General features: G+C 39.2%; 202 protein-coding genes, 1 tRNA gene and 1 pseudogene (1 of these 204 cut by a window edge). 104 read left to right on the forward strand and 100 right to left on the reverse strand.

The window, feature by feature from the left end:
- From MB09_RS02750 to rpsA, 3 genes are all read right to left on the reverse strand, one after another.
- On the reverse strand, positions 1–243 hold a 243-nt coding region (locus tag MB09_RS02750), incomplete at its 3' end, for a transposase (protein WP_045079364.1).
- Between the two features lie 117 nt (positions 244–360).
- Positions 361–900, reverse strand: coding sequence for a bifunctional pyr operon transcriptional regulator/uracil phosphoribosyltransferase PyrR (pyrR, locus tag MB09_RS02755; RefSeq protein ID WP_045079365.1), 540 nt, complete (start codon positions 898–900; stop codon positions 361–363).
- Positions 901–1,041: 141 nt separating this feature from the next.
- Entirely contained in the window at positions 1,042–2,895 is a 1,854-nt protein-coding gene (gene rpsA, locus MB09_RS02760; protein ID WP_045079366.1) for a 30S ribosomal protein S1, read from the reverse strand.
- A 291-nt stretch (positions 2,896–3,186) separates the two neighbouring features.
- Between rpsA and MB09_RS15385 the strand changes: the two genes are divergently transcribed.
- Entirely contained in the window at positions 3,187–3,873 is a 687-nt protein-coding gene (locus tag MB09_RS15385) for a DUF4377 domain-containing protein (RefSeq protein ID WP_131459800.1), read from the forward strand.
- A gap of 6 nt (positions 3,874–3,879) precedes the next feature.
- Here the strand turns inward: MB09_RS15385 and MB09_RS02770 are convergent, their stop codons facing one another.
- From MB09_RS02770 to MB09_RS02780, 3 genes are read right to left on the reverse strand one after another with little or no spacing between them, the layout of a single operon-like run.
- Positions 3,880–6,573, reverse strand: coding sequence for a DNA gyrase/topoisomerase IV subunit A (locus tag MB09_RS02770; protein ID WP_045079367.1), 2,694 nt, complete (start codon positions 6,571–6,573; stop codon positions 3,880–3,882).
- A gap of 52 nt (positions 6,574–6,625) precedes the next feature.
- A complete protein-coding gene (locus tag MB09_RS02775) occupies positions 6,626–7,069 on the reverse strand; it encodes a hypothetical protein (protein ID WP_045079368.1) in 444 nt (147 codons plus the stop codon).
- Between the two features lie 54 nt (positions 7,070–7,123).
- Positions 7,124–8,974, reverse strand: coding sequence for a DNA topoisomerase IV subunit B (locus MB09_RS02780; RefSeq protein WP_045079369.1), 1,851 nt, complete (start codon positions 8,972–8,974; stop codon positions 7,124–7,126).
- Between the two features lie 202 nt (positions 8,975–9,176).
- Here MB09_RS02780 and MB09_RS02785 point away from each other — a divergent pair, with 202 nt between their 5' ends.
- The 3 genes from MB09_RS02785 to MB09_RS02795 all read left to right on the forward strand — a co-directional run bounded on the left by MB09_RS02785 (position 9,177) and on the right by MB09_RS02795 (position 11,478).
- Positions 9,177–10,097: a DnaJ C-terminal domain-containing protein gene (locus MB09_RS02785; RefSeq protein WP_045079370.1), complete on the forward strand. Its 921-nt coding sequence runs from the start codon at positions 9,177–9,179 to the stop codon at positions 10,095–10,097.
- On the forward strand, positions 10,097–10,387 hold the full coding sequence (locus tag MB09_RS02790; protein WP_045079371.1) for a chaperone modulator CbpM: 291 nt from the start codon (positions 10,097–10,099) through the stop codon (positions 10,385–10,387). The genes MB09_RS02785 and MB09_RS02790 overlap by 1 nt, the downstream gene beginning before the upstream one ends.
- Positions 10,388–10,473: 86 nt before the next feature.
- On the forward strand, positions 10,474–11,478 hold the full coding sequence (locus tag MB09_RS02795) for a phosphatase PAP2 family protein (protein ID WP_045079372.1): 1,005 nt from the start codon (positions 10,474–10,476) through the stop codon (positions 11,476–11,478).
- A gap of 97 nt (positions 11,479–11,575) precedes the next feature.
- Here MB09_RS02795 and ychF read toward each other — a convergent pair whose 3' ends face one another.
- Entirely contained in the window at positions 11,576–12,670 is a 1,095-nt protein-coding gene (ychF, locus tag MB09_RS02800; RefSeq protein ID WP_045079373.1) for a redox-regulated ATPase YchF, read from the reverse strand.
- 168 nt (positions 12,671–12,838) lie between these two features.
- Here ychF and MB09_RS02805 point away from each other — a divergent pair, with 168 nt between their 5' ends.
- Positions 12,839–13,312: a hypothetical protein gene (locus MB09_RS02805; RefSeq protein ID WP_045079374.1), complete on the forward strand. Its 474-nt coding sequence runs from the start codon at positions 12,839–12,841 to the stop codon at positions 13,310–13,312.
- A 46-nt stretch (positions 13,313–13,358) separates the two neighbouring features.
- Here the strand turns inward: MB09_RS02805 and MB09_RS16330 are convergent, their stop codons facing one another.
- Positions 13,359–13,709, reverse strand: coding sequence for an alpha/beta hydrolase family protein (locus MB09_RS16330; RefSeq protein WP_240484795.1), 351 nt, complete (start codon positions 13,707–13,709; stop codon positions 13,359–13,361).
- Positions 13,710–13,753: 44 nt separating this feature from the next.
- Positions 13,754–14,062 carry an alpha/beta hydrolase family protein gene (locus tag MB09_RS16335; protein WP_240484796.1) on the reverse strand — a complete coding sequence of 103 codons (309 nt, stop codon included), beginning with the start codon at positions 14,060–14,062 and terminating at the stop codon, positions 13,754–13,756.
- A gap of 377 nt (positions 14,063–14,439) precedes the next feature.
- Between MB09_RS16335 and MB09_RS02815 the strand changes: the two genes are divergently transcribed.
- Entirely contained in the window at positions 14,440–14,976 is a 537-nt protein-coding gene (locus MB09_RS02815; RefSeq protein ID WP_045079375.1) for a hypothetical protein, read from the forward strand.
- A gap of 83 nt (positions 14,977–15,059) precedes the next feature.
- Here the strand turns inward: MB09_RS02815 and MB09_RS02820 are convergent, their stop codons facing one another.
- Positions 15,060–15,410, reverse strand: coding sequence for a 4Fe-4S dicluster domain-containing protein (locus tag MB09_RS02820; RefSeq protein ID WP_045079376.1), 351 nt, complete (start codon positions 15,408–15,410; stop codon positions 15,060–15,062).
- A 62-nt stretch (positions 15,411–15,472) separates the two neighbouring features.
- Between MB09_RS02820 and MB09_RS02825 the strand changes: the two genes are divergently transcribed.
- From MB09_RS02825 to MB09_RS02855, 7 genes are all read left to right on the forward strand, one after another.
- Entirely contained in the window at positions 15,473–16,498 is a 1,026-nt protein-coding gene (locus tag MB09_RS02825; RefSeq protein WP_045079377.1) for an acyl-CoA reductase, read from the forward strand.
- A gap of 68 nt (positions 16,499–16,566) precedes the next feature.
- On the forward strand, positions 16,567–17,634 hold the full coding sequence (serC, locus tag MB09_RS02830; RefSeq protein ID WP_045079378.1) for a 3-phosphoserine/phosphohydroxythreonine transaminase: 1,068 nt from the start codon (positions 16,567–16,569) through the stop codon (positions 17,632–17,634).
- 59 nt (positions 17,635–17,693) lie between these two features.
- Entirely contained in the window at positions 17,694–18,647 is a 954-nt protein-coding gene (locus MB09_RS02835) for a D-2-hydroxyacid dehydrogenase (RefSeq protein ID WP_045079379.1), read from the forward strand.
- A gap of 166 nt (positions 18,648–18,813) precedes the next feature.
- Complete coding sequence (locus MB09_RS02840) at positions 18,814–19,236, forward strand: DUF6146 family protein (protein ID WP_045079380.1); 423 nt, start codon at positions 18,814–18,816, stop codon at positions 19,234–19,236.
- Positions 19,233–19,535, forward strand: a complete 303-nt coding sequence (locus MB09_RS02845) for a DUF6787 family protein (RefSeq protein WP_045079381.1) — start codon at positions 19,233–19,235, stop codon at positions 19,533–19,535. Before MB09_RS02840 ends, MB09_RS02845 begins: the two co-directional genes overlap by 4 nt.
- Positions 19,532–19,861, forward strand: a complete 330-nt coding sequence (locus tag MB09_RS02850; protein ID WP_045079382.1) for a hypothetical protein — start codon at positions 19,532–19,534, stop codon at positions 19,859–19,861. The genes MB09_RS02845 and MB09_RS02850 overlap by 4 nt, the downstream gene beginning before the upstream one ends.
- Positions 19,862–19,914: 53 nt before the next feature.
- Complete coding sequence (locus MB09_RS02855; RefSeq protein ID WP_045079383.1) at positions 19,915–22,128, forward strand: TonB-dependent receptor; 2,214 nt, start codon at positions 19,915–19,917, stop codon at positions 22,126–22,128.
- Positions 22,129–22,158: 30 nt separating this feature from the next.
- Here MB09_RS02855 and MB09_RS16555 read toward each other — a convergent pair whose 3' ends face one another.
- A complete protein-coding gene (locus MB09_RS16555) occupies positions 22,159–22,332 on the reverse strand; it encodes a hypothetical protein (RefSeq protein WP_317619468.1) in 174 nt (57 codons plus the stop codon).
- A gap of 171 nt (positions 22,333–22,503) precedes the next feature.
- On the reverse strand, positions 22,504–23,103 hold the full coding sequence (folE, locus tag MB09_RS02865) for a GTP cyclohydrolase I FolE (protein ID WP_045079384.1): 600 nt from the start codon (positions 23,101–23,103) through the stop codon (positions 22,504–22,506).
- 120 nt (positions 23,104–23,223) lie between these two features.
- On the opposite strand from folE, the gene MB09_RS02870 reads away from it, so the two are divergent.
- The 9 genes from MB09_RS02870 to MB09_RS02910 all read left to right on the forward strand — a co-directional run bounded on the left by MB09_RS02870 (position 23,224) and on the right by MB09_RS02910 (position 32,000).
- The gene (locus MB09_RS02870; RefSeq protein WP_045079385.1) at positions 23,224–23,883 is read left to right on the forward strand and encodes an ABC transporter ATP-binding protein; all 660 of its coding nucleotides are present in this window, start codon (positions 23,224–23,226) and stop codon (positions 23,881–23,883) included.
- Between the two features lie 79 nt (positions 23,884–23,962).
- Positions 23,963–24,727 carry a TIGR02757 family protein gene (locus tag MB09_RS02875; RefSeq protein ID WP_045079386.1) on the forward strand — a complete coding sequence of 255 codons (765 nt, stop codon included), beginning with the start codon at positions 23,963–23,965 and terminating at the stop codon, positions 24,725–24,727.
- A 125-nt stretch (positions 24,728–24,852) separates the two neighbouring features.
- The gene (locus tag MB09_RS02880; protein ID WP_045079387.1) at positions 24,853–26,058 is read left to right on the forward strand and encodes a sensor histidine kinase; all 1,206 of its coding nucleotides are present in this window, start codon (positions 24,853–24,855) and stop codon (positions 26,056–26,058) included.
- A gap of 96 nt (positions 26,059–26,154) precedes the next feature.
- Positions 26,155–27,351: a sensor histidine kinase gene (locus MB09_RS02885; protein WP_045079388.1), complete on the forward strand. Its 1,197-nt coding sequence runs from the start codon at positions 26,155–26,157 to the stop codon at positions 27,349–27,351.
- A 45-nt stretch (positions 27,352–27,396) separates the two neighbouring features.
- Complete coding sequence (locus tag MB09_RS02890; RefSeq protein WP_045079389.1) at positions 27,397–29,319, forward strand: BatA domain-containing protein; 1,923 nt, start codon at positions 27,397–27,399, stop codon at positions 29,317–29,319.
- The gene (locus MB09_RS02895; protein ID WP_045079390.1) at positions 29,316–30,572 is read left to right on the forward strand and encodes a dihydroorotase; all 1,257 of its coding nucleotides are present in this window, start codon (positions 29,316–29,318) and stop codon (positions 30,570–30,572) included. The genes MB09_RS02890 and MB09_RS02895 overlap by 4 nt, the downstream gene beginning before the upstream one ends.
- On the forward strand, positions 30,572–30,892 hold the full coding sequence (locus MB09_RS02900) for a hypothetical protein (RefSeq protein ID WP_045079391.1): 321 nt from the start codon (positions 30,572–30,574) through the stop codon (positions 30,890–30,892). Before MB09_RS02895 ends, MB09_RS02900 begins: the two co-directional genes overlap by 1 nt.
- 51 nt (positions 30,893–30,943) lie before the next feature.
- Entirely contained in the window at positions 30,944–31,267 is a 324-nt protein-coding gene (locus tag MB09_RS02905; RefSeq protein ID WP_045079392.1) for a DUF4870 domain-containing protein, read from the forward strand.
- A gap of 76 nt (positions 31,268–31,343) precedes the next feature.
- Positions 31,344–32,000, forward strand: a complete 657-nt coding sequence (locus MB09_RS02910; protein ID WP_045079393.1) for an alpha/beta hydrolase — start codon at positions 31,344–31,346, stop codon at positions 31,998–32,000.
- Positions 32,001–32,112: 112 nt separating this feature from the next.
- Here MB09_RS02910 and MB09_RS02915 read toward each other — a convergent pair whose 3' ends face one another.
- The gene (locus MB09_RS02915; protein ID WP_045079394.1) at positions 32,113–32,607 is read right to left on the reverse strand and encodes a hypothetical protein; all 495 of its coding nucleotides are present in this window, start codon (positions 32,605–32,607) and stop codon (positions 32,113–32,115) included.
- Positions 32,608–32,610: 3 nt separating this feature from the next.
- Positions 32,611–33,387, reverse strand: a complete 777-nt coding sequence (locus MB09_RS02920) for an MBL fold metallo-hydrolase (protein WP_045079395.1) — start codon at positions 33,385–33,387, stop codon at positions 32,611–32,613.
- A 169-nt stretch (positions 33,388–33,556) separates the two neighbouring features.
- Here MB09_RS02920 and MB09_RS02925 point away from each other — a divergent pair, with 169 nt between their 5' ends.
- Positions 33,557–35,011, forward strand: a complete 1,455-nt coding sequence (locus MB09_RS02925; RefSeq protein ID WP_045079396.1) for a hypothetical protein — start codon at positions 33,557–33,559, stop codon at positions 35,009–35,011.
- On the opposite strand, the gene bcp is transcribed toward MB09_RS02925, so the two are convergent.
- Positions 35,008–35,460, reverse strand: a complete 453-nt coding sequence (bcp, locus tag MB09_RS02930; RefSeq protein WP_045079397.1) for a thioredoxin-dependent thiol peroxidase — start codon at positions 35,458–35,460, stop codon at positions 35,008–35,010. The two genes, MB09_RS02925 and bcp, sit on opposite strands and share 4 nt — an antisense overlap.
- A 30-nt stretch (positions 35,461–35,490) precedes the next feature.
- Here bcp and MB09_RS02935 point away from each other — a divergent pair, with 30 nt between their 5' ends.
- Positions 35,491–36,153: an endonuclease III domain-containing protein gene (locus MB09_RS02935; protein WP_045079398.1), complete on the forward strand. Its 663-nt coding sequence runs from the start codon at positions 35,491–35,493 to the stop codon at positions 36,151–36,153.
- Positions 36,154–36,260: 107 nt separating this feature from the next.
- On the opposite strand, the gene MB09_RS16095 is transcribed toward MB09_RS02935, so the two are convergent.
- Together MB09_RS16095 and MB09_RS02940 are read right to left on the reverse strand one after the other, a co-directional pair.
- Positions 36,261–36,413 (reverse strand): hypothetical protein, encoded by a 153-nt coding sequence (locus MB09_RS16095; RefSeq protein ID WP_165586667.1) that lies wholly within the window; start codon positions 36,411–36,413, stop codon positions 36,261–36,263.
- A 57-nt stretch (positions 36,414–36,470) separates the two neighbouring features.
- Complete coding sequence (locus tag MB09_RS02940) at positions 36,471–37,055, reverse strand: RNA polymerase sigma factor (RefSeq protein WP_045079399.1); 585 nt, start codon at positions 37,053–37,055, stop codon at positions 36,471–36,473.
- 255 nt (positions 37,056–37,310) lie between these two features.
- Between MB09_RS02940 and uvrA the strand changes: the two genes are divergently transcribed.
- Together uvrA and MB09_RS02950 are read left to right on the forward strand one after the other, a co-directional pair.
- Entirely contained in the window at positions 37,311–40,088 is a 2,778-nt protein-coding gene (uvrA, locus tag MB09_RS02945) for an excinuclease ABC subunit UvrA (protein WP_045079400.1), read from the forward strand.
- Between the two features lie 283 nt (positions 40,089–40,371).
- On the forward strand, positions 40,372–41,667 hold the full coding sequence (locus MB09_RS02950; RefSeq protein WP_045079401.1) for a hypothetical protein: 1,296 nt from the start codon (positions 40,372–40,374) through the stop codon (positions 41,665–41,667).
- A gap of 163 nt (positions 41,668–41,830) precedes the next feature.
- Here MB09_RS02950 and MB09_RS02955 read toward each other — a convergent pair whose 3' ends face one another.
- The 3 genes from MB09_RS02955 to MB09_RS02965 all read right to left on the reverse strand — a co-directional run bounded on the left by MB09_RS02955 (position 41,831) and on the right by MB09_RS02965 (position 45,971).
- Positions 41,831–43,117 carry a glycosyltransferase family 4 protein gene (locus MB09_RS02955; RefSeq protein WP_045079402.1) on the reverse strand — a complete coding sequence of 429 codons (1,287 nt, stop codon included), beginning with the start codon at positions 43,115–43,117 and terminating at the stop codon, positions 41,831–41,833.
- A complete protein-coding gene (locus MB09_RS02960; protein WP_045079403.1) occupies positions 43,118–45,553 on the reverse strand; it encodes a YfhO family protein in 2,436 nt (811 codons plus the stop codon).
- 154 nt (positions 45,554–45,707) lie between these two features.
- A complete protein-coding gene (locus MB09_RS02965; protein ID WP_240484797.1) occupies positions 45,708–45,971 on the reverse strand; it encodes a DUF4834 family protein in 264 nt (87 codons plus the stop codon).
- A 106-nt stretch (positions 45,972–46,077) separates the two neighbouring features.
- On the opposite strand from MB09_RS02965, the gene MB09_RS02970 reads away from it, so the two are divergent.
- Together MB09_RS02970 and MB09_RS02975 are read left to right on the forward strand one after the other, a co-directional pair.
- Positions 46,078–47,049, forward strand: coding sequence for a transporter (locus MB09_RS02970; protein WP_045079405.1), 972 nt, complete (start codon positions 46,078–46,080; stop codon positions 47,047–47,049).
- A gap of 10 nt (positions 47,050–47,059) precedes the next feature.
- Positions 47,060–48,178 (forward strand): hypothetical protein, encoded by a 1,119-nt coding sequence (locus MB09_RS02975; protein WP_045079759.1) that lies wholly within the window; start codon positions 47,060–47,062, stop codon positions 48,176–48,178.
- 69 nt (positions 48,179–48,247) lie between these two features.
- Here the strand turns inward: MB09_RS02975 and MB09_RS15390 are convergent, their stop codons facing one another.
- From MB09_RS15390 to MB09_RS02995, 4 genes are all read right to left on the reverse strand, one after another.
- Entirely contained in the window at positions 48,248–49,012 is a 765-nt protein-coding gene (locus MB09_RS15390) for a DUF6090 family protein (protein ID WP_052671277.1), read from the reverse strand.
- Positions 49,013–49,195: 183 nt separating this feature from the next.
- The gene (locus MB09_RS02985; RefSeq protein WP_045079406.1) at positions 49,196–50,461 is read right to left on the reverse strand and encodes an aminotransferase class I/II-fold pyridoxal phosphate-dependent enzyme; all 1,266 of its coding nucleotides are present in this window, start codon (positions 50,459–50,461) and stop codon (positions 49,196–49,198) included.
- 178 nt (positions 50,462–50,639) lie between these two features.
- Complete coding sequence (locus MB09_RS02990; protein ID WP_045079407.1) at positions 50,640–51,677, reverse strand: PLP-dependent cysteine synthase family protein; 1,038 nt, start codon at positions 51,675–51,677, stop codon at positions 50,640–50,642.
- Between the two features lie 78 nt (positions 51,678–51,755).
- On the reverse strand, positions 51,756–53,894 hold the full coding sequence (locus MB09_RS02995; protein ID WP_045079408.1) for a S9 family peptidase: 2,139 nt from the start codon (positions 53,892–53,894) through the stop codon (positions 51,756–51,758).
- A gap of 63 nt (positions 53,895–53,957) precedes the next feature.
- Here MB09_RS02995 and MB09_RS03000 point away from each other — a divergent pair, with 63 nt between their 5' ends.
- Both MB09_RS03000 and MB09_RS03005 read left to right on the forward strand, forming a co-directional pair.
- On the forward strand, positions 53,958–54,281 hold the full coding sequence (locus MB09_RS03000; protein WP_045079409.1) for a YbaB/EbfC family nucleoid-associated protein: 324 nt from the start codon (positions 53,958–53,960) through the stop codon (positions 54,279–54,281).
- 103 nt (positions 54,282–54,384) lie between these two features.
- Positions 54,385–54,705 (forward strand): YegP family protein, encoded by a 321-nt coding sequence (locus MB09_RS03005; RefSeq protein WP_045079410.1) that lies wholly within the window; start codon positions 54,385–54,387, stop codon positions 54,703–54,705.
- A 79-nt stretch (positions 54,706–54,784) separates the two neighbouring features.
- On the opposite strand, the gene MB09_RS03010 is transcribed toward MB09_RS03005, so the two are convergent.
- The 4 genes from MB09_RS03010 to MB09_RS03025 form a co-directional block, all read right to left on the reverse strand.
- A complete protein-coding gene (locus MB09_RS03010; RefSeq protein WP_045079411.1) occupies positions 54,785–55,024 on the reverse strand; it encodes a hexameric tyrosine-coordinated heme protein in 240 nt (79 codons plus the stop codon).
- 69 nt (positions 55,025–55,093) lie between these two features.
- Complete coding sequence (locus MB09_RS03015; RefSeq protein WP_045079412.1) at positions 55,094–56,494, reverse strand: nicotinate phosphoribosyltransferase; 1,401 nt, start codon at positions 56,492–56,494, stop codon at positions 55,094–55,096.
- Positions 56,495–56,503: 9 nt separating this feature from the next.
- Entirely contained in the window at positions 56,504–57,529 is a 1,026-nt protein-coding gene (locus MB09_RS03020) for a threonine aldolase family protein (RefSeq protein WP_045079413.1), read from the reverse strand.
- Between the two features lie 9 nt (positions 57,530–57,538).
- The gene (locus MB09_RS03025; protein WP_045079414.1) at positions 57,539–58,168 is read right to left on the reverse strand and encodes a hypothetical protein; all 630 of its coding nucleotides are present in this window, start codon (positions 58,166–58,168) and stop codon (positions 57,539–57,541) included.
- 126 nt (positions 58,169–58,294) lie between these two features.
- On the opposite strand from MB09_RS03025, the gene prfB reads away from it, so the two are divergent.
- A protein-coding gene (gene prfB / locus MB09_RS03030) for a peptide chain release factor 2 (RefSeq protein ID WP_117624761.1) occupies positions 58,295–59,402 on the forward strand; the annotation gives its coding sequence in 2 pieces (ribosomal slippage) (positions 58,295–58,357 and positions 58,359–59,402; 1,107 coding nt in all).
- A 185-nt stretch (positions 59,403–59,587) separates the two neighbouring features.
- Here prfB and MB09_RS15860 read toward each other — a convergent pair.
- The 5 genes from MB09_RS15860 to MB09_RS03050 form a co-directional block, all read right to left on the reverse strand.
- Positions 59,588–59,758 (reverse strand): DUF1328 family protein, encoded by a 171-nt coding sequence (locus MB09_RS15860; protein ID WP_117624762.1) that lies wholly within the window; start codon positions 59,756–59,758, stop codon positions 59,588–59,590.
- A gap of 102 nt (positions 59,759–59,860) precedes the next feature.
- Positions 59,861–61,585: a hypothetical protein gene (locus MB09_RS03035; RefSeq protein ID WP_045079416.1), complete on the reverse strand. Its 1,725-nt coding sequence runs from the start codon at positions 61,583–61,585 to the stop codon at positions 59,861–59,863.
- Positions 61,586–61,587: 2 nt separating this feature from the next.
- Positions 61,588–62,796: a DUF4249 domain-containing protein gene (locus MB09_RS03040; RefSeq protein ID WP_045079417.1), complete on the reverse strand. Its 1,209-nt coding sequence runs from the start codon at positions 62,794–62,796 to the stop codon at positions 61,588–61,590.
- A gap of 5 nt (positions 62,797–62,801) precedes the next feature.
- Positions 62,802–65,561: a carboxypeptidase-like regulatory domain-containing protein gene (locus tag MB09_RS03045; protein WP_045079761.1), complete on the reverse strand. Its 2,760-nt coding sequence runs from the start codon at positions 65,559–65,561 to the stop codon at positions 62,802–62,804.
- A gap of 19 nt (positions 65,562–65,580) precedes the next feature.
- Positions 65,581–66,315 (reverse strand): hypothetical protein, encoded by a 735-nt coding sequence (locus MB09_RS03050; protein WP_045079418.1) that lies wholly within the window; start codon positions 66,313–66,315, stop codon positions 65,581–65,583.
- Between the two features lie 152 nt (positions 66,316–66,467).
- Between MB09_RS03050 and MB09_RS03055 the strand changes: the two genes are divergently transcribed.
- From MB09_RS03055 to MB09_RS03065, 3 genes are all read left to right on the forward strand, one after another.
- Complete coding sequence (locus tag MB09_RS03055; RefSeq protein ID WP_045079419.1) at positions 66,468–66,947, forward strand: hypothetical protein; 480 nt, start codon at positions 66,468–66,470, stop codon at positions 66,945–66,947.
- 16 nt (positions 66,948–66,963) lie between these two features.
- The gene (arsC, locus tag MB09_RS03060; protein ID WP_045079420.1) at positions 66,964–67,305 is read left to right on the forward strand and encodes an arsenate reductase (glutaredoxin); all 342 of its coding nucleotides are present in this window, start codon (positions 66,964–66,966) and stop codon (positions 67,303–67,305) included.
- Between the two features lie 84 nt (positions 67,306–67,389).
- Positions 67,390–69,906: an outer membrane beta-barrel family protein gene (locus MB09_RS03065; protein ID WP_045079421.1), complete on the forward strand. Its 2,517-nt coding sequence runs from the start codon at positions 67,390–67,392 to the stop codon at positions 69,904–69,906.
- A 73-nt stretch (positions 69,907–69,979) separates the two neighbouring features.
- Here the strand turns inward: MB09_RS03065 and MB09_RS16100 are convergent, their stop codons facing one another.
- A complete protein-coding gene (locus tag MB09_RS16100; RefSeq protein WP_045079762.1) occupies positions 69,980–70,150 on the reverse strand; it encodes a hypothetical protein in 171 nt (56 codons plus the stop codon).
- A gap of 192 nt (positions 70,151–70,342) precedes the next feature.
- On the opposite strand from MB09_RS16100, the gene fumC reads away from it, so the two are divergent.
- Entirely contained in the window at positions 70,343–71,728 is a 1,386-nt protein-coding gene (gene fumC, locus MB09_RS03075; protein ID WP_045079422.1) for a class II fumarate hydratase, read from the forward strand.
- Between the two features lie 96 nt (positions 71,729–71,824).
- Here the strand turns inward: fumC and ccsA are convergent, their stop codons facing one another.
- The 3 genes from ccsA to MB09_RS03090 form a co-directional block, all read right to left on the reverse strand.
- Complete coding sequence (ccsA, locus tag MB09_RS03080) at positions 71,825–75,019, reverse strand: cytochrome c biogenesis protein CcsA (RefSeq protein ID WP_045079423.1); 3,195 nt, start codon at positions 75,017–75,019, stop codon at positions 71,825–71,827.
- A 62-nt stretch (positions 75,020–75,081) separates the two neighbouring features.
- Positions 75,082–75,489: a group III truncated hemoglobin gene (locus tag MB09_RS03085; RefSeq protein ID WP_045079424.1), complete on the reverse strand. Its 408-nt coding sequence runs from the start codon at positions 75,487–75,489 to the stop codon at positions 75,082–75,084.
- A 3-nt stretch (positions 75,490–75,492) separates the two neighbouring features.
- Entirely contained in the window at positions 75,493–75,780 is a 288-nt protein-coding gene (locus MB09_RS03090; protein WP_045079425.1) for a hypothetical protein, read from the reverse strand.
- Positions 75,781–75,861: 81 nt separating this feature from the next.
- Here MB09_RS03090 and MB09_RS03095 point away from each other — a divergent pair, with 81 nt between their 5' ends.
- The 9 genes from MB09_RS03095 to MB09_RS03135 all read left to right on the forward strand — a co-directional run bounded on the left by MB09_RS03095 (position 75,862) and on the right by MB09_RS03135 (position 85,430).
- Positions 75,862–76,449 carry a Crp/Fnr family transcriptional regulator gene (locus tag MB09_RS03095; protein WP_045079426.1) on the forward strand — a complete coding sequence of 196 codons (588 nt, stop codon included), beginning with the start codon at positions 75,862–75,864 and terminating at the stop codon, positions 76,447–76,449.
- Positions 76,450–76,574: 125 nt separating this feature from the next.
- Entirely contained in the window at positions 76,575–77,324 is a 750-nt protein-coding gene (locus tag MB09_RS03100) for a Rossmann-like and DUF2520 domain-containing protein (protein WP_045079427.1), read from the forward strand.
- Positions 77,325–77,339: 15 nt separating this feature from the next.
- Positions 77,340–77,867 carry a KdsC family phosphatase gene (locus tag MB09_RS03105; protein ID WP_045079428.1) on the forward strand — a complete coding sequence of 176 codons (528 nt, stop codon included), beginning with the start codon at positions 77,340–77,342 and terminating at the stop codon, positions 77,865–77,867.
- Between the two features lie 102 nt (positions 77,868–77,969).
- Complete coding sequence (locus MB09_RS03110; RefSeq protein WP_045079429.1) at positions 77,970–78,884, forward strand: geranylgeranylglycerol-phosphate geranylgeranyltransferase; 915 nt, start codon at positions 77,970–77,972, stop codon at positions 78,882–78,884.
- Positions 78,885–78,930: 46 nt separating this feature from the next.
- A complete protein-coding gene (locus tag MB09_RS03115) occupies positions 78,931–79,518 on the forward strand; it encodes a Maf-like protein (RefSeq protein ID WP_045079430.1) in 588 nt (195 codons plus the stop codon).
- Between the two features lie 34 nt (positions 79,519–79,552).
- Positions 79,553–80,488 carry a hypothetical protein gene (locus tag MB09_RS03120; protein ID WP_045079763.1) on the forward strand — a complete coding sequence of 312 codons (936 nt, stop codon included), beginning with the start codon at positions 79,553–79,555 and terminating at the stop codon, positions 80,486–80,488.
- Positions 80,489–80,493: 5 nt separating this feature from the next.
- A complete protein-coding gene (locus tag MB09_RS03125; RefSeq protein WP_045079431.1) occupies positions 80,494–81,054 on the forward strand; it encodes a mechanosensitive ion channel family protein in 561 nt (186 codons plus the stop codon).
- Between the two features lie 55 nt (positions 81,055–81,109).
- On the forward strand, positions 81,110–83,602 hold the full coding sequence (locus MB09_RS03130; RefSeq protein WP_045079432.1) for a PIG-L family deacetylase: 2,493 nt from the start codon (positions 81,110–81,112) through the stop codon (positions 83,600–83,602).
- Positions 83,603–83,723: 121 nt separating this feature from the next.
- A complete protein-coding gene (locus MB09_RS03135; protein WP_045079433.1) occupies positions 83,724–85,430 on the forward strand; it encodes a sodium:solute symporter in 1,707 nt (568 codons plus the stop codon).
- A 133-nt stretch (positions 85,431–85,563) separates the two neighbouring features.
- Here the strand turns inward: MB09_RS03135 and MB09_RS03140 are convergent, their stop codons facing one another.
- A complete protein-coding gene (locus MB09_RS03140) occupies positions 85,564–86,607 on the reverse strand; it encodes a WD40/YVTN/BNR-like repeat-containing protein (RefSeq protein ID WP_045079434.1) in 1,044 nt (347 codons plus the stop codon).
- A gap of 315 nt (positions 86,608–86,922) precedes the next feature.
- Between MB09_RS03140 and MB09_RS03145 the strand changes: the two genes are divergently transcribed.
- The 18 genes from MB09_RS03145 to MB09_RS03235 all read left to right on the forward strand — a co-directional run bounded on the left by MB09_RS03145 (position 86,923) and on the right by MB09_RS03235 (position 113,134).
- A complete protein-coding gene (locus tag MB09_RS03145) occupies positions 86,923–88,137 on the forward strand; it encodes an RsmB/NOP family class I SAM-dependent RNA methyltransferase (RefSeq protein WP_045079435.1) in 1,215 nt (404 codons plus the stop codon).
- A gap of 26 nt (positions 88,138–88,163) precedes the next feature.
- Entirely contained in the window at positions 88,164–89,207 is a 1,044-nt protein-coding gene (locus MB09_RS03150) for an endonuclease (RefSeq protein ID WP_131459802.1), read from the forward strand.
- A gap of 115 nt (positions 89,208–89,322) precedes the next feature.
- Positions 89,323–93,072, forward strand: a complete 3,750-nt coding sequence (purL, locus tag MB09_RS03155) for a phosphoribosylformylglycinamidine synthase (RefSeq protein ID WP_262987121.1) — start codon at positions 89,323–89,325, stop codon at positions 93,070–93,072.
- A gap of 132 nt (positions 93,073–93,204) precedes the next feature.
- A complete protein-coding gene (locus MB09_RS03160; protein WP_045079437.1) occupies positions 93,205–94,989 on the forward strand; it encodes an AMP-dependent synthetase/ligase in 1,785 nt (594 codons plus the stop codon).
- 35 nt (positions 94,990–95,024) lie between these two features.
- Positions 95,025–96,365: a T9SS type A sorting domain-containing protein gene (locus MB09_RS03165; RefSeq protein ID WP_045079438.1), complete on the forward strand. Its 1,341-nt coding sequence runs from the start codon at positions 95,025–95,027 to the stop codon at positions 96,363–96,365.
- A gap of 4 nt (positions 96,366–96,369) precedes the next feature.
- On the forward strand, positions 96,370–96,696 hold the full coding sequence (locus MB09_RS03170) for a DMT family transporter (protein WP_045079439.1): 327 nt from the start codon (positions 96,370–96,372) through the stop codon (positions 96,694–96,696).
- A gap of 69 nt (positions 96,697–96,765) precedes the next feature.
- A complete protein-coding gene (locus tag MB09_RS03175) occupies positions 96,766–97,287 on the forward strand; it encodes a DUF488 domain-containing protein (RefSeq protein WP_045079440.1) in 522 nt (173 codons plus the stop codon).
- A gap of 242 nt (positions 97,288–97,529) precedes the next feature.
- Positions 97,530–97,970 carry a MarR family winged helix-turn-helix transcriptional regulator gene (locus MB09_RS03180; protein WP_045079441.1) on the forward strand — a complete coding sequence of 147 codons (441 nt, stop codon included), beginning with the start codon at positions 97,530–97,532 and terminating at the stop codon, positions 97,968–97,970.
- Positions 97,971–98,097: 127 nt separating this feature from the next.
- Positions 98,098–100,506 carry a 3-hydroxyacyl-CoA dehydrogenase/enoyl-CoA hydratase family protein gene (locus MB09_RS03185; protein WP_045079442.1) on the forward strand — a complete coding sequence of 803 codons (2,409 nt, stop codon included), beginning with the start codon at positions 98,098–98,100 and terminating at the stop codon, positions 100,504–100,506.
- A 199-nt stretch (positions 100,507–100,705) separates the two neighbouring features.
- A complete protein-coding gene (locus tag MB09_RS03190; RefSeq protein WP_045079443.1) occupies positions 100,706–101,065 on the forward strand; it encodes a four helix bundle protein in 360 nt (119 codons plus the stop codon).
- Positions 101,066–101,103: 38 nt separating this feature from the next.
- A complete protein-coding gene (locus MB09_RS03195) occupies positions 101,104–102,294 on the forward strand; it encodes an acetyl-CoA C-acyltransferase (RefSeq protein ID WP_045079444.1) in 1,191 nt (396 codons plus the stop codon).
- A 217-nt stretch (positions 102,295–102,511) separates the two neighbouring features.
- Positions 102,512–104,320 carry an acyl-CoA dehydrogenase family protein gene (locus tag MB09_RS03200; protein WP_045079445.1) on the forward strand — a complete coding sequence of 603 codons (1,809 nt, stop codon included), beginning with the start codon at positions 102,512–102,514 and terminating at the stop codon, positions 104,318–104,320.
- 103 nt (positions 104,321–104,423) lie between these two features.
- Positions 104,424–105,290, forward strand: coding sequence for a TolB-like translocation protein (locus MB09_RS03205; protein ID WP_045079446.1), 867 nt, complete (start codon positions 104,424–104,426; stop codon positions 105,288–105,290).
- A gap of 77 nt (positions 105,291–105,367) precedes the next feature.
- Positions 105,368–106,699, forward strand: a complete 1,332-nt coding sequence (locus tag MB09_RS03210; RefSeq protein WP_045079447.1) for a M28 family peptidase — start codon at positions 105,368–105,370, stop codon at positions 106,697–106,699.
- Between the two features lie 95 nt (positions 106,700–106,794).
- Positions 106,795–107,115 (forward strand): four helix bundle protein, encoded by a 321-nt coding sequence (locus tag MB09_RS03215; protein WP_240484798.1) that lies wholly within the window; start codon positions 106,795–106,797, stop codon positions 107,113–107,115.
- 89 nt (positions 107,116–107,204) lie between these two features.
- Positions 107,205–108,836, forward strand: coding sequence for a M1 family metallopeptidase (locus MB09_RS03220; RefSeq protein WP_045079448.1), 1,632 nt, complete (start codon positions 107,205–107,207; stop codon positions 108,834–108,836).
- A gap of 29 nt (positions 108,837–108,865) precedes the next feature.
- Complete coding sequence (locus MB09_RS03225; protein WP_045079449.1) at positions 108,866–112,159, forward strand: amidohydrolase family protein; 3,294 nt, start codon at positions 108,866–108,868, stop codon at positions 112,157–112,159.
- Positions 112,160–112,462: 303 nt separating this feature from the next.
- Positions 112,463–113,134 (forward strand): ATP-binding cassette domain-containing protein, encoded by a 672-nt coding sequence (locus MB09_RS03235; RefSeq protein ID WP_045079451.1) that lies wholly within the window; start codon positions 112,463–112,465, stop codon positions 113,132–113,134.
- A gap of 47 nt (positions 113,135–113,181) precedes the next feature.
- Here MB09_RS03235 and MB09_RS03240 read toward each other — a convergent pair whose 3' ends face one another.
- Positions 113,182–113,814 carry a fasciclin domain-containing protein gene (locus tag MB09_RS03240; RefSeq protein ID WP_045079452.1) on the reverse strand — a complete coding sequence of 211 codons (633 nt, stop codon included), beginning with the start codon at positions 113,812–113,814 and terminating at the stop codon, positions 113,182–113,184.
- Positions 113,815–114,022: 208 nt separating this feature from the next.
- On the opposite strand from MB09_RS03240, the gene MB09_RS03245 reads away from it, so the two are divergent.
- Positions 114,023–114,400, forward strand: a complete 378-nt coding sequence (locus MB09_RS03245; RefSeq protein WP_062621057.1) for a LysM peptidoglycan-binding domain-containing protein — start codon at positions 114,023–114,025, stop codon at positions 114,398–114,400.
- Positions 114,401–114,473: 73 nt separating this feature from the next.
- Here the strand turns inward: MB09_RS03245 and MB09_RS03250 are convergent, their stop codons facing one another.
- Complete coding sequence (locus tag MB09_RS03250) at positions 114,474–115,937, reverse strand: MoxR family ATPase (RefSeq protein WP_045079454.1); 1,464 nt, start codon at positions 115,935–115,937, stop codon at positions 114,474–114,476.
- Between the two features lie 107 nt (positions 115,938–116,044).
- Positions 116,045–117,166 carry a vWA domain-containing protein gene (locus tag MB09_RS03255; RefSeq protein ID WP_045079455.1) on the reverse strand — a complete coding sequence of 374 codons (1,122 nt, stop codon included), beginning with the start codon at positions 117,164–117,166 and terminating at the stop codon, positions 116,045–116,047.
- Positions 117,167–117,385: 219 nt separating this feature from the next.
- On the opposite strand from MB09_RS03255, the gene MB09_RS03260 reads away from it, so the two are divergent.
- From MB09_RS03260 to MB09_RS03270, 3 genes are all read left to right on the forward strand, one after another.
- On the forward strand, positions 117,386–118,048 hold the full coding sequence (locus MB09_RS03260; protein WP_045079456.1) for a hypothetical protein: 663 nt from the start codon (positions 117,386–117,388) through the stop codon (positions 118,046–118,048).
- A gap of 13 nt (positions 118,049–118,061) precedes the next feature.
- On the forward strand, positions 118,062–118,580 hold the full coding sequence (locus MB09_RS03265) for a PRC-barrel domain-containing protein (RefSeq protein ID WP_045079765.1): 519 nt from the start codon (positions 118,062–118,064) through the stop codon (positions 118,578–118,580).
- 196 nt (positions 118,581–118,776) lie between these two features.
- Entirely contained in the window at positions 118,777–120,717 is a 1,941-nt protein-coding gene (locus MB09_RS03270; RefSeq protein ID WP_045079457.1) for a S9 family peptidase, read from the forward strand.
- Between the two features lie 6 nt (positions 120,718–120,723).
- Here the strand turns inward: MB09_RS03270 and MB09_RS03275 are convergent, their stop codons facing one another.
- A complete protein-coding gene (locus MB09_RS03275) occupies positions 120,724–121,689 on the reverse strand; it encodes an App1 family protein (RefSeq protein WP_045079458.1) in 966 nt (321 codons plus the stop codon).
- A gap of 65 nt (positions 121,690–121,754) precedes the next feature.
- Here MB09_RS03275 and MB09_RS03280 point away from each other — a divergent pair, with 65 nt between their 5' ends.
- The 3 genes from MB09_RS03280 (at position 121,755) to MB09_RS03290 (ending at position 124,582) form a co-directional block, all read left to right on the forward strand.
- Positions 121,755–122,657, forward strand: a complete 903-nt coding sequence (locus MB09_RS03280; protein WP_045079459.1) for a diacylglycerol/lipid kinase family protein — start codon at positions 121,755–121,757, stop codon at positions 122,655–122,657.
- Between the two features lie 9 nt (positions 122,658–122,666).
- On the forward strand, positions 122,667–123,881 hold the full coding sequence (locus MB09_RS03285) for a bifunctional alpha/beta hydrolase/OsmC family protein (protein WP_045079460.1): 1,215 nt from the start codon (positions 122,667–122,669) through the stop codon (positions 123,879–123,881).
- A gap of 98 nt (positions 123,882–123,979) precedes the next feature.
- Entirely contained in the window at positions 123,980–124,582 is a 603-nt protein-coding gene (locus tag MB09_RS03290; protein ID WP_045079461.1) for a superoxide dismutase family protein, read from the forward strand.
- A gap of 73 nt (positions 124,583–124,655) precedes the next feature.
- Here the strand turns inward: MB09_RS03290 and lpdA are convergent, their stop codons facing one another.
- Positions 124,656–126,059 (reverse strand): dihydrolipoyl dehydrogenase, encoded by a 1,404-nt coding sequence (lpdA, locus tag MB09_RS03295; protein ID WP_045079462.1) that lies wholly within the window; start codon positions 126,057–126,059, stop codon positions 124,656–124,658.
- A gap of 226 nt (positions 126,060–126,285) precedes the next feature.
- Here lpdA and MB09_RS03300 point away from each other — a divergent pair, with 226 nt between their 5' ends.
- From MB09_RS03300 to ribB, 13 genes are all read left to right on the forward strand, one after another.
- Positions 126,286–127,488, forward strand: a complete 1,203-nt coding sequence (locus MB09_RS03300; protein WP_045079463.1) for an aminotransferase class I/II-fold pyridoxal phosphate-dependent enzyme — start codon at positions 126,286–126,288, stop codon at positions 127,486–127,488.
- Between the two features lie 82 nt (positions 127,489–127,570).
- Positions 127,571–129,064: a Na+/H+ antiporter NhaC gene (nhaC, locus tag MB09_RS03305; RefSeq protein WP_045079464.1), complete on the forward strand. Its 1,494-nt coding sequence runs from the start codon at positions 127,571–127,573 to the stop codon at positions 129,062–129,064.
- A gap of 155 nt (positions 129,065–129,219) precedes the next feature.
- Positions 129,220–129,855: a peroxiredoxin gene (locus MB09_RS03310; protein WP_045079465.1), complete on the forward strand. Its 636-nt coding sequence runs from the start codon at positions 129,220–129,222 to the stop codon at positions 129,853–129,855.
- 3 nt (positions 129,856–129,858) lie between these two features.
- A complete protein-coding gene (locus MB09_RS03315; RefSeq protein WP_045079466.1) occupies positions 129,859–130,173 on the forward strand; it encodes a thioredoxin family protein in 315 nt (104 codons plus the stop codon).
- Positions 130,154–130,402, forward strand: coding sequence for a DUF6952 family protein (locus MB09_RS03320; RefSeq protein WP_045079467.1), 249 nt, complete (start codon positions 130,154–130,156; stop codon positions 130,400–130,402). Before MB09_RS03315 ends, MB09_RS03320 begins: the two co-directional genes overlap by 20 nt.
- A 149-nt stretch (positions 130,403–130,551) precedes the next feature.
- Positions 130,552–131,052 carry a thiol peroxidase gene (tpx, locus tag MB09_RS03325; RefSeq protein WP_045079468.1) on the forward strand — a complete coding sequence of 167 codons (501 nt, stop codon included), beginning with the start codon at positions 130,552–130,554 and terminating at the stop codon, positions 131,050–131,052.
- On the forward strand, positions 131,052–131,411 hold the full coding sequence (locus MB09_RS03330; protein ID WP_045079469.1) for a diacylglycerol kinase: 360 nt from the start codon (positions 131,052–131,054) through the stop codon (positions 131,409–131,411). Before tpx ends, MB09_RS03330 begins: the two co-directional genes overlap by 1 nt.
- An 83-nt stretch (positions 131,412–131,494) precedes the next feature.
- Positions 131,495–132,889 (forward strand): vWA domain-containing protein, encoded by a 1,395-nt coding sequence (locus tag MB09_RS15395; protein WP_052671279.1) that lies wholly within the window; start codon positions 131,495–131,497, stop codon positions 132,887–132,889.
- A 2-nt stretch (positions 132,890–132,891) separates the two neighbouring features.
- Complete coding sequence (locus MB09_RS03340) at positions 132,892–133,890, forward strand: hypothetical protein (RefSeq protein WP_045079470.1); 999 nt, start codon at positions 132,892–132,894, stop codon at positions 133,888–133,890.
- Positions 133,891–134,088: 198 nt separating this feature from the next.
- A complete protein-coding gene (locus MB09_RS03345; protein WP_045079471.1) occupies positions 134,089–136,449 on the forward strand; it encodes an FtsK/SpoIIIE family DNA translocase in 2,361 nt (786 codons plus the stop codon).
- A 1-nt stretch (position 136,450) separates the two neighbouring features.
- Positions 136,451–137,089, forward strand: a complete 639-nt coding sequence (locus tag MB09_RS03350; protein ID WP_045079767.1) for a LolA family protein — start codon at positions 136,451–136,453, stop codon at positions 137,087–137,089.
- Between the two features lie 8 nt (positions 137,090–137,097).
- Positions 137,098–138,543, forward strand: coding sequence for an LptF/LptG family permease (locus MB09_RS03355; protein WP_052671280.1), 1,446 nt, complete (start codon positions 137,098–137,100; stop codon positions 138,541–138,543).
- Between the two features lie 74 nt (positions 138,544–138,617).
- Entirely contained in the window at positions 138,618–139,766 is a 1,149-nt protein-coding gene (gene ribB / locus MB09_RS03360) for a 3,4-dihydroxy-2-butanone-4-phosphate synthase (protein ID WP_045079473.1), read from the forward strand.
- Here ribB and MB09_RS03365 read toward each other — a convergent pair.
- The 4 genes from MB09_RS03365 to MB09_RS03380 all read right to left on the reverse strand — a co-directional run bounded on the left by MB09_RS03365 (position 139,763) and on the right by MB09_RS03380 (position 142,500).
- Positions 139,763–140,956 carry a DegT/DnrJ/EryC1/StrS family aminotransferase gene (locus MB09_RS03365; RefSeq protein WP_045079474.1) on the reverse strand — a complete coding sequence of 398 codons (1,194 nt, stop codon included), beginning with the start codon at positions 140,954–140,956 and terminating at the stop codon, positions 139,763–139,765. The genes ribB and MB09_RS03365 overlap by 4 nt on opposite strands.
- A gap of 95 nt (positions 140,957–141,051) precedes the next feature.
- Positions 141,052–141,690, reverse strand: a complete 639-nt coding sequence (locus tag MB09_RS03370; RefSeq protein WP_045079475.1) for an NAD(P)H-dependent oxidoreductase — start codon at positions 141,688–141,690, stop codon at positions 141,052–141,054.
- A 94-nt stretch (positions 141,691–141,784) separates the two neighbouring features.
- Complete coding sequence (locus MB09_RS03375; protein ID WP_045079476.1) at positions 141,785–142,033, reverse strand: hypothetical protein; 249 nt, start codon at positions 142,031–142,033, stop codon at positions 141,785–141,787.
- On the reverse strand, positions 142,030–142,500 hold the full coding sequence (locus MB09_RS03380) for a ligand-binding sensor domain-containing protein (RefSeq protein ID WP_045079477.1): 471 nt from the start codon (positions 142,498–142,500) through the stop codon (positions 142,030–142,032). The genes MB09_RS03375 and MB09_RS03380 overlap by 4 nt, the downstream gene beginning before the upstream one ends.
- Positions 142,501–142,642: 142 nt before the next feature.
- Here MB09_RS03380 and MB09_RS03385 point away from each other — a divergent pair.
- Positions 142,643–142,727 (forward strand) — tRNA-Ser (locus MB09_RS03385).
- Between the two features lie 250 nt (positions 142,728–142,977).
- Entirely contained in the window at positions 142,978–144,201 is a 1,224-nt protein-coding gene (locus tag MB09_RS03390) for a site-specific integrase (protein ID WP_045079478.1), read from the forward strand.
- Between the two features lie 387 nt (positions 144,202–144,588).
- On the opposite strand, the gene MB09_RS16340 is transcribed toward MB09_RS03390, so the two are convergent.
- The 11 genes from MB09_RS16340 to MB09_RS03440 form a co-directional block, all read right to left on the reverse strand.
- A complete protein-coding gene (locus MB09_RS16340; RefSeq protein WP_240484799.1) occupies positions 144,589–144,861 on the reverse strand; it encodes a hypothetical protein in 273 nt (90 codons plus the stop codon).
- Positions 144,851–145,237: a nucleotidyl transferase AbiEii/AbiGii toxin family protein gene (locus MB09_RS16345; protein WP_240484800.1), complete on the reverse strand. Its 387-nt coding sequence runs from the start codon at positions 145,235–145,237 to the stop codon at positions 144,851–144,853. Before MB09_RS16345 ends, MB09_RS16340 begins: the two co-directional genes overlap by 11 nt.
- 19 nt (positions 145,238–145,256) lie before the next feature.
- The gene (locus MB09_RS03400) at positions 145,257–145,766 is read right to left on the reverse strand and encodes a HigA family addiction module antitoxin (RefSeq protein WP_045079479.1); all 510 of its coding nucleotides are present in this window, start codon (positions 145,764–145,766) and stop codon (positions 145,257–145,259) included.
- A 488-nt stretch (positions 145,767–146,254) separates the two neighbouring features.
- Positions 146,255–147,937, reverse strand: a complete 1,683-nt coding sequence (locus MB09_RS03405; RefSeq protein WP_045079480.1) for an Eco57I restriction-modification methylase domain-containing protein — start codon at positions 147,935–147,937, stop codon at positions 146,255–146,257.
- Positions 147,938–151,009 (reverse strand): Eco57I restriction-modification methylase domain-containing protein, encoded by a 3,072-nt coding sequence (locus MB09_RS03410; RefSeq protein WP_045079481.1) that lies wholly within the window; start codon positions 151,007–151,009, stop codon positions 147,938–147,940. It abuts the gene before it with no gap.
- Positions 151,010–151,312: a helix-turn-helix domain-containing protein gene (locus MB09_RS03415; protein ID WP_045079482.1), complete on the reverse strand. Its 303-nt coding sequence runs from the start codon at positions 151,310–151,312 to the stop codon at positions 151,010–151,012.
- Between the two features lie 177 nt (positions 151,313–151,489).
- A complete protein-coding gene (locus MB09_RS03420) occupies positions 151,490–156,127 on the reverse strand; it encodes an AAA family ATPase (RefSeq protein ID WP_045079483.1) in 4,638 nt (1,545 codons plus the stop codon).
- A gap of 227 nt (positions 156,128–156,354) precedes the next feature.
- Positions 156,355–157,179 (reverse strand): hypothetical protein, encoded by an 825-nt coding sequence (locus tag MB09_RS03425; RefSeq protein WP_205618085.1) that lies wholly within the window; start codon positions 157,177–157,179, stop codon positions 156,355–156,357.
- A 270-nt stretch (positions 157,180–157,449) separates the two neighbouring features.
- Positions 157,450–158,436 carry a hypothetical protein gene (locus MB09_RS03430; protein WP_045079484.1) on the reverse strand — a complete coding sequence of 329 codons (987 nt, stop codon included), beginning with the start codon at positions 158,434–158,436 and terminating at the stop codon, positions 157,450–157,452.
- 27 nt (positions 158,437–158,463) lie between these two features.
- Positions 158,464–159,219, reverse strand: coding sequence for a hypothetical protein (locus tag MB09_RS03435; RefSeq protein ID WP_131459806.1), 756 nt, complete (start codon positions 159,217–159,219; stop codon positions 158,464–158,466).
- Between the two features lie 119 nt (positions 159,220–159,338).
- Positions 159,339–159,614, reverse strand: coding sequence for a helix-turn-helix domain-containing protein (locus MB09_RS03440; protein ID WP_045079486.1), 276 nt, complete (start codon positions 159,612–159,614; stop codon positions 159,339–159,341).
- Between the two features lie 536 nt (positions 159,615–160,150).
- Between MB09_RS03440 and MB09_RS03445 the strand changes: the two genes are divergently transcribed.
- From MB09_RS03445 to MB09_RS03455, 3 genes are read left to right on the forward strand one after another with little or no spacing between them, the layout of a single operon-like run.
- The gene (locus MB09_RS03445; RefSeq protein WP_045079487.1) at positions 160,151–163,135 is read left to right on the forward strand and encodes a SusC/RagA family TonB-linked outer membrane protein; all 2,985 of its coding nucleotides are present in this window, start codon (positions 160,151–160,153) and stop codon (positions 163,133–163,135) included.
- An 18-nt stretch (positions 163,136–163,153) separates the two neighbouring features.
- The gene (locus tag MB09_RS03450) at positions 163,154–164,548 is read left to right on the forward strand and encodes a RagB/SusD family nutrient uptake outer membrane protein (protein WP_045079488.1); all 1,395 of its coding nucleotides are present in this window, start codon (positions 163,154–163,156) and stop codon (positions 164,546–164,548) included.
- A 53-nt stretch (positions 164,549–164,601) separates the two neighbouring features.
- Positions 164,602–167,172 carry a S9 family peptidase gene (locus MB09_RS03455; RefSeq protein ID WP_045079489.1) on the forward strand — a complete coding sequence of 857 codons (2,571 nt, stop codon included), beginning with the start codon at positions 164,602–164,604 and terminating at the stop codon, positions 167,170–167,172.
- A gap of 43 nt (positions 167,173–167,215) precedes the next feature.
- Here the strand turns inward: MB09_RS03455 and MB09_RS03460 are convergent, their stop codons facing one another.
- From MB09_RS03460 to MB09_RS03475, 4 genes are all read right to left on the reverse strand, one after another.
- Complete coding sequence (locus MB09_RS03460) at positions 167,216–167,470, reverse strand: DUF6520 family protein (protein ID WP_045079490.1); 255 nt, start codon at positions 167,468–167,470, stop codon at positions 167,216–167,218.
- Positions 167,471–167,524: 54 nt separating this feature from the next.
- Positions 167,525–169,066, reverse strand: coding sequence for a MauE/DoxX family redox-associated membrane protein (locus MB09_RS03465; protein WP_045079491.1), 1,542 nt, complete (start codon positions 169,064–169,066; stop codon positions 167,525–167,527).
- A gap of 96 nt (positions 169,067–169,162) precedes the next feature.
- A complete protein-coding gene (locus MB09_RS03470) occupies positions 169,163–170,137 on the reverse strand; it encodes a helix-turn-helix domain-containing protein (RefSeq protein ID WP_045079492.1) in 975 nt (324 codons plus the stop codon).
- 61 nt (positions 170,138–170,198) lie between these two features.
- Entirely contained in the window at positions 170,199–170,570 is a 372-nt protein-coding gene (locus MB09_RS03475) for a DUF7793 family protein (RefSeq protein WP_045079493.1), read from the reverse strand.
- A 199-nt stretch (positions 170,571–170,769) separates the two neighbouring features.
- On the opposite strand from MB09_RS03475, the gene MB09_RS03480 reads away from it, so the two are divergent.
- The 6 genes from MB09_RS03480 to MB09_RS03505 all read left to right on the forward strand — a co-directional run bounded on the left by MB09_RS03480 (position 170,770) and on the right by MB09_RS03505 (position 177,047).
- On the forward strand, positions 170,770–173,181 hold the full coding sequence (locus MB09_RS03480; RefSeq protein ID WP_045079494.1) for an aminotransferase class I/II-fold pyridoxal phosphate-dependent enzyme: 2,412 nt from the start codon (positions 170,770–170,772) through the stop codon (positions 173,179–173,181).
- 26 nt (positions 173,182–173,207) lie between these two features.
- Positions 173,208–174,047 (forward strand): RteC domain-containing protein, encoded by an 840-nt coding sequence (locus MB09_RS03485; protein ID WP_045079495.1) that lies wholly within the window; start codon positions 173,208–173,210, stop codon positions 174,045–174,047.
- 273 nt (positions 174,048–174,320) lie between these two features.
- Positions 174,321–174,602, forward strand: coding sequence for a helix-turn-helix domain-containing protein (locus tag MB09_RS03490; RefSeq protein WP_045079496.1), 282 nt, complete (start codon positions 174,321–174,323; stop codon positions 174,600–174,602).
- Between the two features lie 279 nt (positions 174,603–174,881).
- Entirely contained in the window at positions 174,882–175,283 is a 402-nt protein-coding gene (locus MB09_RS16560) for a hypothetical protein (protein ID WP_317619469.1), read from the forward strand.
- Positions 175,267–175,923 (forward strand): P-loop NTPase family protein, encoded by a 657-nt coding sequence (locus tag MB09_RS03500; protein ID WP_045079498.1) that lies wholly within the window; start codon positions 175,267–175,269, stop codon positions 175,921–175,923. The genes MB09_RS16560 and MB09_RS03500 overlap by 17 nt, the downstream gene beginning before the upstream one ends.
- 11 nt (positions 175,924–175,934) lie before the next feature.
- Positions 175,935–177,047, forward strand: a complete 1,113-nt coding sequence (locus MB09_RS03505; protein ID WP_045079499.1) for an exonuclease/endonuclease/phosphatase family protein — start codon at positions 175,935–175,937, stop codon at positions 177,045–177,047.
- A gap of 8 nt (positions 177,048–177,055) precedes the next feature.
- Here MB09_RS03505 and MB09_RS03510 read toward each other — a convergent pair whose 3' ends face one another.
- From MB09_RS03510 to MB09_RS03520, 3 genes are all read right to left on the reverse strand, one after another.
- Positions 177,056–178,021 (reverse strand): HNH endonuclease, encoded by a 966-nt coding sequence (locus MB09_RS03510; protein WP_045079500.1) that lies wholly within the window; start codon positions 178,019–178,021, stop codon positions 177,056–177,058.
- A gap of 21 nt (positions 178,022–178,042) precedes the next feature.
- On the reverse strand, positions 178,043–179,995 hold the full coding sequence (locus MB09_RS03515; protein ID WP_045079501.1) for a hypothetical protein: 1,953 nt from the start codon (positions 179,993–179,995) through the stop codon (positions 178,043–178,045).
- 176 nt (positions 179,996–180,171) lie between these two features.
- Positions 180,172–180,831 carry an N-acetylmuramoyl-L-alanine amidase family protein gene (locus tag MB09_RS03520; protein ID WP_045079502.1) on the reverse strand — a complete coding sequence of 220 codons (660 nt, stop codon included), beginning with the start codon at positions 180,829–180,831 and terminating at the stop codon, positions 180,172–180,174.
- A 176-nt stretch (positions 180,832–181,007) separates the two neighbouring features.
- On the opposite strand from MB09_RS03520, the gene MB09_RS03525 reads away from it, so the two are divergent.
- The 11 genes from MB09_RS03525 to MB09_RS15685 all read left to right on the forward strand — a co-directional run bounded on the left by MB09_RS03525 (position 181,008) and on the right by MB09_RS15685 (position 191,973).
- On the forward strand, positions 181,008–181,295 hold the full coding sequence (locus MB09_RS03525) for a hypothetical protein (protein ID WP_045079503.1): 288 nt from the start codon (positions 181,008–181,010) through the stop codon (positions 181,293–181,295).
- Entirely contained in the window at positions 181,295–181,579 is a 285-nt protein-coding gene (locus tag MB09_RS03530; protein WP_045079504.1) for a hypothetical protein, read from the forward strand. The genes MB09_RS03525 and MB09_RS03530 overlap by 1 nt, the downstream gene beginning before the upstream one ends.
- On the forward strand, positions 181,566–183,962 hold the full coding sequence (locus MB09_RS03535) for a TraG family conjugative transposon ATPase (RefSeq protein ID WP_045079505.1): 2,397 nt from the start codon (positions 181,566–181,568) through the stop codon (positions 183,960–183,962). The genes MB09_RS03530 and MB09_RS03535 overlap by 14 nt, the downstream gene beginning before the upstream one ends.
- Before the next feature lie 11 nt (positions 183,963–183,973).
- Positions 183,974–184,543, forward strand: a complete 570-nt coding sequence (locus MB09_RS03540) for a hypothetical protein (protein ID WP_045079506.1) — start codon at positions 183,974–183,976, stop codon at positions 184,541–184,543.
- Position 184,544: 1 nt separating this feature from the next.
- Positions 184,545–185,387, forward strand: a complete 843-nt coding sequence (locus MB09_RS03545) for a hypothetical protein (RefSeq protein WP_045079507.1) — start codon at positions 184,545–184,547, stop codon at positions 185,385–185,387.
- Between the two features lie 15 nt (positions 185,388–185,402).
- Positions 185,403–186,017 (forward strand): conjugal transfer protein TraK, encoded by a 615-nt coding sequence (locus MB09_RS03550; RefSeq protein WP_045079508.1) that lies wholly within the window; start codon positions 185,403–185,405, stop codon positions 186,015–186,017.
- Positions 186,007–186,930, forward strand: coding sequence for a conjugative transposon protein TraM (gene traM, locus MB09_RS03555; RefSeq protein WP_045079509.1), 924 nt, complete (start codon positions 186,007–186,009; stop codon positions 186,928–186,930). Before MB09_RS03550 ends, traM begins: the two co-directional genes overlap by 11 nt.
- Positions 186,927–187,760 carry a DUF4138 domain-containing protein gene (locus MB09_RS03560; RefSeq protein WP_045079510.1) on the forward strand — a complete coding sequence of 278 codons (834 nt, stop codon included), beginning with the start codon at positions 186,927–186,929 and terminating at the stop codon, positions 187,758–187,760. Before traM ends, MB09_RS03560 begins: the two co-directional genes overlap by 4 nt.
- A gap of 7 nt (positions 187,761–187,767) precedes the next feature.
- Positions 187,768–188,130: a nuclear transport factor 2 family protein gene (locus MB09_RS03565; RefSeq protein ID WP_045079511.1), complete on the forward strand. Its 363-nt coding sequence runs from the start codon at positions 187,768–187,770 to the stop codon at positions 188,128–188,130.
- 100 nt (positions 188,131–188,230) lie between these two features.
- Positions 188,231–190,162 carry an ATP-dependent nuclease gene (locus MB09_RS03570; protein WP_045079512.1) on the forward strand — a complete coding sequence of 644 codons (1,932 nt, stop codon included), beginning with the start codon at positions 188,231–188,233 and terminating at the stop codon, positions 190,160–190,162.
- Positions 190,159–191,973, forward strand: a complete 1,815-nt coding sequence (locus tag MB09_RS15685) for an ATP-dependent helicase (protein ID WP_084709022.1) — start codon at positions 190,159–190,161, stop codon at positions 191,971–191,973. Before MB09_RS03570 ends, MB09_RS15685 begins: the two co-directional genes overlap by 4 nt.
- 24 nt (positions 191,974–191,997) lie before the next feature.
- Here MB09_RS15685 and MB09_RS03580 read toward each other — a convergent pair whose 3' ends face one another.
- The 35 genes and pseudogenes from MB09_RS03580 to MB09_RS03750 form a co-directional block, all read right to left on the reverse strand.
- On the reverse strand, positions 191,998–193,689 hold the full coding sequence (locus MB09_RS03580; protein WP_045079513.1) for a hypothetical protein: 1,692 nt from the start codon (positions 193,687–193,689) through the stop codon (positions 191,998–192,000).
- A 9-nt stretch (positions 193,690–193,698) separates the two neighbouring features.
- Positions 193,699–194,256: a hypothetical protein gene (locus tag MB09_RS03585; protein WP_045079514.1), complete on the reverse strand. Its 558-nt coding sequence runs from the start codon at positions 194,254–194,256 to the stop codon at positions 193,699–193,701.
- Between the two features lie 13 nt (positions 194,257–194,269).
- On the reverse strand, positions 194,270–195,319 hold the full coding sequence (locus MB09_RS03590; protein WP_084709023.1) for a DUF4238 domain-containing protein: 1,050 nt from the start codon (positions 195,317–195,319) through the stop codon (positions 194,270–194,272).
- A 29-nt stretch (positions 195,320–195,348) separates the two neighbouring features.
- Positions 195,349–196,329 (reverse strand): nucleotidyl transferase AbiEii/AbiGii toxin family protein, encoded by a 981-nt coding sequence (locus MB09_RS03595; protein WP_045079516.1) that lies wholly within the window; start codon positions 196,327–196,329, stop codon positions 195,349–195,351.
- Complete coding sequence (locus MB09_RS03600) at positions 196,329–197,054, reverse strand: DUF6088 family protein (RefSeq protein ID WP_045079517.1); 726 nt, start codon at positions 197,052–197,054, stop codon at positions 196,329–196,331. Before MB09_RS03600 ends, MB09_RS03595 begins: the two co-directional genes overlap by 1 nt.
- A gap of 170 nt (positions 197,055–197,224) precedes the next feature.
- Complete coding sequence (locus MB09_RS03605; RefSeq protein ID WP_045079518.1) at positions 197,225–198,937, reverse strand: hypothetical protein; 1,713 nt, start codon at positions 198,935–198,937, stop codon at positions 197,225–197,227.
- 81 nt (positions 198,938–199,018) lie between these two features.
- Entirely contained in the window at positions 199,019–199,927 is a 909-nt protein-coding gene (locus tag MB09_RS03610) for a pPIWI-associating nuclease domain-containing protein (protein WP_165586668.1), read from the reverse strand.
- Between the two features lie 93 nt (positions 199,928–200,020).
- Entirely contained in the window at positions 200,021–201,610 is a 1,590-nt protein-coding gene (locus tag MB09_RS03615) for a type IV secretory system conjugative DNA transfer family protein (RefSeq protein ID WP_045079519.1), read from the reverse strand.
- 4 nt (positions 201,611–201,614) lie between these two features.
- Positions 201,615–202,664: a MobB family relaxase gene (gene mobB / locus MB09_RS03620; RefSeq protein WP_045079520.1), complete on the reverse strand. Its 1,050-nt coding sequence runs from the start codon at positions 202,662–202,664 to the stop codon at positions 201,615–201,617.
- An 11-nt stretch (positions 202,665–202,675) separates the two neighbouring features.
- The gene (locus MB09_RS03625) at positions 202,676–203,074 is read right to left on the reverse strand and encodes a BfmA/BtgA family mobilization protein (protein WP_205618086.1); all 399 of its coding nucleotides are present in this window, start codon (positions 203,072–203,074) and stop codon (positions 202,676–202,678) included.
- A 382-nt stretch (positions 203,075–203,456) separates the two neighbouring features.
- Complete coding sequence (locus MB09_RS03635; RefSeq protein ID WP_045079522.1) at positions 203,457–203,654, reverse strand: hypothetical protein; 198 nt, start codon at positions 203,652–203,654, stop codon at positions 203,457–203,459.
- 18 nt (positions 203,655–203,672) lie between these two features.
- A complete protein-coding gene (locus MB09_RS03640; protein WP_045079523.1) occupies positions 203,673–204,053 on the reverse strand; it encodes a DUF6876 family protein in 381 nt (126 codons plus the stop codon).
- 82 nt (positions 204,054–204,135) lie between these two features.
- The gene (locus MB09_RS03645; RefSeq protein WP_045079772.1) at positions 204,136–204,489 is read right to left on the reverse strand and encodes a single-stranded DNA-binding protein; all 354 of its coding nucleotides are present in this window, start codon (positions 204,487–204,489) and stop codon (positions 204,136–204,138) included.
- A 701-nt stretch (positions 204,490–205,190) separates the two neighbouring features.
- Entirely contained in the window at positions 205,191–208,451 is a 3,261-nt protein-coding gene (locus tag MB09_RS03650; RefSeq protein WP_045079524.1) for a DEAD/DEAH box helicase, read from the reverse strand.
- An 18-nt stretch (positions 208,452–208,469) separates the two neighbouring features.
- Positions 208,470–208,769, reverse strand: a complete 300-nt coding sequence (locus MB09_RS03655; protein ID WP_045079525.1) for a helix-turn-helix domain-containing protein — start codon at positions 208,767–208,769, stop codon at positions 208,470–208,472.
- 583 nt (positions 208,770–209,352) lie between these two features.
- Positions 209,353–210,150: a hypothetical protein gene (locus MB09_RS03660; RefSeq protein WP_045079526.1), complete on the reverse strand. Its 798-nt coding sequence runs from the start codon at positions 210,148–210,150 to the stop codon at positions 209,353–209,355.
- Positions 210,151–210,160: 10 nt separating this feature from the next.
- Positions 210,161–211,900, reverse strand: coding sequence for a hypothetical protein (locus MB09_RS03665; protein WP_131459808.1), 1,740 nt, complete (start codon positions 211,898–211,900; stop codon positions 210,161–210,163).
- Between the two features lie 90 nt (positions 211,901–211,990).
- Entirely contained in the window at positions 211,991–213,370 is a 1,380-nt protein-coding gene (locus MB09_RS03670) for an RNA-binding domain-containing protein (protein ID WP_045079528.1), read from the reverse strand.
- A gap of 124 nt (positions 213,371–213,494) precedes the next feature.
- Positions 213,495–214,394 carry a DUF4365 domain-containing protein gene (locus MB09_RS15400; protein WP_052671281.1) on the reverse strand — a complete coding sequence of 300 codons (900 nt, stop codon included), beginning with the start codon at positions 214,392–214,394 and terminating at the stop codon, positions 213,495–213,497.
- Positions 214,395–214,901: 507 nt separating this feature from the next.
- Positions 214,902–215,676 (reverse strand): annotated as a pseudogene (locus MB09_RS03680) (M90 family metallopeptidase).
- Positions 215,677–215,690: 14 nt separating this feature from the next.
- Positions 215,691–215,903, reverse strand: coding sequence for a heavy-metal-associated domain-containing protein (locus MB09_RS03685; RefSeq protein WP_045079529.1), 213 nt, complete (start codon positions 215,901–215,903; stop codon positions 215,691–215,693).
- Positions 215,904–215,926: 23 nt separating this feature from the next.
- Positions 215,927–218,185 (reverse strand): heavy metal translocating P-type ATPase, encoded by a 2,259-nt coding sequence (locus MB09_RS03690; protein ID WP_045079530.1) that lies wholly within the window; start codon positions 218,183–218,185, stop codon positions 215,927–215,929.
- A gap of 575 nt (positions 218,186–218,760) precedes the next feature.
- Positions 218,761–220,716, reverse strand: a complete 1,956-nt coding sequence (locus tag MB09_RS03695; protein ID WP_045079531.1) for a heavy metal translocating P-type ATPase — start codon at positions 220,714–220,716, stop codon at positions 218,761–218,763.
- A gap of 32 nt (positions 220,717–220,748) precedes the next feature.
- Positions 220,749–221,291 (reverse strand): hypothetical protein, encoded by a 543-nt coding sequence (locus tag MB09_RS03700; RefSeq protein ID WP_045079774.1) that lies wholly within the window; start codon positions 221,289–221,291, stop codon positions 220,749–220,751.
- Between the two features lie 170 nt (positions 221,292–221,461).
- A complete protein-coding gene (locus tag MB09_RS03705) occupies positions 221,462–221,728 on the reverse strand; it encodes a hypothetical protein (RefSeq protein WP_045079532.1) in 267 nt (88 codons plus the stop codon).
- Between the two features lie 24 nt (positions 221,729–221,752).
- A complete protein-coding gene (locus MB09_RS03710; protein WP_045079533.1) occupies positions 221,753–222,112 on the reverse strand; it encodes a SpoIIAA family protein in 360 nt (119 codons plus the stop codon).
- 23 nt (positions 222,113–222,135) lie between these two features.
- Positions 222,136–222,312: a hypothetical protein gene (locus MB09_RS16105; RefSeq protein WP_165586669.1), complete on the reverse strand. Its 177-nt coding sequence runs from the start codon at positions 222,310–222,312 to the stop codon at positions 222,136–222,138.
- Between the two features lie 10 nt (positions 222,313–222,322).
- Positions 222,323–223,639, reverse strand: coding sequence for an APC family permease (locus MB09_RS03715; protein ID WP_045079534.1), 1,317 nt, complete (start codon positions 223,637–223,639; stop codon positions 222,323–222,325).
- Positions 223,640–223,720: 81 nt separating this feature from the next.
- Positions 223,721–224,158 (reverse strand): Fur family transcriptional regulator, encoded by a 438-nt coding sequence (locus tag MB09_RS03720; protein ID WP_045079535.1) that lies wholly within the window; start codon positions 224,156–224,158, stop codon positions 223,721–223,723.
- A 50-nt stretch (positions 224,159–224,208) separates the two neighbouring features.
- A complete protein-coding gene (locus MB09_RS03725) occupies positions 224,209–226,737 on the reverse strand; it encodes a heavy metal translocating P-type ATPase (RefSeq protein ID WP_045079536.1) in 2,529 nt (842 codons plus the stop codon).
- A gap of 6 nt (positions 226,738–226,743) precedes the next feature.
- Positions 226,744–227,094: a SpoIIAA family protein gene (locus tag MB09_RS03730; RefSeq protein ID WP_045079537.1), complete on the reverse strand. Its 351-nt coding sequence runs from the start codon at positions 227,092–227,094 to the stop codon at positions 226,744–226,746.
- Positions 227,095–227,138: 44 nt separating this feature from the next.
- Positions 227,139–227,561 (reverse strand): Fur family transcriptional regulator, encoded by a 423-nt coding sequence (locus tag MB09_RS03735; RefSeq protein WP_045079538.1) that lies wholly within the window; start codon positions 227,559–227,561, stop codon positions 227,139–227,141.
- A gap of 15 nt (positions 227,562–227,576) precedes the next feature.
- Positions 227,577–227,915, reverse strand: a complete 339-nt coding sequence (locus MB09_RS03740) for a P-II family nitrogen regulator (RefSeq protein ID WP_045079539.1) — start codon at positions 227,913–227,915, stop codon at positions 227,577–227,579.
- A 115-nt stretch (positions 227,916–228,030) separates the two neighbouring features.
- Positions 228,031–229,284 carry an efflux RND transporter periplasmic adaptor subunit gene (locus tag MB09_RS03745; protein ID WP_045079775.1) on the reverse strand — a complete coding sequence of 418 codons (1,254 nt, stop codon included), beginning with the start codon at positions 229,282–229,284 and terminating at the stop codon, positions 228,031–228,033.
- A 16-nt stretch (positions 229,285–229,300) separates the two neighbouring features.
- Positions 229,301–230,686: the 3' end of a CusA/CzcA family heavy metal efflux RND transporter gene (locus MB09_RS03750; RefSeq protein ID WP_045079540.1), read on the reverse strand. 3,030 nt of this gene lie beyond the right edge of the window; only the last 1,386 of its 4,416 coding nucleotides appear in the window; its start codon lies beyond the right edge, outside the window — the gene reads right to left on this strand; it ends in the stop codon at positions 229,301–229,303.

Raw genomic sequence — 230,686 nt, forward strand, 5'->3', positions numbered from 1 at the left:
CTGTATTTTTCGGGTATCGCTCATTAGTTCTACAACTTGTTTTACGCCTCGTTTGCGGTTGTGCGAGTATTTATCGAGCCATTTGTATACTGCCGTAGTGGAAACTTCATATTCCCTGCTGACCTCCAGGACGGTAGAAACGTTCTTCTCAATCTCTCTTACTTTTTTGCGCTTAAAGCTCTCGCTAAAATAACGATTTACACGCTGGGACGATTTATTGCTAAAATCTTCTACTTTCGCCATAATAATAAGTTGGTTTAAACTCCGTAAAACGGTCAACTTATTTCAGTACCCGACAAAACACTACTATTCTAATTATGTTTTCGTTTTCAAATTCTTTTCCGGCGTTGCCCTTCGGGGTTAGCGGGCTACTAAATATACAGCGTCTTCCCCATCATTCTCCTTCCAGCACACTTTTACTTTTTCACCGTTGATAGCATCTACCTGTCTTCCACGATAATCGGGTTGTATTGGCAAATGTCGGCTAAAACGGCGGTCTATCAATGTCAACAATTCTATTTCCAAAGGTCTTCCGAAAGATTGTACCGCGGTCAATGCCGAACGAATGCTTCTTCCGGTGAAAAGTACGTCGTCAACAAAGACCACGTTTTTGTCCTCAACTATAAAATCTATTTTGGTTTTGTTGGCTTCCAGCGGTTTTTCCCCTCTTCGGAAATCGTCGCGGAAAAAGGTGATGTCCAAATATCCAAGCTTGATGTTCTTGATTTTGTATTCGGTTTCTAGGAGGGTTTTTAACCTTTCGGCTAAAAAAACGCCCCGTGGCTGTATGCCGATAAGTACTGTTTTGGAAAAATCGTCGTGTTTTTCGATCAATTGGCAAGCCAAACGGTTAAGCGCAATGTTTATCTCGGTTGCGTTCAGTAACACTTTTTGGCTCATAGGAAGTTCTGAATTGTATTCAGGAAGCAAAAATACATTTTTTTTGGCTTTTTAAAGTGAAGTATTTGAAATTGATTAAATCCCGAAAATAAAAAAGCCTTTCGTTACCGAAAGGCTCTTCATTATTTATAAATGCAACGATTATTTTTTACCGTCCATTTTGTCTTTAAGCTCTTGTAATTTTGCGTTAGCATCACCAAGGGTTGGTTTTGCTTCTGCTTCAGCTGCTTCTTGTTTTCTCACAGCTTCTTTTACAATTTTAGCTTCTTCTTCTTTGTGGATAGCCATGTGTGAAGCAACCACTTTCTTGAATTCTTTGTTGAATTCAATAATTTGGAATTCTGCTTCATCACCTTTCTTCAACATAGAACCATCTTCTTTTTCAAGGTGACGGCCTGGTACGAAAGCTACGATATCATCGTTGAATTTTACGGTTGCCCCTTTGTCAACTACCTCATCAATAGTGGCAGTGTGCTTAGATCCAACAGTAAATTCGTCTTCGTATTTATCCCAAGGATTTTCTTCAGTTTGTTTGTGACCTAAACTAAGTTTACGGCCTTCAACATCCAATTCCAATACAACCACTTCTAGTTCATCACCAATATTGGTAAACTCACTTGGGTGCTTGATTTTCTTGGTCCAAGAAAGATCGCTAATGTAGATAAGACCGTCAATACCTTCTTCAAGTTCAACAAAAACACCGAAATTGGTGAAGTTGCGAACAATACCCTTGTGGCGTGAACCAACTGGGTATTTTTTAGTAATATCGGTCCATGGATCTGGCGTCATTTGCTTGATACCAAGGCTCATTTTGCGCTCTTCCTTATCCATTGTAAGGATTACCGCTTCCACCTCATCACCAACATTTACGAAATCCTGAGCGCTGCGCAAGTGCGTGCTCCAAGACATTTCGCTAACGTGGATAAGACCTTCAACACCTTCAGCAACTTCGATAAACGCACCGTAGTCTGCAATAACAACTACTTTACCTTTTACTTTGTCACCAACTTTCAACTCTTCTCCAAGCGCTTCCCATGGGTGAGGGTTCAATTGCTTAAGACCTAATTGGATACGTGTTTTATCTTCATCAAAATCAAGAATTACAACGTTCAATTTCTGATCAAGTTCAACGATCTCGTTCGGGTGGTTGATGCGTGACCAAGAAAGGTCTGTAATGTGAACAAGTCCATCAACACCACCAAGATCAACAAATACTCCGTAAGAAGTGATGTTTTTAACAACACCTTCAAGTACCTGACCTTTTTCAAGTTGGCCGATGATTTCTTTTTTCTGCTCTTCAATATCCGCTTCAATAAGCGCTTTGTGAGAAACAACAACGTTTTTGAATTCGTGGTTGATCTTAACCACTTTGAATTCCATAGTTTTACCAACGTAAACGTCGTAGTCACGGATTGGTTTAACGTCAATTTGCGAACCTGGCAAGAAAGCCTCGATACCGAAAACATCTACAATCATACCACCTTTTGTGCGGCATTTTACGTACCCGTTTACGATAGTACCTTCGTCGTGGGCAGCGTTTACACGGTCCCAAGCCTTAATGGTTCTAGCTTTACGGTGGCTAAGAATTAACTGACCTGTGCTGTCCTCACGAACGTCGATCAATACTTCTACCTTGTCACCAACTTTTAAATCTGGATTGTAACGGAATTCGTTCAACGAAACAACACCTTCACTCTTCGCGTTAATGTCGATGATTGCGTCACGATCTGTGATGTAAACCACTTTTCCTTCCACAACCTCGTCGTCAAGGGTGTCAACAAAATTCTCTGCTACCAGTTTTTCGAATTCCTCAAGCTTACCATCGTCGATTGGGTCAATTCCCTCTTCGTAGTTGTGCCAGTTGAATTCCTTTAGAAATTTTTCAGGATTGCTTTCCTTTAGGGAAACTTCCTTTTGAGGTTTTGTAGTTTCCTCGGTTTGTGCTACGGCAGTATCTTCTACCTGCACTTCTTCTTTGTTTGCTTTATCAGCCATTTGTTTGTAAAATTGATTTTTGGGATTTCCGCCTTCGCGGAAATTAAAAAACCAATGCTTTGTATTCTGCGCTGTTACAAGATTTTACTGCGACTATCCCACAGAAGGGTTTGTTTTATTCTGTTTCAATTCCTCTTATTCTTGTCTCGTCGCTAAGAGGGGCGCAAAAATACTATTTCTCTTTTGATTTTCAAAACTTTAAATAAATTGTTCTTTAAAGTTTTCATAAATTTATTTTGACTCATACTCATCTATTTAACTTTGTTTATTCAAATTGAAACAAAACTACTTATGAAATTTCTACTTACCTTTTTTATTTCGGCCATAGCATTGAGCACTTGCGAGAATAAGTCCTCAGAAAAAAATGCGGAAACAATCCTGTTTGTGAACAGTTCCAAAGTAGAGTGCACGGGCGTTGGCAAGATGCAATGCCTGCAAACTCAAGAGTCTGAAACCTTAAAACCAAACGATTGGAAAAATTTCTACGGAAATATTGAAGGATTTGAATACGAGCCCGGCTACATTTATAAACTTTCCGTGAAAAAGGAAAAGCTGGACCCAGCTACTGTGCCTGCCGATGCTTCAACTTTGAAATATTCCTTGGTAAAAGTGATTGAAAAAAACAGAGATGAAAAAATGCGTCTCCACGATATTTGGGCATTAAAGGCAATTAATGGCGAGGCTATTGACCGTGATAATTTTCAAAAACAACCAGTTTTGGAAATTCATTTAAACGAAATGAAAATCTTCGGAAACGATGGCTGCAACACTATGTTTGGCGCAATTCAGGAATTGGATGATCAAAACATAAACTTCGGAGCGATGGTCGGCACCAAAATGGCCTGCCCAAATATGGCCCTTTCCTCAGAATATACTGCTGCACTTGGGAAAGCAAAAACCTATAAACTCGATGGTTTGCAGCTTTTCTTTTATGATGCTGAAGGCAATGAAGTTTTGAAATTTCAAAAAGTAGATTAGGCAGTTTTAAAATAAAAGCCCCTGTCCGCCTTCATCTATTTTTGAATCGTTATCATCTGCGGGCTCATTCTTATCCGAATCGTTTGCGTTTTTTATATCTTCCTCATTTGAAGCCATATCCTCCTCGTCCACAACATCAATTTCCTCGGGCTCTACAGGTGCTGGCGGCTCGTAAGGCAGCGGTTCCATCGTATTGATTTCCAAAACTTTTTCCTTTGTAAGCTGGTTGCCCATCGCGCCGATTCCTTTTATTGAAATGAATTCCTCAAGATTTAATTCCATATTCTCCTCGCGCTCCTGCCCTCTTTTTTTGGCGAAGACCACTTCGGCCATCGGGCGGTAATCGGTAAATATTTTTTCCAAATATGAATTAGGATGATCGGTAATAATGGTTTCTTCCTTGTCCGGATTTTCAATTAAAAAGCGCTTCACGTAAAACAATTCTTTTTCGCCTTCCCAATAAATGGCGCTCAACGGTTTTTTTGGATCCCACTTTTCAAGAATTATCATATCGTCATCAAAACGAAGCTGAATATCGGGGATTACCGTTTTAACAACCCCGCTCTGTTTAACAATCAGCAACCTATCCTCCTTTCTGAACTCGCCCAAAAGTTCGCCGCGTTCGTCCACATTCAATCGCTGTACCGAATCGTCAAACCATATTTTACGCGGCTTTAGCGTTGAAAGGCCTTTCTCTTTCAACTCAATTTTTTTGATTGAATATTTGGTGACAATATTTCCTTTGGAATTTCTTCCCTTCACCAGCTGATCGGCAAAATCCAAATCGAATTTCAGCTTTTTGATACTTCCACTTTGGCGCAGATAAATGGTTACAACTTCTGCCTCGCCATTTGGATTGGCCGTAAAATAAAGCACTTTGGAACCTTTGGTTCCGTTGGTCATATCGTATTCCTTGTCGCGGGTGATGGAGGTTACGGCAAAGCGCTTCACATAATTTGCACCGCGGGCACCGTCGCGGTAAATCATATTGTAAATAGTGCGTTTGTCCTTCTTTTTGAAAACCGCCACGTGGATTATATTTTTTCCCACAAAAGTTTTGGCGTCAACCTTTGTGACCATCATTGTGCCGTCCTCGGTGAAAACGATAATGTCGTCAATATCGCTGCAGTCGGTAACGTATTCATCGCGCTTTAAGCTGGTGCCCACAAAACCTTCCTCGCGGTTTACGTAGAGTTTTGTGTTTCTGATTACCACCTTTGTGGCCTCAATATCATCAAAAGTCCTGATTTCGGTTTTGCGCTCTTTTCCAGCGCCATAATCCTTTTTCAGCCTTTTGAAATAATCTATGGCATACTCAATCAAATGTGCTAAGTGATGCTTTATTTGAGCGATGCTATCTTCCAATGCCTCAATCTTTTGCTGCGCTTTATCAATATCGAATTTTGAAATTCTTTTGATTCGAATTTCTGTCAAACGCACAATATCCTCTTCGGTTACGGCGCGCTTCAAATGCTGAATATGCGGCTGCAGCCCTTTATCAATTGCGGCAATTACACCCTCCCAAGTTTCCTCTTCCTCTATATCGCGATAGATTCTGTTTTCAATGAAAATTCTTTCAAGCGAAGCAAAATGCCACTGCTCCTCCAATTCATCCAATTGTATTTCAAGTTCGCTTTTCAGCAGTTCCACAGTGCGGTCGGTACTTACGCGAAGCATTTCCGAAACCCCGACGAACAACGGTCGGTTATCTTCAATTACACAGCCCAAAGGCGAAATAGATGTTTCGCAAGCGGTAAAGGCATAAAGGGCATCAATGGTTTTATCGGGCGAAATGCCGCTGGGCAAATGGATCTGGATTTCCACTTCGGCAGCGGTGTTGTCCTCTATCTTTTTGATTTTTATTTTTCCTTTGTCATTCGCTTTCAGAATAGTGTCAATCAGCGATGATGTGTTGGTGCCAAAGGGAATTTCAGTAATTACAAGCGTATTTTTGTCCAGTTGGTTAATGCGCGCTCGACTGCGAATTTTTCCACCGCGCATCCCATCGTTGTAATCGGCAACATCCATCAATCCACCCGTTGGGAAATCTGGATAGATCGTAAACTTTTTGCCCTGCAAATGCTTGATGGAGGCATCAATAAGTTCAATAAAATTATGCGGAAAAATTTTTGTGGAAAGGCCCACGGCAATTCCCTCTCCGCCTTGGTTCAACAGCAACGGAAATTTAACCGGAAGGTTGATTGGCTCTTTTCTACGTCCGTCGTACGAAGCTTGCCAGCGGGTAACTTTTGGATTGTAAACCACATCCAAAGCAAACTTTGAAAGCCGCGCCTCAATATAACGCGAAGCTGCGGCACTATCGCCCGTTAAAATATTTCCCCAGTTTCCCTGGGTGTCGATGAGCAAATCTTTTTGCCCAATCTGCACCATCGCGTCGGCAATACTCGCGTCCCCGTGGGGGTGGTACTGCATGGTATGCCCAACGATGTTCGCGACCTTGTTGTATCGCCCATCGTCCAAATCTTTCATGGACTGCATAATACGGCGCTGCACGGGCTTAAAACCGTCCTCAATGGCAGGCACGGCACGCTCTAGGATTACGTAGCTGGCGTAATCCAAAAACCAGTCGCGGTACATGCCGGTAACCTTTTTTATGGTGTCGCCGGAGGTATCGTCGTTTATGCCCAGATAGTCGGGGCCTGTTTGTTCTTCTTCGTTATTGTTGAGTTCGTCACTCATTCTTTAAGTTCAAAGTTTCAAGTTTCAAGTTCCAGCTTTGGAATTCTTTTAGTTATTTTTGAATTATATATGAATAAGAATCATTGTCAAATTGCATTGCTATTCCATTTACATAAAAAGCTTCAACAGACAAAAAGTCAAAACATTCACCTTCTATATTTTTTAATTCGAGATTTAAAATATCAGTTTCTTCATTATTTAGCTTCAACTGATAGTCTTTTCCGGATTCAATTTCTGGATAATAAAGAGTTATATATGTCTCTTCATTATCATCATTAAATATCAGATTAATTATTTGACTACCTCTAGTTAAAGATATTTCTGAAGGTTTGTAGATATTATTTTCACCAATCAATGAATTCCCTTCGTTATCCAAAATTCTAATATTAAAAGCGGGTTCAGCAGGGATAATTGCTTCACAATTGTCATTTTTATCACAAGAGAATAAAACAAAAAAAGTAATAATTCCAAAAAATAATAAATGTGATTTTTTCATAATCTGAAGATTTTAAGCTATAATAATATTACGATTTGAAATTTACAAAAAGAATCACTCCTCCACCCTATCAAGCTCCACCTTCAAATTATCAATAATAAACTCCTGCCGGTCCGGGGTGTTTTTTCCCATATAAAAAGAAAGCAGTTCCTCAATACTCATCGATTTATCGAGCATCACAGGATCCAACCGAATGTCGTTGCCAATAAAATGCACAAATTCGTCCGGCGAAATTTCACCCAAACCTTTAAAGCGGGTGATTTCCGGTTTTGGTTTTAGCTTTTCTATTGCGGCTACCCGTTCCTCTTCGGAATAGCAATAAATGGTTTCCTTTTTATTTCTTACTCGGAAAAGCGGCGTTTGCAAAATGTACAAATGCCCTTCCTTTATTAATTCAGGAAAAAATTGGAGGAAAAACGTAATGAGCAACAATCGAATGTGCATTCCGTCCACATCGGCGTCTGTGGCAATTACGATGTTGTTGTACCGCAAATCCTCCATCGAATCCTCAATGTTTAGCGCAGCTTGCAACAGGTTGAATTCCTCGTTTTCATACACAATTTTTTTGGTCATTCCGTAGGTGTTCAGCGGTTTCCCACGCAGTGAAAAAACGGCCTGTGTATTTACATCACGGCTTTTGGTGATGCTTCCGCTCGCGGAATCTCCCTCGGTGATAAACAGCGTAGATTCCAGATTGCGTTCGTTTTTCACGTCGCCCAAATGCACCCGGCAATCGCGCAGTTTTTTATTGTGAAGGCTGGCTTTTTTCGCACGGTCCTTCGCCAATTTTCGGATACCGCTCAACTCCTTTCGCTCGCGTTCGGCCTGTACTATTTTGCGTTGAATGGCGTCAGCCGTCTCGGGATTTTTATGCAGGTAATTGTCGAGCTGGGTTTTTACGAAATCGTTTATAAACGTCCGCACCGTTGGCAGATCACCGCCCATATCGGTTGAGCCGAGCTTGGTTTTTGTCTGGCTTTCAAAAACCGGCTCCATTACTTTGATGCTGATTGCCGAAACGATGGATTTCCGCACATCGCTGGCATCGTAGTTTTTGTTGTAAAATTCGCGCACGGTTTTTACCAAAGCTTCGCGGAAGGCCGCCAAATGCGTTCCGCCCTGGGTTGTGTTCTGTCCGTTTACAAAACTGTGGTATTCCTCGCTATATTGGGTCTTGCTGTGGGTAAGTGCTATTTCAATATCATCGCCGCGCAGGTGGATTATCGGGTACGCGCTGTCTTCTTCGGAAATGGTCTCCATCAAAAGATCTTTCAATCCATTTTCCGAATAAAACTTTTCGCCGTTAAAGTCTATCGTCAGTCCCGGGTTGAGATAGACGTAGTTTTTCAGCATTTTTTGAACGTATTCCGTGCGATACTTGAAGTTTTTGAAAATGCTTTCGTCGGGAATAAAAACCACTTTGGTTCCTTTTCGCTTGGTGGTTTCCTCAACAGCAACATCATTGGTCAATTCGCCCAGGGAAAATTCCGCGGCCTTCATTTGGTTATCGCGAACGGATTCCACTTTAAAAAACGCCGAAAGCGCATTCACGGCTTTGGTACCAACCCCGTTCAAACCAACGGATTTCTTAAAGGCACGGCTGTCGTACTTTCCGCCCGTGTTCATTTTTGAAACCACGTCGATCACTTTCCCCAATGGAATGCCACGACCGTAATCGCGCACTTTTACTTCTTTATCTTTTATTCGAACCTCGATGGTCTTTCCAGCGCCCATGACAAATTCATCGATACAGTTATCGATTACCTCTTTCAGAAGAATATAGATACCGTCATCGGGCGAGGAACCGTCACCCAGCTTCCCGATGTACATCCCCGGGCGCATGCGGATATGTTCCTTCCAGTCGAGCGAGCGTATGTTGTCTTCGGTATATTGTGTTTCGGCCATAAGTTTTGGTGTAGGGTTGCTAATATAAATATACGGGAGCACTTGTGAAACCAATACCTCGGAAAGTAATTAACAATAAAACGGGTGATATTGTTAGTAATTATTTTTCGAGTTGAATTACTAAATATTTGCAAAGAAATCCGCTTTCCATTGATTGGTTGTAATTCTTTTTATAATTTCATCACACAAACTAGAGAACTCAATGGAATTTATAGATTATTACAAAATTCTTGGACTGGACAAAAGCGCTACAGCTTCAGAAATAAAGAAAGCATATAGAAAACTTGCACGCAAATATCATCCGGATTTAAATCCAAATGACGCTTCGGCACAGCAAAAATTTCAACAAATAAACGAAGCGCACGAAGTTTTGATTGACCCTGAAAAGCGTAAAAAATACGACCAGTATGGCAAGGATTGGCAGCACGCCGATGCCTTTGAAGAAGCCAAACGGAAACAAGGTTCGCAAGGTTTCGGCGGTGGTTTTGGCGGGCAGCGAACGTATTCGGGCGGCGCACAAGGTTTTGATGAAAGCCAGTTTTCAGACTTTTTTGAATCGATGTTTGGCGGCAGCGGTTTCAGCAGTGGTGCTGGACGCAGACAGACTGCACAATTTAAAGGGCAGGATTTGAACGCAACGCTGCGGCTTAATCTGACTGATATTCTGAAAAGCCAGAAACAAACCATCAGTCTTGGGGAGAAGAAAATCCGGCTAACCATTCCCGCAGGCGTTGAGGGCGGGCAGACCATCAAGATAAAGGGCTACGGCGGCGAAGGGATGAACGGCGGCCCCAAAGGCGATCTGTACATTACTTTTGAAATTTTCAACAATACGGCTTTTAAACGCGTGGGCAACGATCTTTATAAAACCGAAAACATCAGTCTCTACAAGGCTATTTTGGGCGGCGATATTACTATTGATACCTTGGATGGAGCCGTAAAATTGAAAGTGAAGCCCGAAACCCAAAACGACACCAAAGTGAAACTGAAAGGCAAAGGACTTCCCAAATACAAAAAAGAAGACCAGCACGGCGATCTATATATAACTTATAAAATTGATTTGCCCACAAACCTTTCAGAAAAGGAAAAGGAATTATTTAACGAACTTTCAAAATTGAGATAATGGCACGGGAGAAATATATATTGGTAAGTCATTTTTGCAAACAGACGCAAATAGAGATTTCCTTTGTGGAAAATCTGCAGGAATACGGCTTGGTGACTTTTGAGGAAAAGGAAAACCAACTTTTTATGGACGAAAAGGATATTTCTGAAATAGAAAAAATGTTTCGCCTCCATAACGATCTGGGAATTAATTTTGAAGGACTGGACGCTCTTAACCAGCTACTGAAACGTATGCGAAAGATGGAAAAGGAAATGGATCTGCTTCAGAAAAGACTGCGATTGTATGAATGAGCATTTCCAAAAAGAACGGTAAATTCTAATTAATGAAATGTTAAATGAAATTTCTGGAAAAACCCAATCCCATATCTTTATCCTCTATGAGAAAAACAACCATCCTATTCGCATTGTTGGTGCAAGTAAGCATCTTCGCACAGCAGACCAATTTTAATTCAACCAATTCTTTCAACAACCAAACAGTATCTTTAAATGATCAGGAAACAGATTCTGATGATTTGAATACTGACGACCAAAATTCGCAAAACACATCTTCAGTACTTAATTTTAACCCAAACGAGAAGACTGTTTTTGAAACCCAAAGGAGTAATTCACCATATGAATGGAAATGGGTTCGCGATGGAATTTGGACGGGTGCTGCACTTGGAACTAGCGCCTATGGTTTGATACTTATAAAAAACAAAGACGATTTGTCCTTGGCAGAGCGGGAAAAGTTTTTAAATGAAGAAAGCCTTCAAAAAGAAATTGATAAAATAAATTTCCTGGATCAATGGGTTGCCGGAAAACATAACGAAGACGCAAATGCAATTAGCGACATTCCTTTTGCACTTTCCTTTGCAGCACCTTTTGCATTTTTATTTGACGATGAAATTAACGACCACACGGGACAATACGTGGGACTTTATATAGAAAGTTTGGCTACCACCGCAGCTATCTATACTATCACGGCCGGATTGGTAAATAGAAGCCGTCCGTACGTTTATGACAATAGTGGAGATACCTCTGAAGATAGACGTTTTAAGAATAACGGCCAACGTTCCTTTTATTCAGGCCACGTAGCGGCAACCGCGACGGCCACGTTTTTTGCCGCAAAAGCTTATAGCGATTTCAATCCTGATGCAAGCGGAAAAGTTTGGATTTGGACGGGTGCCGCCGTTCTGCCGGCATCGGTTGGGGTTTTACGGATGGAAGCCGGGCAGCACTTTTTAACCGATGTACTTTTAGGCTACGTTCTGGGAGCCGGAACCGGTATTTTAGTACCCGAATTGCACAAAAAGAAAATGGAAAATATAGATATATACCCAAGCTCCGGAACCAGTTTTAATGGTGACAGCTATAACGGGATGGCTTTTAGGTATACTTTTTAGATTTGAGACTTGAGATGTGAGACGTGAGACGTAAGATATGAGACGTGAGAGATGAGACCTAAAATCTAAAATCTCACGTCTAACATCTCATATCTATTTACACATTGAATCGGAAGTGCATTACATCGCCATCCTTCACAATGTATTCCTTTCCTTCTACGCCCATTTTACCAGCTTCTTTTACTTTCGCTTCGCTTCCGTAGGTTACGTAGTCGTCATACTTAATCACTTCGGCACGAATGAATCCTTTCTCAAAATCGGTATGGATCACTCCTGCGGCTTGTGGTGCCGTAGCGCCCACTGGAATAGTCCAAGCCCTTACTTCCTTTACACCCGCAGTAAAATAGGTTTGAAGGTTTAATAGTTTATAAGCGCTGCGAATCAATTTTGCGGAACCCGCTTCGTCCAGACCCAAATCTTCCAAAAACATTTGGCGCTCGTCAAATGTTTCCAATTCTGTAATATCGGCCTCTGTGCCAACCGCCAGTACCAAAACCTCAGCGTTTTCATTCTTCACGGCTTCCTTTACCTTTTCAACATAAGCATTTCCTGTGGCAGCGGAACCTTCGTCCACATTACATACGTACATTACCGGTTTATCGGTGATGAATTGCGCATTTTCAATAAATTCTTCTCTTTCGCTTTCCGTTAAATCTATAGCGCGGACAGAGATTCCGGCCTCCAGCCCTGCCTTTACTTTCAGCAAAGCAGCTTCTTCTTTTTGGGCATCCTTGTTTCCTGTACGGGCTGCACGTTTCACTTTTTCGAGTTTTTTATCAACCGTTTCCAAATCCTTCAATTGAAGTTCAATATCAATGGTTTCCTTATCGCGGATCGGATTTACGCTTCCGTCCACGTGAACTATATTGTCATTGTCAAAACAGCGCAAAACGTGCAGAATGGCATCAGTTTCGCGAATGTTGCTCAAAAACTGGTTGCCGAGGCCCTCTCCCTTGCTTGCTCCTTTTACGAGACCTGCAATATCAACAATTTCAACCGTGGCGGGCAATACGCGTTCCGGTTTCACCAATTCTTCCAATTTCAGCAAGCGCTTATCGGGTACATTTACAACGCCCACATTTGGTTCAATAGTACAAAATGGAAAGTTTGCGCTCTGCGCTTTTGCATTGGACAAACAATTAAAAAGTGTTGATTTACCTACGTTTGGCAATCCTACAATACCTGCTTTCATTTGATCTTAGTTTTGAAGGGTGCAAATATACATCTTCACAAGAGACTTTCAATACTTGGTATTAAATGCTTTTTGCTAAAAGTTTGGGTTTTATTTCACTTATAATTTACAAGAACTTAACGTTCGTCAGGTTAGATTTACATTCTAAACCTTAAAGAACCAATTATTATGAAAAAAGTAATTTTAAGTTTGACCCTTGCCGTTTTTACCATAACGGGAATTCTTGCGCAGGAAAACAAAGATGTACAATCCACAACTACCGTGAAAAAAGTTACCCAAAAAGGAACTGACGTAAAGACGAAAGTTATTGCGGAAACTGAAACGGATAAGGAAATACTAAAAGTGGAGGGTAATGAAAAACAGGATCAGGCAGCTGATGTCATCAAGAAGAAAGATATCGATTCCAAAGTAGTTGCTGACGACGTTTCCATTGACGCCGCAAACCAACAGCAGATGATGGCGATAAAGCAACGACAAGAGGCAGAGCTTGCCCAAAAAATTGCCGCACAGAAAGCAGAGGCTGCAGCCCAAGCTGAAAGAGAAAGACAAGCAAAATCATTAGAACGACAAAAAGAACTGGAAGCTCGGAGAGCCGCACTTACAAATCGTCCCGAAGGAATGGCAAAATTGAAAAAGGATTAATACCCCATAATTTTTATAAAAAAGTCCGCCCTCGAGGCGGATTTTTTTATAGTTTCTTTCCCAGCGAATTTTTATATTTTTCACTGTCAACCAAGTCATTATGGCTGCCGCCCGGAATAGTTATGAGCTCCAACCGTCCCTTTGGATTAATTTTTGACAACATTTCACTATTCTCATATTTCACTACAAAATCATCGCTACCGTGAAAAATAGTAATTGGACAAGCAACTTCTTTTAAAAACTTATATGTTGGAAAATGATATTTCAGAAACCAACTCACTGGATAGATAGGAAATCGGCTGCCTGCCACTTGGTCCAAACTATAAAAGGGAGCTTCCAAAAACAAATGCCCTGGTGTGTTTTGGGAGGCTACATAGGTTGCAAAAGTTGTTCCCAAAGATCGGCCATACACTACAATTTCATTTTCCGGATACCGCTTTTTCAGAAAATCGTAAAAAAGCTGTGCATCGGCATATATAAGGCTTTTTCGCTGAGCTTTCCTGTGCTTTTTCCATAAGTTCTATAATCCATAACCAATACGTCATAATTCAGATTAACGAAGTTCTGCACCACATTTCCCCAGCTGGAAAGCTCCCCAGCATTTCCGTGGAAATACAGCACTAAGCCTTTAGGGTTTTTAACTTTGAAATGAAGCGCATTTAACACGGCGCCATCATCCGTTTTTAAAAATAGCTCATCAAAATTTGCCCTAAACGAATAGGCATAATCTTCCGGCAGCGTCTCTGGCATAAAAATCATTTTCTCCTGCAATAGAAATAGCGCAAAAAAGATTACAAGATATAGTGCGATTACTGTTAAAAAATCTTCTTTAGTGTTCGAGTCATTACTAATAGACAGTTTCAAAAATCAAATTCCTGTGAGGAACTTTTAAACTATAATATGTGAACCTTTTGGATAGGGCTCAAATTTATTCAAATTACAAGATGTTGCCGTGTTTTAATAGGAAATATTTTAAATGTGAACATACTATTGATATCCACAATTTTAAGCACTTTTAAACGCTACAAACTTTGAAAGTTTATGAAATGATTACCAGTGATTTATAAATTTTTAACATCTCCCTTCTTTATATTTGGAATTAACAAACAAAATAAAATTCAACCATTATGAAAAACGTATTGATGATTTTGGCGCTGGCAGCATTTACAACCGGCGTTGCACAAGTAGATAAGAACAAGAACAAGAAAACTGAAACGGTAGTTACAAAAACAACCGTACAGGACAATACGGGAACCGATGTGGCCACAAAAGCCGTGAGCAGAACCCAAAAGCAAGTAATTGCCCTGGATGAAAGCGATGCTAACCAAACTAACCAAAGCGTAGTCATGAAGCCTATGGTTGTGGATACCGATGTTACTTATAGCTATGACGGTAACCGCTTCAAGTTTTTGAGCCAAAAGGACGAAAATGGCTATCGTTTAATGACCATAAAAGATAACGCAACAAATGAACAATACGCCGTTATCAAGCCTACTTCACAAAATGGATATTATATTATGTCGCAAGACGGAAAATCCTCTTTTGGATATTTTAACGCAGACGGCAATTTTGTAGTAGAACGCTATGATCCAAAAACAGACGCTATCACTTCAGAAATATATAGACTGAATATGAAAAGTGATTTGACTAAAGATAAGATGTAAACTAAAAATTAACTATCCCCACAATAGAAAACCGCCTCTCAAATTTAGGTTTGAGAGGCGGTTTTTTGATGTCGCTACTTCGATTATTTCTTATGCATAAAGTTCTGCTTCGCTAAAAGCTCCTCCTCAGACTCCACGTGGTCCTCATCGGGAACGCAGCAGTCCACAGGACATACGGCGGCACATTGAGGCTCATCGTGAAAGCCTTTGCACTCGGTACATTTATCTGGTACAATAAAATATATTTCGTCACTAATAGGCTCCTGCGCCTCGTTTGCATCAACTTCCTTTCCATTGGGCAGCACTACTTTGCCTTCCAAATCGGTTCCGTCGGCATAGCGCCAATCATCAGCTCCTTCATAGATTGCGGTGTTGGGGCATTCCGGCTCGCAAGCACCGCAGTTTATACATTCATCGGTTATTATAATGGCCATGGGATATTCTTTTTCTAACTTTGCGCAAATTTAAGCCCTATTGGGGGAACTCCAAAATAAGTATGCAATTAAAACAAAGAATTAACGCTTTTGTTGAATTGGGGGCATTTCTGAAGCAGATTGCATCGGAAAATCCGACTTCCGAAGCCAAAGAAATTTTCCAAAGAGCCGAAGCTGAGAACGGATGGTTCACGCAGGAAAATATCCAATTCGCGCTAAAAAGTTGGGGCGACGCGCTTTCCGAAGAAAATTTAGAGCAATGGATTTCCAATTATGAAATAAAAGCGATAAATCCGAAGTGCGTTGCCTTAATAATGGCGGGCAACGTTCCCTTAGTTGGATTTCACGATTTTCTCTCCGTTTTGGTTACGGGCAACAAAGTGCAGGCGAAACTTTCTTCAAATGATAAAACCTTGCTTCCGTTTTTGGCCGAGCATTTAATTTCCGTGGCTCCAGAATTCAAAGAGTACATTGCATTTACGGAAGGCAGGTTACAGAATTTTGATGCGGTCATTGCAACCGGAAGCAATAATACCGCGCGCTATTTTGAATTCTACTTTGGAAAATATCCGCACATAATCCGCAAAAACAGAAATTCGGTTGCAGTGCTAACCGGGGATGAAACTCAAAAAGAACTCACCGCATTGGCAGATGATATTTTTAGATATTTCGGTCTCGGGTGCCGCAATGTGTCAAAAATTTATATTCCGGAAAATTATGATTTTGAAGGCTTTTTTAAGGCAATGTTCAGTTGGAAGGAAATTATCCATAACCATAAATACATCAACAATTACGATTATAACAAAGCGGTCTATTTGATGGATAGCTTCCCCTTATTGGACAATGAGTTTATGTTGCTGAAAGAAGATTCGGGCTTCTCCTCTCCTATTTCAGTTGTTTTCTACGAAAAATACGATTCAATGGAACATCTTAAAAAGGAATTGCAAACCCAGTCGGAAAATATACAATGCATAGTTTCAAATACAGGTCTTCCCAATGAAATCCCTTTCGGGAAGGCGCAGGCCCCTGCGTTGTGGGATTATGCCGATGGGGTAGATACGGTTGATTTTTTGTTGAAACTTCCTTGATAAAAAAATTATAAATCCCACATTTTTAGTAGGGTAATTCACATCTTTGCATTATAAATTTTCATATCATGAAAAAACATAATTTTAGCGCAGGTCCCTGCATTTTACCGCAATCAGTCCTGCAGCAGTCTGCGGAAGCGGTTTTAAATTTCAACAATTCAAACCTTTCCCTGATTGAAATCTCCCATCGTAGCAAGGATTTTGTCGCGGTAATGGAAAACGCCCGCAACCTGGCCCTGGAACATTTGGGACTTCAAAATAAAGGTTATCAAGCCTTGTTTTTACAAGGCGGAGCAAGTCTTCAGTTTTTAATGGCGGCCTACAATCTTTTGGAAAAAAAAGCTGCTTACCTAAACACGGGCACTTGGAGCGATAAGGCCATAAAAGAGGCAAAGTTGCTGGGCGAGGTTGTGGAAGTAGCAACTTCAAAAAGTGAAAATTTTAACTTTATTCCAAAAAACTATACCATTCCTAAGGATGCAGATTATTTCCACTGCACGAGTAACAATACTATTTTTGGAACGCAGATGCGCACTTTCCCAGAAACTGAAATCCCCATGGTTTGCGATATGAGCAGCGACATCTTTTCGCGCCAGCTCGATTTTTCCAAATTCAGTTTAATCTATGCCGGCGCCCAAAAAAATATGGGTCCCGCAGGCACAACCCTCGTGGTTATAAAGGAAGATATTCTTGGGAAAGTATCGCGCGCCATTCCTTCTATGCTCAGTTATAAAGTACATATAGACAAAGAAAGTATGTTCAATACGCCGGCGGTCTTTTCAGTTTATGTGTCTATGCTTACTTTGGAATGGCTGAAAGAAAAGGGTGGAATTACTGCTATTGAAAAAGTAAACAACCAAAAAGCGGAACTTCTTTACAGTGAAATTGATAGAAATCCTTTGTTTGAAGGCTTTGTTGCCGAAAAAGAAGACCGTTCAAAAATGAATGCCACCTTCAACCTAAAGAATGATAAATTGAAGGCAACCTTTGACGAACATTTAAAACAAGCCGGAATAAACGGACTGAACGGCCATCGCAGCGTTGGGGGCTATCGCGCCTCTATGTATAACGCATTGCCTTTGGAAAGCGTCCAGATTTTGGTGGATGTAATGCAGGCAATTGAAAAAGGGGCGTAATGCGCTTAAATATAAATAAGAAACAACTTAATAAAACAATAATCTAGGAACCTATTTTCATGAAAGTATTAGCAAACGATGGAATTTCACAAAGCGGAATCGATATATTAAAAGATGCGGGGTTTGAAGTATTGACCGTACACGTGGCGCAGGAACAACTTCAAAATTATATCAACGAGCACAAAATTGAAGTGCTTTTGGTGCGAAGTGCCACCAAGGTTCGGAAAGATATTATTGACAGCTGCCCATCCCTAAAAATTATAGGCCGCGGCGGCGTGGGTATGGACAATATAGACGTGGAATACGCCCGTGAGAATGGAATTGAGGTAATCAATACTCCTGCCGCCTCCTCAGAATCGGTGGCTGAGTTGGTATTTGCGCATTTGTTCGGCGGGGTTCGTTTTTTGCACGATTCAAACCGCAATATGCCGTTGGAAGGCGACACGAGATTTAAAGAGCTGAAGAAAAGCTATGGTGCGGGTCGCGAGCTGCGCGGCAAAACTTTGGGAATCATCGGGTTCGGAAGAATTGGCCGGCAAGTAGCGAAAATAGCCTTAGGCTGCGGAATGAAAGTGATTGCCAGCGACCACGAGGTAGGCGAAGCAGATATAACCCTAACCTTTTATGACGGGCAGACCATCACCCTAAAAATTAAAACCGCGCCAATCGACAAATTGATAAAACACAGCGATTTTATAAGTCTCCACGTGCCTTCGCAATCGGGATATTTAATAGGCAAGGAAGAAATTTCAAAAATGAAGGACAACGTAGGTATCGTGAACGCAGCCCGCGGAGGGGTTCTTGACGAAAACGCGTTGCTGGAAGCTATTGAGGATGGAAAGGTTTCGTTTGCGGCACTCGATGTTTTTGAAAATGAACCCACCCCTTCCATAAAAGTATTGATGCACGATAAAATTTCGCTGACCCCGCATATAGGTGCCGCTACAGAAGAGGCGCAGGACCGGATTGGTGTAGAGTTGGCAAATCAAATTATATCAATTTTAGTAAAATAACCTTCAGACTTTATTTTTCTAAAATTTTGTAAAAAAAGTGAATTTGATAATTCTCATAAAAAAACATAATTACCGTCATTCAAAAAATGGCGGTATTTTTTTAAATGAAAGTTAAACCTTTCGCCCTTCATATTCTATTTTGTTAACTTTGCAAAAATCTACCGTTATGAAGAATTTTCTGCTTATTGCAATACTTTCATTTCTGATTTTTAGTTGCGGAACGGGCAATAAGTCCTTTTCTGGTTCGTCCCAGGACGCAACCACGAAAAATGATACGGTACGCATTGCAAATGATAGTCTTGAATATGAAATTATTATTGTGGAGCCCGGTTTCCAATCGTGGTTAGTTTCACAGCCACCTCGTGGATTTTATGGTCAGGCAACCCTGGAGGGCAAAAACCGCCAATTTGTGGCGGAATACAACAACCGTGTTTTACAACCCAATAGGTTTTCCAGAAATTTATATGCCGAACAGATAAATTACGACCCAACCATAGATTACGGTTATGAAGTAAATTATCTTCTTTACAACTACTTCCTATATTTTCAGGAGAAATACAATCAAAAATTTATAGCCGGAAGAAATTGAAAAAGCTCAAAGAACGTTGGAATATTGAAACCAACGGCCAATTGTTTATCATATTTTTAGTGTTTGCCATTACCGGAAGTTCCGCGGCCAAACTGGCAGCCCCACTCACAGATTTTTTCAATATAACCAAGGAAATGGGCTGGTATATTTATTGGCCGTTTCGCATTTTGATTATTCTGCCTATCTATAAAGTACTTTTGGTGTTCTTTGGATGGGTATTCGGCGAATTTCACTTTTTCTGGAATTTTGCAAAAAAAATGCTTCGCAGTATGGGCCTCGGATTTTTAATAAAGAAATGATTATCCAAAAATCAAAAATATCGCAAGTTTTGGTTGCCACGATATTCTCGTTGGCGCTGCTGTTTCCTGCTGCAGTTCAATTTGCGCATACTTTTGAGGGGCACGAGCATAAGGCCTGTACCGATATTTCCACTCATCTTCACGAAAAGCAATTGGATTGTTCCATTTGTGATTTTCACTTTTCAATATTCAATTTTACTCCTTTGGAAGGGGTTGAATTTACTGTATTTCACAGTTTTCAGAATATTGAAAGTTTTTATTTCACTTCCCTTTCAAAGTTAAAGCCTGCACAAAATTTTCTAAGAGGCCCACCGATGATTTCTTGATTTTTTAGCATTTCATTTTATCAAAATTTCACATTTATTTAATTCAAGAAAGCATGAAAAATTTACTATGCTTGCTTGCGGTATTCTCTGTTATTACCACGGCAAGCTCACAAAACACCCTAACGGGAAAAATAATTTCAAAAAATACAAACGAGCCCGTACCTGCAACAATCTATATTCCACAACTTGAAAAAGGAACCGTTGCGGATTTTGATGGAAATTATACCCTCAACAATTTGCCCGACGGATTGTATAGCGTTGTTTTTTCCTCATTGGGCTTCGCAACCGTTTCAAAAAAAATCAATTTTTCAAATGAAACGAGTCTTACGGAAAACATCGAAATGCAGGAAACGGCCGTTGAAATGGAAGAGGTCATAGTTTCTACGCCATTCCATAAACTCCAGAGCGACAATGTTATGAAAGTGGAACGCATCTCTACAGAAAAACTGAACGCTTCTGGGGCCGTTACACTGGCGGACGGCATAAAAAACATTGCCGGTGTCGATATAATTAGCACGGGCACAGGCATCGGCAAGCCTGTTATTCGTGGCCTGAGCTCCAATAGGGTCTTGACCTATGCGCAAGGCGTACGCGTGGAAAATCAACAATTTGGCGACGAACACGGCCTGGGAATAAACGAGGCCGGAGTGGAAAGCGTGGAAGTGATTAAAGGCCCTGCATCCCTACTTTACGGAAGCGATGCACTGGGTGGAGTACTTTATTTGAATCCCGAAAAATTTGCACTTTCCGGGGAAACCCACGGCGATTTGAGCAGTACATATTTCTCAAATACTTTGGGAACCGCTACGAATCTTGGTATTAAAACCTCGGGGCAAAAGTTAAAGTTCTTGGCGCGGGGAACCTATGCTGCGTTCAGCGATTACGAAACGGGGGCAGATTACCGCGTAAGCAATTCGCGCTTCAATGAAAAGGATTTCAAGACCGGCCTGCAATTTTCCGGCACCAAATTTAAGTCCACACTTCGGTATAACTACAATCGCTCCAATATTGGCATTCCTGAGGAAATTGGCGAGCAAACGCAATCAAAGGATTTAGAATTACCCTTTCAGGAAATTGACAACCATATTTTAAGTTTTGACAATACTTTGTTTTTCAATAACTCCAGTTTAGATGTAAAGGCAGGTTATTTGTTCAATGACAGGCGGGAATTTGAAGATGATACGGATGTAGCGGCGCTTCGGCTTAAGCTGAACACCTTAAATTATGATGTGAAATATCACCTGCCTCAATTTGGCAATTTTGAGACTATCATCGGCGTACAAGGAATGTTCCAAAAGAATAAAAACGAAGGTGAGGAAATTTTAATTCCCGATGCCAAAACCACTGATGTCGGAATTTTAGCAACATCACATTACCATTTGGAAAAGGTAGATTTTCAAGCGGGAATTCGCTTTGACTCAAGAAAAATTGATAGTGAAGCCGCAAGAAATGCCGTGGATGAAGATTTTATTCCGGCACTCAATGAAACCTTTACCAGTTTTACGGCCGCTTTGGGAGCCAAGTTGGATTTGGTCGAAAATTTTTCGGCACGTATCAATCTCGCCAGCGGATTTAGGGCGCCAAACTTGGCGGAACTTACGTCAAACGGCGTTCACGAAGGAACAAACCGCTATGAACGCGGAAATGCGGATTTAACGAACGAACAGAATTTCCAGACCGATGTTGCCCTAGAGTATAGAAATGAGCATATTGAATTTTTCGCAAACGGTTTTTACAATGCCGTCAATAACTACATTTTTCTATCGCCTACCAATGAGACTCTTGACGATACGCAGGTATTTCATTATTTACAGGACAATGCCTCGCTGTATGGTGGCGAACTGGGTTTTCACCTTCACCCCCACCCGCTGGATTGGCTCCATTTGGAAAGCAGTTTTGAAACGGTTACGGGCAAGCTGGATAATGAAGATTATTTGCCATTGATTCCCGCGAATTCACTTCGGAATACTTTCCGTGTAGAAATAAATGACGGAAAAACCCGAAAAGCCACTTCGGCATTTATCACGCTTGAAAACACTTTTGACCAAAAAAATATCAGCAATTTTGAAACAAGAACGGGCGGATATTCCCTACTGAGCGCAGGAGTTGAAAGCAGTTTTAAACTTCAAAAAGTGTTGTTTAAAATAGGTCTGAATGGAACAAATCTTACAAACAAACAATATATTTCACATTTGTCGCGGTTTAAACCCGAGGGTATTTTCAATATTGGCAGAAGTATAAACGTAAATTTAAAAGTTGAAATCTAAAAACCAAAAAGCCCCGAGTTGGGGCTTTTTTTATTCGTTTACGCGAACTTCAATAGTTTGCGGTGTCGGCTGTTTCTTCCAGACAAACGTATAGAGCCACATAAGTGTAAAAGTGGGGATAACGTCGGTAATGGGAAGGATCTCTTCCAAGAAAACAAGTACCGAGGCTACTTTTCCTTCGGGGCCTTTATACATTTCTCTCATCTTTTGGGAGGCTACGGGTGCCCACAGTAAATCTAGGAACGGTCCGACAAGTGGTATTACCATGGTGGACATACCGATTAAATCGTAAAGGATACCTTTTCTGAGTAATTTATATTTTTCGTTTTTCATGAATGGTTTTTTCATTTAATGAACAAAAAACATTCCAAAAATTTAACCCAAATCGCTACTGATCAATTTTAAAAATTCACTTCGCGTTTCAATGGCTTCAAACTGGCCGCGAAATCCCGAAGTAGTGGTAACGCTGTTCTGTTTTTGAACGCCGCGCATCATCATACACATATGCGAGGCCTCAATGACCACCGCCACTCCCTTTGGTTTTAGCGTATTATTGATACATTCCAAAATATCGTGCGTTAACCGTTCCTGAACCTGCAATCTGCGCGCAAAAACGTCCACAACACGTGGAATTTTACTGAGCCCGACAATATGACCATCGGGAATATAGGCAATATGCGCTTTCCCGAAGAAAGGTAAGATGTGGTGCTCACAGAGGGAATATAGCTCAATATCCTTAATAATAACCATATCGTGATAGGCTTCGGCAAACATGGCACTTTTTAAAATTTCGGCAGGATCCTGGCAATTACCGGAGGTTAAAAACTGAATGGCCTTTGCGGCGCGTTCGGGAGTTTTTAAAATTCCCTCCCGGGAAACATCCTCACCTATGGTACCGAGAATTTGGCTGTAATTTTCAATTAAACTGTCGGTTACGGGCTGTTCGTATTCCTCAAAATATTTATATGACGACATCTATTTTTGTTTAAGAATTTACCGTCAAAGATAAACACATAAATTGATAGAAAAACAATATTTTTCATCGGATTGTATTATAGCACTATAAATAGTACTTTCACGCTTTAAAATTTTGCTATGATAGAAGCCCAGAATATCCATAAATATTACGACCAACTCCACGTCTTGAAAGGGGTTGACCTTCATATCAAAAAAGGTGAAATTGTTTCAATAGTCGGCGCTTCGGGTGCTGGAAAAACAACATTACTGCAGATTTTGGGAACCTTGGATGCCTTTGACAAGTCGAAAAGTAAATTAGTTATAAACGGAATAAATATCGGTTCCCTTTCGGGGAAAAAATTGGCCCAGTTCCGAAATGAAAACTTAGGATTTATTTTTCAGTTCCATCAGTTGCTTCCGGAGTTTACTGCCCTTGAAAACGTTTGTATCCCCGCATTCATAAAAAACACCCCCAAAGCCGAAGCCACCAAAAGAGCAAAGGAACTCTTGGCCTTCCTTGGGCTTTCGCACCGCGAAGACCACAAACCCAACGAACTTTCGGGCGGCGAGCAACAACGCGTTGCAGTGGCACGGGCTTTAATAAACAATCCATCCATCATTCTTGCCGATGAGCCCAGCGGAAACCTTGATACCGAAAGCGCCGAAAACCTGCACAATCTATTTTTTAAATTGCGGGATGAGTTTGGGCAAACCTTCGTCATTGTTACGCACAACGAGGAGCTTGCAAATATGGCCGACCGGAAATTGGTAATGCAGGATGGGGTAATTGTGAAATAAATTCCAAAAGACAAATTCCATCCCGAAAGCTATCGGGACCAAATAAATTTCAAATGCCAAATTTCAAAAATTCACTCTTATGAAGAAAAGTGAATTAAAATCATTTCTTGACGAAAAGGTTGATATCTACAACAATCCCAACTTTATTGAAACCGACCCCATTCAAATTCCGCATCTTTTCACTTTAAAGGAAGATATTGAAATCGCCGGTTTTCTTGTGGCAACGATTGCTTGGGGAAACAGGAAAAGCATCATAAACAACGGCCATCGCATAATGGAGATGATGGGCAATTCGCCCTATGATTTTGTGATGAATTTTTCGGAAGATCGCGCCGCGTCGCTTTCAAATTTTGTCCACAGAACTTTTAATAATGACGATCTTATCTATTTTCTGAAATCGCTTCAAAATATATACAAAAACCACGTCGGGCTTGAAAACGTATTTTCAAAAAATGCTGAAATACATTCGTTACAGCCGGCAATCCATCACTTCAAAAAAACTTTTTTTGAATTGCCCCACCCTTCGCGAATCCAAAAGCATATTAGCGATCCATTCAAAAATTCTGCGGCAAAAAGAATAAACATGTTTCTGCGCTGGATGGTGCGCAACGATAATGCGGGAGTGGATTTTGGAATTTGGAAAAGCATTTCACCGGCAATACTTTCCTGCCCGTTGGACGTTCACTGCGGCAATGTGGCGCGAAAGCTCAAACTGTTAAAACGCAAACAAAACGACGGCAAGGCGTTGGCGGAATTGGATATCGCCCTTCGGAAATTGGATCCAAACGACCCGGTAAAATATGATTTTGCACTATTTGGACTGGGTGTTTTTGAACGGTTTTGATTTTTGGATTAATTCATTTCACATTATTTTTAACGTTTTCTGAACTCATTATAAAATATTGTACATTTACGGTTAATCCTTGAACACCCGATATATTTCGGATTTGAGATAAAGCACTTTAAGCCTTGATAAAACCGCAATTTCCAGTAGATGAAGCGCAACGTTTAGCAGCTGTCCGTTCCTATCATTTAGTGGACACCCTGCCAGAAAGGGATTTTGATAATATTACCGCATTAACAGCCAATATTTGTGATGTGCCCATATCCTTGGTGACTCTTTTGGAGGCAGATCGCAATTTTCTGAAATCGCATTACGGTATTCCGTTTAACGAATCTCCCCGTGACATTTCGTTTTGTGGTCATGCTATTTTGGATGAAAAGGATATTTTTATTGTTGAAGATGCCAGAAAAGACGACCGTTTTAAAGACAATCCTTTGGTAACCGAAATGAACGCAATTTTTTACGCCGGTGTGCGCTTGGTAAATAGTGATGGTTATCCATTGGGGACACTTTGCGTTTTCGACACAAAACCGCGTGTTTTGACCAAATCGCAGAAAAAAGCCCTTATAGCTATGGCCTATCAGGTTGTGAATCTTTTTGAGGCCAGAAAACGCAACAGAGCCTTGCTATCGGTTCAGAAAGAACTTAGGGAGCGCAACGAAGAGCTCAAAAATTTTGCTGGCGTAGTATCGCACGACATGAAAATGCCACTGGCCAATATGATCATTACATCCGATATGCTCCGTTCAAAATACGGTCAATATTTAGATGACCAAGGCAAGGAATATCTTGACTATATAAAGCAATCTTCCTTTACCTTAAGTGAATATGTTACGGGTCTTTTGGAGCATTATGAAACTGACAAAACCGCCTCTTTAATCAGCGAGCCTTTTGACAGTCAGGACCTTTTGGAAGAAATAATAGAGTTGTTGAACATTAATGTAGATTGCGAGATAAACCTTCCGGAGGAAAATATTGAAATGCACGCAAACAAGGTGGCACTGGAGCAAATTCTTCTAAATTTGATAGGCAACAGTTTGAAATACAACGACAAGGAAAAGATAAAAATAGATTTGGATTGTATTGAGAAAGATGGTTTTTACCACATCACGGTTGCAGATAATGGAATGGGGATACCAAAAGATAAAGTAGCCCATATTTTTGATTTGTTTGTAACTACCGGTACTTTGGACAGAAATGGAAAAAAAGGAAATGGCATTGGCCTCTCGACTGTAAAAAAGCTTGTTGACAGATTGAATGGTGAAATTTCCGTTTCCTCCACGCTTGGAGAGGGTACTACATTTAAATTCAGCATTAAAAAACTGGGTTGACTCTCGAATGAGTAATTAAAATACTCATCAATTATAAATTCTGTGCCCCAATTCAGATTATAGTTACCTGCGCAAACTACAATGGTTTAATTTTTTATGATTTTCCCCGACATCCCCGAAAATGAAGCGGCCCGACTTGCCGAACTGAAAAAATACAATCTATTAGATACACTTTCCGAAAACGATTTCGACAATATTACAACGCTAATTGCTGCCATTTGTGAAGTGCCGATTGCGTTGATTACCTTATTGGATACCGATCGAAATTTCTTCAAATCGCATTTTGGTTTGGATTTTAACCAATCGCCGCGTAATATCTCTTTTTGTGCGCACGCCATCCTGCAAGAACAGGAAGTTTTCATAATTAATGACGCGACCACCGATGCCCGTTTCAAAGATAATCCTTCGGTAACCAAAGATGGCGCTGTATTTTACGCAGGGGTTCCGCTTATTAATCCAAACGGTTTTAAACTGGGCACCTTATGTATTTTTGATTACAAATCAAGAAATTTGACGGAGGTACAGATTATCAGCCTTAAATCCCTCGCCAAGCAGGTAGTAAATCTTTTTGAACTTCGGAAGAAAAACAATCTTTTAATAGAGTTCCAAAAAGAGTTGCAGGCCCGAAATGAAAGGCTGGTGAATTTTGCACACGTGGTGTCGCACGATCTTAAATCGCCATTGGCCAACATCACCTCCCTTACCCGAATGCTTCGTGAGGAAAACACCGAGAAACTTTCCCCCGATTCCGAAATGTACCTTGACTATATAGAAGAATCGTCCTTGACACTGAAAAATTATATTACCGGTATTTTAAAATTTTACAAAGCAGACGAATTGCTTGAATCGGAAAAACAAGACGTAAAATTAAAATTGCTTTTTGAAAACGTAACCGAAGTATTTGTTGCAGACGATATTACTTTTGAGTATCCCAAAAAGGGCGTTCTAAAAAACGTAAATAGCGCCGCCCTTACGCAGATTTTTCTAAATCTAATAGACAATAGCCTAAAATATAACTTGAATGAACAGCGCTTAATATCCATAAAATATTGGGAGGACCCAGATTTCCACAATTTTTCGATAGCTGATAATGGTATGGGAATTGATTTTGGAGTACAGGAAGAAATTTTCAATCTTTTTAAAACCACCGGCATAAAGGATCGAAACGGAAAAGAAGGCACGGGTATTGGGCTGGCAACCGTAAAGAGCCTTGTTTCAAAGCTGGGCGGCAGCATTTCCCTGAAATCTGAACTCGGAAAAGGAAGCACCTTCACCTTTACCATCCAGAAATAGGTTTTATTACGCTGCATTTTTTATCTTTGGCCAATATTTATAGGAATGCAGTTCAAACACCCAGAAATTCTTTACGCCCTTTTCCTACTGCTCATCCCGATATTTATTCATCTTTTTCAGCTTAGGCGTTTTCAGAAAGTAGATTTTACCAACGTCGCTTTTCTCAAAAAAGTAACTATCCAGACCCGAAAGAGTTCGCAGCTCAAAAAGTGGCTTACGTTATTGATGCGTCTGCTCGCTTTGGTGTGTATTATTATTGCCTTTGCACAACCTTTCACCGCTTCCAAGACTGCTTTAAATACTAAAAAGGAAACCGTCGTTTATATTGACAATTCCTTTAGTATGCAGGCCAAAGGCGCAAAGGGTCCAATGCTGGAGCGGGCTTTGCAGGATTTGTATGATAAAATGGGCGGAACGGAAAAACTGAGTTGGTTCACAAATAATTCGGAAAGAAAGAATGCCTCGTCCCAAGATTTTAAAAATGAAGTGCTTTCAATCCAATATTCCCAGAGTCAGTTGACACCTTCGCAGGTTTTATTGAAAGCCAGACAACTTTTTTCCGATGAAAAAGATACGGCGAAGCGTTTGGTGTATCTCTCAGATTTTCAAGTGAAGGATAACTTTCCCGAAATTCCGGAAGATATGCTCGTGGATGCCGTGCAACTGAAAGCCGTAAACACCTCAAACATTGCCATTGACAGTGCTTACATCGCTTCAAAAAATGCTGCGGTAACACAATTAAATGTAAAAGTCTCAAATACGGGAGCCGAAATTTCCGAAGTGCCCATTTCTCTGTTCAATAGAGAGAAATTGATAGCCAAAACCGCAGTGGATTTTTCCGAAAATGCCAGTGGAACCGTGACTTTTGATATCGACAATTCAGAAGAATTCATTGGAAAGTTGGAGATTAATGAAGCAAATCTTCCTTTTGACAACACACTTTTTTTCAGCATAAACAAACCCGGAAAAATAAAGGTCCTGGCCATTAACGAAGCCGACGGCAACTATCTGCAACGCCTTTTTGAAAAGGACGAATTTCAGTTTACGCAACAAACTTTTAAAACTTTGAACTACAATGAAATTCCCGACCAAAATTTCATCGTGCTCAATGAGTTGAAGGAAATTCCCGCATCTTTGGCCACGGCGCTTAAATCTTTTAGTGACGATGGCGGAAGCATTTTGGTTATCCCCGCTTCGCAGGCAGATTTAGGTAGTTATAACAACTTCCTGTTATCAATGGCCCTGGGAACGCTTTCCGAAGCGAAAATCCAGGAAAAAATGATTATAAAAATCGTTTTTTCGCACCCGCTCTTTAAAGATGTTTTTGAAAAGGAAATTGATAATTTTCAGTACCCGAAAGTCAATTCGTATTACAATATATCCTCAAATGCTACCTCCGCGCTTGCTTTTGAGGACAATCAGCCCTTTTTGCTTCAAAAGAATAAAACCTATCTGTTTACAGCTCCAATAAACAAGGAAAATTCCAATTTTCAGAATTCTCCTTTGGTCGTCCCCACGATTTATAATATGGCCCTGCAAAGTTTGCCCTTACCTCGCCTGTATTACACCATTGGGCAGCAGAATTCCATTGCGGTTCCCGTGAAATTGGGCCCCGATGAAATACTGACCATTAAGGATAGTACGGAGCAGTTTATACCGCTTCAACAAACAAAGGCCAATTATGTTTTAATGACAACTACGGAAGAACCCGATAAAGCAGGAAATTATCAAATAGTGAAGAAAAACGAGTTTTTGGAAAACATAAGTTTCAATTATGTCCGTAGCAAAAGTGAACTGCAATATCTAAACCCCGAAGATTGGGAGGGCGCGGAAGTTTACAGCTCTGTGGAAGATCTTTTTGATTCACTGGCTGATGAAAGTGTGATTAACAGTATTTGGAAATGGTTTGCTATTTTTGCATTGCTCTTTTTACTTTTTGAAATGCTTATCTTAAAATTCTACAAATGAAGATATTACTGAAATCTGCCACCATTGTTGATGCTTCAAGCAAACATCATTTAAAGAAACGGGATGTTTTGATAGAAAACGGTAAAATTTCAAAAATTGCCGCGAGCATTCCTTCTTCCGAAAAAGTAAAGGAAATTTCACTGAAAAATCTGCACATTTCGCAGGGTTGGTTTGACAGCAGTGTTTCCTTTGGAGAACCCGGTTTTGAAGAGCGGGAAACAATTGAAAACGGTTTAAAAACGGCAGCCCACAGTGGTTTTACCAGTGTTGCGGTAAATGCCAACAGTTTCCCGGTAACGGACAGCAAAGGCCATATAAAATTTCTGAAGAGCAAGGCCGAAGGAAATGCGGTGAGCCTCTACCCCATCGGCGCGCTTACCGTGGGAAGCAAAGGAACAGACCTCGCCGAACTGTACGATATGCAGAACGAGGGTGCGGTTTCTTTCTACGATTATAAAAACCCAATCGCGAACGCAAACTTGCTGAAAATAGCCCTGCAATACACCCAGAATTTTGAGGGTTTGGTGCAATCGTTTCCTTTTGAAAAATCTGTAGCCCGAAACGGAATGGTAAACGAAGAAGTAAACAGCACCCGATTGGGCTTAAAGGGAATTCCCGCACTTTCGGAAGAGCTCCAAATAATCCGCGATTTATATATTCTTGAATATACGGGTGGCAAGCTCCACATCCCGACCATTTCAACTAAAAAATCTGTAGAGCTGATTAGGGAGGCTAAGAAAAAGGGACTAAAGGTAACGTGCAGCGTTGCCATTTTCAACCTTATTTTAACGGATGATGCTCTGGAGGAATTTGACACAAACTATAAATTACTTCCGCCGTTGCGGACAAAAGAAGATGCCAAAGCATTAATAAAAGGCCTGAAAGACGGCACCATTGACGGTATCACCAGCGACCACAACCCTATTGATGTGGAGCACAAAAAAACCGAGTTTGAGCAGGCCTATTTTGGAAGTGTTGGTTTAGAAGCCTGTTTCGGGGCGCTCAACAAGATTTTGGGAATTGAACAATCGGTCAATGCACTTATGGGCTTGAAGAAAACTTTCAAAATTCCTTCGGAAAAAATTGAGGAAGGAAACCGTGCCGAGCTTACCCTTTTCAACCCTGATATAACTTGGGAATTTGCTGAACAGGATATTCTTACAACTTCAAAAAATGCAGCACTTCTCGGAACAAAGCTAAAGGGAAAACCTTACGGAATTCTGGCAAATAACCAATTGGTACTGAACAACTAATGAAAAATATACCCGCCGGAAGAACGACTGCCCTTATTGCCTATGCCCCATTTGTGGGGTTTATGATTGCCTTTTTTATAAACCGGGATGAGAATCACGACTTTGCAACTTGGCACATCAAAAATATGTTCGGGATAACCCTTATGTTTATCGTTTCCCTGGTTATTCAATCGCAAATAGACGTAACGGCTGGCGACATTATTTGGCTTATCTGTTTTATAGTGTGGCTTTATTGCTGGGCGATGGCTTATTTCAACAAGAAAAAGGGCATTCCATTTTTAAGTGAAAAATTTCAGGAATGGTTTACTTTTTTAAATTAAAGTATTGATTATCTTTAGCTTAAATAAACCACTAACCTTAAAACGAATAAAATGGAAACAACTACAGATAACGGCAAAACGGTTGCCATTATAGCCTACATTACACTTATTGGCTGGATTATCGCACTAATAATGAACAATGGAAACAAAACGGCTCTTGGCTCCTTCCACGTACGCCAATCTTTGGGCATTATGTGTGTGGGAGTGGTACTGAGTATCATTATAAGTTTTATTGGCATTTCTATACTGAGCTGGATTGTGCAACTGGCCATATTGGTCTATTGGCTTTTGGGATTGATTAGCGCGGTACAGGGCGAAATGAAACCCGTGCCGGTATTTGGCGAACAATTTCAAGAATGGTTTAAGGGAATTTAAATTTTAATAATTTTTAACGGGACCTTTTAAGCTGAAACAACTTCAGTTTAAAAGGTCTTGTTTATTTTTGCAGCCTATGGAAAAACAGACCCTACTTTTGGAACACAATTATAGACCCGCGAAAGACCAATCAGGAAAACCGCCTGCAATTATTATGCTGCACGGCTTTGGCAGCGATGAAAATGATTTGTTTTCTTTTGCCAGCGAACTTCCGGAGAAATACGCAATCATTTCTTTAAAAGCTCCAATTCGTTTGGAACCTTACGGAAATGCTTGGTACAACATATATTTTGACAATGCGCAGGGTAAATTTAGCGATGACGAACAGGCCATTGCTTCCCGCGAATTGATCTCAAAATGTATCGATGAAATTATTGAAAAATACAAAGTTGATGGAGAAAACATCATTTTATTAGGCTTTAGCCAAGGTACCATTTTAAGTTTCGCCGTTGCGCTGAGCTATCCTAGCAAGGTTAAAAATGTAATCGGCTTGAGCGGTTATATAAACGAAGAAATCTTAAAGGAAGGATACGCCAAAAATGACTTCAGCAATCTTAACGTTTACACTTCCCACGGCAGTGTGGACCAAGTAATCCCCGTGCAATGGGCGCGGCGAACCGAGCCATTTCTCAAAAAATTAAATATAGATTGTAAGTATTCTGAATTTCCCGTAGGTCACGGCGTTGCTCCACAGAATTTTCGGGAGTTGAAGGAGTGGTTGGGGAAACGGTAAGTTTTTAGTTTTCAGTCGCAGTATTCAGTCGCAGTTTTCAGTGGCTGTGGTCAATAAAAAAACCCCAATAACCCAATAACCCAATAACCCAATAACTTAATAACTTAATAACTTAATTAGGATAAAGAAAGGATGCAATTGGCGTCAATTCCAGTTCGTTTCTTTCGTTGAAATAATATTCCAAAATCATTTCGCCCCAATAGGTGTTGTCGGTAAAATCCGCAAGAATCCATTTGTGGTTGAGAAATTTCAGTTTATTGATTTTCATATCGCCTTCCATGCCCTCGAAGGGTACCAAAGGGTTGTTGCCCTTCTGTAAATTGAAATCATAAATCTGGTCTGAAACCATTGCTTCCACCTCGGCCGCTTCATAACCACGGTTTTCAAAATAAGTCATTGCGTTGTCATTTCCCATTAAGGTGAAATAGTTCAAATCCATTATCCTGCCGTTCATTCCCTCAATGGAATCACTATATTTCTGTACCCTGGCCTCCAATTTTTCAATTTGCGATTCCTGCGATTCAAAAATGCTTTTCTCATTCATATATTGATAAATAATGAAAAGCACTGCGAAAAGAAACAGATACATAAAAATTTTATTTCTCATAAATCAAATGGTTATTGTGAGTGTATCATAGGCCAGATGCACGTTTTTCGGAAGTTTTTTCTCTACTTCCTCGTGAAAGCCCATTAAATGGCTAATATGCGTAAAATATGCTTTCTCGGGTTTGATTTTTTCAACAAAATCAAGCGCCTCAGAAAGGTTAAAATGTGAATAATGGGGTTCTTCCCGTAGGGCATTTACCACTAAAACCTTAGTGCCCTTTATTTTTTCAATTTCTTCCGCGGCAATGGTTTTCACATCCGTCAAATAGGTGAAATCTGCCACGCGAAAGCCTAAAACCGGTAGGTTGTCGTGATAGGCCTCTATGGTAACCACCTGCTTCCCTCCTATGGTAAAGGTGCTGTCCTTGTCTATTTCAATTTCTTCAATACTCGGCGCTCCGGGATATTTATTTTCAGTTTCAAAAATATAGGCAAAGCGCTCGTGCAGTGATTTAAAAACGCGTTTGTGGGCGTAAAATGGCATTTTGCCCTGCATAAAATTAAAGGGCCGAATATCGTCGAGACCTGCGGTATGGTCGCTATGCTCATGGGTTAAAAGAATTCCGTCAACGCGGGTCACATTTTCGCGCAACATCTGCTGTCTAAAGTCTGGCCCACAATCAATAACGTACGAAAATTCATCCCAGCCGAGCAGAACTGATACCCGCAGACGTTTATCCTTGGGATTTGTACTTAAACAAACCGGATGGTCACTGCCAATTACGGGAATTCCTTGGGAGGTTCCAGTTCCGAGGAAAGTTACTTTTAAAGTACCGCTCATCTGTCCAAAAAATTTACTTTTTTAAACGTGAGATGTAACATATTTATAGAATTTAGCGTTGTGTTATCAAGAATCATATTACATATTTCGCTCTCGCAAAAATACTGGTATTTTTTTTGTTTACCTATTGTATTTGCTACCTTTGTTATATTAAAAAGAGAACGTTGCTATGCCAGAAACCATAATAGGAGACAAGGAATTTGAAAATATTCCCTCCATAAAAAGTAAGGCTTTACGAATCAATCTGAACGAAAACATTTACGGCACTTTTGCCGAAATTGGAGCCGGGCAAGAAACCGTTCGGAATTTTTTTAGGGCCGGCGGCGCCTCTGGGACCATCGCCAAAACAATGTCTGCCTACGATAAGGATTTTAGCGACGCAATCTATGGTATTGAGGAAGATGGAAGATATGTGACCGAATCGAGGCTTCAGAAAATGCTCTCGCACGAGTTCGATCTGATTGAAGAGCGCATTAACCGTGAAAAACACCCCAACAGACTTTTCTTTTCATACGCAAACACCGTTGCCACCATCGATTTTGCCAAAAAATACAAAGGCCATGGTTGGGTGGGGATTCGATATCAAATTGACCCGAAAGAGCCCTATAATGAAATAACACTTCACATTCGGTTTCACGAGAACGACGCACAGCTACAGCAAATAACCCTTGGAATATTAGGGGTGAATTTAATATATGGCGCATACTACAAATATGACCAGCCCAATAAACTGTTGCGCTATCTGTACGATCATATAGACAAGGACAAAATTGAAATTGACACCATCAATTTTTCGGGACCGAGATTTAAGGACGTTGATAACAGATTGATGAGCCTTCAATTGATCAAAAACGGGATGACGGATGCCGTTATGTTTGACCCCGATGGCCACAACATTCTGCCCGCAAGAATACTTTATAAGAAAAACATATTGGCCCTTCGCGGTAGTTTTAGACCTGTAACGAAGGTGAACATAGATATGTTTGAACGCTCCTATGAAATGTTTCTGAAGGAAAACAGGGTGGAAAAGGATAGAACGGAGGTTATTTTTGAAATAACACTGTCAAACCTACGTGCCGAGGGGGAAATTGATGAAGAGGATTTTATGGATAGGGCCAGATTGCTCTGTTCTCTGGGACATACCGTTATGATTTCAAATTTCCAGGAATATTATAAACTTGTAGAATATTTCTCAAGATATACCAAGATGCGCATGGGGCTCGCCATGGGCGTCAACAATTTAGTGGATATTTTTGATGAAAAATATTATCGCCATTTGAGCGGCGGTATCTTGGAAGCCTTTGGAAAGCTGTTCTTTAAGGACTTGAAGGTTTACCTCTACCCCATGAAAGACCCCGAAACGGGAGAATATACCACAAGCGAAAACCTAAAGGTTCACCCCCGTATGAAGGAACTCTACAAATTCTTCAAATACAACGGCAAGGTTGTGGACATCACTGATTACAACCCGGACAATATGGAGATATTCTCCCGCGAAGTGCTTGGAATGATTGAAAAAGGTGAAGATGGCTGGGAGCAGATGCTACCTCCGGGGGTTTCAGAAATTATAAAGGAAAAGCAACTCTTCAATTATAGACCCACTGCGGAAAAGGTTGATAGTTAATCCAAAATTTGCGCCGCGTGGTCTTTGGTCTTTACCTTGTCAATTACACGTGTAATGATTCCGTTTTCGTCTATAATAAAGGTTTTTCGGTGAATTCCGTCAAATTCCCTACCCATGAACTTTTTAGGCCCCCAAACCCCGAAAGCATTTATCACCTCTTTATTCTCATCGGCCAATAACGGAAATGGGAAATTGTATTTTTCCCTAAAGTTTTTTTGACGTTTTTCACTGTCGGCGCTTACTCCCAATAATTCATACCCTTCTTTTTGGAGTTCCTTATAATTATCGCGAAGGTTACAGGCTTCAGCAGTACAGCCGGGTGTGTTTGCTTTTGGATAGAAAAAGACAACCCATTTTTTTCCTTTATAACCTTTTGAGGAAATACTATTTCCGTCCTCATCGTTTACTTTGAAATCTGGAGCCTTATCTCCTACCTTTAATGTTTTCATTATCCTTATTTTTGCATAAAAGTACTTAAAATGACCAAGCAGGAAAAGGTAACCTTTGTTATTGATACGTTAAATAAGAATTATCCACAAGTTCCAATTCCCTTGGAACATAAGGATCCCTATACTTTATTGATCGCCGTGCTGCTTTCTGCTCAAAGTACCGACGTTCGCGTCAACCAAATTACGCCCTTGCTGTTTGAAGTAGCTGATAATCCCTATGATATGGTAAAACTAACCGTAGAAGAAATCAGGGAAATAATTAAACCCGTAGGACTTTCACCGATGAAATCAAAAGGCATCCATGGACTCTCAAAAATATTAATAGAGAAATATGACGGTAAGGTTCCCGCTGATTTTGAAGCCTTGGAATCCCTTCCCGCCGTGGGTCACAAAACGGCAAGTGTGGTTATGAGCCAAGCCTTTAATATTCCTGCCTTTCCCGTTGACACCCACATCCATAGATTGATGTACCGTTGGGGTTTTTCGAATGGTAAAAATGTAGTTCAGACCGAAAAGGATGCAAAGCGTTTGTTTCCAAAGGATCTATGGAATATTCTCCATCTTCAGATTATATGGTACGGCAGGCAATACTCCCCGGCCCGTGGTTGGGATTTGGAAAAGGACATAATCACAAAGACCATTGGCAGGAAATCTGTGATAAAAGAGTATTTAAAGAAGGTAGATAAGAGATGAGCGATGAACTATGCACATTATGCCCGTAAATAAATTTCCCCTTCGGGGGCTAAGGGCTTTTTTTCAAAAAAAACCCCGAAAAGCTAATTCCGGGGTTTCTCCAAAGTTTAGTTTAGAAGTGCTTCAAACTTCATTTTATGGTAATCTATAACACTTAAAGCCATCGAATAATCCAGAAGAAATTTTATGGTTTCCTCTTTTGGAACGAGATTTTTATTCACGCCGTCCACTCGTGATGTTTCAGAGTAAAATTTTTGCATAGAATATTATTTTGAGGTTTTATTTTCAAATAACGTAGCAAAAATTACTTTATTGTATCAATTGGTCAATATAATATTATGTTTATCAATTACTTTGCGCAAATTGATAAGGGCATAACGCATCCGGCCCAGTGCTGTATTGATACTAACCCCTGTTTGCTCACTAATCTCCTTGAAGCTCATATCTTTATAAATTCGCATCATCAACACCTCTTTTTGATCATCTGGCAATTCAAGAATCAATCTGCGCACATCGCTTTCCACTTGGCCCTTAATGATTTGTTTTTCAACATTTAAGGCATTATCGCTCAAAACGGAAAAAATATTGAAATCATTATTGTTTTCAAACTTAGGCATGCGGTTGTTCTTTCTGAAATGGTCAATCACCAAATTATGGGCAATTCGCATCACCCACGGAAGAAATTTCCCCTCTTCGTTATAGGCTCCTTTTTTTAAGGTCTTGATAACCTTAATAAAAGTGTCCTGGAAAATATCCTCGGCGACATCCCTGTCAAAAACTTTCGAATAAATAAAACTGTAAATTCTTTGCTTGTGTCGAGTTATCAGCTCGCTAAGTGCAGATTCATTACCGTTCATATAAGCGCTCACTAAAAACGCATCAGAGTTTGTGCTTTGCTTCATATCAATACTTCTTTAAAAAATAAACAACTATGGATTTGGTTGCTTAGTTAAAATGTTTATTTGTTAAAAGTAATGATCAGCTATAGGCAATAATTTTTTTATATGACGTTAAGAGCCGTAAATATAACAACAAAGAAATCACAAATGCAAAAAAAAGGTTAAATTTTTCATTAAAAAATAATAGTAACCGCAAATGTGCATTGCTGAAACCGATATAGTATCTTTGCGAAAAGCTATAAAAAAAGGAAAATTACATTGAGTACCGAAACCGTAGATACTAAAAAAAACATCCTTATTCAGGGTGCAAAACTTCACAATCTTAAAGACATTTCCGTCGCTATTCCGCGCAACAAATTGGTAGTTGTAACCGGTCTTTCGGGCAGCGGAAAATCCAGCTTGGCGTTTGACACGCTTTATGCCGAAGGCCAGCGACGTTACGTGGAGAGCCTTTCCAGCTATGCCCGTCAATTTTTGGGAAGATTGGACAAGCCAAAAGTAGATTCCATAAAAGGGATTGCGCCCGCCATTGCAATCGAGCAGAAAGTAAATTCCACAAACCCGCGTTCCACGGTTGGGACTTCCACCGAGATTTATGATTATCTGAAATTGCTCTACACCCGGATTGGAAAAACCATATCGCCAATTTCTGGCAAGGAAGTTAAAAAAGACACGACCACAGATGTTATAAATTTCATAAAAAAATTTCCCGAAGGCGAAAAATTACTGCTCCTCGCTCCTATCATTTTGGAAGAAGGCCGCACGATGGAGAATAAAATCCAAGCACTGGCGCAACAGGGCTATTCCAGAATTAAAGTGAAGGCTGAAGTTGTTCGGATCGATGAATTGGAGGGAAAATCATTTCCAAAGAAGATAGATTTGGTCATTGACCGGATTATTACCAAAGACGAAGAGGATTTCTATAACCGTCTTGCTGATGCTGTTGAAATAGCGTTTTTTGAAGGAAAAGGTGAATTGTATATTGAAACGCTTTCTTCAAATAAAATAACAGAATTCAATAATCGATTTGAAGCAGACGGCATGGTTTTTATGGAACCAAACGTGCATCTTTTCAGTTTTAACAATCCTTACGGCGCGTGCCCTACTTGTGAAGGCTATGGCGATGTGATTGGCATTGATGAAGATTTGGTCATCCCAAACACCGCCCTCTCCGTGTATGAAAACGCCATATTTCCGTGGCGTGGCGAAAGTATGAGTTGGTATCGGGATCAATTGGTTAACAACGCTTACAAGTTTGACTTTCCAATTCACAAACCGTGGTTCCAGCTTACCGAAGAACAAAAACAGCTTGTTTGGGACGGAAATAAGTATTTTGAGGGATTGAATTCCTTCTTTTCGTTTTTGGAATCAAAAAGCTATAAAATCCAAAACCGGGTTATGCTCTCGCGCTACCGCGGAAAGACGAAATGCGCAACGTGTAAAGGAAAACGTCTTCGTCCAGAAGCTGGATATGTAAAAATAAACGGAACAGCAATTCAAGAATTAGTCGAGCTGCCTTTAGACAAAACGGCGATATTTTTTAAAAATTTAGAGTTGTCCGAGTTTGACGAAAAAGTCGCAAAGCGTTTGCTGCTTGAAATCAACAACCGACTTCGTTTTTTGCAGGATGTTGGCTTGGGCTATTTAACATTGAACAGAAAATCGAACACACTCTCGGGCGGTGAATCACAGCGAATCAATCTCGCCACCTCTTTGGGAAGCAGCCTTGTGGGCTCTATGTATATTTTGGACGAGCCCAGCATTGGACTCCACCCAAAAGACACGGAACGGCTTATCGTGGTTTTAAAATCCCTTCGCGATTTGGGCAATACGGTAATTGTGGTTGAACACGATGAGGACATAATGAAAGCCGCCGATGAAATTATAGACATCGGTCCCGAAGCCGGAACGTTTGGCGGCGAAGTGGTTGCCCAAGGAACCTATACTGAAATTTTACAATCAAACTCGCTTACCGCGAAGTATTTGAATGGCGAAATGGAAATTGAAGTTCCAAAGAAACGGCGTACTTCAAAAAATAAAATTATAATCAGTGGAGCTCGGCAAAATAACTTGAAAAATATAGACGTAACTTTTCCATTGAATGTTTTCACGGCAGTTACGGGCGTTTCCGGTAGCGGAAAAAGTACGTTGGTAAAGAAAATTCTCTATCCAGCCCTGATGCGTGAAATTGGTGGTTATGGTGAAAAACCCGGACAGTTTTCAGAAATAAAAGGAGATTTCAACACCATCAAAAGTATTGAATTTATAGACCAAAATCCAATTGGTCGCTCCAGCCGAAGCAATCCGGTGACCTACATTAAGGCGTATGATGATATTCGGAATTTATATGCCTCACAAAAGCTTTCGGACATTCGCGGGTATAAAGCAAAACATTTCAGCTTCAACGTAGATGGCGGGCGGTGTGAAACCTGCAAAGGCGAAGGCGAAGTAACCATCGAGATGCAATTTATGGCAGATGTGCATTTGGTATGCGATACCTGCAACGGCAAACGTTTCAAAAAAGAAGTGCTGGAAGTAACGTTTCAAAATAAAAACATAGACGATATCCTTACAATGACTGTGGATGATGCCGTTGCATTCTTTAATGAACATAAGCAGGATAAAATTGCGGCGAAATTGCAACCCCTGCAGGATGTGGGATTGGGTTATGTTCAGTTGGGGCAAAGCTCCTCCACCCTTTCCGGTGGCGAGGCACAGCGTATCAAGCTTGCTTCGTTTTTGGTAAAAGGAACATCAAAAGAGAAAACCGTTTTTATATTTGACGAACCTACAACAGGGCTTCATTTTCACGATATCAAAAAATTATTGGCTTCTTTTTATGCTTTGCTGGAAAGAGGGCATACCGTAATTGTTGTAGAACATAATTTAGATTTGATAAAATGTGCAGACCACATTATCGATTTGGGCCCTGAAGGCGGCGAAAATGGTGGACAAGTAGTTGCAACAGGTACTCCGGAAGAAGTTGCGAAAAATAAGGACTCATTTACCGCTTCCTATCTAAAAGAAAAACTTTAAGAGTTACTATGTTTTTTTGGCACACTAATTGAAATCAAAATAACAGAAAATAAGACTTTTAGTTTTTTTGGTTGGTTAGTTTTTAAAATCCGTTGGAGCAGTAAATACCTTCAGCGGATTTTTTATTTGAATGCTCCCAAAATTCCAATTTAATCTTATAATAGCTTAAAGCACTACTGAAAATCAATGATTTAAAAACTTGGCACGGTCGTTGGTTATTTAAAAGCGTACTCCGCTAACCAAGAAACATCATGCAAGTACAAACCTTTTAAAATTGAAACTTATGAAAAACATAGCATTTATTTTCAGCATCCTTTTGATGGGATTTTCAGCAAATGCAACTACCCACGAAAGTGAAGACCAGTACAGAAGGGGATACGACGGAAGCGCCTACATTTTTGTGGAAGGCGACGTAGAATTCTCCGTTTTCCCAGACGGCCAATTCGATTTTGTGTACGTTGGGCCCCAAAAAGGTTCAAGCGTTACCATTAACACTCCCAATGTGAACATAAGTTTCAATTCGGGTTATGATTATGATGCTTATGTGCAGTATGACGATTACGGCGCAGTAATACAAGTGGAAAGTGTTCCTATTTATTATGATTACTACGGCCGTATCATTCAAGCCGGTAATGTTGATATTCAATACAACGACCGTCGCGTGGTTCGTGTGGGAGGACTTCATGTTATTTATAACAACCGTGGCCACTTTTCACACGCCACCGGTATCATAAATGTATATAATCCATACTATGTTTATCGTCCTTGGCACGTGTATTATGCGCCACCTATTTTTACACACTGTGTAGTTTATGATCTGCCATATAGGAGATATTACAGCCCAGTGAGATATAGTTATCACGATCACGTAGTTTACTACAAAAAGAGACATCATGTGGCCTACCACAATGGCCGCAGGGATTTTTATCGCCCAGGAAGCCGTGTTTACGACAAAAAAGGTAGAGCATCGGTAAATAAGAACTTCGATCCGAATAGAAAAAATACCATGGTTGCAACCAGCAATCCACGATCCAATAGTTCCATTCGAACCAATAGCTCTGTTCGAAACAATAACGCCCGCGGCAGCAATAACGTTAGAAGTAACAACTCTCGAGTTACAAGTGAAGGAAGAAGTAACAATACCCGTAGGGAAACCGTTTCAAGAAATAGAAGCACAAACAGCAAAGGTGCAGCGGCCATTGACAGAAGCAAGCGAAATGACAGAAATTACTCGAGCAAGTCAACAAGAAATACGGTACATACCCGAAACAGCGACAACGCGAAAGTAAGTAGCAATAGAAATAATGTTAAAAACACCCGAAGTGAAAATGTGGTGCGTTCATCTAATAAACGGAGCGTTTCCAACAACAAAACGGTTCAAAGACAAACCCGAACCACACCTAACAACAGAAGCACTTCGATAAGCCGAAATAAAGCACAGGCTCCAAAGCGTGAAACCGCTAGCCGAAGCCGCAACACAGTAAATAAGTCCAGCGCTCCTTCGCGCAATAGTTCAAAAGCGAAAACCTCACGAGGCAGTTCCTCAAGAGAAGCTAGCTCCAGAGGCGGACGCGGATAAAGATAGTTTTTTGGTTGGTTGAAAACCTCCGTGAATCTGTATGATAACAGAGGATCGGAGGTTTTTGTGAATCGAGATCAAAGGGAAACAGGAAAAAAGACTAAAGGGAACCAGGAAAATAGAGCTTCGATCCAACTACAGTCTACCGACTACCGACTACCGACTACCCACTACTGACTATAATCAAAGACGCCATTTGCCTCGTCAGCTCCCTCCTACTATATTTTTCAATTCCTTCGGAAGCAACCTTTAGCTCGCCCTTTTTGAAATCTTTGTATAATTGGAGAATCTCAGTTTTCAATTCATCATCGTCCCAATAGCTAAAAAATTTCCCCGATTTGGTCTCATTAATAATTCCCTCAATATCACTTTCCTTCGGCCCCAAAGCGATTATTGGGCGTTTGGCAGCGAGATATTCAAAAAGCTTCCCGGGAATAATGGCACGGGTTTCCGCGCTGTTTATTTCCACCAAAAGTAAAACCTGGCTTTTATGCTGAAGCCGCAGTGCTTCGGAATGCGAAACATAGCCCAAAAATTCACAATTCTTTATTAGCTGAAAGTTTTCAAGACTTTGCTTCACTTCTTCACTTACGGCACCAGCAAATTTCAACTGCAAATCGTTTTTGAAGGAAGTATCTTCCCTGCAGATTTCAGCAAGCACTTTCCACAAAAACTCTGGATTGCGTTCGCTTAAAAGCGAGCCTATGTGTGAAATGGAAAACTTGGAATCCATCTCAAAATCTATTTTTCCTGAAATATCGTACCCGTTTGTTATAACCTCAATCGGGGTTTCGGTAATCATTTCAAATTCTTTTTTGGTTGTTGGACTGGTTACCGTTATTATGTCTGCGGCTTTCAATACGGAAGCCTCCAACGCTTTGTGTTTGCGTTCCGAAGCTTTGTTCAACCGAAGCGATTTGTGGTAATGGATTGTCGTCCACGGATCGCGGAAATCTGCAATCCACTTGACGTTCAGGTCTTTCTGAAGTTGCATACCTATTAAGTGAAGGCTGTGCGGCGGACCGGTTGTAATCACAACATCCACTGGATTTTCAGCAATATATTTTGAGAGTAATTTTACCGACGGTTTTACCCAGCCCACCCGCGCATCGGGGATAAAAAAATTCCCGCGAACGTAGAGCATAAGCTTCTCCACTGCGGAAATTTCCTTTTTTGAAATGATGCCGCTGCTCATCTGCTTGGTTTTCTTTTTTGAAAAGAGTTTCGCAAAACGATACGGTTCATTGATTGGCTGTTTTAATACTTCAATATCCGAAGGAATTTCCGAAGCAAAGTTTTCATCAATCAAGGGATAGTTAGGGTTTTCGGGCGCATACACAATTGGTTCCACGCCAAACTCCCGAAAATATTTTACAAATTTCAACCACCGCTGTACGCCCGGGCCGCCCGCGGGAGGCCAATAATATGTGATGATTAGGGCGCGTTTCATTTATTCATTAAGTTCTTTTTTGCGAAAGGCGAAATACAGCCCGCTCAATAAAATCAAAAGAAATATAATACTGCTCACCAATGAAATGGTGCTTCCCGTTTGTATCACTTTGGGCTCAAACTTGAATTCTATTTTATTATTTCCGGGAGGTATAACCATTGCTCGCAGCACGTAATTGGCACGGAAATATTCCGCAGGTTTTCCATTTATGTAAGCATTCCAGCCTTTTGGATAATATATTTCGGAAAAGATTGCCAATTGAGGTGATTTTGTGGAAGCTTCATAAACCAGATGATTCGGCTGATAGGTAAATAACTCAATAGTTGCGGTACTGTCCCTCTCAATATTTTGGTTAGGGATTTTAGAAAGAAATTTTTGGTTTACAACCGCTGTTTTTTTCGTGTCCAAACTGTCCAGAAGTTGGATTTCCTCATCGGCATTTTTGGCCGGCTGCACGTTTTCCACGAACCAAGCATCGCCATTTGCGTATGGATTGCGCTGTGCTACCGGACCACCATTTTTTGTTTTCGTAATTATGTAACGCACGTTAAGCATATTTAGGATGCCAATATTTCCTTGGCTGATATAATATTCAAAAAGGTCCTGCATTCTTCCCGGCTTGGCTGCGTGATACCCGCCCAAAGCGTTGTGGAAATAACTGGCCCGACCACTGTTAAATGCGTTTGTTGTGGCATCGTAAACGCGGTGATGCCCATCGTCTTCCAAAATTTGGATGTCGGCGCCATTCTTTTGGAAGGGTTCGTCCACCAATCTGGCTTGCACAAAATCTTCTTCATTTACATATCTTCTATCAACCCCTACCAAATCGACCAAAACCAAAACACAAAGCGCAGCCACGGCGAACCCCTTTTTTAGCGTTCCCTTCATAAAAAACCAAAGAACAGCGGCCGTCAATAGTACAAATATCAGCGAACGGATTGCATCGGAAGCAAAGAGCGACATTCGGTCTTCACGGATTGCCTCCACGAAAGGAAGGCCCATTTCTTCCCTAAAATAGCTGTCGTACGGACTTGCAAAATCGAATAATGTTGCTTTAAAAAGAATAAATAGCAACGTAAGTCCGCCCACAATTCCCGTGGACCAGAGCAGGGCTTTCTTCTTTTCCGCTTCCCTTTCAAATTGATTAAAAAACTGGTGAAGTCCCACAATAGCGAGAATTGGAAGAATTAATTCGATAATTACCTGAATAGAGGAAACCGCGCGGAATTTATCGTACATCGGCACATAATCAATAAAGAATTGGGTCAAACCTTTAAAATTGTCTCCCCAAGAGAGCAGCAGGGTTAAAATAAAGCCCGAAACCACCCACCATTTTAATCTGCCGCGGACCAAAAAGAGCGCCAGCACGGCAAGAAAAATCACAATCGCGCCGATATACGCGGGAGCCCCCACATAGGTCTGATTGCCCCAATACATCGGGATTTGGCTTAAAACCTGATTGGCTTCCTGCGCAGAAGCACCCATTCGCATCAAGCTCTCTACGGTTTTTGAATCCTTCGGAAATGCTTCGGAAGAGCTTCCGCCCATAAACCGCGGAATGAAAAGATTGAAACTTTCCAGCCTTCCATAGCTGTATTCCGTGATATAATCGTAATCAAGGCCCGTTTTGTTATCTTTTGGGGTACCGTCCGCATTTACGGTCAATTCAGTTTTTCCGCGGGTTGAAGTATCGGCGTATTCCTTGGTTGCCAAAATATTTGTGGCATTCAACCCGATGGAAATAATTACGGCAACTACCATAATTCCAACGGCCTTAAAATAATGTGGAAGCAATTTCTTCCTATAAGCATCAATCAAATAAACAATCCCGATGATTATCACCAAAAGCATCAAGTAATAGGTCATTTGGAAGTGGTTGGCCACCAATTCCAGCGCCATCGAAACCGTGAGCAGTAAAAATCCCCAAAGATATTTTCCGTGGAAGGTGAGAAATATTCCACTTAAAACAAAGGGCATATAGGCTATGGCGTGGGCTTTTGCGTTGTGCCCAACGCCAAGGATAATGATTAAATACGTTGAAAAGCCAAACGCCAGCGCACCCAAAAAAGCCAGTTTATAATCCACTTTCAGCACCAAGAAAAGAATATACATTCCTATGAAATAGAGGAAAAGATAATCTGCCGGACGCGGCAAAAATCGGATTGCGAGATCGAGCTGTTTTATGTAATTGTTCGGATATTTTGCGCCCAGTTGATAGGTAGGCATCCCGCCGAAAGCCGCATCGGTCCAATAGGTTTCCTCCCCTGTGGCTTTTCTGAAATCATTTTGTTGTTTCGCCATTCCAGTGTATTGCACAATATCGCTTTGGAATATTTTTTTTCCCTGTAAAACTGGGTTGAAATAGGCCAACGAAGCCACGATAAACAAAACAAAAACAACTAAATGGGGAAGGAATTTCTTAAAGTTGGGCTGCATAATTTGGCGTGTGGATTTGAAGAGGGGAAATTAGGGATTTTTTTGGAAACACGAACCACTCCTATAGGGAAACACGAACCACGACGTTTTGATACACGACCAAAATAATGTCTATTTGTCGTGAGTCGAAACGTCGTGGTTCAAAATGTCTTTATCAATCTACCTCCTCAAACTCCACATATTCCCCAACTTTTTTACTCTTTCGGGAATTTTGCGATGGGTTTTTGTCGATGGTGATACTTCCCTCCTTTTTGTGCTGAGAATTCATATCTGGATTATTTCCAAAGAATTGCTCAAACTGCTGTCCGGCTTTTTTCGAAATATAGCGCATTAAATAAGGAGTGGCGAGCCTGATAAGAAACTTAAGCCCGAAATATACCAGAAGAACGATCAGTATCGTTTTTAGGAATGTCATCATAATTGTAAAATTCTTTCCAAAAATAAGGATTGGTGTATAAAAAGACGAATGTTGACTATTAAATAAATGGTAAAATCTTATATCTTTGAACTAAACCCAACTTTCCATGAATATCAAACTTCCCTTTCTATTTCTGCTGAGTTTATTGGCTATTTCACACGCTTCCGCACAATATACCGAAATGATAAACACCAACCGCCCCGGTGGTTCTCAGGGTGCATTTTCGGTGGGTACAAATGTACTCCAGTTTGAAACCGGATTTAGCTATGGAAAGGAAAAGCACGAGCTTTTAAAAACCGAGACCAATGGCTTTGCGATAGATTATTCGGTTCGATACGGTTTCTGGAAGGAACGTCTGGAAGTGAGCATAATGGGCGAATTTCAGTCAAATACTGTTACCGATAATCGTTCTGCAGTTGCGAGGGAGTATGGTCTTTCCAATTTTAAAAGCAACACGATTGGTGCTAAATATTTGATATATGATCCCTATAGAAAACGGGAACTTAAAGGCCCGAACCTCTACAGTTGGAAAGCCAATAATAAAACCCAATGGGCAGACTTAATACCCGCAATCTCCATTTACGCTGGTGCCAATTTTGATTCTGCAGATAATCCTTTCACACCCGAAACTGAGAGCACCATCAGTCCAAAGTTTGTGCTCGCCACCCAAAACAATTTTATAGGAGGCTGGGTTTTTGTAACTAACATAATTGTGGACCGGGTAACTACCGAATTTCCCACCTATGGCTATATCGTAACCTTAACACATGCTACGAACCGCTATTTTTCAGTTTTCCTAGAAAACCAAGGCTTTAAGAGTGATTTTTATTCAGATCAACTTTTGCGTGGCGGCGCCGCAGCCTTAATAAATCAAAATTTACAGGTAGATCTTTCGCTCACCTATAGCTTTAAGGATACTCCTTCAAAGTTCTACGGCCGCGCTGGATTGGCCTACCGCTTTGATATGCACAATAAAGATGAATACCTCGAAGACAAAGTAAATAAGGAGATGAAAGAGAAGGATAAAAAAGAAGAGCGACAAGAAGAATTGGATTTGGATGAAAACGGCGAAAAATAATGTTCAAAGTATGATTACAGTTAAACAACTAACCTCAAAAAGTGATCTTAAAAAGTTTGTCACTTTTCCCTTTAAACTTTATAAAGACAGCAAATATTGGGTTCCATCGCTTATTAAAGATGAAATGGAAACCTTGGATGCTGATAAAAATCCGGTTTTCAAAAATGCCGAAGCTTGGTATTATTTGGCATATATAAATGAAGAAATTGTTGGTCGCATCGCAGTTATTTTAAATCATTTTGAGGTAAACGAACAGGGAAAGAAAAAAATCCGCTTTGGCTGGCTTGATATGGTCGATGATATTGAAGTGACCAAAGCCCTACTTGAAAAAGTATATGAAAAAGGCCGCGAACACAATCTTGAATACGCCGAAGGCCCCGTGGGTTTTAGCAATATGGAGAAAGCGGGAATACTAACCATGGGCTTTGAGGAAATGAATACCATGATTACTTGGTACCATTACCCGTACTATGCGGAACATCTTGAAAAATTGGGTTTTGAGAAACAGGCTACCTGGGTGGAATACACTTTAAAAATTCCAGAAGCCATTTTTGAGAAAGTAGCTAAATTTTCAAAAATCGTGCGCGAGCGCTATAAACTTTCAGTGATTAGATTTAAGGACAAAAAGGAAATACTGCCTTATGTTGACGACATGTTTGGCCTGCTTAACAAAACCTATAATACCTTACAAACCTTCGTGCCTATCCAGCAATATCAGATAGATTATTACAAAAAGAAATATTTCAGCTTTATACATCCCGATTATATTTGCTGTATAAAAGATGAAACCGGAAAATTGATTGCCTTTTCAATCGTGATGCCCTCCTTTTCAAAAGCATTGAAAAAAGCGAACGGAAAGCTCTTTCCTTTTGGATGGAACCATATTTTAAAAGCCCAGAAAAAGAACGACACAGCCGCTTTCTATTTAATAGGAATTGACCCAGAATACCAAGGCAAGGGCGTTACCGCAATAATTTTTGAGGAAATGCAATACCTCTTCAATTCCAAGGGAATACAGACTGTGGAAACCAATCCAGAATTAAAGGAAAACACCGCTGTACAGTTGCTTTGGAAAGATTACAATCCTATACAGCATAAGGAGCGGAGTACTTTTAGGAAGGATATTTAGATTTTTTGATTTATAGTTTTATGTATGCGTTCATATGTTATAGATACATGTGGTACTGTAGTTATAATATCAATTATCATATGAATCTATTTCCCTGATTACATTTTCACCTACTTCATCAAGTTGACCGTATAAATCAATCATCCAATCAAACTGAAAAGCTGCTAAATTAATTACATTTCTATATGATGCAGATGAAGTGTACTCTTTAAAATCCTCAATATATTCAGATTGGGGTGTAGCTCTTAAGCTTAATGAATCTGGAGGTAAGAAAGCAGTTGCGAGGACCAACGATTTATCAAATTGAGAGGAAAGATAATTTTCTTGCCCTTTTAGATAACCATTATAACTTCCTTCATTTTGGGAAATGTCATCCACTAGCCTGTGGTATCGGATCAAAAGGGAATCTAAATCCGTATTGTTTATTTTACCGAAATAATTAGAGTTTTTTAGCGCTTCATAGCCGCCTGTGTTAGGTTTGAAATGAAACTCCATAAAGGCAGACCCACAACCCATGAGCAGAAGCAAGTTTTCTTCTTCCTTTTTATCTAGAATTGCCGTTCTTGCTTTCTTACAAAGATTTCCAATATTTTTTCGATACTTAGTTAATGAATCTAACATTCTCATATCTTCTTGGGTGTGTGATTTTATCTTTCCCAAGTATTCCCTCAAAATTTTATCATCTTTCTTTACCTGATTCCAATTGTTTATCTGAAGAGCAATCAAAATACCTATAACAACCAATAAAATCTCACCAATGGCATATTTTAAATACTTACTGGTTTGACCATTTGATAGTAAATCATATCTTATTTTTCTAAAGATTTTTATCATTGGTTAGTGTTTGATTATAAGGCATTACAACTTGTTACATGATAGTTTTTTATTGTTGTTATCTTGTAAAGTTAATTAAAAACGCCAAAAAGTTATTCCAAAAAAATTTAGGGCATAAAAAATCCACCCAAAAAAAGGTGGATTTTTCAATATTATAAGATTTCCGCCTGCGCGGGAATTTGTTTAAATCTTCTCTCCCATCGCCTCAGCAACAGCCGCAGAAAGACGTTTGTAAGTTCCGTTCTCCAAGCGCTCGCGGATAGATGAAAAAGCCTCCAAAGTCTCTTCAATATCTTCCATTGTGTGTGAAGCCGTTGGAATCATTCTTAAAAGAATCAAACCTTTCGGAATTACTGGATAAACTACTATTGAGCAGAAAATTCCATGGTTTTCACGAAGGTCTTTTACCAAGGCCATCGCCTCGGGAATACTTCCTTTTAAATAAACCGGAGTTACGCAGCTTTGGGTAGTTCCAAGGTCAAAGCCTCTTTTGCGAAGCCCGCCCTGCAGCGCGTTTACGTTTTCCCAAAGCTTTTCTTTCAGTTCGGGCATGGTGCGAAGCATGTCCAAACGCTTCAATGCACCTTCCACCAAAACCATCTGTAATGATTTTGCGAACATTTGCGAACGCAGATTATATTTTAGGTAATTCATTATTTCCTCATCACCCGCAATAAATGCTCCCGTACTCGCCATGGATTTTGCAAAAGTTGCAAAATAAACGTCAATTCCATCCTGCACACCTTGCTCCTCGCCCGCTCCGGCACCTGTTTTACCAAGCGTTCCGAAACCATGGGCATCATCCACGAAAAATCGAAAATTGTATTTTTCCTTAAGTGCAATAATTTCTTTCAATTTTCCTTGCTCGCCGCGCATTCCGAAAACACCTTCAGAAATAAGGAGAATTCCGCCGCCCGTTTTTTCGGCAACTTTTGTGGCGCGCTGCAGGTTTTTTTCGATACTTTCCATATCGTTGTGCTTATACGTAAAGCGCTGCCCCAAGTGAAGACGAACCCCGTCAATAATACAAGCGTGGGCATCAACGTCGTAAACAATCACATCGTCTTTTGAAACAAGGGCGTCTATGGTTGAAACCATTCCTTGGTATCCAAAATTCAGCAAATAAGCTGCTTCTTTATGTACAAATGCTGCGAGTTCTCTTTGAAGTTGTTCGTGAAGATCGGTATGGCCGCTCATCATTCGTGCACCCATTGGGTAGGCAGAGCCCCATTTTTTGGCGGCTTCGGCATCTACCTTTCTAACTTCAGGGTGGTTGGCAAGCCCTAAATAATCATTGATGCTCCAAGTGATTACCTCTTTGCCCTTAAATTTCATTCTATTGGAAATGGGGCCTTCCAGTTTTGGGAAAACAAAGTAGCCTTCCGCTTGTTCGGCCCATTTTCCCAATGGACCTTTATCTTTATAGATTTTATCGAATAAATCTTTCATTAAATCTTTAGTTAAAAATTTGGGACAAAATTAATTAAATTATTTGTGAGATATTGGATTTTAGTCGTGAGATTTTAGACAACCCAAATCCAAATAAAAAACCGATTGAAAATAACAATCGGTTTTTAAATCGTATATCTAAAATCGTAAACCTGCCTAGCGGTAGGCGGGTCTAAAATTACTTTACGTACTCAATTTTATGAATTTCTGCAGTTTCAGAATCAAAGAAACCTTGCTGGTTCATCCATTCATCATTAAAAATTTTGCTCATATATCGGGAACCGTGGTCCGGGAAAATAACAATAATGTTGCTGTTCTCGTCAAACTCGCCTTCCTCTTCCAATTGCTTTAAGCCTTGCATCGCCGCGCCGCTGGTGTACCCTACAAACAGCCCTTCGGTTTTTGCAAGCTCACGGGCCGTGTGCGCGCTGCTCTCGTCCGTTACTTTTTCAAATTTGTCAATAATGTCGAAATCGGTTGCGGTTGGAATCAAGTTTTTACCCAAACCTTCAATTCGATAGGGATAGATTTCGTTCGCGTCAAACTCCTTGGTTTGGTGATATTTCTGAAGCACCGAGCCGTAAGCATCAATTCCTATAACTTTTATATTCGGGTTTTGCTCTTTTAAGAAACGAGCCGTTCCAGAGATTGTTCCTCCGGTTCCGCTGCAAGCCACTAAATGTGTGATTTTACCAGCAGTCTGCTCCCAGATTTCTGGGCCGGTGGTTTGGTAATGTGCATCAATGTTCAACTCGTTAAAATATTGATTGATATAAACCGAACCTTTTATTTCGTTGTGAAGTCTTTTCGCAACTTCGTAATATGAACGTGGATCGTCCGCGCTCACGTGGGCCGGGCACACATAAACCTTGGCGCCCATGGTTTTCAGCATATCAATCTTATCTGCCGAGGATTTTGAACTTACTGCCAAAATACATTCGTAACCCTTAATGATGCTAACCATCGCAATACTGAAACCTGTATTGCCACTGGTGGTCTCAATAATGGTGTCGCCAGGTTTTAAAATGCCTTTTCTTTCGGCTTCTTCAATAATGTAAAGTGCAATGCGGTCTTTGGTTGAATGCCCCGGGTTGAATGCTTCAACCTTTGCGAAATAATTACCCTTCATCTTTTGGGTAATCTTGTTAAGCTTAATCAACGGTGTGTTGCCTATAAGTTCCAACAAGTTATTGTGGGCTTTTATTTCTTCTTTCATAAAGAGGGAGTTCGTTTTAAAATGACTTCAGTTTTAAACTGAAAATTTTAACCGCACAAAGGTAAGGAATTATTTTTATTACTCCTTAATTCCTTCCAAATCCAATAGAAAGGCATAATCCATAGCTACTTCCTTTAAGGCTTCAAAACGCCCGGAAGCCCCGCCATGGCCTGCATCCATATTGGTTTGTAATAACAATGTATTGTTATCAGTTTTCAAATCGCGAAGCTTCGCCACCCATTTAGCAGGTTCCCAATATTGCACTTGACTATCGTGAAGCCCGGTAGTTACGAGCATATTTGGATAGGCTTTTGCTTCAACATTGTCATAAGGCGAATAGCTTTTCATATAATTATAGTATTCCACCTCATTAGGGTTTCCCCATTCGTCATATTCACCCGTAGTTAATGGTATGGAATCATCGAGCATTGTTGTAACCACATCAACAAAAGGCACCGAAGCAATCACACCATTATATAAGTGGGGAGCCATATTTATTACAGCGCCCATCAAAAGGCCGCCCGCGGACCCGCCGGAAGCATAGAGATGTTCCGGGGAAGTGTAGCCCTGCTCAACCAAGTATTTTGAAGCGTCAATAAAATCGGTAAAGGTGTTTTTCTTTTTTAACAATTTTCCGTCTTCGTACCATTTTCTGCCCATATATTCGCCGCCGCGAACGTGGGCAATTGCAAAAATAAACCCACGGTCCAACAGACTTAATCGCACGGACGAAAAATATGGGTCTATTGTGGCGCCATAGGAACCATACCCATATACCAGCGTTGGGTTTTTACCATCTTTTTTAATTCCCTTTCTATAAATAACAGACATCGGTATTTTGGTGCCATCTGCGGCGGTTGCCCATAAACGCTCGGTTTCATAATTATCTTTATCAAACTTTCCGCCTAACACTTCCGTTTCCTTCAAAACGGTTTTCTCCTTGGTTTCCATATTAAAATCTATTATCGAAGCGGGCGTATTCAAGGAATTGTAGCCATAGCGAAGAATTTTGGTGTCGAATTCGGGGTTTTGGGTCGTGAAGGCGGTGTAGGTTTCATTATCAAAAGGCAGATAATAATCTTCCTTGCCATTCCATTTTTTTATACGAAGCTTTGTAAGCCCGTTATTTCGTTCGCTTACCACCAAATAATCCTTAAAAATATCAATGTCTTCCAAAAGCACATCATCGCGGTGCGGTATCATATCTTCCCAATTTTCTTTGGATGTTTTATCTTCCGAAGTTTTCATGAGTTTGAAATTGAGCGCTTTGTCCTTGTTTGTCAAAACGTACCAATTGTTGCCGTAGTGCGAGATGCTGTACTCCAAACCTCTTTCGCGCGGTTGGAAGATTTTGAAATCTTCCGTGGGCCTATCAGCTCTTAGAACCCGAAACTCTGAGGTAAGGGTGCTGTAACTGCCAATGACAATAAATTTTTTCGACTTTGTTTTATAAACGTAAGTGTTGAAGGTATCGTCATCTTCCGTAAAAACAAGTTCATCCGCAATGGGGTCCGTGCCCAGGGTGTGACGATAAATTCGATCGGCACGTAGGGTTTTTTCATCCTTTCGGGTGTAGAAAAGGGTTTTATTGTCGCTGCCCCAAGTTGCGCTGCCCGTTGTTAACGGAATGCGTTCGGGATAGATTTCACCGGTTTTTAAGTTTTTTATGAATATATCATATTTCCTTCGGCTTAAGGTATCTACGCCAAAGGAGATCAATGTATTGTCTTCGGAAACGTTCAAGCCTGTAAGATTGTAATAAGAATGTCCTTTCGCCATTTCATTTACATCAAAAAGAATTTCCTCCTCGGCATCCAGACTCCCTTTTTTACGGGTATAGATAGGATAATCCTTCCCTGTTACGTATCGGGTAATGTAGTAATAACCGTTCAATTTATAGGGAACCGATTCATCATCTTCCTTAATACGCGCCTTCATTTCCTCAAAAAGATCTTCTTTGAACTTTTTGGTGTGTGCCGTCATCGATTCGTAATATTCGTTCTCTTCCTTCAAATAATTAATCACCTTTTCATCCTCGGGATTGTTGAGCCAGTAATAATTATCAATGCGTATATCGTCGTGGGCCATTAATTCCTTGGCTATTTTTTCTGCTTTCGGGGGAGTAATTTCCATAGTTTTTTTTGAAGTTTCCTGCGCGTATATTGAAACGGCAAAAATAAGGGAAGCAATTGAAAAGAAGGCGGATTTTTGAATCATTATATTATTTTTGAATAGCTAGGCAAATTAGTAAATTTGCGCCAAACTTAAACACAAAAATATATGTTTGGAGATTTAATGGGAATGATGGGCAAACTAAAAGAAACCCAAGAAAAAGTGGAAGCCACCAAAAGGCGCTTGGACACCGTAATGATTGATGAAAGCAGCAGCGACGGACTTCTAAAAATAACCCTTACCGCAAACCGACAGATCAAAACGATTGAAATTGGCGATGCCTTGCTGGAAGACAAAGAGCAATTGGAAGATTATTTAATTCTCACTTTAAATAAAGCCATTGAGAAAGCCACAAATGTCCATGAAACGGAAGTGGCTGCCGTTGCCAAAGAAGGCATGCCGAACATTCCTGGGCTAGATATGTTTAAATAATCTAGACTGAACTTATTATAAATAGGTTTGACAATTTTTTAAACACGCTGTTTTTTACGATATTGAGAGCTTAAAGTATTCAGTAATCATTAAACACCTAATTATGTTTGAACTTAAAAAAAGTGGTGATAAATTTCACTTTGTATTGAAAGCGGCCAATGGGCAGGTAATTTTATCCAGCCAAATGTACGCCTCCAAAGCTTCTGCTATGAACGGCATTGAATCGGTTAAAACCAATAGTGGCAAAGATTCGATGTATGAAAAGAAAACAGCAGCAAACGGCAAATTTCACTTTAATGTGAAAGCTACAAATGGCCAAATAATTGGAAGCAGCCAGATGTATGCTTCTGAAAGCGGGGTATCAACAGGTATTGAATCTGTTAAGAAAAATGCACCCGGCGCTTCGATTAAAGAAGTTGAGTAGATTTATTTTAGGCCACGAATTGACGATTGTACTTTTAATCATTCGTTAATTCGTGGCTTTTTATTTTTTTAAGATCGGCTTATTTCCAATAATTATTTGCGGCGGCAATGGTCGCAAATTCTGTGGCAACTACCTGCCCGACAGCAATTAGCATTGCCGCATCCTCCGCATAGATAGGTCGCAGCTTTTCACGCACCGACGCATCAGGCTGGGTTGCTTTTATAACCAATCGCGCCATTTTTACGGCCAATTGCCTGCCCTCTTCGGGCGTTTTGGTGATGAGGGAATTTCCGGGAACCATTTCAATTTGTTCTGACATAACTTAAGTTTTTTAAATTTTCCTAAAATTAACGAAACTGTTGCAAATTGAAAATGATTAAAGTCGTATTTACTGGGCGCGGTCCAAAACCAACTGGTCGCGCAGGGTTTTCAATTGCTCGCTCAAGCCAATTTTATAGGTATGTGGATTCTGGAATCTTTTGAATTCTTCGGGAAGCAGCGCCAACCTTTTGCGAGAAAATTCCGCGATTTCAGAAACCGATTGTTTCGGAATCAGTGCTTTCCCCTTCTCCATAACCTTTTGTAAAAGCGGTTCTTTCTGAAATTTTTCGAGTTCTAGATTTTTGGTTACATCAAATGGATGGAACATTTTTAGGATATTCTCTTCGGAAACCAATCCTATAGCGTCGGCACCGTAAAACATGCCATTTTCATCTATCAATCGGAATACTTGCTTCTTTGAAGGAAGCGAAATTTTTATGATATTCTCTGAAAGTTTTATTCGGGGTTCGCCGTTGAATTCTGAAAGTTTATAAACCCCGCCCAGTGCCGCATCGGGTTTGCCTGTAACGAGGTTGGTGCCCACTCCGAAAATATCAATTGGAGCGTGTTGCTCCTCCAAGCTTTTGATAACGTATTCATCCAATTGGTTTGAAGCAACTATTTTTACAAAATCCAATCCCGCATGGTCCAAAAGCTTACGCGTTTCCTTTGCCAGGTACGCCAAATCGCCACTATCCAAACGAACGCCGTACAGCTGCTCTCCACTTTTCTCCATTTCCTTGGCAACGGTAATCGCGTTGGGCACGCCACTTTTCAGCGTGTTATAGGTATCTACCAAAAGCACACAATTTTTGTTGCGGATTCTCGCAAAATCGCGGAACGCCTGCAACTCGTCTTCATAGCTCTGTATAAAAGAGTGCGCCATGGTGCCCGATCCGGGAATGTTAAAATCCTCGGCTGCTTTTACATTGCTGGTGCTGTCAAAACCGCCAATAGCCGCTGCCCGGGTCGCAAAATAGCCTCCCGTGGCGTGGGCGCGCCTTAAGCCCATATCCAACAAAACCTTGTTGCCCGCGCTGTGTCGAATCCGGCTGGCCTTGGTAGCAATAAGAGTCTGGAAATTAAGGATATTCAGCAACACAGTTTCCACAATCTGAACCTCCATGATATTTCCTTCCACTTGTAGAATCGGTCTATTCGGAAAAACAATGTCTCCCTCTTTGGAAGATCTGACGGTTCCACGGAAGCGAAACTTCTGAAGATATTCCAAAAAATCTGCTTCAAAGCCGTGGATTTTCAGATACTCGATGTCTTCCTTCGTAAATCGTAAATACTCTAAAATTTCAAGTATATTCCCAAGACCGGCAAATATGGCATAGCCGCCATCAAAAGGATTCTTTCTAAAATAATAATCGAAGACAGCCTCACTTTCTGGCTTGGTCTTAAAATAAACCTGGGCCATGGTGAGTTGATACAAATCGGTATAGGAGGCTGAAATTTGGAACATTTTGAGTATCTATTTAGTGTAATTTTCTAAAACCTCCAGAAACTTATCGTGCATTTCAGCGGTATAATCCAAATGCGTTACAATCCTGAGTTTCCCCTGCCCCATACTGCTTATTTTTATGTTCTTCTGAAGCAGATCGTGCATAAATTTTTCTTCGGAAATATGCTCTGAAAGATAAAATATCACAATGTTGGTTTCCGTGGGCTCTACTCCTTTCACATAGTCTTGTTGTGAAAGTAACGCTGCAATTTCCGAAGCTTTTTTATGGTCTTCTGAAAGACGTTCCAAATGGTTATCCAGCGCGTAAATTCCCGCGGCAGCCATAAAACCTATCTGCCGCATGCCGCCGCCCAAAACCTTTCGCACGCGCATGGCCTTTTGCATAATTTTCTTTTTTCCTATCAATACACTGCCCATAGGTGTGCCCAAGCCTTTGCTCAGACAGACGGAGATGGTATCGAAAGTTTTTCCGTACTTCTTCGGGTCTTCCCATTTGGCAACGAGCGCGTTCCAAATCCGTGCGCCTTCAAGATGAAAACCAAGGTTATTTTTGTCGCAAATTTTTCGAATTTTTTCAATTTCCGAAAAATCATAGCACGCGCCGCCGCCTTTGTTTGTAGTGTTTTCGAGACAAACCAAACTGGTCAAAGGACTGTGGTAAAAATTCGGCGGATTGATGTTTTCCTCAACTTGGGCGGCGGTAATCATTCCGCGGTCGCCATCCAAAAGTTTGCACGAAACGCCACTGTTAAACGAGACGCCACCGCCTTCATAATTGTAAACGTGGGCCCATTTATCGGCAATCAATTGTTCGCCGGGCTGGGTGTGCATTTTTATGGCGGCCTGGTTTGCCATACTTCCCGTGGGAAAAAACAGCGCCGCATCCATCCCGAACATTTCTGCCAGCTTTTTTTCCAGCTTGTTTGCGGTGGGATCTTCTTTATAAACATCGTCGCCCACTTCCGCATTCATAATGGCTTGCATCATTGCTTGGGTAGGCTTGGTAACCGTATCACTTCTTAAATCTATAATCATTTTCTTGTTTTAATCTTCGCGAAAAAACTTTCCGTTTTCGTCAAACTTCTTTACTAATTCTGAAATTTCCTTGTCCAGCGCAATCAATTCAAGGGAATTATTGTGTTCCGCATTTACATTTTTATATTTTGAATCATTTCCCAAATCATATTCCTTAAAGCTTTTTTCAAACACATCTCTTCCAAAGGCAAATTTGTATTCTTTGTGGCACGAGCTTACGGACATATTTCCAAAAGCGTTGGTATCTACTTTCTCGCCTTCGTAAGGCTTAACTTCCCCGATTTTTAGAGCATTTTTATTCTTTAAAACTTTTGACATATCCTTGCTGATCCCTAAGGATATAGGCTTAAAACTTCCGCAGTTGTCAAATTTTTGAAGTTTCATAATTTTGTCGTCTTCTTTCCAAAAAACATATACCGAATAATAAGTGGAAGTTGATGTACACCATTTTCCATCGGGCATGGTGAACATTTGAATGTTTCCATCGCAGTAGTCCTTTCTAAAAAAATATTCTGGGTTCTGCTGCAGTTCCAGTTCCGCCATTTTCTGTGCAACTATTGAATCTACATAGGCTTCGTCGTTTTGGGCAAAACCTACAGCTATCATAAAAAATGTGAACAGGAGCAATGTTTTTTTCATAAAGTGAAGATTTAAGGGGAATTTACTTTTCACAAATACCTATTTGAATGAAAGTATAAAATTAGCCGAAATATTCGTTCGTCTCACGAAGTTAATAGTATTTTTGCTAAAATTCTTACCTAAAATATGACAACAACAGACCAAATAAAAGACCTTAAGGTGCGGTTAGATGCCTTGAGGCACTATCTTTGACATTGCTGGGAAAAATATAGAGATTACCAACGACGAAGAAAAAACCTTTGACCCCAACTTTTGGAACAACCCACAGCAAGCCGAGGCTTTTATGAAAGAACTGCGGACCAAAAAAAAGTGGGTAACCGACTACGAAACCGCAAAAACACTTACCGAGGAAGCTGATATTCTGCTTGAATTTTATAAAGAAGGTGAAGGCAAAGCCGAAAATGTAGATGCTGCCTTTGAAAAAGCCAAAAGCGCCATTGAAAATTTGGAGTTTCGGAATATGCTAGGCGAAGAAGGCGATGATATGAGCGCCGTCTTGCAGATTACCGCAGGTGCCGGCGGAACCGAAAGCTGTGATTGGGCACAAATGCTCTCGCGGATGTACCTGATGTGGGCGCAGAAAAACGATTATAAAGTAAAGGAACTCAACTTTCAAGCGGGCGATGTAGCCGGAGTAAAAACGGTTACCCTGGAAATCGAGGGCGAATACGCCTTTGGTTGGTTAAAGAGTGAAAACGGCGTGCACCGTTTGGTGCGTATTTCTCCCTTCGATAGCAATGCGAAGCGACATACAAGTTTTGCGAGCGTTTATGTATATCCGTTGGTTGATGACACTATTGAAATTGAAATCAACCCAGCCGATATTTCTTGGGAATTTGCCCGCAGTAGCGGTGCCGGCGGTCAGAATGTTAATAAAGTAGAAACAAAAGCCATACTTACCCACCACCCTTCGGGAATTGTGATCCATAACAGTGAAACCCGCAGCCAGCTGGACAATCGCGAAAAGGCGATGCAGATGCTGAAATCTCAATTGTATGAAATAGAACTTCGGAAACAAATGGCCCAGCGAGCCGAGATTGAGGACAGCAAGCTTGCCATAGAATGGGGCTCGCAAATTCGCAACTATGTACTGCATCCTTATAAATTGGTGAAAGACGTGCGCACAGGCCATGAAACCGGAAATACAGATGCAATGCTGGACGGTGAGATTGACGAGTTTTTAAAGGCGTATTTGATGATGACGGGGCAGAAGGAGAAGAGTGATGAGCTTTAAAAAACAAAGGGAACAAGATTCTAAAATCTTCGTTCCCTTTGCAAATCATAATTCCTTCTGCTGGCATTATCCGTTTCGAAGTTTTGCGGGTATATTCTCAGCTGTTTTTTAGACTTAAGCACCCCGATATGATAGTCTTGTAAAGATAGGGAAAATTTTAAAACAATAGATTGGTCGTGGAAATTTTAACTTTTGCGCCTACCCAAATAATCACTGGCCCAAAATACCAACAACAGCACTAAAAAAATACCGGAAATATATTTTGCCGGTTCCAATCCCCCATCGCCAATACCAATAAAACCAATGACCGCGAAGACGATCGCAAGAATTATATAAGTTGCTTTCCAGTGAAGCATGGAGAGATTGGTTTGAAAGTTGTTTAAATATAGCTACTAAAGTTAAAACATTTTTAATTAAATTTTAACATTGGAAGCATCTTTTTTAACATAAAAACCCTATCATTCAATTACTTCAAAATATTTTTTAGTCGAAATGTACGTGCCCTCTTCGCTAAAACCTTCTATCCAAATTTCAAAAACATCCGAAACGTCCGAAGTGTAAAAAGATGTTTCATAGTTACCGTTTGTGAGCATAATATTGGGCTCCCAAAGCAATTGTACGCGATAATCCGGAATCCTTTTGAGTGAAGGATTTTGGCCGTAATCCGGCCTATAATATTTTTTATCCCTAATCATCGGCTGAAGGCTTATTTCCTCGACATATTCAGGGGATAGTTTGGGAACGAAGTCACCTTTCTTTGTTTCAACTGCAATGATTCCGCTAAAAATTCGGGAGCCATAACGGTAGGGTTCGTTGACCACTCGAATTCGCTGTATGTCGCGTGCATTGTAGTTTATGAGTTCAGTATTATCCTGAATGAACATTCCATCCATCAAGACCAGGGGATCCGCAGTGTTGAATTTAGCGATACCGTTGGGATCATACGCATTGTTCACGACAAATCTACTTTCGCCATCCTTGCCCCTAATGGCGGCAAGGGTTACAATTTCAACGAAGGTTTCCCTAACGGTAGGAAATCTTGTATAATCATCAAGCGTGAAAACAGTGCCCAAGTCATCAAAAAAGGCAGGATTGATCTTGTTTTTTAAAATGCTGTCTTTCTTTACATCAAAATAGGCGTTTTCCACTTGCAATTGGACACTCCTTTCCTGTAGCCATTGTTTTAGTTCCGCATCCAACTTCAAAAAATAAGGTTCATTGGGCCGCAGCTTCAATTCCTTGCTATCCAAAACTACCTTGTAATTGTTTCTCACTTCCTCATCGCCATACAATTGGACAATACTTTTTTCAGCATTATAGGCTTCGGTTACCGAAAAGAAGAAACGCCCCTCAGAATTGGTTTTCGCAATTTTTGCCACATAATCCACTCCGGGAATCGTGAGCACGACTTCTTTATTTGGTGCAGGTGAACTGTCGAGTTTGGCGCGAACAACGCCCGAAATAAGCTCGCCGCGAAGCTCTGGCACATAAAAAATTTCAGAAGCTTTATCTTCCTCCCATTTTGAAACTCGTCCGAAAATTTCAACAGGATTAATTTTTCGTACGGAAAGTGTATAATTCCCCTTTGAAATATTGGCGTCTGCTTCCACCTGCAGAGTTATCTTCTCACGGAAACCATAAGTATTCTTATTTATATTAATAGTGAGCCCTTCAGCATTCTCTTCAACTTTTGGGAAATCATTTTTTGAGGAAGCGGTAATTTTTATGGAATCCCTTGCTTGCGGGGCACGATCCATTTTTTCAAAAGTGTTGATCACATATATATCTTTCTGCGCAAAGGCGTCCTGCGGATTGTTTCTTGAAAAATTGGTATATGCAATCAGTTTATAAATGCCCGTCCTCAAATTGGAAGGCAGGAAAAAATCTCCGTTCGCAGTTCCCTGTTCTACCTTTAATTTATGGTGAAAAACCACAGAGTCGTTTTGATTTCTTAGGGAAACATAGACAACCTTACTAAGCAAGTTTGGCCGCTTTGAGGTGTTAAGTGTATTCGCTTTATACTGAAGTAGCTCTCCTGCGAGCAATACTTGCGAATTCATTGAAAGGACCACGTCTTCCCTAGGAAAAACATTGACGTCAACTTCAACCTCATTTTTAGAAATTTGTGCCGATGCGGCAATTCCGAAAAAAACGAATACTATAATAATTAATTTTTTGACCATAATCAATCTTCCCAAAAAGTGGGTCTTACATTTGATGAAAAAGAGGTGCAAACGGCACACTCCTGCTGAACGATTCTATAAATACCCGTGGTACTTACCGTGAGCACTTGATAATCAAAATATTCTATATATTGGCGTATGGCATCCCTTTCATTAGGGTCATTGTCCAAGGTAGTATCATCCCAATAATCCAACGCAAGTACCTCGCATTCAATAAAATAAGGCGGTTTTTCCAATCCGATGTCCTCATAATTGAAATATATTCTTTTTGAAGTCATTGAAGAGGCTTCAAAAAAGCCAATAACCTTTTCGTCGGGCTTTGTTTCAGAAACCATATTCCCCGTAACATAGCCTGGCTGACCTTGCGATAGTAGACTCTCCACACTGCCTAGTTCCTTCACTATTTTATAAAAAGTATATGCTTCTACGCTTTGTACATATTGTTTAACCAAAATGCTGTAACGGGTTTGCAGTTTTGCGTCCAACTTAGAAAGATATTTTACAGGAAAACGAACTATCCTGTTTTCATTAAATTCTGTTGTAGCGGTCTGATTAATACCAGTGGAATTCTCAGTAGAATAACAAATTATCTCGGGTTCCCGCGGAGTAAGCTCTACGTCGTAAGTACCACTATTCGGATTGAAATTTATAATCTGAGCAGTATAAGGCGAAGGATATGGCGCAACTATTTTATAAGTTTCTTCATATTCATACCTAAAATATTTTGCATTGCCCGTGGGGTCTTCGGTGTTTACCAAAACTTGTACGCCATCCTTGTTTTCGGTTCCATCCACAATCCGTTCGGCGTATACCTCGCCAATTTCGACCTCGGGCGGCAAGGTTACCGCTGTAGATATGTAATGTTTTCCTTCTGCCGTAACAATTTTCAACGTATAGGATACATTGGGCACTGCGCTAAAGGCTTGTTCTGAAATATAATTGCCCGTTTCACTATCCCAATAGAAGTTATAAGCATTGCCATCACTTGCAGATACGTTTACAGTGGCATTGTTCACGGTTAAAATTTCGGGATCCTCAAGTCTTGAAGTTTTGCTCAATTTCACAATTTGAGGCTTTAACTCATCGGTTATCGTGCTCTCTACCACCAGAACACTTTCAAAATCGACGGTTTCAATTTCATAGGGTTCGGTACAGCTCAATTGCAAAAGTGTAAGTGAAAAGAATATAAAATATAAAAAGGGTATCCTCATAGTTCCTAAAACTTAAAGTTATACGTTATTGTTGGCACCGGCACCGAAAATATGGAAGTTTTATAAGCCTTGATCTGACCTTCCTCGTTCACGAAAAACACGGAGTAAGGGTTGTTTCTTCCCAGAACATTATATACTGAAATATTAATAAAACTATGCGCAAGTTTATTCAATTTATGGTTGCCCTCTATGTTCACGCCCAGATCCAGCCTGTAATAATCCGGAATCCGGAACTGGTTGCGGTCGCTGTAAAGCACCTGCTCCTCACCTGCAAACACATACCGCCCAATGGGATAGGTAATCGGTCTCCCGGTTTGATAGGTGAAATTTCCAGAAAAGCTGAAACGCTTGGTCAGCTTATAATTTGCAACTACCGAAAAGTCGTGGGGCTTGTCATAATTTGCCGGAAAAAATTCACCATTGTTAACCCGCTCCTGCATAAGCTGACTGTCCAGTTTCACCTCTGACCGGGAATAGCTGTACCCCACATACCCATTGAATCTTCCCGAGTTCTTTTTTACCAAAAACTCTACACCGTAAGCCCTTCCCTCGCCTTGTAAAAGGTCTGTTTCGAGGTCTTCGTTCAAAATTAATTGGGCGCCAATTTTATAATCCAGCAAATCCTCCATTGTTTTGTAATATCCTTCCAGGCTGAATTCTACATCCTTGCCGGGAAGATTTTTAAAAAACCCGAGACTGTACTGGTTGGCGCGTTGCGGGGCAATGTTCAAATCCGATAGTTTCCAAATATCCGTAGGCGATTGGGTGGTGTTTGTAGAAAGAAGATGTAAATATTGGATAGTCCTGTTAAAGCCTCCTTTTACCGAAAAATCATTCCCCAGTAAATAGCGCGCGGCAATGCGATATTCTGGGCCGCTGTACGTTTTAATCGATTCGTTTTTACCGAACTCCCGTACTTCAATCACCGAACTTTCACTTTTGGGAACACCTTCTTCATAAACATTTTGGGTGGAAGGACCCAGCGCCATATAAAAAGAATAACGCAATCCCAAATCCAGCAAAAACTTGTCGCTAACTTCAAACAAATCTGAAAGATACAGGGCCGATTCTAACCCTTTTTCACGGTCGATGGTCTTCGGGTCCACATCAGAGTTGGGGCCAATAGGTACAATATTTCCTGGGTCTATGGAATACAGTTTACTGCTCAACCCATAGCTGAGTTTATGCTTGGGGCTTAGTTTGTAATTGAGATTCAACTTTGCCTGATATTCGTTCAACTCATACCCAAAATCGAAATCCTCGTTGGCGTCTGCCTCATAGTTCACTCCATATTTGTATTGGCTGTTTACCAAAATGAGTTCTGCCCTACTCCTTTCACTGAACGTATGACCGTATTTTAATGAAATCAAGCGGTTGCTGTAATCAAAAATAGAATCTGAAGTTATGCTGAAACGGTCTTTGCTATAATAAAAAGTACCTTGTAGGGAATTGTTGTTATCAATATTGTGCTTGTACTTCACAATGCCATCATAAAAGGAAGCCTCGCTGTTTTTCAGTTCCTCTTCGTCAAGACTTCTTAAAATCCAATCGGAATAGGTAGCCCTAAAACCGGCTATTACCGAAGCTTTTTCCTTAACAATGGGCACTTCAACGGCAAGATTGGCGGTAATTGGCCCTACGGAACCCTCACCTTTAAATTTTTCCATATCGCCCGATTTGGTTTCAATATCAAAAACCGAGGAGAGCCTTCCCCCGTATTCAGCGGGAATGCTCGCCTTGTAAATTTCAAGGCTTCCGGTGGTAAAGGGATTTACCGCAGAAAAGAAGCCCAAAAAGTGCGATGGATTATACAGCACGGCATCATCCAGCAAGATAAGGTTTTGGTCTGCCCTGCCGCCGCGCACGTTAAAGCCGCTGGAACCTTCACCAGTGGTTTTTATTCCGGGCATGGTTGTGGCGACTTTTAAAATATCGCGCTCGCCCAAAACAAGGGGAATGGTTTTAATGGATTCAATATCAATATTGGTAACGCCCACCACGGCATCGCGCACGTTGGCGTCTTTGTTTGATTTTACCACAACTTCTTCAAGCGATTCGGTGTTTTCGCGCAAGTCGATATTTAGCGAGCCATCGCCGTACATAATTATATCCTGCCGAATTTTTTCAAATCCCAAAAGATTGGTCTCCAACTTATTCAGACCATACGGAAGCCGAATACTGTAGCGGCCTTCGGCATCGGTTACGGCATATTTTGTCCTGTCAATGGTAGAAATGGAAAGATTTTGAAGCGGTTCCCCGGTCTTTGAATTTCTAAAAACACCCGAGAGCGTATATGTTTTGTTAGCGACGTTGGGGCGTTGTTTGCCAATGGTAACCAATTTTCTGGTCTGAACGGCGCCCTGTGAAATATATTCCTCTTGAAAAATGGGCGCGTTATTATTTTCAACTGCGTTTTTATCGGGTTTTGCTTCGTTAAAATAATCTGGGGGCAGTTCGGTATAAATGTAAGTATTGTTCAGCAAGATGACTTTGCCATCCTTCAAAATGTAGTTGATATTTGTATTGCTGAAAAGCTCGTCCAGCACCTCACGAAGGGACTCATTCTGAAAATCCTTCGTCACAAAATGTCCCTTCAGCCACGCTTCATCAAAATAGAAGGTTTTTTCTGAAAGCGATTCAACCTTCAGAATTGCTTCCTTTAGCGGCGTATTCTTAAAACTTGCGGTTATGTTTTGGTTGTTTTGCCCAAAAAGCCCAGGTGATGACATTAAAACTATGGCGAGGACAAGAATTATATTTTTCATGCAGAACTTTGGCTTCAGGTTACTGTTGGTTTGAGTTGGAATCCCGCCCATCGAGATAGGTAACAAGCTTTGTCATAAATAAGTCTGGGTTTGATTTTCGTATGGCTTTATAACTTTTATAAAACTCTCGAATTTCCCCAGCTTTCTCCGGAAGCAGTTGCCGAATGTCCCGTGGGGAGCCAAGGATGGCATACTTCCCATTATATTTCAACACATAATAATTGGCTTCAGAAAATCTATATTGAATACCATTCCTCAGGGCTCTATCCTTCATTTTTTTTGTGTGCTTTATGTACAATTCCAAATCATTTCCAAGATAGGCGGCTTCATAAAAACCGTTACCGCCAAGACCCAAATCCACATTGGGAAGTCTTACAAATTTGTGGTTATGAATGGAAAATGAATCTAAAAACGCTGGAATAAATTTCACATTAAAAATGCTCAGATTGTCATCAGACCGGGTTAGCAGATTGTCGCGCAACAGATCGTATTTCAGCAGGACATTTACGTAATACTGGCCATTGTAAGTAATCGAACCTTTTGTGTAATCATAACCTTGGTAATATCTAAACGTGCCGTCCGTATTCAAAAACAGATCTGTGAACTCAGTCCCGTTATACAGGCCCGTGTTGTCCAGCCCCACAATTTTATCATAGGTTTCATAAATTTTATCCGGTAAATTTGCTTGTGAAAATGTCGCCAGAGGAAACAACGAACAAAATAGAAAAGGTTGGAAGGTTTTTAGTATTTTCATTTCAGAATTTTACGATTTTAAAAGTACATAAAAATGAGTACCAATCTATAAATCGTTCCGTTAAATAACGGTCAAGCCGCAATTTTTTATTCATAAGAATATATCTTCGTGCAAAACCGAGATTAAATATTTTACTATTATTCAAACCTTATATGAAGGCTGCATCGCTCAAAGAAATAAAAACCGAACTAAACCACCGCTCCACCCAGGAATTGCTGGAGCTTTGCCTTCGCCTTGCAAAATTCAAAAAGGAAAATAAGGAGCTGCTCACCTATCTTTTGTTTGAATCTGCAGATGAGGAAACGTACATCCAAAGCATAAAAGCCAAGGTTGATACAGATTTTGAAACTATAAATACCAAAACATTTTTTTACATAAAAAAGAGCGTCCGGAAAATTTTGAGGGAGCTGAAAAAATTCATCCGCTATTCGCAAAACAAAGAGACCGAAGTGGAACTTTTGCTCTATTTTTGTGAAAAGCTGAAAAACTTCAAACCATCCATAAAACGAAATACTACCCTTACCAATTTATACAACCGGCAGATTGATTATATTTCAAAAAAAGTAGAAACCCTGCACGAAGATTTGCAATATGACTATAAATTGGAACTGGAAGAATTATCAAAAAAGTAGAACTTTATTATAAAATATGACAACCCTCTACCACAACCCCCGCTGCAGCAAATCGCGCCAAGCTCTTCAACTTTTGGAAGAAGAAGGCGAAACCATTGAAATTGTAAAATATCTTGAAAACCCGCCCACGCACCAAGAGCTGAAGCAAGTTATAGAACTTTTGGGCATAGACCCCATCGAACTTGTAAGAAAACAGGAAGCCGAGTGGAGGGAAAATTACAAAGGAAAGAATCTCACCAATGAAGAGGTTATAGATGCCATGATTCAACATCCGAAATTGATTGAACGGCCCATAGCCATAAAGGGCACGCATGCCGTTGTGGGCAGACCTCCCGAGAAAGTGCTGGATATTTTATAGTTTGAGCATTTTTATTTAACAAGAATTTAGCAGTTTCCAATTAAACCACGGCTATTTTCGTGGGTCAAAATTGCTAAAAATTATATGAAGATAAAGCTCTCTTTACTACTCGTTCTTGCCTCGACCTTACTCTTGGCCCAAAATCCTGGAAAAAAACAAATTACCATTAAAGGAACCATTCTAGAAGAGGGTACCGATTATCCTTTAGAATATTCCACCGTTTCCTTCATAAACCGAGAAGGAAAGACCGTTACCGGCGGAATCACCGATATCGATGGTAAATACAGTATCGAAGTACCCGCTGATGTTTATACGGTGAAATATGAATTTATCTCGTATAAAACCAAAGAGCTTCCCAATCAAAATTTAACCAAAAACACCACGCTGCCAACGGTAAAATTGGCCCTGGATGCGGCAAGTCTTGATGAAGTAGTAGTACGTGCAGAAACCACGGAAGTACAAATTAGGCTCGATAAAAAAATATACAATATTGGGAAAGACCTTACATCGGGAGGAGCTACGGTGAGCGATGCCCTGAATAATGTGCCTTCGGTTACGGTAGATATTGACGGAGCAATCGCCCTACGCGGAAATGAGAACGTACGTATTCTCATCAACGGGAAACCATCGGCCATTGCAGGATTTGGTTCTACAGATGCCTTGCGCCAATTGCCCGCCGAAGCCATTGAGCGTGTTGAGGTAATTACCTCGCCTTCTGCCAGATATGATGCAGAAGGAACCGCCGGAATCTTAAATATTATTCTGAAAAAGGAAAAAACGCTCGGCCTCAATGGTTCGTTAAGTACAAGTATTGGCGTTCCACTAAATAGTAACGCAACGACCAACATTAATCTCCGTACAAATAAATTTAATATTTTCAATACCACGGGCATATATTATCGGAATGGACCCGGAAACGCTTTCTTCAACAATACTTACAAAGCGCGCCCACTTTTGGACGAAAATGGAGAGCCCATTTTGGACGATGAAGGAGAGCCAATTACCTTTGAGCCTAAATTCGATCGCGTTATCGAAGCCAGGAAATACGACCGTATGGGCAAGGGTTTCAATACCAATTTAGGCATTGAATATTTCCTTACCGACAAATCTTCCATTACGGCGAGCGCCTTCTATAGAAAAGGTGACGGCAATGACGAGACTACCAATAATACTTCAAATTATAATTTGGGTGAAGTAAAGGAGCGCATTACCAGAATTGAGAACGAAGCGGAAGATGATGAAACCTACCAGCTCGCATTAAATTACGTAAATAATTTCAATGATAACGGCCATAAATTAACCGCCGATTTTCAGTATGAAAAAGACAAGGAAACTGAGAGTTCCTTTATTACGGAGAGGCGTTTATTTCCAAATATCCAGGTATTGCCTTCTGAAGATATAATTCAAAAACAAAACCAGACCGAATATTTAGCGCAGGCCGATTATGTGCTGCCAATAGGAGAAAATGCACAATTTGAAGCTGGATACCGCGGCAATTTTGAAGAAAACATTACAGACTACACCCTGTTGGAGGAAACTGGAACCACGGGCATTTTTGTTAGAAATGATAGCATCTCAAACATTTTCACCTATAATGAAAACGTGCATGCTTTATATTCCCAATATGGAAATAAATTCGGAAAGTTCTCCTTTCTGTTAGGTCTGCGCGTAGAGAATACCCAGTTAAAAGGAAAGGTAGATGCCGAAAATCTGGTAGGCGAAACACCTATAAATCTAAATTTTGATAAAAACTATACCGGCCTCTTCCCTACCGTAAACCTAACCTATGAACTAAAGGAAAACGAAAACATTACTCTAGGTTACAACAGACGTATAAACAGACCGCGCCATTGGTTTATAAACCCGTTCCCATCGCGCTCAAGTGAAGCGAACATATTTCAGGGAAATCCAGATTTGGATCCTGCCTTTGCCAGTGCTTTTGATTTGGGTTACTTAAAACGTTGGAAAAAATTAACGTTGACTACCTCCCTTTACTATCAATACGAAACCGATGCTTTTGAAAGAGTGCAGCAAGAAACGGGCGAATTAACTAGTAACGATATTCCCGTAATCCGTACGCTTCCCATAAACCTTTCCACAAACGAGCGTTACGGTTTTGAACTAGGTTTACTTTACAATCCTACAAAATGGCTTAACTTAAACGGAAGCTTCAATTATTTCCTATTTAAAACCGAAGGATTCTATAATGATATTGATTATGGCGCCGAGAATACCAGTTATTTCGGACGTTTCAGCAGTAAGGTAAAACTCCCCGCCAAGATTGAATGGCAGACCAACGCTTTCTACAGAGGGCCATCCAATAATTCGCAGACTGAAACAGATGGTATCCTTTCAGTAGATATGGCAATGAGCAAGGATATTATGGACGATAACGGAACTTTGGCCCTGAACGTAAGCGATCTTTTTAATACCCGAAAAAGAAACAGTCTTACTACCACAGATTATTTTACCAGTGAAAGCGAATTTCAATGGAGACAGCGCCAGGTGACCTTAACTTTTACCTACCGTTTTAACCAAAAGAAACAGCGTCAACGCCCAGAAAGAGGTGGCGGATTTGACGAGGGTGGATTTGAGGGTTAAACCGGGATTAATTGCCAATAAAAAAGGGAACCAAAATTGGTTCCCTTTTTTTATATCAATTGCTGAAGTTAATTTACTTCATTTCGTTTTTACGTTTTGCCTCACGCTTCAATTTCCAGTTTTCATAAAGTGCGCCCCCAATCCAATAGGGAAGAATACTCACTAAGAATATCATTAACCAAAATCCCATAGTAAGAATAGCTAAAAAAGCAAGAAAACCTAAATATTGTTCAAATGTAAACATGATGTGGCGTTTTAAATGATGCCCCAAAGATAATAGGTTTTTTTGAAAAACGGCAACAAAACTTTTCGATTTATTCACAACAAATAAACAGCCGTGCGGGTTGAACAACTTTTGCCTTTTCGTTACCTTTGCCTTTGAGCTCTAAAACTTTGTACGAAGAGTTCTTTTATAAACTTTCAAAACACATTCACAATGCAATATAGAATAGAAAAAGACACCATGGGCGAGGTAAAAGTACCTGCCGACAAACTTTGGGGAGCGCAAACCGAGCGTTCTTTTGAAAATTTTAAAATCGGTCCGCGTGCTTCCATGCCTATGGAAATTATTTACGGGTTTGCCTATTTAAAGAAAGCAGCCGCCTACACCAATTGCGACCTCGGCGTACTCTCCGAAGAAAAAAGAGATTTGATTGCCAAGGTTTGCGATGAGATTTTGGAAGGAAAGCACGACGATCAGTTTCCGTTAGTAATCTGGCAAACTGGAAGCGGCACCCAAAGCAATATGAACGTGAATGAAGTGATTGCGAACCGTGCCCACCAACTTGCGGGAAAGACCATAGGCGAAGGCGAAAAAACGCTCCAACCCAATGACGATGTTAACAAATCGCAATCATCAAACGATACTTTCCCAACGGGTATGCACATTGCTGCCTACAAAAAATTGATTGAAAATACCATTCCCGGTGTGGAGCAACTTCAGAAAACACTTTCCAAAAAAGCATCGGATTTCAAGGATGTGGTAAAAATAGGCCGTACCCATTTTATGGATGCCACTCCCCTAACCCTCGGGCAGGAATTTAGCGGGTACGCCGCACAGCTTGAGCACGGAATTAAAGCCTTAAAAAACACCCTGCCACATTTGGCCGAACTAGCTTTGGGCGGAACTGCAGTTGGAACAGGATTGAACACTCCAAAAGGTTACGATGTTAAAGTTGCCGAATACATCGCAAAATTTACCGACCTGCCTTTTGTAACTGCTAAAAACAAGTTTGAAGCCCTTGCCGCACACGATGCTTTGGTGGAAAGCCACGGCGCTTTAAAGCAATTGGCGGTGTCATTGAATAAAATAGCGAATGATGTGCGGATGCTCGCCAGCGGACCGAGAAGTGGAATTGGCGAAATAAACATTCCGGCAAACGAACCCGGCTCCTCCATTATGCCCGGAAAAGTAAACCCAACCCAATGCGAAGCGCTTACTATGGTTTGCGCACAGGTAATCGGGAACGATATGGCTATTGCCGTAGGTGGAATGCAGGGACAATTTGAGCTAAACGTTTTTAAACCAGTGATGGCTGCCAATTTCCTCCAGTCAGCCGAATTACTTGGCGATGCCTGTGTTTCATTTGATATTCACTGCGCTCAGGGTATTGAGCCCAATTACGAAGTAATCAAAAAACAGATGAACAATAGCTTGATGCTGGTTACTGCCCTCAATCCAAAGATAGGTTATTACAAAGCTGCGGAAATTGCAAACACGGCACATAAAAACGGTACAACGCTAAAAGAAGAAGCTGTAAATCTCGGCTATTTAACTGCCGAAGAGTTTGATGAATGGGTAAAACCGGAAAATATGGTTTAGAGAAGTCGGTAGTCCGTAGTCGGTAGTCGGTAGATTTTTTAGGCCACGAACTCACGAATATTTTTAAATAATAATTCGTGAATTCGTGGTCATTTTTTATTCAATAGCTTTCTTTTTAGACTTGCTTTTCTTCCCATAAAACTTTTTATATCTAAAATACGCCACGGCACTCAAAATAACTGCAAACAGCGTTATCCACCAAACAAAGGTTGGCGTTGCAGGTGCATCCCCGCTTGCGTAGGAATGTAAGCCACTCAGGTAAAAATTCACCCCAAAATAGGTCATCATAATTGAGGCGTAGGCAAACATCGCCAAAACGTTAAATGTCCAGCGTCCTCGAAGCCCGGGAACAAGGCGCGCATGGATTACAAACGCGTAAATCATAATACTGATAAGCGCCCAGGTTTCTTTCGGGTCCCAGCCCCAATAGCGCCCCCAGCTTTCGTTGGCCCATTGGCCTCCCAAAAAGTTACCTATGGTGAGCAACACCAAACCAACGGTCAGCGCCATTTCCGTTACAACGGTCAACTCGCTAATGTTGATTTCCATATTTTTAAAATTTCGCTTTGTGGTAAAAATCATTAGAAACAACGATGTTGCGCCCAGAATCATTCCCAAGGTGAAAGGTCCGTAGCTCATTACTATCACCGCCACGTGTATCATCAACCAATAACTGTCCAAAACAGGCTGTAAGGTTGATATGGATGGGTCTAACCAATTTTCGTGGGCTACCCAAAGTATGATGGCACCCGCAAAAGCTGTGGAGGCTACGGTTAAATCGCTTCGTCTTCCAAATGCCAATCCAAAAAATATTGTAGCCCAAGCTACATAAACTACGGATTCATAAGCATCACTCCACGGGGCGTGGCCACTCACGTACCAGCGCAAGGCCAGACCCAGCGTCATCAAAGCAAAGAATATCCACATTATAATTTTTGAACCTTTGATGAGGGTGCGAAGTATTTTTCGATCCTTGAAAAGTTGTGCAATAATAAATGCCATCATTAAAATTCCAAACACCGCAAAGTATTTATATAGCCTATTGAAAATATCTGCCTTGTTGTAAATTGTTTCTGCACGAAGCTTGTTTTCTGAAGGCATCACTTCTTCTCCATATTTTTTCTGGAAGTTGGTTATGCTTTGCAAAAATTCATTCGCCTGCGTGTAATCTCCGGTTTGGCGCGCTTTCTTTAAACTATCAAAATAAAGTGGCAGAATATTTTTGGCATATAAGGAATCCATTCCTTTTAAATTGGCCTCTCCCAATTCCGGATACGAAACCCATTTGTTGCCTTCATCGCCGGGAATGGGGAAAATTTTCAGAATACTTCCGCTAAGGGCAGCATTCAAAAGTGAAAAGTTTTCGTGGGCGCGAATAAAGTCCTTCTGAAATTGGTTGGGCGTATTGGTGCGCGTTGCAGCTTCCAAATAAGGCTCCAACTTATAATTTCCTTTTTCATCAAAAAGGTCGAGCAGGGCAATATCCTTTTGGCCTTCTGGCACGCCGGCCACGTGACGAATACTGTCGTTGCCGCGTTTTAAGGCAATCAAAGGAACTTCTACCCAAAGACGAGGAAATTCTGTCATCGAAATAAAAACCTGATTCGCATCCAAGCCTTCATAGGTTTCACTTCTGCTTATTTTACGCAAAAGCTCGCTTGCAAAGGTATTTACGGGTTTCATCCGCCCGTTGTCCTGAATTATCAGATGGCCAAATTCAGCCGCGTGCTCCTTGCTTACAGCGTTTGCCTTTATCAATGAATCAATTTGCGCTTTCGGAGGAGGTGTGTGCGCAGAGGGCGGATGCTGCTGGGCAAATCCAGAGAGCGAAAACAGCAATATCATTACGGTAACCATATTCTTTTTCTTTCGCTTTATTCTGCTTAAAATTTCCTCCAGTTTTCCAAAACGGCTATGCTTGCTAAACAGAATGGCCATTAAACCAAGGTACAAAAAGAAATAGCCAATATAGGTTATCCAAGTGCCCCACCAATCGTGGTTTACGGAGAGGATTGTCCCTCCCTCATCGGGATCAAAACCGGACTGGAAGAATCGATACCCTTCGTGGTCCAGCACGTTGTTCATAAAGATGTCTGCATCAAAATGGGATTGGTCTTCATTGATTACCGTTACTTTACTTTTAAAAGAGGAGTATCCTTTTTCGGTACCTGGATATTTTTCGGCAATAAAATCATTCAGCGTTATACTGAATGGCAATTCAATTTCCTTAGAACCATAACTGGTATAAACTTTTAAGCCTGCAATTTCCGTTTCCACCGGATTGGGCGCCGTCCCTTTGCCGCCGAGCAAGGAGACCGTTTTTGTTTCGTTGCCCGAAGATATTTCAAGAATCAGCGCATCCTGATTATTCGGCTGGTCGGGAGTGGCCGCCACTATCCCGAACTCACCTTTAGTGACGGGTTCCGGCACTACGAACGAAATACCGCCAATTCGGTACAGTGAGCGCAGATTGAAAGGCTGCACACTGTCTGCAACAACTTCGCCCTGCAATTGGTCAGCCATTCGCATATAGTCGCCCTCAAATGGACTGGAGATGGTGTACTCCCCATCCTCGGAATAAGTTATGTTTATAGCGCCTTCCGTAGGTTTGTTAACCGCAAAAAGTATGTTGTGGATATTTGAGACCTCTCCCACTTTCACCCAATGGTCGTGACGCTCGCCATCGCCAGATTCCACGATTTTAATATATTCCTCGCCATTTTCGTTCGGTGTTAGGCCTTCCACAGCGCCATCAATAAAATCTTTATATTTAATAGTTACCGCCTGGTTGTTATAATCGGTTTCTATTTTAAAGTCGTTGTTCAGCTTTTCTGAAAGTCTCAATTTTTTAGGTTTCACCTTTCTCCGTTGCGCCACGCCATCAATCATATAATCGCCATCAATAAATACATCGAGGTAGGTCTGTTCCGAAAGAATGGTATTTTCAGTTTGGCCTTCGCGAATGTGCATAACGCCTTCAAAACCTATGTAACGCGTTACAAAAGCACCAATAATCACCAAAATAAAAGATACGTGAAGCATCAACGAAGCCCACATTTTGCGCTTGTGAAGATTATATCGAAATATATTTCCGACAAAGTTGATAACGAAAAGCAACATAATTGCCTCAAACCACCACGCGTTGTAGATAAGTTCGCGCGTGTAGGGAGTTGGCGGACTTTGAGAGTCGGCATCCATAAAGGTTCCGGCAGCCATGGCTGCTGCAAAAACTATAAATAAAACGGCGGTTAATCGAGTGGAGAAAAGAACGGAAGCAATCTTTTTTTGCATTATAGGAAATTTTGGCGCAAAAATAAGGAATTGCGCCCATTTAGACTACTTAAATCTGTTAACTATTCGGGCTTTTTTGAAGTCTCATTTCGGGCATTAAAAATGTTCAAGTGAATGAAGGTTCCCATATTTCTCGCCCGGTTTTTTGCGATATTGGCGGTTTCGCCCTCAAAAAGTTCGTCGATGGTTTGGTGCCATAGGTTAATCCACGTGCCAAAGTGAAGTTCGTTGATGGTTCCCCCCACTTTTTTATCAACCTCAATGTGTGCGTGCATCGGGTTTCCGAAGTATTTTCGCTTAAAGAAAAGGTTGGTCTCCCAAAAATCGGTAAGAAGTTCAAGGTGGGTTTCCCAATCTGTTATGATTCCATTGAAAATAGGCCCCAGAAGCGTGTCCTTCCTCACTTTTCCATAGAATGTATTGACGAGCAAAGACACATCTTCGCGGGATTCAATTTTCTTTTTTGCCATTTTTTATAGCAAAGTTATTAAAATCAATAACATATTTACGACTAAACTTACCACCAATAACCAAAAGGCAAATTTTCTATTTGTTCCTGCCAGCAAAGCCGCATTATAGCCCATACACAGCGCAACGCAAAGAGTAAGCTCAATGCCGGTAATAAGACCTGTTCCCTGCGCCAAAATTGTCATGGCGGCAATAGAGCCTATGCAGCTGTTTATGATAATGGACAGCGGAATATACATATAATAATCGTGTACAAATTCGTCCTGCAATTTCTTTATAGATAGGGTTTTCATAATATAAATAGGGTTTTGATTTTTAAGGTGTAAATTTACAATGCAGAACAGGCCTTATTTTATGAGGCAAATCATAAACCCATGATTCCAGAAAATTTACTGTTGAACTACGGCGCAACCCTTGAAAATATTAAGGCTTCGGAAATAATTCTTCACGAAAAAAAGCGGGCAGATTTCTATTTTCAGATAAAGACCGGCGAGGTAAAAATGTTCAATATCAACGAACAGGGAAAGGAATTTGTACAGGGCATCTTTTACGACGGGGAAAGTTTTGGCGAGCCGCCATTGCTGGGCGATTTTAAATATCCCGCTTCCGCTTCGGCCGTAAAGCAAACGCAGCTGTACAAATTGAGCAAAACAAAATTGTTTGAATTGCTTACCGAAAACCCTGAAATAAACCTAAAATTTACCAAGGCCCTAGCAAAACGGCTCTATTACAAAGCCACCATTTTAAAGGAAATTTCAGTACATCCGCCCGAACATCGCATCTTGACCTTGATAGATTTTTTAAAACGAAAATACGGTTCCGAAGAACTTTTTCAAGTAGAACTGACCCGTCAGCAAATTGCCGACTTGACCGGGCAGCGCGTGGAAACCGTAATTCGCGCCATCAAGCAACTGGAACAGGACGGCGAGATAAAATTGATAAAGCACAAAGTCTTCCGTTGAAAATTTTTGGCAGCGCAAAGAGGAAAGAGGAAGGACGAGTTTGTATTACAACAAGAATTTTGATTACATCTTTCTTTATTCTTTTTTCTCTATTCCTTTTTTCTAAAAACCGCTAACTTCGCACTATGATAAAGGTAGTTTTTTTAGGCTTCGGAAATGTAAATAGCCATTTACTCAATGCTTTACATAATAATTCGAAAGTTTCTGTAATACAGGTTTTTAACAGAAATATTATCAAAATGATTTCGCCTTTTGAAAAGATTCCTTTTACCGATGATATTTCAAAAATTGCCGATGCAGATATTTACATAATCGGAATTCCCGATGATGCCATTTCAAGCTTTTCCGAGTCGCTTTCATTTCAAAATAAATTGGTAGTGCACACTTCAGGCGGCGCTGCAATGAACGCACTTGCCGCTAAAAACCGACGCGGTGTCTTCTATCCGTTACAGACTTTTTCCAAGCAGCGGAAAGTTGCTTTTAAGGAGATTCCCATTTGCATAGAAGCCGAAAACACCGAAGATTTGAAGTTGCTGCGAAAATTGGGCGAGACCATTTCAGAAAATGTGGTTGAAATTTCTTCGGAAAAAAGAGCCAAGCTGCATCTTGCCGCGGTGTTCGTGAACAATTTCGTGAATCACTTATACGGCATTGGCAGTGAAATTTTAAAAGACGAAAAGTTGCCGTTCGATTTACTGAAACCGCTGATTGCTGAAACTGCATCAAAAATTAAAACCCTTTCCCCCGAAGAAGCGCAGACCGGCCCAGCAAAACGGAACGACAAAAAAACCATTGAAAAACATTTACATTTGTTGGAAAATAACTCTTACAGAGATTTTTATGAAATGTTTACAAAAGCGCTGAAGAAAGACTAAAAAAACACCAAATATATGAGCTATAAGGAATATTTAAAACACATAACCACCTTCATTTTTGATGTGGACGGCGTTTTGACCGATGGTACAATCCAAGTAAACACCGAAGGTGAGATGTTCCGGACTATGAACATTAAAGATGGTTACGGACTCAAAACGGCGGTTGACCAGGGTTATAATGTTTGCGTTATCTCAGGTGGTTCCAATGAAGGCGTGCGCGTGCGGCTGCAAAATTTGGGCGTGAAGGACATCTTTTTGGGCGCCCATCACAAAACCAAAATTCTGGAAGACTACTTAAAAGCCAACAACATAGAGCGCGAAAACACACTATTTATGGGCGATGACCTTCCCGATTATGAAATTATGCAGAAAGTTGGCCTGCCTACGTGTCCGCAAGACGCTGTTCCCGAAATCAAAGCGATCTCAAAATACGTATCCCATAAAAAAGGCGGCAAAGGCTGCGTTCGCGATGTGATTGAACAAGTGCTGAAAGTGCAGGGAAAATGGAAAGTTACGGAGGGCGTGAGCGCAAAGTATGATTAAGTTGGGTACTGGATGCGGGGTGCTGGATGAAATCTGCCAAACTCATCTGTCATCTGTCATCTGAAAAACTTTCATAGAATATAAAACTTTCAAAATTAAACCTTGAACTACCTAAACCTCATCCGTTACCAAAACCTGTTGTTTATCGCCTTAGTGCAGGTTTCCATAAAATACGTCCTGTTTCAGCCTTTTGGGGTAGATACGGCCTTGACCAATTTCACTTTTGCCTTGCTCGTAATAGCCACAATCTGCATAGCCGCTGCGGGAAATATCATCAACGATATTTACGATGTGGAAATTGACAAAGTCAACAAACCGAATAAGGTTGTAATCGGCAAAAGGATTTCGGAACGCAATGCAAACAGGCTTTTTATACTTTTTAACATTACTGGCGTGGCGATAGGTTTTTATCTTGCCAACAGCATCGGCAATCCGAGTTTTGCTGCGCTGTTTATCGTTTTTTCGGCCTTGCTTTATTTGTATGCCTCTTATTTAAAAGGAATATTGCTCATAGGCAATCTCCTGGTTTCAGCCTTGGTAGCGATGAGCCTAATAATTGTAGCGCTTTTTGATTTATTCCCTGCAATTACGCCACAGAACCAAGCTACACAATCGGCCGTTTTTAAAATTGTCCTTCAGTATGCGCTGTTTGCGTTTTTCATAAATTTCATACGAGAAATTGTAAAGGATTTACAGGACATCAACGGCGACAAAAAAGGCGGAATGAACACATTCCCCATTGCTTTGGGGCGAAAAAGAACCATTTCGATAGTGTTCATTTTGGTTGTGTTTATGACTTTAGGCGTTGTTTATTATATGTATGAAAATTTATACAACCAACAAACCTTGCTGCTTTATTTTCTGTTTGCCATTGTTGCGCCGCTGCTCTATTTCTGCATAAAATCTTGGGATGCCGACTCGCCAAAGGAATATGCCTTCCTTTCAAAACTGTTGAAAATCATTATGTTTTTGGGAAAATGCTCCATTCCGCTGTATCAATTTGTAATTTTGAAATAATTTACCCAAAACCTTATCCTGAAACTTAAAACCTGAAACCTCAAAAATGCTTCGCGAAAAATTAAAAAACCACAACATCATCCTCGCTTCCGGCTCGCCGCGCAGACAGGCTTTTTTCAAGGAATTGAATCTGGATTTTACCATTCAGGTAAAGGCGGTTGATGAAACCTACCCAAGCAATTTAAAGCGTTCAGAAATAACCGATTACCTTTCCCAACTTAAAGCATCCATTTTTGTAGATTTAGGCGAAAATGACATTCTTATTACCAGCGATACGATTGTTTGGAAGGAGGAAAAAGCCCTCGGCAAACCGAAAGATTTTGGCGAGGCCAAAGAGATGCTTCAAAATTTAAGCGGGCAAATGCATGAAGTTATCACTTCGGTGTGTTTTACTTCAAAAGAATTTCAGAAAACAGTGAACGATGTTACAAAAGTTTGGTTTAAAAAACTTTCTGATGAAGAAATTGATTTCTACATAGAAAACTACAAACCTTTTGATAAAGCTGGAAGTTACGGCATTCAGGAGTGGATCGGCTACATAGGCATCGAAAAAATTGAAGGCTGCTATTTTAATGTGATGGGGTTGCCCACGCGACTTGTTTATAAAACGTTAACCGAGATTGCCAACCGTTGAATTTGTGGTATTTTTGGGCAAAATTCTTCGAATAATGGACTATTTCAGATTCTTTCCTCTTCTCATTTTTTTAATGTTGCTGAGCGGTTGTAATTCTTCCGAAGAAAAAAGTGATTCACAAAAAATTTCAGCCAAAAAGAAAGCTGCCATAACAGTAACCCCACGGAACATTTCAAAGGAATTTAAAGAATATTGGTACAGCGGAACTGCCGAAATAACCTCGTATAGTCTGATGCAAGAGCGGTATGGGGAGATTCGCGAAGGAACAGCGGTCAACATCTTTGTTACGGAAGATTTTTTACCGGATGCACAGGTAAAAGCGAACAATGCTTCCGAAGAAAACATTTCAGTGATGAAACTGAACCAAATGAAAAATTTCAACACCGGAATATATCCGTATTCCATAATGACCAGTACTTTCAGTCCGATTGCAACGAAAGAGCATCCGTTAAAAATTACCAACAGTGTGCAGGAATGGTGCGGCCAGGTTTATATGCAACTCAACACCCGCGATGATTTTGAAATTGAATCGCACTCCTATTTTCAGGGCGAGGCAGACCAAAAACTCTCTTTGCCAAAAACCTATTTGGAAAACGAACTTTGGAACCTTATAAGAATCAATCCCGAAGAATTGCCCACGGGCGACGTAATGATTATCCCTTCGTTTGAATATTTACGGCTTCGGCACAAGGAAATAAAGGAACACAATGCTTTTGCCAGTTTGAAACAGGGCGATTCCATAACCATTTATACATTGAATTATCCCGATTTACAGCGGCAGTTGATGCTTTTTTTCAGCAGCACTTTTCCGTACGAAATTGAAAAATGGGAAGAGGTAAACGCCGCAGACCAAAACGACACACTGCGACTGAAAACCACGGCTACCAAACTGAAAAGGATAAAAAGTGATTATTGGACCAAAAACAGAAATGAAAACCTCAACCTGCGCGATTCGCTTCAACTGAAATAGAAAATATGAACATTCAAGAACACACCCTTCAACTTATAGAATCTGCCGTATTGATTCTGGTATTGCTATTTATCCGGGTCATGCTCAAAAGAACCGTCCGCAATTTCGCCAAAAAAATAGAAAGGCTGGAGCACCGCACAGGGCTTATAATGAAACACGTGGATTTTGGTGTTTTCTTTCTTATGGTTTTAGGACTTATACTTATTTGGGGCGTGGATTTTAGAAATCTGGGATTGGCAATGTCTTCCATTTTTGCGGTTATCGGGATTGCCTTTTTTGCCCAATGGTCCATTTTGAGTAATGTTACGAGCGGTGTAATTATGTTCTTCACTTTCCCCTATAAAATAGGCGATTACATAAAAATCCACGACAAGGAAATGCCTTTGGAAGGCATTATAGAGGATATAAAAACTTTCCACATCATTCTCCATACAAAGGACAATGAAATTGTAATCTACCCCAACAGTATGATGCTCCAAAAAGGCGTAAGCATTGTAAATGTGGAGGAATTTTACGAACAGCAGCACGAGCTCGACAAAAATAAGGAAGGGCTTCCCCACGAATAATTTTCGCAAATAAGTATCTTTGAAGGGTTTTCGAATAAATCAGCACTTACACTTTATGCACAAACCGTTTTTTTTCCGACTTCTATTTTTATTTTTTTCGATAGTCGCCGTCGCGCAAGCTCCCAAAAAACCTACCGCTTCCGAAATATATCACGACCTGCAAAAGTTGAATTTTGTAGGTTCCGCATTGTATATTGCTGCACATCCCGATGATGAAAACACGCGGCTCATCTCCTATTTGGTTAACGATGTGCACGCGAATACGGCCTATCTTTCCATAACCCGTGGCGATGGCGGACAAAACCTTGTTGGTCCCGAACTGCGCGAACTTTTGGGCGTTATCCGCACCCAGGAATTGCTGGAAGCACGAAAAATTGACGGCGGACACCAGTTTTTTACCCGCGCCAACGATTTCGGTTACAGCAAAAACCCGGAGGAAACTTTTGAGTTTTGGACAAAAAATGAGGTGCTGGGCGATGTCGTGATGACGATTCGCAAATTCAGGCCAGATATAATCGTAAACCGTTTTGACCATCGCAGTCCCGGCAGCACGCATGGCCACCATACAGCCTCGGCCATGTTGAGCCTGGAGGCTTTTGATATGGTTGACAATGCCTCAAAATTTCCAAAATCTGCAGCGGAATATGGGCTTTGGAAACCCCAGCGTTTATTTTTCAATACTTCGTGGTGGTTTTACGGAAGCCAGGAAAATTTTGAAAAAGCTGATAAAAAGAATCTTGTGTCTGTGGAAACCGGAAGCTATTTTCCCGCACTCGGGCTTTCCAATGGTGAAATTGCTTCTTTGAGCAGAAGTATGCACAAATCGCAGGGCTTTGGCAGCACAGGCTCCCGAGGAACCGAAACGGAATATTTGGAACTGCTGAAGGGAAGCAAACCTTCGGACAACAACCTTTTTGAAGGCATCAATACAAACTGGTCCAGACTGGAAGGCGGAAAGGAGATCGGAGCTATTTTGAATCCGTTGGAGGAAAATTTCAACTTTAAAAACCCTTCGGAAATGTTGCCGCAGCTTTTGAAAGCGTATCCCTTGGTCTCAAATTTGAAAGATACCCATTGGCGAAAAATAAAGCTCGAACAACTGAAACAACTCATTTTGGATTGCGGCGGTATTTTTATTGAAGCTGTTTCCGAAGCAAATTCAATCAATCCGAACGAAAATTTCAAAGTAACCGTTGAAGCCGTCAATCGCGGCAATGCCGATGTGGTTTTGCGATCGGTAAAAAATTCGGAAGGTAAAATGCTTTGGAATGAATCTACAGTCCTTCCCTTTAATGAAGATAAAAAACTGGAGATAACGGTCAATTCGGGGGTTCACAACCCCAAGTATTCTTCGCCCTATTGGCTGAACGAAAAGGGAAGCGTCGGTATGTACGCCGCGCCGGAAGCCTTGATTGGGCTGCCCGAAACACCCGTTTTGGAACAACTTACTTTTGAACTGCAATTTGGTAACGCTACCATTCCTTTTACGAAAGATATAATTTACAAATTCAACGACCCCGTAAAGGGCGAAGTCTATCGTCCGTTGGAGGTTTTGCCCGAAGTTACCGCTTCCATCCCCGAAAAAGTCTTGATTTTCGCCAACGATGAAGCTGAAACTGTTTCAGTAATCGTGCGCGCGGGAAAGGATAGCATTTCCGGAACCATAAGCCTTCAACATCCCGAAGGTTGGCAAGTAGCGCCTTCGCAGCAAACATTTCAGCTTGACAGAAATGGCGAAACCAAAACCTTTACTTTTACGGTAACGCCTCCACGCAGCCAAAGTGAAGGTTTTTTAAAACCAATTGTAAATACTGAAGGAAAAATTTTCGACAGGGAATTGGCAACCATCAATTATGAGCACATTCCGTATCAAAGTGTGTTGTTGCCCTCCGAAGCGAAAGTTGCAAAAATCGACATTCAGAAAAAAGGGCAAAACATTGGCTACATAAACGGTGCGGGCGATGCCATTCCCGAAAGTCTGAAGCAGATTGGCTATTCGGTAACCGCCATTGACCCTTCAAATATTTCCGCGGAAAACCTTCAAAATTTTGATGCCATTGTTGTCGGTATCCGTGCGTACAACACCGTCCCAGAGCTCGCCTTTGCACAGCCCGCTCTAAATAAATATGTTGAAAATGGCGGAACGCTCATCGTGCAGTACAATACCAGTCGCGGTTTGGTTACCGAAAACCTGGCGCCCTATGAACTGAAACTATCGCGCGACCGCGTAACCGATGAATTTTCGGAAGTAAAAATACTTGCCCCCGAAAACCCTGTCTTAAACACCCCAAATAAAATTACCCAAAAAGATTTTGAGGGTTGGGCACAGGAGCGCGGCCTGTACTTTCCCGATGAATGGGCCAAGGAGTTTACGCCCATCCTCGGAATGCGCGACAAAGGCGAGAAAATGACAAAAGGCTCGCTGCTGGTGGCCAAATACGGAAAAGGGTATTATATTTATACGGGATTGAGCTTTTTCCGCGAACTGCCCGCTGGCGTTCCCGGAGCTTATCGATTGTTTGCGAATATGCTGTCAATAGGGAAATAATTTAAGAAACGTGACCGAAGAAAAACAAAAATTCAACTGGAAATGGAGCTACACCTTAGTGCTCCTATTCAATGCCGTTTACATCTATCTGTTTTATTTACTAATGCAAAACTTCGCCTAAATGCAGCAGATTGATTGGATTGTTTTAATTGGGACCCTTCTTTTTATCGTGCTTTACGGCACTTGGAAATCGCGGCAGCAGCGCGATGTGGGCGATTATTTAAAAGGTGGAAGCACCGCGCATTGGTGGACTATTGGGCTTAGCGTTATGGCTACCCAGGCCAGTGCCATTACCTTCCTCTCCACTCCCGGACAGGCCTTTCACGATGGGATGGGCTTTGTGCAGTTCTATTTTGGGCTGCCCATTGCGATGGTAATTATCTGTTTGGTTTTTATCCCAATTTACCACAAACTCAACGTTTATACGGCCTACGAATATCTGGAAAGCCGTTTCGACAAAAAAACCCGGACACTTACCGCAATCTTATTTTTAATCCAACGCGGTTTGGCCTGCGGCATTACCATTTTTGCGCCTTCCATTATTCTTTCGGCAGTTTTGGGGTGGAATTTGATTTATCTGAATATCATCATCGGCGTACTCGTAATTATCTACACCGTTAGCGGCGGTACAAAGGCTGTGAGCGTTACGCAGAAACAACAAATGGCGGTCATCTTTTTTGGAATGTTGATTGCCTTTCTTTTGATACTGAATTATCTTCCGCTTGATATTTCTTTTTCCAAAGCGCTTGAAATTGCCGGGGCCAATGGCAAAATGGACATCCTCGATTTTTCTTTCGACTTTGACAACCGCTATACTTTTTGGAGCGGAATAATAGGTGGTACATTTTTAGCCCTCTCCTACTTCGGAACCGACCAAAGCCAGGTGCAACGCTATCTTTCGGGCCGAAGTGTAAAACAAAGCCAGATGGGTCTTATTATGAACGGCTTGCTGAAAGTACCGATGCAATTTTTTATATTGCTCGTGGGGGTTATGGTCTTTGTTTTTTATCAGTTCAACAGTTCCCCTTTGCACTTTAATCCTGCTGCGGTAAAAGACGTAAAAAAATCGGAATATGCAGGTGAATACAAGGCTTTGGAAGTTCAAAAGGAAGCAATCGACCAAGAATTGGCGGCCACGCAAATAAGTTATTCCAAAGCGGAAAGCGATGCCGCCAAACAAATTTTGGCCAACGAAATTGAGCAACTCAACAATACTGAAAAACAGTTGCGTGAACAATCTGTGGCCGTAATCAAAAAGGCAAATCCAAATGCGGAGACCAACGATAAGGATTACGTTTTTATCCACTTTATCCTTAACAATCTTCCACGCGGCTTAATCGGGTTGCTGCTGGCCGTGATTTTAAGCGCGGCTATGTCATCCACCGCGTCAGAACTGAATGCGTTGGGAAGCACGACAACCATCGACCTTTACAAACGCAATGTCCCCGGCAAGCGCGAAAGACATTATGTAGCGGCGTCGCGCGGGTTTACGCTTTTATGGGGAATTATCGCGATTTTGGTAGCCTGTACCGCCCATTTATTCGACAACCTGATTCAGCTTGTAAATATCATCGGCTCCATTTTCTACGGAAATGTTCTGGGTATATTTCTTCTCGCGTTTTTTATAAAATACGTGCGCAGCAAAGCGGTTTTTATTGCAGCGCTTATCACCCAAATTATCATTATCTATTTTTGGTACATCGACCTTATGCCCTATCTGTGGCTGAATTTGGTGGGTTGCGCAATTGTTATGGGAATTGCTATTTTATTACAGCTATTTTTCCCGAAGAAAAATGATGCTGAAATAATCCTTTCAGAAGAAACCTAAAAATCAGCCACGAATTCACGGATAATTATGCGAAAATATTCGTGTATTCGTGGTAAAAAAGTTCGGCTGGCGAGTTTGCAACTTTGCTGGCGCGAGTTGCAACTCGTGCCCACTCCAAAAGAGAATCTTTATATTATTTCCTAAAAATCAATTTTGAAATACGATTATTCCCCGAAGCGAAAGCAAGGCTATCATTCACAAATTCAATTGCGAAAAAGCCTTCTTTTGAAAGAAGTTTCCAGTTTTTGCCGCCGTCGCCGCTAAACGAAATACCGGGCGAGCCGATGGCCACTATCCCCTGCCCTTCCGTTCCCGGAATATATTTTACGGACGAACGATACCCGGGTTCTTTGCCGTTGGCAATCAGTTTCCAAGTCTTACCGCCGTTTTTGGTGATGGCCTTATTGCCTTCGTTAAAAGATTTGTCCTCCCAATTGCCACCGAAAATGATTCCATGCTGTTCATCCCTAAAATCAATGCTGTAAATACCCGTCATCGCCTTTCCTTGAACGATTGGCGTGTCAAATACTTCCCAAGTTTTTCCTTTGTCGCCCGTGTGCATTACCCGGGATTTTCTTCCGCCGGTGGCTACCCAAGCATTGTCGCCAAAAATAGCGATGTTACTATTGCTGGCCGCAAAAGCTGCTTCGCCTCTTTCCACTTTCGGCAAATTATCGCACGGCAGTTTTTCCCAAGTGTTTCCGCCGTCGCGAGTGATGATTATTGACATACAATCTTCCACGGGGTCGCCAATGGCAATGCCTTCGTTTTCGTTCCAAAATTTCATGGAATCGTAAAAAACATTTTCGCCTTTTTCGGTGTAAACTTCTTCAATATTGGTAGCTTCGGTACCGTTAAAGCCAATTTTGTACAGCACTGCCGGATTGGAGATACTCAAAACAAACACCGCTTCCTTAGTGGCGGCGATGGAACGAAAATGCAGCAACGAATCGCCGTATTTTATGATTGCGAGCTTTGGCGTATCGCCGTCAATCAATCCTACCTTTCCTTTGTCCGCGGCAAACCAAACCCTGTTTTCATCCAACGGCTGGATGGCACGAATGCTCAGGCTATCTATAAATACGGGCGTAATTTCAACAGAATTGATTTCAATTTCAGTTTTCTTTTCACAGGAAAAAAGAAAAAGGACGAGTAACGTGGCAATAGCAAGACGCATAGATTCAATTTTTGGCAAAAGTAGTGATTCTAAAATTTCAAATGGGTTTTTGGGTTGTTGGGTTATTGGGTTATTGGGTTATTGAGTTACTGAGTTACTGAGTTATTGAGTTACTTAAAAGTTATTTCGATTTCGATTTCGATTTCGTATTTCGTATTTCGTATTTCGTATTTCGTATTTCAAAAATCTAAGTTTAAAAAGATACCTTTGCAATCGCAAAAGATTTCAAAATAAATTGAAGTTAAAAAAGGTAACCACGAATACACGAATAACTATAAAAAACATTCGGAAATCCGTGGCAGAAAAAAAATACAAATGAAACTACACCGAAACCTCGTATTCGCCACCATAGATTCCCTTCACTTGATTTTTAACGAAAACAAGCAAGCGGACAAGGTGCTAAAAAATACCTTAAAGCGCGACAAGCGTTGGGGCGCCCGCGATCGTGCCTTTATAGCCGAAACCACCTACGACATTGTGCGCTGGAAACGGCTCTATGCCGAGATTGCCGAAGTGCGCGAACCCTTTGACCGTCCCAATCTTTTCAGGTTGTTCACGGTTTGGGCCACACTGAACGGAATTGCCATCCCAGAATGGAAACAGTTTGAGGACACCCCAACCCGCCGCATAAAAGGAAAATTTGACGAACTCTCAAAAATCAGGAAATACCGAGAATCCATCCCCGATTGGTTGGATGAATTGGGACAAAAGGAACTGGGCAAAAAGTGGGACAAGGAAATTGCCGCGCTAAACCAACAGGCCGACGTGGTGCTACGAGTGAATACCTTAAAAACCACGGTTGAAAACCTGCAAAATGAATTGGCCGACCTTGAAATAGAAACCGAAATTTTGAGCGGTTATCCCGATGCGTTGAAGCTGAAGGAGCGCGCAAACGTGTTCACAACCGATGCCTTTAAGAATGGGCTGTTTGAAGTGCAGGATGCGTCTTCACAGAAAGTTGCGGAAATTCTCGACCCAAAACCCGGAATGCGCGTAATAGATGCATGTGCCGGAGCGGGCGGAAAAAGCCTTCACATTGCCACGATGATGGAGAACAAAGGCCAATTGATTGCCATGGACATTTATGAAAACAAGTTGAACGAACTGAAACGCCGCGCTCGCCGAAACGATATTTTCAATATTGAAACCCGCGTCATCGACTCCACGAAAGTGATAAAAAAGCTGATCGATAAAGCAGATAAGGTGTTGATCGATGCTCCTTGCTCCGGTCTGGGCGTTTTAAGAAGAAATCCGGATGCCAAGTGGAAATTGCAGCCTGAGTTTTTGGACAATATTCGCGCCACACAAAAAGAATTGCTGGACAGCTACTCCCGAATGGTAAAACCGGGAGGGCAATTGGTCTATGCCACATGCTCTATACTTCCTTCGGAAAACGAATTGCAGGTAAAGGATTTCTTGGCCCGTGAAGCCGGAAAAGATTTCACACTGTTAAATGAGGAAAAAATAATGCCCAGCAAAAGCGGATTTGATGGATTTTATATTTCTTTGCTGCAAAAAAAGAATCAATAATAGTGATTGAATACAAATTTAGATTTATGAAGAAATTATTTACCCTACTTTTTATAATCGGTTTACAGACCGTTTTTGCCCAACAGCCCTATTATAATGATGTGGATCTTACCTTGACCGGCCAAGATCTATATTTCGCCTTGCAACAAAAAATTGAAAATGCCAGTACAACCTTCAATTATGGTGATACACGGGATACGATGAAAATTACCGACGAAGATCCCGATAACAACAATAATGTCTTGCTGATCTACGGCTATGATGACACGGGAAGTTGCACCACAGACCGAAGCCGTAATAAAAACGCTTTTGGTGGCGGAAACTGTGAATACAACCGCGAACACACTTTTGCCAGATCCAATGCCAATCCATCGATGGGAAATGTGGATAACGGAACCACCGGCATTGGCGCCGACCCACACAACCTGCGCCCCAGCGACCAGCAGATGAACAACAATCGCGGCAGTAAAAAGTTTGCAGCGGGCTCCGGCAATGCCGGTAACGTGGGCAGCGGTAACTGGTATCCCGGCGACGAATGGAAAGGCGACGTAGCGCGAATTATGATGTATATGTACACCCGCTATGGCGACCGTTGCAAACCGTCCTTAAACGGCGTAGGCCCAGTGCAGGGCAGTACAGACATGCTGCAAGTATATCTGCAATGGAATGCTGAAGATCCCGTAACCGATTTTGAAGACCAACGCAATCCTTATTTGGAACCTGTGTACGGCAACCGAAACCCATTTATTGACAACCCATATTTGGCAACCCTTATCTGGGGCGGCCCTGTGGCCGAAGACCGATGGGGCTTGGCTGGAACGGAAGACTTTATGGCAGAAAATATAAGCGTGTACCCCAATCCCACTTCTGAAATTATTTGGGTAAGGGACAACACTTCGTTCCCCGTTGAAACCTATTCGGTTTATGATTTTTCGGGAAGAAGAATTCTTTTCAACACCTTCAATGCTTCCGAAAAAAAAGTGGATGTTTCAAGTCTCAATGGTGGAATTTATCTTTTGGAACTCGCTTCTGCGGAAAAGAGAATTACCAAAAAAATCGTGGTTCAATAAAGAAGTATAAGTATTCTGAAAGAGCGGGCAATTCCCGCTCTTTTTTATTTAAAATAGGTCCATTCCAAAAAATGTTCAAAATTGATGATTATGCCATCTTTTCGACAAATGGAATATCCTTGAAAAACATTACCTTTGCACCTTCAAAAATGAACTAATATTCAAAAGGATGATTCACTTTTTCGGAAACGTTGAAAATACTGTTTTTGCAGTCCAAGCCCACGGAACTATTTCAGAAGAAAACACTAAAAAGTTGGAGTGGCTTTTCGGCAACCAGCCTAAAATAAAGCAATCCGTCCCGCACCCAAACGCGACGGATTTTTTTATTGGCCCCCGTGCCGCCATGGTTACGCCGTGGAGTACCAATGCCGTGGAAATAACCCAAAATATGGGCATTGACGGCGTCATCCGCATCGAGGAATTTCACAATAGTAAAGTTGAAAAGGAAACTTTGGACCCAATGCTTTCTCAAAAATACAAGCAGTTGGACCAAGATATTTTCAACATCCACAGTAAGCCGGAAGGGATTCTGAAGATTGATAATATTTCGGAATACAACCAAAAAGAAGGGCTCGCGCTGAATTCCGAAGAGGTTGAATATTTGGAAAACCTTTCAAAAAAATTGGGCAGAAAACTTACCGACAGCGAAGTTTTCGGCTTTAGCCAAGTGAACAGCGAGCATTGCCGCCACAAAATCTTCAACGGAACTTTTGAAATAGACGGCAAGGAAATGCCCTCTTCCCTTTTCAAATTAATAAAAAAGACTTCAGCTGAAAACCCGAATGATATTGTTTCGGCATACAAGGATAACGTGGCATTCGTAAAAGGCCCGAATGTGAAACAATGGGCCCCAAAAAGTGGCGACAAGCCTGATTGGTACGAGGAAAAAGATTTTGAAAGTGTGATTTCCCTAAAAGCGGAAACCCACAACTTCCCAACAACCGTGGAGCCCTTTAACGGCGCGGCAACCGGAAGCGGCGGGGAAATCCGCGACCGCTTGGCTGGCGGTAAAGGTTCGTTGCCATTGGCGGGAACTGCGGTTTATATGACTTCATATTCACGTTTGGAAGAAAATAGGCCTTGGGAAAAAGCAATGAAAGAGCGCGATTGGCTATACCAAACGCCTTTAGATATTTTGATAAAGGCTAGTAATGGGGCTTCTGATTTTGGAAATAAATTCGGACAACCCTTGATTGCAGGTTCTGTACTTACGTTTGAACACGAAGAGGATGCTCGCCAATTAGGCTTCGATAAAGTTATCATGCTTGCCGGTGGAATCGGCTACGGAAAAGCCAGTCAAGCCATTAAGGGCAAACCGCAGGAAGGTGATAAAATTGTAGTCCTTGGAGGTGATAATTACCGAATCGGGATGGGTGGTGCCGCGGTTTCTTCTGCAGACACAGGCGAATTTAGTAGTGGAATCGAGTTGAACGCCATCCAACGAAGTAATCCAGAAATGCAAAAACGTGCCGCAAATGCAATTCGTGTTATGGTTGAAAGTGATGAAAACCCTATTGTTTCCATTCACGATCACGGCGCCGGTGGACACCTAAATTGCTTGAGCGAATTGGTGGAGGATACTGGCGGCAAAATTGACTTGGACAAACTTCCTATTGGCGACCCTACCCTATCCGCAAAGGAAATTATGGGCAACGAAAGCCAAGAGCGCATGGGCTTGATTATTGGCGAAGAAAATATCCAAAAACTGAAGAAGGTTGCAGACCGCGAACGTTCGCCAATGTATGAAGTTGGAAAGGTTACCGGCGATCAACGTTTTTGTTTTGAAAACAAAAAAGGTGAAAAGCCTATGGATTTCGCTTTGGAAGATATGTTCGGCAGTTCGCCAAAAACCATAATGAAAGACAAAACCGTAAACAGGAATTACAAAAATCCTGATTACGAAGTTTCAAAACTAAAGGAATATGTTGCCCAGGTGCTTCAATTGGAAGCCGTGGCCTGTAAAGACTGGCTTATCAACAAAGTGGACCGTTGTGTTACGGGCCGTGTTGCAAAACAACAAACTGCTGGACCGCTACAGCTTCCGTTAAACAATTGCGGTGTAATGGCGTTGGATTATCACGGAAAAGAAGGTGTTGCCACAAGTATCGGGCATTCCCCATTAACTGCTTTGATTGATCCTGCTGCGGGTTCTCGAAATGCAATCACCGAATCTTTGACCAACATTGTTTGGGCTCCATTAAAAGATGGTTTGAAAAGTGTTTCGCTTTCAGCAAACTGGATGTGGCCTTGTAACAATGAAGGCGAAGACGCAAGATTATATGAAGCCGTAAAAGCAGTTTCAGATTTTTCAATAGATCTTGGAATCAACGTTCCCACAGGGAAAGATTCGCTTTCAATGAAGCAGAAATATAAGGATGGCGAAGTAATTTCTCCTGGAACCGTGATTATTTCGGCGGCGGGAAATTGTAATGATATTAAAAAAGTTGTGGAGCCCGTTCTTCAGAAATCCCGAAGCGTCGGGAGAGGAAGTATTTATTATATAAATATTTCACAGGACGATTTTAAATTGGGCGGTTCTTCCTTTGGACAGATTTTAAATGCTATAGGAAATGATGCGCCAACGGTGAAAAGTGCAGAATATGTAAAAACGGTTTTCAACACGCTACAAGAATTGATTCGCGATGAAAAAATCCTTGCCGGACACGATGTTGCCTCAGGTGGATTGATTACCACTTTGCTGGAAATGTGTTTCGCAGATGTGAATTTGGGAGCCAATTTAGATCTTTCAGGTTTGGGTGAAACTGATTTGGTGAAAGTATTATTTTCGGAAAACTGTGGTGTTGTGATTCAAGCTTCGGAAGATGCTTCGGTTGAAAAAATGCTTTCTGACAATAAAATCGATTTCCAAAAGATTGGAACTGTTTCAGAAAGGGATTCCCTTTCAATAAAAAATAATAATAAAGAATTAGAATTTTCTATTTCTGAAATGCGCGATGTTTGGTATAAAACTTCCTATTTATTGGATAAAAACCAAAGTGGTGAAAAACTTGCTAAAGAACGTTTTGACAATTATAAAAATCAACCGCTGAAGTTTGAGTTTCCAAAGAATTTCACAGGCAAGTCCTCCCCCAGCCCCTCCAAAGGAGGGGAACGTCCAAAGGCTGCTGTTATTCGGGAAAAAGGAAGCAACAGCGAGCGCGAAATGGCTTATATGATGCACCTTGCAGGTTTTGATGTAAAGGATGTGCATATGACCGACCTAATTGAAGGTCGCGAAGATTTGGAAGATATAAAACTATTGGTGGCCGTTGGTGGTTTCAGTAACAGTGACGTTTTGGGAAGTGCTAAAGGTTGGGCTGGATCGTTTTTATACAATGAAAAGGCGAATACAGCTTTAAAGAATTTCTTTGCAAAGGAAGATACACTTTCCCTGGGCGTTTGCAACGGTTGCCAACTTTTTGTGGAGCTCGGTCTTTTAAATCCCGAAGATGATGAAAAGCCGAAAATGCTCCACAACGATACCGGCAAGTTTGAATGTGTATTTACTTCCGTGAAAATTCAAGAGAACAATTCTGTGATGCTTTCATCTTTAGAAGGAAGTACGTTGGGAATCTGGTCTGCACACGGTGAAGGAAAATTCAGCTTTCCAAAAGCGGAAAGCCACTATAACATTGTTGCAAAATACGGCTACGATGCGTTACCTGCAAACCCAAATAGAAGTGATTTCAACACCGCAATGATGACTGATAAAACTGGTCGCCACTTAGTAATGATGCCGCATTTGGAACGTTCCACTTTCCCTTGGAATTGGGCGTATTACCCAAAAGACAGAAAAAATGATGAGGTTTCGCCTTGGGTGCAAGCATTGGTAAATGCACGAGAGTGGATTGAGAAAAATAAATAATCACTTTTTCTTTATATAATATTATAATTTAAATGAAATAATTTTAAGGAATGGTCCATTGGGTCATTCCTTTTTCTTTTCAGAGAGAAACTGAAATAATTTTGTTATTTTCACTTCCTTAATAATTCTATCATGAAAGACCCAAAAAGACTCTTCGACTTTCCATATTATCAGCTCGAACAATATCCGCAAAAAAAAGCGCTTGTAACCAAATACAACGGCAAATGGGTAGCAATCTCTACCCAAGAATATATTGATAGGGCCAACGCTTTAAGCCGTGGCCTGCTACGTATAGGCGTAAAGACCAACGATAAGATTGCCGTTATCTCCATGACCAACCGCACGGAGTGGAACATTTGCGATATTGGTATTATGCAGACAGGCGCACAAGGCGTACCTATTTATCCCACAATTTCTGAGGATGAGTATGAGTATGTTTTAAACCATAGTGAAGCCATATACTGTTTAGCCTCCTGTAAGGAAGTTTATGAGAAGGTGCAGCAAATACGGAATAACGTCCCCTCGCTCAAGGAAGTTTACACTTTTGATGAAATTGAAGGGGCCAAAAACTGGCAGGAAATTTTAGACGAGGGCAAGGACCAAAGCAATCAGGATGAAGTGGAAAAACGAATGGAATCCATTTCAGAAGACGATTTGGCTACCCTTATTTACACGTCGGGAACTACGGGAAAACCCAAAGGAGTTATGCTTTCGCATAAAAACATAGCTTCAAATTCAAAATATAGTGTGGAACGTTTGCCCTTAGATTTCGGAAAATCAAAGTCATTAAGTTTCTTGCCCGTTTGCCATATCTATGAGCGAATGATTCTCTATATGTACCAATACTGTGGGGTGAGCATCCATTTCGCAGAAAGTCTGGAAACTATTAGCGATAATTTAAAGGAAGTTAAACCTGAAGTGATGACTGCCGTTCCGCGTTTGCTGGAGAAGGTGTATGATAAAATCTATGCCAAGGGCGCCGAACTTACGGGAATAAAGAAAAAGCTTTTCTTTTGGGCAATAGAATTAGGGCTAAAATACGAACCCTATGGCCAAAATGGTTGGTGGTATGAAACCCAATTGAAACTCGCCAATAAATTGATTTTCAGCAAATGGCGCGAAGCCTTGGGTGGAAACCTAAAAGCCATCGCTTCCGGCAGTGCTGCACTGCAGCCGCGTTTGGCAAGGGTTTTCAATGCTGCACAAATACCGGTAATGGAGGGTTATGGATTGACCGAAACATCTCCGGTAGTATCTGTGAACGATATGCGCAACCACGGTTTCAAGATTGGCACCGTAGGCAAGCCGTTAAGGGATACTGAAGTAAAAATTGCCGAGGATGGCGAAATTTTAGTAAAAGGTCCGCAGGTAATGTGTGGTTATTACAAAAATCAGGAACAGACTGAGGAGGTACTGAAAAATGGTTATTTCCACACAGGCGATATTGGCGAGGTTGATAGTGAAGGTTTTCTAAAAATTACGGACCGCAAGAAAGAAATGTTCAAGACTAGCGGCGGAAAATATGTGGCGCCACAACTCATTGAGAATGCTATGAAACAGTCCCGTTTTATAGACCAGATAATGGTTGTGGGCGAAGGTGAAAAAATGCCGGCTGCACTAATCCAGCCCGACTTCGAATTCATCAAGGAATGGGGAAGCAAAAAAGGAAGAAGCATTCCTTCCAATCCAGAAGAAATGGTAAAAAATCAGGCCGTGATTGACAGAATTCAAAAGGAAGTAGATTTCTACAACGAACGTTTTGGAAAGTGGGAAAAAGTGAAAAAGTTTGAATTGACCCCGGATGTTTGGAGTATCGAGGGCGGACAGCTAACTCCTACTATGAAAATGAAACGGAAGGTTATTAAAGAGCAGTATAAGGATTTGTATAATAAGATTTATGAGCACAACAATAAATAATTTATTATTATCTATATTGCCAAAAATCTTTAGGAATGAATAAAATTACCGCAAAAATATTTCTTGCCTTTTTGTTGATTGTGAATTTGTCTTTTGTTAATGGCCAATGTTTGCCGGATGGAATATTTTTTAATACGCAACAACAAATTGATGATTTTCCTTCAGACTTTCCTGGATGTACTATTATTGAAGGTGATGTAGAATTAAATGGTTTCAGCGACATTACCAATTTAAATGGCCTCTCTCAAATTGAGGAAATTCAGGGAGATTTATGGATTCAAGAATCTGATAATTTAATTGATTTATCGGGGTTGGATAATCTGCATACTATTGGAGGTTTTTTGAAAATAGTAGGAAATGATGATTTGATTAATTTTCATGGTTTGGAAAACCTGTCTTCTTTAGGTGGCCAATTATATATAGAAAATAATATTAATCTCGAAAATATTTCAGCTTTAATTAATATTACTGAAATTAATATGGATTTGAGCATACTTGGTAATACTGTTTTGAATTCTTTAAACGGTCTAGAAAATCTTACAACTGTCTTTGGAAATGTTACTATCGAAAATTCCACATTTGAAAATCTTTATGGTTTAGAAAGTTTGGTTACAATTGAAGGCAGGTTACTTATTTCGAGAAACGATTCTCTATTAAACCTCGTGGGTTTAAATAATCTGACTTCGGTTGGCTGGGAACTTTCAATTTCAGAAAACTCGGTATTGGAATCATTGATTGGCCTTGAATCGCTCACCACAATTGATGGATCTTGTAATATCAGTTTAAATTATAACTTAATAAGCATTAGCAGTTTGGCAAATCTTACTACCATAAATGGGGATTTTTATTTTGGAAGCAATTTTGCAATCCCGTCCTTAGCTGGTTTGGAAGGATTGATTTCCATAAACGGATTTTTAAATTTGGTATCGAACTTCCAACTTACAAATATTGAAGCTCTCCGAAATATTAATGCTGCATCTATAACATTTCTTTATATCCAAAATAATACTCTGCTTTCAGAATGTGCTATAAAAAGTGTTTGTGATTTTTTAGATTTAAATACGTCAAACACCAATATCGTTCTTAATGCGATAGGGTGTTATACCCGACAAGAGGTAGAAGATGCCTGCGCCCTGGGCACCGAAGAAAACCAACTTGCGAAACTGAAAATATTCCCAAATCCTACAAATAATTCATTTGAAGTTTCGGGCTTACAAAATGGAGTTATTGAAATAATTGACAGCCAAGGCAGAACCGTAAAGCAGCTGGATTTGGGGGAAAATAGTTATTCCATCTCAGAATTATCTGCTGGAATTTATTTCATAAAAATAACTTCTGAAAAATCTTCCATCACAAAACAACTCATAAAAACATAAAAAGGTGAACTGGCTCCTACTGATAATCGCCGGTCTTTTTGAAGTTGCATTTGCGGCTTGTCTCGGAAAAGTTAAGGAAACCTCAGGCCTGGATTCAAAACTATGGTTCGCGGGTTTTTTAATATGCCTTTCCATTAGTATGATCCTGCTTATAAAAGCTACAAAAACGCTTCCCATAGGCACGGCCTATGCGGTGTGGACGGGCATTGGTGCCGTGGGCACGGTTCTGGTGGGTATTTTTTATTTTAATGAGCCCGCTACGTTTTGGCGCGTGTTCTTTCTTTCCACCTTAATAATCTCGATAGTGGGCCTGAAATTTGTAACCCATTAAAGTTCCGTTAAACTGCCCTTTTGCTCCTGCCCTATTTCATATCTTTAAAAGAAAACCTCTCTTTTAAAAATGAAAACTATTTGGACCATAGGCCATTCCACCCATACCCTCGAAGAGTTTTTAATACTGTTGAATTCCTTCAATATTGAATTACTTGTGGATGTGCGCCATTATCCCGGTTCCCGAAAATTTCCGCAGTACAATAAAGACAATTTGGAAACAACATTGCCCGACAACGGCATTGCATATACACATTTGGTAGATTTGGGCGGCCGCAGAAAACCAGAACCCAATTCCAAAAACAATGCATGGCGGCTCGATTCTTTTAAAGGGTATGCAGATTATATGGAAACGGAACAGTTTCAGCATTCCTTAAAAATTCTAAAAGAGAACGCCTCAAAAAAACGGACTGCTATAATGTGTGCAGAAGCTGTTTGGTGGAGTTGCCACCGCTCGCTTATAGCAGATATTCTAAAAGTGGAAGGTTGGACCGTTATGCACATTATGGCGGAAAATAAAGCCACGGAACATCCCTATACCGCTCCCGCAAAAATAGTGGACGGAGAGTTGGATTATTCCAAAGAGACGTAAGACGGTAAGACGTAGGGTACAGGACCTAGGACAGTATGACGTAGGACATAAGACTATAAACTACTGTTCGTGTTGTAATTTTTAATAATTGATAGCTATGATTCACATAAGCCAACGTCTTACGTCAACCAGTCCTACGTCCTATGTCATTAAGTTCTAAGTCCAAAAAAATCACATAATATACTATGCGTGCATAATAAAATTTCGTATCTTTGGGATTCCACTTTTTTCAAATTCTTTTAATGAAGGAAAAAACTATAGATTACATCTTGCGGTCCACTTGGATGAACGTTACAAAAATGTATAATGAAGAAGCCGGAAAAAAAGGAAGTACGATGGCAACGGGTTTTGCACTTATAAGCATCGATCCCGAAGAGGGAACCCCTTCAACCGCGCTGGGCCCTAAAATGGGAATGGAAGCTACAAGCCTTTCCCGCACCTTGAAAACTATGGAAGAAAAAGGTTTGATAGAAAGAAGGCCCAACCCAGAGGACGGTCGCGGGGTGTTGATTCATTTAACCGAATTTGGAAAAGAGATGCGGGAGTTTTCCAAACAAGTGGTTTTGGGTTTTGACGAAGCCGTACAAAAAAACGTATCGGCAGAAGAATTGCAAACCTTTCGGAAAGTGGCAAACACGATTAACGAGTTGATCAATTCAAAGAAAATATATAATTCAGAGTAGAGAAAATAACACTTCAGAATTAGGATTAGGAATTAGGAATTAGGAATTAGGAATTAGGAATTAGGAATTAGGAAAAATAGTTATTTCGAACTGACAAATAACTAATAACCAATAACTTTAAAAAAATATGTCAAAAAGAAGAATTAACAAAGTAGCGGTAATCGGCTCCGGGATTATGGGTAGCGGCATAGCCTGCCATTTTGCCAACATCGGCGTGGAAGTGCTTTTGCTGGACATAGTACCGCGCGAGCTTACGGACGATGAAAAGAAAAAAGGCCTTACCCTTGAAGACAAGGCAGTCCGCAACCGAATTGTGAACAACGATTTGCAAAAAGCCATAAAAAGCAACCCCGCCCCACTCTATCACAAGGATTTTGCAAAGCGCATCTCCACGGGAAATTTGGAAGACGATATTTCAAAAGTAAAAACTGCCGATTGGATAATCGAAGTAGTCGTGGAGCGTCTCGACATTAAAAAACAGGTCTTTGAAAACCTGGCCAAGCACAGAAAAGAAGGCACGCTTATCACCACAAACACCTCCGGGATTCCCATCCATTTGATGAGCGAGGGCCATAGTGAAGATTTTCAGAAACACTTCTGCGGCACGCACTTCTTCAATCCGCCGCGCTATCTTAAACTTTTTGAAATCATTCCCGGGCCAAAAACCGCGCCCGAGGTAATCGACTTTTTAAGGGAATACGGCGAAAAATTCCTCGGAAAGACTTCCGTAGTCGCAAAAGATACGCCCGCATTTATAGGAAACAGAATCGGAATCTTCGGCATCCAAAGCCTTTTCCACCAAGTAAAGGAAATGGGCCTGACTGTTGAAGAAGTAGATAAACTTACCGGCCCGGTAATCGGCCGCCCAAAATCCGCAACCTTTAGGACCGTTGACGTTGTTGGTCTGGACACCTTGGTACACGTGGCCAACGGAATTTACGAAAACGTGCCCGAGGACGAAGAGCACGAAACCTTCAAGCTGCCCAAGTTCGTCAACACTATGATGGAAAACAAATGGTTGGGAAGCAAGAGCGGACAAGGTTTTTATAAAAAGGTGAAAAATGACGATGGAAGTAGTGAAATCCTTTCGCTCGACCTCGATTCCATGGAATACCGAAAAAGCAAAAAAGCATCTTTCGGTACTTTGGAAAAGACCAAATCGGTCAATGTGGTAGCAGACCGTTTCCCGATTCTTATTGAAGGCGATGACAAAGCAGGCGAATTTTACCGAAAGAATTTCGGAGCGATGTTCGCATACGTTTCCAAAAGAATACCCGAAATAACCGACGAACTTTACAAAATTGATGACGCCATGAAGGCCGGTTTTGGTTGGGAAAATGGTCCGTTCGAAATTTGGGATGCCGTTGGCGTGAAAAAAGGAATTGAATTAATAAAAGATCTGGGAAAAGAACCCGCCCCGTGGGTAAATGAAATGCTCGAAAACGGCGTGGACAGTTTCTACGAAGTACGCGAGGGCAACACCTATTATTACAGCATTCCTGACAAGACCCATAAAAAAATACCCGGACAGGATGCCTTTATCATTTTGGACAACATCCGAAAGACCAAGGAAGTTTGGAGCAACAAAGATGTGGTTGTCGAAGATTTGGGCGATGGCATTTTGAACGTAGAATTCCGAAGCAAGATGAACAGCATCGGTGGCGACGTACTTGCTGGCGTCAATAAAGCGATAGATTTAGCAGAAGCCAGTTTTGACGGCTTGGTGATTGCCAATAACGGTAAAAACTTCTCGGTAGGCGCAAACGTAGGGATGATCTTTATGATGGCCGTAGAGCAGGAATACGAAGAATTGAATGCTGCCGTAAAATATTTTCAGGACACCAGTATGCGCATTCGCTATTCCTCCATTCCCGTAATTGTAGCGCCCCACGGAATGACCTTGGGCGGCGGGTGTGAATTCACGCTTCACGCAGACCGCGTGGTGGCGGCGGCCGAAAGTTATATTGGATTGGTGGAATTCGGCGTGGGGGTAATTCCCGGCGGCGGCGGTTCCAAGGAAATGGCGATGCGTGCCAGCGATACTTTTATGAAGGACGATGTGGAGCTGAACAGGCTTCAGGAATATTTCCTGACCATCGGAATGGCAAAAGTTTCCACCTCGGCCTATGAAGCCTTCGATACCGGAATCCTGCAGAAAGGAAAGGATATTGTAATCGTAAACCAAGATCGCCAGATTGCCGCAGCCAAAGCCGTTGCACGTTTTATGGCCGATCAGGGTTATACCAAACCAATTAGGCGCACCGATGTAAAAGTACTCGGAAAGCAGGCCTTGGGAATGTTCCTAGTGGGAACCGACCAAATGGTAGCCGGAAACTACATCAGCGAACACGATAAGAAAATAGCCAACAAACTCGCTTATGTTATGGCGGGAGGCGATTTGAGCGATGCAAGCTTCGTAAGCGAGCAATATTTGCTTGACCTTGAAAGAGAAGCATTCCTAAGTTTAACAGGAGAACGGAAGACTTTGGAAAGACTTCAGCATATGATTCAGAAGGGGAAACCTTTGAGAAATTAGATGTGAGATTTTAGACGTGAGACTTGAGACGTTAGACGTTAGACGTTAGACGTTAGAGGAAAATTGAATAATTGAAATTTTAAAATTGTGTTTTAAGTAATCTATATACGATTCCTTTTTTAAATCAAAAATAACCTCAAATCTTTTGTCTAAAATCTTAAGTCTCAAATCTCAAGTCTAACATCTAAAATCTATAAATATGCACAACTTTCAAGAATTAAAAATTTGGCAAAAATCGATGGATATTACAGAACAGACATATCGACTTTCGGCCGAGTTTCCCAAAGAGGAAAAATATGGCTTAACAAGCCAGATAAGAAGAAGTGCTGTTTCAATTCCTTCAAATATTGCAGAAGGAGCAGGAAGAAATACAGATGGAGAGTTTAAAAACTTTTTGGTTATTGCAAGCGGTTCTTCAAACGAACTTTTTACCCAACTAATTTTATCCCATCGGCTAGAATTAGTTTCAGAAAACAAAGTAAAACCTATTTTAAATGAATTAATTGAGATACAGAAAATGAATTATGCCTTGATACTGAAATTTTCAAAGAAAATTTAAAAAGTCTAAAATCTCACGTCTAAAATCTAAAATCTATTATGAGAACAGCATATATAGTAAAAGCATACCGAACCGCAGTGGGCAAAGCGCCTCGCGGAGTTTTCCGTTTTAAAAGACCGGATGAACTGGCCGCGGAAACCATTAAATATATAATGAACGAATTGCCGCAACTCGACAAAAAACGAATTGATGACGTAATCGTGGGTAATGCCATGCCCGAAGCCGAGCAAGGCCTCAATATGGGTAGATTGATCTCGTTAATGGGGTTGGATATAGTGGACATTCCCGGAATGACGGTTAACCGTTATTGCGCTTCTGGCCTGGAAACCATTTCAATTGCTGCGGCCAAAATCCAAACGGGAATGGCAGATTGCATCATTGCAGGTGGTGCAGAAAGTATGAGTTACATCCCAATGGGTGGTTACAAACCTGTTCCAGATTATAAATTGGCAAAAGAAGGCCACGAAGATTATTACTGGAATATGGGATTGACTGCGGAAGCAGTTGCCAAAAAATACAAAGTTTCCCGTGAGGACCAAGATGAGTTTGCTTACACAAGTCAAATGCGCGCATTAAAAGCGCAGGATGAAAATCGTTTTCAGGATCAAATAGTTCCCATTGAAGTAGAGCACACTTTCGTAAACGATTCAGGCAAAAAAGTAACTGAAAAATACACAGTTAATAAAGACGAAGGCCCACGAAAAGGAACAAACATTGAAGCGCTTTCTAAACTTCGCCCCGTTTTTGCCCAAGGCGGAAGCGTTACGGCTGGAAACTCATCGCAAATGAGCGATGGCGCTGCGTTTGCCGTTATTATGAGCGAAGAAATGGTAAAGGAACTCAACCTGGAACCTATTGCCAGATTGGTAAGCTTTGCTGCTGTTGGCGTGGAGCCAAGCATTATGGGAATTGGTCCGGTTTACGCTATTCCAAAGGCTTTAAAACAAGCAGGAATGAAGCAAGATCAAATGGAACTCATAGAATTAAACGAAGCTTTTGCCTCACAGTCGTTAGCAGTAATCCGCGAACTCGGATTGGATAAGGAACGAGTAAACGTAAACGGCGGTGCCATTGCTTTGGGCCACCCACTGGGCTGTACCGGCGCAAAACTCTCCGTCCAACTTTTTGATGAAATGCGCAAACGAAACCTCCAAGGAAAGTATGGAATGGTGACTATGTGCGTGGGGACTGGGCAAGGGGCTGCTGGGGTTTATGAATTCCTTAAATAGACATGAGACGGGAGATTTGAGACTATAGATAAGTAATTAAACAAATGCAAAAAGATGATTGGGATATCTCATGTCTCACATCTAATATCTAACATCTATAACACTTAAGTAGACATGAGACAGGAGATTTGAGACAATAGACAAGTAATTAAACAAATGCAAAAGGATGATTGGGATATCTCATGTCTCACATCTAATATCTAACATCTATAACAATATGGAAACTGAAACAAAAAATAACGAATTGCTTCGAGGAGGACAATTTCTCGTAAAGGAAACAAAAGCCGACGACGTCTTCACCCCTGAAGATTTTTCCGAAGAGCAAAAAATGATGCGCGATTCCGTGAAGGAATTTGTAGATCGTGAAATATGGCCGAAAAAAGAAGAATTTGAGCATAAAAACTATGCGCTAACGGAGGAAATTATGCGTAAGGCCGGCGAAATGGGCTTGCTTGGTGTGGCAGTGCCCGAAGAATATGGCGGCCTTGGAATGGGCTTCGTTACCACGATGCTTGTTTGTGACTACATATCCGGCGCAACGGGCTCTGTGGCTACGGCCTTTGGCGCGCATACTGGTATCGGTACGTTGCCCATTACACTTTACGGCACCGAGGAGCAAAAGAAAAAATACGTCCCAAAACTCGCCACGGGCGAATGGTTTGGCGCTTATGCCCTAACAGAACCGGGTGCGGGAAGTGATGCCAATAGTGGTAAAACCAAAGCAGTACTTTCCGAAGACGGAAAATATTACAAAATCAGCGGGCAGAAAATGTGGATCTCAAATTCAGGTTTTTGTCATACCATGATTGTTTTTGCACGAATTGAAGATGATAAATACATAACAGGCTTTATTGTTGAAAATGATCCCGAAAACGGAATCTCAATGGGCGAGGAAGAAAAGAAACTCGGAATCCACTCCTCCTCTACCCGTCAGGTTTTCTTCAGTGATACAAAAGTTCCTGTTGAAAATATGTTGGGCGAACGCGGTGAAGGGTTTAAAATTGCAATGAACGCCCTGAACGTAGGGAGAATAAAACTTGCCGCGGCTAGTCTTGACGCACAACGCCGTGTAATAGCAAATGCTGTTCAGTACGCAAATGAGCGAATTCAATTCAATGTGCCCATTTCATCTTTTGGGGCAATAAAACTGAAATTGGCCGAAATGGCAACCAGTGCGTATGTGGGTGAAAGTGCCAGTTACCGGGCCGGAAAGAATATTGAGGACCGAATCGCACTTCGCGTGAAAGCTGGCAACAGCCACCAAGAAGCTGAATTAAAAGGTGTAGAAGAATATGCCATTGAGTGTTCCATCCTGAAGGTTGCAGTTTCCGAAGACATTCAAAACTGTAGCGATGAAGGTATCCAGATTTACGGCGGAATGGGCTACAGCGCAGATACCCCAATGGAATCTGCCTGGCGCGATGCCCGTATTGCCCGTATTTACGAAGGAACAAATGAAATCAACCGTATGCTGGCAGTGGGAATGTTGGTGAAAAAAGCAATGAAAGGTCACGTAGATCTTCTGAACCCCGCACAGGCAGTAGCCGCAGAATTAATGGGAATCCCTTCTTTTGAAACGCCCGATTTTTCGGAATTGCTTTCAGAGGAAAAAGCGATGATCGCCAAACTGAAAAAAGTATTCTTAATGGTTGCCGGAAGCGCCGTTCAAAAATACGGCACTGAACTGGAGGAACATCAGCAAACGCTAATGGCAGCGGCAGATATTTTGATTGAAATTTATATGGCTGAAAGCGCAATCCTACGTACTGAAAAGAACGCGAAACGCTTCGGTGAGGATTCGCAAAAGGAACAAATTGCGATGTCGCAATTGTACCTTTACCACGCCGTTGATATAATTACCGTGAAAGCTAAGGAAGCCATTCTTTCTTTTGCTGAAGGGGATGAACAACGGGCGATGCTGATGGGTCTTAAACGTTTTACGAAATATCAAAATATGCCAAACATTGGCGAATTGCGTAGAACAATTGCACATAAGGTTATTTCGGAAAACAATTATCCGTTTTAAATTAATTGATAAATTATTCTTAAAACCGCTTCAGAAATGAGGCGGTTTTATTTTTAGCAGTATTTTGGTTCGAAGTTTGCTATTTTTAAAAAAACAATTTATAATGAAGAAGCTCCTTTTCCTATCAATCATATTCACTACTTATCTCACTTTCGCACAAACCAATACTGAAGTGTATGTTTTTGATATTCGTCCAGCTTATGAAGGGCTGGAATTGTTAAATATCCAAAACATTTCAAACAACAAAGGTTACAACAACCAACCTTCTTTCATCGCTAATGAAACCCTTGTTTTTGCAGGAAACAATGAAGGTCAAACCGATATTGTAGAATATAGCCTGAATACCAAATCAAAAAAATGGTTCAATCAAAAAACCGATGGCGGCGAGTATTCTCCTCAAACATTTCCTACTATCAATGATGTTGCAGCCGTTCGACTTGACAAAAATGGTTTTCAAAGATTGTATAGGTATGATTCACAAACAGGAAAATCAACTGAATTAATCAAAGATTTACAAATAGCATATTTTGCTTTTTACAATGATGAAAAAATACTTGCAACAGTATTGGACAGCGACAAAATGAATTTGGTGTTAATAGATTTGCAATCAAAAAAAACAGACACATTGTTTTATAATGCAGGACGTTCCCTTCAAAAAGTCCCAAAAACCAATTCAATGAGTTATTCCTTGATAAACGAGGAAGGAAATCTGGACCTTTACCTCTTGGATATGAATTCCTATGAAAACTTTTTCGTAACCCAATTGCCCATTGGCATTCAGGATTATGTTTGGATAAACGATACTCAAATTTTAGTTGGAAGCGGAAACAAACTCTATATGTACGATACGTTAGGTGAGTCGGAATGGACACGAGTTGCCTCCCTTGAGGATTATGGCTTAAAGAATATTACCCGTATGGCCATCAGCCCAAATGGCAAGAAGCTCGCTATAGTGACTGAATCTAAATAGTTTCATTTTTACATTCTCAAAAAGTTTTAGTAGGTTCTTCGTTCTTTTTGGTATTTTTAAACAAAATTACTTTCCCAATGAAAAGTTTTGTTTCCTTCATTATAGTTTGTTTTACCTTTTCCTGTTTTTCACAGACCGATCAAAGAATTTACGACATAATAAACGCTGTTTCTTCTGAAAGGATTAAGGCAGATATCACCACGCTTGCAAATTTCGGCACTCGAAATACTTTTAGTGATACAATTAGCAACACTCGCGGAATTGGTGCAGCAAGACGATGGATTAAAGGTGAATTTGAAGCTATTTCAAAAGATTGCAACAATTGCCTTGATGTCTTCTATCAAAAAGACTTTATAAAAGCCGAAGGGAACGACCGCGTTCCCCAAGATACTTGGATTGTAAACGTGGCTGCTGTTCAAAAAGGAACAAAATACCCCAACCGTTACATCATTATGAGTGGCGATATTGACTCCCGAAACAGCGACGGCAGCGATTTCACAAAAGATGCGCCCGGCGCCAACGACAACGCCAGCGGTATGGCCGGAGCTATTGAAGCCGTCCGTGTTCTTTCAAAACACAAGTTTGAAAGCAGTATTGTTTATTTAGGATTGAGCGGCGAAGAACAGGGGCTTTTCGGCGGAAAAGGCTTTGCAGAGTATGCAAAAGCACAAGGTTGGGAAATAATCGGCGTTTTAAATAACGATATGATCGGCAATATTGAAGGTGTAAATGGTGTAATCAGCAATCGCGATTTTAGGGTTTTCAGCGAGCCCGTTCCTCCCACCGAAACAGAACGCGAGCGACAAATGCGGCGCTTTTACGGTGGCGAGGTAGATGGTATTTCGCGCCAACTTGCCCGTTACGTTTTTAAGACTACGCAGACATATATGCCGGAAATGAACCCAATGATGATTTATAGATTGGACCGTTTTGGTCGCGGCGGCCACCATCGTCCCTTTAACGATTTAGGCTGGGCCGGAATCCGTATTATGGAAGCCCACGAAAATTACAATCAGCAGCACCAAGACATCCGCACTGAAAACGGAATAGAATACGGCGATAAACTGAAATTTGTAAACTTCGATTACGCCGCCAAGCTCACAGCCGTGAACGCCATAAATCTGGCCAGTCTTGCGTGGGCGCCCCCTGCGCCAACAAACGTTGCCATTGGCGGCATTGTAGAGCCTTCCGCAAAGCTGAAATGGGATAAGGTAGATGGCGCAGTGGGTTATAAAATTTATTGGCGCGATACCACAAGTCCAACTTGGGACCACAGCCGATACGTAGGCGATGTTTCAGAATTTACCTTGGAAGGTATTGTGATTGACAACTATTTTTTCGGAGTAGCTTCCGTTGGAAAATATGGTTTTGAAAGCGTTGTTGTGTTTCCAAATTCAGTATTTAGATAGAAATCTCAACAAGCAAATCTCAAATCACAAACCGTAAAAAGGATTGAAAAAGTTTATTTATGGAAAAACCTTATGATTTGTAACTTAGAACCTTTTTGTTTGCAAAATCAGCTCGGAATTTAATCTATTCGCTTCAAAAAAGTATAGCAAACATTGAGGATGGCAAGCAGTTAATCCGGTCTTCAGGATCAGTTGCTGCCAATTATATAGAATCCAATGAACATATAAGTGATAAAGATTTTGATTTTAGAATAAAAATATGCCGGAAGGAAGCAAAAGAATCGCTTCTTTGGTTAAAATTGTTACAAAATGAATTTAATAACCAACATTCTATTAAGTTGGTCGAATTAATAAATGAAGCGGATGAGTTAAAAAAGATTTTTTCCGCAATTGTAGAAAAAAGGAAATCAAGATAAAAACAGGGATATCGTTATTCGTGATTTGAGATTTGTGATTTGTGATTTGTGTCCCGATAGCTATCGGGATGTGATTTAATAAAATTATTATGTTTAAAAAATTATTATTTATTTCAATCTGTTTTCTAGGGGTTACTTCAGTTTTTCCCCAAAAGAAGTTCACCCGCGCCGATACACTCATAGGAAGCATCACCCCCGAGCGTGCTTGGTGGGATGTTACCCATTACCATTTAAAGGTAAAGGTGAATCCCTCCGAAAAAACCATTGAGGGCAGCAATACCATTTCCTATAAAGTTTTGGAGCCAAAGGAGGTTATGCAGATTGACCTGCAAGCACCGATGAAGATTGATAAAATACTCCAAGACGGAAAAGAGATTTTTTATACTTCCGAAGGAAATGCCCATTTTTTAAAACTTCAAAAAAAACAGAAAAAAGGGAAAGAAGAAAAAATAACGATTTATTTTTCTGGGAAACCTATAGAAGCCAAGCGCCCACCGTGGGACGGCGGTTTCACTTGGACCAAAGACAGCAATGGCAAGCCTTTTATTGCAACGAGCAACCAAGGAATCGGCTCCAGCGTTTGGTGGCCGTTGAAGGACCATCCTTCCGAAGAGCCCGATAATGGGGTTACCATTTCGGTAACAACTCCAAAGGATTTGATGGACATTAGCAACGGAAGATTAATTAAAGTAATTGAAACCGATACTACAAAAACCTGGGTATGGCAAGTGGTAAACCCCATAAACGCTTATGGCGTGGACATCAATATTGGCGATTATGTACATTGGGGCGAAAAGTACAAAGGCGAAAAAGGTCCGCTAGATATGGATTATTACGTACTTCGGGAAAATGAGGCGAAGGCGAAAGAGCAATTCAAACAGGCGCCGATGATGATGGAAGCTTTTGAGCACTGGTTTGGCCCCTATCCTTTTTACGAAGACGGCTACAAGCTGGTGGAAGCCCCATATTTGGGAATGGAGCACCAAAGCAGCGTGACTTACGGCAACAATTTTGAAAATGGCTATTTGGGCCGCGACCTCTCCGGCACGGGCTGGGGCCTGAAGTTCGATTTTATAATCATACACGAAAGCGGGCACGAATGGTTTGCAAACAACATCACCAATAAGGATGTGGCCGATATGTGGATCCACGAAGGATTTACGGCCTATTCAGAAAATTTGTACCTGGATTATTTCTTCGGAAAAATAGCTTCCTCGGAGTATGTACTGGGTACCCGAAATAATATTTCAAACGATCGCCCAATCATCGGGGTTTACAATGTTGACAATTCCGGCAGCGGTGATATGTACTACAAAGGCGCAAACATTCTGCATACCGTAAGGCAACTTATTGAAAATGACGAAAAATGGCGAAGTATCTTGCGTGGTTTGAATAAACAGTTCTACCACCAAACCGTTACTTCCAGGCAAATCGAGGAATATATTTCAAAAGAAAGCGGTATTGATCTCACAGCATTTTGGAACCAATATTTACGGACAACTAAAATTCCAAAAGTGGAATACAGTATTAAAGGAAATGATTTAAAATTTCGGTACGCCAACACAGTTGAAAATTTCGACGTGCCCGTAATAGCGATAGTCAACGACAAAGAGGAATGGATTTTTCCCACTTCGGAATGGAAAACGAAAACATTTGCGCAACCTATTGAAACCTTTCAAATCAAAAAAGATTTTTATGTAAATTCTGAAAATCTTAAATAATAATTATTACCCCGTTTAATTAAAAAAAAATGAAGAAATTATTCCCCACGCTCCTACTATGTGCTCTTAGCTTAACACTTACGGCACAGAAGAAAAATAAAAAAGAAAAGGAAAAAGAAGACCCAAAGTGGGAAGTTGCCAATCCCGGAAAGGATTTCAATTATAAAACCCATTCCTTTACTACAGATGAAGGCACTTGGATGAACCTGGACGTAAGTCCCGATGGCAAAACCATTGTTTTTGATATGCTTGGCGATATTTATACCGTGCCCATTTCGGGAGGAACTGCCAAAGCAATCAGAACGGGCATTCCTTTTGAAATCCAACCTAGATTCAGCCCCGACGGCACAAAAATTTCGTTTACCAGCGATGCTGGCGGCGGCGATAATATTTGGGTAATGAACGCCGATGGAAGCGATGCAAAACAAGTTACCAAGGAAGATTTTCGCCTGTTGAACAATGCCGTGTGGAGTGCGGACGGCAATTATTTAATTGCGCGTAAACATTTCACCTCGGGCAGAAGTCTGGGCGCAGGCGAAATGTGGCAATACCACAAATCGGGCGGGACGGGTTTACAGCTCACAAAACGAAAAAACGACCAGCAGGACGTAAACGAACCTTTTGTTTCCCCCGACGGAAAATATCTTTATTACAGTGAGGATATGTATCCGGGCGGCTTTTTTCAATACAACAAAGATCCAAACGATCAAATTTATGTGATAAAACGTTACGAGTTTGAAACTGGAAAAACCGAAACTATTACGGGCGGACCGGGCGGTGCCGCGAGACCGACAATTTCACGCGATGGAAAGAAATTAGCATTCGTTAAAAGGGTACGCACAAAAAGCGTGCTTTATATCCACGATTTGGAAACTGGCCAAGAATGGCCCATTTACGATAAACTGAACAAAGACCAACAGGAAGCTTGGGCGCTTTTTGGCGTTTATCCAAATTTTAGTTGGATGCCAAACAACAAAGAAATCGTTTTTTGGAGTGGTGGAAAAATCAACAAAATTGATGTGAATTTCCTGGCAGTGAACAATATTCCCTTTACGGCAAACGTAAAGATAGATTTGGCTGAAACGGTACATTTCAACAATAAAATTGAGACCGAAACTTTCACGCCAAAAATGATTCGCCACGCCGTTACCTCGCCAAATGGGGAATATATCGTCTTCAGTGCCTTGGGACATTTATATAAGAAATCCTTGCCCAATGGCGAACCGCAACGATTGACGAACAGTACTGATTTTGAATTTGAGCCTGCCTTCTCCCCCAACGGTTCCGAAATAGTATATGTTACTTGGAACGATTTGGAAAAAGGCGCTATCCGTAAAATTGGCGCAAATGGCGGAACTTCCGTAAAACTTACCGCTGAAAAAGGTATTTACAGAACCCCTTCCTACTCGCAAAATGGCGCATTTATTACCTTCAAAAAAGAAAAAGGAAACACCGACCAAGGTTTTACTTTTACGAAAAATGATGGCATTTATGTAATGAATTCCGATGGAAGCAATGAAAAATTTGTAGTCGATAAAGGAGAATACCCTATGTTCAGCAATGACGGAAAACGGATTTTTCTGCAGACCGGCGGAACCTATTTTGGAGATATTGAGAAAAAACTCATCAGTGTTAACCTTTCGGGAAATGATGAGAAAACCCACGTTACTTCAAAATATGCAAATAGATTGATTCCCAGCCCCGATAACGAATGGATTGCCTTTACAAATCTTCATAAATTGTTTGTGGCACCTTTGGTACTGAACGGACAGACTGTTGACTTGGACGACAAAACCAAGGCCCTGCCCGTTTCGCAACTTGCGAAGGATGCTGGTATAAACATTCATTGGTCGCCGAACAGCCAAAAAGTGATGTGGACCTTGGGCGATGAATATTTCAGTAACGAATTGAAGAACAGGTTTACGTTTTTAAAAGGCTCTCCGGAAGAAGTGCCGGAAATAACTTTAACCGGAACAAAAATCGGACTCCAAGCCTCGGTGGATAAACCCAGGGGAAGGATTGCCTTCACCAATGCCCGAATTATTACGATGGAAAACGATGAAGTTATTGAAAATGGAACTATCGTAATTAACGGAAATAAAATAGAATCCATTGGCGCAACCGATAGAGTTTCCGTTCCCTCTGGCACAAAAGTTTACTCTTCAGAAGGAAAAACCATCATGCCCGGCATGGTTGATGCGCATGCCCACGTGGGCGCTTTCCGCTATGGTTTGCCCACGCAGCAATATTGGCCTTTTATGGCAAATTTGGCTTTCGGAGTAACCACTTCGCACGATCCTTCGGCAAATACAGAAACGGTATTTACCCTTTCTGAACTTCAAAAAAGCGGACAATTGGTGGGGCCTCGGTTGTTTTCAACAGGCTTCATTCTCTATGGCGCCGATGGCGATTTTAAGGCAGTTATCAACAGCTTGGAAGATGCCCGCAGCAGTATTCGCCGTACCAAAGCCTTTGGGGCAAAAAGCGTAAAAAGCTATAACCAGCCCCGCCGCGACCAGCGTCAACAAGTATTGCAGGCAGCCCGCGAGATGGGTATAAATGTGGTGCCAGAAGGTGGTTCCACTTTTTATCACAATATAACTCAGGTTATTGATGGCCACACAGGGGTTGAGCATAACATTCCGGTGGCGCCCGTTTATAAGGATATTCTTGAAATTTGGGGCAAGAGCGGTTCCGGCTACACGCCAACCCTGATTGTAAATTACGGCGGAATGAACGGTGAGTTCTACTATTACGAGCGCGACAATGTTTGGGAAAATGAAAAATTGTTAACCTTTATGCCACGTAGCATAGTGGACAGCCGATCGCGCCACAGAATTAAATCACCCCAAGACGAATATGAAAATGGCCACATTTTGGTTTCCGAAACTGCAAAAAATTTGAGTGATGCAGGTGTAAAAGTGAATATGGGAGCGCACGGACAATTGCAGGGTCTCGGCGCACATTGGGAAACTTGGATGCTACAACAAGGTGGGATGACCAATTTGGAAGCCTTGAAAGCGGCTACGATTAATTCTGCGGAATACATTGGCGCAGGAGAAGATATTGGATCACTAAAAGTTGGAAAACTCGCCGATTTAATCGTAATGGACAAAAACCCCTTGGAAAATATCGAAAACACCGAATCCATAAAAATGGTAATGGTAAACGGTAGATTATACAATGCGGAAACCATGAACGAAATTGGTAACAACCCAAAAGAACGCCTTCCCTTTTTCTGGGAGATGGACAAATACAACCAAGCTTTCCCTTGGCATCAAGAAACCCACGGGTTTATGGATGGTGGATGCAGTTGTCATTAATTATAAATTAAAAAAAAATGTATAGAGCCTATTGGCATTTTTATAAATCCATCTTCCCATTTATTGTAGCATTCTCAATTTTAAGTATCTTGTATCTCGGGATACTGTGGGGTTTTGTGCTATTTATAACTGGGGGTTTGATAATTGGTTTTATAGGCTTCCGAACATTTTATAACGAACAATTCTATTTTTATTTCAACCTAGGAATTACAAAATGGCAGCTTTTAAAAGTTTCATTCCTAATCAATTTATTAATAGGAGTTCCTTCTTTCGCGATGATGTTATTAATCTTAAGTTTTTTTCTTGGAAGTTTTACAATTACTTAGCGCAACCATACGTTTTGGAAAAAAAGAAGTCCTGAAGAAAATTTCTTTTACGGTCGAAACTGGTGAAATTTTAGGAGTTTTCGGAAGAAATGGATGCGGAAAATCTACTTTGCTAAAAATGATATTCGGCAGCCTAAAGAAAGGCTCTGTCAATATTTCAATGAACGGTAAGACTTTCAATGTTCACGAAAATATTTCCTCAGAACGCATCGCTTACTTACCCCAACATTCCTTTGTGCCAAGAAATTTAAAGGTTCGGGATCTCATCCCTCTCTATTTCTTAGAAGAACAAAAACAGGACGTCATTTTTTACGATACCTTGATTTCAAAAATTACTGCTAATAAAGTTAGGGATTTGTCGTTGGGACAAGTTCGCTATTTGGAAGTTTTATTAGTGGGAAATTTAAACCACGATTTTTTGATGCTTGATGAACCTTTCTCTATGATTGAACCTTTGTACAAAATCGAAATTAAAAAACTCTTGAATAAGCTCAAATTTGAAAAAGGAATAATTATAACTGATCACTACTATCAAGACGTTTTAGACATCAGCTCGCAAAATTTACTCATTGAAAATGGGGTCAGTATTCCTATTAAAGGCAAAGAGGATTTAAAGCGTTTGCATTATCTCAGTAAAAACTCAATATAAAAAAAGCCCCAAAACTGGGGCTTTTCAAAATTATTCAAAATACTGAATTACATTTTTGGCATCAATACTTTATCTATAACGTGTACCACGCCGTTTGATGCATCCATATCAGCACTTGTTACAGTGGCCATATTTCCTTTTGCATCCTTAATCATTACTTTTCCACCTTTTTCAGACAAAGTCAAAACTTCACCGTTAAGTGTAGTAACATCAAGTTTGTTATTGGCCTCCTTAATTTTAGCCAAAACGTCAGCGGCATTCATTTTTCCTTGTAATACGTGATACTTCAATAAACCTTGAAGTTGCTCCTTATTTTCAGGCTTCATTAGGTTATCCAAAGTTGCTTTTGGAACTTTGTTAAAAGCTTCGTTGGTAGGAGCAAATACAGTATATTCCCCTTCAGATTTTAAAGTCTGTGCCAAATCTGCTGCTTGAAGTGCGCTAACCAAAGTTGACAAATCTGAATTGCCCATTGCTTTTGCAGCAATTGAGTTAGCTTCCATCTCGGCCATTCTCGCTTGGTTATCTGCCTCAACTTTCATCAAGGAATCTTTTTCACGCTCCATGCGCATTTGTTCTGCTTGGGCTTGAGCCTCAGCTTCTTTCTTTTTAGAGTCTTCACAGCTTGCAAAAAGCATTGTAACCACTGCAAGAGACATAACGATTGTTCTTAGTTTCATAATAGTTTTTGTTGATTTAAAGTTTGCACCAAAGATATTTCAAGCGCAGGGAATTTTTTCACAATTCACATTAATCTTTAGTTAAATTTTTTGTAAATTTTTTAGGATAATCTCAACAGACCGTCCCTATTACTAAAGTTTTGCTAATAAGGAAATTGAAAGCCATAAAATAGTATCTTTAGGGAAATTAACTTTAAAATTCTTAATAATGATTAAATCGAAGTATCAAAGCGTTTTGGATTTAGGTGAAAAACTAAACATCCAAAACGGAGATGTAAAAGAGGAAAATGGCCAACTCAAAGTATGGGGTACGGCTAAAAACCAATATGAAAAAAATCTTCTTTGGGACGAAATAAAACGTGTGGGCGGTGAAAACCCAACCGATATAATGGCGGATATAAAAGTTGCCGACACTTCGGCCTTTGCGCATCACACCGTTAAGAGTGGAGAATCATTAAGCAAAATTGCAAAACACTACTATGGCGATGCCAATAAGTACAACGCTATTTACGAAGCAAACAAAGGCAAGTTGAAATCTGCAGACCTGATCCATCCGGGTGATGAATTGGTGATTCCAAATATTTAATACTCGCTGAAAAACATAAAAACCGCCACTCCTTTAAAGAATGGCGGTTTTTTTATGATGAAACTTTCCAGTTTTAAAGTCCGCTGATATAACTTCCGTATAAATCCTTAAAGTGCAAACCATTACCGACACTGAATTTACTCAGTTTTTTATTTTCGGCCAATGCCCACAAAACGACTTCTTTTAAAAAATAACTATCTTTTTTTGAAGTCTCGGGATGATATTTTTCTATCAATTGTTGCAACGGAATGATTCGGTCCAGTTCATTCTTATATTCCTCATCGGAATAGGAATCGAGCAATTCAAAATCATTCTCCTCAAAAAACCAGGAAACTATTTCGGCGTACGGATCTGGGTCACTTTCTTTCGTTAGCTTTTCTATCTTCGGAAATTTCTCTTTGAAAATAGTGTTCACGGCATCGGCAATCAATTGTTGTGCGACCTGCGAAACGCCTTCCTGTTCCCCTTCGTACACCAACTCAATCTTGCCAGTGATGGAGGGAATGATACCTACGAAATCGCCTAAACGTATGCTTGTTTTTTCTTCGCCATTGTGCAAGGCTCTTCTCTCAGCCGTGCTCAACAGATTTTCAAAAGCAGTAATACTCAAACGGGCGCTCACCCCACTTTTGGCATCGATAAAATGATTTTCGCGCGCCTCAAAACTTATCTGTTCCAAAATGTCCTTTGCCAAATCGGGCACATAAACGTTTTCTTTTGCTTTGACGGCCTCTGCCGTTTCCTGTTCCGTTATGGTTCGGGCCGTTTCGATATCCTCGGGATAGTGGGTCAAAATTTGGGAGCCAATTCTATCCTTCAATGGAGTAACAATGCTCCCACGGTTTGTATAATCCTCGGGGTTTGCGGTGAAAACAAACTGTATATCCAACGGCAATCGCACGGCAAAGCCACGAATCTGAACATCGCCTTCCTGCAAAATATTAAAAAGTGCCACCTGAATTCGCGGCTGCAAGTCGGGCAATTCGTTGATTACAAAAATACAACGGTTGCTTCGCGGAATCATTCCAAAATGAATCACGCGGTCATCGGCATAGGTCAACTTTAGGTTTGCAGCTTTTATAGGGTCCACATCGCCTATGATATCCGCCACGGTAACATCGGGCGTTGCAAGTTTTTCTGAAAAGCGGTCGTTGCGGTGCAACCAACCGATTGGGGTGTCATCACCTTTTTCGTGCATCAGGTTCTTTGCATAACGCGATATAGGGTTAAAGGGATCATCATTTATTTCGCTTCCCTCCACAATAGGAATATATTCATCCAAAAGCCCGACCATTTGCCGTGCCAATCGGGTTTTTGCCTGCCCGCGAAGCCCCAGCAGGTTTATGTTGTGTTTGGAAAGAATGGCGCGCTCCAGTTCCGGGATTACGGTTAATTCATACCCATGAATACCAACAAAGGGTGTTTCCTTCTTCATTATTTTTTGAAGCAAATTTCTTCGCAATTCTTCTTTGATTGACTTCGGTTCGTAACCCGCTTTTTTGAGTTCGCCAAATGTTTTGATTTTTTCTATTTCCATAATTTTTCAATTGTATTTTTTAACCACAAAGGGCACAATGTTTTTCACAAAGGTCACAAAGGATATTTCCATTGAAACTCGATTGTTCGCGATAAATCGCGAGCCTACTATTTTATTCGTTTTCTGCGATTCGTTTCATAATCGCTAAAAATCATTTCGCCCAAACCTTTCAGGCCTGTGTAAAATGCCTTCCCTTGATTGGCAGCTGTAAAATGCTCCACAAACTGTATCAAATAGGGGTCTTCGGCAATCATAAAAGTGGTGATTGGGATGTGAAGCTTCCGAGCTTGTGATGCCATTGCGTAACACTTGTTTACAATATAACTGTCAAGACCGTTGCTGTTTTTATAATACCTGCCGTCGGGAAGCCTTACGCAGCTCGGTTTTCCGTCAGTTATCATAAAAATCTGTTTGTTTGTGTTGCGTTTTCTTCGCAATAAATCCATCGCCAACTCAAGTCCAGCAACGGTGTTGGTATGATAGGGACCAACATTCAAATACGGCAAATCCTTGATTTTAATGGGCCAAGCGTCATTTCCGAAGACCAAAATATCCAAGGTATCTTTTGGGTAGCGCGTGGTTATAAATTCGGAAAGCGCCATCGCCACTTTTTTTGCCGGCGTAATTCTATCTTCGCCATAAAGAATCATACTGTGGCTGATATCAATCATCAAAACCGTGCTCATTTGGGTTTTGTACATGGTTTCCTCAACCACCAAATCGTTTTCGGAAAGGGTGAAATCGCCCAAACCGTGATTTATCTGCGCATTTTTGAAACTTTCGGTCATCGAGATTTGTTCCAGGGAATCGCCAAAACGATAATCCCGAAACTCGCCGGCCTGTTCATCTCCCCTGCCCGTTTGCTTGGTTCGGTGGTTTCCTGCGCCGCTTTTTCGGAGCTTTCCGAAGATTTGTTCCAAAGCTCTTTTCCGAAGCGCCCTCTCGGTTTTTTCGGTGATTGCCAAACCGTTTGAACCGTCAACCTTTATTTCTTCCCGCAGATATCCCTTCTTTTTAAGGTCTTCCACAAAATCATCCAAGGTATAATCTTCAGTTGTAAGATTGTATTCCTCATCCAATTGTTCTAACCAGTCCATAGCCTCGTCGAAATCGCCCGATGTGTGTGTTATCAGTTCCTGAAAAACATCGAAAAGTTTTTCAAATGGAGATTGGTCTTTGGGAGTGTGTTTTGTGAAGATAAATCCGCTCTTGGCTTCTCTTTTATTCATAATCTAAAATTATAACAATCCTTGTTTAGAAAAAAAGCCGAAACGTTAAACTAATAACAAAAAATAAAGCCTATTTGTGGCAAATGGGTTATAAATATTCATCAATAACGTCAATTGTATTTTCTTTAGTGTATAGTTAACAGTTCTTTATGGCAATCCTAACCGGGTATAAATTATATTTATTGAAAGAATATTAATCAACCTCTAAAACTTAAAATTATGGCAGAAATTAAAATTGAAAAGAAAAAACCTATTTGGCCCTGGATATTGGTTATCCTAATCATCTTAGCCGCCATTTATTTCTTTTGGGCTTACAGTGATGCCGATTATGATGAAAATGATGACGTTTTGGTCAACGACACTATAACCCAAATTGATGAGCGCGACACGTATAACGAGTTTGCGGATGACACTACAACGTTATATACTGGTACCTACGGAACCGTAGTAAAGGAAAAAGCTGTATCTAATTATTTTAAATACATAGATAATGAGCAAATGGGATTGGACCACCAATATACCAATGGCGCGTTGATACATTTAATAACAGCCACTGAAGCGGAAGCCAGAAATCTAAACGTTGATATAAAAGCAAACCTCGATAAAGCTAGGGAACATGCGTTTCAGATAACAAACGATCCCGAATCGTTGAAGCACGCGGACAAGATTAGAGCTGCAGCCATAGAAATTTCTACGGCTATTGAAACTATCCAACAAGAAAAGTTTACAAGCCTTTCTGCGGAAGTAGAAGACCTAAAGGCCGCTGCAAAGAAAATTGATCCGCAAACCCCTACTCTTCAGCAAAAAGAGGACACCAAAAGTTTCTTTGAGAAAGCGGGTAGAGTTCTTCAGAAGTTCAATGAAATGGAAAACAATCAATAAAAACAGAAAAACTATGAAAAATAAAGAAAAACATTTATATAATCTTGACGAACTATCCGACTATAAAGTGGCCAGCGACGATCCCGATGTTCGCAACTGGGAAGTACGGGATCGCGATAATCGCGTGATCGGAAAAGTAGATAGTCTTTTAGTGAACAAAACTGCCAAAAGAGTAGTATATCTAGACATAGAAGTAGATGAAACCATTATTGACGCCAAGCATGACCCTTATGCAAAATCTGATGCTGATGTTCGGGAATTCGTTAATAAGGATGGGGAAAATCACGTAATCGTACCTATTGGTATGACCAGGTTGGATAATGACAACAAAATTGTTTTCGCCCACGGAATTGACCATCGTACCTTCGCTGAGACCAAGCGTTACCGCAAAGGAGATGAGCTGAATCGCGAATACGAGGTAATCGTTTTAGATTCCTATACGCGAAACACCACTCCGGCCGACGAAAAAACTTATCAGGAAGACGATTTTTACAATCGAGATGAGTTTGACCGAGACCGATATAAAAAGTGATAAATTCAAAATTTTAAAATTTTGATTGGAACGCCTAAGCCATAAGCTTGGGCGTTTTGCTTTTATCTAAATCGTTATAATAGACGAGAAATTTTCTCTAAAAAATATAATGCGAAATATGACCGATCAATTTCTTCAGCAAAATTCAGTAGCTTTGTTTTGTAAATCAACAATATAACTTCCAAATCACATCTTTATGAAAAATTTCAGTTTAATTTTTTCGGCGATCCTTCTCTTTGTTGCTTGCAAAAACAACAAAAATGAGGAAACTAAAGAAATTGCCGAGGTAAAAACTTATTCCATAGAGCAATTTATGGGTAATGAAAACGCTTTTGCAAATGGTTTTTCGCCAGATAAATCCAAAGTCTTGATAACCAGCAATCGTTCCGGGGTATTCAATATGTATTCCGTACCTACGGAAGGCGGCGATTTTATGCCGATTACCCAATCTGATAGCGCTTCGGTGTATGGTATTTCCTATTTTCCGAATGACGATAGGATTCTCTTCCGAATGGACGGCAACGGCGATGAAATTTTTAAAATCTTCGTGAAGGATAGCACCGGCATCCAAAGACTCACGCCCGAGCAAAACGTGAGGGCGCTCTTCCAGGGCTGGGCTAAGGATGGCAAAAGCTTTTATTACAATAGCAACGAGCGCAACCCACAAATGATGGACGTTTATGAAATGGACATTGCCACCTTTAAACCCAAACTTCTTCTTAAAAATGACGACGCCATGGATTTCGGTGGAATTTCAGCGGATAAAAATTATATGTTGCTCTCCAAAGCTGTAAATACCAACGATAGTGATTTATTTCTGCTGAATCTTAAAACAAATCAAAAGACCAAGATTAACGAAACATTGAGCAAAAATTCACCCCAGGATTTTTCACCCGATGGGAAATCGTTCTACTACACTACCGATGCCGAGGGAGAATTCAGTTATCTGATGAAATACAACATTGAAGACGGCAGCAAGGAAAAGGTTTTGGAAAAGGATTGGGATATTATCGCCTTCTACTTTACCCACAACGGAAAGTATCAGGTTATGTTTACCAACGAAGACGCCAAAACAGAGATGTATGTTACCGAAGTGGCAACGGGCAAAGAATTAAATTTCCCCGAAATTGACGGGCAGGAAATAAGCGCCGCCAGTTTTTCAAGGGATGAAACTATGGCATTGTTAACGGTTGGCAGCTCGCAACTTCCCACCAATACGTATTCCTATACTATAGCAACTGGAGAATATCACAAGCTTACCGATGTTTTGAACAAGGAGATCAATCCGGATGATTTGGTAAAGGCTGAAGTAGTTCGCTTCAAATCTTTTGACGGGTTGGAAATCCCGGCAGTTTATTATCAACCCAAACAAGCGAGTGCCAACAATAAAGTGCCGGCATTGGTTTGGGTGCACGGCGGACCGGGAGGACAATCCAGGCAAAGTTTTAGCTCCCTAATTCAATATTTGGTAAACCACGGGTACTCAATCTTGGCGGTAAACAACCGCGGAAGTAGTGGCTATGGGAAATCTTTTTTCCAAATGGACGATCAAAACCACGGCGATAAGGATTTAAAGGATTGCATTGCCGGGAAAGATTGGTTGGCGAGCCAAGATGTTATCGACAAAGATAAAATTGGAATTATTGGAGGTTCCTACGGCGGTTATATGACGATGGCGGCCCTCACCTATGCGCCGGATGAATTTCAGGTGGGCGTTAATATTTTTGGTGTAACAAACTGGATACGAACCCTAAAAAGCATTCCGCCCTGGTGGGCATCGTTCAAGGATGCGCTCTATACCGAAATGGGCGACCCGAATACGGCAGATTCCATGCGGTTGAAGCAAATTTCGCCCTTGTTCCATACCGAAAACGTGATCAAACCTTTAATGGTATTGCAAGGCGCACAGGATCCGCGGGTGCTGAAAATTGAATCAGATGAAATTGTGGAAGGGGTTAAAAAGAACGGCGTTCCCGTGGAATACGTGGTTTTTGAAGATGAAGGCCACGGCTTTGTAAAAAAGGAAAACGAAATAGAAGCCTACGGAAGGATTCTTAAATTTTTGGACCATTATTTAAAAGGTGAAACGCAAACTCCCATGGATACCGGCAAAACGGAAGCAACCGAAGTTAAATAACAAAACTTAAATAATACCGATGTTTTCGGAATGTGCAATAGCCTTTTCGCTGTTGGCAAAATAGCAAGTGGAGACGCCCATGGATTCAATATTTTTTAGAATCTCTTGGGTGTTCTCCTTTTTTCGTTTTGAAGTCTGCCGAATGTAAATTGCCTTTATATTCTGCGGAAATATTTTTACAATCCGTTCATAAAGATCAGGGTCTTTCTGCGAATCATCGCCCAAAAGCACATATTCCAGTTTGGGATAAAACATGATTATATCCTTTATTTTTTCAAACTTGTGGTCGTGACTGCCCCTTCCGGTGAAAAGAAAATCAGAGATTCCCGTTTTTATCTTTTTAAGTTTTATCACGGCTTTTGGCAATTTATGGAGACGTGCAAAGGAGTCGATAAATTCATAAAGGTTCCACTCGCTGCTGGAGACATAGAAGAAGGAATTGGAAGCCGTCTCGTTCTCCTGCCCCGCCTTACTCAAGGCTTGGTAGTGCGGTACTACATCCTCAAAAACCTTTCGTTTGTTGATATTTTTCAGAAGAAGGACATATAATTTCTTTAAAAAATTTCCACTGTGCGAAACCAAAAAAGTATCGTCTATGTCTGAAATTACACCGACCTTGCTTTCAAAAGGCTTCAACAATTCAGAATTTTCTACGATGCCGTAGTCATAAAGTTCACAACTAACCTGAAACGGGTGCCAGCCGCTCTCAAGTTTTTCGGAATACGGAATGGTAAACCGAAAATATCCATCAGCCAATGTTTTGGTAGAGACCTCAATATTCTTAAATTTCAATTTCACCGGCACGTTTTCCAAAGGTTTTATGCGGAACATATGGATTACGGACACCGCATGCCGGATTCCCTTTCGGTCCAATCTGTATTTATCGGGCGCCCAGGATTTGAAGACGTGGCCAAAGACAACCAATTCCTCATCGTTTACATAGCCGCGGTACAGCTTTAAATCAAGTTTCACTAATTGAGATTTCGTTAACGGTTTAGCATTTCCAAAATAGGTATTTTTAAATTCAATTTTTACTAATGAAATCAGAAAATTATATTTTATTGGTTGTAAATCCCATAGCCGGGAGCTCCGAAAAGAAAACCATTATAGACGCTGTAAAGATTGAAGCCGTTAAACAAGGCTATCAATTCAAACTTTACCAAACCACGGGGAAAGAGGACGAAAAGGCAATAAAGTCAATTATCGAAGAATTGAAACCTGCGCGGATTATAGTCGCTGGTGGTGATGGCACGATTTCATTGGTGGCGCAGTGTGTTTTTGAAACCGAAATAATTCTCGGAATAATTCCCGCCGGCTCAGCAAACGGAATGGCCGTAAACTTTGGCCTTCCGGAGACTCTCGAAGAGCAGATAACTATCGCTTTTTCGGACTGTAAATTAAAAATAGATGCGCTTTTCATCAATGGCCAAATGTGCCTTCACATAGCCGATTTGGGCATTAACGCCGAACTGGTTAAAAATTACGAAGCCTCTGGCGTGCGGGGCAAACTCGGTTATTTCCTGCAATCTATCCCAACGCTTATAAACTCAGATTCCCCATTTCACTTTACCATTAAAACTGGCGATGAAATGGTAGAAGTTTCGGGTATTTTGCTGGCTATTGCCAATGCCAATAAGTTTGGAACCGGCGCCACCATCAATCCGCATGGCAAGGTAAACGATGGCAAGTTTGAGGTCTTGGTTTTTAAGAATTTGGATTTTATTGAAATTTTTAAAACGATGCACGACCAACCCGATATGTCTTCAGACTTTGTGCAAATAATTTCGACCGAAAAGGCAAGCATCAAGTCCCGCAAAAAAATTCCCTTCCAGATTGACGGCGAATATATGGGCGAAGTAAACGAAGTAAACGTTTCTGTGGCACAAGAAAAATTATTGATGGCTTTGCCTGAAAAATTCTGTAAATTACACTCCACCTAAAACCAAACCATGAACATCCACAAAGTTTCCTTTACCAACAAAGACGAAGAACAACTTGCAGGCCGTCTGGAGCTTCCCATAAACCAACAGCCGCACAATTTGGTGATTTTTGCGCATTGCTTTACGTGTACTAAAAATTTGACCGCCGTTAAAAACGTGGGGCGAGCCCTTACCGATTCGGGTTTTGGGGTATTAAGGTTTGATTTTACAGGATTGGGCGAAAGCGAGGGCGATTTTGAAAACACGAATTTTTCCGGTAATGTGGAAGATTTAATTGAAGCGGCAAATTTCCTAAAGAAAAATTACAAAGCCCCCACGCTTATTATCGGCCATTCCCTTGGAGGTGCGGCTGCAATCTTTGCCGCAGCCAGAATTCCGTCGATAAAAGCCGTAGCCGTTATCAATTCGCCCAGCCATCCCTCGCACGTGATGCACCTTTTGAAGGATAGTGCGCACGAAATTACCAAAAGCGGAAAGGCAAAAGTAAATTTGGGCGGCATGGATTTTACCATTAAAAAACAATTTTTGGACGACCTTGAAAATAAGCCCCTGCGTGAAGTTGTAGGCAATTTCAAAAAAGCACTGTTGATTTTGCATTCTCCCCAAGACCGGGTGGTTGGAATAAAAAATGCCGAAGAAATCTATATCGCCGCGCATCATCCCAAGAGTTTTATATCGTTGGACGGCGCCGACCATTTATTGAGCAAAAAAGAGGACTCACATTATGTGGGGGAAGTGATTGCCGGTTGGGCTTCGCGATATGTAGAAATTCCACCGGTTGAAAAAATTCAAAGCAAAAGTAAGGTTGCCGCAAGTTTAGATGGAGATAAAATGTTTACCACGCACTTAAAATTGGGCGACCATTATTTTATTGCGGATGAGCCAATCACTTTTGGCGGAAACAATTTTGGGCCTTCCCCCTATGAATTTCTTTCCGCCGGCCTCGCCGCCTGTACCGTGATGACCATACAAATGTATGCGCGAAGAAAGAAATGGGAAGTTGAAAATGTAACTTGCCACATCAACTATTCGAAAGACCACGCGGTGGATTGTGAGCATTGCGAGGAAGATTCGGCTAAAATAGACACCTTTACCCGGGAAATAAAGTTGGAAGGAAATCTTTCCGAAGAACAAAGAGCAAAGCTGCTCGAAATTGCCGATAAATGCCCCGTGCATAGAACATTGCATTCCAAAACACAGATAATTACGAAGCTAATCAAGTAAAAGGAGCAAGCTGTCAAATGCTAAGATTATTTTAAAATTTTGTATGCCCACGATTGAAATCATACCTTTAAACTAACATTAACTATAAACTATTACCAATGAAAAAACTAGGAACACTAATTGCTGCCGCTGCGATCCTCGCCTTTGTAGGCTGCAAGAATGAGAAAAAAGATATGGATTCCATGGATAATATGAATGATTCCATACAGATGAATTCTGAAAATCAAGAAGATATGAAAATGGAAGAGGCTAAAACCCTTTCCGTTATGATGGAATCAAAAAGTAAAAGTACGGCCCAAGGTGAAGCTTATTTCACTGAAGAAAATGGGATGGTAAAATTGGAAGCCAAATTTACCGGGCTAACGCCAGGTACCCACGCCATTCACCTTCACGAAAAAGCAGATTGCAGCTCAGATGACGCGACCTCTGCTGGCGGACACTGGAACCCAACACATTCCAAACACGGTAAGTGGGGCGATGCTGAAGGATATCATAAAGGTGATATAGGCAACTTTGAAGCGGATGCCGACGGTGTTGGAAAAGTATCCATGCAAACCGACGAATGGTGTATAGGCTGTGGTGATGAAACCAAGGATATTCTTGGAAAGGCAGTTATTGTACACGAAGGAAAAGACGACTTTACCACACAGCCTACCGGCGATGCTGGAGGAAGAGTAAGTTGTGGAGGAATTATAAAATAAATCTCTGATTCTATCTTATATAAAAAATGTCGGCAGATTTTGCCGACATTTTTTATTGAAATAACCTGAACTATTAGATGTGCAACGCTCTGTCATCCGTGGCGGCAAGAGCGGCTTCTTTTACTGCCTCGGCATAGGTTGGGTGGGCGTGGCTCATTCTGGCAATATCCTCGGCGCTTGCACGGAATTCCATTGCGGTAACGGCTTCAGCGATTAAATCGGCGACACGCGCGCCCACCATATGTACTCCAAGCACCTCATCGGTTTTTTTATCGGAAAGAATTTTTACAAAACCATCGGTATCACCACTTGCACGGCTTCTTCCCAAAGCGCGCATCGGGAACTGGCCGCTTTTATACTCAATCTTCGCATCTTTAAGCTGCTCCTCCGTTTTCCCAACCGAAGCAACTTCCGGCCAGGTGTAAACCACGCCGGGAATTAAATTGTAATCAATATGTGGCTTCTGCCCAGCAATAATTTCAGCGACCAAAACTCCCTCTTCTGAAGCTTTGTGCGCCAGCATTGCCCCGCGAACCACATCGCCAATGGCGTAAATGTTCTTAATATTTGTTTGCAGGTGGTCGTTAACATCAATCATTCCGCGTTCGGTGATTTTTACCCCGGCATTTTCAGCCTTCAAACCTTCCGTATAAGGCTTTCTTCCAACGGAAACCAAGCAATAATCGCCTTTGAAAGTTACTTCTTTATCATTTTTATCGGTAGCAGTAACGGTAACTTCCTTTCCTTTTTTGGAAACTGCGGAAACTTTATGCGAAACGAAGAATTTCACACCCTGTTTCTTCATCACCTTCATCAATTCCTTGCTTTGTGCAGAATCCATCGTTGGGATAATTCGGTCCATATATTCCACTACGGAAACCTCAGCACCCAAACGATGATAAACCTGACCAAGTTCCAAACCAATCACACCACCGCCAATAACGATAAGGTGTTTTGGAACCTCTTTCATATTTAAAGCTTCGGTTGAAGTGATAATTCGGTCCTTATCCAATTTTATAAAAGGAAGGGATGCAGGTTTGCTTCCCGTAGCGATAATCGTATTTTTTGCTTCAATGGTTTCAGTTTTCTCGCCGTTGGTTATTTCAATATGGGTGGCATCCTTAAAAGCGCCCATTCCAGTGAAAACGTCAATCTTGTTTTTATCCATCAAAAACGCAATCCCTTTGGTGGTTTGATCCACAACCGAAGCTTTGCGCTCTATCATTTTTTTCAAATTCAATTTTATATCGCCAGAAATTTCAATTCCATGCTCTTCAAAATGTTTCATGGCATCTTCATAATGATGTGAAGAATCCAACAAAGCCTTGCTGGGAATACAACCCACGTTTAGACAAGTTCCGCCCAAAACATCGTATTTTTCAATGATTGCGGTTTTCATCCCTAACTGGGCGCAACGGATAGCCGCCACATAACCGCCGGGCCCCGAACCTATTACTGCTACATCATATTTGCTCATAAAGTGTGTTTTTTAATGAAGTGGCAAAGGTACGATAACTGGATAATAGTTTAAAAGTTTAGGAGTTTAAAAGTTTCAGGTTTTGAAGTTTTGGGGAGTGGCTCTTGGTCTGCATCCATTATCGACAAAAATTGACTCGAGATTATAGAATTTGGAATTTGGGATTTAATATTTGACCACTCCTTTAAATTTTTGCAAATTTGCCGTACAACCTAAAACAATTATCATGGCTTTTAAACCAGCAGACAAAATTCAGGATTTACAATACTTTGGCGAATTTGGGGGCGTTAATCCTTCCATTTCAGATTCTTCCACCTATACCTTCCTTTCCGCGAAAACGATGTTCGATACTTTTGAAGGTAATGCGGACGGCTGTTACTTATATTCACGCCACTCTACCCCATCCAATCTTTATCTTGGCCAAGCCTTGGCAGCAATGGAAGGCACCGAGACCGCAAACGTTGCCGCGAGCGGAATGGGCGCAATTACCCCAGCAATTCTTCAACTTTGCAAAGCGGGAGACCACATAGTTTCCAGCCGAACCATTTACGGGGGAACTTATGCTTTCTTAAAAAACTTTGCTCCGCAATTGAATATTGAAACCTCTTTTGTTGATATTACAAATTTGGAGCAAGTTGAAAATTCAATTTCTGAAAACACAAAAATTATTTACTGCGAAACCGTGAGCAATCCACTTTTGGAAATAGCCGATATTGAAGCGCTTTCCAAAATTGCGAAAAAGCACGGCCTGCAATTGTTGGTTGACAATACTTTTTCGCCATTGAGCATTTCTCCTGCAAAGTTGGGCGCCGATGTGGTTTTGCACAGCTTGACAAAATTCATTAACGGAAGCAGCGACACCATGGGCGGCGTAACCTGCGGCACTCAAGAATTTATTGATAGCCTCCGAAACGTGAACGATGGCGCAAATATGCTGCTTGGCCCCGCAATGGACAGTCTTCGGGCAGCTTCTATTTTAAAAAATTTACGAACGCTTCACATTCGAATAAAACAGCACAGTGAGAATGCCTTGTTTTTAGCTGAAAAATTTGAGGCCGATGGTTTAAAAACGGTTTATCCGGGATTGAAATCGCATAACGGCCACGAGCTTTTCAAAAAAATGATGAACGAGGAATACGGTTTTGGCGGAATGTTGACCATTGACGTAGGCGGAATTGATAAAGCCAACGAATTGATGGAATTGATGCAGGAACGCAATTTAGGGTACTTGGCCGTGAGCCTTGGTTTTTACAAAACCCTTTTCAGCGCGCCGGGTTCTTCAACTTCCTCTGAAATTCCCGAAGAGGAACAAAAGGAAATGGGACTTAGCGATGGGCTGATACGTTTCAGTATAGGTCTGGACAACGATATTGAGCGCACCTATAAGATGATGCGGGAATGTATGGTGCAAGTTGGAATCAACATGTAGGCGCGCGATTAATCGCGCGCCTACGATATTTGTTTAATAATATACAAAATCGTAACATTACAATCCATTTTAAAATTTCCCAATGCAAAGTCAAGACATTAAGCCCACCGACCCAAAGGACGATAAAATAGTTGAAAACGTAGAACTGAATATTTGGGAGGCGCTTATCCCGGTCTTTGCACTTATCGGGATGCTCTTTTACAATGTTTTCTATGCCTATGGTGATGACGCACTGAGCGGAAGTAACCAATTCATTCTCTTAATGGGAGGTGCCGTGGCGGCCATTGTGGGTTTTTTCAACAAGGTGAAATTTGACCAAATGCTGGAGGAAGTGGCGATCAACATAAAATCGACCGCAGGGGCTATTTTAATTTTATTATTGGTAGGGGCATTAGCCGGAACTTGGCTTATTAGCGGCATTATCCCAACGATGATCTATTACGGTCTTCAGATTTTAAACCCGACCATATTTTTGGCCTCCTGTGTAATTATCTGTGCCATTATTTCGGTAGCAACAGGCAGCAGTTGGACTACCTCGGCCACCGTGGGAATTGCCCTCGTTGGTATTGCCAATGCGCTGGATATTTCAATCGGGATGACGGCCGGGGCCATTCTTTCGGGAGCTTATTTTGGCGATAAGATTTCTCCCTTGAGTGATACCACAAACCTTGCGCCTGCTATGGCCGGTACAGATTTGTTCACACATATTAGGTATATGCTTTATACAACAGTACCAACCTTAGCCGTTACCTTAATCGTATTTATAATCATTGGGCTAAATATTGACACTTCCGGCACTGCCGATACCCATCTCATTTTGGAAGCCGTTGAAAAATCGATTAACGTAAGTCCTTGGCTTTTTGCGGTACCCATAGTTGTAATTTTTCTGATCGTCAAGAAAACCGCTCCGCTAATAGCCTTACTCATAGGAACGCTTTTAGGTGCAGTTGCGGCATTAATATTTCAACCGGATATTGTCGCTTCTATCGGAGGAGGCTCTTCCCTTACCTTTGAAAATGGCTATAAAGGAATAATGAACGCAATAACTGTAGATAGCGCCATTCCTACAGAAAATGAAGCTTTAAAGGATCTCTTCTCCGCAGGGGGTATGTCTGGAATGTTAAACACTATTTGGCTTATATTATGCGCAATGGTTTTTGGTGGAATTATGGACGCCATTGGTGCATTAGCGGCAATCAGCAAGGCTTTACTGAAATTGTTTCACACAACCTTCGGGCTTTTTGCTAGTACTGTAGCCAGTTGTCTCGCGCTAAACCTTACAGCCAGCGATCAATACCTTGCAATCGTGGTTCCCGGTAAAATGTACGCCAAAGCCTTTAGGGACAAAGGTTTGGCTCCCGAAAACCTATCCCGAACTTTGGAAGATTCGGGAACAGTAACCTCTGTTTTGGTGCCTTGGAACACTTGTGGCGCATACCACAGTGGTGTATTGGGGGTTGATACGCTTCACTATGCGGGCTACGCCATCTTTAATTGGTTAAGTCCATTTATGACCTTGCTTTTTGCAGCTTTTAGAATTAAGATCAGGGAGTTAGCTACTCCGGCAAAAGCATAACTATTTTTTTGATAGTAATTTTCTATTGTTAAAAAATTAACCTATTGCCAAAATCTATGGTTTTATAGATTAATACATTTGCTTCCTCCCCTTTATCCATAAGGACTTTTTATCTTTGCAATAGAAAATTATTAACCTTAAAAATATTTAAAACTATGTCATTAGTAGGAAAAACTTTCCCCAACATTTCAGTTGATGCAATGAATGAAATGGGCGATACATTCAAGCTTAATGTGCTTGAGGAAGCCAAAAAGAATAAGAAAAAAGTATTGCTTTTTTGGTATCCTAAAGATTTCACCTTTGTTTGCCCAACCGAAATCCATTCTTTTCAAGAAGCACTTTCAAAATTTGAAGACCGAAACACAATGGTTATTGGTGCATCCTGCGATACCCCTGAGGTACATTTCGCTTGGTTGAACACCCCAAAGGACAACGGCGGAATTGAAGGTGTAACTTACCCATTGCTTGCAGATACAAACCGCAACCTTTCAAATGCCCTTGGAATTCTTGATATTACCAATGAGCGTTATGATGAGGAAACTGGCTTATTGATGGTTGACGGGGACAACGTAACCTATCGCGCAACTTATTTGATTGACGAAGAAGGAAAAATTTTCCACGAAAGTGTGAACGATATGCCTTTGGGAAGAAATGTAAACGAGTTCATTAGATTGGTAGATGCTTACACCCACGTACAGGAAAAAGGTGAAGTATGCCCAGCAAACTGGGAAGAAGGAAAAGAAGCAATGATTGCCAACCGTGAAGGTGTTGCAACTTACTTAAGAAACTAAATTATGGTACTTGAATTAAAAGACGATAGCCTACAACAACTTGTAGCGGAAGAGAAGGACGTAATAGTCCAGTTTTCGGCGAGCTGGTGCGGCAATTGCAGATTGATGAAGCCAAAATTTAAAAAATTGGCTTCGGAAACTGAGGATTACAAATTCGTTTTGGTTGATGCCGAAAAATTCCCAGAAAGTAGAAAAATGGCGAATGTGGACAATTTACCAACCTTCGCAAGTTTTAAAAACGGCGAATTGGTAAACCAGGTACAAACCAACAAGTTTGAACTTTTAAAAGATCTTGTAGATGAAGTTGCCCGTAATTAGACATATTCAGCGAAACAATTCCACGGCACAGATAGAAAATTGTATCGAAGTTTTGGAATCGTATAGCGAATACAGTCGAATAACCGAAGAAGAGATGGATATCATTGGCGAACTTATCACCAATCTTTGCGGAGCGGTGGAAGTCCACAAAATGATTGAGGACGGCATGCCCGAGCGTGATGCGGCAAATGCTTTTGCCCAAAAAGTCTTGGGTTCGATAGACCGATAGATTTATGATTAATATTTGATTGGAATCCCTTTTGTAAAATTGTTGCAAAAGGGATTTCTTTTTTTGGGGAATCAATTCTTTAAGAACTTGTTTGCATTTTAAGCAAAACCGAATATGTATCTTTAGGCTTCACTTTAAAAAACTATAATATGGCAACCATAAAATTAGGCGGAAACAATATTGAAACATCTGGCACTCTCCCAAAAGTGGGCGATACAGCTCCAGATTTCAATTTAACGGCACAGGACTTGAGTTCAAAAAAATTATCAGATTTCAAAGGCTCCCGTGTTATCATGAATATTTTTCCGAGTATTGATACAAATGTTTGTGCAACCTCTGTGCGCAAATTCAATGAAAAGGCTACTGGATTGAAAAACACCAAAGTGCTTTGTATCTCAAAAGATCTTCCTTTTGCGCAAAAGCGTTTTGTGAGCGACGAAAAAATTAACAACGTTACCAATTTATCAGATTTCCGCGATGGAAACTTCGGAAAAAACTATGGAGTAGAAATGACAAGTGGCGCGCTGCGCGGCCTACATTCAAGGGCGGTATTGGTATTGGACGAAAACGGAAAAGTAATCCACAGTCAGCAAGTACCGGAAATTGGTGAAGAGCCTGATTATCTTTCGGCCTTAAAACCACTGCTATAATGTGGAATTCATATTTAGGAAAGCGCCTAAAAGGATGCGGTTACGCATTCAAGGGCGCTTTGCTATTATTACGCCACGAGGCAAGCATCCAAGTTCAGGCGGTAATCGGTATCATTATGACCGTTGCGGGATTTTACTTTGAAATCTCCGCCGCGGAATGGATGCTGCAAATTTTCGCAATCGGTTTGGTAATGAGTATTGAGGGACTTAATACCGCAGCCGAGGAAATTGCCGATTTTGTGCACCCCGACTTTCACAACAAAATAGGTTTTATAAAGGATGTGGCAGCGGGAGCCGTATTCTTTGCCGCAATTACCGCAGTTATCATTGGTTGCATCATTTATATTCCGAAATTTTAAATCTACAATGAAATTTACAAAAGGTTGATATACAGATAATTATATATTTTTTATATCTTTAAGGTCAACCAACCAATTTCATTATGAAGCAATTAGCCACAATTTTGTGTCTACTGCTGTTTTCAATTCAGCTTTCTGCACAATCCGAAGCCCCTTCTCCCATTATTTTTATTTATGACGCCAGTGGCTCCATGTGGGGCCAAATGCAAGGCAAGACCAAGATGGAAATAGCCACTGAGGTTCTTTCAACTACGGTGAATAAGCTTCCCCCAAACCAAAACGTGGGCCTTGTTGCCTACGGCCATCGGAAAAAGGGAGATTGCAAAGATGTGGAAACTTTGGTTTCCATGGAAAATAGTTCAAAAGGTGAAATAAACTCTTCCTTAAAAAAGATAAAGCCCTTGGGAATGACTCCCTTGGCATACGCTGCTTCACAAGTAATTGACGGACTTCGAAAATCAAAGAAAAAAGCAACCATTATTTTAATAACGGATGGCATTGAATCCTGCAACGGCAATATCGGCGAGGTAGTAACAGCTGCCAAAAAAGAAGGGATTGATTTTAGATTGCACATTGTGGGCTTCGGCTTAAAAGCAAACGAAACCGAACAACTTAGGTGCGTCGCAAATGCGGGAGAGGGAAAATATTACGATGCTGCAGATGCCAGTGGACTAAGTGATGTAATGAATGATGCCACTGCGGAAACCGTTGATAAGCCAAAAGGAAATGTTTCGGTGTATGCCGTTAAAAACGGCGTAGCAATAGATGCTTGGGTGAAAGCGTACGATGTTGTTGCAAAACGCGCTCCCATAAGCGTTCGAACATATAAGGATACTGCCTATTTCTACTTACCTCCCAGCAAATACAATTTTGGGGTTACTCCACTTGAAGGTAGCGATGTAAAAATGGTTTCCGTGGAAGGGATACAAAGTTTTGAAGATAAAATAACACATAAAACCATCAGTTTTGACGGTGGAAAAATAGATGTCACCACCACAAATAACGGTAAAAACTGGGACTGTATGGTCAAGGTTTTGGACGTAAACGGAAAAACCGTAGCCTCTCTCCGAACCTATAACGAACCTAAGGAAGTAGAAGTAAATCCAGGGATTTATAAAGTTTCAATACAGGCATTGGGCGATATGAAAGGACTTGAAACATCCACCGAAATTGAAAACGTAAAAGTTGAAGCTAGTGGAATTAAACCTATATCGCACAATTTTACCACAGGCACCGCTTTTATTGATGCGAAAGCAGATGGAAACTCCATAGACAGTGTAGTTACAATTGATGAAAGCCTTTCTGGTAAAAATGTTGCAGGAGGCAGGACCTATAGCCGTGGCAAAGAATTTTTATTGAATCCCGGAACCTATAAAGTAAAAGTGGCACCCCTTGGAAATTATAAAGATCGCAAAACACAAATTGTAACCGTAGAAGTGAAAAAAGGGGAAGCAATTACCAAAACCTTAAACTTTTAAGGATGAAAAAACTTCTGAAACCTTCCAGTATTGGCTTTTACATCCTGATGCTTTTAGGGTGTTTTATAATTGGGCTTTATTTTGCTGGCGCTATTGATGCCGGTAAAAATCAAGGACTCGCGGGGGGTGCAATAGTTGTGGGCTATGGAGTACTTTTTGCGGGAGTGGGGTTTATTGCCTCCTTTTTTATAGCCTATTATGTTGCTACGAAATTGCTTGTTAAAATAAACGTTTTTTTATTAATCCTTTTGCTGGCCGCGATAGGCTATAAATATCTTGAGTTTCAGCAGCGAGATAAACTTGAAAAGGAAGAAAGTGAAAAATTTGACCCTCCATCTACTACTCCAACCCCGCAAACAGAACCATTGGGAATGGCAAAGCTATATTCCCGTCACATTAATGACGGGGTTCCCCAAAAAATCTTGAATGAAGAAAACAGCCAAATGGGAATGGGCTTTTTTTCACCCAATTATTACGAAAGCCCTACGCTGTATTTCTACGTAAATCTCAATCTCGAAAAATCATTGATGGACCACGCTCCCTATGACAGTATCACATTTAAACGATATAAATTTAACCAATTTGAAATTGCCACCGCTCCCCCATTTTTGGTGCCAGAATATTTAAAATTGGATTATGATAGGCTAAATTTTAAAGTGATGAGTGTAAGCGAAGATTTTATTGAAGTAGTAGTAAATAAAACCAACGGTCAAACTTCTTATGTAGATAGGCGTGCCGGACGATTAATATACTGGCCCGAATTTCTTTTAAGTATGCACTCGGTTGAATTTTTACCCTATTCAAAAGAAAAAGTGCATGAGCGCTCCTTTGAAAATTCCGGCAAGGTAAACACGCCTCACCAATTTATGAGAGCCGTTCAAATTAAAGGTGTTTGGATGAAAGTTTTACTCTTAAATGGCGATTTTAAAACCGTTGCAAATGGTTGGATTCAATGGAAACGTGAGGGTAAACTTTTAATAATGTATAATTTGCTGAGCTAAGTTTTTATCACGTTAACCTACTTTCTGTCAGAAAGTTTAAAGGACGAACTTTTATTCTCTTATATACTTTTAGGCGTTCCCAACGTTAAGAGTATTGAACCTTTTCACTTGAAATTTAAAATTTGAATTTGTTTTTTATAATTTCAAATTTTCCTCATTGATATTTGTATTTTTGCTGAAAAGACAACCGTTCCATTAATGGCCAAAAAGAAAAAATCAACAACTAAAACACCCCGTAAAAAAATAAGCTTTTCGCTGTCCAAACAACAGAAAATACTTTTAGGTAGCTTTTTGTTTTTGTTGGGATTGGCACTGTTGTTTTCTTTTGTTTCCTACTTTTTTACTTGGCAGGCAGACCAAAGCGAAATTGGTGTTTTGGCAGAACGCGAATTGCAAACCAAAAATTGGCTCAACAAGTTTGGAGCCAACGTGGCGCACTTCTTCATTTATGACGGTTTCGGGATTTCAGCCTTTATTTTTGCCTTTTTGGTAACCTTAACGGGAATTTATTATTTTTTCGACTATGCCAAAAAACAGTTGACTAAGTTTTGGTTTTGGGGCTTGCTTTTAATGCTTTGGATTTCAGTTTTCTTTGGTTTTTTTGGAGAAAAAACAACACTTTTCAGCGGTATCATCGGTTTTGAAACCAACGACCTCATGCAGGATTATTTAGGTTTGGTTGGCGCTATGCTGGTAATGATTTTTATATTGATTGTCTATTTGGTAGTTCGATTAAAGCTTACGCCCGAAATGGCAATCGATGCTTTTAAAAGCTCCAAAAAACAAATTGCTTCAGAGTTTGTTTCCGATGAAAATAAAACTGACCACAAAACCTCAACTGTAAACAGTGAAATTGAAGATGAAGACGAAGAGGATATTCCAGAACCTTTTATTGAAGAAAAGGTAAGCCCTCCACCTGCCCCACCAGTAGAAAAAATCATCCTCAAATCTGATGTGGAAGGCGATGTGGAAATGGAAGTGGAACAGGCTGCCGACGAAGAGGAAATAGAAAACCTGAGTGATAAACTTGTAAAGGATTTTGGGGAATTTGACCCAAAACTGGAACTGAGCAATTACAAATTTCCTAGCATCGAGCTCCTGCGCGACCATACCGTGGGCGCTGCGATAACCATCGATCAAGAGGAGCTTGAGGAAAACAAAAACCGAATTGTTGAAACGCTCAGCAATTATAAAATAGGCATCGCAAACATAAAGGCAACCGTTGGGCCAACAGTAACCCTTTACGAGATTGTGCCCGATGCAGGTATCCGTATTTCAAAAATCAAAAACCTTGAGGACGATATTGCACTATCACTTTCGGCTTTGGGTATCCGTATTATAGCGCCTATTCCCGGTCGTGGTACTATTGGGATTGAGGTGCCGAATAAAAATGCAAAAATTGTTTCCATGCGTTCGGTGATTGCTTCGGCTAAATTTCAAAATGCCGAAATGGAACTGCCCATCGCCTTTGGAAAAACAATAAGCAATGAAACCTTTGTGGTAGATCTGGCTAAAATGCCGCACATGCTAATGGCTGGCGCCACTGGGCAAGGAAAATCGGTTGGGCTGAATGCTGTATTGACCTCTCTTTTATACAAAAAACACCCTGCGGAAGTGAAATTCGTTTTGGTAGATCCAAAGAAAGTGGAACTGACGCTTTTCAACAAAATTGAACGTCATTATTTAGCAAAATTGCCCGACACCGAAGAAGCTATTATTACAGATACCGCAAAGGTTATCAACACATTGAACTCCCTTTGTATTGAAATGGACGCCCGTTACGACTTGCTGAAGGATGCCATGGTGCGCAACATAAAGGAATACAACACAAAATTCAAAAACCGAAAACTGAACCCCAACGAAGGACATCGGTTTTTGCCCTACATTGTTTTGGTAATTGATGAATTTGCCGATTTGATTATGACCGCGGGAAAAGAAGTGGAAACGCCCATTGCACGTTTGGCGCAGCTTGCGCGGGCAATCGGAATCCATTTGATTATTGCCACGCAACGGCCCTCGGTAAACGTAATTACGGGTATCATCAAAGCTAACTTTCCGGCCCGTATTGCCTTTCGGGTTACCAGTAAAATTGATTCCCGGACCATTTTGGACAATTCGGGTGCAGACCAGCTAATTGGCCGTGGTGACATGCTTTACACGCAGGGCAATGAGTTAACACGTATTCAGTGCGCATTTGTTGATACGCCCGAAGTAGCAGATATTACGGAATTTATCGGTTCACAAAAAGCATATCCCGATGCACATTTGCTGCCAGAATATGAGGGTGAGGAAGGTGGCACAACTCTTGATATTGACATAGAGGAACGCGACAAACTTTTCCGTGAAGCTGCAGAAGTATTGGTAATTGCACAGCAAGGTTCCGCATCTCTGTTACAGCGAAAGTTGAAACTGGGATACAATCGGGCTGGAAGAATTATCGATCAAATGGAAGCGGCAGGTATTGTGGGCCCCTTTGAGGGCAGCAAGGCACGGCAAGTCTTGGTTCCAACAATAGATGCGTTAAACCAACTTTTAGATAATGAACAAAATGACAATTAAAATGCAAAAATTAGGTATTCTTTTAATCGCTCTTTTTATCACTACTTTTTCTCAGGCACAGGATGCAAAGACACTTTTGAAAGAGGTTTCAGCAAAAGCAAAGAGCTACGATAACATTTCAATCGATTTTAAGTATAATTTGAATAATTCCAAGGAAAACGTAAACCAAGAAACCCGTGGCGATGTTACGCTACAGGGCGATAAATATGTTTTGAACATGCTTGGAACGACCCGAATTTTTGACGGAAAAAATATTTACACCATAGTTCCCGAAGATGAAGAAGTAACCATTTCGGCTTATAATCCAAAGGATGACAAGGAAATTACCCCTTCAAAAATGTTGACTTTTTACGAAAAGGGCTATACCTATAAAATGGACATTGAGCAAAATGTGAAGGGCAGAAAAATTCAGTATATAAAGCTTATACCAATTGACTCAAAAGCTGAAATAAAAGACATTCTGTTGGGTATTGATGTACAAACGAAGCATATTTACAAGCTGATTCAAACCGATGACAAGGGCACAAAATATACCCTTACCGTAAATTCATTTAAAACAAACCAACCGGTTTCCAAAACCTTGTTTACTTTTGACGAGGCCAAATATAAGAAAGACGGTTACTACATAAATAAGCTATAGCAGCATAAGTGAAAATACTGGATAGGTACATATTGGTTACATATTTGAAGACGTTCTTGAGCGTCTTCATTATTTTAATGTTCATATTTGTGCTGCAGACCATCTGGCTCTACATTTCCGAACTTGCCGGAAAAGACTTGGATGTTTGGATTGTGCTGAAGTTTCTTTGGTATGTTTCCCCCCGACTGATTCCCTTGGTGCTTCCACTTACTATTTTGGTGACTTCGTTAATGGTGTTTGGAAGTTTTGCGGAAAAATATGAATTTGCCGCGATGAAATCGACGGGAATTTCCTTGCAACGCGCTATGGGTAGCGTTATCGGTTTTATCATCGTACTTTCCATAACCGCTTTCTTTTTCGCAAACAATGTTATCCCCTATTCCGAATATAAATGGCAGAACCTGCGGCGGAATATTTCGCAGTTTCAGCCTTCCATGGTTATTTCTGAGGGGCAGTTCAGCCAAATTGGTGATATGTTCAACATAAAGGTGGAAAAGAAAACTGGCGATCGCGACCAATTTTTGGAAGACGTGGTTATTCATAAAAAAAATGAAACAAAACCCAACGGAAATTATACCGTAATAATTGCAAACAACGGGGAGCTAGCCAGTGAAGAAGGCAGCAATACACTTTCGCTAATTTTAAAGGAGGGAAATTATTACGAGGAAATCCAGACCAAAAATCCGGGGAAACAAAAAGGCGAACCCTTTGCAAAAAGCTATTTTGACGAATATTCCATCAATATTGACCTTACTGAACTGAACAATAAGGACATTGATAAGGAGAACAATCTCAATAATCAAAACATGTATAACATCAGCGAATTACGTGTGGAGATTGATTCGCTTTCAGAGAGTTATTCCACCGATATCCAGTCTTACACCAAGAATATGTACTATCGCAGCGGTGTAGAAAAATTTAAGGAAAATAAAATTAGTGATTCTGCAAAACCTCCCGCAATAAGCTCCATTCTTGAAATTTATAATCCAGCCCATCAATTGCAAATTGTAAAACTTGCACTAAACAATGCCAAAGGAACCCTACAAACCGTGGATGCAAAAAAGGTAGAATTTAAAAATAAAACCAAAAGACTGAACAAAACCGAAATAGCATTGCACGAAAAATATGCTTTGGGCATTGCTTGTATTATTTTGTTTTTTGTGGGGGCACCGCTTGGTGCCATCATTAGAAAAGGTGGAATGGGCTTGCCTATGGTTGTAGCAATTCTACTATTTTTAACCTACCACTTTATCGGTATTTTTGCCAAAAACAGTGCAGAGGATGGCACAATGCACCCTTTTATCGCTACTTGGCTAAGTACTGCGATTATGCTTCCTTTGAGTATTTGGCTCACCTACCGCGCAACCACAGACCAAGGTATTTTTGATTTTGATTCATTTATGCAGCGTATTGGGCGCTTGTTTGGAATAAAAAGAAAAAAGAAGTCTGAATAGGAATACTATAATCCAAAATCTCTTTTAACCAATTACAGCCCACATTTTATATCTTTGCACACATATTTAAAGCTATGATTTCCACAGAAAAAGAAAATTCCGTAAAACTCAACACTATTGAAGAAGCCATTGAAGATATTCGCAATGGAAAGATAATTATTGTAGTTGATGATGAAAACCGGGAAAATGAAGGAGATTTTATTGCCGCCGCCGAAATGGTGACGCCAGAAATGATCAATTTTATGGCAACCCACGGAAGGGGGCTTATTTGTGCGCCTTTAACCGAGGATAGATGCAATGCCCTCGACTTGAATATGATGGTGGAAAACAACACCGTATTGCACCACACCCAATTTACCGTTTCGGTAGATTTGATTGGTCACGGTTGTACCACGGGCATTTCGGTTCACGACCGCTCAAAAACCATTAAAGCCCTAGTTGATGAAAACACAAAAGCCAGCGATTTGGGTAGACCGGGACATATATTTCCGCTTCGTGCAAAGCAGGGCGGCGTGTTAAGACGGACCGGACATACCGAGGCCGCAATCGATCTGGCGCGTTTGGCAGGGTTGAAACCTGCGGGTATTTTGGTTGAAATTTTAAATGAAGATGGTACGATGGCGCGCCTTCCAGAATTGATGAAGGTTGCCAAGAAGTTTGATTTGAAACTCATTTCCATCGAAGATTTGGTAAAATACCGAATGGAAAATGATTCCTTGATTGAAAAAAAGGAAGACTTCAAAATAAATACAAAATTTGGGGATTTCAGGCTTCGCGCTTACAAACAGACCACAAACGACCAAATTCACATCGCGCTTACAAAAGGTTCGTGGAAAGAAAATGAACCTGTGTTGGTTCGTGTAAATGCAACCTTGGTAAATGGCGACATTTTGGGAACGCTCACCAACAACGCCGAACAGAAATTGGATGATATGTTCAACGTAATCAACGGGGAAGGGAAAGGCGCTATTGTTTTCATAAACCAGCAGAGCCAATCGCTAAATCTCTTAAACCGTTTAAAAGAGCTGAAAGAAGCCCAAAAACCAAACGAAATTGCCAAAGCTCCGCGTATTGAAATGGACAGCAAGGATTTTGGGATTGGAGCCCAAATTCTTCACGATTTGGGAATCCATAAAATCCGCCTTATTTCAAACAGCGAGCAGACCAAGCGTGTTGGGATGATAGGCTATGGTTTGGAAATTACAGAGTATGTAAACTACTAAAAGACTGAGGCAATCGCGTTTTTCATAGCTTCTGCCCTATCCCTTACCTGCTTTTCGGACCAACCAATCTTTATAAGTGAAGAAATGGTCCTGCCCATAACGGCATCACTTTTTGAAAAATCGGTATTGTTCAGATCCTGCATTTGCTTTTTCAGTTCAGAAGGAAGATTTCCTAAAGATTTCAGATTTCGCAAATGTTCCCAACCGTTTATATAATGCCAGTTGTTGGTGTACCAATAAAAACAGGCATCTACGCCATTCTCTGATAAAGCTTTATGGGCCTTTTTAGCTAATTCTTCCGTAGGAAGGAAAAAATTCAAAAACGAATAGTTTTCCTCACCGCCTTCGGGAACCGTTCGGAAAGTTACCCCATCTACGGTTTCCAATGCTTCGCGAAGAATCGTATAATTTTCCTTTTGAGTCCTTAAAATTCCATCCAGTTTGCCCAATTGCGCCAAACCGACAGCGGCATTCAATTCGGAAATTCTATAATTATATCCCATAAAAGGGTGGCTTTCCACGCCGCGGTCCTTCCCAACATGGTCGTGTCCGTGGTCTTGGTAATGGTCTGCGTGTTTTGCGAATTCTGCATTGTTGGTAATTATCGCACCGCCTTCGCCACAGGTAATGGTCTTTACATAATCAAATGAAAAACAGCCCAAGTGGCCGTAGCTGCCCAATGGTTTCCCTTTATATGTACCGCCGGGAGCTTGACAGGCATCCTCCAAAAGAATTAAGTTATACTTTTCGCAAATTGCCTTTAGGGCATCCAAATCTGCCATCGAGCCGCACATGTGTACTGGCATTACACATTTGGTTTTTGAAGTGATTGCAGCTTCCACGGCTTTGGGGTCAAGAGTAAGGGTGTCGTCAATATCCACCAAAATAGGAACCGCTCCCAAGGCCAAAATAGATTCAAAACTCGCCACGAAGGTGAAGGTGGGCATAATAACCTCATCGCCCGCACCGATGCCAGCCGAGGCCAGAGCAACCGTTAAGGCCGCCGTTCCGCTGGAAACCAATTGGCAATATTCAGTGCCCATTCTTTTGGCGAAGGCGGTCTCAAACTCTTTGGCCTTCCAATGGTTGTTGCGCATACCGTCAAAGCCGTAGCGCATCAATACGCCTGTTTCCAACACTTCGTTTACCTGCTTGCGCTCTTCGGCGCCAAAAATTTCAAATCCGGGCATAATTTTTTTTGTTTCAGTTTTATTTATGTAAGCACTAATATCAAAGGTAAGAGTTGCACGTTCAGCCTAAAATTTTGTAGTTAAAATTTTCAAAATTAATTTATTTCAATAATTAGCTCATCCACGCCGCGGCGCACTTTTTTGAGGTTGATGAAAAAATCAGATTCGTCGCGGTAGCCCACAGGAAGTACAATTACAGATTCCAAACCTATTTTATCCAAACCCAATAGTTCATCGTATTTCTTCGGCTGAAAACCTTCCATGGGGCAGGCATCTATTTTTTCAACGGCACATACCGTCAAAAGTGCGCCAAGTGTTAAGTAGAGTTGGTTTATCATCCAATCCTTTATTTCCTCACTATTTTTTTCAGTAAAGGAGGCTATCAGATTTTTCTCAAAAGGCTCTAAAATGGTGCGTGGCGTATTTCGCTGTCCTTCTACCCTTTTGAAATGGTCTATTATAAAATTTTCATTAATTTTTTTTTCAACGCACAATATTAAAACGTGCGAGGCATCGCGAACCTGTGGCTGGTTGTAGGTTAGCGGCATCAATTGGGCTTTTAATTCGGCGTTGCTGATGACCACCAATTTTAAGGGCTGAAGACCGTAGGAAGTTGCGGTAAGGTTAAAGGTTTCCTTTAATATATCCAACTTTTCTTCTGAAAGGATTCTCGACGAATCGAACCTTTTGGTGGCGTAGCGCCATTGCAGTCTCTCAATTGTTTTTGAAGGCATTTGAAAAAAATATATTAGTATGAATCACAAAAATAGCGATAAAAATATTGAACTTTTACCGCTATCCTCTTGCTACTAATTAAACAATTAAAAATTAATCTCCACTTCCATATACTTCTTCGCAGCGGTTCCAGGTGCTTTCCATGTCTTCTTCTAATTCCTTCACACGATTATTGATTGGTGCGCTTAGTGAGCTTTTTTCATCCGCGGTACAACCTCCATTGGAATTCAACCATCCCCGCCTATTTTTTAATGATTGTATATATTCTTCAGTCAATCCCTTTCTAATTAAACATGCCTCTAAGGACTGTGTGTTTCCTTCACTATCTACGGCCTCGGTCATTTGGATGTTATAGGTATTTTGCCAGCTATCCAAGGTATCTTCAACATCAATAGCGCATTGACTTTTTCCCGTATCCTCCAGACCACAAGAAATAAATAGTGCAAATATTCCCGCTGGCTTTTAAAAGTATTTGATTCATGATCAAACTTTTGAAGTCGTCCGGAATTTGAAACTATCCATAATTGCCCAGTTTTATCCACATAAATTTTGCCCAACTTGCTGTATCTCGGGCGTGTTACATCCTCAAATTGAATATCGTAGTGAACAAAATTTCGCCCATCATATTTGTTTAAACCGTCCTGGGTTGCAAACCACATAAAGCCGGTATTGTCCTGCGCGATGCTAACCACACTGTTTTGGGACAATCCTTGCTCCACGGTAAGCTCTCTAATTGCCACTTGCTTCTTGCTTTGGGAAAAACCGAAACATGAAATAAGGGAGATTAAAAGCAAACTGAAGAGTTTCATTTATAGTTGGTTTGTGAATTAAAGTTACTAAAAATATTGGGGTAAGCAGAAAGCAGTGGTGGCTGCTTCAATATTTGAATAAAAAGTTTTAAAAAAAGCTTTAAAAAATCAAAAAAAGCTTTCTATATTTGCACCCGCTAATGGAGAAATGGCAGAGTGGTCGATTGCGGCAGTCTTGAAAACTGTTGAGGGTAACACCTCCGGGGGTTCGAATCCCTCTTTCTCCGCTTAGAGATAATTAAATCTCACCAAAACCCGATAAACACTATGTTTATCGGGTTTTTTAATTCTCTTCAATTTCAAATAATTTCATCCAAGATCAAATAAAAGGTACGGCATTCGGTGCGTATGTTTTCTATTTTATTTTACGCACCGAATGAAGCTTGAAATACTGGTAAACAACACTTTGCTGATGTTAAATATTTTATTTTTGTGGGATTTTTCAGTATATTTATTGTAAATAAAAAGTACGCACCTATGCAATCAAGCTTTTCCATAATATTTTATCCTCGGGGTAATGATGTTGATAAGCACGGTAACGCCCCTATATATGCACGTATTACCGTAAATGGAAAACGAAGTGAGTTTAGCATCAAACGAAAAGTATTATTAGAAAAATGGAGTTCAGTTGCAGGAAAAATTAAAGGTACGTCGTCTGAAGCTCGAGAATTGAATAAGTATATTAATGTTATACAGAACAAAATATACAGAATTCAAGAAGAATTGACTGAGAATGAAGACTTGATTACAGCAAAAAGAATTAAAAATAGATATCTCGGTAAGGATAAGACTCATAAAATGCTGTTAGAAATTTTTCAGGAGCACAATAATAAAGTTGAGAAACTAATTGGTAAGGATTTTGCCGCTGGTACGGCAGAACGCTACAGAACTGCCAATAAACACGTGAAAGAATATATTAAGAAAGAATATCAGGTAAATGACATTCCTGTTACAGATGTTGACCACAAGTTTATAACAGGCTTCGAATATTATCTTAAAACCACGAGAAATTGCGCTCATAATACGGCCATTAAATACATTACTAATTTTAAAAAAATAATCCGCATCGCATACGCCAACGATTGGATATCTAAAGATCCATTTACAAATTGGAAAGCGAGGCTCAAAATAGTTGATAGAGAGTTTTTAACTGTTGAGGAAATTCAGACAATGGTTGAAAAAGAACTACACACTGAAAGACTGGATCAAGTTAAAGACATTTTTATATTCTGTTGTTTTACTGGTTTAGCCTATTCGGATGTAAAAAAGCTTTCTGCAAATAATGTTGTAATCGGTATTGATGGTGGAAAATGGATAAAAATTAATAGATCAAAAACCGACACACGAAGCAATATTCCAATTTTGCCCACAGCTGAAGCTATTTTAGAAAAGTACGCTGAAGATTCAGAAATTCAAAGAAACCAACTTCTATTGCCAGTGCTAAGCAATCAAAAAATGAATGCCTATTTGAAAGAGATAGCAGATTTGTGCAAAATCAACAAAAATTTAACCTTCCATTTAGCGCGTCATACTTTCGCAACAACGGTAACACTCTCTAATGGAGTTCCCATTGAATCAGTCAGTAAAATGTTGGGACATAAATCTCTCAAGACTACACAACATTACGCTAAGATCTTAGATCGAAAAGTTAGTAATGATATGTTGGTGTTGAAGGATAAACTGTCCAATGCTTTCACATAGTTTGAAATAGTTGAGAACTCTTTATTTCAAATATAAGGGTGAAATAGGTATTTTAGCAATTGTCTCTGACTTATCCTTGAGAAAAAATGCCCAATATACACTAAAATCGTTTTTTGAGTCTTTTACAAAGTGCTCCCTTAATTAAACGCTGTTCTCCAGTCAAGATATTATTATTTCAACTAATAGTTTATAAAAACAATATTATTAGAGCATTCAATAATTAATCGAAAGATTATTAAAACAAAATCGCGTCATAGGGGTTTGGGGTGAATAATGCTCTTAAACTCATCCTACTTTTCTGATTAATGCCTTTTTCTATTACTTTAGGTAATTGTTGGCAGTTCAATAAACAAAAGCGCAAGCTATTAGAATGGGAATTTTATTGTACTAATTTTCTGCATCCAACAAATTTTGTACCTGCTCTTCGATATCAATTTTTATAAGCTCCCAAACTTTATCTCTATAACAATTAGGAATGAAATCGTCTTCAGCAATTGAAAAGTCCAAACAAGCTTCCAATAGTTCTTGTCTTGTTGAACCATAAGGGTATCTTTGTTCATAGAACCCTAACATTTCCTCTAAAGTGAACACATCAAGAAGTTCATGAATGTCCCAAAAATCCTTTTTACGTCCGCCATTTGCAATTACTTCAAACTTCATTGCTGCAATTTCTTCCATTGATGCCAAACGTATTATTATCATCCTCTATCATTGGAAATACAAAAGGATCAGTATAATATATATCCAGTTTAATTGCATTATTTTCATCTTCGCCTACGAAATAAGACCTTCCAAAAACAACTTCACCAATAGAAGATGTGTATACATATGGAAAGGTTTCATTTAAAACCTCCTCTAAACGATTGAAATCTATACTACCATATTTTTCATCGGTGAATAAATCAATATCTACCGATTCCCGGTGACCTTGCTGTAAACTTAGTGATGTACCGCCTACCAATCTAAAACTATTAAATTCTTCAAAATCCAATAATGTTATTAAGGAATCCCAAAGAAGGTCTGAAACTGTGTTCAAATGTAAAGGCATTTAGAACTCAAATAAGATTATACTTTTCTGCATTCTTTTGAAATGCAGCTAAACGGGAGTGCTTTATGGACTTAGCTATATTAGATACGGTAACTTTCCCATAGTAATCTATAATTTCATTGATTTCTATGTCATTACCTCTTTCCAGTATTCTTTTTATAATGGCACGTTTGTTTTTATTCCAATCTATTTTATCAAAAGTGGTATCCCAAAATAGTACTTTTCTAATATTATTTAGATTAGGAGTTTCTTTACTAGTCTGAGCCAATTTTGTTTTTACTTCATAGCTTGCCTGTAACATCATAAAATAATCATCTTCCGTCCGGAAATAATCTGCCAATTTAATAGACAGTTCTGGATTGATGCCTCTTCTTTGATTTACTATGGCACTGATGGTTTGCTTATGCTCATTTATAGCCAAAGCCAGCTGAGAGCTTTTAATATTATTACGCCTTATCTCACGTTCTAATATAAGCCCTGGATGTACTCCTTTTATCTTCGCTATTTTTGGTAACATAAGTTATTTATACTACAAAAGTAAGTATAAGAAATTAGTAAACAAAATCGTTTACTGATTATTAACTATTATTAGAAATTCGACTATTCTATTTAACAATAAATTATCTATGCATTAGATAAATGAACAGGTTCTTAAATAACTAACTAATGAAATATGAAAGTAGCCTTAACCTAGGCTTTGGGTACCTTAAATGTAGCTTATACCATACATTCGGATAGCACTCGACCCCCTTGAACCATACATTAGCAGTAACTGAACCTAGCATTAGACGAGGTTAACTGTAGCATTAGCTCACTATGATTGTAGCCCTAGCAGCCAGTTTCTTTATGTAAAATTTATGAATATGCCCGTAGTAGTGTTCACGGGCGAGACGCCCGCGCCAGCAAGGGGTAAAATTTATGAATACGCCAGTTGTATTGTTTGTGGGCGAGAGGGTCGAAGAGTTACAATAATTGATCCCTCAAAGCCTTACTTATAAATTCTCTTTATTTTTTTGATTTAGATTTTGCAGATTTTCCTCTGTTAATTCTGCGATTGGACATCTTTAACCATATATTTCTTAATTCTAAAGTTTCTTCTAAACTAAATCCATAATGATCGATAAGAACTTTTTTGTCTACTATATCAAGAACCTCTTCAATTCTGTCTTCACGTATTAATTCATCAATAACATTAACATCAATACCATGGTTCTCTACTACCGGTATTAAAAGTTCTTCAATCTCAGTCGGCTCAAATGTCATGACTCCACCCCCATAACTTCTTCCAGTAATTTCAGAAAATGCAAATGTCAATGAATTAAGAAAACAGATTGTTATACTTTCTGGGCTATATTCCTCCGAAATAAATCTAAGTCTATGAATAGTGTCAGTTGAAGAAGCCTCAACATTATTTAACACCAACTTAGGATATCTATGTACTTGTCTCAAGGCAAAGCCTTGAGGAATCCACAGAGAAGGTGTGATATACCATTTTTTTCTTATTCTACACTTATATCCTTTGTGAAATTCATTCTCCTCACCATACTCAATATATTTTTGGCTATTCTTATCTAATTTTTCAATTTCAACATTCTGCGGTAAGAAAAGTTGATTTGGAAGGTTTTTATCAGCGTTTGCATCAAAGTCTGCATTGTTAAATATAATTCCAGAAAGCTGATTGGATTTGCTAACTACCTTTGTTGTGATGTCTTGCAAATTCCATTCTTCTACTTGAGATTGCTTTAGCATAAAAAACTCGTTGCGACCAGTAACTATGCCTACATCAGCATCTAAAATATTCTTGGCAAGAGGAATCCGGTTACTAACCTTAATTGCTCTTAAGAAGTCTATTTCTTTTGGACTCAAAAAGTATTTAGTCCATTTTTCAGTATCATGCTGGATATCTACTACTTCTGTTTCTGAGACTTCATTAAAATTAATATCTGACAACTGATCTAGGTCATCTAATTGCAAAACTCTAATTCCATGAGCATGGGTAACCGACTTTTCACACAACATCAAGACTACTTCTTGTTGAATACCGTCAAAAACCAATTTCTTGAACGTTACAATAGTAATTCGTTCAAAAAACTTTGAAAGGAATATTCGGGTTTGTTCAGCGTATTTTACCTGAAATAATTCGGCAGGTATTACCATCCCCAACCTTCCATTTTTTGTTAGCAAAGATGAACTTATCACTAAAAAAGGAACCCAAATATTAGTGAGTTTATTAGGCTTAAAGCCTAAATCTTCCATCATCTTAATGGCAATATCTCTATGCTCAGGAGGAAAGTTCTGATATCTAATAAATGGAGGGTTTCCAACTATAGCATTATACCTTATGTTAGCCTGGTTAGAAATAAAACTAAAGAAATCGTTATTGACAATAGTATCTCTGTTTAATCCATAAAGCGAAGCTCTATTGGATGCTTTTAAAGCTTCATGTGAGATAAGTTCAATTCCCTTAATTCTACCATATAAGCTTTCACCTTCAAGCCCCAGATCGTTAAATCTTCGGATCGCAGCTTCAATGAAATTTCCATCTCCACAACTTGGTTCTAATACTAAATCATTTTCTGACTGAATTGCCCAAGAGCATATAAATTCAGCAATAAGAGATGGAGTGTAATAACCGCCTCTCAGTTTATCAAAATCAATGTTGGTATTATTTTGTAAGTTCTCCTTCATCTATGATTCTATTGGTGCAATAAATAAATTTTTCTCCTTTATACTATCAATGTCATCATTTGAAAAACCGTATAAATGATCTATCCGCACATATAAATAATTATATAATCGGTTAAGTTTTCTATCCATTACACTTCGATTTGCATATATTTTTATATTATCTAGTCTATTCTTAGTTTCAATAATTGATTTTACTACACAACATATCTGATTGTAAGCTCGTTTCTCAAGAGGATTATTAAAATCTATTGTTTTTATTGGCAAATTTTCAATGAACTGTTTGCCATGTGAATAGTATGCTCCTCTAAATTCACTTGCTCTTGATTTTACCATGGCTTCCAAAACTGGGTGGCTTAACAAGCCTGCTAAGTAATAAATGGAATATTCGGATTTTGAAACTATAGAATAATAGGGACCGTTACCACCACCAGTGAATTGAAAGTTACTTGTATCTATTACATAACTTGAAGAGGTAGATAATACTGGAAAAATTATCTTGTCAGTGTTATGAAATTTAGTTAGGCTTTGATTTCGTCCGTATTGATACCATTTTGGGTCTGCCCCATTGATGCTCCTTTTTTCCAGATCATTCTTAAATAAGTTTAAATAGGCCCAACAATCTGGGAAGTTTGATTGGAGGACTGTATCTGAAATTAGGTGGGCATTACCATCGACTATATCATACGGAAAAATCATCTGGCTATTTGCTTCTACCGTATCGAAACTATTAAAACTGACGTCATATAAACACGCACGACATATTCCTTTCTCAACTTTATAGGTTATGCTTTTCTTTGAAAAATAGTAATGTGTAGCATCTTCTTGGATTGGGGAGAAAATATAAATTGGGTCTGCACTTGTTTGCAAACCCACAGGAATCTCGGCAATATTCTTTAATGGTACCGTCTCCGAAGAAACAATTCGATTAAATAATTCGGCTGCATTTTCTGAGACAAAAACCCAAGGATCCGAATTGAAATTACTATTGCGATAGTTAACAATGGGTGCTGTACTGAATACATCTATTGCGCTTAAGCTATCTATCCTACTAAATTCAAGATATTCTTTTTGTTCCTTATATAAAACAATGATAGCCGTATAGGTACTTCTATCTGGAAAAATCTGTGTTACTCCAAAATGAATTATTTTATCTAGTGAAGTAGTTGTAGTTATATAACCCCTCAATTTCTTACCGCCTTTTACAATAAAGAACTTATGAGGCACAATAAAACCAACACGACCTCCTTCTCTTAGAAGCATAATTGCTCTTTCAATAAAAAGATAATACTTATCAAATAAGTCCTTTTTAGTATAAGTATAGGGAGAAACCTTGCTTCTGTAATACTCAACTTCCTCTGGGGAGTATTTTACAAAATTCTGAATTCTTACATAAGGAGGATTCCCGACGATGGCATCAAATCCATTAGTCTCTATTAAAAAAGGAAATTCATATTCCCAATTGAATGGATTGATTTTATACAATAATTCGTCATCATCTTCTGCATTCTCATTGTAAGTGAAAAAGTTATCATCCAATAAAGAGTTGCCACATTTTATATTGCCTTCCAAACTAGGCAACACTTTTTTACCTGTACTATCCAAGAAACTCTGAATAGTTAATGCATTCTCATTTTCAATCAAGCGCAATAAAAGACTAAAATGAGCTACTTCTACAGCATATGGATTTATGTCTACACCGAAAACATTATCAACAAGGATATTATGTTTTTCTCGAAGCGATAAACGAAATTGATTATCACTCATCTCTGTTAAATAACCTTCTTCAACTGTGTCCAATGAAAAATAATGTGTCTCACGGTAGTGAATAATATAATCAAAAACTGAAAGTAGAAATGTTCCGGAACCACAGCATATATCTGCTATTTTAAATTCTAAAGTCCTTTCAAAGTCCGCCTCTGAAAATAAAGTGTCGAGAGTTTCGGTTATGATTTGTTTTACTATTCGCTTTGGAGTTGGAACCACTCCATTGGAAGCAACTACTTCTGGCTCCTGTACAATAGAAACCGAATAATCTGCCGCTAACTCAATTTTGTTTCCTAAATATTGTTCATATATCTGACTAAGTATGTCTGAGTCAATCACTGAGAAATCATAGGGGCTAATTGGGTAGTACAACTCAGCAAAAATATCAATTAAAACTTGGTCGTCAATGGTGATTTGCTGCGCAAGATCCTCTTCAATATAATTAAAGAGTCCTGAGTTATATTTTTTATCAGAATAAATGAAAAGCTGTTTTAATTCATCATAATCCGAAATGTTCTTTAATGTCTCGTATTTTTCTATTTCTCTATCCTCGCAAATTCTTAAAAAAATGATTTTATTAATTAATCTTTGAATAAGATAGTTTATACCATCCTGAGTAAGATCAGCATTATTGGCTACTACATTTTCTGCAAGTACATGCCTCCAATTTTCAATTTGACTAAGAAAATGAGCATCAAAGGAGTCTTCACCCTTTATATTGGCAGTTTCTATTGAATCTAAGCTTCCGGATTTAACCGCTTCAAATGAAAATAAAGCATATAGTTCCTCAATCTTGTGTAAAAACGTTGTGAAGTGAAAAACTTTGAAGCGGTTGACGGCTGCAGCATCATTCACTTCTGGCTTTGAAGTACAGTCATAAATCACCAAATGTTCAAAGTTGGTAAGCACAGAAAAGGGCAAATTTGCACTCCACCCATACCTCCGAATTTGAAATGCGGGATTTTTAGCAGTAACAATATCAATTGAAGCTTTTTTAGCTTCAACGAAAAAAGACCTTACCCCGAACTGCTTTAAAGTATAGTCTGGATTCTTTTTTGTTATTTTATCCTCTTCTTCAATATCTATTGATTCTTCTTGGATAACTTCCCTATACAGTTGGGTTTTCTTAGCCTCATTATCAACATCCCACCCAAAACATTTTAGTAGGGGATTTAAAAAATCAATTCTTACCTGAGCCTCACTATATTTACTATCGGTAAATTCGGCATGCCCTTTATTAAAGGCATCTACTAACTCCTTTAGCTGTTCTTTACATTCTTCAATATTTTGGCAAATCCTATAAGCCATTTATTTAGTTTGTTTCCTTTGAAATTTTATTTCGTCTTCAGCAACAATCAAAGCTTTTAAAGCCTCATCTTCATTGGCAATAACAGCATATACCTGATCAGCCAACCAAAGGGCTGTAGCCTCTTCTTTGTTCAATTTAAAAATTTGAATAAGCTGGAATAGGTGCTCACGTTTTGCTGTTCGCTCACCTCGTTCTATCTTGCTTAGTTGAGCCGTATCAATATCCAATGTTGCAGAAAGATGGCGCAAGAGCATTTCCTGTTCTTCTCTTTTCGCTCTAATAAGATTTCCAAACTTGTTCATTGTTTTATTCTTAGCTTGACAAATAATGACAAATGTATAACAAACAAGTTTAATATTGACAACTATAAATTATTAAAAAATAATGGTATCATAGTATTTATATTCGCATTTTTCATTAAGCTGAGAAATGTGGGTTTGATTGGCTATGTATAGGTAAAAGCCACCCGTAGAGGATATTTACTTATCAACTTGATTGATTACTTTGTTTGCTGCACCTCTGAATTTTTGAGTTTTGAGCATTTTATCGAACTGAGCTATGGTTTGGTTTAGGTGCTTAGGTTTCTTTGTTGCCAAACTGGATAGTGAGTTGTATATTCCGATAAGGACTTTGACAGGTTCGTCATCATAGTAGCCCGCCTGGGAAATATCTGGTTTGTCATATGTGTTTACATGTTGTAGAAGTTCAAGACATTCAACTGGATGCTTTTTGGCACATTTTAGCAGGTATTCGAAATAGTAGCGTGGCTCTTTGCTAGCCACATTTGATCTAGCGTATTTTTGGAGCAACGGATAAACTTCGAGGAACAATTCGGGAGTGAGATCTAAGAATGAGGATGAATACTCTTGTATTATTTTTTCATCGGTAGAGTGAAGAAACCTTAGAAAGATTTGGCGGCATTTTGAACGAACGCTTTCTTTTTCATCCCCTAGATTTTTGACGGCCATATCTACTAGCTTTGCTTTTGCTTCATCACTGATTTTAAGCAGTGAGTTTAAAAGCTGATAGCTTCCTTCTTTTTCTTTTAGCCACGCTCCACCCAAAACAACGGCCATTGTACCGTGTATGGATTTCATTTTTATTGCTCGTTGGAAGTAGTTATTGAGCTTATCGAAGTTGTTGTTTAGTAAGTATTGCACCGACCAAATAGAGTGCTTCATGATTTCTGGTTCGTTGGATCTTACCAGCTTTAAAAAGATTTCCAGTGTTTTTTGCTCATTAAGGCGCATCAGCATCGCAAGACGAGGCATTATTGCAACCCGAACACTAAGATTCGGATCTTCTGCTATCTTCTGAAGTGCTTCGAAAACAAGATTTTCAAAAGCGGGATTGAAATAGATCTGACTGATTCTTCCCGCTGCTGATCCGCGCACATTATTTGCGCCATCATTCAAAGCATCATTGCGAATGGTGTCGCCCACAGGGTCTGGGTGATTCTTAACTGTATGGATCAGGTATTCTAATACATCATGATCCAGAATTTTGGCCTCTATGAAGTATGACGACAGCCAAACTAAGTAAAGCGTGTATTCCCGATCAAATGGAATGGAGAGCACTTTTTTGTAGATGCGCTGCACTTCGGCTGGGTTGTATTTAGCCTCTTTTAAGCCTGTAAGGCCAGCGATTATGTAGTGGTAGGGCACTTTGTTCTCCTCAATCAGTTTTTCGATGAATGGAAAGAAATGTGATGCCCTGTTTTTTACCTCTGCCTGAAATGCGTGGGAGTGCTCTAAAAGGGACCCTCTGGATGATGCGAACTCGGCTTTGTAATCTGCATCATACTTTTCAAAAGTTTGCTCCCATTGATCGAATGTCATTTTATCGTAGGCCGAGCTGTCCATAGGTGGGCCAGATCCATAGAATGAAATTTTATTCGGTTCTGTATCGACAACAGTCTTAAATTTTCGTTGCAGTTCTTGGAAGCGTTTTTTTAGCTGCGGCCTTACCATCAATTCGTTCGGTGGTATGGCACTTAAATAGAGAAATTGGTGTTGACCGTATCGCATTAACGTATGCCGTTTCTTGTCGTTGTCATCAGCGTATATTACGACTTCGCACTTCGACCGAATTGAAAGAACGACCTTGTCTATCGCCTTTTTTTGGGTTTGATTGAATAGTGGATATGCTGCTGTTAATAGCTGCCGGAACTGGAATTGAATCTTATCATCTCCCTCCAGGCCATCCTTTTGATGAAACAGCTCCATTAGTTGAAATATTTCGGTTGAATAATGGGCGGGGTTTGCCAACAACCCGAAGAACAACAACCTTAAGATAGTAATGGAATTGCTGTTCTGATGATCTGCTAAGAACTGGTCAAAGCACGGAGTAGTTTGTTTTGATTGCTCTTGAACTTTATCTACGAGCAGATGATATATAGCCTCGTGCCCGTGAGAACGGCCATGACGCTCATAATCGAACAGCCAAAAACCTAAGTCGATATATAGTTTAGAATTATCCTCTCCACTTGTTTTTGCAGAAATCCGCTTGATAATATCCAATGTGAAATGGAAAGCTTTAATTGTATCAACCTCGAACATTTTTTTAAATAACTCTTCGTCCTGATGTTCAAAATGGGGCTTGTCGGTGGCACCCTTGATGGCTTCAATTTTATTAAGGCAATGGGTCTTGTACTTCTGCATGACCCAATCAACATTGAAGTTCAACGCATCTTCAAGTGTCTTATAGTAACCAAAACGATCAGCACCTGCTTCGGCTTCATGTTTATCGAAGAGCTGGAAAGCTGCTGGAATATCCCATTCCTTAACATGGTAGAGCAATCTGAAAACGAACTTTGGTTTCTCTTCAAAATCAGGACAATTCAAAAGAAAATCACAAACTGACTGTCTGCTTTTGGGTAGCTGTTTGATGAAAATCTGCCACAGAAGGTTAATTTGAATATCCCACTTATCAGAAGTGCTTTTATATTGTAGAAGATTTTTGATTCTGTCCATAGCAATATTCGCTTTTCCCCATTCGCGTTCAGCAAGTTTGTTGCACCAGCCAATCCTTTGGGTAATCAGCTTATTCAGTTCTCCTTCTTTAAGAAGAAATGTAAACCAACTATTGCCAGTAATCGATTCTAAAAAAGGCATTTTCAGCTCTTTACTTGGCAGAATACGGGATTTTACGAGCTGCTTTTCTTGTGTTGTTGGGGCTTCTTCAAAACCAAGTAGGTTTAACAGCATTAGTTTGATATGGAAACGGTACTTCGAGGAAAGCAGAATAGTTTCTATGGCTTTTATGTATACAGAATGGTCTTGTTCGCGCAGAAATCCAAGAATCATTTTCAAGCTGGATCGAATGAAAAGACCTTGGTGGTTATCAAGTATGTACTGTGTTACTGGCTTTCCGGTCTGAACGAATTGCTTTGCAAAAGCAAAGTCAAAAAATGTTTGATGAAAAAATTGAACTTCCTTGACCGCTTCGTTCAAGATTCCGCAGCTTTTCAAATAATCAATCTCGTCTGCGGACGACCCTAAAAATGGCTTTGAGGGGGTGCTAATTCTCTGCTCTCTGTGCATCTGTTCAGCAATGGAAAAAACTAGTTTTGTGCATTTATGAGAACTAGCTGGCGATGTAGTTGGTACCTTGGCTATTTGCCGAATCCAAAGACTTTCATACAGATCATGCAGTGCGGTAATTGATCGAAGGTTGGTTTGGGCATCGTACACCTTGCAAAACACATTTAGATGATGTGGCGTTTGCAGAAGGTTGAGTAATTGCCCAGGTACTTCTATTTCTCTTATTCCAAGCTTTGTAAGCACCATTGTAACCTGACCTACATCGAGTAAACCAACTTTAAAGCTTTTTTGATTTTTGTAGAACTTCAATTCATTATCATAATCGAGATCATATGCCCTAACAGAAATAACCACTCTAACCCGATCAATGCCAATAAGCTTCTTAACAAGAAGGTTATAAGCATCGAGGTATTCTCGTTTAGCTGATAAAGACTGGGAAAGCGCATCTATCTGATCAATGAGAACAACTATCCGATCACTGGCCTCGCTTAGAGTTCGAACTACTCTTTCGAACGAGTCTTCGAGATCAATTTTGTTTTGTAGGTCTGTAATACTTTCAGCATATAGCCTGTCAGCTTTTAAGGCAATTGCAGGTACGTTAGTTTCTTTGAGTTTTATAAACGTATCTTTCAGAATAACAGTTTTTCCACTACCGGCACCTCCAACCAGCAAAACCACAGGTTGCTCATTTTTTCCCAATGGTGATTTGATCCATTGAAGCAAATCATTCGTTTCCTTTCTTTCTATGTGCGAATTATCTACCCCTTCAAAAGAGCTGATATAATCGGTTAGGTGGTGGGAAGCATGATCAAATTTTTGCAGAATAAGATCGACAGGAATATTGGAGGTGGTTTGGTATTCGCTCTGCTTTTTTAGCTCTTCTGCCAACTTTTCTACTGGCTCCGATTCAATCACCATTCTAACTTCGAAAAAAGTTGGGATGATAGACTGAAAACCGTCAGTATTTAGCAGAATGTCTAAGTCTTGTGGTATTATTTTCTTTAAAGTAATTGAACCGAGTACAGTTTTAAGTTCGGATTCAATGTCATTGTATTTAAGGTGTTTAAGTTCTTCATTAGCATTTATTACAGCTTCTGTCCAATCTTTTAGTTCTGTCTGTTTTAGTATCTCTTTGTTGAAGTCGTCCAATAGATCTTTAGCCTTTTCATTAAAACCGTAGGAGACGGCAAACCAATACGTAAAATTCTTAGGGTCGTGAATCAACTTATTATCCAAAATGTAATGCAGTACAAACTTGATGATCTCCCTTGCACATTCTGGTCTAGAAATTCTGTTTGCGCTATCAATACTATGCTTGCACTGAATAAGTCCAAGCGATTTGCCATTAAGATGCAAACTACAATCACGCCCACGTTCCCTCACTCCTTGCAGAAGATTAATTTCGTCAAACTGCCCTTTCCAATCAATTGTTTCAATCCTTCGTTTTCCAATTGAGTAGAGAAGTTCTTCAAACCTTCGGGCATCAAGATCGGGATATGGATAGCCTTTATTTGGCGAAGCTAGTGGTTTATCTAAAGCTTCATCAATATTAGGTTGAGTGTAAGATAATGCCATTTAGGTAGTTACAATTTTCGGTCAAAATATATTTTTGCGTAACGTTTTTAATGTCCACTAGGAGTTGTACACAATGTTTACAACGTTTTTGTATAACCGTCAGCTACGGTTTATAAAGTTACACTTTTCAATTAAGCATTGACGTTAGCAATACCGATTAGATTCAAACGAAGTTGAATCGGCGGTAGCTGCGGCTATATATTCTTATTTGGCTTTTTTATTTGAAATTATTCCCTTAGAATTCTTTTAGTCCAATTCTTATTTTTTATGGATAGTTCTTTTTTCTTAATTCCTTTCCAGTTTAAAATAGAATAATATTCTGCTCTTTTTAGAAATCTAGATAGCTTAAATGCCAATAATATTTTTGGAAACCCATTAAGTCTAAAAATTTCTCGGAAAATTCTTTTTCTATTTTTTTTACCACTAATTTTCTTTGCATCTGCCCCACTTGCCATTTCCATTGGTGGTAAATCTTCTAGTCGAACAGCCTCTGCCCATAGTAAATCAATTAAAATTAAGCATCTTCTTCTCAAACCATCATGGTAAATAAGCCATTCTTGTATTTCTTTTCGTATTTCTTTATGATTTTTATTCTCGGATTCTCCTGAAAAATAATGCTGGTATTCAGGTTCCAGTAATTGCCTTAGGGGTCTGCTTTGCCTTAGAAATTCTGTCCCGAAAATAGGGTAAGTTTCCGACACTTTTAGATGGCCCTGTAGAACTCTTGTTGAAATTTCACTTAAAAGTCCACAAACTTTCTGTATACTTTCTCTAGCCCAGATTGTCGGTGTAGATAGACTAAAAGCCTTTAATTCTTCTTTAAGTTTCTTAAGCTCATTTTCATTAACTACTTGATAATACTCATCTGTATTTCGACCAATAAAAACAATATTACCATAGTAATTTCTGTATTTGTTCCACAGTTTTCTATACTCAGAAATTAATGCAATTCTAGTCTGTCTCTTTTGAGAAATGAGCACAAAAACTTGAGCTAATCCCACAATAACTAACAAAATTGTAGCTAAAGCTGTTAATGTTTGATTATTTATCATAGGAATTTAAAGAGTATTTTTTACTTAATTAGTTTGCTAATCGCTAATTTCCTTAAAAACTTTAGTTTGGTTTTAAGCCACCACTTTATGCAAATATAAAATAAACTCAAACCTACCAATTACGGCAAACCATAAAGAGTCCTTTTTTAAATCGGGGAGAATACCAAATATAATAATTTTAAAGATCAAAAATCTAAGAAGAGCACTAAATGCTACTTTAAATTTGCCAGAAAGGACACGGGCTAGACGCCCGCGCCAGCAAAGGGGTATTTACTCCCCATAAACATCTATCAAAACTTTATTATTATCAAATTCGTAATTATAATTTCCGACTCGAAATGTTTGATCGTCCGTTTTTTCAAATCTTCCCTTATTCATAAATAGAAACTCGTCTTGACCACAATCTTTGGTGTAATGAGCAATAACCAAATTAAAGAAATTTATATTTCCTCTACCACTCTTATGGAGTGATAAATATTCATTTCTCATTGCATTTGGAACATTCATAAATGCTTTGGTTTGGCTATTAACTTCTTCCATTGCTTCAATTTCATTTCTATGATATTGTTTGGCTTCATCAGTCATATTCTCAATCATCTTCTGGTTAAGGCCCCTCAACCATTTTGTTGATGAATTTTCCCATTCTGATGAAGAAAATGCCTTTAAAATATCGTTTTCAAAATGAAGGAAAAGTCCAAATCTATTTGATTTGTATAAGTTTTTATCTTCATTATTTAAATCGAGAATTGATTTTACAAATTCTAAATCGAAATTTTCCGATTCAATACCTTCTTGTAAAATATCCTCAACATTTAAGTCAGAGTATTCAAAGTCCCAATCAATATTTTTAGATGCTTTTAAAGCATCAGAATATGAAATTTTGATTTGAGGATTTTTAGACAATACAAATTGAAGTTTTCTTGTTAAAGTAGTAAAACCTAAGCAAGATATTTTATTTGAGTCAGATGTATGAATTGTATATATATGATTTGTTGGAAATCCAATAGTTTTGATACAGTCATTAATAGAGCCTTTTTCCAGTTCGTCTATTGGAATTAAATCTTCCTTATCAACTTTGAAGAAACCTGTCTTACTGTTATACTCTTTTTTTGTAAATAAATTTTTAAACATCTGGTTTTTTTTATTTTGCGTACCTTTATCTATATAAGCTGTGGCGTGTCCCGGCAAAGACCTTTCCCAATAAAAACTGCTTTGGAAAATCTGCAGGATTTTCCATGTGTTGACAGCCCCAGCCATAGCTTATATATGGCTTAGCAATAGTACTTATTCGGTACTTTTTACAGTAGCTTGATAATGTCCTTCGCTAATCATTCTACCATTTTGCAAATTTGCAATATAGAGATTTTCTAAATCGTCAATCATTTCGTCATACCAATTTTCTAACATTCCATAAAAGATGAAACGAAAAGAATCAAAAGAATACGAATGTTTATCATTTCTATATATTCCTCCATATTTATGGTGCCTGGAATTTGTGGTTTCAAAAAAACCTACACTTTCAGCGATGTTTTTGTTAAATAATTCAGTCAATTCTCCAACGTTCTTAATATTAAAATCCTTGTCGAATAGAAAATTAAATATTGCGCGTCTTACTCTAATAATTTCCCGAGTCATCTTTGGGTCTATTAATGCTATTTCATTACATCTTATTTGTACTATCGTTGTCCATTCGCTAAATCTATCTTGTTTTATTTTTTCAATATTTGAATCCAAAGTTGCCTTTACTCTTAAAAGTCCAAAATATGCCGAGCAAGTCGCAATTGTTAATGTCAAGAGATATTTATTAGGTAAATAAGCTGATAAATATGTATCAATTCCTTTTGGTGAAAAATCAGAAGCCATTCCAAATACTTTTCCGTGTATTGAAATTAATGCGAGTATTGACATTAGGCATAAAATGGAAATGATAGTAATCATTAGTACATTCAATATTTTCATAGGTTGCTCTGGTATTATTGCTAACTCATTTATACTCTCAATTTTATTAGGTTTATCCAACCAATAAAGTGAGTTAAGCACAAGTTATTAAAAATTTTCTTTGCATAGTTTCCAAAGATAAAACAAACACAAACCCACCCATTGCGGAATACCGTAAGAGTGGGTTTTAATATTGGGGAGAATAATAAATATTTCTTAATTTAATTTTCTTGCATTTCCTTAATATATTTTTCGACATCAATTTGCATCTCGAATAGATTAATTTTCTTCAAATTTAATCCCTTAGCAAAGAGAATTAATTTGTCTATGGTAGGATTTGCTTCGCCTCTCTCTATAGAACCAATGGTAAATTTAGTTAATCCAGGGTTATTATCCGCCAATTCCTGTTGAGAAATATGAAGTTTATTATATTCTTTACTAGGAATTTTCTCCCTTAATTTAAGTAAGTAATTACCAATTTTTTCTTTCTCAGTCACACTATTCTATTTAGCTATTGATAAATTTCTCACTTATTAATAATATTTATGGTATGATATATCTTACCGCTAAATATTTTTTATTATATTTGTTTTTATTAAATAACTTTGCGACTCTTCTAAGAGCAAAATATTAGAAGCACTCGCTTTGATTCTCGGATTGAAAACTGGTACTTTTTAGGAACGAGAGGATAAGCAGATTGCTCACGACCCGGGCGTGAGCTCTCTTATCGTTCCAAGGTATACCAGTACCCCAATCCGGTAAGTTGAGTTTCGCGCCCACCTTTTTTAGGTACCGCGCATCTTATTTTTCAACTTTATTTTTCAAAGCATCCGTTTTCAGTTTTGTTTAGGAGTTTTTGCAATTGTTATTGTATTGAGTAGTTAGTATTGAGGGTTTGTAACTTCCAAGGAGGTTTCGACTCCGCTCAACCTGACATTCGTCTCACTACAAAAAAATGACCCGCTCCAGTTTTTCCAGACCATCGGAGCAGGCCAGTAGTTAAATGAATACTAAACTTAACTGATGCAAAATTATGAAAAATAAGTACAGGGGCTACTATGTCCTACCCTTATCTTTTGCCCTATTCTGGGCATTAAGTACTCCCCTAACCTCACAAAATGGCTCCCCTCCTATTTCGGGCATTGTTGCCGATGCCAATGGGCCACTTGGGGGCGTAAATATTATAGTAAAAAATACCGCTCGTGGTACCCAAAGTGATGTGGATGGGCACTATTCCATAACCGCCAAAAAATCCGATACGCTTGTGTTTAGCTATCTGGGTTATAAGGCGCAAGAAGTAGCAGTGGGCAGTGGTAGTATACTTAATGTTACATTGCAAGCTGATGCCACGGCGCTGGATCAAGTGGTTATTAATGCGGGGTATTATACCACTACCGACAAAAAACGCACTGGAAGTATAGGGCGTGTAACCGCTGCTGAAATCGACAAACAACCTATCAATAATCCTCTTGAGGCCTTACAGGGACGGGTGACTGGAGTAGATGTAATTCAAAATTCCGGGGTGCCGGGAGGAGGATTTAAAATGCGCATTCGTGGTCAAAACAGTTTGATGGCCGGGAATGAACCGCTCTATATTATTGATGGGGTACCCTATGATACACGTACGCTCGGTTCTCCCAATACCTCAGGGGGAATTATTCCTGGTGCTGATGTCAGCCCCTTAAATGCCATAAACCCAGAAAGCATTGAATCCATTGAAATCCTAAAGGATGCAGACGCTACCGCTATCTATGGCTCCCGTGGGGCCAATGGGGTGGTTCTTATTACCACTAAAAGAGGAAAGGAAGGAAAGACCAAAATAACGGTAAATAGCAGTACGGGTATAGCGCATATCTCTAAAAAGGCCAATCTGCTGAATACAGAGCAATATTTGGAAGTCCGTCGGGAAGCTTTCGCCAACGACGGGATAACAGAATATCCTGAATGGGCTTACGACGTAAATGGCACTTGGGATATGGAACGTTATACCGATTGGCAAAAGGAGCTAATAGGCGGTACAGCAAATACGCGCAAACTTTTAGCAGAGGTCTCGGGAGGCTCTTCCAAAACCCAATTCCTAATCAGTGGTCAATATCAGGAGGAGACCACTGTTTTCCCTGCAAAATATGCCTATGACAGACTTACGGTAAATACGAATTTAAACCATCAAAGTAATGATGAACGGTTTAATATAGTGTTTACGGCAGGATATTCCCTTGAAAAAAATAATCTCCCAAATCTCGATTTTACTTCAGATGCTTTATGGTTGCCCCCAAACGCTCCGGCTATTTACGATGGGGAAGGCAATATAAACTGGGAGAACAGCACTTGGGCGAACCCATTGGCGGGGGTAGCAAGTAAATATACACAGGATTCCAAAAACCTAATTACCAATACCATTGCATCCTATACCTTTCTTAATGATTTTGAAGTAAAGATCAATGCAGGCTATGGTTTCTCGCAGCTACAAGGCCTTACCACCACCCCACACACCGTATACGATCCCGCCTATGGTATGGATAGTGGGTCTTCCAGACTTACCACAAGCAACGGCGGTCGAAATTACTGGATAACAGAACCACAAATCCGCTGGCAAAAGAAAAATGAAACCCATAAATGGGATATTCTCGTGGGAAGTTCTTTTCAAGAAAACACTTATGATCAAAAGATTATTACGGGAAGGGGATTTCCTAACAATCATTTCATAAATAATCTGGGGGCAGCGACCACGGTGACCATTGTGGATGAAAGCAAAACCAATTATAAATACCATTCCCTTTTTGGCAGGATCAACTATACTTTCCGTAACGAACTTTTCCTTAATGTTACCGGAAGACGGGACGGCTCCAGCAGGTTTGGTCCTAAAAACAAATATGGAAACTTTGGAGCTATTGGGGCGGCCTGGATATTTACCGAGGGAAGAACTTTTAATGGGTTGAGCTTTGGAAAGCTTAGAGGCAGTTATGGCCTTGCAGGAAATGACCAGATAGGCGATTATCAATACTTGCAAACCTACTCCATAGAGGATTATCCGTATGATGGCAATATAGGATTGGTACCTTCCCGTTTGTACAATCCCAATTTTAAATGGGAAAAAATAATCAAACGGGAAGCCGCCGTGGAACTGGGCTTTCTGGATAATAAAATCTCCATTTCCGCGGCCTACTATAATAACCGCTCATCAAATCAATTGGTAAATTATGCCTTGCCCGGTACAACGGGTTTTGTAAGTATTCAAGCAAATCTGGATGCAGAAGTAGAGAACTCAGGCTTTGAGATTGAATTGAACAGCGTTTTAGGCCGTAGTAATAATTTTACCTGGAATAATTCCTTAAACTTTTCCATGGCCCGCAACAAACTATTGGCCTTTCCAAGTCTTGAAAATTCCACCTATGCCAATAGATACGTAATTGGAGAACCATTAACCATAACAAAACTTTACGAGCTGCAAGGGGTAAATCCTGAAACCGGGCTTTTTGAATTTAAGGATTATAATGGGGATGGCGTCATCAGCAGCGATAAGGATAGGCAATATATAGCAGATCTGTCTCCAAAGTTTTTCGGCGGGCTCTCCAATACCTTAGGCTATAAAAATTGGTCCCTAGATTTTCTTTTTCAATTTGTCAAGAAAAACGGATATAACCAGTACCGCTTTTCGGAGCCGCCGGGTCTAATGGGAAACCGCTCCATAAGCGTATTGGACCGATGGCAGCAACCCGGGGATGTGGCTCCAATGCAACGCTATACAACCGGGGAAAATTATGAAGCCTATTTGGCCTATTCTCAGTTTACTCAGAGCAATGGCGTTATTTCCGATGCTTCCTTTATTCGGTTACGCTCAATGGAATTGGCCTATAATTTAAAATTGGGAAAGGAAGCTGGCACTTACTGCCGGATCTTCCTTCAAGGCCTAAACCTATTGACCTTTACAAATTTTAAAGGTGCAGATCCAGATCAAATTACTGGGTTTCTTCCCTCCCTACGAAAAATCACTTTTGGGGCACAACTCCATTTATAATCATTAAAAAACGTACAGATGAAAAAAGCAATACACTATCATATCAAAAAATATATATACCTCCTGCTCTGCCCTTTACTCTTTTTGGGCTGCGAGGATTTCTTGGAAGCAGAAGACCCCTTGGGGCAACTAAACAGTCCCCTAGTTTTTGAGGATGAAGCCACCGCTACTGCCGCGGTTACAACCCTATATGCAAAATTGCGGGACGAGGTGCTATTGACCGGAAACACTCAGGGCCTTGGCCTATTAATGGGCATATACGCTGATGAAATGGACTACTACGGTTTTGGGGGAGAGCCATTGGACAGCTTTTATCAGCACCAGGTATTCTCCGATGATGTAATTGCAGAAAACCTTTGGACCCAATCCTACGCCCTCATTTATATGGGCAACGCAATATTAGAAGGGCTCGAAACTTCCCAGATTTTAAGTGCAGAGAGCAAGGCACAACTGAGAGGGGAGGTTCTTTTTATTCGGGCCCTCTCCTATTTTTATTTGGTCAACCTCTATGGGGATATTCCGTATGCAATCACTACCAATTACGAAGTAAACAGCATCCTCTCAAGAATGCCCGCTTCTCAGGTTTATGAAAACATAGTTATTGATCTAAATGAAAGCAAGACCTTGCTGGGAACCAATTACATTTCTGGGGAACGAACTCGCGTCAATAGCATGGGAGTGTCCGCCCTACTTGCCCGAATATACCTCTATACAGAACAATGGAATGCAGCAGAAATGGAAGCCAGTGCGGTGATAAACAATACTTCTTTGTACAACTTGGAAACTGAAGTCTCTAATGAATTTTTAAAGGAAAGTCCTTCAGCTATTTTACAATTTAAACCAAAGACGGAAGGTAACAACACTTTGGAAGCATCCACATTCATATTTACCGCTGGCCCTCCGCCTTTAGTTTCCCTTGAACCTCAACTTATAGAAGGAATGGAGGCAGACGATCAAAGGCGGGAGCAGTGGATTGGGGAAGTTACGGACGGGAGCCAAACTTGGTATTATCCCAACAAATACCAAAACAATAGCAATACAGGCACAAGTATGGAATATTCCATAGTGTTTCGCATATCAGAACAATACTTAATCCGTGCGGAAGCCAAGGCCAAACTAGGGAACCTTCCAGACGCTTTGGAAGACCTCAACACCATTCGGAACAGGGCTGGCTTGATGGATTCAGAGGCAACAACTCAAAATGAAATTTTAGAGGCCATATTCCAAGAACGCTACCATGAACTCTTTTCAGAATTCGGTCATAGGTGGTTTGACCTTAAGAGGCTTGGCTTGGCAAACGAAATCCTTGCTCCCATTAAGCCCGGCTGGAAACCAACTGATGTATTGTTGCCAATTCCAGAGAACGAACTTTTAATGAACCCTAACCTGTATCCTCAAAATCCGGGATATTAAATTCAATATATGTTATGAAATTAATATTTATTAAAACTAAACCATTTCCTATTATGCGATATTGCATTTTGCTTTTGGTATTGCTTATATTTAGTGGTAGTACAGTAGCACAAGTTCAACAGAAGTATTCCTCGGAATTGAATTCCCTCTGGAGCAATGGCACCTTTATTATCAAGATATCCAAGAATGGCAAATGGGCAGTCATTGAGGAGGACTTCCCACAAAAGGGAAGGGAGATTCTAGTAATGCAAACAAAGGGTACAAAACAGTATCGCCTTCCAGAAAGTGAATGGTTGGATTTTTCCGCGGACAGTAAATGGTTTGGGTGCATCAGTAAGGAGGAAATGATACTCATCGATTTGGAAACCGATAAGGAGGTACGCTATTCCAATATAGCTACCTATAAATTTTCAGGCACTGGTAATTATATTGCCGCACTACAACAAGGCAAGGGGAAGCTAACGGAACTTTTAATAATTGACCTGAAAAACAAAACGATAGCAAGAAGGCTTAGGGATGTAATAAAATTTGAGTGGCATCCTACCCAGAATATTTTGCTCGCCACGGTGAAAGGGGCGGAACAAAACCAAGTAATCCGTTATGATGTTGGGAAAGAAAATTCTGACCTTCTTTTCAAGGAAAACTCAGGAAGTATCGAGTATTTAAGATGGAACGGGTCGGGTTCAGCCGCCATTTTTCTTAGCCGAAATGAAGGGAATCTCCAATTGCATTATTTCAGTAAAAGCGAAGGCACAAGTGGGGTGCTAACCGATAAGGCAATACAGGAAAAATTCATAGACCATCATCTTAGTGATCGTCAACCTTTTATATCCGATGATGGAAAAAAAGTAATTTTTTATGTTCAGAAGCTAGAAAAGTCTGAGGCTGAAAAAAGCGATGTTCAGGTATGGAATAGTGACGATCCGTGGATTACCCCTCGAATGGAAAGCTCCAATGGGGGAAGACATTTTTTAACAGCCTGGTATCCACAGAGCGGAGAGATTAAGCCAATCGAAACGGAAGCCCTACCCAAGGCCGCGATGAGCGTAAACCACGATTTTGCAGTGGTGCACAATCCACTACAATATGAACCCCTATATAAATACTATCCAAATGCAGATTTATATATTAAAAATATAGCAACAGGTGATACTACTTTGGTTTGCAAAAATCAATACACAGAAGGGAAATTTGTCACAATATCTCCCAGTGGAAAATACGTTTCCTATTTTAAGGATACTGATTGGTTTGTGTATAATTTAGAAAGTGGGAAAACTATAAATCTGACCGAAGATTTGGAGGTACCGTTCCAAAATACTGAATCCCAAAGGCCAGGGGATTTATTTCCATATGGCAATCCCGGCTGGCTAAAGGACGATGGGTACATAATATTTTATGACCAATATGATATATGGGTTCTGAGCCCAGAAGGCAATACTAAAAAAAGGGTTACTCAGGGTAGGGAAGATAAAATCCAGTATAGGATTAGTAGGGATTATGGCCGTAAAGCCTATAATCCCTTAACGATTCATCCCGATTTCTGGAGTGAACCATTTAATATTAAGGAGGGTATTATATTGGAATTCCTTGATAATAATAATTTTGACACCGGATTAGCGCTATGGAAGGACGATTTAGCCATTAAACCACTTTTTAAAACGGAAGGGGCAATTACCAAAGTTATGAGTTCGGATAATTTGGAAACCGTACTGTATAGCAGTCACCGCTTTAACAGGCCCCTAAGCATTCACAATGTAAACGTAAAGACCAAAAAATCCCAACTGCTGTATCAAGCAAACGAGAAGCTTTTGGATTATGATTTAGGCCACACAGAATTCATCGAATATCAGTTGGAAGATGGCACTAAACTAAGGGGAAGTTTGATGTATCCTGCAAATTATAACCCCAATATTAAATATCCTATGATTGTGGAAATTTATGAAAGAAAGTCCGTGGATATAAATCAATTCCAACCCCCAAGCAATTATATGGTTATCGGGATCAGTTTATTAAATTTTACTCTTAATGATTACTTTGTGCTTTATCCAGATATTGAATATACCATTGGGGATCCAGGGATTTCAGCATTAAAATCAGTAACCGCTGCGGTAGATAAAGTACTGGAAACGGGTAAGGTGGATGAAAAGCGGTTAGGATTGATTGGCCATTCCTTTGGGGGCTATGAAACAGCATTTATCGTTACCCAAACAGATAAGTTTGCCGCAGCTGTGGCAGGAGCGGCAGTAACCAATATTGTTTCTTATTACCACGATGTATTTTGGGATTCTAGGCGCACTCAAATGTGGCGTATGGAAAACCAACAATTTCGCTTTGGGGATTCATTTTATAATATGAAGGATGCCTATTATAGAAATTCCCCTTTGCACCACGTGGAAAATGTGAATACCCCATTGCTATTATGGACCGGAAATACAGACACCAATATCAACTGGAACCAAAGTGTCCAGATGTTCCTCGCTCTAAAAAGATTGGGCAAAAAATCGAAGTTGCTTTTGTATGACGACGAGCCTCATGTTCTAATGAAGACCCCTAACCAAATGGATCTTACCAAGGGTATATTTAATTGGATGGAAAAATATGTAAAGAAAATTGATGAAATTTAAAAAGCTTCCCGATTAATAAAAACCGAGAAGCTTAAACTAACCCTTATTGTAACCATTCATATAAAAAGTCATGACAGTCCGGGGTTTTATAGATGGATCTGCCATTAAATTTACAAACGGGCACTCCATTTTCGGAACAATCCTTCGGAGCAGACGCACAACCCGCAGAGGTCATAATATATCCTGTTACCAGGGCATTCTCCTCAATGGGGGTGCTCTTTTCAGTTGCAAAGGCAAAAACGATTGCCAGTAAAAATGCCATCAATGGCATGCCGAACTTTAAAATTTTTGTTTTCATAATATAAAAGTTTTAATGAATTAGCGACCTACTATTTTTTACAGGTGTTCGGTCTTATTCCTGATACTGGCCAGTATGTGTTGTGTTAGAGCCGGGGTCAAAGTACTCCGGCTTTAACTTATAAATCCATAACCTTCCGTCTACAAGTGCAATCAAAATATCCTTGTAAATTCGGAAACCATTAAGTTTTTTATTTTGTTGGTGATAGAGGTAAAAACTGAATTCATAGCTATTCGTAACGATATTATAGACATCAATAATAGCAGCGGTTTCAGTAGCCGCTTTATCTTCATAACGACCTAATCGGTCGCTATTGATAAATAGGTAATCTCCAAAGGTGGCAGTATACTTATTAATCATAACCGATTGTCCTCTTTTGTATTGATCTTTTTTAGTGTGATGGGCAATATCTAAAATTGCCTTGCTTACCGTATCAATGGTCTTTCCTGAATATTTATAAAATAGATTTTCATCCGTAACCTCATAACTGTTGCGATAAAAATAAGTGTAAAGAAACTTCTTGTTTTTAGTGTTCCAGAGCAAAAGCCCATCACTATCGAATATTCCATCCACCTGTTTGGTAATAATGCTATCATTAAAAATCACGCTGTCCCTGTCCGTTGCTCTGGTAATGAGACCGAGATTGGTGATGGCTGTAGTATTGGAAATACCGGCAATTCCTATCCGAGTCGAATCCGCTATTTCAAATTGTTTAAAGTAGGCCTCGTTATAGCTGAAAACATCAGCTTTCCAATCTGTCGTATTTCCTCGAAAAATTATAGGTACGGTGCCGTCACCTAAAAAGAAGAACGGAGGTTCCACTAATATTCTCGCCCTTCGGTAAGGAAGTTCAATGTTGCTAATAGCAACTGGGAAATCCTTTATATGCTGCAGGGAAACATCGAGGGTCTTTAAATATAAAGGGGCCTGCAAATTCCCTAAATAAATAATGCTGTCCTTAAAACCTGCAATGTAATAAGTATTCGAGCCAAGCTCATAATCCCCTAAATACTCGGCAGCATGGGGAAGGTATTTACGCTGAAAGGCCTCGTTTCTGTAAATTTTCTTCTCGGAGCTAATGAAAAGCACCGTTAGCAAAAGCGTGGCAAAAGCGGCGATAATGAATAGAGCAAGAAACACAGCCTTATAAGAGGTCGTCAACTTGCCAGGCCGCGGAAGTCGCGTTGCGAGAAGGATGGCCACCACCGCCAATATGATAAAGGAAATATTAAAAAAGAGGTGTTCAGTCCAACTCAGTTTTTCAAGTACACCCCCACAAGAACATGGAACAAAGTCAGAGAAATTTAGAATAATGACTATATAAGCAGTAAACATAACCATTAACCCAAAGCAGCCAATAAGAGCGGCTAATCTAAATCGGGGAATAATAAGCAACACCGCCAATAGAATTTCAATGCTCGGCACCAGTACAGACACCATCCCAGCATAGGCACTTAATAAGGGAGCTTGAGCGAGTTGGATCTGAAATGTTTCAAAATCCAAAAGTTTGCTCATGGCTGCATAAACAAACAAAACAATAAATAATAGACTAATTACATTTACTGTGAATTCCCTATATTTTTTATTGAATATCATATCGTTAGATTTGATATGATAAAATTCTGCATTAAAATTTCAGAAAAATGGAAATAAACTTATCCCAGCGGTATTATTTTCAGTCAATGGAAAAAATCACGGATTTTCGGCTAAAAATTTCCTTCGAAGTTCTTTGGGGGTATAGCCAAATTCGTTTTTAAATGTGGCCGAAAAAGAAGGTACGCTTTTAAAACCGCATAATTGGGTAATTTTTTTGAAACTGATATTGCTTCCCTGTACCAACATTTTAGCTTTTCGCAACCGTTCGTTTCTAATAAAGCGAAAAACACTCACCCCGTACAACTCCTTAAAACCATATTTAATTTTGAAGGCATTTGTGCCAAATTCGAGTGCTATTTCCTTTATTGGCGGAAAATCCATTTCGAGATTGTCCATAAAGTAGTCGCGTACCTCTCGAATTTTTATGACATCGGAGGAGGATAACTTAACCTTTTGTCTATTATCCATTAAAGTGAGGGGATTATTTTTTTTAGAGCTCTCTTTTTTATTATTCTCTTTTGCTATAAGGTATTCCTCTAATTCAACCTGTCTTTTGGAATGTTTCACAACAGTTACTATAATACTTTCCTCCCCATTCTTTTTCCCGCCTAACTTATTTATATAGCAAGCACTGGGTAGCAATAGGCCTGATTTGGTTTTAAACGTTAGCGCTATTGAAGTATCCAGCATTTTTTTATTTTTAAGCATATCCCAATGCCTTTTCCATTTTGGAGTAGACCTTTTGTTTAAAAGGTTGTCGAAGGACCCTCCAACAATTTCCAAACAGTTATAAAACAAGATGTCACACGCTTGTTGGTTAACGGCTTTAACATTTCCGTCTAGATCGATTATAAAATTCATCAAGACTATATGCTTGATAGTTTCATTTGAATTAACATACCCCTCATGCAATAAAGCTTCCCCAATTTCTTCTGCCATCATGTTAATTCCAGATATAAGCGCGTCTATGCTATCCTTTTTGGAAGATTTTTCAATATGATAATAGAACTTACCCGCACCCATTTCAGCTATTGCTTCGACAATCCTTTTGAGACGTTTCTTCTTAGACATCTGCATTCTTATTAAATTATACTTTTACATTTTTTCCATTTTCCAATCAGTAATTTGACCGTTAAATGTATTTTTCCAAAAATAATTTCGCTTCGTCCATATCCTGAAAAGCTTTTGTTGGGATGGAGGGTTTAGTAGTCTTAAGGTAGAAATAAGATAAAATATCCGACATTGGGTCTCCCACAATAAATGCCACTGCTTTAAGCAATGTGGAACCCTCACGCGCAAGGTAGTCCCTACCGGGTTTGTCGACTTCTTCAACACCACGAATATCGCATAGGGCGGGGTAATAAATTCCATTCTGCAATTTAAGGCGATCTGCCACAATCCTTATGGCCGCCTCATGGTTGATTACGATATCCTTATAATACCGTATGTGTAGAAGACCTCCGTTAAGAGTGTATAAAGCAAATTTATTTTCTATAGAATCCATGATGATCGAAAACTGGCAATTCCCTATAAATTTACGAAAATCTGAAAGTATTTATTTTTAAGGCGACGATTCACAGCCCAAGTCAGGACTTTTTTCTTATCCAAAATGAAAAAAAACTTATCCCAGCGGTATTATTTTGTAATTGAACTTTTAATTGCCATCAAATGCCCGTAAATTCTATGCTTTAAACTCAACGACCATGGCAAAAATCAAACACAACAACTTTTTGGATACCGTTCATGAGGTGTTTACGGATGCAAAACAGGAAGGCGTACTCCATCTGTACGCTGAAGGGGAAACCTTTAACGGACGTACTATTGGAGTTAAAAACAGGAGCCTTTTTCACTTTGGCACCACTGGGTATTTAGGCCTGGAACAGGATGTAAGGCTAAAGGAAGCAGCTATTGATGCGATACGCAAATACGGCACGCAGTTTCCGTTGTCAAAGTCTTACATCTCCAATCCGCTATATAGTAGGTTGGAAGAAAAGGTTACCGAAATGTACGGACATCCTATTATCATTACCAAAAACAGTACACTGGGTCATATAGGAGTAATACCGAGCGCAGTGAAAGATCAGGATGCCATCATTTTAGACCATCAGGTTCATTGGAGCGTGCAGAGTGCGGCCAAGATTTTAAAGAATAGAAGTGTACCTATTGATATGGTAAGGCACAACGACCTGAATATGCTTGAGGATAAAATAAAGCGGTATTCAGACCAGCGAAAGAAAATTTGGTATATGGCTGACGGTATCTATTCCATGTACGGCGACTTCGCTCCTATTTCCGATTTAATGGCATTAAGCCAAAAATATCCGCAGCTTAATTTCTATTTTGATGATGTGCACGGCATGAGCTGGATAGGCAAGAACGGTACGGGATATGTGTTAAGCCAGCTTGGGGAACTGTCCGAAAATATTCTGCTCTTTGGTACCCTTAGCAAAACCTTTGGAGCCAGTGGTGCGGTGTTGGTGTGTTCCAATAAAAAAATGTACCATGAGATTAAGACTTTTGGAGGGCCCTTAACCTTTTCCGCCCAATTGGAACCAGCATCCATTGCCGCGGCAACTGCCTCGGCTGATATACACCTTTCCCCAGAAATTTATACCCTGCAACAGGAACTGCGGGAACACGTAGAATATTTCAATGAGCTTTTGCAGCAAACCGATCTGCCCCTGATTGACGAGAATATATCTCCGGTGTTTTATATCGGAACCGGAATGCCAAGGACAGGTTATAATTTTGTAAACCGATTGATGAAGGAAGGATTTTATGTAAACCTTGGCATCTTCCCTGCCGTTCCCGTCAAGAATACCGGTGTACGCATTACCATTTCCAGGCACAACCAAAAAGAGGAAATCAAAGGTCTTGTGGAAGCGATGGAATATCTCTTCCCCCGGGCCTTGGAAGATACCCATACCAATAGTGAACGGGTTTTCCAGGCATTTAAAATGGAGCCGAAACAAAAAAAAAACTTTTCAAAATTAAAATTTAATGAAGATCTACAAGTACAATTAGAAGATACCATAGAAAAAATTGACAAAAAGCTTTGGAACAGCTTACTTGGAAAGTATGGTGTATTCGATTGGGAGGGTTTGAAATTTTTGGAAGAATCCTTTAGCGGTAATTCCCACATGGAACACAACTGGGAGTTCAGATATTTAATAATTTACGACCAAGAACAAAAGCCGATATTGGCCACTTTTATGACTGTTGGGTTATGGAAGGACGATATGTTGGCGGCTGTGGGAGCTTCGCAAACCATTGAGGAAGAACGCAAAAATAATCCATATTATTTGACCTCAAATGTTCTGAGCCTTGGTTCCTTATTTACTGAGGGCGAGCATTTATTTGTAGATTTTACACATCCACATAAACAGGAGGGACTGAATTTACTTATGCAAAATTTGGAAAAATTAGAACATTCGCTTAATGCAAAAATGATTGTGCTTCGTGACTTCCGGGAAAATCAAACCCTACACGATTATTTTCAAGGTCAAGGGTTTGTTCGTGTGCAGATGCCAGATTCCTGTAGTATCGAACTTAAACCAAAAGATAACTTGGAAGCCTATATTTCCCGTCTTTCCACTAGAAACAGAAAGCACTTGCGAAAAGAAATTTTGAAAATAGAAGAATTACTGGATATAAGAATAGTGCAAGATGCCAACTTAGTGCAATTGGAGCAAATTGCGGAACTGTACTCAAATGTACATCAAAATAACTTGGGGCTGAACACGTTTTCCTTTCCTTCAAAACTGTTTGGTAAGATGTGGGTTCATCCAAATTGGGAATTTATTACTGTTAACCCAAAATCTGAGCCCAAGAAAATGATAGGCGTTATGCTTTGTTATAAGAATATCTATAACACTTACGTCCCCGCCTTTGTGGGAATGGATTATAACTATCTGGAACAATTTCATATTTATCGCCAACTTTTGTTCCAGACCATTAAGCGTGCAATAGAACTGAAATGTCGACATATTGCTTTAGGCCTTACCGCAGAGTTTGAAAAACGAAAATTGGGAGCTACCGTATATAATAAATACGCTTATATACAGACAGCTGATAATTATAAACTTGAACTTATGGGTATTCTGGAATCTAGTTGACAATCACTTCAAATTGCCCCATATGTATGAAATATCAAGATTTAATATCGGAATTCGAAGCCAAATTGGAAGCTTTGGAAACTTGTACGGACGATATTTTATACAGGGCAGAGACTGGTATAGCCTATACAGAGCGGTGGATAAAAACACTTCGGGAGGAAGTGGTACGGCATGGTTTCGGCTCCATTCAGGAAGAGATATTTTTCTTCAAACATATTAAACCCCAAATCTTCAGCAAACTGATCTATTACTCAAAACTATTCAATATTGAAAGCAAACGGCCACGGAGCAGTTCCAAATTCCAGATCAAATATCTCAATAATCAAATTGACAAATTACAGGTCTTCTTTAATGACAATCTGGAATTCTACCATTATTACCGAAGGGGCGCTACATCACTCGACGAACAATATTTCGTCCGTGGCAAATCTGATCTTCGATCCACAACCGATTTCTTTAACTTTTATATCGACGAAAAGTTCTCCACTTGTCAGGATGGAACCGTGGCGGCGATTATGGCCTATGATATGTTAATCGTTTATTTACAACAGGAAATTGAAAAACTAGAAAATTACAAGGACAATCAAAACACAAATTTAATGAAGCAATCATCAAGACTTTTTTGGACGGGAAACAAAACAGATCTCATAGAACTCATCTATGCCCTGCAGAGCAGCGGTGCTATTAACAGCGGAACAGCCGATATAAAGGAAATGGCTACCCTTTTTGAACAGATTTTCAATATAGACCTTGGAAATTATTATCATACTTTTATAGAGATCAGGGCACGTAAAGGCAGTAGAACCAAATTTCTGGACAGATTGCAGGAATCATTATTGAAGCGGTTCGAAGAATCGGATACATAATCCCACCCTCTTCCCAAGTTGGGAAATCAGCTTTTAAATCTTTTGCCATTAAAATTATGTCAAATTAGTATCAATATCCAAATTGATAACATTCATTTCCCTCCAAAACTACCCGAATTTTATTTGAAAAAATCTTTCCCACCTCTGGATTGACTATTGAAAGATTTCCATCAAAGACCTGCAAATTTGTAGAACGAAAGTCAAATCAAGTAAGGGGCTATCAAATTAGATAACAGCAATAAAATAGTCCCTTTCTTCTAAAACCGTTCTATTATGCCAACAAGTATTATAACCACAGACGATCTTCGGGATTTCAAGATTGAATTGCTCGATGACATTAAAAAAATTCTCACAAAACAAGCTTCCGACACTTTGAAAAAATATCTCAAATCCTCAGAGGTAATGGAAATGCTTCAGATAAGTCCCGGCACCCTCCAAAATCTTCGAATTAATGGTACACTACCTTTTAGCAAGATGGGTGGAATCATTTATTATGATTCTGAGGACATTCAGAAAGTAATGAGAGATAATCGTGTTCAACATCCAAGTGACTAATCATGTATGAACTATATAAAACACCTAAACTCTGTTTTTCAGCAATTTTCGATGGATTCCCAATTGAACCCAACGCACATAAGTTTGTATATGGCCCTGTTCCAATATTGGAACATCAATCGGTTTCAAGATGAGTTTTATATAAACCGGGAAGAGATTATGAAGATGTCCAAAATAGGCTCAAAAGCAACCTATCATCGATGTTTAAAAAATCTGCATCGATGGAAATACATCCGGTATCTCCCCTCCCACAATCCTTACAAGGGGAGCAAAATCAGGATGCCCAAATTTGATACAAGTAGTGAAACAAGCGACGAAACAACTACTGAGACAAGTATCGAGGCATCTACTGAACAACTAGAGGGACAAGCATTGGTACCTTATACAAACATGAATAAACCTATAACAAACAGAAATAAAGTTAAGCTGCCAAAAAATAAAAATGAAGTTTTAATTTTTTTTGAAAAACAAAAATGGCCCGTATTGGAAGGAGAAAAATTCTTCAACCATTATAATGGCATCGGTTGGAAAATCGGCGGAAAAATTGAAATAACGGATTGGCAATCCACAGCAGAAAACTGGATGTTAAAATCCAAAGAAATTAAAACGGCAAAAGCAGTGTCCCAAAAACGGGACAACCTTAAAACCAGTAAAACAAAAAATTATGGTCAACCCCTCTAAAATAACCGAAGGTGGCATAGAATATTCAATCGGAAGGTTCAATGGGTTTGAGATGTTCTATGATTTCCCAAAGATCTTGATCTATCTGGATGCCAAGGGAAAATTGTTGTTTGGCAAACAGTTCAAAATCTATAAGGAGGATAAGGACATCATTTATAAACTAAGCAATTATTTTATAAAGGATAAGGAAAAATGCGAACAGGCAGGAATAGATCCAGATAAGGGGCTTTTGGTTTCCGGTCCTGTGGGTTGTGGCAAAACATCCTTAATGAAGCTGCTGCAGTTTATTATTCCGCTTCAGCGATCCTACTCGGTAATTCCCTGCCGGAATATTGTTTTTGCATTCAATCACCTCGGTTATAAAATCATTGAAGATTACGGAAGTGGCAGCTATTTCTGTTTTGATGATCTGGGGGTGGAGCCCATCGGGAGGCACTACGGACAGGACTGCAATGTAATGGGAGAGGTGCTGCTTTCACGTCATGAACTTTTTCTGAAAAGCAAACTGAAAACGCATGCCACAACCAATCTAAATGCAGAGGAACTGGAGGAAAGATATGGAAACCGTGTGCGAAGCAGAATGCGGGAAATGTTTAACCTAATTGCCTTTGATAAAAATGCACAGGACAAAAGAAAATAAAATCTACGATTATGAAAATAGCCACCTTTAATGTTCAAAACCTGTTTCATAGAGATAGAAGCTTGATTCAAAAAACCGTTGGCAAATGCGTTTCCGATTGGATTGTTGAATTCGACACCCTGCTAACTAAAGAAAAAAGCGCTTCGAATACTGAACGGTTAAGGGAATTATCGTTCCTGTTGGATTTTGACAAAACCTATCAAAACCCATACGTGGTGATGCGAAAGAAAGCGGGAGAGCTTTATTTGAAAGGAATGAACTGCTCCAAAGAGCTCAAATCAGGGGAATTAACGGATTGGAACGGTTGGATCAAAGTTCAGACCGTGCCTATCGATCCAGAAGCTACAAATCATAAAGCTATGGTTATTTCGGAAATCAATCCAGATATTTTGGTGCTACAGGAAGTTGAGGATAAAATGTCTTTGGATGAATTTAATAAATTCCACTTGCCGAAGTTTAATTGTGCTCCTTTCTCGGAAAGTATTTTGATTCCAAGTTCTGAAGGAAAGAGCCGTGAACAAGCATTACTTTTAAAAAATGGATATCAACTTGAATCCATTAAAATCCATACAATTGATGATTCTGAAAGTGCAACTCAGGAATTATTGGAATATGAGATTCAAAGTCCCAAAGGAAAAACTATTCATCTGCTCTCTGCCTATTTTTATGAAAATAAATGCGATAAAGAAAAGGCTTTTGAAATACGAAAAAATCAAGCATATCAAGCTTCCGTTATATACAAAATGCTCCAGATTCAAAGCAAAATAAATATTGTAGTCGCCGGGACATTTAATGCACCCTCCTATTGTAACTCCTTGGCTCAATTACTCCAAGAAACCGATTTAAAAGACATCAGCAAAAACAAAACTTTTAATGTCGATTTTGATGAAGGTCAAGATGCTACTTACTTTCGATTGGGTGCTTACCGAATGGGAGTAAATATTAAGCAAGAAGATTATTTGTTGCTATCTCCTTCGCTTTTTTCAAATGTAAAAAGTAGTGGGCTAAACAGGAAAGGAGTTTGGCCAGAGAAGCGGCCTAATTGGGGTATATATTCCAGTTTGCAGAATAAGAGTCAGGCTGCTAGTGAGCATCCTGTGATGTGGTGTGAATTAACAATTTAAAGTGACTATTAGTTGCTAATGATACTATCATATTTAAATCCGATTAATTCATCTTCTTCAACTTGTGCGCGCCAGTTCATATCGTATTTAACAATGGACATATCGCTTATATCCAATTCAATCTTCTCTTGATCTTTTGGGAAATCAACATCAAATACAAAAGCTGGAAATAAATCATATTCAAATTTATATTCCTTTGGATTAATGTTTTCAGTTTCATCGCAAAATGGTATGAAAATCTGAAAAACTAAAATTCCAGAATAAACCACCAAACATAAGTTTGGTCGGTAAATGTTGCCTGAAATGCTATGTTTTCTTTTGTATAGAATAGCAGCTGGCTTTGCATAATATTTCTTTGAAAATCGTGTCCTCAATAATAGTAAGGGAATATCAAAAATGGTATTCTCAAGATCATCCTCTCTTTGAGATAACCAGTCAATAGTCTTATTGTAATTTTCCAATTCTTCTGTTGTGCATAATGACAATCCGACTTTCACTAAACCTTTATAAACATTAATTGGAACAAATTTTTTCTTTTTCAGAGTGACATTCAGTTGATTATTTTGATAATCATATTCAAAATCTGAAAGATTACTTCCAAAATTAAAGTGAGGGTTTCCGTTAATGTTTTTGATCCTTGTAGAACGTTGATTTTCGCCCTTTCTACTTTGAAATATGGGAACTTTACTTTTTGTTCTTTGTCCAATTAATGTTAAATATGGACTGACATAATTCGCCAAATCTGTCTCAAATCGTCCAAATAACGTGTTGCAATTATCACACTCCTCGTTATTTGTAAAATTATTTTTGCCGAAAAGTTCAGGAATTACGTGCGGAACATTATTGAAGGTGGTTTCATTTGATGTTTTAGAACAAAATTTACAAGTTTTATCTATACCACGGACAAACTTTTTTTCAAAGTTATCAGTTGAACTTATTTTTTCAAACTTATCTAAAAAATCAGTTATTTTCATAATTTGTTAATTAAACGGAAATCAATTACATTTTACACAGATATTTCCTTTCAAAATTTGGCTCGTTGTAGTTGACATAGTGTGATTATTTTTGCATTTCACGCGAATTTTCACTCCGCTGTTTGTCCTGTAAATATCTATTGTTTCTGCTCCAGATTTTTCAATTATAACTTTGGCTCTATTTTCACGTTCAATAAGTTCCTTATTTTTGGTGTAGGTGTAAACCTCTGATGGATTTAGCTTAATATCTTTTGCCTTTATGGGATATTTTATATTTTTATTTTCAAGTTGATTAATTATGAATGAAACTAAATCATCTAATTTGACATCCGTAAACACTTCAGGTATATAAATGATTTTAACGCCTAATTCCTTACAGATCTCTGCTTTCTGTTTGTCATTATCAATCGTAGATTGTTTGACGTATCTATGATTAACGTTTGTTGTAGAATAGTGCTGACGACCTTGATGTTCAAATGCAATTTTTAGTTCTTCGTTGTAACCGTCAAGTTCCATTTTATTACCTATATTGTTCTTTAACCAATCAGGTCTAATGCCGTTGAAGTTTTTACCGAATATTTTTTCAAAACTTAATCTACAGGTTCTTTCGCCTATTCCTTTTGTGCAAGTTGGACACCATTTACCTCTTTTTATGTTATTTGGTGTTGCAATCCACTTATGTTTTTCCGAACATTCCCATTGCATTTTGGTCGCATCATTTTTATATTTTGCGGAAAGGCATTTTCCTCCTCTTTCGATTGCTAATTCTTGGATTTCACTCAAAGTTGATTTTGCTGTTCCGTAACACTTTCTGCACCAAGCATCTCTCTTTAATCCTTGTGGCCTTGCAAACCACCTATGGCCATTCTCACATTCTACGTGAATTCTACTTTGAGTAGCATTTAGATAAGTTTTCGATAAGCATTTGCCACCATTCTTTTTTATGATTTGGATAAAATCTTCTATCGTATCTCTTTGTTCATCGCTTACCCTCTTTACAGCGCAAGCATTGCACCAACCACCTTTTTTTATTATGTGTGGTATAGTTTCCCAAATGTGACCTTGTGAGCATTGAAATTTTAATTTTGTTTTACTATTTATATATGTTTTTGATAGGCATTTACCTCCCTTTAAAATTGCAATATTCCTAACCTCATCTAATTTATCTTGAATTTGTTTTTCCGTTGTAACTTTAAATGTTCCTGCACAAAATGGACACCACGTTTTACCGGCTCTAATTGAACCTGCTGTTGTTTTCCATTTATGACCTTTTGAGCATTGAAATTCAAGTTTAGAACTTTGGGTTTCGTAATGTTCACTTAAGCAAAGACCATTTTTTGAAATGGCGTATTTTTTAAAGAAGTCCAAAGACAAACGTCTTTTCAAGCCACTTTTTTTTATAGAGCATATTCTGCACCAAGTACCTTTTCTAATATTTGCATATGAAGATTTCCAAATATGTTTTTTATCACATTGCCAAAGCATTTTTGTTTGACTATTCTCGTAATGTTCCGACAAACATTTTCCGTTGTTTTCTTTAGCGGTTTCTACACAATCAGATAAAGAATGTTTTAATTTTTCACTTCCTTTTTTGGATGAACAAATGTTACACCAACTTCCTTGTTGAATACTATTATAAGTTGCCTGCCAAATATGATTTTCCTTACATTGCCAAGTCATTTTAGAATTACTACTAATATACTCTTGTGAAAGGCATTTGCCATTATTTTTAGTTGCAACAGCTATACAGTCTGAAAGTGTTTTTTTCCATTTATTTGAGGTTCGTTTAGACGAGCAACGTTTACACCAAAATCCTCTAATTAAATTTCTTGGATAAGTTGACCATTTGTGATTATTTACACAAACTAAATCAAGTTTCGTTTCTGAACTAATCAATTCATTTGTCAAACATTTTCCACCATTTTTTTCGGCAATAACCTTATAATGCTCTATGCTGTATTTTGGTTTTCTCAATGTTTTTTTTAAATGTGTGGTAATTCGTTATATCCAAACAAAAATAAGGAATTATCGGTGGAAATTGATAGATAACAGAACATTCAAATTACTTCAATTTCTTAATAACCTTAATAGCTTCTGAACAAACCGTTACAACAATCTGCTTTAAACTTTTCAAAACCTGTTCAAACAACTTATTCATAATTTGATATTTTGGTTAATTCATTCAATAACAGTAATGCAATCACTTTCAAGTTTTTATCTACTGAATAGTAATTTGCTTCGTCCAAATTAGACAAAAACCCAAATTCCAAAAGCACAGCAGGAAAACAATCAACCGTTTCCCTTAAGACCTGAAAATTTGCAAACTTCACACCACGACTTTCCAAACCAATATTATTGACCAATGCCTTTTCAATTTCATATCCTGTTAAAATGGAATGCTTCCAATACATTCCAATAGAATTTGAAACATACACTTCAATCCCTCTCGCATTCGGACTATCAAAATGATTGCAATGCAAGGAAATAAAAATATCTGCATTCAAGGATTTTGCTAACTTGGTTCTATCTCCCAATGAAATAAGTGTGTCCTTATATCGCGTTAAGTAAATTTCATATTGATTTTTAAAAACGGTTTCATTCAGTTCTGCAGTCTGTTTTGCGATTTTTAGAACGACATCTTTTTCGAGAATCCCATTTACACCCACTGCCCCAGGATCTTTTCCACCGTGACCGGGATCAATTACAATTATCCTTTTTCCATTTGGGTTTGGTTGTCCCAAAACACGATTGGGCAGACTAAATAATTCTAGGGCCAAAAGGATCGAGAATAAAACCTTGAACAGAACCATAATAACTTCTTGTTTTGAACAAAATTCAAAGATTCATTTCCATTTCTAACAATCTTCCAAAGTTTAACACTGGATCACGTTAAAGTTTAAAGATTTTCTTTCCCTCCCTTCTTTTCATAATAGATTTCGCAAAATTTCAGTAACCAACCTGTTTCAGGTTTATAAAACGCATAGCTATGAAAAGATCTATTTTCATTTTAACCGCACTTTTATTTTCAATCGCACGAAGCTTCGCACAGATTGGTGGAATCGAAGATTCCGTAAATGATGTTTCCGATACTATACGGACCATCTTCCCTATTATTCTCGGGGTCATCTTTCTTATTGGATTTCTATTTAATGCTGGGCATTTCTTCGGAGAGAACGCAGACCTAAAAAAAGGAATTACACGGGTTTTGGTATTCGTGCTGATCGCGGGAGCGGTGGTAGGAATCTTTACTTATTTAATCGGAATCGTGGTGTAATGAAACAGTACGAAACCTATAGAAACATCAGGAAACGCGCGGTCATTTTTGGGCTGCCCATTTCCTTGTTTGCCCTAATGATGATTTCAATAGTAGCATCGCTCTTGGTCATTATTTTCTCTTTCAGTTTCGGAATAATTGTCGGAGTAATAGTATTGAATATGGGACTGTATATCGCACTTATCAAGATTACAAACAATCCACAACTATTCCATTTCTCAAAACCCTTTCCACAGATTATCAGCAATAAGAAACCCACACTTTTCAATTATGAAGAAGATTAACGTGGCCGCATATCACCCAATAGTGGATATTCAAGAGAATGTCATTTTTGCCAATAATGGCAATGTTGTTTTGTGTTACGCGGGCAATCTTCCAGAAATATATTCCCTCTCCGAAAAAGATTTCGAGGATATTCACGGGGCTTGGTTTCAGGCCATTAAATCCTTGTCTACTGGATGCGTTGTTCACAAACAGGATATTTATCTAAAAAGAAACTTTGCTTCAGAAAATTTACCTAACCAAACGTTTCTGGAAAAAGCCACACACAAGCATTTTAAGGGGCGGGAATTTATGGAGCACAAATGCTATCTGTTTTTCATTCTTACCAAAAACAAAGCGCTAAACAATTCAAAATATATCAACCCCTTTAAAAAGGTGACAAAAACAATTGTCCCGGAAATGGACGATACTATTCACAGTTTTCTTGGTGCCGTTAGTGATTCGGTTTCCTTTATAAACAACAGTCGAAAAATGGAATTCACTCCTTTGGATTCAAAGGAAATCCAAAGTTTGACAAACGGCTTTTTCAATGGTTTCAATGAAGGGTTTGACACGGATATAATCTTAGAGAAAAAGGAACTGAATATCGGAGAAAACTATTTCGATGTCCTTTCCATAAACAGTGAACTATGCTTTGGCGAAAATGTACAGAGCAGCAAGACCAACGAACATTTTACTTCGGACGATTTTGTGTTCCATCAAGGGTTTATTGATGGGCTTGGACTTACCCTGAATGAAAACCATATCGTAAACCAAATCATATATCTGGATGACAAACAAAAGTGGCGAAAGATTCTCGACAAGAAAATTGAGGAACTTAACAAAAGCTCAAATTTCGGCTCGCAAAATAAAGTGGTCCTAAAGAAAATCCAATATATACAGAACCAAATAAATTCCGATGACAATGCTCGTGTAATCCGGGGACACCTCAATATTATTTATTGGGATAAGGAAGTGAAAAACCTTGAAAAAATTAGCTCCAAAATAAAGACTGAATTCAAGGAGCTGGACATTATTCCATACTATCCCAGAGGCGAGGAACGCAAGAATTATATCCTAAATAGCTTTTGCTGCTTTTCTTCCAACTTTTCAAATGACGATCTGTATGTAACGGATTTAAAACATTCGCTATGCCTATTGATCAACAACACCAATTATAAATCGGATACAACGGGAGTAATATTCAATGATAGGGAACATAACATCCCTGTCCTTAAAGATGTTTGGGACGAAAAAAAGAAACGCATCAAGGCCAGAAACTTTGCAATCTTCGCTCCTACGGGGGAAGGGAAATCTTTTTTGGCTAACAATATCTTGCGTCAATATTTCGAAAGCGGAGTTCGTCTTGTCATTATAGATTTGGGCGGTTCCTACACCAAATTCGCAAAACTTTATCCAGAGCAATACACCGTGCTCCGCTATGAAAGTGGAAAAAACCTTGGCATAAACCCCTTTTATATAAGTGACCTTAAAGACTTGACCCCGGAACGTCTGGAGGATCTTTCGGTATTCCTTTTTGAATTGTTCGCTTCCGATTTAAAAGTGACCAAAGCACAATCAGTATCCGTTAAGAAAATCCTACGCCATTATTATAAGCAAATCAAGACCAATCATTCACTTAGCAGTTTTTATGCTTTTATTGAGTCCAATCAGGATTCACTTTTAAAGAAATTGAAAATTCATTCCGATTATTTCAACATTACCAATTTCCTGCACATTATGTCCGAGTATGTTGGGGATGGACTGTACAGTTTCCTCTTTGAGGTAAGTGAGGACCAAACCTATAAAATTGAGGATAAAAGATTGATAGTTTTCGAGCTGGACGAAGTAAAGGACAACAAGGAAATTCTTTCGGTTATGCTAAAGCTTATAAAGTCCGCAATCCAAAGAACCATTTGGAAGAACCGTGCTGAAAAAGGTATCATTCTGTTCGATGAGTTTGCAAAACAGCTCAAGTTCGAAAACGTACTGGAAAGTGTGGAATTCTATTACCAGGCCATCCGAAAACAGAACGGTGCCATCGGGATCATTCTTCAGTCCATTAATCAGCTTCCCAACAATTCAACTTCTGCAAGTATTTTGGAAAACACACAGGTCATTTACAGCCTTCACAATGAAAAAGGATATGACGAGCTGCAGAAAAGGTTGCACCTCTCCAGCCACGATTTAAATCAGCTGAAATCAATCAAAAACAATCTTTCTGGGCTGCGCAAGTACACGGAAATGTTTATTAAAATCGGAAAGGAAAGCAACATTTTCCGATTGGAAGTTCCCAAAGAAGTTTATGCAGCTTACTTAACGGACGGGGCTGAAAATGAAGAAATAATGAAGCTTTATGAAAAGCATCAAAATATGGAAAAAGCAATCACTGAATATACATCCTAAAAACAGAATTTATGAAGTCAAAAATTTTAATTCTCGCAATGGCACTATTGTTCAGCCTAAATATCAAGGCCCAAGGAATGCCCGTTTATGACAACACAAACTTTATCAGTTTGATTAAACAGCTATTGGAATCCGGTAAGCAGACCTCCAATCTAATCAAAACCGTCAAGTTCTTAAAAACACAAAAGGAAAACCTCGAAAAGGTAAACGATGTAATCAAGCAGCTGAAGGCTGTTCAAGAAATCAATCGCAACAATCAACGTTTGATTGACATTGTAAATGATGATTTAAGAGATATTCTGAATTCTCCTTTTATAAAACCAGATGAGATTACTCGCATTTCAGATTCCTTCAACTCTATCATCGATACTTCATTGGACAATCTTGACTTTATAGATCAGATTCTCTCCAGCGATTATATGAAAATGAGCGATGCTGAAAGAGCCTCGATTTTGAAAGCGAAAGAAGTCCAAACAAAGGAAATGGTGGCCGAGATCACAAAAAAGACTGAACGGTACCGGGATATTATTTCCTTTAGGAAAATGCAGGACAAGATAAATAACCGGGAAACAGCCTACTAAAATGACTGCCGCAATCTCATTGGGGATAGGTCTGGAATACGTTGACACCATTTACCAGACCATACAGAACAGCGACTTTTCGCAATACACTATTGGCGGAATGAAAACGCTTGCGGTGCTGTTCTTTCTGATCAACATTCTCAAAAAATACAATGAGGGTGCGGTAGATAAGGATGGATACACTTGGGGCCTAAGTCCGAGCGACCTAATCAAAAATTTTATGATCGTAATCCTCGTCATTTTCTCAACGCAGGTATTAGGGTTTTTTGATGGCATTTTGGTGGCCATTGAATCCCAATATCGCAACACGGCTCCTGCGCTCCTTCCCCTCCAAATGCAGGATATTCCATTGGAAGAGGATGTGGGCGCATTGGAAGCCGCCAAAAAAGCCATGGCGTTATTGTACGATGCACTGGTAACGCCACTGTATGGATTTAAGATTTTCGCCTTTATCGGAAGCCTGATTCTTTGGATTTTGGATCTGTTTATCTATCCCCTATTCTTGGCCGAACGGTTTTTCCTTTTGGGAATTATGCGTGCATTCTTTCCCCTGGTGATCAGCTTGGCAGTCTTTGAAAAGTTCCGTACGCTCGCCTATACCTTTTTTAAGCTTTATGCCGCTGTCTATATGCTCGTACCGGCTTTCTTTCTGGTCAATGTTTTTATAAATGCGATTTATACCGAGATCAATACCAACTTTTGGGTCAACCTTTTCGGTACCGATGTTGGAAGCAGATTCTTCGCCCCGGTCGTAGAATTGGGCTCTATCGGATTTATTGTCTTTCTGAAGTTTAAACTCTATAGACGGGCCACTTCATTCACATTAAGACTGTTTACTGCTTAATGCAGAATTTTTATTATGAAAACACCTTATAAAAATATATACACCGTCCTTAAAACGAACCGTTTCATTGTAATCGCAGTATTGGCCTTCTCTTTTCTATCGAGTGGATTGGCCGTTTGGTCAGTTTTCAGCATCAATAAAAAAGCGTTGAACAATGCCTTCGCCATCAATACCGACGGATCTGTAATTCCCTTAAAATGGGTCGCTCAGAAGGAAAATTTAAAAGTTGAGGCCTTGGCGCATCTTGAACTGTTTCATTCCTATTTCTACAATATAGATGCAAGCAATTATGAAAAGAATTTGGAGAAAGCACTCTGGCTTGGAAATAGTTCAGTTGACAATTTATACCGACAGAAGAAAGCGGATGGGGTTTATAATAGACTGCTTCAATATTCGCTGGTGCAAAAGGTACTGAGCATTGAATCCCAACTGGATCTTGAGAGCAAACCCTATAGATTCAAGACCAAGACAATTTTTGAAATCAATCGCGGTACCGTCGTGGACCGATATGAATTGATTTCCACGGGAAATCTGATTGTTGTGGACCGAAACTTTCCGAAGAATACACACGGACTCTTGATTACCGATTATTTTGAAAAATCACTTAAAAAATTGACAAATGAAAATTGAAAAGAATAAAATAGTATTCGCTTCCGTCCTTGCGGTAGTGTTGATCTTCATTATAACCTATTCGATCACGGTGCTATCGGATGATGAATCTGAAACCGAAAGCTTAACGCAAACCGCTGTACCGGAACTGGATGAAAACCAGAAAGAATACACAACAAAATTGGAAGCGATTGATGCCCTAAAAGAAGTTAGGGAAACCAATGCTCCAAGTATTTACGATGAAAAGAATCTCGATTCCCTGGGTTTTTATGACCCTGATTTTATGGATAAAGAAAAAGTTAGGATTGTAGATAGTATTTATAAACACAACAAAATCAACTATTCAAAAGATACCTATGTGGTTCCTGAAAGGTATCGAAGGAAGCCAAAAGTGGACGAGGATTCCATAATCGCGGAAAAAGATGAGGCCATTGCCCTAAAGGAACTGGGACTGGAGCACCAACTGTTTTTTGCATCCGATCCAATGGTTAATCCCAAAATAGGCCTCGCAAATACCGATGCGGAAATATTTGTGGAAGTTGACGGAAACCAAGTGGTAAAAACGAATTATCGTCTACGAATGCGCTTGCTAAAAGATGCATTGATAAATGGAGTGAAAGTTTCAAAAAATACGCCCGTCTTTGGTTTTATAAGCTTCAAGCCAAATCGTGCTCTAATTGAAATTGAAAACATTAATCACCGTCCAGTAAAACTAAAAGCATTTGATCTTCAAGACGGAAGTGAAGGGATTTATGTGGAAAACAGTTTCCGAGCTGATGTGAGCCGCGAGGTCGTGGATGACATTGTGGGAGATATCAATATAGCAGGGGTTCCACAGGTTAGTGGAATCCAAAAAGTATTTCGAAAGAACCAAAGAACGGTCAAGGTTACCGTGACCAATAATTACAAACTCATTCTAAAACCAGCATTATGAAAAATTCAATCTTATTGGGAAGTTTAATTTTTGCAAGCTTCTTTATGGAGGCCCAAAACACGGCCCCGCTCGACACCATTTTTGCCAACGACAAAAAGAACGTAGCCCTCTTTTTTCCGAACCCTATTCGACAAGGAATTACGGGTGCGGATAATTTTGTTTTCACATATAATCGAGAAAAAGAACAATACTTTGGATTGCTCCAGGCCAAGCCCGGAAAGGCAAGTAATCTGCTCGTAATCAATAAAAATGGCTCAATTTTTTCGTATATTGTAAGCTATAGGGAGCAATTGAAAAAGCTGAATTATTTTGTTCCACAGTCGGAAAGTATTGGCTTTGAGCAACCAAAATTTACAGAGGGTTCCGATTCTACTAATGTTGCCAATCTGTTCACGGACAAAACATTTTACTACGAAAGGTTTTGCTCTTATCTGTTGACCAGAAAACAAAAAATCGGGAGCATCCAAAAACGCAAGAATGGTATAGTTCTGAGTTTGGAAAATATAGTTTTTGATAAGGAAGAGCTCTATTTCGTTATCAAAATCGAAAACAAGTCTTCATTGGATTACGATCTAAATTTCTTGGATATTTCGACACAAACAAGAAAGCAGGGAAAAAAGAAATCAATACAGCGAATTTCACAGCTTCCTAATTTTAAATACGATGTTCCTACGAAAGTTGCCGAGAAACAAATCAAAAGAATGGTTTACGTTCTACCGAAGTTTTCAATGAGCAATGACAAAATGGTAGTTTTAGAACTGAATGAAAAAAATGGAGAACGAAATATAAAATTGAAAGTCTCAAATAAATATATCAATAACCCAAATTGAAACTGAAATGAAAGATCTAGCCCTAATACTCTTACTTTTTGTTGGTGTCGCCTGTTCCCAAAAATCCCTATCCCCTTCTGAAACTGCCAAAGTTGTTGTTGAAAGTTTCTATAACAAGGACAATCAAAAACTGAGCGAATACACTACTGTTGAGAGCTATCAATCATTTATGAGCATTCAAGATATAATGACCGCCAACACTTCTGGAAAATCTAATTTTAAGGTTTTGCAAGAAAAAGTGGATGGAGATATTGCTTGGATTCAGTTTTCTACTTCGTTTGAGGAGAAACCTGAGACTTTTAAGTTAATAAAAGAAAATGGACGATGGAAAGTTGCGGAGAAGGGATTGCGGGAGAAGGGGCCGTTTTAAGATGTTGTTCTACAAATCGTTTATAACTTCCAATAAATAAGCACTACGGCAAAGAGTAAACTTCTTAATTTTATAAGCTCAACACATTAGTTAGGCTTATATGTATCTATCATTTCTAAATATTAAAAATTTCCGTGGTATAAAGGAAATGTCTTTAAATTTTAATAAAAGCATCAATATTCTCATTGGTGAGAATGGAAGCAATAAATCGACCGTTATTGATGCCATAAGGTTACTTTATAATATGGGTGAGCCGTTGCGGGATATCTCTGTTGGATTTAGTGATTTTCACGAAACCATCATTAAAGACCCCAAAGGGAATATTTCAATTTCCAAAGAAAATTTAATCACAATATCCTTTGAATTCAGAGGTCTTTCTGCTTCACAAAAAGGTGCGCTCTATGAATATATGGTCATTGACCCTGAAGATGATACTAATGAATATGCTAAAGTAACGTTAACATATGAAAATAAAGGTGGTAAATATCCTATATCATCATACTACACAGGTAATTCAGAAGGACAAAAAGCAGATTTTAATACTTTCGAAATTTTTCAGCATTATTATTTAAGCGGCTTAAGAGATAGTACACGCGATTTGTTAAGTAGTCGAGGGAATGTTTTAGGAAGAGTTATTAAGAGGCGTATTGAACAAAATGAATCTGAAGCTACTATTGAAGATATTATGACACGAGCCAATGATGAACTATTGCAACAGTCGGAAGTTTCAGATACCAGAACTGGGGTAAATGAAAATCTTTCAGGTATCTACCAAAGATTTAAGGACAACCAAATTGGTCTGCAAATCGAACAATCTAAAACAGAATATATTGTAAATGCTATTAAACCGTTTTTACCCCATAACAGAGTATCTCTATCTGGGGACGGATTTTCCCTTTGGCAAAATAGTTTAGGACAAAACAACCTTATATATATCGCTACAGTACTTGGGGATATAAAAGAACAGATTAAGGACAATAAAATTCCTCATTTTGCATTGCTTATTGAAGAACCGGAAGCTCATCTACATCCTCAACTTCAATTAAGCCTTTACGGTTTCTTGAGAGATTCAAGTACTTCAAAAAATAGTCAATTATTTATAACATCGCATTCTCCGACATTGACCTCGAAAGTACCTTTAAAAAACCTAATTCTATTGGATAGCCAATCTTTCAGTTTAAGCGAACAGTTTGAAGATAGGGAAAAAGAAAACATTGTTGAAGATACCCTAAAGAATAAAAAACTTACAACTGCTGACTTCAAAAACAGACAAAAGCAGTTAGAAAGGTACATTGATGTGACTAAATCACAACTGCTATTTGCAAAAGCTATACTTTTTGTTGAAGGGATTTCAGAAGAATTATTGATATCGGCCTTTACGGCCGTGGAAAAATATCGTTTGGAAGATTACCGAATTGAACTTGTAAATATTGGTGGCACCAGCTTCTATCCGTTTATACACCTATTTAATTCTAAGCAATCAAAAAAATCCATAGACAAACCAGTTTCAATATTAACAGATAATGACAAGTTTCCAAACTCAAAAAGAAAGGAATTTTCATTCAATAAATTAATTGCTGATAAATATGCAAAACTGGATGAATTAGACGCATCAATTCAAGGTGCTGCATCCTCATCAAGAATACCCAATATCGTATCATCAATAAATGGCAAAACCACCATTAAAATTTTCCCTGCTGAAAAAACATTGGAATATGAGCTGGCATTAGCGAATGTTCCTAAAGCAAAAAGCGAAATTGAAAAAAATTTCCTGTTTAAATATATTAAGAAAATAAGGCCAGAAAAAGTAGTTGCAATATCAGACTATCTTGTGACCATTACTACAGATGACCTTACAGAAGACCAAAGAAGAAAAATAGCTATTCTTCTCTGGAAATCCTTTCCTTCCAAAGGAACTTTCTCTCAAAATTTCTCATTGTATTTACTTAAGAACTTAAAACGTGCACGCAAATCATTTGTGATTCCCAAGTACATTTTGGATAGCCTTGAACATTTAAAGCAAGGTTTATGAAATTAGATATTAATCCAGAATTACAAGCATATTTTGATGTGCGTGGAAAGGTGGTGTTGAATGCTTGTCCTGGTGGTGGCAAGACTACTGCAATTGCCCAAAAAATAATAAACCTTGAATCAGAATACAGGGACTTGTATGGCAAATACTCTGGTATTGCTTGTTTGTCATTTACCAATGCGGCAAAGGATGAAATCAATAAAACATATACAAATTTATGTAATCAATCACTTCAATATCCCCATTTGGTGAGTACTATTGACAGCTTTATCAATTTATATATAACACTTCCATACTATTATCTTTTAGAGAGAAATTTTGCAAGACCCCAAATTTTAGAGAACAATTCACGATTAGATTCCTTTTGGAAAATAAAATATAAGAACAAAAGCGGAAAGTTAGTTGATGGTATTACTCAAAAGATGAATACTTTTAAGGCAAGGGACAATCGTAGCGTGTATTTTTTGTATCCACCTTCTCAAATAAGACTTGAACCTAATGGAAGTTATTCAGTTAACGGAAACGCTCCTTCAGCAGAAAAAGTGGACTTAAACGTTTTTAAAGACTATTGTACCTATATTAAAAAATGGCAATTTGAAAAAGGTCTTATTACGACTAATGATTCAGCATTTATTGCGTACACACTTTTAAGAAAAAATCCAACTATTGCCGAATGGCTTGTAAAACGTTTCCCGCACATTATTATTGATGAAGCACAGGATAATTCTTTATTGCAACATCAAATATTTGAAGTGTTAAACGAACAAGGCTTAAAGAATATAGAATTTATCGGCGACCCCTATCAAAGCCTTTATGAATTCAGGGATGCGAACCCTCAATTATTTATAGATAAATTCAATCATCAAGATTATGAGGGTTTGAATCTTACCAATAACAGAAGGTCTTCACAGCATATTATTGATTGTTTTTCACTATTGAGACCTTTAACAGAGAGAACGATTAAAAGTGCTTGCAAGGAAAACTTAAACGAGCCAATCCTAATTTATCGTTACAAAACAGAAGGCAAAAGCAGTGTCATCAACCATTTTGAATCTCATTGCAATTGGAAAGGTTTTATGGATAAAAAAGTTGTTGTTAGGGGAAATACAGTAAGAAACAAAATGCTTGGTAGAGATGCCCTACAAAAACCTTGGCATAATGATTTGGCTTATAATCTGATTACGGCAAAAATCGAATATGAAGATAAAAATTTAAGAGACGCAATTAATATTGCTCGTCACATAGTCATCGATTTAGAGAATCCAGAACTCTCATATTCCGAAAGAGCCCACTTACGAGCAGACCTCAAAACGAACTATAATTTTAATGCGAGACTCATAAAATTTATTCGGAAGTTGCCTAATCTCTCGTATTCTGTCAGAGATTGGTCAACCAAATGTCCTAAATATGTGAAAGATGCCTTGGGTTTAGATTATGATATAGATTTCGGTTTGAAAAGAGCTTCAAAATATTTAGATAAATCCACGCTCGATGAACCCGTTTCTGACCACTTTAATCGTGTTGACATTGATAAAACGAGTACTTTAACTACTGTGCACCAAGTCAAGGGAAAAACACTTGATGCGATACTTATATTTTTCGATGAAAACAACCATATTCAAAACATAAACTTCAGAGATATTGAACCAGAAAAGGAAGGTTTTATTTCTGAAAAAAAACGAATTATTTATGTTGCTATGTCAAGACCAAAACATTTATTGTCTATGGCATTTCCAGAGAAGATTACAGAAAAACAGTTGAAGGAAAGGTTTGGCAAAAGCATAGTAATTCTCAATTCTGAAGATTTATGAATTTACCATCGGTTGAAACGTAGATTATTCAGGAAGCACATCCCTAAATTTATCAACAAGTAAGGCTGTGGGAAATTTATATTCCTGAAATCGATTCCCAATTGGCGATAATCTATTGTAAAATGATTCATTGGCCTGTTTCATTGCTTCTTGCAAGTTAGGGCTATTGATTTTAGCAACCTTGTTCATTTTTCTATGGTGGTCATCAACTATATCCTTCAAGTGAAAATCTTTCTCCCTTAAATGTGGCTGCCAAAAAATGAGAGTATCTATATCAATAAAGGTTAAATTCTTAATGAAATCAGGATTGTATTTGTTGCCTAATTTTTCTTTAACAAGTTCCAAATGCCACTTGTTAAGTGTATAATTCATCCCAAGAATTTCAAATATTCTATCGCTGACGATTAAAATAGGATAAATAATTAAATTTTCAATTTGATTTGCATATTCATCATACTTAAAGTCATTTTCCACAATCTGTTGAATTGAGTTTACGAGCTGCCCTATACCAACTGCGCGGTCGCCATCGTCAAGAAATTTTTTCTTTAAAAGCTTTTTAATATCATCAATGTCCGATGAACTTTTGATTCCAGCTGCTACAAGAACATCTTTATTTTCAAAAAGATAAATGGTATTTGAGTGACGTGAGTAATAGTCAGGCTCATTGTCTTTTGTATTTACCTCTTGTCGTTTTACCATATAATCCCAATGAAAAATATCATCAAGTACTCGTTTCATTAAAAATTCCTCGGAAAATTTAGTATTGTAGAAGCTAAAGAACGAACCGTCCTTCGGTGGAAGGTTGTGATGTGCATTGTATGCATCTTTCAAAATAAATCGAACACTTTTAAAAAACTTGTCCACCACAAAAAAATAATCAATGAATGAAAATGTTTTTTCGTCAATTTTATAAATGGGATAGTTCTTTAGGTTCGTAAAATCAGAAGATTCATCAATTTCTGCAGACGCAAGTGTGTTTAAAAAGCGAATGTGTTTGGCTTTTTCTGGAACGAGTTTATAAACCTTCTCATATTTCATCTTAAATACTGTCGCAAGAAGTAATTTGACTTGCTTTTTTAAATCTGCAATGTTTACTTCTTTGAAGTTTTTACACAAGGCTACTTCCAAATATTGGTATTCCTTCTGTGATGCTAAAAATTCTAACAAGTATTCAAATTTGACAATCGTGGTGTAAAGTAATTTTCCAAATTCCCAATCCGTATTTGAATAAAGGCCAATGTCCGCAGATGAAAATGCCATCGTAATGGCCATATCCGCCATCTTATCGACATTGTCCTGTGAATTGCCAAAATTCTGTTTGATATTGACTTCTTTATTGATAATAAGAAACGCTTTGAAAATATTGATTTCATCGGAATCTTTGTCACTGTTCTTGTTCTCATCCAACAATGTTTTCCGATTGGCTAAAATGATTTCTGCCAATCTCAAGCTTGCTTCTCGGGAAACTACTTCCGGTGGTTCTGGAAGTTTATTTTCTCTACCATATTTCTTAACTCTCTGGATGATATCCCATTGTATATCTTGATTATTAAAAAAATTATCAAAATTAGGTGCAGGAACAATATTGTTAAACCCAATAATTCCTAAAAGTGTTGGTGCTGAAACCAGTTTTAAATATTCTAAAACAGTATTTGGTTTTTCTTCGGGAAAAACATTTTCAAATTCTAATCTTTGTACAGTTTTTATAATACTCATATTTTCAAATTAAGAATGTTTTCCAGTAATAGGTTTTAAGATACGTGCAAATTTAAGTTCAAAAACAGAAACTAAATCTTCCATCTCTGGTTCAAATTGATATGCGTGTAATCGTAGCTTTAAATTTAGAGGTCTTGCCCAATGATACAATTGAAGACCTTGAGTACGCACTACTTGATAATAACCCAAATGCTGTATTACCCTTCCCCAAAAGTTACGCTTGACTTTTCCAACATACAGTATATTTGAATCCCTTGAATATTTTGATTTTAAAGCAGGAACTGATTTGGCTTCAATGGAATGTTTATATTCTGAAATGGCATTTCTTACATCTTCATTTGTAGTAGGCGGTAATATTTCAAACCAATATAAAACTGGACCGATAAGTGTTCCAAGAATATCAAATAATTCTTTGTGCTCTTCGGACTGTCTTATATCCGTAAGATTCCAGTCTTGAAAAAGCGAACAATCAAAATCGTATTGAAAATAATCTTTAGCACCATTCTCACTCACATTGTGTAAATGCCCTATTAATTTATTGGCTGTTTCTTTTAATTTTTCATTCATAAATTAACGTTAATTAAGTTCTTTTTGATTTCCATAAATGGCTTTTATCCATTTTGACCCATTCAACTATTTCTTCATTTCGGTAGTCATCCATACCAATATTGGGTTTCTTTTTTTCAGCGTTAGACGTAAGTTTAAAAAAACTAAAATCCGGATTAAAAAGATGTTCTAAATAGTATGAAAGCAATAGAACTTTATTGGGTTTTGAAGCATCCCTAATCGTTTCATTTATGTATGTGTCTTTTTTGTGGAATATACTCTCTTTTGACAATGCTTTGATATTTTCTAATTGTTCGATTTGACCAAAATAGAGGATTTTATCTGCTGAAATGGCTTGTAGAAGATTGATGTAATTTATATCGTCTATGCTTTCTATTTCTACCTTCCTTGCCTTCATATTAATTGTATCATATGCCCAAGAATCGTAGAACATCAAACAAAATTTGGGATGAATTGGGAAAAATATGATTAGACCCTTGCTTAAAAGCCCTCCATTATTGGGATAACTCTTTTTAGCTAAATGTATAGGATTAAATTGAACGAACGGATTATCTGATATGATGAAATCCTTTTCTGTTCTGTTTTTCAACAAAACCAAACTTAAATCGCTTGTGACAACCCAATTATCCATATTATATGCCAAGTTAAAAGCGGCAGGTTCGGGATGTACAATTCGGTTTGTCGATAAGTCAATCTTACTTAATTCTTTATCATATTTCGCAACTTTCTTGAATGCCGAATTGATTCTTTCTTCAGTATTGTGAATACTGGCTTTAGTTCTAAAAGCATACATCATCACAAAATGAAGTAGAAAGGAATTAGCTTTTGTTTTTTGTTCTGGTAGTTTTTCTTCAGATATAATATTTTTTATTGCCTCTGAAGCTTTGCATTCACTGTGGGAAAGAAAATCCTCAAAGGCTGTGTCGACACCATAAAAATAGCTTTCTTGCGCCTGTGATTTAATTGGCGCGTTTTCAACTGTTTTATTAGTCTTCTTATTATGAAGGTGGATTACTTTATTATTTGATTTTTGGGAAAAATTGCGCAAAAGAAATTGTGAAATAAAGTGCTGCTTTTTTTATTTGCCATAGTCTAATTGATGTCCCATTTAACTTCTTTTAACCTTGAACCAATCTTCATCAATGATTGCAAAACATCCTTTTCATCAGGAAGTTCGCCGATTAGCAATTCCTTGAAAGAAGTTGAATAGGTTTTGCTTAAAGTTGCCCAAACCTTCTCCGTTTCACTAAAAAACAACGATTCTGATGGGTGTTTGGACAGCCATTCTTTGTCATTAGGTATCGCCTTGTCATCATCTTTTCCAACTTGTATAAGCATCGTTTCAAAATCATCTGATTTTAAAAATGCAGAAATTCTCTTTGCCTGTAGCAATTGATGCAGATCATAGGTATGTCGGACTTTATTAGCCAAATCCTCCAAAGGGTTTTCGGTATATGAAAATCTGACCAGGCTTATTATCTTTTCGCAAAAAGTACGCTCGATAATGATTACATTTACCTTAAAAGGTTCAAGTTGGTATTCTTTGATAAGGTCTGGATTATTGGTTGTGGCAATAAATTGTGTAATCATTGAATGTATTTCTACCTTTTCAGAAGGATGTGAATTCCCCAGACTTGAAACTTCTAATACAATTTGATCCCTCACTTGTCCATATGTTCCTTTAACACCTACTTTGTCATAACCATAGACCACTTTTCTAATCTTCCCACGTTTGTTTTCCAATGGGTGGTTGGGAATGACGGTCATAACCGTTCCTACAACATTGGTTACTTTTTTTAGTTTTCGTTTTAACGAATTGTCTGTTTCATCTTCCTCCTTGATAACCACTAAATCAATATCTTCTGAAAAGCGGTCGATAATACCGAAACACTTGGAAAGAGACGTTCCGCCTTTAAAAACAGTAATATCTATGGAATTGGCATCCGTAAAAATTTGTTTTAGGGCAAAAGTTACCCAATAGTCCTTTTCGATATAGACTTCGGAAATTCCAAAATGTTGTGCGGTTGCTACGATAGCACCCTCAAAGGCATCTTTATAGTTGTGTAATTTCATTAGACGATGTTCCAGTTTGAGATAGTAGGCAATGTATTTTGAGATATTCCAAATTCATAACTGCTCAAATAATTAATGGTTTCTTTAAGTGACTCGCTTAATTGGTCAAATGAAAGAACTTCAAGAATTGCGCCTAACAAAGCCCTTACCTTTGGCGGATAGGCTTTTGCAAAATTGGTCAACTTCTCTTTATCTTCATCCGAAAGGTTATCAATCTTTTTCTTTAGAAAATCAACCCCTATCTTTTGATCCATATCTGGAATGTACTTGAAATCCTTTATTACGTCCAAAAGTTGCAACAATGGTACATTCTTTCTTGTAACAGGAACGTAACTCTTGGCCGGTTTTATAATAAGGCTCCCAATTTTTGTCTTTATCTCTTTATCCTTACTTGCCAATCTCACAACGTTAGGAACTTGTGTGGTCAAGCCAAGTTGATTGTATAATCGAACTCCGGTTATGTAAGCAATCTGTTTATCGTTTTCAAAGAGGTAATTTTTAAGCAATACATCTTCTCTCGGTTTTAGTTCGCCAAAAACTGTTTGCTTGGGCTTATAGTACATCCCATTTTTATATCTCTTGATAACTCCATTAGCAACCAATCGGCTTAAAGCTTTAGCTGCAGCAGAAAATTCACTTTGAGGAATAGACAAAGTATCGTATGTAAATACTTCTCCAGTATCTATACGAGCAACTTTTGTTTTTATGGATGTTGTTATATTCATTTTTCTGTCACAAAGATAATAAATGTTGTCTTATATGTCAAGTTTTTTCCATTATTTACTTGACCAATAGAGACAATAACTGTTCCACTATTAGTTTCTCTATGTATATCATTAGGTTTTTATGCTGTTGGAAAGTTTTTATTTGCAGAAAGAAAAAATTTGTCTATATCTTAATCTTTTTCGCCATCCTTTATACCTACAATTGTTTTAATAATTTCATCCAAATCATATCCTTTGTCCGCATAAATTAAAACGCATTTATGTTTTTCACAAAGTTGCTTTTTCCTTTTATCTCTTTCTACATTTCTTTCAAAGGCTTTTTGGCCACCAAAAAACTCAATAGGCTCATAATGTTGAGCTCCTTGATATTCAATTGCAACGTTTAGACTTGGAAGATAAATGTCTAAATGTTGACGACCAAGCCATTTTGGCGAAGCGTGATGGATGACTTCATCATCTTTAAAATAGTCTGAAATTCTATAAAAAAGCTCTGTTTCGCTAATCCACCCTTCCCCAACTTTTGGCATCCCAATTTCTTCACGAAATGCGTCTTCCGCAAGTTTTAATATTATTCTGAATTGATTGAATATCGATTTTTCTACAACGTGGGGAATTGAATTGACATAGCCAGCTTGGGCCTGGAAATCATCAATTCCTTTATAGTGTTTATATTCGGCATTTGACAAAAAGAAATCTTTGTAATATTCAGCTTTGTACTCGGAAATTGTCTTTGTTTTTTGTGTTTGCAAAAACCCTAAAAATGACCTTTTTGTTTTTAGGTCAACAGTTCTTTCTATTTTAATGGGTTCGCCATCTTGGAAAAATAAATCAAAAAATTTACTTCCTTTCTCCTGTTTATACATTTCAATCTGCTTGTCGGCAAATGGTTTGATGTCATTGATATTACTTTGACCGAATTCTGTTAAATGACTGTAGCCCCCAAGTTTAATGATAAGTTCTCCATTGAGAAGTTCACGATTGAGTTTTTCTTCATATTCAAGAATAGTATCAATACTGATATATTCCTTTTGATTAATTAACTCCCAAGATTTCTCATAATCATTGGCGCTTTCCAATTGTTTGATTACAGCAGACTTTCCATAGGATTTCGTTTTAGGGTAATAGGCTGCAAGATTGTCTAAATGATTTTGTAACTCCTTGATGTTCGAGTTATGATTTTCCAGCAAATCATAAAAAAGGATAAACGTATAGTTATCATTTCCTTTCACATCAATATATTGATGGTTAAGAAAATGCTGCTTGTAGATTCTGTAGAATTTTGCTTGTTCGGGATTTGCTTCCCTTATCTCGCTGTATGAATAAATATATTTATGATTCCAGTGTGGTATTGGATTTTCATACTTATAAAATCCCATTTCGCTTTTTGGAACTAATTTCTCTCGTTTTTTGCAGTCATTCCAAAATTTGATTTTCCCTTTTACTGTTACTTTCGAAAGGTCAACTTCTTTCTCAATCCTTTTTGGCAGGTACAAATCTCCGCCCACAAATTCCAAATAGCCCAAGTTTTCAATTTTGGTATCTCTTAAACTCACTTTGCCACCAACTTTCTTTAAAGCACCTAAATCTTGAATATTTGAATAGCGTAAAATCATATCTCCGCCTACAAATTCCAATTCATTCAATGATTTGAGGTTAGAATATGTGGTAAATGAGCTGATGAAAAAATTATTTTTGACCTCTTTTAAATTTCCAAGACTTTCAATGCCTGCATCACTAAATCCAAGAAACCCGTTTACTTTTTCTACACCATCCAGACTTTTTATAGTTTCTCCCCTAACAATAACGTCTGCATTAATTTCATTCGATTTGATGATTTTCTTCAGATCATCGTATGTAAATATATCAGTGGGATTGTAACTCATTGATTATATTCAATTTTAATTCGTGTAATTAACCGGTTGATCAGCTTGTTTATAATGACTCTTTTTCAAGCTGTAGAAAACTTACTTGGAACTGTCTCCATTGTATGTGATGCTTTCACAATTTATAATGTCATTCAAATATGCCAATAGCCAAATCGTAATTCCTGTTTTGACTTTTAAGCTTCTTACTTGATTTTCGGTAATACCAATATTTGGTTGGTGAACATTACATAAAATTGAATAGCAATCACATATATATTTTATTTCATTTTTAGTAAAGTCCTCCAACATACCAAATTGAAATTGTGATGTAAAGAACTCAATTTTTTGTTCTCTATTTATTCTGACGTGGATTAGTTTTTGCTTGCCATTTTTGAATTTACGAAATTCCTTTTCAAACATTTCAGAATCTTGCAATTTCTGCATTGGTGCCAAAACATTGTCAATTAGATATTCTAAAATTGTTCTCAAAGAAATTAGACAATGTCTTAATCTGTCAGGATTTGATTTACTTTCAAGAGCATAATTTGCGCCGAGCCAAAGATTTTCAAGTCCAAGTTCTTGTAAATATGGAATCAGATTTTCATTCAAAATTTCTTCCTTGGCATTTATATCTTCATCAGTCAAATCACTAACTAAACTCTCTTTAAATTCCTCGGCAGATTTCAAATTTAGAATTTCCAAATCAGTTATAAATCCAAATTGTAGCTCAGGATTGTTTCTTAATCGCTTCCCAATTCTCCCTATTTCCCTTAAACTTTCGAGTAATTTAGAATTCATAAATGGATTAAACTCTGGAAAATTAAATTTTGGAAAATTGTAGATGGGAATGTCCATTTTCGGAAGAAGAGCTTTGAGTTTGTTCTGTGTATCAATCATTTGGCATAGATTTTCGGATATAATAAACCGATTGGCTAATTTTGTCATTTCCGATAGCTTTGAATTCATTCCTGTGAATTTTGATATTTTATCAAAAGTGGTTTCTTGCATTACTTATAATTATTTATATTCTAACAAATATAAGTTTTTACAACCCCCTTTTAAAGCCCAAATTATTGACAATTGTTAACACAGATCTTTATTTCATTTAAAAATCGACCGAACCTCATCATAAACCCGTTCAAAGTTTTCTTCCAAATCCGCATCAGTATAATTATGGGTTTTGGCAGGTAATCGTCTTTCAATTTTGGAAAGTTTAAACTGCACCTTTTTATCCTCTCCATCCGCAAAGGTTATAAACTCTCCCTGTTTAAGTCTAAAAAATACATCTGCCCTAATCTTTGACACTTCTCGTTCACCTGTAGTGATTCGGGTGTCAAAATTCAGGTTATGTCCTCGGTTCACACTTGTGGTTTCCTTTTTGACTATTTCAAAGAAACGCTCGTAATATTTGGCGGTGTCCGGGTCGTTTACCTTTCCAAAGAATTGATAGGACAAATTGCTTAAGATTGCCTTGCTCGCCTTGTCGCCATACATCATATCATTCTGGATCTTGTCCTGCATCACGTAAATGGTCGCAATATCATAGCTCCGCAACGTTGCGGGGATTCGGTGCATATTCAGCAATCGAATCGTGGGCGCTTCCTCCATCAATAGGAATGAGGATTTTGAATTCCGAACACTCATTTGTTTTGTTATAGTATGGATTATGGTTGCGATAATTGATGAATAGGCCGTTTCATATTTTGGATTATTTACAACTGATATGATAGTGGGTTTATCCTGGCTATTGATATTGAGCGGCACATTATCAGCGGAAAGCACCATAAAAATACGCTTAGTGCTTATCTTTTTGAGCGCATTGGCCAACGTGCTTTTAACGCCTGCGGTCTGTCGGTCAGATTCCTTGCCACTGATGAAAGCGTCTGCCATTGCTCTGGACGTTGTATTTGAACTTAAAAATGCGGTTAGACTATCTGTGTCCAATAGTTGATAAATCGCAATCAGATGTGGTAATGTGCAGTATTGGGGATAGGATGTCCGCAGTTTCCAAATCAAGCCACCAATAAGGCCTTCTGCTGCATCATTAAAGAATTTACTCGTTCCTGAAGTTCCGGATTCTTTTTGTTCCAATAGATTCTCGATAAGCACCCTTGCCACTTCATTCACACTTTCTTCATCCTGCATATATTGAGGTGCAATTGGATTCACTCGGTCAAAAATCTCATCAAAAGAGATGACCCGAAATTCTATCCCCTTTTTTTGAAACAGCGGATATGCCATTTCGGTAATTTCAAAATGCTTGTAATCGTGGATCAAACCGCAAAAAGAGTGAAAACTAAAATGCGACAGAAAGTTGAACACCACGCTTTCCGTCTTCCCGCTTCCAGCAGACCCTATGATGGAAGCTCCACGTTTGATATTGTTGATTTTAAACGGCCTTCCCTTTGTCTTAAAATGAACCTGGTATTTATCATTCAGGTTCCGTGATTGATTGCTTTTGTGAAGAAATACATAGCATACCGTATTTATCAAAAGTAGCGGACAAAATAAGGTAAGTAGATAAAATATGAAGTCTGAATTCGTTTTAAAATAAAACAATATTGTAAAAGAACTAATCAGTAGTACGACATTTATAAAAAAAGCAAATCGCGTCAGTTTAAACAGCGCATAGAAAAAAATGCCCATTCCAACAATCAATGTTATTATTACCGTAAAACTTTGTGTACCCATAACTCTAAATTCCTATTGAACCCGATTTAATGGCCACTTCAACCCCTCTTTTTAAATATCGAATGGTTTTCAATGCAACTTGAACCTTATTGGTGGGAAGGCTTGCAATGGGCACACCCGATTTCCCAATAATCTTAAAGGCAATGGCTTTTTCGCTTGCTGGCAACCCCAATAAAACTGAAAAATAAAGCTTTGGGGTTTTGATAAAATCTTTTTTCGATTGATAGGATTCCGCATAGTTGCGTTTATAACCGAAAGTGGAATCGAAAGTTTTTTCAGCTTTGGTAAAAAATGAATCCCTATCGAAGCCACGCTTCACCATCTTTCCATTCATATTTACATCCGAAACTTTGTATTTGCTCCCTGGGGAAAGACTGACGGAATTGGAAGCATCCTTCCGACTGACTATGAGGTGAATGTGGCTTTGGTTTCCCTCTTTCTGCATTCCCTGTACGATCCGTTTCCCATTTTGTTGGTGTGGGGCGCTGGCTTCAAGTTTAGCTATTTCTGATTTTAATTGTTTGATATTTCCAGTGAGCTCGCCATTTTCTATCTTCCAAATCTCCTTTTTTAATTTAAGTATTTTGGTCGCAAAGGGTTGGTTCTCCCTCACCTGCCTATCCGTTCCCTTAAAGGTTCTTTGGTGTTCTATCTTTGCGAAGTACTTTATATCATCAACAGTAATCGGTTTCCCGTTTATCTCACGATTGAAGGAACTGGCATAATCTTGCATTATGGCCCGGGTATATCGTTTCAAGTCCTCACTGCTATTCTGCAATTTTCTCAGCTCATACTTACTTGGATTTACGGTAATCGAATAAAATTTGGGTTCCACTTTTTTGAGTTTTGCCGTATTGGCATCAATCTCTTTGATGACACTTTCAGCGTTGATTTTATCGGAATACTGATTGAAAAAATGTTCCATTCCTGCCTGTCCGGCAGGCAGGCCATCCTGTTCCAAGCCTTGGTTTTCCTTCTCCAGATACTCCACAAATTCTGCAGCACTTTGTGCATAGGTCTTACCCAATTTCTGGGCTGTTATCGTGATATACATTTATAATGGTTTTATAGTTCGTTATTGGTATGTTTCTTCTCTTGGAATCGTATTTCATTTTTTTTAATCGGAATCTCCTTTTCCAAAATGAGTGGCTTCTTGGTAGGTTCCAATTCTTCAAAAAGCGATTTCATCATTGCGACCGTAGGCTTGGTTTGGTTCTTTTCTATGTCCTTCATAATGGCAATGACCCCATTGATCCTTTTCTTTATCAAAGTTTCCAATGTCTGCATTTTAGGCCCGATGGATTCATTGGGCGAAATCCCATTGTCCTCAAAAAAATCGAGCATCAGAAGCAAGACCATCGATTGGGATCTGGACATTTTCTTGCAAAACCGTCTAAATTTCACGGCCACGGAAGCCTTGATTTTCAAGGTCTCAAACCGTTCTTTTTCAAACCCTTTATCCATCCTTTTTAGTAAAAAATTTCCCTGATTTATTGCGCCGACGTGTGTTTTTAGTAAAAAATCAATTCTAAAATCCAAATATTCGAAAAGGAATTAATTGATTTTTAATTGTTTGCAAAACAACAAAAACCGAAACATCGCGCCAGCGTGTTACCCTCTTGCTATTCCTTTTCGTCCAGCTCGCTGGACCAAAAAAATACCATTACACCTGAATGTAATGGCTTATTTACTGACTGAAATGAAACTTGATTTTTTTAAGATTTTAAAAATGAAATTTTGTAAGTATTACCAAAGAAGAAATGAAATTATTGAGAAAAATGGAATCAGTTTAAAAACAAAGACCCTTGAAAATTCAAAGGTCTTGTGCTTTTTTTGTTTTTAAGATTTAAATGACAAATACAAAATCATAGCTGTAAAGATTCCGCTGTGCTTCTTCTTCCAGCATCTTTTCAAAATCAATGTGATTTTCATCGGCGTACCTTCGGATATCATCCCCAAACCGTTCCTCTATTTCCTTTTTGGAGTTTTCAAGAAGTTGGTTTTGGGTCTCTTCGTTCAAGTTTGAATAATTAAGATAAATCATAACTTACATTTTAAAATCTTAATATTCACTTGGCAACAAGAGGGTATTGTCGATAAAATAAAGCCGGAGTTCATCCAATGGAAAATCCGTTGCCCTATATTTATGGGTTTCCAAAACGGTTCCATTTCCATCGCCATAAGTGATGGTTGCCTCGCAGCCCATTTTTTGCTGTTCCTCCTCCGATAATCTCTTAAAGTCAATGGTTATGAAATAGCTTTTTTGCATTAGGCTCTTCGCTATTATCGAGGTGTCCGTTACCAACCAAAAACATTCAGCTGCTTCCACCAGATACTTAATTCCATTGGTAAATCGGGTGCGTGTCAGTGGGATTTGATAGAACATATCCGTTCCAGAAAAATGTTGCAATCCCTGTTTTATTTCGTTAACTTGTGTTTTCATTATACATTTATTTAAAAGTGTTTAATAATCAAATAAGAGGGCGCTACTTTCGAAGGGAACGCCCTCTTACATTTTACCGCTGTTATTCAGCGTTTCCGTTGTCCTTGGTTCCGAGCAACAGGATTTCATCGGCTACCACTTCGGTAACGTATCGCTTCTCCCCTTTTTCGGTCTCATAGGAACGGGAGGTCAATTTGCCCTCAATGGCAACTTCCTTTCCCTTGCCCACGTATTTCTCAACGATTTCGGCAATCTTGCCCCAGGCAACAATATTGTGCCATTGGGTGTTCTGCACTTTCTCGCCCTCTGAATTTTTATAAAACTCATTGGTTGCAAGTGAAAAGTTCGCGACTTTCTTGCCGCTCTCAAGGGTCTTGGTCTCGGGGGCATTGCCCACGTTCCCGATCAGCTGTACTTTGTTTTTTAGTGTACTCATGATTGAAAAAATTAAGATTAAAATTCCATCCGAACCCTTCGGACGGTTTGCGTTTGTATTTTTTTGGAGTGATTTACTTATTATATCCAGAGCGTTTTCCTTTTTTTGTTTTTTTAACTTTGTTTCCGCTTCCCTTTTATTGATTTCGTAAGATTCCATAATTTCCGTTTTAGATTTACTTCCCATAGAGCCGTCGCTGTTACCTTTTTTTGTTGCTGATACATTTTCAATATTTGGAATTAATAAGGACTTATAAAAGGGAGGCACGACCGGTTATGCAGTCTGTTTAACTTCCAAATGTTGGTATTTTGCTGTCAAAAAAAGGTAGGGACAGTGGCGGATCGGGGGGTTTCTAAAGGACGTATGTGAAATACTAAAATCAAGGGAAGTGGGAACAAATGCAAAAATGCGAATTCCGACCGGGCGGACTCCGTTCACAATTTCGGCTTGCAATGGAGTGTTCCGTTCCGGCGGAGCGGATCGGGTTAGCGAAATGGAGAGCGGAAATTGGGGACGGTGTCCAAGACCTATTTAATGAAGCTCTTTACCCGAAATGTAGCTTTTCGCGAAATGTAGAGGAATGGGCTGAAGGATAAACAAACTTTATAACCCAATCAATTCATTTAAGTCCATTATTATTTATGAATTTCTTTTCAAAATAATTTTACCCTAAATTAAAAGAATAAAGCTTTTTTATTTTATTACTTGCTACTTATTATTTGCAAATTAACATCGCCTACTGTAGCAAGGTAATGGCTTGTTGTAGCTAACAATGATAAAATACTATCTGAAGCATTTACTTTTGATAACGATGGCTGGACTATGTAAATATGAAACTTTGTATCAAGATTCCATTTAACAGCTGTGAGAAGCAATTCAAGCTCTTCTTCTGTACCTTTTATAAGTCTTGAGCATTCTTTATCTTTTTCTTTTTTAATTATTCGCTTAAAGAGATGAACAAACAATTCTTTTCCTTCCCTATATTTCCAGTTTAAGGATTTTTGCGCTTGACCACAGACTTGATAAAAATTGTCAATGTTATTACCTACTTTACCGCCTTTCGCATATTTCAGATGAAATAGATGTATATCTATTTTTCCTTCTGATTTGTTTATGGCCACCACGTCGGCAATTTCCCCTGAACCGTCGTCGTCATAAATTATGTCGTAATCATCTTTTATCTTCTGAATGAATTGATATTGAATAGAATCTTGAATATAGGGTGCAATGCCCATTGATTCCTTATTCAAAGACACACCATCCCAATTCCAACTCTGTAATAAATCCTTGTCGAAATTTTCAACTGGGTCTTTTGGTTTGAAATAATAATTTAATTCAAGTTGTGAACCGTCTGCAAAAAAGATTATAGGATGAAAGTCATTTAAAAATTCTTCTAATTTCTCAACTTTACTGCCATAGCTCACAGTTGCATCATCGTTACCAATTTTTACTATTTTACAATTTGGCACAGGGACACCATCAAGTAATTTTGAACCTAAAATAATCTCAAATTCTATACTTAAGTCATCACAATCCCAAGAAAATTTGATTGGATTTTCAACTTTTGTATCAATTATATTCAATTCAGAATTGGATAAGTCATATGTTTTCTGATTACTTTTTATTTTGAATGAATATCGGTGTTCTGGATGCCTATAAATTTCAGCATTCCAATCTACAGCTATTGGAAGTGTATTTGTTGGACGACTTGTAATAACTATTGGAATGATAGTGTTTTTTAAAAATATATTTGGATTAATAGTGTCATTGATAAGTATGCTTCCTAAATTTTCACACCAATCATTCAATTCTTTTAAATTACCTCGAAGATATGCCCAGACTTTACCTTTTACAGAGCAACCTATGGAAACCTGCTCGCCTGAAGTATATCCAGTACCGAAAGCATTGTTCTTCTTTAATGTTCCTTGTTCAAGCTGTTTTATTCCATCTTCTACATTTTTACCAAAAAAAGATTGATAGCTAATATCTTGACCAATTCCTTTGCGGCCACCAAAATTATAAAGTCTCAATCGTTTAACATCGTGAAAAACTCTAAAAACATTCATTCCGTTTATAATTGAATTTGGCTCATTGAAAATAGCATTTATCAATTTTTCACTTTTTAAAGATTTGAATGATGTATGAATATATGCCAGGTTACTTTCCTTCCTTTTATCCCAATGCACTACCAATAATTCCCATTGCAAATTTTTAACTGAATCAAAAGTTCCCCAATCTGTCCTTCCAGTTTTACCTAAAATGACCACCAAAGTTTTCTCATTATCGTTTACATCACTGAATTGATGCTCATAAGATTCAATATTTGCAATACCTTCCTTCCAATTATTTGGATTCCATTGTTCACAAGTAACCTTATAAACTACGGCACTCAACGCTGGACTAATTGATTCAAAAGGTATTTCAGATTCTTTCAAATTCTTAAAACCTCCTAAAAACGTTTGAATATCAAGTTGACTTTTGGTTGCTCCTTCACTTATTTTAGGAAGTAATGCATTCCAATCACTTCCTTTGGCATAAAGTTCATCAAGTTCTTGCTGTATAGGTGGATAAGCTGTATTCGTTATGAATGTTGCGTCCCCAATATTATTTCCAGATGTTCGTGTAAATCTTCCGATAAATTGAAGCATAATTGGAATACTTTGTCGGTCATCGTGGATGGCTGCAATTTTCAATTCTGGTAAATCAAACCCTTCGCCAAGCATATCAACACAAACAATTATTCTATGCTTTAAAAGTTTTATATTCTCTATTTTCTGTTTCAGTCCCGCAATTCCTGTATATACCAAAACAGGGGATAAATCAGAATGTGTGGAATAAAATTTAAAAACCTCTTTTGCTCTATTTTTCGTTTTGCATCTTGCAAGTAGTGCGTGGTTTAAATTTTTCGACAAATCTTCCCTTAAAACAGAAATTGCTTTTTCTGCAATCGCTTTATCGGCGCTTTCAATATTATATTCCCTTATTGGTTTAAATACAATTTTTTTGTAATAGCCTTGTTCCTGTGCTGCTTTTAAAGAGAATTCAAATATGAACTTTCCATCGAGCTTCTTCTGGTCATTTCTAAAAGGTGTAGCAGTAAATAAAAACACTTTATTTTTATCGAATAAATCAATAAAATCTCGCCAAGTTTTAGCTTCCGAATGATGCGCTTCATCAATGAAGTAATGAGAAAAAACATCACTCATTGTTGCCTTCTGGGCTTGTTCTGAACCCGATAGAATGCTCATTGTAGTAACAACTACATTTACATTTGAAAGAAATTTTTGAAGTTCGTCCTCACTCTTAAACTTTTTCGTAATTAATCCCACAATTGGATTCAATGCACTTGCGGCAACTATATTAAAATCTTTGAGCAAGCCAAGTGTAAAAAACTTTTTGAATATTTGCTCTCTTAAAGCGTCCGATGGAACTGATATAAGCAACTTCTCGCATTGATTGGCAATTAATGCTGAAATCATTGTTTCAGTTTTACCTGTTCCTGTTGGCATAACAACAATTCCTTTATCGCTCTGATTTTGTATATGCGATAATATTGAATATAAGGCACCAAGTTGTGGTGGTCTTAAACCATTTATATTTTTCTCTAAATCTTCTTTTATAAAATGAAAATTTCCAAACCACGATTCTTTTACCTCTGACGGACTTTTTATAGATATGGAAGGATGCTTTATCCATCGTGTAATTGGAAGTTCTGAACGAATAAAGTCTTTTTTGGTTGGCTTTTTTGACGCTAATAATACATACTCAATCCCAGCTGGAACTTTAAGTTTTTTATCTGTTGATACCAACATTCTATTTCCATTTGAATTAAAAATAAATGGCACTTCACTTTCCAACATACAGTTTTGGAAACTCGTTGCACCTGAAAAAAACTGTTTAGCAATATTTCCATTTTTTTCGTAATGGTAATACTCCACATCTGGGGTCAATACTGTAATCATATAGTCAGATTTTATAAACTACTCATTTTGATTGGTCAATTTCTTGATTTTTTCTTCAGCGATTTTGAGGATTTCCTCACTATTCGTTTCATACATTATCATATCAACAATCTTATCAGCCATCCAGATTTTTATCAACTCAATTTTATTTTCATTTAAAGCGGTTGCCAAAGCTTCCACTTGCTCTTTTCGGGCTTTGCGTGTGCCACGTTCAATTTTACTTAATAAAGCTGTATCGGTATCCATTTGTGATGCTACTTCACGAAGTAATAAGTGCTTTTGTTCTCGCAATTTCCTAATGTATTCGCCAAACGTCATTTTAGATATATTTAGACTTGTCAATATTTGTCTAATTTAAGAAAAGTCAGCTAAATGAAAGGAAAAAGATATAAACAGTTGTTAACAGAGATCGAAAGCGAAAAAGATTTAAGCAAAAAAAGGAAACCTACAACTTGATTGCAGAAGCGATACAAAACGCAGAAATGATATTCCGATGAAGCGGACTTAATTCACAATTTTTGTTTGGAAATGAAGCGTCCCATCCCAGTCCCGAAGTTTTGGGGCGGGAAGGGCAAGTGGAATGCAAAACCAAAATTGGGGTTGGGTCCAAGACTTTTTGTAGTGAAGCTCTTTCCCCGGAATGGAATGAAGCGGGAATGTGCTTAACGTATTTTAAATGAATTTCTTTGTAGGGAATCTTTTCCAGAATAGACTTATTTTCTGGTTTTTGCGCAAAGGCAAAAAGTACTGGGTGTAATTACATTAACCAAAATCTATTTGTCACTATTGTTTTATATGTAATTACAGCCTGTACTGCGCGGAAGTGAAGGCTCTTGGGAATGAATGAGTGTAGGCACGGAACGAGTGAATGAGTAAGTGCCGAAGGTGGGGCATAATAACTTTAATCTTTTATTAAAGTGAGATTTTTAAAATCAAGTAATAATTGTCGGTCGTTATCAATATGTTTCCAGTCTTTAATGTTTTCCTGAATTTGTGTAAGATAATTATTATATTTTTTCTTAAGCCATTCGTGTTTAGTAATGACACTATTTGAATTAGAGTTCAACCCAATCTCTATCAGGCTTTTCAATTTTTTTAAATATGGGACTAAATCATAATTTGGTTCATCCAATTCGTCATTAGCCTGTGTAATATAATCTATGTAATAAAAACCATCATCATCTAAAGATAGACAACTCATTATGCTTTCAGTCTCATCTTCCAATGAATTATGAGGCATCCTATATTCCTTGCCAATCTCAATAACTTCCTCACTTATAATAATTCTTGGGTCAATCGCTTTTTGGGACTCAAGAATGTAAGCATCCACAAGTGCAGGTCCAAAAATATGATTTTCTGTATGCAACAGTTTGCCTACGCTCACACCGCCTCTGGTCAAATATCCGTTATTTGCAAGTTCAAAAGCAATATGAAGCAAATCAATTAGAGAATAAAACACTTCGCTTGTTTCCTCAATTCTAAATGATATTACAATAGAATCAGAAAACTGTGTTACCATTTTCGATTTTGAAATGCCACTATCATATTCTATTAAAATTTTATTGGCGATATCAATAATTTGTTTTATGCTCTTTATTTTATCCTCGACATCATTTCCAGAATCATCAACAGTAGAATCAATATGCGATTTAAAACCTAAAATATCTATAAAGCAACAAATACGGTATTCATAATTCATAATGAAAATTTTATTTTGTGACTACACTTATCATTTTCTCCAATAATTCTGTTGGTTTTGGCCTTCTAAATTTGTCGTCAATTTTGTTATCGAGGTAGTGGGCGAAAGAGGCATAGCTCTCACTAATAATATCGTCAACTTGTTGTTGGTTTTTGAAGCGGTGGTTTTTCAAATTTATATTCAAATACTTGGTATGGTATTCCAACAGACAATCTTCAAAAGAAAGTTTGCGGGTTTCAAAAAAGTGGCTGTTATAAATTAGAGTGTCCATATCTATAATGATAAGACTTCTTACATTTTCTACATTCAAACCTTCTTTATTTAAAATTGTGAGTGCATTTTTAAACCACCCATCAATTAGCTTATTCATTCCTGGCGTATTGAACATTCTGTAATGGACAATTAATATTGGATATATATGGGCTTTTTCAGAGGGTGCGTTTTTATCAAATGAAAGTGATTGGGTCAATATCTCTCTTATGGTGTCTTTAAGTTGCAACACTGCTTTAGCCTTGCCTTTTTCATTTTCTACAAAGGTTATTTTAAGCTTTTCCAATACTTCATAATAGTTGGTAGATTGCTTTATTTCCTTTCCTAAAAGAACATCCTTCGATTCAAACAAAAATATTCTTTTGCCATTGCGCACATAATAATCCGGTGCTCCTTCAAACTCTGCATCCAATTCCTTACCGGACTTTTGTATAAATCTATTACCAAATATCTTCTTAAGTGTTTGATTCAATAAATATTGTTCAGAAAATTCTAAATTTTTAATGCCATAAAGGTTTTTTAACTGTTGGTTTTCCGGAAGCGTGGCATTGATGTCCTTAAAACGAAAATACAAGCCTTTGTAAATCATTTCCACCACAAATAATGGATAGATAATTCTATATTTTCCTTCATCTATTTTATAGAGCGGATAACTTCGAGTTTTGGTAAAATCAAAATCGGTTAACCTTTCATCATCCAGTTTTATATGTTTCTCAATAAACAATGAGAGTTCTTCCTGCTTGTCAGCCTCCAGATGTATTTCAGTTTGAGCCTCTCTTTTTGCGGTTAGCACGGGAAAAACAATACCCAATAATTTATGAAGATACTTCTTGAAATTTGGGACATCATAATAATTATAAAATGCCTTGATTAGATGCTCGCTACCTTGAAATGATTCTAAAAACTCAAAGAAACTGTAGGCTTTCAAAAATTGACAGTAAAACACCTTATTTATTTGGTAGTCTGTAATATCGAAACTGTGCAGATTATTTCCTATGAAAAAATTCGTGAGATTGCCATTAATATCATATTCCTTAAAATTTTGTGCTAAATCCTTACCTCGTTCCGTAATTGTTTTTTGATTGAAAACAGTGTAGGCCTTGAAAAAATTGATTTCAATATCTAAAAATTCCTCTCTGCTATATTCCTTATTATCAAATTCGGCTGGATTATCGTAAACGTACTCAAAATAGGTAAGACTACTCATTGGATATAGGACTTCAAAACTTTCTATATCGAAATCATTTTCCCTTGCAAAAATTACCATCCGTTTATAAACACTATCTGCAAATTGAAAATTGGCTTCTGAAAAATATTCTGGCAAAAAGCCTGTAAGACCAGAAAATTTAGAACCGCTATTTTTAATTCCCAATAGAAAAGAACCCATTAACAATCGCATATCCTTGCCTAAATCCTTCAAATAATGGTCTATGGATTTTTGTTCTTCTTCAGGAAAGCAGACCTCGAAAGTTAATGGCATTTTAATTGTTACACCCATATTCTATAAAACATACCTTCATTTCTAACTTTTAATTTAACAATAGATTTTCTACCCACCTTTTCTACCCACTTAAGGAAGTATGTAATTAATTTTCCAATGGCCACCTTTTGCTCCACCCATTCTTTCAATAAGACCAATATCTTTTAGAGCATCAATATTATTATCAATGGCAGTAGGACTTAAGCCTATTATATCTTCAAGTTCTCTTTTAGAAACTTTATTATCTTTATGAATAGCTCTAATAATTCCAACTCTATTATCAGTAAGATTATCTACCCACTTATCTACCCACTTATCAAAATCAAAAGGTCTTCTAAATGTAACAGTAAATATACCTTCAGTATTAAATTCAGGTGGCGTTAAATCTTCTTCTACCATTAAATCCCTCATTCTACTGATACCAGAACCTACTTGTTCTACCATTCTAATTCTTTCAAATAGACCAAATATCAAAGGATTTCTACTTAAACTTCTTTTTCCAAATTCATTTTTAGGAATGCCACTAACAAGTCCGCCAGGATTTGAAACTTCAACTCTATCAGTAAAAACTTCAATGGAAATACGCGCACCTTTATCATAATAATCTCTATGTGCCAGCGCATTGATGATTGCTTCCTTAAACACTGTTTCGGGAATTTCCCAGAGTTCCTTACGTGGCTGTGAACCTACACCCTCAATATCATATCGAACATTAAGCTTTGTTTTAAGCCAAGCCATCGCTTGAAGGAATTGTTGATATAGCGTTCCTGCCATTGTCTTATCATCAACAATGTATCTTTTGTCAATACCATCCAAGGCAATACAACGAATTACTGCTTTTTCAAAAAACGTTTCGGGGTTTTTTGCGAAAAACAAAGCGGCACCATTTTTAAGATAACCTTCTTTTGTAATCAGTTTAAGATTTTGAAAAACCTGCTCATTGGAAATCGTGGAATTTAAACCTGCCAAATCCCTAAACTGAATAATATTGGCATCAGGAATATCTTGTACTATATCAATGGTTTTACAGGGTGCTTCATCGAAATATATTTTATCGGCCTGTTGAAAAAAATCCCTCATTTCCTCAACCGTTGTTAGTTTTTGGGAATTAGGGCCTTGGCGTACATAAATAGCACCCGAAAGTACATAAGGTTTGCTTTCGCCCGAAGGCACTTCAATTAGCACCAACTCTTTACCATCAACCTCTAACGGATAGATTTCACAATGTAATGCAGGTGTTATTTCGTTTATTGAATTTTGAAGTGCAGAGTGCTTTGCATTATTGAAAGTAATTCCTTGAATAACATTATTGTCATCCACACCTAATAAAATAGTGCCTCCTGCTGCATTGGCAAAGGCACAGATTTCTTCTGTGACCTCTTTGACCTTGTTTGGAATATTTCTCTTGAATTCCACATTATAGCCCTCTCCAGATGCAATCAAGGATTTTATTTCAACGGTGCTTAACATAACTATTGTGATAACTATGGATGATTCACAAAGCTATTGAAATTGTTTTGGTTATTTATTTTTAATTTTCTTTAGTACAGTATTTCAAGGTTAATTTAAATTACCAGATACTCTAATTAAAAAATCAATAGTGTGGCAGCTCGCCGTTATCTTTTATATTAGTAACGTAATTAAATAGGTTTAAATCGATGGTAATCCAATACTCTTTTTCAGCTTCAACTTTTTGTTTAAGACCCTTGATTATTTTTAAGGATAAATTTCTAAAATCTTCTACTACTTGAGCTAAATCGTGTTCATAGAGTTCGTAATAGTCATCTTTAAAAACCTGTTTGCTTTTTAATTTCAACTCTCTTAAAGACAGAATTGGATGCTCAATTAATAAATAATCAGCAATAAAAAAGTAATTTCGATGCATCGCTTCAAAAAAGATTAAATCCACAGATTCTATGGGCAAATGATAATCCCTGTAACTATGCTCATCTTGAAAATTATGATAATGTTCCAATGTTGATAAGAATGTTTTTATTTCATTTTCAAAGAGATTTCTTGAATCTTGAAAAGCATATCTCAATCTGAAAAGTGATGATCCCGCTTTTTTATCAAAAAAGTCCATATCTTTTGATATAGAATAATTAAAGGTCTTTTGCTTAGCGAAAGCAAAAAAATTCTTTTTTATGAAATTTTTGACTGAAATAAAATACATTTCTTTTTTTTCATTGTCCGTCACACAGAGAAATACTGGTACTGGAAAGTGATACCAATAATTACTTGTCGATATTTTTATATTGGAAATAGTCAATGTATTATCCAAATTCCAATTTATATTCTCTTTAGATTTGAGTTGTATTGATGCTAAATCTCCTGTTAATTGATTTTTCTCATTTACCAATTCTACATAACAGTCGATACCATAATCTCTTTCAGTAACGTCCCTAACTATCCAATTATCCGGAATGTGGTTTGCAAATATTTTGAACGATGTTGATTCAGAAATATGTTGAGGTACTCTTTGTGGTAATTGCATATATTTCTATTTATTATTTTTCTTCTTCCTTAAAAATTCTGGGTTCCATATTGAAATGCATAATAATAATTATTTTGGAAGCGGTGTTCAAAAATAAAATTAAATGCTTATTTAGAATATGCCTTTTAACTATTTTTCCTAAATCTTTCTCCGAAAACCAAATCAATGTTTTATCCTGTGGGAAAACATTAACAAAGTACAGGCATCCTCAAATTGGGGGTACGATGTATTTATTAATCGGTTGAAATTTTAATGTATCGCAGAATCCATATTATAAAGACAGGTACTCTTAAATAATTAACCTAGAGATAGTTGGCGTCGCATCAAGTTATGAGAGGTAAGAATTGAAATAATTGTTGGGTGGAGCATAAACTTGAGGTTTGCTGTTTTGCCTATCATCAATTACATAAAAGATTTAAAGTCAGTGGTAGGTTTACAATGTTATAAGAGTGTAATTAGGTTGTTCTTATTATAACATATAACATTCGTCGAAAGACCTAACATATTTCAACTGATTGGTTTTTGATTAAAACACTTCACTAACATTCTATAAAGTTCTGGATGTTTCTTTTTAAGCAAGTCTGGACGCTCAAAAAAATACTCTGAAGCTACCGCAAAGAATTCTGCTTGGGTTTGTACCACCATATTTTCGGATATCAGAATGATTGTCGTTTATGGCTTCCATTTCCTTATGGATTAAATTCAGCCAAGGTATTGCATATTGATGTTCTAATAATCGTTCTGGAACGCCATCCGTACTATCATCCAGCTTATCAATAAGGTGCACAAACTCGTGTATGCCCGTATTACTTTTATCGGTTGTATTTTTAAAACCGTGGTACAATGCTTTTTTAGATAAAATCATTTGCTTCTCAAAACGTCCGTTCCCTACTATTCCACCAATACTGCGTGAGTTATCCTTACTGCTAAATTGTATATCTTCATTAAAATTATCTGGATACAAGAGGATGCCACTTAAATTAGTGTAATGCCATTCTTTAAAACCAAAAACAGGAATTACCGCACTTGCTGCAATTAAAATTTTGTCTAATTCTTCCAATTCAAACTGTACTCCATCTATATAAACCTCACTTAAAAACTGCATCATTCTTTGTTGAAAAACAAGTTGCCTGCCTTTAGAAAGATTTTCATAATAAAGAACATTCTCCATTAATAATTTGTGCCAATGCTCTGGAAATGGCTTTACACTATGCCGTTTCGCTTTTCGATAAAAATGAATAGCAAACAGAAGAATTACAACCAAAATTAAAATATAAACCATATTATACCGAGGTATTAATCTACAGGTTCCGCTTTAAAGCCTACTTTTTGCAATGTAGCCTTTACATCTTCTTCTGAAGCACCATCGCTTTCTACTGTTAGAATTTTATCTGGGTTGGCGGTATCCACCTCCCAACTTTCTACACCTTCTTGCTTGTTTAAAAAAGGGGTCACTTTTGATACACAACCACCACAATTGATATTTGTTTTAAATTTTAAAGTTTTCATTGTATTTGAATTTATAATTAATATTAAAGTTTTACTCGTTTAAGCCTTAAACTATTTAGAACTACAGACACGCTACTGAAAGCCATTGCCATTCCTGCTATCATTGGGTCTAATAAGAACCCATTTACTGGATACAAAACGCCTGCTGCAATTGGAATACCAATGAGATTATAGATGAATGCCCAAAATAGATTCTGACGTATGCCCAACACAGTTCTTTTTGATAGTTCCAATGCTTTGGGAATGGATTGCAAATCTGACGTTATCAATGTCATCTTTGCAACATCCATTGCAATGTCCGAACCTTTTCCCATTGCGATGCTTACATTGGCCTGCGCCAAAGCGTGGGAATCGTTGATACCATCACCAACCATAGCCACTGTTTTTCCATCAGCTTGTAATTTCTCAACAAAAGCTGCTTTCTCCGAAGGCATTACTTCGCCTTGATAATTTGTTATTCCTACTTGTTTTGCGACAGCAGATGCGGTTTTATTATTATCTCCTGTAAGCATATAGACCTCAATGTCTCGTTCTTGAAGCGTTGCTATGGCCTTTTTTGAAGTTTCCTTAATCTCGTCTGCAATGGCGAGTATCGCCAGCACTTGCTTTTCATTACCAAAGAAAATAACTGTTTTCGCTTGCTCTTCGAGACTTTCTGCTGTTTGCATTAAGGAAGCGTCGATTTGAATATTTTTCTCAAGCATTAATTTATGGTTTCCAACATAGTATTGTGAACCATTTTCTGTTTGAGCTTTTACACCCATTCCTGTAATACTTTCAAAAAAAGCAATTTCAGCTTTTTCAATATTTTCATCTTTTAAGTGATGGACTACCGCTTCCGCCAAAGGATGTTCTGATTGTGCTTCTATTGCCAAAAGAATTTGTTTGTATTGATTTTGATTTTCAAGTTTATCCATCCAAAGTATATCAGTTACTAACGGTTTCCCTTCTGTAATTGTGCCTGTTTTGTCGAGAATGACCGCATTCACTTTATGACCGAGTTCTAAACTCTCGGCATCTTTTATAAGAATATTGTTTTCTGCACCTTTACCAATACCCACCATAATGGCAGTAGGTGTTGCCAAACCTAACGCACAAGGACAGGCTATAACCAATACTGCTACAGATGTCAACAAGGCTTGTGAAAATGCATTATCGCCTGCAGCCGACATCCAAACAATAAAGGTAATAACAGAAATCCCTAATACAATCGGAACAAATATTCCTGCGATTTTATCGACCAGTTTTTGCACAGGTGCTTTGCTTCCCTGTGCTTCCTGAACCATTTTTATGATTTGGGAAAGCAGGGTTTCGCCACCTACTTTTTCAGCAGTAAATTGAAAGCTACCTTTTTGATTTACAGTTCCTGCAAACACCTTTTCATCCTTTATCTTTTCTACGGGAACGGGTTCTCCTGTAATCATACTTTCGTCAACATAAGAACTTCCTTTAGATACCAATCCGTCAACAGGAATTTTCTCTCCGGGTTTTACAAGAATAGTTTGCCCTACCTGAACAGATGAAATGGGGATTTCAATTTCTTCGCCATTCTCAATAATCTTTAATGTTTTAGGTTGTAAGCCCATCAGTTTTTTGATGGCTGAAGAGGTATTGGATTTCGCTTTTTCTTCCAATAATTTTCCCAAGGAAATAAAGGTTATAATGACCGTAGCGGCTTCATAGTATACGTGAGGCTCAATACCACGACTCAACCAAAATTCAGGAAAGAGGGTGTTGAAAACACTGAAGAGAAAGGCAATACCTGTGCTCAAGGCGACCAAGGTATCCATATTCGCCTTGCCACGTTTGGCCTGTTTGAAAGCATTGATAAAAAAGCTACGACCGAACCAAAATAAAACTGGAACGGTCAACACCAACGATATCCATTTTCCGGGTTCCCAAGCCATAAAGAACATTCCCAGAATAAAAATGGGCAGCGTTAAAATGGCTGACCAAATAGTGCGATTTTTTATGTCTTGATAATGCTTTTGCTGTAGTTCTTGTTGTACTTCCGAAGGATTCTCCGCATCAATGATAATATCATAGCCAACTTCGCGAAGTGCATTTTGAAGCTGATTAGGACTCAACTCTTTGTCGTACTCTACAAGAACAGAACTGCTCGCAAAGTTTACGCTTGCATCAAATACACCGTCTGTGTGTTTTAACACAGATTCAACACTCGCTGCACACGATGCGCAGGTCATTCCTGTAACTGGGAATGATTCTTTTATTCCTTGCTTATGGTTTTTCTCTTTGGTTTCAAATATGTTAATTGTCTCCATAGTCCTATTCTAATTTGCACTCTGCAAATTTCAGGATTAAAAGACTTTAATGTATTATGTTATTTGCTGAATGATTTGTAGAATTTGCTGAATTCGGTTCATCTATTGCAAAAGCGTTGTATCTAAACAGATATAAAATACTTTAGGAACTGTAAGAACAGTACAAAGCAGATTAACAGGATAACAACGATTAGAATACCAATCCAAATTATTTTATCTTTTTTGGTAATGCTATTTTTTACAGACGGTACTTTAGTGTTTTTTTTATTTCGTCTATCTCGTCTATTTCGTCTATTTTCTAACATAGAATATCATTTTTGCTATGAACCAACCAACCAATCAACCACTTCCACTTCATCTGCTGTAACCCCAAAAATTATATTCTCGCAGTTAATCAATGCTTATGAATATTCCCTTTTAGCACAAAATAGTATAATAGGAATGCGGTTATTACCACAAAGATTATTGCAAGAATCCCATTGAACTTATCTTTTTTTTGTGATTTTGTTATTCGATGATTTACTAACCTTTTTATTTCTTTTATTTCTCTGTTTTTGATACATCGTTTTTGATTATTACCATTTCATCTTCTGTAATCTAACAGCATTTAAAATAGCCAACAAAGCCACTCCTACATCTGCAAACACAGCCTCCCACATTGTCGCCAGGCCTCCTGCACCCAAAACAAGTACCACAGCTTTTACTCCAAAAGCAAGCGCAATATTTTGATATACAATACGTCTGGTTGAACGACCAATTTTAATAGCTTTTGCAATTTTGCTCGGTTGGTCTGTTTGGATGATAACGTCTGCCGTTTCTATCGCTACATCACTTCCCAAGCCGCCCATTGCTATACCAACATCGCTTACTGCCAATACTGGGGCATCGTTGATGCCATCGCCAATGAAAGCTACTCTTCCGTCATTTCGGGACATCAATTTTTCGACTTCGTTCAATTTATCTTCTGGAAGCAATCCGCCTTTTGCGGTATCGATGCCCATTTCTTTTGCGACTTGTTGCGTAATGGAATCCTTATCGCCTGAAAGCATTATGATTTTGGAAATTCCTGATTCCCTAATTTGCTTAATGGCTTCGTGTGCATCATCCTTTAGCTCGTCTGCAATGATTACATAGCCTGCAAATTTGCCTTCAATGGAAACCATCACGATAGATTCTACAATGTTGTCGGTTTCAGATGGAACTTCGATATTGTTTGAAATCATCAATGGTTTATTCCCAACCAATACGGTTTTGCCGTTTACTGTTCCCTTTAAGCCTTTTCCTGCTACTTCACTTACTTCGGAAGCTTGAAAATCTTCGCCATCGGCTTTATAATCCATAATTGCTTTGGCAATGGGATGGGTAGATTGTTCTTCCATCGCCATTAGGTATTTCATAAATTCAGGTTCTTTCCAGCCAATGGCTTTTATTTCTTTGATTTTAAAAACACCTTTGGTTACAGTTCCTGTTTTGTCCATAACAACGGTATTAACCTTCGTCATTTCATCCAAATAAGATGCGCCTTTGAACAAAATCCCGTTTTTTGAAGCTGCTCCCAATCCACCAAAATAGCCCAACGGAATAGAGATAACCAAAGCACACGGACAGGAAATAACCAAGAAAATCAATGCTCTATACAACCAATCGCTAAAGACATAATCGTCCACAAAAAAGTAAGGTAGAAATGTCAAGGCAATTGCCAAGAATACCACGATAGGCGTATAGATTTTTGCAAACTTTCTAATGAACAATTCGGTCTTTGATTTCCGTGCGGTGGCGTTTTGCACCATATCCAAAATTCTTGTAATAGAACTATCCTTAAATTCTTTAGTAGTTTTTATTTCAATTACACCGTCCAAGTTTATGCTTCCAGCAAATACTTTTTCGCCTTTTGCAATGGTATCAGGTTTGCTTTCGCCCGTTAATGCTGCGGTATTGAACGAGCCTTTTTCGGACAATAAAATACCATCTAAAGGAATTTTTTCGCCCACACGTACTTGCACTTTTTCGCCAATAGCAACGGTTTCGGGATTTACAGAAACATAATTGTTGTCCCGATAAACCAAAGCTTCATTGGGTCTTACATCCAGTAATGCCTTGATGCTTCCTTTGGCTCTTTTAACCGCGGCACTTTGGAATAATTCGCCTACCGCATAAAACAACATTACTGCCACACCTTCCGGATATTCGCCAATGGCGAATGCACCTATGGTTGCGATGGACATCAATAGAAATTCGGTAAAGAAATCGCCATTTTTGATGCTGTTCCAACCTTCCTTTATCACAGGAAAACCTACAGGAAGGTATGCGACTGCATACCAGACGATACGTATCCAATCTTTAAAAAATGCTACGTCAAAATAATCCATCGCAATGCCAATAATCAGCATTACAAAGCTGAAAATTGCTGGTACATAAACTTTAAATTTCCCTATGCTTTCTGCGCTGCTTTGGTTGTGGGCATCATTGCGCTTGTGAGTATCTGAAGAAGTTTTATTCAAATCTCTTAAATTGACTTTCTTTTTTTTCATTAGTTTGATAATAATTTTATTTTAATTCACAGTTATTCCAATCTCAACACCAATTGCGCAAACTGCACTTCTATGGTATCATCGATACCCTCTATTAAGAAATCCAAACCAGTATTTGAAACCAATAATTGTCCGGTTGCACTTATCAAGCAGGACATACTTACTCCTTGTTCTATATGGGTAATGGTTGCTTTAAATTGTGATTTAAAGGATTTACCTTGATAAGTAACATCTATCAGCCAATTAAAGTTGATAGGGTCGTGCCGTTTTGATAAAAAATCCTGTGATGGAATAGTGCCCGTGAACCGAAGCATCAAAGGGGCTTCCTGCTGTTGTAAAATGGTATTGATTTCAGGAATATCTGTTGATAAAGTCTTAAGGTCGAGTACACCATTAACCACTTTGGAATCATAATCAAGATATAAGGCCAATTTATGGCTTTCTGCCTTGACGGGTTTAGAGTTAACCAAAGTCATCATCATAATATGACCTTCTTCAGTTGTATAAATTTTTTGGGCGTTTACTTTATAATAACTAACCAACAAGATTATTAAAATACAATGTTTAACATTCATAATATCCATCTTTAATTGTATAATTAAAAAAAAGCAGCTTCTACTTTTGCTTTTAATGCTATTAATCATTTTGCTTTAAGAAGCATCATAAAAGCTGCCTGCTATTAATTAAGTTTTCACTTAATTTATTTTAAATAAAAAATTTCACTCTTTCACATAACCACTTACCGCTATTTATTATCTATATCCTTTTCTCTTTTACCGAAATAATACATCAGAGCAACACTTGCACCTAATAGTCCAAACAGAATATTCTCGAAAATTTGATTCCCATTGATATTCACAATTTCAATGAAATTATTTATTAAATATAGCCACCAATTAATTTCATAATTCTGACTGCTAATCGTGAAAATTGTTATCCCCAAAGGTTGAAGGATAAAAACACCTATGGCAAACCCAATTAGTATGGTAATAAGAATATTCTTTTTATTCATCGTCTGTCTTTTACGGAAGTAAGCTTACTGGCTCTCAATCCAACTTTTGGCATCTTCCTTTTGGTCTATATTGAAATACTTAATTTCGGCGTTGGTAAAAGGCTTCATAAATTGGGTTATCCATTCTTGCCATTTTTTATCTCCTACCATTGCTATTTTTTCATAGTCTCTGGCGTGGGCCGTATCCATTTTGAGGTCTTCCCATAAACTAGGCAAGTCCCAACCCGTAAAATTGTCCATCTCAAAATACCAACGAACCTTCATCCCCTTGTCCAGTATAGCGTGGATAAGTGGATGGATTTTTTCGATGTCTTCTTTTCTCAATTTGCCCGAAGCTTTTGTTGCAACAATATTTTTTTCCTTTAACTCAATTATCTGTAACATTTTATATAGTTTTTAATTAATTATTATCCTTCTAAATCGTAAAACCATTCTTCAGCCATTACAATTGCTTTTTTGATGGCCTTTTCTTTTGAAAAGTCTTCCTTTTCGATTAATTCTTTCGCAATTTCAATTGCCTTTTTTCTTACCGATGGATTAAGGGTGTCAAGCTCTGCTCTAAATTCTTCAAATGTCCAGTCCATAAAAAATATATTAGTGGTTAAACAATTCCTTTTCCTTTTCGGGGTCTATATCTTTTTTTTCTCTTTTATCCAAAAAATAATCCAGCAAGATACCTACTACAATCGCTCCCACAAACGCGGCATAAACTTTCCAATCAAATTGTATGACCAAAGAGAGGCTTATGATTATCGCCAAAATTGGCAGTATCGGAACTTTCCCAACAGATAAAGGAACTTTAAAGGGCCTGTCTTTATCTGGTGCTCTGAAACGCAATACGATAAGGGCAATGTTCACGGCGACAAAGACGAGCAACGCACCCAATGACGACATTCCCGCTACGATTTTAATATCGCCCAATAGCATAAAACCCGCAACTGCCGCCATAACCACAATGGTAGTAACCCACGGCACTTTATGTGCATTGGTTTTGGTCATAAATTTCGGAAGTTCGCCCACGCTTGCCATTCCAAACAGCAGCCTGCTGATAGAGATAATACCGCTAAAGGCCGCATTGGCAGTAGCAAAAAGTGCTGCGACCGCCAATGTCACGGGCAACCAACTGTTGAGATTTGATGCCGCAAGTGAAAGTGGCGAATCTACTTTTGCCAGTTCTGACGGGTCGGCAATGTTAAGTACCGTAAAAGCTATGAGCAGATAGATAACGGTTGTAAAAACCATTGTCAGTAGAAAGGCACGAGGAATGGTCTTGCCAGGGTTTTTTACTTCAGAACCCAATGCAGCCATATGCTCAAAACCTGTATAGACAAAAAACAAGGTTGCGGTAGCCGCCAAAGTACCGGAAAAGGATTCAACTTTAAAAAATTCAGCCTTTGGCGGGCCAGTTTCTGCAAGCCCGACCACAATAAGAATGAACAATCCCAAAAGTTGTATGCTAACCATTATAATATTGGCAGTAGATGATTGCTTGATTCCCGTAATGCTTATCAATGAAAGAATTATCAATACGCCATAACTTATCAATAGGGAAGGCACACTAAAAAAAGTGTTGAAATAACCTGAAAAGGCCAGCAATACAGCGGCTATCGTGGCAGAACTGTGAAAGGCAATTGTCCAGCCAGTGAGAAAGGAAGGAATGTCAATTTTCGGAAACGCTTTGCGTACAAAAATGAATTCGGCACCTGCATTGGGATAGGTAGAGGATAACTCTGCATAAGACAATGCCGAAACGCTGGCAGCAATTGCAGCGAAAACAAAACTCAACCAAAGGTCGGTACCTGCTTGTCCAGCTGCTGCGCCTATGACAGTATATATTCCTGCACCCACGATAGTGCCTACTCCATAAAAGGTAAGGCGAATTGTTCCCAATGATTTTTTTAATTCTGCCATAATATTTTTTAAGTTAGAGAAGGTGGAAGAAACCTGAACCTGACCATTGGACCCAAGGGTTCAGAATTCTGAAACTTCCATCTAATATTTTTGCCTGCATTTTTCACATATTCCCTTTAATATCAGGTTCACATTTCTCACTTCATAATCGTCTGGCAAGCTTTCTTTCGATATCTTATTCGGTAAACAGATTGTTCTTCTGCAATCGGTACAATGAAAATGCAGATGTAAATCTATACCGTATTTATCTTTGGCGTTTTCATCAGAAATAGCATATTTTGCCACTCCGACCCCATCATTAATCTGATGAATCAGCCCTTTATCCTCGAAAATCTTGAGATTTCGATAAAATGTCGTTCTGTTTGCTGTTTTATTGGTTTCGCTCTTTTGAACAAAAGCCTTTTTCAAATCGGAAAAGGACACGGCACTTTGCTTCCTTTTCAGGAACTTGTATATCTTCAACCTCATTTGAGTAGGTCGAATACCGTGATTTAATAGTATCTTTTCCGTTTTAGTCATTGCAATATTAATTCAAAAGCAAACCCTTTTTTCAAAACATATATTTGATGCTATTTCTTATAAGCCAAAAGCCTTAACGCATTAAAAACCACAAGTAATGTTGAGCCTTCGTGGATGACCACTGCAATACCGATATTGGCCCAACCCATAATGGTCGATGGGATAAGCAATGCCACAATACCGAGGCTTACCCAAAGGTTTTGCTTGATAATTGCCTTTGCCTTCCTGCTCAAGCCTATGGCAAAGGGCAGGGTTTCCAATTTATCGGCCATTAGGGCAATGTCTGCAGTTTCCAAGGCCACATCACTGCCCGCTGCACCCATTGCGATACCTACTGTGCTGTTTGCCATTGCAGGGGCATCGTTCACACCGTCGCCTACCATTGCGACTTTGGATTCCTGTTCTTTTAATTTTTTAATGGCATCTACCTTTTCCTCTGGCAACAGGCTTCCCCAGGCATCGGTCAACCCAATTTCTTTAGCAACGGCATCGGCAACCTTTTGATTATCCCCGGTTAGCATTATCATCCGCTTGATACCGATTTCCTTTAATTTTTTCAGTGTTTCCTTGGCCGCTTCCCGTGGGGTGTCCATCAGGGCGATGATACCTATATATTCTTTGTTCCTTCTTATGAGCATCGTAGTATTTCCACCACCTTCAAGTTCTTTTACTTTATTCGATATATCTTCGGATGGTTTTGCTTCATCGAGGTCTTCGTACAAGTCAAGGTTTCCAATATAGATTTTATCCTTGCCCGAAGAAGCTTTGATACCTTTTCCGAGAACTGCTTCCAAATCTGACGCATCGATAATATCAGTACCTTTCAGACGCTCTTTCCCATCCCTTACGACGGCTTTGGCCAAAGGGTGGTCGCTCAAGTTTTCAACGGCAACGGCTATCTTTAACAGTTCATTTTCTTCAATATCCCCCAATGGTACTACTTCGGTAAGTTTGGGCTTGCCTTCGGTAAGCGTGCCTGTTTTATCAAAAGCCAAAGCGGTTATGACCCCTAAATCCTCAAGTGGTCGCCCACCTTTGATGAGCACGCCGCCACGTGCTGCCCTTGCCACACCGCTCAATACGGCACTTGGTGTTGAAATGGCCAGTGCACAGGGACTTGCAGCTACCAATACCGCCATTGCACGATAAAAGCTGGCACTAAACGGTTCGTCAATGACCAGAAAGGCAAAGAGTAGGATACCAACCAGTATCAGTACGGATGGCACAAAGTATTTTTCGAACTTATCGGTCAGCAGTTGCGTGGGGGACTTCTGGGTCTGTGCCTCGTTGACCAATTTGACCAGTCGGGACAGGGTAGAGTCTTTGGCTTCTTTGATTACCTTTATTTCCAGCGTGTTATTACCGTTGATAGTTCCGGCAAATACCCGATTTTCATCCTTGATATCATCGTCTGCCGAATAGTCCCTGCCTGTATCTTCCACGGGAAGTTTATCCACGGGTACACTTTCCCCAGTAATAGGGGCCTGGTTTACACTGCTTTTTCCGTTGACCACGACGCCATCTGCGGATATTTTACTATTGGGCTTGACCACTATAATATCGCCAATACTCAATTGCTCAATTCCAACTTCTTCGGTCTTGCCATCTTTTTTAAGCAATGCTGTTTTTGGTGCAAGGTCTGCAAGCGCAGCAATGCTTTTTCTTGCTTTGTTCATTGCGTAATGTTCCAAGGCGTGCCCAAGGCTAAATAAAAACAACAACAGTGCACCTTCTGCCCATTCTCCCAGAATGGCGGCACCAATGGCAGCGACCAGCATTAAAAAATCAATTTCAAAACCACCCTTGGCCACAGTTTGAACCGCTTCCTTGGCCGTAAAGAAACCACCGAAAAAGTACGCGCCAATGTACAAAGTAAGACTGACCCAATCCGGGATGGATTCCACATAAGAAAGCCCGAAACCTATCCCGAGAAGTGCCCCACAGATAATGGAAAAAATAAGCTCCGTATTTTTACCGAAAACCCCACCGTGGGCGTGCTCTTCTCCTTCCTCGTGGGTCTCGCCCTCCTTGTGCTCGTGGCCCTCTGTGGAAGTTTGCTCTTTAGTATCTTCCTTCTTTGAACGTTCCTGTTTTTTTTTGGATGCTTCGGTGTAATTATTTTCGTTTGAAGAACTCCGCTGAACCTGAAGGTCTTCCTTTTCAATCTGTTTACTTATTTCATCAAAATTTGTTTGCTTTTTATCAAACTCAAGGCGAACCATTCCAGAGGCCGAAACGGAAGCCTCCAAAACCCCATTGATTGCCAAAAGGCTTTTCTCTATGGAACGTGCCTGTCTTGTATGTCTGATTCCTTTTACCTTAATGAGCAAATGCCCATATTTTTCGGTAATCTCGGCACCTGTCTGTTCTGCGAGGGATTGAATGCGGTCGATGGAAATGATATCGGGGTCATAATGAAAACAGAGCTGTGGCGTGGCATCTTCTTTTATATCTGCAACGTGCACTTTTTCGATGCCCTCTTTAGCCTGTAATTCTTTTATAAGCCGTTCAACACAAGTATCTTTTTCGTTAGGAACTTGCGGAAGGATTACCGGGATTTTTAGCTGTAGTTTTTTCATTTTTTACTATTTTTTTATCCATTCTTTGGCATCGTCTTTTTCTTCTGGCTTATAAAATTTTATATGAGCTTCTGAAAAAGGAAGCAATGCCTCGGTAAATTGCTCCTGCCATTTAACGCTACCCACTAAAGCAACACGCTTTAAATGCGTTTCATTCGGAAGATTTAATTCAATGCCCTTCCAATATGCGTTTGCCGTCCAGCCTTCAAAATTATGCATTTCGATGTACCAAGAAACTTCCTGATATGCAGTTATATGTTCTATTAAGACCGGTATCAAGTTTTCATAATCCTTGGCATCCAGCTTATTCTCTGCCACCATATATACAGTAGCCTCTTTTTTATAGATTGATATCATTGCTCATTATTTATAAATGATAATTGAATTTAAAAACCAAAAGTTTAATCCAGATTGTCGCTGCATTTTTCGCAAATGCCCTTTACCACCAGGTTAATGTCCTCGGTAATGTAGCCATCAGGCAAGCTGATATGCGGGATTTTATGCTCTGTTAAACAGACCGTTTCATTACAGTTGTTGCAATGAAAGTGCAAATGAAGGTCGTTGCCGACCTCGCACTCACAATTCTCTTCGCAAAGGGCGTATTTTATAACACCTGTCCCATCCTCAATTTGATGCACAATACCTTTTTCTTCAAACGCTTTCATAGTCCTAAATAGGGTGCTTCTTTCACTGACCTTAAAATCCTTTTCCAAATCGCCAAGACTGATGGCTACCTTTAATTCCACCAAACGTTTATAAGTCATTAGGCGCATAGCCGTAGGTCGTATCCCTTTGCTTTCCAGTAGTTGGACTATTTTTTCCATTTGCAACAAAGTGTTTTATAGGTCGTACCGTTTTAAGGAATCTCCAGTTTTAATCTGAAAGGCATCTTCAATATTTGCTATATAAATAATACCATCTCCAGGCCCGTCGGTTTTGGCGTTGGCTATAATTGTTTCAATGGCCGCTTGGGCTTCCTCATTTTGGCAGACCAGTTCCAACTTAACCACTGGACTATCTGTCACGTGAAAATCCAGCGACGGTCTTGCACCTTTTGACTTGAATGCGCCAGTGCCTTCTGCTTGTGAAAGGGTCATACTTTCAAATCCATTATCTGATAGTGCTTCAATGACTCTTTGGATTCGGTTCGGTTTTATAAATGCTTTTATTTCCTTCATATTATTAATTTTTTAAATTTTTAATCGATTTTGAACCGAGCCTATTTTCTAATTTTTAACTAACTAATTAAGACGATAAACAAACTCGGAATCAAAATCTTTGATTATTATTGAATTAATGTCCGTGTTCCAGTTCGCCTTTAACCATTTCCGAAGAGAGGTTATAAGCTCCGTTTATGACAACTTTGGCGTCCTTTGAAACTTCGGCAGGAAGATTGACTTCAACAAAGCCCAAATCAGTTAGTCCAACCGTTACGGGTACCATTTTAAATTTCATTTTGTTCGCTTCCATTTCTTCATCTTCATCCAAAATAAAAATAAAGGATTGCTCGCCTTCTTTTATAATGGCAGCTTCCGGTACGGCAAAACCTTTTTTCTCGCCCTGCACTATGCGTCCTTCCACGTACATACCCGGCAACAGGTTTTTATCCTTGTTCTCAATATCTGCCAAAACTTCCAATGCTTTTGGGTCAGTATTGAAGGTTTTGCCAACAGACCTAACGGTTGCCTTAAGCAGTTCATCTGGACGAGAAGCCGTTGAAAAATATATCTGTTGCCCTTTCTTGATTTGCTTTATGTCCTTCTCATATACTTTAAAGTTTACATAAATCTTTGAATTATCGCTTATTGAGAACATTTTGGATTGTTGTGCCACATAATCGCCCAGACTAATCATTACTTCATCCACATAGCCACTTATGGGTGTGGTAATGGGAACTGCGGAATATATTTGGCCTTCAGCCACCTTGTCCGGGTTGATGCCCAACAATCTCAATTGGGACCGCAAACCATTGACACTGGATGTTGTGGAACGAAATTTTGACTGTGCCATCTGAAATTCCTTGCCAGAAGAAACACCTTTGTCATAAAGGATCTGCTTGCGCTCAAAATCCTGTTTCAAAAAGACCAGTTCGTCATTTTTTTCCTGATAATCCTGTTGCATTGCAATGATATCTGGATGCTCAATATACGCAAGCACCTGTCCTTTGCTTACATTATCTCCTGGCACAACTTTTATGGAACTCACATTTCCACCAACAAACGGACTGATGTTCGCCTTGTCCTGTGGGTAAAGTTCCAGCGTTCCTGTTACCTTAATGTTGTTCCCTAAATTTCGTTCCTCCAGAGGTTTCATTTCCAAACCGATGGTTTCGGCCTGTTGCTTTGTAAGTTCTACAACGCCTTCTTCCTCACTATGGCCTCCTTCTTCTTCGTCGTGACCTTCTTCGCCGTGTGCATCTTCGCCAGCAGCTTCGGTTTTTGATACGCCTTCAGCTTCGTTATGCCCAAGTTCAGATTTTTGGCCATCGTTACAACTCATAAACATAAGTGCAAATAATACGGTACTTACTAATAGTATATTCTTCATTTTTCTTCTTTTTATATTATAGATTACCCAACTGATATTGTACCTCAATAGATTGTTGGTTGTATTGATTGATGTATTCCAAATGTGTTTGCTTTATCCTGATGGCACTGTTAAGGATGGTTATATAGTTCACATAATCTATTTCGCCTTCCTTGGATGCCAGTTCTGCGGTTGTTATTTGTTCTTCCGCCAAAAGCAATGCGCCTTCTTCATAATACTGCAATATTTTCCGTGTTTTTTCAAGGGATTTGAACAATTGCGACACCCTACTTTCAGTGGTTGCCTTTTGCTCCAAATATTGATTCTCTGCGACCATTGCATCTGCCTTGGCTGCCTTTACCCTTGATTTCTGCGGAAAGAACCACAACGGAATACTGATTCCTGCCTGATAGGTATTGAATCCCGAAACATCATCCACAACTTGCCGTCCGAACGATAAATTAAATTTCGGTAGGAATTGGGATTTTTCAACGCCCACATTTGCTTTACTTACTTCGGCGTTCTGCAACGCATATTGCAACATTGGGTTGTTTGCCACCGAGGTTGAATCCAACGTTGCCATAAAATCCAATGGCTCGTAAAAACCATCAACTGTTTCGATGGTTTCATCCGTTCCCAAATATTGTTTTAAGGCATGTTTGGCAATTTCAATATCGTCATAGGCTTGTTGCCTTAACACTTGAATCTGTTGAAATTCGGAAGAGGCTGAAATAAATTCCAGCTTACCTGTTTCTCCAGTGTCATAACGAAGTTGGGCAGCGGTCTTGAAATTGGCATAAATACTGTCCAATTGGTCTGCAAAACGCAACTGTGCCTTGTAATAATTAATTTGGTCATAGGCTTGCATCACATTGCGTACCAACTGTTGCTCACTCGCTACGTAAAACTTCTCTCCCAAAACAATACGCTCTTTATAAAACTTGGATTTTGAAAATCCCGAAAGCAAGTCAATGTTGCCCTGTTGCACACCAATGGTTGTCTGTACCCCGGGAAGATTATTTCCATATTCTTCCTTTCCCGTGAAAACTTGGGTGCTACCAAGGTCAAAACTGGTGCCTTTCATAGCCTTTTCCCTTTCAATAAACGCTTCACTTTCCTTAAGCGATGGATAATTCTGTTTTGCCAAAGCGATGGCCTCATCTACGGTCAAGGTTTTAGGAATTGTGCCATCTTGATTGGTGTCTTGGGCCACCGCAGTTCCGGAAGCCATCAAACCACCCACCATCAACAATACGGTTACAATGTTCGTGGATTTGTTGATATAGCTTACACCTCCATCAGTATTGTTTCGTTCCTTTCTTGATTCCAACCAATAATACAATACCGGAAGGACTACAAGGGTTAAAAACGTGGCCGTAAGCAATCCACCAATCACTACTGTTGCCAATGGTCGCTGTACCTC

The organism is Aequorivita vladivostokensis, from assembly GCF_000952855.1.
GTDB lineage: Bacteria > Bacteroidota > Bacteroidia > Flavobacteriales > Flavobacteriaceae > Aequorivita > Aequorivita vladivostokensis.

Bases quoted from the DNA above. Each gene is read 5' to 3' on its own strand.
- tpx (WP_045079468.1), top strand. From the start codon at position 130,552: ATGGCAACCATAAAATTAGGCGGAAACAATATTGAAACATCTGGCACT.
- MB09_RS02985 (WP_045079406.1), bottom strand. From the start codon at position 50,461: ATGAAAGATTTATTCGATAAAATCTATAAAGATAAAGGTCCATTGGGA.
- MB09_RS02975 (WP_045079759.1), top strand. From the start codon at position 47,060: ATGATTACAGTTAAACAACTAACCTCAAAAAGTGATCTTAAAAAGTTT.
- MB09_RS03655 (WP_045079525.1), bottom strand. From the start codon at position 208,769: ATGACGTTTGGCGAATACATTAGGAAATTGCGAGAACAAAAGCACTTA.
- MB09_RS03430 (WP_045079484.1), bottom strand. From the start codon at position 158,436: ATGGCTGGGGCTGTCAACACATGGAAAATCCTGCAGATTTTCCAAAGC.
- MB09_RS03685 (WP_045079529.1), bottom strand. From the start codon at position 215,903: ATGAAAACTTTAAAATTTAAAACAAATATCAATTGTGGTGGTTGTGTA.
- MB09_RS03595 (WP_045079516.1), bottom strand. From the start codon at position 196,329: ATGAAATTACACAACTATAAAGATGCCTTTGAGGGTGCTATCGTAGCA.
- MB09_RS02825 (WP_045079377.1), top strand. From the start codon at position 15,473: ATGCAATTAAAACAAAGAATTAACGCTTTTGTTGAATTGGGGGCATTT.
- MB09_RS03625 (WP_205618086.1), bottom strand. From the start codon at position 203,074: ATGGATAAAGGGTTTGAAAAAGAACGGTTTGAGACCTTGAAAATCAAG.
- MB09_RS02910 (WP_045079393.1), top strand. From the start codon at position 31,344: ATGGAAAAACAGACCCTACTTTTGGAACACAATTATAGACCCGCGAAA.
- MB09_RS03350 (WP_045079767.1), top strand. From the start codon at position 136,451: ATGCAAAAATTAGGTATTCTTTTAATCGCTCTTTTTATCACTACTTTT.
- MB09_RS03380 (WP_045079477.1), bottom strand. From the start codon at position 142,500: ATGAAACTCTTCAGTTTGCTTTTAATCTCCCTTATTTCATGTTTCGGT.
- MB09_RS03450 (WP_045079488.1), top strand. From the start codon at position 163,154: ATGAAAAAAGCAATACACTATCATATCAAAAAATATATATACCTCCTG.
- MB09_RS03025 (WP_045079414.1), bottom strand. From the start codon at position 58,168: ATGAAAAAAACATTGCTCCTGTTCACATTTTTTATGATAGCTGTAGGT.
- ribB (WP_045079473.1), top strand. From the start codon at position 138,618: ATGATTTCCACAGAAAAAGAAAATTCCGTAAAACTCAACACTATTGAA.
- MB09_RS02815 (WP_045079375.1), top strand. From the start codon at position 14,440: ATGAAAAACGTATTGATGATTTTGGCGCTGGCAGCATTTACAACCGGC.
- MB09_RS16100 (WP_045079762.1), bottom strand. From the start codon at position 70,150: ATGTTTACATTTGAACAATATTTAGGTTTTCTTGCTTTTTTAGCTATT.
- MB09_RS03715 (WP_045079534.1), bottom strand. From the start codon at position 223,639: ATGGCAGAATTAAAAAAATCATTGGGAACAATTCGCCTTACCTTTTAT.
- MB09_RS03400 (WP_045079479.1), bottom strand. From the start codon at position 145,766: ATGTTACCAAAAATAGCGAAGATAAAAGGAGTACATCCAGGGCTTATA.
- MB09_RS15390 (WP_052671277.1), bottom strand. From the start codon at position 49,012: ATGATAAAAATCTTTAGAAAAATAAGATATGATTTACTATCAAATGGT.
- MB09_RS02940 (WP_045079399.1), bottom strand. From the start codon at position 37,055: ATGAAGCAAAGCACAAACTCTGATGCGTTTTTAGTGAGCGCTTATATG.
- folE (WP_045079384.1), bottom strand. From the start codon at position 23,103: ATGTCGTCATATAAATATTTTGAGGAATACGAACAGCCCGTAACCGAC.
- MB09_RS03165 (WP_045079438.1), top strand. From the start codon at position 95,025: ATGAATAAAATTACCGCAAAAATATTTCTTGCCTTTTTGTTGATTGTG.
- MB09_RS03115 (WP_045079430.1), top strand. From the start codon at position 78,931: ATGCTTCGCGAAAAATTAAAAAACCACAACATCATCCTCGCTTCCGGC.
- MB09_RS03135 (WP_045079433.1), top strand. From the start codon at position 83,724: ATGCAGCAGATTGATTGGATTGTTTTAATTGGGACCCTTCTTTTTATC.
- MB09_RS03010 (WP_045079411.1), bottom strand. From the start codon at position 55,024: ATGTCAGAACAAATTGAAATGGTTCCCGGAAATTCCCTCATCACCAAA.
- MB09_RS03205 (WP_045079446.1), top strand. From the start codon at position 104,424: ATGAAGAAGCTCCTTTTCCTATCAATCATATTCACTACTTATCTCACT.
- MB09_RS03020 (WP_045079413.1), bottom strand. From the start codon at position 57,529: ATGATTATAGATTTAAGAAGTGATACGGTTACCAAGCCTACCCAAGCA.
- MB09_RS02780 (WP_045079369.1), bottom strand. From the start codon at position 8,974: ATGGCCGAAACACAATATACCGAAGACAACATACGCTCGCTCGACTGG.
- MB09_RS02915 (WP_045079394.1), bottom strand. From the start codon at position 32,607: ATGAGAAATAAAATTTTTATGTATCTGTTTCTTTTCGCAGTGCTTTTC.
- mobB (WP_045079520.1), bottom strand. From the start codon at position 202,664: ATGTATATCACGATAACAGCCCAGAAATTGGGTAAGACCTATGCACAA.
- MB09_RS03530 (WP_045079504.1), top strand. From the start codon at position 181,295: ATGAAACAGTACGAAACCTATAGAAACATCAGGAAACGCGCGGTCATT.
- MB09_RS03420 (WP_045079483.1), bottom strand. From the start codon at position 156,127: ATGGCATTATCTTACACTCAACCTAATATTGATGAAGCTTTAGATAAA.
- MB09_RS03055 (WP_045079419.1), top strand. From the start codon at position 66,468: ATGAAGGCTGCATCGCTCAAAGAAATAAAAACCGAACTAAACCACCGC.
- MB09_RS03700 (WP_045079774.1), bottom strand. From the start codon at position 221,291: ATGAATGTTAAACATTGTATTTTAATAATCTTGTTGGTTAGTTATTAT.
- MB09_RS03130 (WP_045079432.1), top strand. From the start codon at position 81,110: ATGCACAAACCGTTTTTTTTCCGACTTCTATTTTTATTTTTTTCGATA.
- MB09_RS03320 (WP_045079467.1), top strand. From the start codon at position 130,154: ATGAAGTTGCCCGTAATTAGACATATTCAGCGAAACAATTCCACGGCA.
- MB09_RS03100 (WP_045079427.1), top strand. From the start codon at position 76,575: ATGATAAAGGTAGTTTTTTTAGGCTTCGGAAATGTAAATAGCCATTTA.
- MB09_RS16335 (WP_240484796.1), bottom strand. From the start codon at position 14,062: ATGCCAGAGACGCTGCCGGAAGATTATGCCTATTCGTTTAGGGCAAAT.
- MB09_RS03550 (WP_045079508.1), top strand. From the start codon at position 185,403: ATGAAAACACCTTATAAAAATATATACACCGTCCTTAAAACGAACCGT.
- MB09_RS03175 (WP_045079440.1), top strand. From the start codon at position 96,766: ATGAAAACTATTTGGACCATAGGCCATTCCACCCATACCCTCGAAGAG.
- MB09_RS03645 (WP_045079772.1), bottom strand. From the start codon at position 204,489: ATGAGTACACTAAAAAACAAAGTACAGCTGATCGGGAACGTGGGCAAT.
- rpsA (WP_045079366.1), bottom strand. From the start codon at position 2,895: ATGGCTGATAAAGCAAACAAAGAAGAAGTGCAGGTAGAAGATACTGCC.
- MB09_RS03265 (WP_045079765.1), top strand. From the start codon at position 118,062: ATGAAAAATAAAGAAAAACATTTATATAATCTTGACGAACTATCCGAC.
- MB09_RS03240 (WP_045079452.1), bottom strand. From the start codon at position 113,814: ATGAAACTAAGAACAATCGTTATGTCTCTTGCAGTGGTTACAATGCTT.
- MB09_RS03535 (WP_045079505.1), top strand. From the start codon at position 181,566: ATGAAGAAGATTAACGTGGCCGCATATCACCCAATAGTGGATATTCAA.
- MB09_RS02950 (WP_045079401.1), top strand. From the start codon at position 40,372: ATGAAAAACATAGCATTTATTTTCAGCATCCTTTTGATGGGATTTTCA.
- MB09_RS03125 (WP_045079431.1), top strand. From the start codon at position 80,494: ATGAACATTCAAGAACACACCCTTCAACTTATAGAATCTGCCGTATTG.
- MB09_RS15385 (WP_131459800.1), top strand. From the start codon at position 3,187: ATGAAATTTCTACTTACCTTTTTTATTTCGGCCATAGCATTGAGCACT.
- MB09_RS02875 (WP_045079386.1), top strand. From the start codon at position 23,963: ATGAAGAAAAGTGAATTAAAATCATTTCTTGACGAAAAGGTTGATATC.
- MB09_RS15400 (WP_052671281.1), bottom strand. From the start codon at position 214,394: ATGCAATTACCACAAAGAGTACCTCAACATATTTCTGAATCAACATCG.
- pyrR (WP_045079365.1), bottom strand. From the start codon at position 900: ATGAGCCAAAAAGTGTTACTGAACGCAACCGAGATAAACATTGCGCTT.
- MB09_RS03670 (WP_045079528.1), bottom strand. From the start codon at position 213,370: ATGTTAAGCACCGTTGAAATAAAATCCTTGATTGCATCTGGAGAGGGC.
- MB09_RS03310 (WP_045079465.1), top strand. From the start codon at position 129,220: ATGTCATTAGTAGGAAAAACTTTCCCCAACATTTCAGTTGATGCAATG.
- MB09_RS02795 (WP_045079372.1), top strand. From the start codon at position 10,474: ATGAGAAAAACAACCATCCTATTCGCATTGTTGGTGCAAGTAAGCATC.
- MB09_RS02895 (WP_045079390.1), top strand. From the start codon at position 29,316: ATGAAGATATTACTGAAATCTGCCACCATTGTTGATGCTTCAAGCAAA.
- MB09_RS02775 (WP_045079368.1), bottom strand. From the start codon at position 7,069: ATGAAAAAATCACATTTATTATTTTTTGGAATTATTACTTTTTTTGTT.
- MB09_RS03160 (WP_045079437.1), top strand. From the start codon at position 93,205: ATGAAAGACCCAAAAAGACTCTTCGACTTTCCATATTATCAGCTCGAA.
- MB09_RS02990 (WP_045079407.1), bottom strand. From the start codon at position 51,677: ATGAAAGAAGAAATAAAAGCCCACAATAACTTGTTGGAACTTATAGGC.
- MB09_RS03345 (WP_045079471.1), top strand. From the start codon at position 134,089: ATGGCCAAAAAGAAAAAATCAACAACTAAAACACCCCGTAAAAAAATA.
- MB09_RS03315 (WP_045079466.1), top strand. From the start codon at position 129,859: ATGGTACTTGAATTAAAAGACGATAGCCTACAACAACTTGTAGCGGAA.
- MB09_RS03445 (WP_045079487.1), top strand. From the start codon at position 160,151: ATGAAAAATAAGTACAGGGGCTACTATGTCCTACCCTTATCTTTTGCC.
- MB09_RS02840 (WP_045079380.1), top strand. From the start codon at position 18,814: ATGAAGAATTTTCTGCTTATTGCAATACTTTCATTTCTGATTTTTAGT.
- MB09_RS02900 (WP_045079391.1), top strand. From the start codon at position 30,572: ATGAAAAATATACCCGCCGGAAGAACGACTGCCCTTATTGCCTATGCC.
- MB09_RS02835 (WP_045079379.1), top strand. From the start codon at position 17,694: ATGAAAGTATTAGCAAACGATGGAATTTCACAAAGCGGAATCGATATA.
- MB09_RS03290 (WP_045079461.1), top strand. From the start codon at position 123,980: ATGAAAAAACTAGGAACACTAATTGCTGCCGCTGCGATCCTCGCCTTT.
- MB09_RS03365 (WP_045079474.1), bottom strand. From the start codon at position 140,956: ATGCCCGGATTTGAAATTTTTGGCGCCGAAGAGCGCAAGCAGGTAAAC.
- MB09_RS03690 (WP_045079530.1), bottom strand. From the start codon at position 218,185: ATGGAGACAATTAACATATTTGAAACCAAAGAGAAAAACCATAAGCAA.
- MB09_RS02785 (WP_045079370.1), top strand. From the start codon at position 9,177: ATGGAATTTATAGATTATTACAAAATTCTTGGACTGGACAAAAGCGCT.
- MB09_RS02855 (WP_045079383.1), top strand. From the start codon at position 19,915: ATGAAAAATTTACTATGCTTGCTTGCGGTATTCTCTGTTATTACCACG.
- MB09_RS03665 (WP_131459808.1), bottom strand. From the start codon at position 211,900: ATGCCATTAACTTTCGAGGTCTGCTTTCCTGAAGAAGAACAAAAATCC.
- MB09_RS03465 (WP_045079491.1), bottom strand. From the start codon at position 169,066: ATGATATTCAATAAAAAATATAGGGAATTCACAGTAAATGTAATTAGT.
- MB09_RS03740 (WP_045079539.1), bottom strand. From the start codon at position 227,915: ATGAAGGAAATAAAAGCATTTATAAAACCGAACCGAATCCAAAGAGTC.
- MB09_RS03210 (WP_045079447.1), top strand. From the start codon at position 105,368: ATGAAAAGTTTTGTTTCCTTCATTATAGTTTGTTTTACCTTTTCCTGT.
- MB09_RS02920 (WP_045079395.1), bottom strand. From the start codon at position 33,387: ATGAGCGGTACTTTAAAAGTAACTTTCCTCGGAACTGGAACCTCCCAA.
- MB09_RS03085 (WP_045079424.1), bottom strand. From the start codon at position 75,489: ATGGCAAAAAAGAAAATTGAATCCCGCGAAGATGTGTCTTTGCTCGTC.
- MB09_RS03200 (WP_045079445.1), top strand. From the start codon at position 102,512: ATGGAAACTGAAACAAAAAATAACGAATTGCTTCGAGGAGGACAATTT.
- MB09_RS03120 (WP_045079763.1), top strand. From the start codon at position 79,553: ATGGACTATTTCAGATTCTTTCCTCTTCTCATTTTTTTAATGTTGCTG.
- MB09_RS02905 (WP_045079392.1), top strand. From the start codon at position 30,944: ATGGAAACAACTACAGATAACGGCAAAACGGTTGCCATTATAGCCTAC.
- MB09_RS02955 (WP_045079402.1), bottom strand. From the start codon at position 43,117: ATGAAACGCGCCCTAATCATCACATATTATTGGCCTCCCGCGGGCGGC.
- MB09_RS02995 (WP_045079408.1), bottom strand. From the start codon at position 53,894: ATGATTCAAAAATCCGCCTTCTTTTCAATTGCTTCCCTTATTTTTGCC.
- MB09_RS03705 (WP_045079532.1), bottom strand. From the start codon at position 221,728: ATGAATAAAAAGAATATTCTTATTACCATACTAATTGGGTTTGCCATA.
- MB09_RS03500 (WP_045079498.1), top strand. From the start codon at position 175,267: ATGGTCAACCCCTCTAAAATAACCGAAGGTGGCATAGAATATTCAATC.
- MB09_RS03405 (WP_045079480.1), bottom strand. From the start codon at position 147,937: ATGAAGGAGAACTTACAAAATAATACCAACATTGATTTTGATAAACTG.
- MB09_RS03455 (WP_045079489.1), top strand. From the start codon at position 164,602: ATGCGATATTGCATTTTGCTTTTGGTATTGCTTATATTTAGTGGTAGT.
- MB09_RS03470 (WP_045079492.1), bottom strand. From the start codon at position 170,137: ATGTCTAAGAAGAAACGTCTCAAAAGGATTGTCGAAGCAATAGCTGAA.
- MB09_RS03540 (WP_045079506.1), top strand. From the start codon at position 183,974: ATGAAGTCAAAAATTTTAATTCTCGCAATGGCACTATTGTTCAGCCTA.
- MB09_RS03490 (WP_045079496.1), top strand. From the start codon at position 174,321: ATGCCAACAAGTATTATAACCACAGACGATCTTCGGGATTTCAAGATT.
- MB09_RS03480 (WP_045079494.1), top strand. From the start codon at position 170,770: ATGGCAAAAATCAAACACAACAACTTTTTGGATACCGTTCATGAGGTG.
- MB09_RS03600 (WP_045079517.1), bottom strand. From the start codon at position 197,054: ATGAATATAACAACATCCATAAAAACAAAAGTTGCTCGTATAGATACT.
- MB09_RS03375 (WP_045079476.1), bottom strand. From the start codon at position 142,033: ATGACCGAGGCCGTAGATAGTGAAGGAAACACACAGTCCTTAGAGGCA.
- MB09_RS03090 (WP_045079425.1), bottom strand. From the start codon at position 75,780: ATGAAAACCCTATCTATAAAGAAATTGCAGGACGAATTTGTACACGAT.
- MB09_RS16105 (WP_165586669.1), bottom strand. From the start codon at position 222,312: ATGGACTGGACATTTGAAGAATTTAGAGCAGAGCTTGACACCCTTAAT.
- MB09_RS02965 (WP_240484797.1), bottom strand. From the start codon at position 45,971: ATGATGACATTCCTAAAAACGATACTGATCGTTCTTCTGGTATATTTC.
- MB09_RS03330 (WP_045079469.1), top strand. From the start codon at position 131,052: ATGTGGAATTCATATTTAGGAAAGCGCCTAAAAGGATGCGGTTACGCA.
- nhaC (WP_045079464.1), top strand. From the start codon at position 127,571: ATGCAAAGTCAAGACATTAAGCCCACCGACCCAAAGGACGATAAAATA.
- MB09_RS03045 (WP_045079761.1), bottom strand. From the start codon at position 65,561: ATGAAAAATATAATTCTTGTCCTCGCCATAGTTTTAATGTCATCACCT.
- MB09_RS16095 (WP_165586667.1), bottom strand. From the start codon at position 36,413: ATGCAAAAATTTTACTCTGAAACATCACGAGTGGACGGCGTGAATAAA.
- MB09_RS03460 (WP_045079490.1), bottom strand. From the start codon at position 167,470: ATGAAAACAAAAATTTTAAAGTTCGGCATGCCATTGATGGCATTTTTA.
- MB09_RS03390 (WP_045079478.1), top strand. From the start codon at position 142,978: ATGCAATCAAGCTTTTCCATAATATTTTATCCTCGGGGTAATGATGTT.
- MB09_RS03105 (WP_045079428.1), top strand. From the start codon at position 77,340: ATGAGCTATAAGGAATATTTAAAACACATAACCACCTTCATTTTTGAT.
- MB09_RS02850 (WP_045079382.1), top strand. From the start codon at position 19,532: ATGATTATCCAAAAATCAAAAATATCGCAAGTTTTGGTTGCCACGATA.
- MB09_RS15860 (WP_117624762.1), bottom strand. From the start codon at position 59,758: ATGCTTCACTGGAAAGCAACTTATATAATTCTTGCGATCGTCTTCGCG.
- MB09_RS03140 (WP_045079434.1), bottom strand. From the start codon at position 86,607: ATGCGTCTTGCTATTGCCACGTTACTCGTCCTTTTTCTTTTTTCCTGT.
- MB09_RS03015 (WP_045079412.1), bottom strand. From the start codon at position 56,494: ATGTTCCAAATTTCAGCCTCCTATACCGATTTGTATCAACTCACCATG.
- MB09_RS03005 (WP_045079410.1), top strand. From the start codon at position 54,385: ATGTTTGAACTTAAAAAAAGTGGTGATAAATTTCACTTTGTATTGAAA.
- MB09_RS03280 (WP_045079459.1), top strand. From the start codon at position 121,755: ATGAAATCAGAAAATTATATTTTATTGGTTGTAAATCCCATAGCCGGG.
- MB09_RS03255 (WP_045079455.1), bottom strand. From the start codon at position 117,166: ATGAATAAAAGAGAAGCCAAGAGCGGATTTATCTTCACAAAACACACT.
- MB09_RS03340 (WP_045079470.1), top strand. From the start codon at position 132,892: ATGAAAAAACTTCTGAAACCTTCCAGTATTGGCTTTTACATCCTGATG.
- MB09_RS03520 (WP_045079502.1), bottom strand. From the start codon at position 180,831: ATGGTTCTGTTCAAGGTTTTATTCTCGATCCTTTTGGCCCTAGAATTA.
- MB09_RS03695 (WP_045079531.1), bottom strand. From the start codon at position 220,716: ATGAAAAAAAAGAAAGTCAATTTAAGAGATTTGAATAAAACTTCTTCA.
- MB09_RS03260 (WP_045079456.1), top strand. From the start codon at position 117,386: ATGGCAGAAATTAAAATTGAAAAGAAAAAACCTATTTGGCCCTGGATA.
- serC (WP_045079378.1), top strand. From the start codon at position 16,567: ATGAAAAAACATAATTTTAGCGCAGGTCCCTGCATTTTACCGCAATCA.
- MB09_RS15685 (WP_084709022.1), top strand. From the start codon at position 190,159: ATGAAATTAGATATTAATCCAGAATTACAAGCATATTTTGATGTGCGT.
- MB09_RS03635 (WP_045079522.1), bottom strand. From the start codon at position 203,654: ATGATTTATCTTAATTATTCAAACTTGAACGAAGAGACCCAAAACCAA.
- ychF (WP_045079373.1), bottom strand. From the start codon at position 12,670: ATGAAAGCAGGTATTGTAGGATTGCCAAACGTAGGTAAATCAACACTT.
- MB09_RS03660 (WP_045079526.1), bottom strand. From the start codon at position 210,150: ATGAATTATGAATACCGTATTTGTTGCTTTATAGATATTTTAGGTTTT.
- MB09_RS02770 (WP_045079367.1), bottom strand. From the start codon at position 6,573: ATGAGTGACGAACTCAACAATAACGAAGAAGAACAAACAGGCCCCGAC.
- MB09_RS03720 (WP_045079535.1), bottom strand. From the start codon at position 224,158: ATGACTAAAACGGAAAAGATACTATTAAATCACGGTATTCGACCTACT.
- MB09_RS03605 (WP_045079518.1), bottom strand. From the start codon at position 198,937: ATGAGTTACAATCCCACTGATATATTTACATACGATGATCTGAAGAAA.
- MB09_RS03585 (WP_045079514.1), bottom strand. From the start codon at position 194,256: ATGAATGAAAAATTAAAAGAAACAGCCAATAAATTAATAGGGCATTTA.
- bcp (WP_045079397.1), bottom strand. From the start codon at position 35,460: ATGAAAACATTAAAGGTAGGAGATAAGGCTCCAGATTTCAAAGTAAAC.
- MB09_RS02805 (WP_045079374.1), top strand. From the start codon at position 12,839: ATGAAAAAAGTAATTTTAAGTTTGACCCTTGCCGTTTTTACCATAACG.
- MB09_RS03735 (WP_045079538.1), bottom strand. From the start codon at position 227,561: ATGGAAAAAATAGTCCAACTACTGGAAAGCAAAGGGATACGACCTACG.
- arsC (WP_045079420.1), top strand. From the start codon at position 66,964: ATGACAACCCTCTACCACAACCCCCGCTGCAGCAAATCGCGCCAAGCT.
- MB09_RS03195 (WP_045079444.1), top strand. From the start codon at position 101,104: ATGAGAACAGCATATATAGTAAAAGCATACCGAACCGCAGTGGGCAAA.
- MB09_RS03150 (WP_131459802.1), top strand. From the start codon at position 88,164: ATGAAGAAATTATTTACCCTACTTTTTATAATCGGTTTACAGACCGTT.
- MB09_RS03415 (WP_045079482.1), bottom strand. From the start codon at position 151,312: ATGAACAAGTTTGGAAATCTTATTAGAGCGAAAAGAGAAGAACAGGAA.
- MB09_RS03650 (WP_045079524.1), bottom strand. From the start codon at position 208,451: ATGATTACAGTATTGACCCCAGATGTGGAGTATTACCATTACGAAAAA.
- MB09_RS03095 (WP_045079426.1), top strand. From the start codon at position 75,862: ATGATTCCAGAAAATTTACTGTTGAACTACGGCGCAACCCTTGAAAAT.
- MB09_RS03220 (WP_045079448.1), top strand. From the start codon at position 107,205: ATGTTTAAAAAATTATTATTTATTTCAATCTGTTTTCTAGGGGTTACT.
- MB09_RS03000 (WP_045079409.1), top strand. From the start codon at position 53,958: ATGTTTGGAGATTTAATGGGAATGATGGGCAAACTAAAAGAAACCCAA.
- MB09_RS03370 (WP_045079475.1), bottom strand. From the start codon at position 141,690: ATGCCTTCAAAAACAATTGAGAGACTGCAATGGCGCTACGCCACCAAA.
- MB09_RS02890 (WP_045079389.1), top strand. From the start codon at position 27,397: ATGCAGTTCAAACACCCAGAAATTCTTTACGCCCTTTTCCTACTGCTC.
- ccsA (WP_045079423.1), bottom strand. From the start codon at position 75,019: ATGCAAAAAAAGATTGCTTCCGTTCTTTTCTCCACTCGATTAACCGCC.
- MB09_RS03185 (WP_045079442.1), top strand. From the start codon at position 98,098: ATGTCAAAAAGAAGAATTAACAAAGTAGCGGTAATCGGCTCCGGGATT.
- MB09_RS03285 (WP_045079460.1), top strand. From the start codon at position 122,667: ATGAACATCCACAAAGTTTCCTTTACCAACAAAGACGAAGAACAACTT.
- MB09_RS03190 (WP_045079443.1), top strand. From the start codon at position 100,706: ATGCACAACTTTCAAGAATTAAAAATTTGGCAAAAATCGATGGATATT.
- MB09_RS03485 (WP_045079495.1), top strand. From the start codon at position 173,208: ATGAAATATCAAGATTTAATATCGGAATTCGAAGCCAAATTGGAAGCT.
- MB09_RS03410 (WP_045079481.1), bottom strand. From the start codon at position 151,009: ATGGCTTATAGGATTTGCCAAAATATTGAAGAATGTAAAGAACAGCTA.
- MB09_RS02820 (WP_045079376.1), bottom strand. From the start codon at position 15,410: ATGGCCATTATAATAACCGATGAATGTATAAACTGCGGTGCTTGCGAG.
- MB09_RS03065 (WP_045079421.1), top strand. From the start codon at position 67,390: ATGAAGATAAAGCTCTCTTTACTACTCGTTCTTGCCTCGACCTTACTC.
- fumC (WP_045079422.1), top strand. From the start codon at position 70,343: ATGCAATATAGAATAGAAAAAGACACCATGGGCGAGGTAAAAGTACCT.
- MB09_RS03710 (WP_045079533.1), bottom strand. From the start codon at position 222,112: ATGTTACAGATAATTGAGTTAAAGGAAAAAAATATTGTTGCAACAAAA.
- MB09_RS03145 (WP_045079435.1), top strand. From the start codon at position 86,923: ATGAAACTACACCGAAACCTCGTATTCGCCACCATAGATTCCCTTCAC.
- MB09_RS03300 (WP_045079463.1), top strand. From the start codon at position 126,286: ATGGCTTTTAAACCAGCAGACAAAATTCAGGATTTACAATACTTTGGC.
- MB09_RS02960 (WP_045079403.1), bottom strand. From the start codon at position 45,553: ATGCAGCCCAACTTTAAGAAATTCCTTCCCCATTTAGTTGTTTTTGTT.
- MB09_RS02925 (WP_045079396.1), top strand. From the start codon at position 33,557: ATGCCAGAAACCATAATAGGAGACAAGGAATTTGAAAATATTCCCTCC.
- MB09_RS03245 (WP_062621057.1), top strand. From the start codon at position 114,023: ATGATTAAATCGAAGTATCAAAGCGTTTTGGATTTAGGTGAAAAACTA.
- MB09_RS03725 (WP_045079536.1), bottom strand. From the start codon at position 226,737: ATGAAAAAACTACAGCTAAAAATCCCGGTAATCCTTCCGCAAGTTCCT.
- MB09_RS03580 (WP_045079513.1), bottom strand. From the start codon at position 193,689: ATGAGTATTATAAAAACTGTACAAAGATTAGAATTTGAAAATGTTTTT.
- MB09_RS16560 (WP_317619469.1), top strand. From the start codon at position 174,882: ATGCCCAAATTTGATACAAGTAGTGAAACAAGCGACGAAACAACTACT.
- MB09_RS03545 (WP_045079507.1), top strand. From the start codon at position 184,545: ATGACTGCCGCAATCTCATTGGGGATAGGTCTGGAATACGTTGACACC.
- MB09_RS16555 (WP_317619468.1), bottom strand. From the start codon at position 22,332: ATGAGAGAAATGTATAAAGGCCCCGAAGGAAAAGTAGCCTCGGTACTT.
- MB09_RS03615 (WP_045079519.1), bottom strand. From the start codon at position 201,610: ATGGGTACACAAAGTTTTACGGTAATAATAACATTGATTGTTGGAATG.
- MB09_RS03610 (WP_165586668.1), bottom strand. From the start codon at position 199,927: ATGCAAGAAACCACTTTTGATAAAATATCAAAATTCACAGGAATGAAT.
- traM (WP_045079509.1), top strand. From the start codon at position 186,007: ATGAAAATTGAAAAGAATAAAATAGTATTCGCTTCCGTCCTTGCGGTA.
- MB09_RS03035 (WP_045079416.1), bottom strand. From the start codon at position 61,585: ATGGTCAAAAAATTAATTATTATAGTATTCGTTTTTTTCGGAATTGCC.
- MB09_RS16340 (WP_240484799.1), bottom strand. From the start codon at position 144,861: ATGAAGTTTGAAGTAATTGCAAATGGCGGACGTAAAAAGGATTTTTGG.
- MB09_RS02870 (WP_045079385.1), top strand. From the start codon at position 23,224: ATGATAGAAGCCCAGAATATCCATAAATATTACGACCAACTCCACGTC.
- MB09_RS02935 (WP_045079398.1), top strand. From the start codon at position 35,491: ATGACCAAGCAGGAAAAGGTAACCTTTGTTATTGATACGTTAAATAAG.
- MB09_RS03640 (WP_045079523.1), bottom strand. From the start codon at position 204,053: ATGAAAACACAAGTTAACGAAATAAAACAGGGATTGCAACATTTTTCT.
- MB09_RS03745 (WP_045079775.1), bottom strand. From the start codon at position 229,284: ATGAAGAATATACTATTAGTAAGTACCGTATTATTTGCACTTATGTTT.
- MB09_RS03225 (WP_045079449.1), top strand. From the start codon at position 108,866: ATGAAGAAATTATTCCCCACGCTCCTACTATGTGCTCTTAGCTTAACA.
- MB09_RS03250 (WP_045079454.1), bottom strand. From the start codon at position 115,937: ATGGAAATAGAAAAAATCAAAACATTTGGCGAACTCAAAAAAGCGGGT.
- MB09_RS15395 (WP_052671279.1), top strand. From the start codon at position 131,495: ATGAAGCAATTAGCCACAATTTTGTGTCTACTGCTGTTTTCAATTCAG.
- MB09_RS03560 (WP_045079510.1), top strand. From the start codon at position 186,927: ATGAAAAATTCAATCTTATTGGGAAGTTTAATTTTTGCAAGCTTCTTT.
- MB09_RS03505 (WP_045079499.1), top strand. From the start codon at position 175,935: ATGAAAATAGCCACCTTTAATGTTCAAAACCTGTTTCATAGAGATAGA.
- MB09_RS03565 (WP_045079511.1), top strand. From the start codon at position 187,768: ATGAAAGATCTAGCCCTAATACTCTTACTTTTTGTTGGTGTCGCCTGT.
- MB09_RS03570 (WP_045079512.1), top strand. From the start codon at position 188,231: ATGTATCTATCATTTCTAAATATTAAAAATTTCCGTGGTATAAAGGAA.
- MB09_RS03525 (WP_045079503.1), top strand. From the start codon at position 181,008: ATGAAAAGATCTATTTTCATTTTAACCGCACTTTTATTTTCAATCGCA.
- MB09_RS03180 (WP_045079441.1), top strand. From the start codon at position 97,530: ATGAAGGAAAAAACTATAGATTACATCTTGCGGTCCACTTGGATGAAC.
- MB09_RS03730 (WP_045079537.1), bottom strand. From the start codon at position 227,094: ATGATATCAATCTATAAAAAAGAGGCTACTGTATATATGGTGGCAGAG.
- MB09_RS03270 (WP_045079457.1), top strand. From the start codon at position 118,777: ATGAAAAATTTCAGTTTAATTTTTTCGGCGATCCTTCTCTTTGTTGCT.
- MB09_RS02885 (WP_045079388.1), top strand. From the start codon at position 26,155: ATGATTTTCCCCGACATCCCCGAAAATGAAGCGGCCCGACTTGCCGAA.
- MB09_RS03475 (WP_045079493.1), bottom strand. From the start codon at position 170,570: ATGGATTCTATAGAAAATAAATTTGCTTTATACACTCTTAACGGAGGT.
- MB09_RS03040 (WP_045079417.1), bottom strand. From the start codon at position 62,796: ATGAGGATACCCTTTTTATATTTTATATTCTTTTCACTTACACTTTTG.
- MB09_RS02970 (WP_045079405.1), top strand. From the start codon at position 46,078: ATGAATATCAAACTTCCCTTTCTATTTCTGCTGAGTTTATTGGCTATT.
- lpdA (WP_045079462.1), bottom strand. From the start codon at position 126,059: ATGAGCAAATATGATGTAGCAGTAATAGGTTCGGGGCCCGGCGGTTAT.
- MB09_RS03510 (WP_045079500.1), bottom strand. From the start codon at position 178,021: ATGAAAATAACTGATTTTTTAGATAAGTTTGAAAAAATAAGTTCAACT.
- MB09_RS03050 (WP_045079418.1), bottom strand. From the start codon at position 66,315: ATGAAAATACTAAAAACCTTCCAACCTTTTCTATTTTGTTCGTTGTTT.
- MB09_RS02790 (WP_045079371.1), top strand. From the start codon at position 10,097: ATGGCACGGGAGAAATATATATTGGTAAGTCATTTTTGCAAACAGACG.
- MB09_RS03425 (WP_205618085.1), bottom strand. From the start codon at position 157,179: ATGATAAATAATCAAACATTAACAGCTTTAGCTACAATTTTGTTAGTT.